Here is a 225,306-nt window from a genome sequence, read left to right on the forward strand (position 1 = left end):
CGGCTCGGTGCTGTACACGGCCGCGCCCCCGGCCCGGTACGCGCGGCGGCTGGCGACGTGCAGTCCGGTGAGCATCCGCCGCGCGGTCACCCAGTACGAGGTGCAGCGGGTGGTCATGGACGCGTTGCGCCGCGGCGGCGGCCGGGTGCGGTTCGGCGTCGAGCTGACCGGCCTGGACGTCACCGAGACCGGCGTGCGGGCCACGGTGTGCGATACCGACACCGGCGCGCGGGAGCAACTGAGCTGCGCCTATCTGATCGGGGCCGACGGCGCCCGCAGCCTCGTGCGGCGGTTGCTCGGCGTCGGGATGCCGGACCGGCGGGTCGCGGCCCGGCCGAACACCGCCTTCTTCCGCGCCGACCTCGGGCGGCTGCTGCCGGAGTCGGCCTCGCATTCCTGCTTCATCCGCAACGAACGGGTGTACTGCACGCTGTTCGCCAAGGGCGCCGACGGCACCCGCTGGTCCTCGCACATCCTGGACTACCCGGGCAAACCCGCCGAGCTCACCACCTTGACGCCGGAGCGGACGATCGGATTGCTGCACGCGGCGATCGGCGACGACTCGGTCCCCATCGAGTTGATCGAGTGCAACGCGTGGAAGGCCGCGTTCGGCCTCGCGTCCACCTTCCGCGCGGGCCGGGTGTTCCTCGCCGGGGACGCCGCGCACACCCAGAGCTCTGCGGGCGGACTCGGCATGAACACCGGAATCCAGGACGGCCACAATCTCGCCTGGAAACTCGGCGCGGTCCTGCGTGGACAGGCCCGCGACACGCTGCTGGACAGTTACGAGCCCGAACGCCGGGCCGCCGCCGAGGCGTCCCTCGCCGTGTCCGAACGGCTGCACCACGGCTATCAGGCGCGGCGGGACACCGCCGCGCTCTACGCCCGCCTCGCCGCCGACTACCTGCGCGGCATGCTCTGCTACCGGTACACCGGCGGCGCGGTCGTCGCGGACGACGAACCCGATGCCGACGTCCTCGACGATCGTGTCGTGGTGGGTCGCCGTCTCCCGCACCGGTGGCTCACGGTCGAGGGCCGACGACTGTCCACCCTCGATCTCGTGGGCTTCGGGTGGACGCTGCTGACCGGCCCCCGCGGCGACGCCTGGCACGCGGTGGAGAAGACCGCCGACTCGATGGTGTGGGTGCGGCAGCTGACCGCCGACCAATTCGACGGCGACAGCGCGGCGTTCACCGAGATGGCGGGCATCGAACCGGACGGGGCGCTGCTCGTGCGTCCCGACCACATCGTGGCCTGGCGCTCACCCACCCTGCCCGCCGCGCCGGAGGACGCGCTCCGGCGCGTGCTCGCGGCACTGCTCGGCAGGGCGTGACCCGCAACGTCGAGCGCGCGCGGGTAACGATCCGGCGCACGAACAGGTTGCGGGCTGGTAGCGATCTCGTATCGCGACCGGCCGATCCGCCCGCAGAAGGCTGGGTAGCGGGGGATTTTGCGACGAAATCGCAGCGCTGGACGGGTCGCACAACCCTTCCTATCATCGCCGAATGATTGCCAACAGTTCGCCAGTGCGGGTAGAGAGCGAGTTCGCGCCCCTGCGCACGGTCGTGGTCTCCCAGAGCGAATTCCACGCCCCGGCGCGCGCGGAGATCCTCGGGCACTCGATGCCCGTGGAGGACAGCGCCGTGGAGATCCTGAACGCGGTGTGGGGCAAGGACTTCGGGGACGTCTTCCCCGACCGGCAGCAACGCTGGGAGGCCGAACGCGAGGAGTTGGCCGACCTGTTGCGCCGCCACGGCGTGGAGGTGTTGCGCCCGCGGCTGTTCACCGAGGTGGAGAAGGACGCGGCCGGGGAGACCGGATGCGCGAACTTCTTCGTGCGCGACCCCTGGTTCACCGTCGGCGAGCACGTCATCGAGGGGGTGATCCAATTCCCGCACCGCCGCATGGAGGTGCTGCCGAGCCGGGATCTGCTGCTCGACCGCGTGCTCCCGGCCGAGGCGCACTACGTCTCCCTGCCGCAACCGGAGGTCTCCCCGCTGGGCCACCCGGGGTCCGGTCCGTTCCTGGAGGGCGGTGACGTGCTGGTGCTCGGGAAGCACGTGTTCGTCGGCTCGTCGGGCATGGCCACCAACGCGCTCGGCGTGCGCTGGCTCGCGAAATACCTGCGGCCCTTCGGCTTCACCGTGACCCCGGTCCCGCTGCCCGAGCATGTGCTGCACCTGGACTGCGCGATCGGTCTGGTCCGCGACGGGCTGCTCATCGCGTGCCCGCAACGCCTGCCCGGCGGCCTGCCCGAACCCCTGCGCGACTGGGATCGCATCGAGGTCGGCGAGGACGAGGCGGCGGCCATGGCGACCAACGGCCTGCCCATCGATCCCGACACCTACGTCATCGACGTGGAATTCGAGCGCGTCGGCAAGGAACTCGAGGCGCGCGGCGTCACCGTCGAATATCTCGACTTCGCGGTGTCGCGGCTGTTCGGCGGCGCGTTCCGCTGCTCCACCCAGCCGCTGCTGCGCGCCGGCTGACGACCGCCCGACCGATCCGAGGAGGACATCCGATGCCCGGACCGAGGGCCCGCTGGGCGATGCTCGCCGTGCTGTGCGTGAGCGTGTTCGTGGTGATGATGGACGTGACTGTCCTCAATGTCGCCCTGCCCGCGCTCATCGCCGACGTGCGGCCCAGTCCGCTGACCCAGCTGTGGATCGTCGACATCTACAGTCTGCTGCTGGGCGGGCTGCTGATCCTCAGCGGCGCGCTCGGCGACCGGGTCGGGCGCAAGCTGATGTTCGTCGCCGGGTTCGTGGTGTTCGCGGTCGCCTCGGTGGTCGCGGCCACCGCCGCGCACTCGTGGCAGGTGGTCATCGGCCGCGCGTTGTGCGCGATCGGCGCGGCCATGCTGATGCCGCCGACGCTGTCGATGATCCGATCGATCTTCACCGACGACCGCGAACGGATGCGGGCCATCGCGATCTGGTCTGCGGTCGCGGGACTCGGCGCGGCCGCCGGGCCGCTGGTCGGCGGGGTGCTGGTGCAGAGCTTCGGGTGGCGGGCGGCGTTCTGGCTCAACGTGCCCGTCGCGGTCGTGGTCATCGTCGCCGCGGTGCCCCTGCTGCCCGAATACCGCGCACCCCACCGCGGCGGCGGGCTGGACTGGTTCGGCGCGGCGCTGTCGGTGTTCGGCATCATGGCGTTGGCGTGGGGGATCAAGCACACCGCGACCGGCGGGCTGACCGCTGCGGATGTGGCGATCCTGCTGGTCGGGGCTGTGTTGCTGGCGCTGTTCGCCCGTCGCCAATTGCGCAGCGACGACCCGTTGCTGGATGTGCGGCTGTTCCGGCGCGGGCCGTTCACCGCCGCGGCACTCGCGACGTTCGTGCCGCAGATCGTGCTCGGGGCGATGCTGCTGTTGCTCACGCTGTGGTTGCAGAGCATGCACGGTTACGACCCCGCGCAGGCCGGTCTGCGCAGCCTGCCGATCGCCGTGGCCTCGCTGGTCGGTTCGCTGATCGCGCCGCAGCTGCTCGATCGGGTCGAGGTGCGCACCACCCTGGGCGTGAGCCTGCTGGTGGTGGCGGGTGGTCTGCTGTATCTGGGGTGGGCGCCGCAGCCCATCTCCTACGGCTCGATCGCGGCGGTGCAGGTGACGATGGGGCTGGGCGCGGGGGTGGTGACGACCATCGCGTCGTCGATGCTCGTGGCCGCCGTCCCCTCCGAACGCGCCGGACAGGCCGGTGCCGTCTCCGAAACCAGCTACGACCTCGGCCAGGGTCTGGGGGTGGCGCTGCTCGGCTCGATCCACGGCGCGGTCTTCGCCGCCCGCATGACCGATCTGCCGGTGTCGGGACCCGACGCCGACGCCGCCCGCTCGGTCGGCGGCGTGGTGGCCGTGGCGACCCGGCTGGGCGGGGACGCCGGTGCCGCGCTCATGGCGCACGCCCGCACCGCGTTCGATTCCGCCCTCACCACCACCGCGTTCATCGGCGCGGGCCTGGCCGTGGTCGCGACCGTGCTCGTCGTGCTGTTGACCCCGCGCGGGTTCACGGTGAGTTCGGCTGAGCCCCAACGGGTTTCCGAGTCCGATCCGCGCCCGGCCGAGACCTGAGCGCCCGGGAGCGCCGGTTCCGGCCGCCGAGGGATCGAGTTGTGCGGGATACCAGGCGAGCCCGCGAATCTGGGCGCGATCACAAAGGTGCTCAGTAGGATTGCCGAGACCTGGCAATTCCGTGGGCCGATCTGCCGGCGCCCGCGGGTGTGCGGACGGAGCGGACGACCGGATGATGCCCACGGGGCTGGTGGCGGAGCTGACCAGTTATGTCGGCCGGCGCAGCGAATCCGCGGATGTCCGCCGGTTGCTCGGTTCGGCGCGGCTGGTGTCGCTGACCGGTCCGGGCGGGGTGGGCAAGACGCGACTGGCGTCGCGGGTCGCCTCGGACCTCGCGCGCGCGTACGGCGACGGCGTGTACTTCGTCGAACTGGCCGAATTGCGTGCGGAGGTCCTGCTGGCCGATCTCGTCGCCGAACGGCTCGACCTTCAGCTCCGGTCGGAACAGTCCGCGCTCGACCGGGTGCTGGCGTATCTGCGCGAACGCGAGGTCCTGCTGGTCCTGGACAACTGTGAGCACGTCCTCGGCGCCTGCGCGGAATTCGTCGCCGCGCTGCTCACCCACTGCGCGAGAGTCACGGTCCTGACGACGAGCAGGCAGTCGCTGGCCGTCCCCGGGGAACGCACGTTCCGGGTGCCGCCGATGCCCGTGCCGCCGGACATCACCGAACCGGCGGAGCTGCTGCGCTACGACAGCATTCGCCTGTTCGCCGACCGGGCCGCGGCGGCGCGCACCGGCTTCGACATCACCTCGGGCAACGCCGCGGACGTGGCGCGACTGTGCCGCCGCCTGGACGGGGTGCCGTTGGCGATCGAATTGGCCGCGGCGCGAATGCGTTCGCTGCCCCTGCCGGAGATCTGCCGACGGCTGGACCGGGCGCTGGCATTGCTGACGACCGGTTCGCCGATCTCCCCCGAACGGCAGCAGACCCTGCGCGCCACCATCGTCTGGAGTTACGAATTATGTTCGCCCGCAGAACAACTCGTGTGGTCGCGGGCGTCGGTGTTCACCGGATCGTTCGATCTCGAGGCCGCCGAATTCGTCTGCGGCGGGCACGGTGTGGACCCCGCCGACGTGATCGACGTGATCGACGCGCTGGTCGACAAGTCCGTGCTGGAACGCGACGGCACCGAGGACGCGCGGTATCGGATGCTGGAGACCCTCCGGGAGTTCGGACAGGAACGACTCCACGCGGCCGCCGACGATACCCGCGTCGCCCGCCGACACCGCGACTGGTTCGACCGGTTGACCGCGCGAGCGGACGCCGAGTGGATCGGTCCCGCGCAGTCGTCGTGGGTGTGGCGATTGCGGGCCGACCACGCGAATCTGCGTGCGGCACTGGAGTGGTCGCTCACCGAACCCGGCGAGGCCGATATCGCGCTGTCGATGGCGCAGCGGATCGTCGAGTACTGGACGTTGCGGGGCGCGAACCGCGAGGCGCGCACCCGCCTGGACCGCGCCCTGGCGGCCACCTCGCCCGACCACCCCGCCCGCGCCTACGGGCTGGCGACCAGCGCCCAGTACTCGATCTGGCTGTCGGACATCCCGGGCACGCTCACCCGCCTGGACGAGGCCGACAAGCTCGCCGCCGCCCACGGTGACCGGCTGGCGGCCGCCTTCGCCGATGTGGTGCGCGCGCAGGTGGCGAAGATCCGCCTCGAGGACGGTCTCTCGGCCGAGCTGGCCGGTGCGGCGGTGCGGATTTTCCAGGCCCACGGCGATCGGCGCAACGAGCTGCGCGCCCGGTTGCATCAGGGGATCGCCAACACCGCCGAGTCGCCCGCGACGGGCCTGCGGCTGCTGCGGGAGATGACCGCCCGCAGCGACGAATTGGGTGACACCTACTACCGGGACATGGCCCTGTTCGGGATCGCCATGATCGAGGTGATGGCCGGCAGTCTGGACGCCGCCGAAGCCGCGGCCCGGACCGCCCTGGCCTCGACTCGCTTGCGGGACAGCCGGTTCGGCGACGCCTACCATCTCGAGACGCTGGCGTGGTGCGCGGCCCGGCGCGGCGAGTCCGAGCGGGCGGCGACCCTGTTCGGTGCGGCGGCGACGGCGTGGGATCTGTTGGGCGCCGACCCGGCGGCGATCATGCCGCGCCCGCACGGGAGATTCCGGGAGCTGGCCACCACCGCGCTGGGCGCCGACGCCTTCGGCGAGGCCCATGCCGCCGGGCGCGCCCTGTCCCGGGAGCGGGCGCGTCGCTACGCGCTACGCGAGGACGCCGACGAGGTGCGCGATCGCCGGTCCCCGCTCTCGGCCCGGGAATTGGAGGTCGCCGAACTGGTCGCGCAGGGTCTGACCAATCGCGAGATCGCCGTGCGTCTGGTGATCGCGCCGCGCACCGCCGACACCCATGTCCGGCACATCCTGACCAAGCTCGGTTTCGGCAAACGCGCGCAGATCGCGGCGTGGATGGCCGCCCGCACGCACCGATAGGCGGATATACGTCGTTTCACCGATGCGGCGGCCCGCGCCCGCCGTGCACGCTGGCAACCCCCGGCAGATGGGAGCCAGCCCATGTTCGACTCCACCACCGATCATCTCGACCGATCGCCGCGCGGCGCCGTCGCCGTCGCGGAGCGCCCGGTTCCGGCCGTGTCCGGGGACGCCCAGGATGTGGCCCGGACGCTGATCGCCGAACTCCTCGCCCGCGTCGCGGCGGAAACGTCGCGGCCCGGCGACCCCGACCGGGACTGCCTGCGGCTCGCCATCGAACTCGTGCACACGTCCTCGGCCCGCGACCGCGCCGCGCGCCTCGCCGCCGCCGCGCGGCAATGGGCCCACGAGGGCGTCTCGCTCGACGTCGTGAACGCCCTGTACGCCGCGCTGCGCGAGGTGCTGAACCGGATCGGCCACGGGAATTCGGCGCCGGTCCGCCAGGACCACGATGTCGTCGTCGCCGCCGTCGAACTGGTCCGCCATCTCATCGAGACCATGAGCCCCGCGATCATCGGCGCCTGTCTGCGGCAGCTTGACCGCGCCGACGACCACCGCCACGAGACCCACGAGGGCGCGCTGTTCGCATTGCGGCGCGGCGTGCCCGCGGCGGAGGTGCGAGCCCGCTACGGCGTCGTGATCGCCGACCACTACCGGGTGCTCGCGCTGACGGCCCACCCGGACGAACCCGCCGACGAGGAGTTCCTCTCCCGACGGCTGCGACACGCCGTGGGCGAGCGGACCGGCGACGCGACGCTGGCGAAGGTGTCGGCCTCCGGCGGCACGGTTCTGCTCCCGGCGACCGAGGCGGCCGACCTCGAGCGCCTGGTCACCGACGTCGGGCAGGCGGCGCGGGTTTCCTTGACCGCCACGGTGATCGACGCGGCCACCCCCGATCTCGCCGCCGCCATCGAGCGGGCCCACGAACTGCTCGACCTCGCGCAGCGGCTGGGTTTGCCCGCCGGAGTGTACGGGTTCGCCGAACTCGCCCTCGAATACCAGCTCACCCGCCCCGGCCCGGCGCTGGCACACCTGAGGGGCCTGCTCGTGCCGCTCGACGGGCATCCCGAACTGCGCGAGACATTGCGCTGCCATATCGCCGCCGACCTCAACCGGCTGCGCACCGGCAAGGCCCTGCACGTGCATCCCAACACCGTCGACTACCGGCTGCGGCGCATCGCCGAACTCACCGGCCTGCACCCGCACCGCTATCCGGACCAGTGGTACCTGCGGTCCGCGCTCGTCATCGACAGCTTTCAACCGAATCCACACTGAGACAAGCGTTTTCGACAGAGGAGAAGTCTTTCATGGCACTGTTCGACAGGAAAGCGCCGCACCACCTCCGCCAGACGGCCGCGGTCGCGTCGATCACAGCCGCCCTCGCCGCCGCTGGACTCACGGCGGCCACCTCCGCGGCGGCGCAGCCCGCGACGTGTACCGATGTCGATGTCGTCGTCGCGCGCGGCACGGGCGAATTGCTCGGTGCCGATCCCGGACTCGGCGCGGTCGTCGGCAACCCGGTCTATCACGCGCTCGCCCAACGCTTGTCGATCTCGCACAGCGCCTATCGCGTCGAGTACCCGGCCAGCCTCGCCGAGCCGTTCTCGGTGCAGCAGGGCAATCGCGACCTCGTCGATCATGTGACCGGCGCGGCGAAAGCGTGCCCGAACCAGCGCTTCATCCTGGTCGGCTACTCGCAGGGCGCGAACGTCGTCGACAATTCGATCGGCGTCAGCAGCGTCGGCGCGAAGGTCGGCGGCCCGATCGCCGCCACCCTGCCACCCTCGGTGGAACCGCGCATCGCCGCGATCCTGTTGTTCGGCAACCCGATTCGCGGCATCGGCCGCAGCGTCACCGGCCCCTACGCGGACCGCACCTACGACACCTGCTCCGCCGACGACCCGGTCTGCGACCCCGAGGGCAAGAACTGGAACGTCCACGTCACCAGCTACACCGCCAAGGCCGGTGAGGCGGCGGACTTCGCCGTCGCCCGACTGTGAATCACGCCGTACCGCCGGCGATCTGGATCTCCCGGGCGACGCGGTGTCCCGATTCGGCGGCCCCGACGATGTAACCCGCCCAGCGCGTGGCGGTTTCGGTTCCGGCCCAGTGCAGGGGCCCGATGGCCGGGCGCAAGGCGTGTCCGAAACGGGTGAGGGTGCCCGGTGTGGTGAAGGCCCCGTAACAGCCGCGGCTGAATTCCTCTTCGGCCCAATCCTTTTCGATGTAGTCGATCGGGGTGCGGGCGCGCGGGCCGAAATAGCCCGCGAGATCGTCGAGGACCCGCGCGCGACGGTCGGCGAGACTCAGCCGCGAGCCGGTGTCGGCGTGGCGACCTTCCAGGAATCCGACGAGAACACCGGGTGACCCACCGGGCGGGGTGTTATCGAAGACGACCCCCAGCGGCCGCCGGTCGCTGACCGCCTGCCCGCTCCACCCCTCGGCACGCCAGAACGGTTCGTCGTACCCGACATTGATTTTGATCACCCGGCCCATCGGCATCCGCTGGACCAGCTGGTCGCGGTCGCCGGGCAGGCCGGGGGTGAAGCGGATGCGCGCGGCCAGCGGCGGCGGCACCGCCACGACCGCCCGCCGCGCCCGGACGACGGTCGCACCGGTGCGGACGCGGACACCGGAGTCGTCCCAGTCGATCTCGGTCACCGGGCTGCCGAGGACGACGCGGTCGCCGAGTCGTTCGGCCAGGGCCAGCGCGATCGCTTGGGTACCGCCGACCACCCGATCCTGCTGCGCCCCGCCGCGCACCCCGATCATGGCGTCGACGCCGCCGCCCGCGCCGAGATAGAAGCCGGCCCACAGCGCCGACATGTCCTCCGGCCCGGCGGAGAACACGGCCTCGGTGACCAGGTGGAAGAACGCGCGCCCCGTCGCGGTGTGGGTGACCCGGCGCAGCCAGGAGTGGAAGGTCTGCGCGTCCAACTCCTCGGCGCGATCGGCGCGCCACGGATCGGTCCGGGTCCCCCGTCGCCCGAGGCGGTCGAGCCGCAGTTGGGCCTGGGCGATGTCGAGCAGGGCCAGCGGGCTCAGCCGGGGAATCCGCCCGGTGTATTGCGCACGCGCGCCGCGGATTTCGGCGATGTGCCGACCGGCGGTGTGGGTGGGATGAGTCTGTCCGCCGAGGAGCTGGTGCGCGCGGCCGGTCTGACGCGCGGCGCGCTGTACCACCACTTCGACGGCAAGAAGGGTCTGTTCGAGGCGGTCCTCGACGAGCTGGAACAGCGTGCGGCGCACCGCATCCGGTCCGCGGTCGACGCCCTGTCGGATCCGTTCGACCGGGTCGACGCCGGGCTCGAGGCGTTTCTGGACGTGTGCGCCGAACCCGAGTACCGCCACGTCGTGCTGCTCCAGGGTCCGATCGCTCTGGGTTGGCGTCGCTGGCGCGAGGTCGACCAGCGGCACCTGAGCGGACTCGTCGTCGAGGAGGCGCGCAATCTGCTGGAATCCGGTGCGCTGCAACCACATCCGCCCGAACTGCTGGCCAGCGCCTTCTACGGCGCGCTCACCGAGATGTCGCTGACCATCGCCGAGGCCGACGACGCCGAGGCCGGTCGCGCCCAGGCCGCCGCGCTGGCGCGCGCCCTGCTCAGGGGTTTGGCGGCCGACCGGGCCGCCCCCTGACTCCGCGCTAAGGTGTCCTGTATATCAGGGCGTTCGTTCTCGATAGCAGGACTTCGACCGGCTCCAGGAGAGTGACGCGATGGCACACGAAAGCGCGGCGAGCGCGTACCGGGAACGCAATTCCACGGCCGACCGGGCGTTGGACATCCTGCTGCTGTTCTCGGTGGGCAAGCCGGTGTGGACTGCCGGAGAGATCGCGGCGGAGCTGGGGGTCGCGCGCTCGACCGGCTATCGCTATCTGCAGAGCCTCGTGGGCAACGGGTTCATCGAGGAGACCTCGGGCGGTTTCCGCCTCGGCCCCCGGATATTCGAGCTCGCCCGGCTGGCCCGGGCCGGTATCGGCTTGTCGGAGGTGGCCCTGCCGGTGATGCGCTCGCTGGTCGCCACGGTGGGCGAGACGGTCCTGCTCACCCGCCGGTCGGGCCGCTCGGTGGTGTGCCTGGACCTGGTGGAGGCGCCCCATGTGGTGCGGTTGACCTACGAACGGGGGCATGTGCTGCCCATCAATGCCGGTGCGGCGGCGGAGGTCCTGTTGGCCTGGGCGGATCCGGCCGAGGTGATGCGGGTGCTCGGACAGGCGCCGCTGGAACGGTTCACCGCCAAGACGCTCGTCGATCCCGAGGCGTTGCGGGCGCGGCTGGCGCACATCCGCAAGCGCGGTGTGGCCGTGTCCCAAGGGGAGCTCGACGACCACATCCTCGGTGTCGCCGCGCCGATTCGGGACGCCACGGGTGCGGTCTGCGCCGCGATCAGCATCGCCGCGCTGGCCGTGCGGATTCCCTACGCGGAGTTGCCCGCGGTCGAGACCGCGGTCCGCGACGCCGCTGCCGCGATCTCCCGGCAGCTGGAGCTGCGCAGCGCCTGACGGGACCGGTACGAACATCACCAAAAATACTCTACCGATATAGCTATTGTGGTAGATGTATTTCGTGCGGCACGTTCTCCTGTGTGCGACCGGAAGCTACCCCTCGGGACCGAGTAGCCGCGCCAGTTCGTGCAGGTCGGGCAGGGCCGCGGCGATGCGGGCCCGGGCCGGGGAGTCGAGTTGTCCGAGCGCGGCCGCGAGTCCGGAGTTCACCCGCGTCGACAGTTCCAGGCTGGCGGCCCGCATCTGGTCGGTCGGGAACAACTGCACCTGCCGGGCGTCGTGGGGGTGTCGGCGACGCTCGAGGAATCCGTCCCGGACGAGCCCGGTGACCAGCGTGCTGACGTTGTTCGCGTGCATGTGCAGCTTGTCGGCGAGGTCGCGGACGCTGATCCCCGGTTCGGCGTCCACCAGCCGCAGCACCTCGACCTGGGCGGGGGGACGGGCGACCTGGCCGGTGGGCGAGCCCTGCCGGGCTCGCAGGGCGCGATGCAGCGTCCAGGTCGCGCGAGCCACCGCCGCGGGCAGGTCGTCGTCGGAGGTGGAGGGCATACCGCATGTTAGCTCTAGGTCTAGACCTATCCGGCAATCGCCCGGCTTCCGAGGTCTCCGCTCCTCGTATTCCTGCTCTGCAGGACATCGCTTTCGTCATTCAGGACACGCGCATAGTGTGACGGGCATCGAGCGAGGAGATCGGAGAGATGGGTCAATGACGACGACGCGGTCGCGGAACATCTTCGATGTCGCTGTGTGTGGTGCGGGGCCGGTGGGTCTCACGGCGGCCGCGCTGCTGGCCGCGCGGGGCGTCGATGTCGTGGTGTTGGAGCGGAACGAGTCCACCAGCGACGAGCCGAAGGCGATCAGCATCGACGACGAGTCGCTGCGGGTGTATCAGCAGGCGGGCATCGTCGACGCGATTCTGCCGATCGTGGTGCCCGGCACCGGAACTCGGTACTACGACCGCCACGGCGAGCCGCTGTTCCACGCGCGGGGGCCACATCCGTTCCGGCTCGGATTCCCGTTCAAGAATCCGTTCGCCCAGCCCGATCTGGAACGCGCCCTGGCGGGCACGCTGGCCGAAATGCCCACGGTGGAACTGTGTTTCGGCACCGAGGTCCTCGGCTTCGAACAGCATCCGGATCGGGTGCGGGTGCGCGTGACGCGCGGGGGAGTCGAGGGGAGCGTCGAGGCCGCCTACGTCCTGGGCTGCGACGGCGGGCGCTCGGCGACCCGCCTGTCGCAAGGGGTGGAGATGAGCGGTCGCAGCCACGCCGACGTGTGGCTGGTGGTGGACACCCTCGACGATCACCACACCGAACGCTTCGCCATGCATCACGCCGACCCGGACCGCCCGCATGTCGTGGTGCCCGGCCTGAACGGCCGCTGCCGCTACGAGTTCCGGCTCTTCCCGGGGGAGGGCGCGGCCGGTGAACCCCCGGCGTTCGATCTGATCCGGCGGCTGGTGTCGCGGTATCGCGAGATCACCCCCGAGCAGATCGAGCGGGCGGTCAACTACCGGTTCAACGCGGTGGTGGCCGACGACTGGATGATCGGGCGCTCGTTCCTGCTCGGCGACGCCGCGCACATGATGCCCCCGTTCGCCGGTCAGGGCCTCAACTCCGGCATTCGCGACGCGGCCAACCTCACCTGGAAGATCGCCGACGTCCTGGCCGGGCGCCTGGATCCGGCCGTGCTCACCAGCTACCAGCTCGAGCGCGCGCCGCACGCCGTCGCGACCGTGCGGATGTCGGAGCGCCTGGGCCGGGTCGTGATGACCACCTCGCCGCATGTGGCCGCCCGGCGCGACGAATTCGCCCGGGCCGCACTGGCCACCGCGCACGGACGCGCCTATCTGGAGGAGATGCGGTACCGGCCGACCCAGCACTACGACGGCGGGCTGGTCGTCCCCGGCGACGACGCGGTGGGCGTGCCGATCGGACAGCCGCTGGCCTTCGACACCGCCGACCACGCCGTCCGCCGCCTGGACGCGATCCTCGGCAACGGCTGGGCGCTGCTCGGCGTCGACGTCGACGAATCCGACTGGGCCGCCGTGGATTCGCTCACCGAGCCGCTGGCGGCCACCGAGGCGCTGGTGGTCACCGGCGAGCGGCTTCCCCGCACGGCCCGCCGCGTCCTGATCGACGTCGACGGTGGCCTGGTCCGCGAATTCGCCCCCTACACAGGCCGATTCGTGCTGCTGCGGCCCGATCGTTTCGTGGCCGCGGGGTGGCGGCCGGAGCATACGGCCCGCGTGGTCGACCACATCCGGTCCTGGCTCCCGCGTCCGGCGACCCCGAGCGCCGAGCGGGCCCTCCCCCTCCCGTCATCAGAAGAAAGGGCGCACGTTCATGGATAAGCCACAGCGCGTCGTGCTACAGGAGCGCGACGCCGCCGGAACGCTCACTCGAACCGCGGTGTCGCACATCGGTTTCTCGATGCCGGACCCGGCCGCCGCCGCGCGGTTCTACGGTCGGGTGCTCGGCCTGGTGGTGCACGACGAGCTGCCCGGCGGCGGCCTGCGCCTGGGCTGGGGCGCGGGACACCACGTGCTGGACCTGCTTCCGGGCGAGAAGGGATTGCGGCACTACGGTTTCGAGGTCCGCGACGCCGACGGTGTCGAGGGCATCGCCGAACGGCTGGCCGCGGCCGGGCACACCGTCTCCGAGCTCGACCCCGCTCATATCGACGCGGCGGTCGGTGCGCCGCAAGGCATTTCGGTCGCCGATCCGCACGGCACCGAGGTACGATTCCACACCGCCGTGTGGCGTCAGGGTGAGTCCGCCGCCGACCCCGGCCGCCGCCCGATCAAGTACCAGCACATCACCCTGGGCACCGACGATGTCGAGAAGATGACCGACTTCTTCGTCGATGTCGTGGGATTCCGGATCTCCGACCAGCTCGCCGACGGCCGGTTCGCGTGGCTGCGCAGCGACCGCGATCACCACACCTTGGCGGTGGTGAACGTCGGCCGCGGCGGCGATATCGACCACTACTCCTACGACCTGTCGGAGTGGGCGGACTTCAAGGCGTGGTGCGACCGGCTCACCGACGAGGGCGTCGACGTCACCTGGGGTCCCGGACGGCACGGTCCCGGCAACAACCTGTTCGTGTTCTTCGACGATCCGGCCGGTAACCACATCGAGTTGTCGGCGGAGATGGAGAAGTTCCACGACGACCGGGTCACCTACGTCCCGCGGCGGTGGCAGCCGATCCCCAACAGCGTCAACCTCTGGGGCGGCCAGCTCCCCACCTGGCGGCACACCAGCGAAGGAAAGTGAACGACCTCATGGCTTACGCGACCTACGAGTACGCGGGCGAACGACACGCCGGTGTACTGGACGGCTCGACTGTGGTTCCGCTGCAAGGCATCACCGAGCTGGGATCCCGGACCACCCCGGAGGTGCTGGCCGCCGCGGCGCGGGACGAGTCCGCGGCCGTGCCGGTGGAGCGGGTCCGGTTGCTGCCGGTGGTGCCGCGCCCGGCGAAGATCTTCTGTGTCGGGCTCAACTACCGCGACCACGTCACCGAGACCAAGCGCGACCTGCCGACCTATCCGGTGCTGTTCCCGAAATACGCCGACAGCCTGCTCGGCGCGCACGACGACATCGTCCTGCCGCCCGAATCGGCGGCGGTCGACTACGAGGGCGAACTGGCCGTGATCATCGGCCGTCCCGGGCGGCGGATCGCCGAAACCGATGCGGCACACCACATTCTGGGCTACGCCGTCGCCAACGACGTCACGATGCGCGACTTCCAGTACAAGACCCATCAATGGATGCAGGGCAAGGCATGGGACGCCAGTACGCCACTGGGCCCGTACCTGATTCCGCCCGGCGACGCCGAGCCGGGCGGCATCCGCACCCTGCTGAACGGGGAGAAGGTGCAGGAATCGGACCTGTCGATGCTCATCTTCTCGATTCCCACCCTGATCGCGACGATCTCGACGTTCACCACCCTGTCGCCGGGCGATGTGATCCTGACCGGCACCCCCGGTGGGGTCGGTTATCGACGTGACCCGCAGCGCTTGCTCCGCGACGGGGACGAGGTCGTCGTCGAGGTGGACGGAATCGGCGCGATCCGCAATCGAATTCGCGGGACCGAGGAGGCAACGGCATGAGCGAGCGTCCCACCGAACCGCATATCGACCGCTCCCTGACGCTGCACCTCAAGGGCGACTGGGGCATGGTCAACCTGCACCGCGTCTGCGGATGGATCTGCCAGGAGCTCACCGACCGCGCCGGACCGCACACCCGGGTCGCGATCTGGAACGGGCGCGGCTTCTCCGACAATGTCCGCGCCGTCGGCCGCGGCGAGGTCGACATCGCGCTGACCACGCCCGCGGCGTTCAGCGCCGCCGCCCTCGACGGGCGCGGCATTTTCGCCGACGAGCCCTACCCGCAGTTGCGGGCGCTGGCCGTGGTTCCCCAGCGCGATCGGCTGGTCTGCGCGATCCACCGCGACGTGGGGGTGAGCAGTTTCGCCGAATTACGGGATCTGAAGCCACGATTGACCCTCGCGACGTCGGTGAACGACGGGGTGAACGGGGTCGGGCTGGCGGCGCACGAGTTGCTCACCCGGTCCGGGGTGGACGTGATCGGTTGGGGCGGAACCCTTCTCGAGGACGAGCGGCCGTTCGAAACCTTCGACCACGTACTGGCCGGGCGGGCGAACGCGGTGGTCCACGAGGCCGTGATGCTCCCGCACTGGCAGCGGTTCGGCGGCGACTACCGGTTCCTGCCGGTGGAACCGGAGGTCTTGGCCGGGCTGGAAACCGATTTCGGCTGGCCCGCCGCCACCGTCGCCGAGGGCTTCTTCCCGGGCGCCGATGGCTTCCGGACCCTGGACTTCTCCGATTTCCTGGTGCTCACCCGCAGTGACCTGTCCGATGACGTCGCCTACGCGGTCGCCTGGGTCCTGGGGGAGACCCGGCATCTGATCGAGGCCCAGTACGCCCACATCCCGCCCGAGCGCAGCCCGATCACCTATCCGCTGGACCCGAAGACCATGGGGCGCGCACCGATTCCGCTGCATCCGGGCGCCGCCGCCTACTACGCCGCGCTGCCGGCCGACTGACGAAACGACAAGGAGTCCGCCGTGACCGTCATCGAAGACATCATGGTCCTCGCATCGGACACCCCGCTGCGCAGCGTCGAGCGCGACGAGCACCTGCTGCTCGCGCCGCCGCACCCCAGCGACCTGCCGATCAAACTGTGGCACGACCATCCGCCGCTCGAGGTGGTGCACTATTCGCAGCAGTACCGGGCCCAGCCGTTCGCGCCGCCGCGCGGGGTGTACGAGAACGACCGGATCCGCGTCGAGTGGCAGACCATGGACAATCGGCAGCCGTTCTACCACCGCAACTGCGATGTGGACGAGATCTCCTATCAGATCGCCGGGGAACGCACGCTCATGACCGAACTGGGCGTCATCGAGCACCGGGCCGGGGAGTTCTCCCGCATCCCCCGCGGCGTGGCGCACGACAACTACGGCCGCGGGGAGAGCCATCTGCTGTTCTACATGCCCGCCCCCGTGGCCGAGCTGTCCGCTCCGATCCGCACCTCGCAGCCGACGATGCCGCCGTTCCCCGGCTGGCAACCCGGTGCGGTCAACGAGGCGGTGACCCAGTGCATGGGCACCCCGGGCCACGACATCGCGGTGTTCCCCGCCGACGAGACGTTGCTGTTGAACAGGATTCACGCCGAGGCCGAACGGATGACCGTGCTCGCCGCCGGAACCGCCGGGGACACACCGCTGTACGGCACCGACGAGCTGCGGCTCGGCACCACCACCGTGGTCCCCGGGCCGCGCCGCTATCGGCGCACGCTCGACGCCGACGAGATCCAATACCAGATCAACGGCACCCGCACCCTGCTCACCCAGCGCGGCCTCGTCACCCTGCGGCCCGGCGATTTCGTGCGCATCCCCCTGGGCGTCGCCCACGCCGGTGTCGTCGACGAACCGGCCACCCACATCAGCCTGCTCTCGCACCGGGAGCTGCCGCGGATCGCGGAGACCACCCGCACCGCCGACCCGTACTCTCCCGGCCTGCTGGCCGACCTCACCGTAGGAGACGCCCGATGACCATGCTCGCCGCCCGCGCCCACAGCGCCGCGAAATCGCTTGTGATGGAACAGATCCCGGTTCCCGAGTCCGGGCCGGACGAGGTGCTGGTGCGGGTGGCCTCGGCGGGGCTGGCCCCGGGCATGATGACGCTGCTGGCGCAGGGCGCGTTCAAACACCTCCCCACCACCCTGGGCCACGAGGCCGCCGGAACCGTCGTCGAGGTCGGTCCCAATGTCACCGGCGTCGCCGTCGGCGACCGGGTGCGCGTGCACCCGAACCTGAACTGCCGCAACTGTGTTCACTGCCGCAGCGATCGCGACATGATGTGCGCCCAGCAGGCCATGATCGGCCACGCCGCGTTCAGCAAGGCGCCGCTGCCGTTGTACGAGCGGTATCACGACGGCGGCCTCGCCGAATACGTGCGGGTGCCGCACTGGCTCGTCGACACCCTGCCCGACACCGTCGGCTTCGACATCGCGGCCAAGGTCCACGACCTCGCCAACGCGGTGCGGATCCTCAAACTGGTCGAGCTGGGGATCGGCGCGACCCTGATCGTGACCGCCGCGACCGGCACCATGGGCACCGCGACCATCAAGCTGGCCGAGCACTTCGGCGCGTCCCGGCTCATCCTGGTCGGGCGCAGCGCCGAGCGCCTCGCGGGCGTCGTCCCGCTCGCGGGCGATCTCCCCGTCGAGACCGTCGCGCTCGAGGAACTCCCCGCCGACTGGGAATCCGGCGACGGTCTCACCCGTCGGCTGCGCGAGTTGGTCCCGGAGGGCGCCGACGCGGTCATCGACTACCTGCCGACCGGACCGACGACCGCCCAGGCGATGGGCGCGCTGGCGACCGGTGGCACCCTCGCGCACATGGGCGGAAACTATGCGCCCCTGGGGATTTCGGCCGCCACCATGATGGTGAACTGCTGGCGTCTGATCGGCACCCGGGCCTGCACCCGCAACGACGCGAAGGATGTGCTCACCCTGCTGGGCACCGGCGCGCTCCAGGCCGATGAGCTTGTCACCCAACGGTTTCCGCTCGCCGACACCGTGGCGGCCGTGCACGCGATGCAACAGCGCGACCGGCCCATGTGGATGACCGTCGTCAACCCCTGATCCGGCACCCTGGAAGGAATCGGCAATGCGACTCACCCATTTCGGCCACGCCTGCGTGCTGGCCGAACTGCCCGGCGCCGACAAGGACGTCCGGCTCCTGCTCGACCCCGGCACGTACTCCGGCGATTTCGAGGAGCTGCGCGACCTGGACGCGGTGCTGATCACCCACGCGCATCCCGACCATCTCGACGTCGACCGGCTCCGGCAGCTGCTCGCCGCCAATCCGGACGCGCCCGTCGTCCACGGTCCCGGCGCGGCGGAGCCGTTGCGGGAGTTCGGCGACCGGGCCCGGCTGGTCCGCCCCGGCGCCGACACGACGATCGGCGGGGTCGGGATCCGGGTCACCGGCGGCGCCCACGCCTGCATCCACCCCGACCTCCCCGCCTCCGACAACAACGGATACCTGCTGGGCGAGCAGGTCTTCCACCCCGGCGACGCCTTCGACGTGCCGCCGGTGCGGCCCGATGTCCTGCTGGTTCCGGCGGGCGGTCCGTGGATGAAGGTCGGGGAGGGCATCGACTACCTGCGCACGGTCGCGCCCCGCGTCGCCGTGCCGATCCACCAGGCCGGTCTGGCCGCCGTGCACCAGGGGATGCACCACCACCTGCTGCGCACCCTGGCCCCGGCGGGCACCACGGTCGAGGTGCTCGAACACGCTGTGCCGCACGAACTCTGAGAGGACGCGCATGGATTCCCTCCGGCGATCGGTGGTGCGGGCCAGTCGTGCGCTGGCCGCGGCCGGTCTCGGCGACATGGTCTGGGGCCACGCCTCGGTGCGCGACCCCGACGGCCGCGGCGTGTGGATGAAGGCGTCCGGCTGGGGATTCGAGGAGGTCGAGGCGGATACCGTCGTGCTCGTCTCCCCGGCCGGTGCGGTCCTGGACGGCACCGGCAGACGACACCTCGAATACCCGATCCACACCGAGATCATGGCCCGCCGCGACGATGTCGGCGCCGTCGTCCACACCCACGCCCCCGCCCTGGCGGCCTTCGCGAGCCTGGACCGCGACCTGCTCCCGATCTCCCACGACGCGGTCCCGTTCACCCACCCCCAACTCCCGCGATTCACCGAGACCGGCGCCCTCGTCGCCACCCCCGAACTGGGCCGGTCCCTGGCCCACCGGCTCGGCGACGCCCACGCCGTCCTCATCCCCAACCACGGCGCCGTGACCGCCGGCCCCGATATCGGCACCGCCGTCATGTACGCGGTACTCCTCGAAAGAGCCTGCCGCACACAACTTCTCGCCGCCGCCGCGGGCGGCCCGAGCATCTGGTCCGACGAACCCGAGACCCGATTCAAACAGGATCAGGTCTGGAACCCGACCCAACTCGACGCGGGCTGGCAGTATCTGGTCCGCCGGAGCGCCGATCAGGGGAGGTGAGGGGACGCGCGGCCAGTGCGACGAACAGGTCCAGCGCGGCGGGATCGTCGACGGCGTCCAGGCTGACGGCCTCGGCCGGGTCCATCCCGAGCAGGATGTTCTTGACGGGCACCTCGAGCTTCTTGCCGGTGCGGGTATGCGGGACGGCGTCGACGACGATGATGTCGTCGGGCACATGGCGCGGCGACGCGTGCACGCGGATCGCCCGGCGGATCCGGTCGTCCAGCTCGGGCGACATCGCGGCCGCATCCCGCAGCCGCACGAACAGCGGCATCCAGTAGCCGCCGTCCGCCTGCTCGACGCCGACCACCAGCGCTTCGGCGATCTCGGGCAGCGCCTCCACGGCATCGTAGATCTCGGCGCTGCCGAGGCGCACCCCGCGCCGATTGAGGGTGGCATCGGATCGGCCGTGCACGACGACCGACCCCCGGTCCGTGACGGTCACGCGATCACCGTGCCGCCACACGCCGGGATAGGTCTCGTAATACGTTGCGCGCAAACGGGTTCCGTCCGGGTCGTGCCAGAATGCCACCGGCATCGAGGGATACGGCCTCGTCACCACGAGCTCTCCGGGCGCGCCGATCACCGGCTTCCCGGCTCGATCCCACGCCTGGAGGTCGACACCGAGGCAGACGCCGCTGAGCTCCCCCGGCCAGACGGGGGTGGTGGGCGCGGCGGCGGCGAAACCGCTCACCACATCGGTGCCGCCGGAACTGGAGATGAGCTGGACCTCGGACCCGACGTTCTCGCTCACCCAGAAGTAGCTGACCGGTGCGACCGGGGAGCCGGTGACGCCGAGACCGCGCAGCCGGGACAGATCGCGGCCGCGCCGGGGAATGATGCCGTCCTGCTCGCATTTCCGCAGATACGCGGGGCTGGTGCCGAAGACGTGCACGCCCTCGGCCGCCACGATGTCCCACAGGCGCGCGGTGTCCGGACAGGTGGCGGCACCGTCGTAGACGACCGTCGTCGCGCCGGTCAGCAGGGCCGACACCACGATGTTCCACATCATCCAATTGGTCGTGGTGTACCAGAGGAACCGGTCGCCGGGGCCGAGGTCGAGATGCAGCCCCAGATAGGACAGGTGGGCCAGGACGACGCCGCCGTGCGCGTGCACGATTCCCTTCGGACGCCCGGTGGTGCCGGAGGTGAACAGCACCCACAGCGGGTGGTCGAAGGGGACCTGTTCGAATTGCGGCTGCGCGGCGCGGTCGGCGACGGCGGTGGTCCAGGTCAGTCGCGAACGCTCGGTCTCCCAGTCGATCTCGCCCACGCCGACATGGGCGATCGCGATGGTCGCGCGGAGCGTGGGCAGCGCGCGATCCAGGGCCGCGACCTCTCCCCGGCGGTCGAACAGTCGACCGTTGTACTGATATCCGTCGGCGGCAAGCAGCACAACGGGTTCCAGTTGTCCCAGGCGGTCGGCGGCCGCGCGGGCACCGTAGTCCTGTCCGCACTGCGACCAGACCGCGCCGATCGCGGTGGCGGCGAGCATCCCGATCACGGCCGGGGCGCCGGGCTGCACATAGCCCACGACCCGGTCCCCGGGGCGCACGCCCAGGCGGCGCAGTGTGGCGGCGAGCGCGGCGACACGCTGCCGTAGTTCGGGCCAGCCCATCACCGTGCGGTGGCCGTCCTCCCGCAGACAGATCAGCGCGGGCCGGTTCTCCTCGGTCTCCTCGGTGCGCGGTCGCAGCACATGTTCGGCGTAGTTCACCGATGCCCCGTCGAACCAGACGGCCTCCGGCATGGTCGGGGCCCGCAGGACCGTGCGATACGGCGTCGGCGAGGACACCTCGAAGAAGGTCCACACCGCCTCCCAGAAGTCCTCGAGATGATCCACCGACCACCGCCACAGCGCTCGGTAATCCAACGGATCACGCAGGGGCGCACGATGTTTCGTCGCGGCGTGGCGGACGAGTCGGGCGATGGCGGAATGCCGGGCCCGCTCCGGATCGGGGACCCACACGGGCGTCGGAGCGTCGGAGGGCGTGGTCATCGGGTCGCCGCCCCGTCCGCGCGCAGTTCGGTCACCGTCTCGTCGATCCAGTCGCAGATGAAGTCGCGAACCACGGGGAGGTTGTCGATACTGCAATGCTCCACCCCCCCGGTGCGATCGGTGAAGACCTCGAGCCGACGTTTGGGGCTCGCGCGCAGATCGTCGTAGAGCAGGTGGGCATAGCGCAGCGAGATCTGCCGATCGTGTTCGCCGTGGACCACCAGGAACGGCACCCGAATGTGCTCCGCCACACCGCGCAGCGTGATTCGCGGTGCGAGCGCGAGGAATTCGTCCATATCGGCGGCGCCCCAGACCCAACGCACGTGGTCCCAATAGTGCGGTACCGGCCGCTCGCCGACGCGGCGCAGCCTGTCCAACTGCACCTGACCCCAGTCGTAGTTCGCGCCCCACGCCACACCGAAGCGGATGCGCGGCTCGAACGCGGTGGCTCGCGGCCCGTAGTACCCGCCGAGCGACCACGCCAGCAGACCGATCATCCCGGCGTCGACATCGTCGCGGGTTTCCAGGTAGTCCACGCACGCCGCGGCCCACCGCTCGGTGTCGACGGTCGCGGTCAGGCCCCGCAGCCGCAGCGCCTCGCCGGAACCGGGATTGTCCACGATGAGCGTGGAGATGCCCCGCCGCCGCAATTCCTGCGCGGTTCCGGTGCCGTAGAACTGTTCCTTCATACTGTCCAGGCCGTTGAAGAAGACCACCACCGGCGCCCGCGAGCCGGTGTCGGCGCGATGGAAGATGGCCGGAAACGCGGTGTCCCCGAACGGGATATCGATGCGCTCGGCCGGTTGCCGGGTGAAGTCGAGGTATTTGGCGAAGCTGTCCAGCCCCTGGCGATAGGCCCGTTGCCGAGGCGCGTAGGTCCGGGCTTGCATGCGTTCGGCCGTCAGGTAGTAGACCGCCGCGCGCAGATGCTTCTCGCCCGCGCTGTGGCACCGGCCGTTCCGCTCGTCGTCGGCCGCGAGTTCGACCAAAGAGTTCGCCAGGGCGCACCATTCGGCGAAGAAGGCGCGCGTGGCGTCGTCCTCGCTGTCGAAGTCGCGGTGATACAGCGGACGCGAGGCGCGGTCGACCTCGCCGATCAATCCTCCGGTGGCCAGGGCCAGACCGACGGAGAGGTTCCAGGTATAGCGGCCGACAAACGGTTCGAACATGATTCGTTACCACCCTGTTTCGAGTCGAGGACGTGCTTACTTGAGCGCCAGCGCGCTGACCGGCGCCCCGGTCGCGCCGGTCAGCGGCAGCGGGGAGGCGACGAACAGGAACCGGTAGCGGCCGTCGGCGGCGCAGTGATCGGCCAGCGCGTCCAGGTCGAACATCTCCCCGAACGCGAGTCCGCCGTGGACCAAGGAGACCACGTGCAGCGGTTGGAACACCCGTATCTCGTTGGGCCGCACCTCCACTCCCCAGGTATCGGTCGCGACGGCGCAGACGCCGTGACGATGCAGCCAGGGCGCGGTGTGCAGGGACAGGCCGGGTGCGGGCCCACCGGCGTAGTCGCCCCACTCACCGCGGCGCGCGGCCATGAATCCGGTGCGAACCAACAACGCGTCGCCCGGCGCGATCTCGATATCGTGCGCGGCCAGGGCGGCGTCGAGATCGTCGGGTTCGATGGCGTGCCCGGGTTCCAGTGCCGCCACCCCGAGATGCGCGGGCATATCGACGAGGATGCCGCGGGTGACGATGCGGCCGGTCATGTTCTCGATCCCGTTCGTCGCCGATCCGGCCGAGCTGACATCGCTGGCGGGGCGGCCGTTCCACATCCTGCCCTCCCAGAAGATGTGCGACAGCGCGTCCCATTGGGTGCCGCATTGTGTGGGCATCACCAGCACGTCGTCGGCGAAGCCGAAGCCCCGTGCCGGTCCGAATCCGCCGGGCAGCGGATCCTGCTTTCCCGCGACGTGGTCCACGCCCGTCGCGGTCGTGAACAGTCGCGGATTGGCGCGAAACGAACCCGTCTGCGGTCCGAACTCGTCGTAGGGCAGCGTCAGCGAGATCGATTCGCCCCGAACGACTTCGGCGGCCGCGCGGCGGATCTCCGCGGGCCCGATCAGGTTCAGGGCCCCGATCTGGTCGTCCGGTCCCCATCGGCCCCAGTTGGAACATTCGTCGATGTAGGCGCGGAGCAGGGTCATGTCGTCGTCGGGCTCGGCCGCGGGAGATATCGTCATGGTCTCGTCTTCCGGATCGTTCAGTACGGGCCCGCGAGGATTTCGAACGCCTCGCCGGTGAGCCGCCGTTGTTCGTCGTCGGGGGTGTGCGGCAGGATCTGCCAGGCGGCGAGCCGCACCGACGTTTCCACCACGTACCGGCAGCGATCGAAGCGGCGCTTCGAAAACGCTTGTAGCGCATCGGGTATCGTCGGCGCCGCGGCCAGTTCCGCGCCGAGCGCCAGCCCGTCCTCGAGGCACATCGCGGCTCCGGCCGCCAGCTGCGGGGTCGTCGCGTGCGCGGCGTCCCCGATGAGCACCGTGCGACCGGAGAACCAGGGGGCGGGCGCCACTATCGTCTCCAGCGGTGCGTAGTGCACCTGCGCCGGATCGGTGATCAGCTCCCGCGCCCGGGCGACCGTTCCGCCGAAGTCCGCCAGCAGCGCGCGCAGCAGCGACGGCAGTTCCTCCGGCGCCGGACGGGTCGTATCGCCCACGGGCGCACAGCAATACAGGTACATGCTGTCGAGACCCGTCGGGGTGAATCCGACGTGCCGCTGCGGCACTCCGTGGTACTGGACCTCCTGGTCGATGTCGTCGAGCCGGGGCAGGACCGCGCGCACGCACACCTGATTCCGGAACGTCGGTGTCAGCTCGCCGAAGATCGATCCGCGAACCGTCGACCGCAGTCCGTCCGCGGCCACCACCAGGTCGTACTCGCGTTCGGTGCCGTCGTCGAAGCGGACCACCGCGCGGTCGGGTCGATCGGCAATCGCGAAGGGGGACAGGCCGGTACGGATGTCGGCGCCCGCGGCGACGGCGTGATCGAGGAGGATGCGATGCAGGTCCGGGCGCGTCATACCGAGCAGGCCGGGAAGTCCGGGCCCGCACACCGGCAGCGGTGAATCGGCGATCGGGGAGCCGTCGGGAGCGCGGACGCGGAATTCGGTGCTTCCGTATCCGCGGGCCAGGCATTCGTTGAGCACGCCCAGTTCGGCCAAGGCCCGCAATGCCGGTCCGATCAGGGTGATACCGCTGCCCAGCGCCGCCACGCGGGGCTGCCGTTCGACCAGGTCGACGGTCGCGCCCTGCCGCGCGAGCACCAGGGACGCCGCCAATCCGCTGATGCCGCCGCCGATGATGAGAACTTCAGTCATGTCATGTCTTTCAGCGAAGGGAACTCACACCGGTGCCGGGGTCCACAGCCCCCGGTCGGGCTCGTTGAGCATCGCGGGCACCATCCGCTCCCGCATGGATCCGGCCGTACCCCACTGATCGGCCTGCTCGGGGTCGGTGGTGTACACATGCGGTTCCCACGCGTCGTCGTCGGGGATCTGCTGCAACTCGGTGGTGTACTCCACGACATTGCCGGTGGGATCGGTGAAATAGGTGAAGGTGTTGTCGCCCGCGCTGTGCCGCCCCGGCCCCCACAGCGGTGTGTGGCCGGATCGGATGAGTCGTCCTGTCCCGCGCATGAATTCGTCGATGCCGCGCATCTCGAACGACACGTGATTGAGCGAGACGTGCGGCCCCCGCCCGATGGCGATGATGTGGTGGTCGGTACGCACCCGCAGGAAGCACATCGCGTCCTCGAGCCAGTCCGACAACCGGAAACCGAGATGCCGCTCGTAGAAGTCCTTGGTGGCCAACACATTCGGTGAATTGATCACCACGTGACTGAGTTTGCGCGGTATCGACTCGCGCGGTTCCAGCGCGCGGGCCGCGCGCGGGGCGACCTCGCTCGACACCTCGACCAGCCGGCCGTCGGGGTCGAAGAACCGGAACCCGTAGCCGCCGCCCGGGGTGTCCAGCGCTCGCGGCTCCCGGTCCAGCCGGACCCCCGCGCTCGCCAGGCGCTGCGCGAGGGCGTCGACGTCGGCGGCGGTGTCGACCGCGAACGCGATCAGATCCAGCCGTTTGTCGGAGCTCTCGCGCACCCGCAGGATGTACTGCTCCGGATGGGCCGGGGTGGCGAAGAAGGCGATGTCACCGTCCTCGGCCACCACCTCCAGACCCCACAGGGTGCGATAGAAGTCGACGGTGCGACGGAAGTCGGGGACCGCGAGACCGACATGGCGGACCCGGGTGATGGGAGATCGTGGCGTGGTCATGGAAGGGACGGTAGTGAGCCAGACCACTATCCTGTTAGCGATGGAATTCGATGCCAGCCATCACCGAGAGTGATAGTCGGTCTCCGGCCGTCAGGCCAGTGTCGCGGCGGCCGCGGCGATGCGGTCCCGCAGCCAGCGATGTGCGGGATCGGAATCCGCGCGCGGCGCCCAGAACATGGCCTCGGTGATCGGGTCGAGCGCGAAAGGCGGCTCCACCCAACGGATTCCGGCACTGTCGGCGAAATGCCGTACCAGCCGCAGGAACACCAAGGCGAAGAAGCGGGTGCCCCGCAGGATCAGCGGCAGCACGACGAAACTCTGCGTGGCCACCTCGACATCGCGGCGCACACCCCGGGCCGTCAACTGGCGTTCGGGCGCCGACGGGATCGGACCGACGTGGTAGGCGACGTAGGGCAGCGACCGGAACTGCTCGCCGGTCATGTGATCGGTGACGTCGGGGTGGTCGCGGTCGATCGCGCAGACGAACCGATCGGTGAGCAACGGCTCCGAGCGCAGACGCGCGGAGGAGAGGATCAGTTCGCGCGGCAGGATCAGCAGATCGATCTCCGAACGCAACACCATCTCCTCGTAACCCGGCACATGCGGCACGATGTTGATCTGCACGTTCGGCGCTTCCACCGCCAACTCGTCGAGCACCCGGCTCAACACCAACACCAACATGTAATCGCTGGCCATGATGGTGAAGGTGCGGCGGTCGTGCCGCGGATCGAAGCGCCGCCGCGATTCGATGACCGACTCGACGCGCTCCAACGCCTCCCGGATCGGCACGATCAGATCCTCCGCGACCGTGGTCGGCACCAGCGCGCGCCCCTGACGGACGAGCAGCGGATCGTCGAAGAACTTGCGCAGCTTGGCCAGCGACGCGCTCATCGCCGGTTGCCCCACCGACAACCGCTCCGCGGCGCGGGTGACGCTCCGCTCGGTGATCAGCGCGTCGAAGGCCACCAGCAGGTTCAGATCCAGGCGCAGCAGGTCCCGGTGGCCGTCGCGAGGTCGCATGGCCTCGGGAGTCTAAACCCGGTCACCGTTCACCAGGGCACGGTTCCCGCGTCGTCGAAGAAGCCGCCGGTCGGACCGTCGTCCGGGAGCGTCGCGAGGCGGATCGCGATGGCCGCGCCCTGTTCGGGGGTGCGGTGGCCGCGGAAGCCGTTGAGATCGGTGGCCGTGAAGCCGGGGCAGCCGCAGTTGATCAGGATGTCGGTGTCGCGCAGTTCCTTCGCGTACTGGATGGTGACGGCGTTGAGGAAGGTTTTCGACGCCGAGTAGGCGGCCGAGATGGGGCCGGTCTCGGCGCCGGGGGTGGTCTGCCGGGTGAGGGAGCCGACGGTGCTGGACATGTTCACGATGCGCGGTGCGGCCGAGGCGCGCAGCAGGGGCAGCATGGCGTTGGTGACGCGCAGGACGCCGATCACATTGGTCTCCACGACATCTCGCACGGTCGCGGGATCGACCGCGGTGGGCTCCTGCGGCATACCGCCGGTGATGGCGGCATTGTTGACCAGAACGTCGAGGCCACCGACGTGGTCGGCGAGCAGATCGGCCGCGGCGGCCACGCTCGCGTCGTCGGTGACGTCGAGCGGGACGCCGAACGCGTCGACTCCGGCCGCGCGCAGCTTCTCCACCGCGGTGTCGCGGCGGCGCGAATCCCGCGCGCCCACACCGACTTTCCAGCCGAGGGCGCCGAGGCCCGCGGCGATCTCGTATCCGATTCCCTTGTTGGCGCCGGTCACCAGCGCGATCGTCTGTGTACTCATACCGTCGATCCTGTTCGGCCGCGGGCGGCGCGTCCAAGACCGAGTGGGTGCGCGGCGATACCGGGCGGGTATCGGTCGCGGTCAGGGCCGGATACGATGGCAGGGTGGAGACGCGGGAGTTGCGCTACTTCGTCGCCGTCGCCGAGGAGTTGCACTTCGGCCGGGCGGCGCGGCGACTCGCGATGGCGCAACCACCGCTGTCGCGGGCCATCCAGCAACTCGAGCGGCGGCTCGGAGTGGTGTTGCTGCACCGTGATTCGCGCGGGATCGCCCTGACCGAGGCGGGGGCGGTGTTGCTGCGCGAGGCGCGGGCCGCCCTCGACGCGGTCGACGCCGCGGAGCGCCGCACCCGGCGCGCCGCGGCCGATCGGCCCGGCGTGGTGCTGGCCACGAAGGCCGGAGCGTCCAGCGAACTGCTGTCGAAGCTGCTCGACGCCTACGCCGCCGAACCGGGCGCCGTCCCGGTCGAGGTGACGCTGTGCGGCCCCGGCGAACAGGAACGACTCCTGCGCGACGGTCGCGCCGACGTCGCCCTGCTGCACCGGCCCTTCGACTCGACGGTCGGATTCGACAGCGAGGACCTGCACACCGAACAGCAGGTCCTGGTCCTGCCCGCGGGCCACCCCCTCGCGACCCGGACCCACATCTCCTCGGCCGAGATCGCCGAGCTGACCGACCTGCCGCTGCCGCGCTGGCCGCTACCCGACGGCGGCTATCCGGACGGTCCCGGCCCGCAGGTTCGCGATCACACCCAGCTGACCCAGCTGATCGCGCTCGGGCGGACCTGCGCGGTCATGCCCGAGTCCGTCCGCACCCACCTGGGCGACCAGCACGCCGTCGTGCCGGTGCCGGACGCGCCCGCGGTCACCACCGTCATCGCCTGGCCGCCGCACAGCAGATCCCACGCCGTCGCCGACCTCGTCCGCACCGCGACCCGGCTCTGATCGAGTTCGCTCCGCGCGCCCGTCGCGCCGGTCATTCCCGTCGGGATCTGGGCAGTCCCAACCGCGCGCAGGCCAGCAACGCCACCTCGAGGTCGAGCCGCCGTTCGATGAGCGAATGTCCCAGCAGCTCTTCGACTTTGCGCACGCGGTAGTGCACGGTGTTCTTGTGCACGTGCAGGCGCGCGGCGGCATCGGTGTAGCTGCCCCGGGTGTCGAGGAAGGCCCGGACGGTCTCGCGCAGCCGGGCGACGGATTCGTCGCCGCCCATCAGCGCGCCCAGGACGCGCCCGGCCCACGCCTCCACCTCGGGAAGATGGTCGGCGAACAACGCGGCGAGCGCCACGTCCGAATAGACCGTCACCCCGCCCCCGCGCGCGGCCAGCGCAACGGATCGGGCGGCCTGGGCGTCGCGGAAGGTCCGCCGGAAGCCCTCCAGCCCGGGGGCCGGATCACCCACGGCCACAGCAAGATTGGGGTGCGCGGCCAGCTCCCGGTCCAAGCGCGGGATGTCCCAGGGCGGGCGTCCCGCCGAGGCGATCCACACCCATCGGGTGTGGTCGTCGACCTCGACGGTCATCGGCGTCCTGCCGGTCGCCGCGGCGACCAGCGCGGTCCCCGTGCGGAGTAGCGCGGCGGGATCGCGCGTGCCGGGCGCGGCCCACAACACGGCGAACTGATGCCATCCCCGCAGCGAGGCCGACAGCATCTGCTCGGCCGAGGCCAGATCCAGATCCTCGGTCTCGAGCACCGCCCGCACTTGCGCCGCGCGGGTCGCCTCGGTGCGCGCGTCCCACCGCTGGCGTTCGCTCGCGTAGATGTCGATCAGACCCTCGATCACCCGATCGATGTATCCGTTGACCGTTTCCGCGACGCGGGCGGCGGTGGCGAGGGCGATGTCGGTCGGCGGGTTCACCTCGCCCAGCGCGGTCAGGACCCACTGCCCGAACATGTGCTCGCCGAGCCGGTAGGCGCGCAACAACGCCTCCAGCGACAGGTCGTGTTGGGCGAAGCGGCGGGCGTACTCGGCGGCGGCCGGCGGCACCGCGAGGTCGTCGAGGCCGATGGCCAGGGTGAGCATGTCCAGCATGGCCGCGAGGTTGGACTCGGTGCTGGCCACCATCAGCCTGCGAATCTCGTCGTCGTGCCGGAACTCGGGGATGACCTCGACGAACATCGACGTCATGGTGGGCGTGAGCCGCTCCAGGTCGGCCTTGATCCGACCCGCCACCTCGCGCACGAGAAGATCGCTGTCATGGGCCATGGCCGCTGACAGTACCCCCGCCCCTGCCGTGGCAGTGGCCCCATTGTCCGTCAGACACAAGGAGCCACCCGTGGTCGTGGCGCCTTGTGCCGAGGGCACAAGGCGGCCGGACAACGCTGGGCCACGAGCCCGTAGTCCACGCCTGGCCACCGGCCTACCTTCTGATATGTAACCCATGTCACAGTCGAAACCGGTGAGGAATCATGCGCCACATCGCCGAATTGCCCGACGCCAGAGCGGATTTCGCGCCGGGGGCACCGATCCTCGCCGACGACGCGACCGCCCTGACCGCCGCGGAGTTCCGGGTGCGGGTGCGGCTCGCCGCCGCGGCCCTGCATCGGGCCGGGGTGCGGCCCGGGGATGTCGTCGCCGTCGTGCTGCCCAATCGGGTGGAGCTGGTGGTCGCGCTGTTCGCCGCCTGGCGGCTCGGCGCGGCCGTCACCCCGGTGAACCCCGGCCTCGTCGGCGACGAAATCGGTTACCAGATCGCCGATTCCGGGGCGACCGTGGTGGTGGGCGAGCCGGGCGAGACCGGGGTGACCCTCGACGTCGCGGACCTCGCGCGGCCGACCGAACCGGTCGCCGCTGCCCCCGCCGACGGTCCGGCGCTGATCATCTACACCAGCGGCACCACGGGCCGCCCGAAGGGCGTGGTGCTCGAGCACGCCAACCTCACCGCCATGTGCGCCATGATCATCGAGGCGCTCGGCCTGGACGAGACCGACCACAGCCTGCTGGTGCTGCCGCTGTTCCACGTGAACGGCATTGTGGTGAGCGTCCTTTCGCCGCTGCTGGCGGGCGGGCGCACCACGATCGCGGCGAAGTTCTCCGCGACCACGTTCCTCGCCGCCGTCGAGCGGATCCGCCCGACCTACTTCTCCGCGGTGCCCGCCATCTACGCCATGCTGGTGGCCCAGCCCGAGACGCGCCGACCGGACCTGTCCTCGCTGCGCCGGGTGATCTGCGGCGCGGCCCCGATGCCCGCCGAACTCATCCGGCGGTTCGAGGACCGCTTCGGCGTGCCGATCGTGGAGGGTTACGGCCTCTCGGAGGGCACCTGCGCGTCCACGCTCAACCCCGTGGCGGGACCGCGCAAGCCGGGCACCGTCGGTCCGCCGCTGCCCGGCCAGACCGTCGCGATCATGGATCCGGACGGAAACCTGTTGGGCGCGGGCGAATCCGGTGAGGTCGTGGTCCGCGGCCCGAATGTCATGCGCGGCTACCTCGGCAACCCGGAGGCGACCGCGCGAACCATCGTGGACGGCTGGCTGCACACCGGCGACGTCGGCCGGTTCGACGAGGACGGCTATCTGATCCTCGTGGACCGGATCAAGGACATGATCATCCGCGGCGGCGAGAACCTCTACCCCAAGGAGATCGAGAACGCCCTCTACCGGCACCCGGCGGTCCACGAGGCCGCGGTGGTCGGGGTGCCCGATCCGGTGCTGGGCGAGGTGCCCGTGGCCCATGTGGTGATCGCGCCGGAGGCCGTGGTGACCGAGGACGAGCTGATCCGGCACTGCCGCGCGGTGCTCGCGCCGTTCAAGGTGCCCGCCGCGATCGTGCGCACCGCGGAGCTGCCGCGCAATCCGGTCGGCAAGATCGACAAGAAACGACTGCGGGCGCTGGCCGTCCAGGGCTGAAAAGCGCTGTCCCGCACACCATTCGAACGAAAGACGACTTTCGGTCGCGATCGCGCGCGCCCGGAGACACCAAGAAAGGGATCGAGTCATGGGATTCAAGACGGGAGACTTCCCGCCGGTGGACACGGAGACGTTTCTGGATCTACCGCTGCGCGAACGCGTCCGGACGCTGGCACTGCACTGGGCCGAATACGGTTTCGGCACACCGAAGATGATCCACACCATCTATCTGCTGAAGGTGCTGGTGCTCTACATGATCGGCGGCGTGGTGGTCGCCACCGCCACCTCGGGCGCGGGAGCGTTCTGGCACATCGACCAGTGGTGGAATCAGCCGATCGTCTACCAGAAGCTGGTGCTGTGGACGGTGCTGCTCGAGGCGGTCGGCGTCGCCGGTTCGTGGGGTCCGTTGGCGGGCAAGTTCAAGCCCATGACCGGCGGCGCACGGTATTTCGCGCGCCCGGGCACCATCCGGCTGCGGCCCTGGCGCCGGGTGCCGATGACCGACGGCGACACCCGCACACCCGTCGACGTGCTCCTCTACGTCGGCTTCCTGGCCGCGCTGGCGGTGGCGCTGCTCGCGCCCGGTCGCACCACCGCGTCGCTGCTGGAAGCCTTGCCGCACAACACCTCCGGGCTGGTGCGACCCGCCCTGCTGGTCGCCCCGATCGCGCTGTACGTGCTGTGCGGGCTGCGCGACAAGACGATCTTCCTGGCCGCGCGCGGCGAACAGTATCTACCGGCGCTGGTCTTCTTCGCGGTGCTGCCGTTCACCGATATGATCATCGCGGCCAAGCTGCTGATCGTGCTGGTGTGGCTCGGGGCGGGCATCTCCAAATTCGGTAAGCATTTCACCAATGTGGTGCCGCCGATGATCTCCAACAGCCCGACCATGCCGTTCCGATCGATCAAACGCGCGCACTACCGCGACTTCCCCCGCGATATCCGGCCCTCGGGCCTGGCCGCGTTCATGGCCCACGTCGGCGGCACCACCGTCGAGGTGATCACCCCCGTCGTCCTGCTGTTCTCGACCGACCGCTGGCTGACCCTGGCCGGGGTGACGATCATGGTGATCTTCCACCTGTTCATCACCTCCACGTTCCCGCTGGCGGTGCCGCTGGAATGGAACATCCTGTTCGCCTATCTGACGGTGTTCCTGTTCCTCGGTTTTCCCAATTCGGGCGGGTACGGGGTGTTCGACATGTCCTCGCCGTGGCTGACCGTGGCGATCGTGGCCGCCCTCGCCTTCTTCCCGGTGCTGGGGAATCTGCGTCCCGATCTGGTGTCGTTCCTGCCCTCGATGCGTCAGTACGCGGGGAACTGGGCCTCGGCGCTGTGGGCCTTCGCCCCCGGCGCGGAGGCGAAGCTGAACACGATCGCGCACCGGCCCTCGCTCAACCAGATCGATCAACTGCTGGCCATGGGCTACCCCCCGGAGATCGCCGAGATCACGATGCAGCAGACCATCGCCTGGCGGTCCATGCACAGTCAGGGCCGCGGGCTGTTCTCGTTGCTGTACAAGCACATTCCTGATCTCGACGCGTGGACCGTGCGGGAGGCGGAGTTCGCCTGCAACTCGTTGATCGGCTTCAACTTCGGTGACGGCCACCTGCACAATCTCGATCTCATCGCCGCCGTGCAGGCCCGGGTGGGATTCGCGCCGGGGGAGTGGATCGTGGTGTGGGTGGAATCCCAGCCGATCCACCGAAACGTCCAGCGCTACCAGGTGATCGACGCGGCGCTCGGGGTGATCGAACGCGGCACGTGGGCGGTCGCCGACGCGGTCGACGCCCTGCCCTGGCTGCCCGACGGACCCATCCCGCACACGGTCACCTGGCGCCGCGACGACGTGCCCGCGACGAGCCGATGACGACGGCGACCGTGGTCGGCAGCGGCCCCAACGGACTCGCCGCCGCCCTCACCCTGGCCCGCGCCGGGCTCGACGTGACGGTGCTCGAGGGCGCCGCCACGATCGGCGGCGGCACCCGCTCCTACGAGGCGATCGTCCCCGGACTGCTGCACGACCACTGCTCGGCCATCCACCCGATGGCCGTCGGGTCGCCGCTGTTCCGCCAGGTCGACCTGGAACGCTACGGATTGCACTGGGCCCGGCCCGAATTCGACTGCGTCCACCCGCTCGACGACGGCGGCGCCGGGGTGCTGCGTCGCTCGGTCATCGACACCGCCGTCGGCCTGGGCGAGGACGAACGGTGGTGGCGTCGGCTGTTCGAGGGGCCGGTGCTCGGCTACGACGCACTGAGCGCCGACATCATGCGGCCCCTGGCGCGGCTTCCGCGGCATCCGATCCGCTTGGCGCGCTTCGGGCTTCCCGCGGCCGCGCCCGCCACCGCGCTGGCGCGCGCCTTCCGCACCGAGCGGGGGCGAGCCTTGTTCGGCGGTGTCGCCGCGCACGCGTTCCATCCGCTGGACCGGCCGTTCAGCGCGAGTATCGGGCTGGGCATCCTGACCGCCGGACACCGGTACGGCTGGGCGGTCGCGGTCGGCGGTTCGCAGCGGATCGCCGATGCCCTGGCGGCGGCGCTCGTCGATCACGGCGGCACGATCGAGACCGGGGTGCGGGTGCGCTCGGCGGCGGAGCTGCCGCCCGCGGACCTCACCCTGTGGGATGTGGCGCCGACCGCGCTCGCGGAGATCCTCGGCGACCGGCTACCGCCCCGAATCGCCGCCGCCTACCGGCGTTTTCGCTACGGACCGGGCGCGTTCAAGGTCGACTTCGCGGTGGCGGACGGCGTCCCGTGGACGAATCCGGCGGCCCGCCGCGCGGGCACCGTGCACCTGGGCGGCTCGTTCGCCGAGATCGCGGCCGGGGAACGAGAGATCCACGCGGGCCGACTGCCCCGACGGCCGTTCGTGCTGGTGGGTCAGCAGTATCTGGCCGACCCGGGGCGTTCGGTGGGCTCGGTGCACCCGGTGTGGGCCTATGCCCATGTGCCCCACGGCTATTCCGGCGATGCGACCGAGGCGGTGATCGCGCAGATCGAGCGGTTCGCGCCGGGCTTCCGGGAGCGGGTGATCGGCCTGTCGTGTCGCTCGCCCGCCGAATTCGCCGCCGACAACCCCAATTTCGTCGGCGGCAACATCATGACCGGCGCGAAGGACCTTCCCCAACTGTTGTTCGGCCCTCGAAAAACCTTGTGGCCCTACGACATCGGCGTCCCCGGCCACTATCTGTGCTCGGCCGCCACCCCGCCCGGCCCGGGCGCGCACGGCATGTGCGGGGTCAATGCCGCGCAACGGGCGCTGCGCCGCCTGGGCGGACCGCTCGCGCGCCGCGACACCACCACGACGACCAGGAGAATTCCGTGACCGAGACCAAGCCGCTCGCCGGTCGAACCATGATCATGTCCGGCGGCAGCCGGGGCATCGGCCTGGCCATCGCCCGGCGCGCCGCCGCCGACGGCGCGAACATCACGCTGATCGCGAAAACCGCCGTGCCGCACCCGAAGTTGCCCGGCACCATCCACACCGCCGCGGCCGAGCTGGAGCGCGCCGGGGGCCGGGTGCTGAGCTTCGTCGGCGATATCCGTTTCGACGACCAGGTCGAGGCGGCGGTACGGCAGACGGTGGACCGCTTCGGCGGTATCGACATCGTGGTCAACAACGCGTCGGCGATCGACCTGTCCCCGACCGCCGAACTCACCATGAAGAAGTACGACCTGATGCAGGACATCAACTGCCGCGGCGCCTACCTGCTCGCCCGAACCTGCCTGCCCGCCCTGCGGAAATCCGCCGCCGCGCACCGCAATCCGCACATCCTCACCCTCTCACCCCCGATCAACCTGAACCCGCGCTGGGCCGGAGCGCATCTCGGCTACACCATCGCCAAATACGGCATGTCCCTGACCACCCTGGGCCTCGCCCACGAACTACGCCCCGACGGCATCGCCGTCAACTCCCTCTGGCCCCGCACCACCATCGCCAGCGCCGCCGTCGAGAACGTCCTCGGCGGCCACGAAACCCTCACCCGCTCCCGCACTCCCGAGATCTGCGCCGACGCCGCCTACGCCATCCTCACCTCCCCGGCCGCCGAGACCACCGGCAACTTCTTCCTCGACGAGCAGGTCCTGACAACCGTCGGCACCACCGACTTCGACCCCTACCGAGTCGCGCCCGACGGAGACCTCCAACTCGACCTGTTCCTGGACGCCTGAGTAATACCCGGGTAACAAGCTACCGCGCTGGGTTTCGTTAAAGTGTTGGACCGCAACACTTTCCGGTAAGGTCCCCGCCCGTGCGCACACTACGAACGCCAGCCCGTCCCGTAGCAGCCAGCAGGGGAGACCACGCGATACCGAACGGGGGAGATCCGCGGTGAGCGGGGAGTGGAACGGACCGGCCATTCCGTTCGGGATTCCGGTGGCCGCGGATTCCCGTGTCCGGCTGGACGATCCGTCGTTCGCCGCCGATCCGCACCGGGTGTACGCGGAGATGCGGCGGCACGGACCGCTGGTGCCGGTCGAACTCGCCGCGGAGGTGCCCGCGACGCTCGTGATCGGGTATCAGGTGGCCGTGCAGATCCTCAACGACGAGACCCATTTTCCGGCCGATTCCCGCCGCTGGGAGAAGAATGTCGGGCCGGGCTGTCCGCTGGCGCCGATGCTGGGGTATCGCCAGAACGCGATGCGGACCGCGGGGGCCGAACACGAGCGGTATCGGCGGACCATCATGGCCGCGCTGGAGACCGTCGATCTGCACCGGGTGCACGTCACGGTCGCGCGGGCCGCCGAGTCGCTGATCAACGCCTTCTGCGAACGCGGCACGGCCGATCTGCGGATGGACTACGCCTACCCGCTGACCTTCCGGGTCCTCAGCGAGATGATGGGCTTCCCCGAGCAGGCCGCGGCCGAGGCGTACGAGGGCATGGCCGCGATGCTGGAGGGGGTGGGCGCCGAGGAGGGGCAGCAACGGTTCGTCAACGCCCTCGTCGGGGTGGTCCAGCAGAAGCAGGCCCAGCCCGGTGACGATCTGACCTCGGCGCTGCTGCGGCACCCCGACGGGCTCGATCTCATGGAGATGGTGAACCAGGCGGCGCTGCTGTTCTCGATGGGCACCGAGCCGACCTGCAACCTCATCCTCAACGCGCTGCTGAAGATGATGACCGACGAGCAGTACGGCGGCGAGGTCCTCAGCGGCGCCATGGCCACCCGGGACGCCATCGACGCCGTGCTGTTCGAGGATCCGCCGCTGGCGAACTGGTCGGTGAGTTACCCCCGGCAGCCGCAACTCGTCGGCGAGATGTGGCTGCCCGCGGATCAACCCGTGGTCATCAGCCTCGCCGCGTGCAACAACGATCCCGCGGTGGGCGGCGACCGCCGGGGCAACCGGTCGCATCTGGCGTGGGGCGCCGGACCGCACGCCTGTCCGGCGCAGTCCCTCGGCCTGACCATCGCCTCCCAGGCGATCGATCTGCTGCTCGACGCCCTGCCCGACATCCATCCGGAAGGCCCCGCGCCGCAACTGGAATGGCGGCCCGGACAGTTCCACCGCGCCCTCGCGACGCTGCCGGTGCTGTTCCCACCGTGCCCGCCGATGCGGCTGGCCTGAACGAGGCGGCCGCGTGCGCGGAACTCGTTGCGCGACAACGGCATGCGGCCGCACACTCGTTGGGCACCCTTTGCGACTCCTCGAAAGACAGGTCCCACGATGACAATGACCTCGGAGCACTCCGCAATCTCGACCACGCCGGAAGTTCGCGAGATCGACGCGGTCGTCGTCGGAGCCGGATTCGCCGGTCTCCACATGCTCCACAGACTGCGCGGCCTCGGACTCTCGGTGCGGGTGTACGAGGCGAGCGACGGAATCGGCGGAACGTGGTACCGCAACCGCTATCCGGGCGCGCGCGTCGACGTGAAGAGCGTGTACTACAACTACTCCTTCGACCCGGACCTCGAACAGGAGTGGGAGTGGACCGAGAAACTGCCCCCGCAACCGGAATTGCTCCGCTACATCAACCACGTCGCGGACCGGTTCGATCTGCGTAAGGACGTGCGGCTCGAAACCCGCGTCACCGCCGCGACTTACGACGAGGCCGCCGCGCGATGGCGGATCACGACCGATCGGGGCGAGGTCGTCGCGGCGCGGTACGCGATCATGGCGACCGGCTGCCTGTCGGCGCCGAAGCTGGTGGAGGTCCCGGGCATCGAGACGTTCCGGGGCCGGAGCTTCCACACCATCGAATGGCCCGCGGCGGAGGTCGACTTCACCGGCCGCCGGGTCGCGGTCATCGGCACCGGTTCCACCGGGGTGCAGGTCATTCCGCTCGTCGCCGAGGCGGCCGAGACGCTCACCGTCTTCCAGCGGACCGCGAATTACGTACTGCCCGCGGGCAATCACCCGATCGATCCCGACTACCAGCGCGGCATCAAGGCGCGCTATCGCGAGGTGCGCAAGGCGAATCGGGAATCGGCCTTCGGCATCTGGCAACCCGAGGCCACCCGGGGCGCGCTCGAGGTGAGCGAGGAGGAGCGAAACGCCTTCTACCGCAAGGTGTGGGAGGACGAGGAGAGCGAATTGGTCAGCATGCTGGTCGGCTTCACCGACCTGCTCGCCGACGAGGCCGCCAACGAGACCGCCGCGCAATTCATTCGCGAGCGCATCGCCGAGATCGTGACGGATCCGGCCGTCGCCCGGTTACTCCAGCCCGAGGGACTGTTCGGGGTCAAGCGCCCGGTCCTGGGCACCGGCTACTACGAGACGTTCAACCGCCCCAACGTCCGGCTCGTGGACGTGCGCGCCACCCCGATCACCGCGATCACCGAGACCGGACTCACCACGACGGCGGAGACCTTCGAGTTCGACGACATCATCTACGCCACCGGATTCGACGCGATGACCGGCGCGCTGACCGCGATCGACATCCGCGGCCGCGACGGCGTGTCCCTGCGGGAGAAGTGGGCCGCCGGACCCGTCACCTACCTCGGCCTCGCCGTCGCGGGCTTCCCGAACCTGTTCACCATCACCGGCCCCGGCAGCCCCGCGGTCCTGTCGAACATGATGGTGTCGATCGAACAGCACGTCGACTGGATCGCCGACGCCATCGCCACGCTGCGGGCCGAGGGCGTCACCACCATCGAGGCCGAACCCGACGCGGAACAGGAATGGACCCGGCACGTCGGCGAGGTCGGCGATATGACCCTCTACCCGAAGGTCGACTCCTGGTACGTCGGATCGAACGTCCCCGGCAAGCCCCGGGTGATGTACGCCTACATCGGCGGCGTCGGCGCCTACCGCGCGAAGTGCGACCAGGTCGCCGCCGACCACTACGCGGGCTTCACCCTGACCCGCTGACCCGGACCGGCGCGGCGAGCGTCCCCTCCGCGCCCGCCGCGCCGCCCCTCCGTCGAGACCCTGCCGAATTGCTTTCAGGTGGAAGTCTCCGGATTCGGGCGGGGGATGGCATGCGTAGTGCACTACTCGAAGTGGTCAGCCTCGCACATCAGGTCCGTGGGCGGAAGCTCCCCGGTGACGTAGTAACGGTTCACCGCATCGTTCACGCACGTGCTCAGATCGGGGCGAAATGTCATGTGTATGCGGACATTTCGCAAGGTGACCAGTCGGGAGGCCGGGAGGTCCTCGTGCAGCCGGACCCCGTGGCGGTAGGGGGTGCGCGGGTCACCCGTGGCTTGCAGGATCAGCGCCGGGACACTGTTGCGGACCGAGGTGGGGGGTTCGGCCGGGCGGGGCCAGAACGCGCAGGGTTGGATCGCGGCGGCCATTGGGCCGAAGACGGGCTGGGTGGGGCGGGCGGTTTCGATGGCGTCCCAGTACCAGGCCGGGTCGGTCGGGGCGGCGGTGTCGCCGCACGCGACGAACGCCAGCTCCGAATTCTCCTCCTCGCGCAGCGCGGACAGCACCGCCGTCAGGCGCGGGGTGCGGGTCGTGGTGGGCGGGCCGCCCGCGGCGTCGGCGATCTCGCGCACGGTGGCGGCCAGCGCCTCGTCGTTGCGAAAGTTGTTGAGCGAGTTGTGCAATACGAACGGCAGCCAGTGGTCGTCGAGGCGGAAACCGTCGAGCACGATCGGCGTCCGGGCCGCGGTCGCCATCAGGTTCTCGACGGTCGCGCGCACCCGCGGTGCGGTGTCGCCGAGCCGGTACTCGGCGTCGTGCGCGGCGGCCCATCCCGCCCAGTCGTCGAGCGCCGCTTCGTCGGCCGGGCCCCAATCCTGAACCAGCCCCGTCCAATACCGGTCCGGGTCGACGGCGCTGTCGAACACCATGCGATCGCCGCGCTCCGGGAACAGCTGCGTGTACACCGCGCCGAGGTAGGTGCCGTAGGAGACGCCGAAGTAGCTGATCGACGGCTCGCCCAGCGCCGCGCGGACCACATCCATATCGCGCGCGGCGTTGCGCGTCGTGAGCTGCCGCGCGGCATCGGGATCCCCGCTGACACAGCCCATGGCCATCGCGGCCGCCTGCCCGGTCTCGCGCAGGAACCCCGCCAGATCCGTTCCGGTGGAATGGATCATCTCGCCCACGGGCCACCCGCAGCGCCGCCCGCCCTCGGAGCGGCCCACCCCGCGCGGATCCATGCCGATCAAGTCGTACCGCGCCCGCACCTCCGCGCTGAGCACGTCCCCGAGCAGGCCCACCGAATCCAGCCCGGCCGCACCGGGACCGCCGGGATTGGACATCAGCACGCCGCGGCGACGGCCCGGATCGGTCGCCGGAACCCGCGAGACGGCCACCGTGAGGGTGCGCCCGAACGGGCGCGCGTAATCCAGCGGCACCCGCACGCTCGCGCACCGCGTCCCCGTCGCGTCGAGTTCCGCACTGCGACAGGCCACCCACGACAACCGCTGGTGGTAGTACCAATCCGGTGCGTGGATCCGCGCCCCGATCCCCGCCCCCGGCACATCCAGCAGGGTCACCGCGGCGAGCACGCCGACCACACCCCGAATCACCCTCGCCACCAACCCACTTCGCCTCTCGCCCGACACCGCTGTTACGGTAGCCGCCTGGGCGGAACGGCCGCGGGTCGCGTCAGGTGTCGAGCAGTTCCGGCACGAACACCTCCGCGCAGGTCAGGCGGCGCGCCGACAATCCCTGCTCGTGGTGGTACCGCAGGAACGTCTCGACCGCCCGGCGGTTGGCCGCGAGGCCGTAGGGCCACCAGTCCTCGCCGAGCAGCGCGCGGTTCTCCGCGAACAACGCGCTGAACCACGGGGTGACGACCGACATGTGCTGTTTGCGGGCGTCGTCCCGATAGTGTTGCTGCACAAGGGTTTTCGCCTCGTCGAACGCGCGGTAGATCGAGCGCGCCAGACCCGGCCGCGCGGCCAGCTCCCGCCGGATGGCGACGACGTGCATCATCGGGTGAATCCCGGTGCGGCGGAAGTAGTCCCGCTCGACCGACTCGTAATCGACGAACAACCGGCGGATCTTCCGCGTCGACCCGTCGAGCAGGGAAGCGGGCACGTCGACCGACAACAGCGCGTCGATCTCACCCGCCTCCAGCATCGCGGCCAGGGTCTGCGCTCCCTCGGTGTGGCGGACCTCGACCCCCTCCGGCACCGGGCGCGGGATCCAGTCGAACTCCGGGATGGGATGGTCGGTCCCGCCGATCACCCAGCGCATCTCCTCCGGCGTGACCCCGTACTCCTCGGCCAGCACGCCCTTCATCCACACGCCCGGATCGCTGCCCCACAAGGCGAATTCGCCGACGGTCCTGCCCGCGAGATCCTCCGGCCGCTCGATTCCGCTGTCCACGTTCACGAACAGCGCCGAATGCCGGAAGTTGCGGTTCGGGAAGATCGGCAGCGCCAGGAACGGCGACTCGGGCAGATCGAACGTGCGCAGGAAGTACGTCAGCCCGAACTCGGCGACATCCAGTTCCCCCTTCGCCATGCGCTCGAACACGTCGGAGATCAGCGGCGAGGTGTGCAGAGCGACATCGGCTCCCGCGACGGCGATCCGCCCGTCGAACAACGGCTCGGTGTGCTCGTAGCGGTAGACGCCCAGGCTCAGCTCGGTATCGGACATGACGGTGGTCCTCTCTCCGCGGCGGCCGTAACCGTGAACGACCTTTCACTTTTCAGCATGCCGAGACGGGCTATCCTGGTCAAGGCGAACGAGTATTCATTTTTCGAGAGGACGGTGCCGGTGCCCCGCATCACCCCCGAACATCGGGAGGCGAACCGCGCGCAGATCGTCGCCGCGGCCCGCCGCTGCTTCGCCCGCGACGGCTTCCACCGGACCTCCATGCCCGATATCGCCGCCGAGGCGGGCCTCTCGGTGGGTGCCCCCTACCGGTACTTCGCCGGGAAGGAGGAGATCATCGTCGAGATCGCGGGCGAGGCCTTCCGCACGATGTTCGACCCCGTCGAGCGCCTCGCCGACACCGCCGACGTCACCATGGCCGAATTGGTCTCGGCCGCCATCGAACCCGTCCGCGGCGACCGCGAACTGCTCCGCTGCGCGGTCCAGGCGTGGGGCGAACTGCTGCGCCACGACGGGCTGCGACAGCACGCCCTCGCGGGCTTCGACCACGTCCGCGACCGCGTCGCCGCCGCCCTCCGCGCCGGACAACGCGCGAAAACCGTTCCGGCCGAACTGGATCCGGACCGCGGCGCCCGCGTGGTGATGGCGCTGCTGCACGGCTTCGTCCTGCAACACGCCGCCTTCGGCCTCGACGACATCGAGGGCTTCGAGCAGGACATCCGGGTGCTGCTCGGCGTGCGGGACCGGCACTGATCAGCGGTCGTCCTCGTCCCGGTCCTCGGGGCCGTGCACGAGGGCGAGCATGGTGAGGGCGGCGTCGTAGATCACCCGGTCCAGCCCGTCCAGCACCGCGCTGAGCCGCGCGCTCGCCGCCGGCGGGACGGGGTTGCCGTCGCCGTCGTGGGTCAGCTCGACCTTCAGCCGGTGCAGATCGAGCCCGGCCTCGAACAGGTGTCGCACCAAACGATCGGCGTGATAGGCGAATTCGACCGGGACCGGCAGCACATCCTTGCCCACCCCGTGGAAAAGCCGCTCCGGCTGCGATGGTTCCACGACGCGACCTCGCCCTTTTCGATCGATCACCGTTCCCGGAAAACCCGGCCGCACCCGCGGCGTCACCTGTGAAACTCCCTGATTGTGACACGTCCGGCGGCCGCGGGGCAGCGCCGATTCACCGCGCTTGACGCATCCCGCCGCGTCAATGATCGGCGATCGAACAGCCCGGCGGCACGAGGGTTCCGGCGAACATGGCGTCGATCCATTCGGCGGACGCGGGAATGGCCAGCGCGCCGACGGCGATGTGCTCGCCCGGCAGGGGTCGCAGCGCGACGTTCGCCCCGTGCCCGCACCAGTCGGTGTACAGGGCGCGGGCCTGGGCGTAGGGGACGTACACCTCGTCGACGCCGTGATAGACGAATATCGGTGCGGCGGGCGCGGTTTCGCCGAGCCGGTTGTCCGCCAGGATTTTTCGCACCAGCGGCAGGGCCGTGGGGTCGGGGACGGTGGTGAGGTCCTCGACCCGGAGCGAGGCCAGGATGCCCAGCGCCGCCACGCCGAGCACGCACAGGTCCCGGAACGCGTGCGCCACCCGCCAGCCGTTGTCGTCGAGCAGGGTCAGCAGTTCGGGGTACTGGCGGGCCAGGCCGAGCGCGGCGGCGAGGAAGATGCCCGCCGCCCCGAACTTCCCGTCCATGCTGGGCCGCAACGCGGCGTAGTCGGCGGGCACCCCGCCGAGCAGGGCGCCGGTCAGCGTCAGCTCCGGCGCGTAGGCCGGGGCGAGTTGCGCCGCCCAGCCGGTGGCGATGGCGCCGCCGGAATAGCCGCTCAGGACGATCGGCGAATCCGGCCGCAGCGCGGCGATGCCCGAATGCACGGCGGCGCGTACGGAGTCGAGCACGGCGTGCCCGCCCATGCGCCCGGCCGCGTACGCCTGGCGCGGACCCTGATGGTCGGGCACGATCACCGCGTAGCCGCGCGTCAGCAGCACCCCGATCGACAGCTGATCGGCGTTGACCCCGTTGCGCAACTGTTGCGACGGGCTGCACGTGTTGCCGAGCGAGTCGACCGGAATGTTGTAGGACACCAGCGGCCGGGGCCCGTCGTCGCGCCACGGGTGCTCCGGCACCATCAGCGTGGCGACCACCGGAACCGCCTCGTCCCGGGCGTCGGTGGAGCGGATCAGCAGTTCGATCGAACGCACCGGCACGGGCGAGGGCAGCTCCACGGCGCGGGATGCGAGAACCGTTCCGGGCGAACGCATCTCGAATCCCGGAGGCGGCACGTAGAACGGGTCGGGCAGCGGCGTCGGCAGCACCGAGGCGAGTTCGTGCGGGGGATCGAGCGTCTCGTCGAGCGGGTTCGCGGCGGCCGGGGCCAGCGCCAGCGTCGCCACGACGGCCGCCGTTCCCATCCGCACGAGCGTCTTCACGTCGATCACTCCTCGAGATGCCCGGCCGCCCATCGTGCGACGGCTTCCGATTTCCGCGCGTCGAGCGCCTCGCACAGCCTGACACGTCCGTGCCCCGGGTCCGGTGCACGTCGATCGGCGCGTCCCGAAGCGATGAATTCCGGGCCGCCGCGGAGTCTGTATCGGTGAGGCCGTGTCGGTCTCGGGGAAATGCGAGGAGGGCCCCGATCATGGAATCCGAACCCACCACATCGCGGCGGCTGGCCGACCATCCGACCGTGCGGCGGATGGCCGAGCGGGAGCGGTCGCGCCCGGCGCCGGTGACCGCCGCCCGGCTGCGGGAGATCTGTCTGGACGCGGGCGCCGACGATGTCGGATTCGTGCCCGTGGACGATCCGCGGGTCGCCGCGGAACTCGAGCACGCGCGCGGAATCCTGCCCGCCGCACGGACTTTCGTCTCGTTCTGCGTGCGGATGAATCGCGACAATCTGCGCAGCCCGATGCGCAGCCTCGCCAACACCGAGTTCAATCACGCCGACGACGAGACCAACGAGGTATCCCGCCGCATCACCCGGGCATTGCAGGACGCCGGATACCGCGCGGTGTACCCCGCGCCGGGCTACCCGATGGAGGTCGACCGCTTCCCCGATCGCATCTGGGTGATCGCGCACAAGGTGGTGGCCGAGGCCGCCGGGCTGGGCGTGATGGGCATCCACCGCAATGTGATCCACCCGAAATTCGGCAACTTCATCCTGCTCGGCACCGTGGTCACCGACGCGGAGGTCGACGAGCCCAGTGCCGCACTGGATTTCAATCCGTGTCTGGAATGCAAGCTGTGCGTGTCGGCGTGCCCGGTCGGCGCGATCGCCGACGACGGCGGATTCGACTTCCAGGCGTGCTACACCCACAACTACCGGGAGTTCATGGGCGGCTTCACCGACTGGGCCGAAACCGTCGCCGACAGCGCCGATCGCGCCGACTACCGCGAGCGGGTGAGCACGGGCGAATCGTTCTCGATGTGGCAGAGCCTGTCGTTCAAACCGAACTACAAGGCCGGGTACTGCATGGCGGTGTGCCCGGCGGGCGAGGACGTGATCGGCGCCTACCTCGACAACCGCCGCGAGCATCTCGACGAGGTGGTGCGCCCGTTGCAGAACAAGTCCGAACCGGTCTACGTCCTGTCGGGCTCGGCCGCCGAGGAGCACGTCACCCGCCGCTTCCCGCACAAGACCGCCCAACCGGTCACCAACGGATTCCCCGACGAGGTCAACGACCTGCTCGACCAGATCGGGCCCCGCCCGCGCCGCACACCGCGATAGGACGGTCAGGACTCCACGAAGTCCGCGGCGAGATCGCACAGCCGCCACACGCCGTCGCGGCGCTGCATCGTGCCGGTGTAGTCGATGTCCTTGAAGTACTGGCGGTACTTGTCGGGCACGTTGGTGAACGACTCGTGGGCGAGGAAAGTGGCTGTGTCCGGGCCGGTTTGGGTGATGCCGGTGATGGTGTTGGTGAATCCGGCGTCGCGCACCTCGGGGGCCAGGCGCTCGTCGTACTGCGGGGTGTACTGGGTGACCAGCGCGTTGATGGCCGGGCGGCGTCCGGGCACGTCAGCGCGTTGAACTCGTCCCACTGCTGATTGTTCGACGTCTCGGCCAGGCGGTTGACGGTGGCGACCAGCTCCGGGTCCAGCGTGGCGGGGTCACTCGCGACGGCCTCGGTGTCGGGGGCGTTGAACACCACCGGCGCGGGCTGCGGCCGGAAGCCCGACGGGGCGATGTTCTTCTCGACCGCGCGGTCCCAGGAGCCGTCGGCGATCATGGTCCGGATGGCGGCGGTGATCCGGCCCTGCAACCGGGTGTCGCCCTTCTTCACCCCGACGCCGTAGCGTTCGCGGGTGAAGGGGTGGCCGAGCACGCGCAGCCGGTCCGGATGCTGGGCCGCGTATCCGGCGAGGATGACGTCATCGGTGGTGACCGCGTCGGCGGCGCCGCTCAGCAGATCGTCCACGCAGGCCGAATACGTCTCGCGGGTAACGAGATTCGCCTGACCGGCGAAGTCCTTTTTGATCTTGGCCGCGGAGGTCGACCCCTCGGCCGTGCAGACCGTGCGGCCGTCGAGCGCCTCGGGCCGGTCGATGCGGGTCTCGTCGGCGCGCACCAACAGGTCCTGCCCGGCCACCAGGTACGGCCCCGCGAAGGACACCTGCTCGAGCCGCGGCGCGGTGATCGAGTAGGACGCGACGACGAAATCGACCGTCCCGTCGCGCAACAGGGTCTCGCGCTGCGCCGACGGCGCCTCCTTCCAGGTGATCCGGTCGGGGGACACGCCGAGCTTGCCCGCGATGTAGGTGGCGGTGTCCACGTCGAATCCGACCGGCGTCCCGTCCGGCCCGCGCGTCGACAGGCCGGGCTGATCGTATTTGACGCCGATGGTGAGTCGCGGTTGGGAGGACGAATCTGGTTGTGCATCTTCATGTTTCGAACAGGCGACAGCGAGGAGGAGGCTGGCCGCCAGGGTGCTCGCGACGATCGTGCGTTTCATCGGATCGTATCTCCCGTCGTTTGCGAATCGGTTGCGGTGCTTACGGTTTCCAGCCACGCCGAGGGTGTCGCCCCGAAGTAGGAACACACCTCGGCGCACGCGTCGATGATCCGGTCGACCTCGGCGTCGGTGAGCGCGGCGTGCAGCGAGAAGCGGACGAGGGTGCGGTTCGCGGAGGTGGCGGGCGGGCAGAACATCGACCCGAACACGCCCCGCTGCTCGAGGAAGTCCCGGATCGCCAGCGCCCGCCGGTCCGGGCCGGTCTGGAGCGCGACGATCTGACTGGCGGAATCCTCGAGATCGAAACCGAGACCGGCCATGGCCGCCCGCACCCGCGCCGACACCTCGCGCAACCGGCGCCGCCGCCCCTCCTCCACGCGCACGACCGCCGAAGCCGTTGCCAGACCGGCGATGTCGTGCGGCAGCAGCGCCGAGGAGAACACCGCGGGCTCGGACTCCATCTTGAAGTAGTCGACGAACTCGGGATCGCGCACGGCGACGAATCCGGCGCGCCCGGCGAACGCCTTGGACAGGCTCGCGACCCGGAACGGCACCCGCTCGACGAGCCCGAGCGCCGCCACCGTGCCCGCGCCGGCCGGCCCGTCGACGCCGAGCGCGTGCGACTCGTCGACCAGCAGCAGGCTGCCGGTCTCCTCGGCCAGCGCGCACATCTCGCGCAGCGGGCAGCGACTGCCGTTGGTGCTGTAGATCGAATCGACCGCGATGACGCCCGGACCGTGCGCGGCGATCCGCTCCCGCAGATGCGCGACGGCGTTGTGCCGGAACGGATGGATCGGCGCCCCGGCGACCCTCGCGCCGTGCCACAACGACATGTGCGCGATGTGATCGATGTAGACGGGCGTCCGCGCGTCCGTGATCGACTGCAACACACCGACATTGGCGCTCCACCCCGACTGGCACAGCACCCCGGCCGCCGCGCCCATATGGTCGGCGAGCGCCCGCTCGAGCGCGAGCTGCGGATGATCCCCGTGCTGGAACACCCCCGAGGCCAGCCATCCCGCGCCCGACCCGGACAGCGCCGCGCACATCGCCTCCACGATGCGCGGATCCCGGGCCAGCGCCAGATAGTCGTTGCTGTTGACCAGGACGTCACCCGGCGCCGGGGTACGGCCGTGCAGCAGGTGGCGGCCACCCCACGCACCGGCGATCCGCTCGGTGTGGAACTCGCGCACACGCCGGCGAACACGATCGGCGACTCCGGGCACCGCCAGCGACATCTGATCCCCTCTCCGATCTTCAGCTAACAGATGGCATACGCGGCTGCGAGTAGATCATCAGCGGTAGTCGAAGCCGGTGAGAACCCGCTGAAGAGACAGGGATTATTCTGGATTGTGATCTTGGGCAATATCATGGCAACACGTATCGGGAGTGTATGCGAATTCCGATATACCCCGGCAACCGCCGGTCGTATTGACTTGCGGCATGGACCATTACGCAGCCCTGCCCGCGCCGCCCTCCCGGCTCCGCCGCGCCGTCCTCGTCGGTCTGGCGCTGCTCGGCGCGGCAACCGCCCTCTACATCGTGCGACGACCACTGCTCATGCCGTTGCGGCCCCGGCGCGGCGGCGTCGCCGACTGGCACGTCTGGCTCTGCACCGGCAACGGCGTCGCGCTCCTCACGATCGCCGCGGCGCCGCTGGCCGGGCTGGCGGTGTGGGTTCTGGCCCGCCGCCGGACGTGGCGGATCGCGCTGGCCGAGGTCGGCATGGTCTACGGGACGGTGCCCTGGGTCTGGCTGATCATGCAGCCCGGCGAGCATCCGGGCACCGGGCCCGGCCGGGTGAGCCTGGTGCCGCTGCGGGATCTGGCCGCGATCCTGGGCAGCGGTGAGGTGACGGCGACGATTCAGATCGTCGGCAACCTGCTGGTGTTCGCGGCGCTCGGCTTCTTCGCCCCGGTGCGGTTCCCCGCGCTGGCCTCGGTGCCGCGGATCCTGGCGCTCGCGGCGGGCTGCTCGGTGCTGGTCGAGACCGCCCAGTACGTCCTGCAACTCGATCGGGTGTCCTCGGTGGACGACGTGCTGCTCAACACCGCCGGAGCCGGGTTCGCCGCCCTGGCCTCGCGCGGCTGGTGGGCGCCGATTCGCCGCGCTGCCTAGGCTTTCGACATGCGCGTTCTGATCGTGGAGGACGAGCCGTACCTGGCCGAGGCCGTGCGCGACGGGTTGCGGCTCGCGGCGATCGCCGCCGATATCGCGGGCGACGGCGACACCGCCCTGGAACTGCTCGCCGTCAACGCCTACGACCTCGCCGTGCTCGACCGCGACATCCCCGGCCCCTCCGGCGACGAGATCGCGCGCCGAATCGTGGCCTCCGGCAGCGGAATTCCGATCCTCATGCTCACCGCCGCCGACCGCATCGACGACAAGGCGTCCGGCTTCGAACTCGGCGCCGACGACTACCTCACCAAACCGTTCGATCTCCGCGAACTCGTGCTGCGGCTGCGCGCCCTCGACCGCCGCCGCGCACACGCCCGGCCACCGGTCCGCGAGCTGGCGGGGCTACGGCTGGATCCGTTCCGCCGCGAGGTCTTCCGCGACGGGCGCTATGTCGCGCTGACCCGCAAACAGTTCGCCGTGCTGGAGGTCCTGGTGGCCGCCGAGGGCGGGGTGGTCAGCGCCGAGGACCTGCTGGCCCGCGCGTGGGACGAGAACGCCGACCCGTTCACCAACGCGGTCCGCATCACCGTCTCCGCCCTGCGCAAACGCCTCGGCGAACCGTGGCTGATCGCCACCGTGCCCGGGGTCGGCTACCGGATCGACACCGAGGGCGCCCCCCGCGTGTCCGCGCGGCCGGATGAGTGAGGGGGCCGGGTCCCGGCGCCCGGGGCTGAGCGCCCGCCTGAAGCTGACCCTCAGCTACGCCGCGGTCATTCTGCTGGCGGGCGCTCTCCTGCTGGCCGTGGTGTGGCTGTATCTGCTGCGCTACGTCCCCGACAACGAGCAGGGCCTGCTCGGCATCTCGCCCAACCGCTACCTGCTGGTGCACACCTTCGCCCCGGCCGCGGCCGCCGCCATGGCCTTCCTGCTGGTGCTCGGGCTCGTGGGCGGCTGGCTGCTCGCGGGCCGAATGCTGGCCCCGCTCAACCGAATCGGCGACGCCGCGCGGCTGGCCGCGAACGGTTCGCTGTCGCATCGCATCCGGTTGCCCGGCCCGCGCGACGAATTCCGGGAACTGGCCGACGTGTTCGACACCATGCTCGAACAACTCGAATCCCATGTCGCCGAACAGCGCCGCTTCGCCGCCAACGCCTCCCACGAACTGCGCACCCCGCTCGCGATCACCCAGGCGCTGCTCGACGTCGCCCGCGACGACCCCGCCCACGACCGCGGCGAACTCGTCGAACGCCTGCGCGTCGTCAACCGCCGCGCCATCGACCTCACCGAGGCCCTGCTCCTGCTCGGTCGCGGCGACCGCGCGGACTTCCCGCGCGAACCCGTCGACCTGTCCCTGATCGCGGAGGAGGCCGCCGAAACCCTGCTGCCCCTCGCCGAACAGCGCGGCGTCACCCTCGACGTCACCGGCGCGCCGACCCGGACCGTCGGTTCGGCGGCCCTGCTGCTGCGCATGACGACCAACCTCGTGCAGAACGCCGTCGTGCACAATCTCCCCGCCGGAGGCGCTGTCACGGTGCACACCGAAACCTGTTGCGGCGCAAGCATTCTCCGCGTCGAGAACACCGGCGAACCGCTCCCGCCGGAGCTGCTGCCCACCCTCGTGGAACCGTTCCGCCGCGGCACGGACCGCGTCCGCGCCGACGAACACGCCGGGGCCGGACTCGGTCTGGCCATCGTGCACAGCATCGTGCGGGCACACCGCGGAACACTCGACCTCGCGGCCCGTCCCGGGGGTGGACTCGAGGTCACGGTTCGACTGCCCGAGGGCTGATGTGGCATGGTGGAGGGGGCACGGGTTGTTGTAAGTGATCGCCCGGCTCACTACAGGAAGTTACAGAAAGTACATGTCACAAGGCAGTGTGAAGTGGTTTAACGGCGAAAAGGGCTTCGGATTCATCGCCCAGGACGCGGGTGGTCCCGACGTCTTCGTCCATTACTCCGAGATTTCCGGCTCCGGCTACAAGTCCCTCGACGAGGGCCAGCGGGTCGAGTTCGAGATCGGCCAGGGCCAGAAGGGTCCGCAGGCCCAGAACGTCCGCGCCATCTAGGTAGCCGACACCCCCGGAAACCCGCACGAAGAGTGCGGGTTTTCCGCTGTCCGGGCGCCGAACTACAGTGACGCCCATGCGACGTCCCGAGGTGCTGCTCGAGAACAGCGACGCTGTCTACGACTTCTACCGTGATCACCAGCAGAATCGCGCGCAGGCGTGGGCGGCGTACTGGCTGCTCGGCCGCCGCTACCGTCCCCGGGTGACCTTCGCCCCCGGCGCGCGAAAGCGCCTGCGCGAACTCATCGCCCAGGGCCGTCCCCTGCTCATCGCCATCAACCACCTCTCCCAGCTCGACCCCTACACCGTCGCCGCCACCGCGTGGCGCAGCAGCCTGCGCCCGGTCATCGGCCGCACCCGCGTCCTCGCCAAGGACGAACTGTTCACCGACCCCGACCTGCGCTCCCGCATCGAGATGATGGGCGGCATCCCCGTCTTCCGCGGCAAGGACCACGGCGTGCGCGCCGTCAACGCCGCGGGCCAGCGCATGATCGACATCTGCGCCGAGCGCATGTCCCGCGGCGACGGCGTCGCCGTCTTCCCCGAAGGCACCTGCAACACCGTCGACCCCACCCGGCTCCAACCCCTCGGAACCGGCATCGGCCACATCGCCTTCCGCGCCAAGAAACTCGGCGCCACCCCCGCCCTGGTCAGCCTCGGCCTGAGCTACGGCCCCCGCCCCGACCCCACCGCCGAACCCACCAAGGCCGAAGTCCGTTCCGCCAGTTTCTATTTCGGCGTCCCGGTCCCCGACCTCCCGACCAAGCCCGCCGAGATCACCCGGGTCGTCCGCGAGGAACTCCAGGCGGCGGTCGACGGGGCCGTGGCGGCGTACTGAGTCATCGGAACACCACTCGAGCCGACAGCGGTGTCCGTGCCGCGAGGTCGGGGGCGTGGTGGATCACGCCGTCCCGCATGACGAACGTCACCCGCCCCATCGCCTCGATGTCGTGGAACGGATCACCGTCCACGGCAATGAGATCCGCGGTGGCGCCGGGGGTGATGCGGCCCAGGTCGGGGCGGGCGAGCAGGTCGGCGGCGACCGTTGTGGCGGCTCGGAGCGCGCGCAGGGGGGAGATGCCGAGGTCGTTCATGATGAGGAATTCGCGCCAGGTGTCGGCGTAGGGGAACATGCCCGCGTCGGTGCCGAACACGAGGCGCACCTCGCTGTCGGCGAGGCGGTGGGCGGCGGCGTGCGCGCGGGGGGCGTGGGCGCGCAGGTGATCGCGCAGACCGGGCGGGCGATCGACCCAGAAATCGTCGTCGTCCAGTCGGTCGAAGAAGTAGTGCTCGGCGTACAGCGTCGGGACGAGATACGCGCCGCGCTCGACGATCTCGGCGAGCACCTCGGCGGACACCAGCCCGGCGTGTTCGATGCTGCGTACCCCGGCCCGCAGCGCGCGCCGCACCGATTCGTCGTTGAAAGCGTGTGCCGCGCAGGGCAATCCGAGGTCGGTGGCGGTGCGGACGAGGGTGGTCATCTCCTCGAGGGTGTACCAGGTCTGGTCGGCGCGGTCGGTGGTCGAGCTGAACCCGCCGCTCGCGGCGAACTTGATCCAGTCCGCGCCCAGCCGGGCCTGTTCGCGGACCTGGCGGCGCAGCTCGTCCGCATCGGCGGCGAGGACCCCGACATCCACCCCGTAGCGCTGGGCCAGGGCGGGCTTCTTGTCGCCGTGGCCGCCGGGCGGCGACAAGATGTTGGGGGCCACCAGCATTCGCGGCCCCGCCAGCGCGCCGGAGGCGACGGCGTCGCGCAGGGCGACGTTCACCGCGTCGCGGGAACAGCCCAGATCGCGTACGGTGGTGAAGCCGTGGGCCAGCAGGGTGCGCAGGTGGGGCGCGGCGCTGAGGGCTTGGTAGGCAACGGGTTCCAGGTCCAGATTCTCGTCGACGAGATGGACGTGGCAGTCGATGAGACCGGGCAGCAGCATCCGGTCGCCCAGGTGGATCGTCCGGGCGCGGTCGGCACGGGCCCGCGGCGGGCCGACGGCGGTGATGGTGCCGTCGGTCACCGTCACCGCGGTGGGACCGCTCGGCGCGGAAGCCTTCGGGTCCCAGCACCTGTCGGCGATCACCGTGACGGTGTGCGACATCCTCGTCCCCCTCGCATCGTCAGGTGCGCAGATCCGCGCACAGTCGGTCGATGTGCTCGCCGCCGCCGATCATCTTGTGTCCGCTGATCGCCACGCTGTCGGCGCCGGATTCGAACGCCTCCGGGAACCCGGCCAGCCGCGCGAAGAATGTCACCACCGCGCGCTCGAAGGGTTTCGTATGCAGGTGATACAGCCCTTCGTCATAGGGGCTGCCCGCATTGTTCGCGTGAATTCCGAGAAATAGCGCGAAGTCGCGATAATCGAAATCCAAATTCACCGGGAAACCGAGCATGTGATCGCGCTCGAGCAGCATCCTTGCCGCTATATCCTGTAACAACGCCACATCGCGGGGTGATCCGCTCGCAGTGGTCGCGGGATCGTCCCCGATGACCAATTCTTCCTCGTCCGGCAACTCCATGCCAACCTCGTCAAGCTCGTATTCGCTCGAACAGTCGCACGCGCGTACAGCAATCGAGAAGTCGTCCTCGTACGGGAGGATGAGATATCCATCATCGCACGGATCGGCGTCCGGGAGAAGAGGGTTCGGATATTCTGTAACCGCCGTCGCGCCCGTCGCTCGGCGCGGCACGATGTTCTTTCGATCGAAAGAGGATCCGATGTCACGATGGTCCGGAGCGGTATCGCGCGCACGTCGGTGGAATAGGGGTTCGCGAATTCACAAGGGCCGTTTCGCCGCCGCATTCCTCTCGGGTCTGCTCGCCCTGGTGATGATGATCGCGGGCATGTTGCTCGGAATCGTTCCGGTCTCGGCGGAACTCGTCGGAGACGTCACCGTGGAGGTTTCGATCCGGCAATTGACGACCTCCGCGGGCGGCGTCTTCCCGCAACTCACCCAGACCCGGGCGGGCGACCGGCAGATCGTGCTGGCGGTGGACCTGCACGACACCCGCGCCGAGGAGGTCTGCGTGTCCGGGGCGGTCGACAGCGTATTCGGCACGCAGGTGCTGCGCATCACGAGCAGGCCGGGCCATGTGCTCGCGATCGCCGAGGTCTCGCTGGCGATGGACGCCTTCGCCGATGTGCGGATGCTGAGCGGAAGCTTCGCGATAGACGGACTGTCGACCACCCCCGACGGCATCGTGGTGCTCGACCAACGGCCGGGCCGGTTGCCGATCGAGGTCCACGATCTGAAGGTGCGGATCCACGCCACCATTCGATGGGTGTCGCTGCGGGGCGTGGACCAGTCGGGGGTCGATATGGACATGGGACACGATGTGACGGAATGCTTCTGATGCGGCGCGGCGACTTCGCGCGCTGGCGGCGGGAACGGCCGTTCCTCGGCGGCGTGCTGACCTCGTGCGGCGGTCTGGTCGTGCTCGCCCTGCCCACCACCCTCGTCGCGGCCGAACCCCGGCTGCCCGGCACCGGCGGGGTCGCCAATCTCCTGCTCGGCGGGCTGCTTTCGCTGCTCGGCCCCGCGATCTGGTTCCGGCCCGACCGGCACGGCCTGCTCGGGATCGCGACCGTGCTGCTGGCGTTGGCCGCGTTCGCCTACTCCAATCTCGGCGGCCTGCTGATCGGCACGCTCGCGGCCCTGCTCGGCGGCAGCCTCACCTTCGCCTGGCTGCCGCCGCGGGATCCCGAGGCGCAACCAGATGAAAAGACTTGATTGTTGTTCTCTCTTCCTCACTTCCAATCGCTCGCTGGTAACTGTCACAAGATCGAACTGGGGCTCTTCGTGTTCGGCTCCGGCCGGTTCGCCCGGAAACCCGTTCCCGTGGTGAGATATTCGAATCCAGGAACGAATTGGGGATGAGGTTTGTGAAAGCGCTTCTCGCGGTTGCTGTTACCGGACTGCTCGGCTGTTCGTTGGTGACCGGGCCGCCCGCCGGGGCCGAACCGGCGGATTCGAACGGTGCGCCCGCGCCCTTCCAGCAGTGGATCGACGACACGGTTCCGGCGCCGACGCTGACCGCGCCGCTGTGGCAGCAGGTGCTGTCCACGCCGACCGGGGATCCGATCTTCGACGCCCGGCCCACCGACCTGGACGCCTTACGACCCGGGCAGATCATCGAGGTCCGCGACGTGACCGCGACGACCGCCGCGATCATGCCGACCCCGCTCCGCAGCGCGACGCTGGTGAAGTTCCGTTCCACCTCGGCGGAGGGCACACCGACCTTCGGCACCGCGACGCTGATCGTCCCGGCGGGGGAGTGGAGCGGGCCGGGCGCGCGGCCGGTGGAGGTCAACGCGCTGCCGATCAACTCCCTCGGGCTGCACTGCACGCCGGGATACCAGTTCTCGCACGGCATCCTGGATCAGCCCAACACCCAGCTGGCCGTGTTCATGCCGTCGATCTGGTCGGCGCTCGGCAAGGGGCACGCGGTCCTCGTACCCGACCACGAGGGTCCGCTCATGGCCTACGCGGAACCGAACATCGCCGGGCATGTGATGCTGGATTCCGTTCGCGCCGTGCGGAATCAACCGTCCGGCGAGTTCACCGACAGCCGCTTCGTGGCCATCGGCTACTCCGGCGGCGCGATCGCCTCCTACGCCGCGGCGATGCTGCTCGACGAGTACGCCCCGGAGCTGGCGGGCGTGCTGAGCGGGGCGGCGGCGGGCGGACTGGTCACCGACTATCGCGATGTGGCGCACCGGTTCAACGGCAATATCGCCTCGGGCATCATGCTGTCGGTGACGCTCGCGATCGCGCGCGAACATCCGGAAATGCTGCCCTACACCAATCATGTCGCGCAGTGGCTGGCGACCTCCGGGCTCCGCGACATCTGCGGCGACGCGGACGGCCCGCTCGGCGCGGTGGGGCTGCCGATGGAGGCCGCGGCGAGAATCGACCATCCGCTGGACAGCCCGATCGCGGAGACGATGTACCGGCTGCTCGACCTCACCACCCGGAAATCGGCTGTGCCGCTGTACATCTACCACGGTCTGCACGATCCCTGGATCCCGCTCGAGGACGCCCAGCGCATGTACGCCCAGCAGTGCGGGAAGGGTGTGCCGGGGATCTTCCGGATCGTGCCCGGCGAACATCTGATCGGCTACGTCACCGGTTATCCGGGCCTGGACGCGTGGCTGGACGGACGGCTGCGCGACGAGGCGCCGCCGAACGAATGTCCGCCCGCCCCACGCTGATTCGGCCCCTTCCACTCGGGAGAAGAGTCTTGAAATCGTTGCTTGCCCTCGCGGCCGCGGTGGTCGCGGGGTGTGTTCTCGCGACCGTGCCCGCCGCCCGCGCCGACGACCCCGCGCCGTCGCCGTTGCAGACCTGGATCGATGACACGCTGCCCGCGCCGCCGGTGCCCGAGGCCCCGGGCGAGCCGGAGGACGGCGCGGGTTCGGCGCTGTGGCGGGCCGTATTGCCCTCGCCGACAGGCGATTCGGCGTTCGACGCGTGGCCCGACGGCCTCGCCGCGCGGCGTCCGGGCGAGCTGATCGAGTCCCGGGACGTGACGGCCACCGCGGCCGCGTTGATCGGCGCGCCCCTCGCGCGGGCGGTGTTGCTGAAGTTCCGGTCCACCTCCGCTGCGGGCGCGCCGTCGTTCGGGACGGCGACGCTGCTCGTTCCCGCCGTCGCGTGGACCGGTCCCGGCGCGCGTCCGGTGGAGGTGGACACGCTGCCGATCAACGCGCTCGGGCGGCACTGCACCCCCGGGTACACGATCGCGCACGAGGTCCGCACCAATCACGACATCAATGTGTTCCTGCCCGGCGTCGCGGCGACGCTGAACAAGGGGCACGCGGCGCTGCTGCCCGATCACGAGGGCCCGTGGATGGCCTACGCCGAACCCCTCGTCGCCGGGCGGACGACCCTCGACTCGATCCGCGCGGTCCGCGCGGTGTTCCCGGACGAGTTCGGGGACAGTCGATTCGCGGCCACCGGCTACTCGGGCGGCTCGATCGCGGCCTACGCGACAACCATGCTGCTGCCCGAATACGCGCCCGAGTTGGACGGCGTCCTGGTGGGCGCGGCCATCGGCGGTCTGGTCACCGATTACGCCGCGGTCGCGCACGTGTTCAACGGCCGCAGCGCCTCGGGCATCCTGCTGTCGGTCTCGCTGGCGCTGTCGCGGGAACATCCGGAGATGTTGCGCTACATGAACAATCTGGCCCAGTGGGCCGCCACCTCACCGCTGCGCGACATCTGCGGCGACGCCGACGGGCCGCTCGGCGCGGTCGGCATCCCCATCGATGTCGCCGCCACCGTGGATCACCCCTTGGAAAGCGATATCGCCGACCGGATCGTGCGATTGATGGATCTCACCGATCGTCGCGCGGCCACCCCGTTGTACATCTATCACGGCGCCGACGACTTCTGGATTCCGATCCAGGGCCCGCGCGACCTCTACGGCCGCCAGTGCGCCCTCGGCGTGCCCGCGCAATTCCGTACCGTCCCCGGCGAACATGTCACCGCCATGCTCAACGGCAATGCGGGAGCGGTCGATTGGATCGACGCCCGCCTGCGCGGGGAACCGGCTCCGGACGAATGCCCGGTGCTCCGATAGCGTTATCCGGTCAAGGATCGCCGTCCGGCTCCCGTGGTTCGCCGGGCGGCTCCTGCCGTCCGAACAATCGAGCGAGGGCCCGAATGATTTCCGGCCGATCCCGCGCGGGCGTGCCCTTCAATGCGTAAATGCATACCACCGCTTTACCCACAGCCGTACAGGCCACCGCGACGGCCGTGGTGACGGCGATGCTGACAAGCTCCATCGGTGCATCGAGTCCTCGTCGAGTACGGAATGCCCACGCTACGCCCGAGACCGTCTTCGTGCAATCGCATCTGCGTATGCAAATGAAAGTACAGTACCTTCTGGTTTGTACTGAAAGTTAGTGAGCGGCAATGAAATCGGAGTGCCGTAGGTAAAGCGAGTCTTTCATTTCGAAGCCTTCCCCGCCGTGTGCGCATCGCCCGTCACGTCGGTCCACGCAGAGGACGCGCACGCCCGCAGGCGGATTCCGGTGTCGCGACCGTACCGCGCGAGGGTTGTGCGGCGCTCGGCGGGGAATGTCTCGGAGAGATGTTCCGGTAGGGGCGGATCGGCGGATCCGCGCCGCCGCCGAAGGAGAGAAATGTGAAAGGCTTCCGTACATTCCTGTTGCGCGGCAATGTCGTCGACCTGGCCGTCGGAATCGTGGTGGGCGCGGCGTTCACCGCCGTCGTCGAGGGTTTCGTCCGCGCGTTCCTGACCCCGCTCGTCGGCCTCGCCGTCGGCGCGTCCGGCGACTTCAGCGGCCAGGGCTTCCGAATCGGCAAGGTGGAGTTCCCCGTCGGCGTCTTCTTCACCGCCGTGGTCACCTTCGTCCTCGTCGCCCTGGCCGTCTACTACTTCGTCGTAGTCCCCGTCAACGCCCTGACTGCCCGCTTCAAACCCCAAACCGACCCCACCACCCCCAAACGCGACTGCCCCGAATGCCTAAGCTCCATCCCCGCCGACGCCCGCCGCTGCGCCTTCTGCACCTCCGAACTCGTCCGCTCCTGACCCGAGGCGAGGCAACCCAGCCGCACCCCTTATTCGAATCCGCACCCGTTGCATGGCCCCACAAAGGGTGCGGATCCCAACAAAGGGTGCGGCTAGAGCTGCCCGGCAACCCAGGTCGCACCCTTTATTCGGATCCGCACCCTTTGCAGGGCCCTAAAGGGGGTGCGGATTCCAACAAGGGGTGCGGCTGGGTTGGTGGGCCTGGGGGTGTGTCAGGGGAGGCGGGGTGGGGGTGTGGTGGGGAGGGTGGGGCCGATGGCGAGTTGGCTGCCGGGGCGGCGGCCGTGGCCCCAGCCGAGGGCGCGGCGGTAGTGGCCGATGTGGTCGGGGGGTGGGGTGGTGTCGCGGGGGGTGGATTGGGGGTCGACGTAGAGGGCGTCGGTGGGGCAGTAGGCCTCGCACATGAAGCAGGTTTGGCAGTCGGAGCGGCGGGCCAGGACGGGGATTCCGTCGGGGCCGCGGTCGAAGACGTCGGTGGGGCAGACCTCGACGCATTTGTCGCAGGCGATGCACGCGTCGGCGAGGACGAGTTCGATCACGACGCCACCGCCGCCGGGGTGCGGACGGGAGCCGTGCCGAGCCAGATCTCGTCGCGGCCGCCGCCGACGATGTGATGGTGCTGCGCGGGATCGAGCTCGGGGTGGTCGGCGCGCTTGCTCATCCCCCGGGACTCGGTGCGCGACAGGGCCGATCGATACATGAGCCGCCCCACCGCGGTGATGGCGGCGGCCTGCCGGGCGCGCACCCGCTCGGGTCCGGAGGCGCGCAGCCCACGGGCGGCCTCGGACCACACGCCGTCAAGTTCCCCGAGCGCCGCGCCCAAACCGTCGCCGTCACGCAGATAATTGACCTCGATCGGAAGCAGTTGCGCGCGAGCGGATCTCAGCACCTCCTCGGCCGTCACCCGCGCGGACCCGGTGGGACGCAACCCGGTCCGCCCCGCCCCGCGCAACCCGTCCACGCCCGGCCGCGGCGACCGCCGCGCGAACGCGGCCGCGCCCCGACCCGCCCAGGAGCCCGACGACATGGCCCACGCCGCATTGTGGCTGCCGCCTCCGGTGAACCCCCCGCAGATCCGCTCCCGGGTAGCGGCGTCCCCCGCCGCGTACAGCCCGGGAACCGTTGTGGCGCAATCATCCCCGACCACATCGATCCCGCCCGTCCCGCGCACCGTCCCCTCCGCGAGCAGATCCACCTCGAACCGCTGGGTGAACGGATCGATCCCCCGCCGATCGAACTGGAGGAAGAAGTTCGGCTGCCCGAGCCGCATCTGCTCCCGCACCCCGGCGTCGGCGCGATCGAGCTGCGCGAAAACCTTCTCCCGCAACAACGTTCGCGCGATCACCGACCGCCCCGTCGCCGACCCCGCACCCTCGAGCACCCGCCCGTCCTCGTGGAAGAACGTCGCATACGCGTAGTAGGCCGTCTTGGTGATGGTCGACCCCTTCGCCGCGATGCCGTAGGCATTGGAGAACTCCATCCCGGAGAACCGCGCCCCGACCTCGGCCGCCATCAGCGCGCCGTCCCCGGTGTCGACATTCGTGCCGAGCGCGCCGGCCAGGAACGCGCACCCACCCGTCGCCAGCACCACCGCGCCCGCCGCGATCCGAAGGTCCGCCCCGGACCGCACCTCGTGCCCGACCGCGCCGCGCACCACCCCGTCGGCGTCGACCAGCAGTTCCAGCACCGGCGCGTGATCGATGATCCGCACCCCGAGCCGCTTGATCCACGCCCGCATTCGCCGCATGTACTCCGGCCCCTGCACCCCGGTCCGCAACGGACGTCCCGTGGCGGGATCGATCGGGAAGGGATAGCGCCCCTCCACCGCGAGCCGATCCATATTCGTGTAGGTCTGCTCGAGCACCCGATCCATCCAGTGATGGTCGGCCAGGTATCCGCCCAGCGCCTCGCGACTCGCCTTGGCCGCGGCCCGCGCCGCCGGATCGGGCGCGACGTACCAGACCCCGGTGCCCGCCGGGGCGGTCGCGCCGCTGGTCCCGCAGTACCCCTTGTCCACGAGCACCACATCGGCTCCGGCCTCGCGCGCGTGCAGCGCCGCCCAGCAGGCGGCCGGTCCGCCGCCGACGACGAGCACATCCGTGCCCAGCTGTCGTGTTTCGGTCATATCCACTCCTGGGTCAGTGCCGGATACTCGGCTCGATGACGAGTTCGAACGCGCCGGTGTCCACCCGCAACGGCGGCAGGGCTTGCGTGGCGGGCGCGCCGAAGACGCAGTGGCCGTTGGGGTTCACGACCAATGCCCGACCGGCCCCGAGCGGCACCGAGACCCGCGCCGCGCCGAGGACTTCCACGCCCGTGCCAGCGGGCAGCGGAACGAGATCGTGCACCCATGGCGACAGATACGGATGAGCGACGATCGTCGTCGTCCCGTCCAGCGTCTCGTCCGCGGTGGGCGGGAGCTGGATCGGCGACCACGCGGGCGTCACCGCCGCGGCAGCGCCGGACCCGTTCGGCGCCTGCGCGTAATCGGGCGTCAACGGTTCGGCATGGGCCATCGGCATCCCGAAAAGCATTGCGCCGCAGACGATACCGGCAACGACGAGCCTCATACCGCCACCCCGAACAAGGGCAGCAGTCGCTCGCCCTGCCGCCGCAGCTCCTCCAGATACGGCGTATCGGACAGCACGAAATGCGTGATCCCGAGATCCTCGTACTTGCGCAGCGACGCCGCGACCTCCTCGGCGGACCCGACCAGCCACGTCGTCCCCGCCCCGCCCCCGCCGAATCGGCCCGGCGCGGTGTACAGATTGTCGTCGAGCACCTCGCCGCGCTCGCTCAACGCCTCGAGCCGCTGTTGCCCGACCGCGCCGCGATGATGCGGATCGCTCGGCCGCACAGCGGTTTTCGCCATCTCGGCGACCTTGGCGCGGGCGACCGCCCACGCCTCGTCGGCGGTGTCGCGCACGACCGTGGTGACCCGCAACCCGAACTCCAGCGGGGGCAGCTCACGCCCGACCCGGTCGCTCAGTCCGCGCAGCCGAGCGATGCGCTCCGCGACATCGGCGAGCGGTTCACCCCAGAACAACTGCACATCCGCCACCGCGGCCGCGACCCGTTCGGCGGCGGCGGAGGCCCCACCGAAGTAGAGCGTGGGATGCGGACGGCCCGGACGGGCGGCGACGCGGGGAACCACGGTGGAATCCTCGATCCGGTAATGGTTTCCGTGGTGGGTGACGTGCCGCTCGGTCCACAGCCTGCGCACCAGCCGTAGGAATTCCTCGGTGCGCCCGTAGCGGTCGGCCTGGTCCTCCTCGGCCGCGCCGTAGGCGGCGAGATCGTCCTTGCCGGAGACGATATTGATCCGCACCCGTCCGCCGGAGAGATGGTCGAGAGTGGCCGCCGCCGAGGCGAATTGGGCGGGCTGCCAGTAGCCGGGGCGGATGGCGATCAACGGTTCGAACGTGGTGGTGCGCGCGGCCAGCGCCGTCGCCACGGTGAAGGTGTCCGGGCGGCCCCACCCGGTGCCGAGCAGCGCCCCCTTCCAGCCGTACTCCTCGAGCGCCCGCGCCTGCGCGGTGAGCGTGTCGAGGCTGTTGTGATCGGCGGTGACGGTGTCGCCGCGATGACCGGGGGTGGCCTGATTCGGGATGTACCAGAGGAATTCGGCGCTCATCGCTCGTCTCCCGTCGCCACCGGCCGGGCGGGATCCGAACTCCACTGCGACCACGACCCCGGATACAGGACCGCCTCGACGCCGAGCACGGTGAGCGCGGCGATATCGATGGCGGCGGTGACACCGGACCCGCAGTAGACGCCGACGGTCGGCGCGTCGCGGATACCGGCGTGCGCGAAGACCGCCTCCAATTCCGTTGCGGGACGGAAGAATCCGTGGTCGTCGAGCACCGCGCCGCTGGGGACGTTGCGCGCGCCGGGAATGTGCCCGGCGACGGGGTCGACCGGTTCGACCTCGCCGCGGAACCGTTCCGGCGCGCGGGCGTCGACGAGGACGCCGCGCTCGGGGACCGCGGCCGCCTCGGCGGCGGTCAGGGTGGGCAGTTCGCCGTGGCGCAGGTCCTCGGCGGTGACCTCGATATCGCCGGGTTCGGGTGTCTCCGTGCCGGTGGCCAGGTCGTATCCGGCGGCGGTCCAGGCGGTCAGGCCGCCGTCGAGGATGCGCACATTCCGGATTCCGGCGGCGCGCAGCACCCACCAGGCGCGGGCCGAACCCGCGCGATTCCAGTTGTCGTACACCACGATCGGCACGCCCGTCCGCGCGCCCCAGCGGCGCGCGGCGGCCCGCACCGCCGATCCGGTCGGCAGCGGATGACGGCCCTCGCCGTCGCGCGTGTGGTCGGACAGCTCGCCGTCCAGATCGGCGTAGACCGCGCCCGGGATGTGCCCGTCCGCGTAGTCGGCGTGGCCGTCGGGCCGGTCGAGCCGCCAGCGGACGTCCACGATCGTCACCGGTTCGGCGGCGGCGATCCGCGCGGCCAGCTCCTCGGCGGTGATCAGGGTGTCCGCGCGGAACGCGTCTGCTCGGAACGCCATTCGCGACTCCTCTCCTCCGCAAGAACGCAACTACATCCGCCGCCCGGAATGGATCGTTGCAATCGCCGAGATCGCAATGCAGGTCTGGCGGCCCGGTTCGGGCGACCATGGGCCGATGACCCTGTCGGTGGCCGAGATCGGCGCGTTCACCGGGACCGTGCTGCTCGGCCGCGACATTCCGGCGGCGGCGCGGATCGACCGGTCCGGGTACGTGCCCGTCGGCGCGCCGGAGGCGCTGGTGCGCGCGGCCGATGTCGAGGATGTGCGGCGCGCGGTGCGGGTGGCGGCGCGGGCGGGCTGGTCGGTGGTGGTGCGGGGCGCGGGCAGCGGTCTCGCCGGGGGCGCCGCGGCGGGGGCGGGCACGCTGGTGCTGGATGTGTCCGGGCTGCAACGGATTCTGGAGATCTCGCCCGCCGACGAACTGGCCGTGGTGGAGGCCGGGGTCAGCGGCGCGGTCCTCGACGCCGAGGCCGCCCGGCACGGCCTGCGTTACACCCCCGATCCGGCCAGCGTCGCCATCTCCACCATCGGCGGCAATATCGCGACCAACGCGGGCGGGCTGCGGTGCGTGAAATACGGGGTGACCGGGGACGCGGTGCTCGGTTTGAGTGTGGTGCTCGCGGACGGGCGGCTGGTGCACACCGGTCGCCGGACCGTGAAAGGCGTTGCGGGACTGGATATCACGCGGCTGTTCACCGGGTCCGAGGGCACGCTCGGGGTGATCGTGGCGGCGACCGTCCGTTTGCAGCCGATCCCGATCGATACCGTCACCGTGGCCGCCTGGTTCGACGATGTCGAACAGGCCGCCGCCGCGGCCGCGGGGGTGCTGGCCGCGCGGGTGCGTCCGGCCATGCTGGAACTCCTGGACGAGTCGTCGCTGCGGGAGGCGCGGGATCTGCTCGGCCTGCCCGCGAGCGCGGCGGGCGCGTTCGTCGTCGCGCAGACCGACGGTTACGGCGCCCGCGCGGAGGCCGAGGTGGTCGCGGACACGTTCCGGCACTGGACCTCCCGGCTCGAGGTCGGCACCGATCCGGCCGCCGCCGACGCCCTGCTGGCCGTGCGCCGCGCCGCCCTGCCCGCACTGGAACGACACGGCCGCGCCCTCATCGAGGACATCGCGGTCCCGCGCTCCCGCATCGCCGAGGCCGTCCGCCGCATCACCGAGATCGCCACCCGCCACACCACCCGCATCCACACGTTCGGCCACGCGGGCGACGGCAACCTCCACCCCATCATCGTCGTCCCCCCCGACGACCCCGCCGCCTACACCCGAGCCACCACCGCCGCCGACGAGATCTTCGCCACCGCCCTCGCCCTCGGCGGCACCATAACCGGCGAACACGGCATCGGAATCCTCAAGCGCGCCTGGCTCTCCCGCGAACTCGGCGAGGACACCCTCGACATCCAACTGTCCCTCCGCCGCGCCCTGGACCCCACCGGATTGTTCAACCCTGGAAAAGCCTTGGGGCCGTAGGCGGTTACGACGCGCAGGGTCCTGGGCCGCTATGTCGCGCAGAGCGGTGGGCCACTGTGCCGCGCAGAGCGGTGGGCCACTGTGCCGCGCAGAGCGGTGGGCCACTGTGCCGCGCAGAGCGGTGGCCCCGATGCCGCGCGGGGCGGTGGGCGCTACGCCGCGCATGTTGCGCCACGCCGGGCCACGGAGGCTACCGCCGCGCCGTGAGTGTTGCGTGATGCTGGGCCTCGAGGGCGAGCGCCAGGCCCCGTCGTGGGTTTCCGGGACGCTGGGCCGTGGGTGATGCCGTAGGGGCCGTGGGGCTAAGCCACGCCGCGCAACCGGCGGCCCGTGACGGTGCGGTAGTAGGCCGTGATGGTGGTGACGGCGGTGGATTCGATGGCGGGGGTGAGGCCGCGGCGGGCTATGAGGCGGACGTCGATCGCGCCCATGGTGGGGAGGGGGCGGACTTCGGTTATGCCCGTGGGGATGTCGGTGTGGAAGGGGAGCAGGGCGATGCCCAGGCCCGCCTTGGCGGCGGCGAGGACGCCGTCGAGGTTGCCCGATTCGGCGGTCACGGCGACCTCGTAGCCGAGGTCGGTGAGGCGGTGGACGGCGCGGCGGCGCAGGCCGCAGGGCTCCTCGAAGGCCACCAGGGAGATGGGGCCGGGGACCGGCGGGAGGTGCCAGCCGGGCCCGGCCACCCAGCGCAGGTCGAGTTCGCCGACCTCCGCGCCCGTGGGATCGCCGTTGCCGCCCAGCACGACCGCGAGATCGAGGGCGCCCTTTCCGACGGCCTCGGACAATGTGGTGGAACGGTCGATCCGGAAATGCAGATACGCGTCCGGATACGCCGCGCGCAGCACGCCGAGCAGTTCCGGCAGCAGCCCGTCGGCCGCGTGCTCGGTGGAACCCACGGTGATCCGCCGCGGCCCCGACGGCGCGAATCGCGCGAGCATTTCATCGTGCGCGGCGAGCAATTTCCGGGCCTCGACCACCAGCCGTTCCCCATCGGCGGTGAAACGCGAACTCCGCCCGTCCTTTTCCACCAGCGGCAGTTTCAGCCGCCGTTCGAGCAATCGGATGTGCTGACTGATGGTCGGCTGGCTCACGTGCAACGCGTCGGCGGCGCGCCGGAATCCGCCGGTGTCGGCGATCGCCACCAGCGTGCGGAGATGCGTCAGGTCCAGCGGATCCGCCATGACGCGAGTCAACAATGTTTCCCGCGCGCGAAATACCCTTTGAATCTGCCAGATCGCAATGCGTGCAGATCAATTCGGCGATCGGTTGCTATCGGCGATACGAATCGAAAACGCTGAATCGAACTCTGGTTTCGGTGCGGTGGTCTTCCTACCATTCGACCCAACCGCGACCCACCGCCCGAGAGGAAACCCATGACCGTCGATTCCGAACCGGATACGGTGCCCACGACCGCCGCCGCGGACGTCGAGTTCATCAGCCTCACCCACACCAACGCGTCCACCGAACTCGAGCCGATCCCCAGCCGCGGCATCGATCTGCCGTTCCTGCGCCGCTACGTGCGGGCCCTCGAGGACGGCGGCTACGATCTGACGCTGCTCCCGTACGGCTCCAACACCCCCGACTCGTTCGTGCTCGCCACGGCCGTCGGCCAGCTCAGCGACCGGCTCAAGCCGATCGTCGCCGTCCGGCCGAACACGGTGTTCCCGACCGTCGCCGCCCAGCAACTGGCCACCCTGGACCAGCTGACCGAGGGCCGCGCGGTGGTGCATCTGATCTCCGGCGGCAGCGACGCCGAACAGGCCCGCCAGGGCGACTACCTCACCAAGGCCGAAAGATATTCGCGCACCAGCGAATTCATCGACATCCTGCGCCGCTCGTGGACCGAGACCGCGCCGTTCTCGCACGCCGGAACCCATTACCGCTTCGACGATTTCGGACCCGGCTTCCCGCCGCACGCCGGACCCATCCCCATCTCCATCGGCGGCCAGTCCGACGCGGCCTTCGAGATCGGCGGCGCGCGGGCCGACATCTTCTCGTTCTGGGGAGAACCGTTGGCGGACATCAGATCTCAGATCGACCGCGTGCACGGTATCGCGGCGGCGGCCGGGCGCGCGGACCGGCCGCGCATCTGGGTCACCTTCCGCCCCATCATCGATCGCACCGACGAGCTGGCGTGGGCGAAGGCCCGCGACTACGTCGAGCGGATCGCGCGCACCTTCGAATCCGGCGCGCACCGCCGCCGCGACAAGAACGCCCCCCAGAACGTCGGCTCCCAGCGCGCACTGGAATTCGCCCGCCGCCGCGAGGTTTACGACCGCGCCCTGTGGACCCGCACCGCCGCCGCCACCAACGCCCAGGGCGCGTCGACCGCACTGGTCGGCAGCCCCGAGACGGTGGCCGCCGCCATCGTCGACTACATCGACCTCGGCGCGAGCCTGGTCTCGATCCGCGGCTACGACACCCTCAACGACGTCGTCGACTACGGCCGGTACGTGCTGCCGCTGGTGCGCCAGGAGCTGGCCCACCGCAAGGCCACCGGCCGCCGCGGCACGCTCCAGGCCGACCATCCCGGCGCCCTGGTCGCGGCGGGCCGCGCGTGACCGCCACGACCGGGCGGCCGCCGACCGTCCCCGACCTGTCCGACGACGCCCTCACCCGGCTCACCGCCGAGGTGGCCGCCACCGCCGCGGAATACGATCGCAGCGGGGCGATTCCGGAGGCCGGGCTGTGGGCCGCGCACCGCGGCGGCTACCTCACCGCGACCGTGGCCGCCCGCCACGGCGGACCCGAACTGCCGCACCGCGCGGTGGCGCGGATCCTGTCCGCGCTCGGCGAGGGCGATCCGTCGGTGGCGCTGCTCGCCGCCAACACCCTGGCCTCGCATCAGGCCCAGACCGCCGCCGGGCACTGGCCCGCGGACCTGTACGCCGAGGTGCTGCGCCGCTCGGCGGAACGGCCGACGCTGCTCAATGTCGTTCGCGCCGAACCGGAACTGGGCGCGCCCGCCCGCGGCGGCCTGCCCGCCACCGTGGCCCGCCGCACCGCCACCGGATTCGTGCTCGACGGCCGCAAGAGCTTCGCCACCGGCGGCGCGGCGCTGGCCTTCCATCTGGTGTGGACGATCACCGACGAGACCCCCGCGCGGGTCGGGCATCTCATCGTGCCCGCCGACGCCGACGGCATCACCTGGCACGACACCTGGGACCATCTCGGCCTGCGCGCCTCCAACACCCACGATGTCACGTACTCGAATGTCGTTGTGCCGCACGAGAATTTCCTGGAGATCCCGTTCCAGGACGGTGTCTACCGCGATCCGGCCGCCGCCAGCGGACCGACGTCGTTCGGGCACGTCGCCCTCTATGTCGGCGTGGCGCGGGCGGCCCGGCGCGCGTTCACCGAATTCGCCCGCACCCGCGTGCCGAGCGCCCTGGGCCGCCCGATCGCCGAGACCGACCGCATCCGGTCGGTGGCCGGGGAGATCGACGCGCAGATCGTGCAGGCCGAAACCCTCCTGCACGGCACGCTGCTCCGGCTGGAATCGGGCGAAGACATCGGGGCGCAACGACTCTCGCTGGTGAAGACGCTCATCGCGCGCTCGGTGATCGCCGCCGTCGAGACCGCCGTGGCCGCCCTCGGCAACGCCGCCCTGACCCGGCACCACCCGCTGGAGCGACACCTGCGCGACGTGCTGTGCGTGCGGGTGCATCCCCCGCAGGAGGACTCCGCCCTGCTGGCCGCGGGCCGCGCGGTCCTCGGATAACCCGGCTCTCCCATCGCATCACCACAGAGGAATCACCCCGAACATGCCGAGCACCACCCGTTTCCGGCGGCGCGCCGCCACCGCCCTCGCCGCCGCGCTCACCCTGCTGGCCGCGGCCTGCGGCGGATCCGATCAGGCCAGCGGCCCCACCGGGGAGGGTAAGGATCCGGTCCCCGGCGGCACGCTGCGGCTGGCGTTCTTCCCCGACAACGCGGCCTTCGCCTGCATCGACCCGTTCCAGACCTACTGGATCGAACACCGCACGCTGATCCGCAACTTCGCCGCCTCGCTCACCGATCAGAACCCGGACACCGGCGAGATCGTGCCGTGGCTGGCGTCGGGCTGGCAGGTCGGGCCCGACGGCCGCGACTACACCTTCACCCTGCGCGACGGTGTCACCTTCGCCGACGGCGCGCCGCTGGACGCCGCCGCGGTCAAGGCGAACTTCGACGCGTTCCTGGATCTGGCGAGCGCCTCGGGCGGCACCGCGTACGGCGCCAGCTACATCCAGGGCCTGCAAGGCGCCGACGTCGTCGACGCGAGGACGGTGAGATTCCGCTTCGCGCAACCGAATTCGTCGTTCCTGCAAGCCACCTCGACCACCAATCTGGCGCTGCTCTCACCCGCCTCGCTGCAACGCACCCCGCAGCAGCGCTGCCTCGGCGGCCTCGCCGGGGCGGGCCCGTTCACCCTCGACAACTACACCCCGGGCCAGGGCGTGACGCTCAGCCGCCGCCCCGGCTACCGCTGGCCGTCGCCGCTGGACAAGAACACCGGCGACGCCTACCTGGACAAGATCCAGGTCAGCTATATCGCCGAGGACAGTGTGCGGACCGGCAACCTGGTCAGCGGGCAGATCGATATCGCCTGGCCGCGTAACCCGTTCACCGTCGAGGACCGCGCGCTGATCGCCCGCTCCGGCGCGTACCTGCGGTCGCGGTCGCTGCCCGGCGTCTCCTACACCCTCTACCCGAACGTCGCCGACGGCAGACCGCTCGCCGACGGGCAGGTGCGGCAAGCGCTGTATCACGCGCTGGACGTGAATTCGCTCGGCGCAACGGTTTTCGGCTCGGACTATCCCACCGTCGGCGGCGCGTTCGACAGCACCACCCCGTACTACGCGTCGCAGCGGGCGAAGCTGAACCACGATCCGGCCGAGGCCGGGCGCATCCTGGACGCGGCGGGCTGGCGGCTCGCGCCGGGCGAGCAGTATCGGTCCAAGGACGGCAAACGGCTGACGCTGACCCTGATCGTCGAGCCCAGCAGCGTCGGCGCGGAACTGTTCCAGGATCAGTGGCGCAAGGCCGGGGTCGAGGTGCGGTTGAAGGTCGTCACCCAGGCCGAGCGCGCGGGCGTCATCGCCAACGGCCAGTACGATCTCGTCGGCACCTACTTCACCCGCGCCGATCCCGGTGCGCTGCAATACATTCTGGTGGAGTCGCTCGCCAACTCCAAGGCGCTGGCCCGCAACGCGCAACAGCCGGAGACCGCGGCGCGGGTGGCGGAGCTGTTCACCCGCGCGGTGCGGGCCACCGATCCGGCGCAACGCCAGGACGCCTACGCCCGCCTGCAGAACACGCTGATCGACGAGGGCGTCACCTTCCCGCTGTTCGAGCGGGTGCAGTACGCGGGAATCCGCAACCAGGTCAACGGTTTCCGGTTCACCTCCGAGAGCTTCCTCGATCTGCACGGCGTCTGGATCCAGCCGTGATCGGCTATGTCGCGGGCCGGATCGCGCAGGCGGTGGTGGTGCTGTGGGCGGCGTTCACCGTCACCTTCGTGGTGCTGTACCTGCTGCCCAGCGATCCGGTCGCCATCCAGCTCGGCGCGGCGGGCATCGAAACCGATTCCCTCACACCGCAACAGCTCGCGGCGGCCAAGGCGCAGTACGGGCTGGACCGGCCCGTACTCGACCAGTACTGGACGTCGTTGACCGGGGCGCTGCACGGCGACTTCGGCACCTCCATCGCCAAGCACGTTCCGGTCGCGCGGCTGATCGGGGACCGGATCGGCGGCACGCTCACCCTGTCCGCGCTCGCCGGACTGCTGGCCGTGGTGCTGGGCACGGGGCTGGCGTATCTCGCGGCCTACGTCCGGGTGCGGCCGCTGCGGTTGCTGCTGGACCGGCTGCCCGCGCTCGGGGTCGCGGTGCCGAGCTTCCTGGTGGGACTGGCGTTGATCCAGTACTTCTCGTTCGAGCTGGGTTGGCTGCCGTCGGCGGGCGCGGGCGGCTGGCGGTTCCTGGTGCTGCCGGTGATCACGATGGCGTTGCCCGCCGCCGCGCAGCTCGCCCAGGTGCTCGGGCGCAGTTTCGCGCAGACGCTGGGGGAGCAGTACATCGTGACCGCCCGCGCCAAGGGGCTCTCCCGCGGGCAGGTGCAGCTGCGGCACGCGTTCCGCAATGCCGCGCTGCCCGCGCTCACCATCGTCGGGCTGCTCGTCGGGGTCACCGTCACCAGCGCGATCGTGGTGGAGACGGTGTTCAACCGCAACGGGATCGGCCGGTTGGCGCAGGAATCGGTGCTGGCCAAGGACGTTCCGGTGGTGCAGGGGATCGTGGTCCTCGCCGCCGCCGGATTCGTGCTGGTCAATCTCGTCATCGATCTGCTGTATCCGCTGCTGGATCCGCGCATCACCCACACCGCGTCGGCGAAGGGGGACTGAGATGGTGCAGACCGTGACCGCGGCCGAGACCGTGGTGGCCGTGCCGGAGGACACGCCGGTGCGGCGCCGGCGGTTCGGGACGCGGGCGGCGCGGCTCGCGCGGCGGCCGGGCTTCGTGCTGGCGAGCGCGTTCGTGGCGTTCGTCATCGTGGCGGCGTTCGCTCCGGCGGTGTTCACCGGGCGCGATCCGTATGCCACCGCGCCCGCCGAACGCCTCCGCAAGCCCAGTGCCGCACACCTTTTCGGCACCGACGAGGTGGGCCGCGATCTGTGGGCGCGGACCCTCTACGGTTCGGATCTGACGGTGAAGGCCGCGCTCGTGGCCATCGGCATCGCGTTGTGCGCGGGGCTGGTGTTCGGGGTGGTGTCCGGATTCTTCGGTGGCCGCGTCGACGCCGTCGTCATGCGTGGCATCGATGTGCAGCTGGCGATTCCGGGGCTGCTGCTGGCGCTGGCGATCGTTACCGCGCTCGGATTCGGCACGGTCCCGGTCGCCATCGCCGTCGGTATCGCGACGATCCCGGGGTTCGCGCGCACCACCCGCGCGGAGGTGCTGCGGATCAAGACGCTGCCGTACGTGGAGGCCGCGCGGGCCGGGGGCGCGTCGTGGCCGCGGGTGCTCGTGCGGCACATCCTGCCGAATTCGTGGGGGCCGGTGCTGAGTCTGGCGGTGCTCGACTTCGGGACCGCGATCATCTCGGTGGCCGCGCTGAGCTTCCTCGGCTTCGGGGCCGCGCCGCCGCGCGCGGAATGGGGGTCGCTGGTGGCGGGCGGGCGCAACTACCTGGTGACCGCGCCGTGGGTGTCGCTGCTGCCCGGCGCGGTGGTGGTGCTGACGGTGTTGGCGCTCAACCACATCGCCAAGACATTGCAGGAGGTGCGGCGATGACGCTCGTGGAGATCGACGGGCTGAGCGCCGGATATCTGCGCGACGGCACGACCGTGCCCGCGATCACAGAGGTCGATCTGCGGGTGCGGGCGGGGGAGATCGTCGCGTTGGTCGGCGAATCCGGGTCGGGCAAATCCACCACCGCGCACGCGATCATCGGGCTGCTGCCCGACAACGGACGCGTCACGGGTGGTTCGATCCGGATCGACGGAACCGAAATCGTCGGCGCCCCGGAGAAACTCGTGCGGTCGCTGCGCGGCGCGCGGGTCGGGCTGATCCCGCAGGACCCGATGGTCGGGTTGAATCCGACGCAGCGGATCGGCGCGCAGGTGGCCGAGGCGGTGCGGCTGCGCGGGGTGCGCGGGCCCGATGTGGCGCGGGAGACGCTCGACATCCTGCGCGCGGCCGGGCTCGACGATCCGGAACATCGAGTGCACCGGTACCCGCACGAACTGTCGGGCGGGCAACGCCAGCGGGTGCTGATCGCGATCGCGCTGGCCGGGAAGCCGGATCTGCTCATCGCCGACGAACCCACCAGCGCGCTGGACGTGACCGTGCAGGCCCGCATCCTCGACCACCTCGAATCGCTGGTGCGCGAGACCGGGACCGCGCTGCTCATCATCACCCACGATCTCGCCGTCGCCGCCGACCGCGCCGACCGGGTCGTGGTGATGCGGCAGGGGCGCGTCGTCGAATCCGGCACGCCCACCGAGATTCTCGCGGATTCGGACAACGCCTACACCCGGCGGCTGATCGCCGCCGCCCCCGCACTCGCGCACGGCGGTGTGCTCCGGCCGCGTTCCGAGCCGCCGCCCGATGCCGGGGAGGAGGTCCGGCCGATCCTCGAACTCGATTCCGTGACAAAGCAATTCCGCTCCCGGGGGCGGCGCGGTGAACGGGTGACGGCGGTGGATCGGGTGTCGCTGCGGGTCGCGCCGGGCCGCACCCACGCCGTGGTCGGGGAGTCCGGCTCGGGGAAGACGACCGCGTTGCGGATCGCCATGGGTCTCACCCCGCCGACCAGTGGGACCGTGCGGTTCGACGGCACCGACATCACCGGGTTGTCCTGGCGGCGGGTGCGGCCGTTGCGGCGGCGGTTCCAGCTGGTGCACCAGAATCCGTTCGCGGCGCTGGATCCGCGATTCACGGTGCGGGAGAGCGTCATCGAGCCGCTGGTGTCGTTCGGGATCGGCGACCGCGCCGAGCGCCGGGCGCGCGCGGCGGAACTGCTCGACCAGGTGGCGCTGCCGCGCACGTTCCTGGACCGGTTGCCCGCCGAACTGTCCGGCGGGCAGCGGCAGCGGGTGGCCATCGCCCGCGCGCTGGCCCCGCGACCGGAGGTGGTGCTGCTCGACGAACCGGTCTCGGCGCTGGACGTGTCGGTGCAGGACCAGATCCTGGACCTGCTCACCGACCTCCAGCAGCGGCTCGGGTTGGCGTATCTGTTCGTCTCGCACGATCTGGCGGTGGTGGCCCGGATCGCGCACACCGTCTCGGTCTTCGAACACGGCAGGATCGTCGAATCCGGCGCCACCGCAACCATTTTCCGCGCGCCCGCGACCGACCACACGCGGCGGCTGCTGGCGGCCGTCCCCGGCCGTCGCGCCCGCGCGCACCGAACCGAAAGGGCCCTGACATGACCGCCTCCGTCGAAACCTGGCTGACCGACTGGCAGCGCTGGCACGCCGAACGCGTCGCACTGGCGACCGGCAGGCACGGGACGGCCGCGCTCACCGGCACGCATTGGCTCGACGACACCCCGGTGGCCGTCGACGGCATTCCCGGGACGTGGGTCGCCCGCGCGGGCCGGGCCGTCGGCGACGGACCGGGATTCCACGTCGAACTCGCGCCTGGGGAGGCGCATCCGCACCGAGAGTTGTTGCTGCGGGCGCTGATTCGCGACGGGCGGGTGGCGGTGCGGGTGTTCGATCCGCAGGCGTCGACCCGGACCGGTCTGCTCGGCATCGACGCCTTCGACCCCGACCCGGCATGGGTGCTGACGGGGACGTTCGAGACCGATCCGGAGACGCTGCGGCTGACGCACATCGACGGGTTCGTGAGCGAGAATTCGGCTGCGCGCGTGCGGGTTTCGCTCGGCGGGGACACGGTCGTGCTGGCGGGAGCGCGGACCCCGGACGGCGGGGCGCAGATCACCTTCGCCGACGCCACCAACGGCGTCGAGACCGACCGCTTCCGGTTCCTGACCGTCGCCCCGCCCGACGCGGACGGCAATGTCGAGCTCGACTTCAATCGCGCCCACCTGCCGCCGTGCGCGTTCAGCGACCACTATCTGTGCCCGCTGCCCCCGCCGGGCAACCGCCTGACCGTGCCGATCCGGGCGGGCGAGACCCGGCCGCGCCGCGGGACGGAGTCGCATCGATGACCCGGTACGTGATCGTGGGCGCCGGAGCGATCGGAGCGACCCTGGCCGCGGAGCTCACCGAACGCGGCGAGGACGCGCTGCTGCTGGCCCGCGGCGCGGCGCTGGAACACCTTGCGCGCCAACCATTGTGGTATCACACGCACACCGCCTCGCGCGTGATCCGGGTGCCCGTGGCGGCGCTGTCCGGCGACCTCGGTCTGCGGCTCGGGGACGTCCTCGTGGTCACGGTCAAGACCCAGGACCTGCACGGCGTTCTCCCGGCACTGGCCTGGCAGCCCGTCCGGGACGAGCGGGGCGCCGAGGCCGGCGTGGCGGCCGACCTGATCCCGCTCGTCACCGTCCAGAACGGCCTGGACGCCGAACGCTCCGCCGCCCGCTGGTTCACCACGGTCATCGGCGCGGTCTTCCTGATCTCGGCCCGCTACACCGATCTCGGCGAGGTCCGGGTAGGCGGCCACCCCCACCTCGGCAGCGTCATCATCGGCCCCGCCTCCGGCGACCGCGCTCCATCCCTGGCCGAACCCGTCGCCGCCGACCTGCGCGCCCTCGACCTCCTCGTCCGAGAGGTCCCCGACATCGCCCCCTACAAGGCGACCAAACTCCTCATCAGCGTCACCAACGGCGTAGCCGTCCTCGCCGGACCAGCGACCGACAAGGAAACCTTGAGCGCCGCCTTGATCTCCGAGGCACGCACGGTTCTCGACGCCGCCGGTCTCGCATATTTGGACCGCAAAGCCCTCATCCTCGACCCCACCCAACAGCATCTGAGCGACCGAGCGGGAGTGACCGCGGGCCAATCCTCGACCTGGCAAAGTTTCGCCCGCGGCGCCGGACACGAGGTCGACTACCTCAACGGCGAGATCGTGTTACTGGCCCGGCTGAATGGCGTTGCGGCCCCACTGAATTCGGCCTTGCAGCGGATTCTGGGGCGCGGATCCGGGGTGGAGCTGGACGGGCTGGGGGAGCTGCTGGAGTCGATCGTTCCCGCCGCCTGACCGCGCACTCGCCGCACGCGGTAACGCCTGACCGGCCCGATCAGGGCAGCGCCAGCTCGCCCACGCCGTCGTCGGCGCGGCTCGCCGGAATGCTCGGCGGGAAGCAGTCCGCCCCCCACGGCGGCGCGCCCGACAGTGTCGCCAACTGCGCGACGATGCACCCCACATTGATCTGCCCGCTCAGTGAAGAGGGGCCGCTGAGCGAGGAACTGCCCGAGTCGGCGTGGGCCATCGGTGCGGCGACGAGAAGCGATGCGGCACAGAGCATTCCGGCCGCGGTGATATTCCTGATGATCATGCCCCGATCATCGCAGCCGAATCGCCGATTGTGACCAGTCGAGACCGCCCCCAATTCCTGCGGCCAGGGTTTCCCGGGCAGGGGGTCGTCCCTCCGGCGAGGTCCCCGGGGCAGGGGGCCCGTATTCCTGCGTCGGGGGTCTCTCGGGCAGAGGGCTCTTGAGGCGCGGGCGGTTCCCGGGCAGGGGGCTCTTATTCCTGCGGCGAGGTTTCCCAGGGGGCTCTCGAGACGCGGGTGGTTTCCCGGACGGGAGCGGGGCGTGGGACGCAGGATGGTGGGCATGGGCATGCGCCTCGGGTTGTGGAGCCGGTGGATTCGGCTGTCGGTCGCGCTGCTGCTGATCGGGGCGGCGGCGTGCGGTGGGGAGCGGGGTGGCGGACCGGCCGCGGGCGGGACGACGGCAGGGAGCGATTCCGATCTCGGGCCGGTCGAGGAACGGGCGCGCGATATTCGGGTGCCGTGGGGGTTGGCGTTCGTGCCGGACGGGTCGGTGCTCGTGGCCGAGCGGAATTCCGGTGCGGTGCTTCGTCTTTCGCCGGGGTCGCCGAGCGAGCGGTTCTACCGGGTGCCGGGAGTGGTGGCGCGGGGTGAGGGCGGGTTGCTGGGGTTGGCGGTGTCGCCGACGTATGCCGAGGATCGGTGGGTGTACGCGTATCTCACCGCCGAGGCGGACAATCGGATCGTGCGGTTCCGCGACGGTGGGTCGCCGGAGGTCGTGTTCGCGGGAATCGCCAAGGGCGACAACCACAATGGCGGCCGGATCGCCTTCGGTCCCGATGGGATGCTGTACGTCGGGACGGGGGGACGCGGGGGAGTCGGCGCGGGCTCAGGATCCGGCGAGTCCGAACGGAAAGATTCTGCGATTGACGCCCGAGGGCCGACCCACGCCCGGAAATCCGACCCCGGGGTCGCCGGTGTACTCGCTCGGGCACCGGAATGTGCAGGGACTGGCGTGGGACGCGGCGGGTCGGCTGTACGCCGCCGAGTTCGGACAGAACCGGTTCGACGAGATCAACCTGATCGAGCCGGGCGGCAACTACGGGTGGCCTACCGTCGAGGGTACGGGCGGGCAGGGAATGGGTTACCGCGATCCGCTGCTGACCTGGACCACGCGGGAGGCGTCGCCGTCCGGAATCGCCATCGCCGGAAACACCTTGTACGTGGCCGCATTACGCGGCGAACGACTGTGGGTCGTCCCGCTGCGGGACGGCACGCTCGGCACCCCCGAGGCGCGGCTGCGCGACCGTGGTCGGCTCCGCACGGTCGCCGTGGCGCCCGACGGAGCGCTCTGGGTGACGACATCCAACACCGACGGGCGCGGCGACCCGCGGCCGGGCGACGACCGCGTCCTCCGCTTCCCCGCGCGCTGACGGTCACCCCTCGCCGATCAGCGTCCGCACCTCCGCGTCGAACAGCAGGGCCGGATCGAAGTCCATCCCGGCGAAGTGCCCCGCCAACTCCAGGGACAGGACGCCGTGGACCCGCGTCCAGAACGACAGGGCCCGGTGCCGGACGACGGCCGATTCCGGTGCGCCCCCGAGGTATTCGGCGAACGGGGTGACCGCCCGAACGGGCAACCGCTCGTAGGCCGCGAGCAGAACCGTCATGATCTCGTCGGAGATGGCGGTAGTGTCCGGCGGAGCGTGATAGCCGGGGACGGGCGTGCCGTAGATCAGGAAGTAGCGGTGCGGGTCGCGCAGCGCCCAATCGCGGACGGTGTGGGCGAGACCGGCCACGTCCGCGCCGGAATCGAAGGCCGCGCGCACCGCGTCGGCGAGGCCGCGATACGCGTCACGCACGAGCTCGGTGATCAGTTCGTCCCGGCTGGCGAAGTAGCGGTAGAGGGCGGGCCCGCTCATGCCCACCCGCTTGGCGATCGCGTTGAGCGACAACGACGTCGCGCCCGAGGACGCGATCTGATCGCGGGCGTGCTGTTTGATCTCCGCGCGCATCTGCTCGCGGTAGCGCTCGCGGGGTGTCCTCGCGGTCGTCATCGGCCTGTCCTCTCCCTGTCGGTTAGAGGCTATCACTGTTCCTATTGACTCTAACGAGAGTGGGTTATAGCTTCTAACTAAAGCAACAATAGCTAACAAGGAGTCCCGATGAAACGCCTCGCCCTCGCCGGAATCGCCCTCGCCGGAATCGCCCTCGCCGCAACGGTTCTCACCGCCACCCCCGCCACCGCGGGCGGCCCGGCTGCGCAACCGGTGACCTGCGCGGGCCGAGGCATCGACCCCGCCGCCCCCATCCACTACCGCACCGAGGCCGTGATCGACGCCCCGCTCGACGTCATCTGGAATCTGCAAACCGACGTCGACCGCTGGCCGACCTGGCAGCGTCCCGTCACGAGCGCCCAGCGGCTGGAATCCGGTGCGCTGCAACCGGGTTCGCGATTCCGCTGGACCACCCCGGCCCCGGCGACCGCCACAACCCCGGCGACCACGCTGTCCATCACCTCCACCGTCCAGCAGCTCGAGCCGCAGCGCTGCCTGCGCTGGTCCGGCCCCGCCACCGGCGACGGCCTGAACATCGACGGCGGCATCCACGTCTGGACCTTCACCCCGACCGCCGAGGGCGTCCTGGTCCGGACCGAGGAGAACTGGACCGGCGCACAGGTCGAGGCCGATGTGCCGACCTCCACGGCGTTCCTCGGGGCCGGACTCGAGGCGTGGCTCGCGGACCTGCGCGCCGCCGCCGAACACGCCTGAGACGCCGGGCGCCAGGGTCTGTTCCGGTCAGTGGTGCGGATCCACCGAATTCCCGCCGCCCCGGGCGGTTTCTTCCTACTGTGCGAAGTGCGGTAGGACGGAAGGGCGGCGAGATGGCCACGGGGTTCGATGTCGTCATCAACAACGGGACGCTGTACGACGGAACGGGTGCGCCGCCCGTGGCGCGGAGCGTCGGGATCCGGGACGGGCGTGTCGCGGCGCTGAGCGCGGTGCCGCTGACCGACGCGCGGGAGGTCGTGGACGCCGCCGGGCAGTGGGTGCTGCCGGGGATGGTGGACATCCACACCCACTACGACATCGAGGCGCTGGTGCGGCCGTCGCTGTCGGAGTCGTTGCGGCACGGGGTGACCACGGTGCTCATCGGGTCGTGCTCGCTGTCGACGGTGTACGTCGACGGGTCCGACGCGGGCGACCTGTTCGGGCGGGTGGAGGCGATTCCCCGCGAACACGTGGTGGCGGCGGTGGATTCGGCCCGGTCCTGGACGGGCCCGGCCGAATACGCGCGGGCGCTGGAGGATCGGCCGCTGGGCCCCAATATCGCGGCCCTCATCGGGCATTCCGATCTGCGCGCCGCGGTGCTCGGGTTGGAGCGCGCCACCCGGCCGGATGTAAAACCGACTCGGGCGCAACAGCTTCGGATGGAGCGCATGCTCGAGGACGCGCTCGACGCGGGCTTTCTGGGGATGTCGTCGCAGCAGTTGCTCTTCGACAAGATCGACGGCGAGGTCTGCCGATCGCGGACGCTGCCCTCCACCTACGCCCCGGCGCGAGAGAAGCGGCGGCTCAACGCGATTCTGCGGCGCCGGCGCCGGGTGTTGCAGACCGGGCCGGACATCTCCAACCCGCTGTCGGTGGGCTCGCAGGTGTTCGGGTCGCTCGGCATCGGGCGGCGGCGGCTCAAGACGAGTCTGCTCTCGGCCGCCGACATCAAGTCCAATCCGGCCGTGATCTCGCTGATGGCGCCGCTGGCGGGTGTGGTCAACGCGCTGGGCGGCGACTTCCGCTGGCAGCATCTGCCCGTGCCGTTCGAGGTCTACGCCGACGGCATCTCGCTGGTGGTGTTCGAGGAGTTCGGCGCGGGCGCGGCGGCGCTGCATCTCGCCGACGAGATCGAGCGCAACGCGCTGATGACCGATCCCGACTATCGTCGCCGCTTCCGCGCCGACTACGAGGACACGCGCGGGCCGCGGGTCTGGCATCGCGACTTCTACGACGCCGAGATCGTGGAATGCCCCGACACGTCGGTGATCGGCAAATCGTTCGGGCGGGTCGCCGACGAGCGGGGCGGGCTGCATCCGGTGGACGCGTTCCTCGATCTGGTGGTCGAGTACGGCGAGAAATTGCGCTGGCGCACAACGATTTCCAACCATCGTCCGGAGGTGTTGCGGAAGCTCGCGCGCTGCCCGGGGGTGCAGATCGGGTTCTCCGACGCGGGGGCGCATCTGCGGAACATGTCCTTCTACAACTTCGGGCTGCGATTGCTCAAACACGTTCGGGACGCCGAGCGGGCGGGGACGCCGTTCCTGAGCGTGGCGGCGGTGGTCCGGCGGCTCACGGGGGAACTCGCCGACTGGTACGGGATCGATGCGGGGCACCTACGGATCGGGGACCGGGCCGATCTGCTCGTGGTCGACCCGGCACGCCTGGACGATTCGCTGACCGAGTACCACGAGCGGCCGATCGAGGAATACGGCGGGCTGTCGCGCATGGTGAACCGCAACGACGCGACGGTTCCGCTGGTGATGGTGGGCGGGCGGCCGGTGTTCCGGTACGGGGTGGCCGAACCGGTGGTCGGGCGCGAGCGGACCGGGCGATTCCTGCGGGCGGGGGAGGCGTAGTGGTCGGTGTGGCCCCGGGTGAGCTCGTCGTTCCGCTCACCGATGTCACCGTGTCCGCTCTGACTTGGGGGGAACGCGGCGCGCCGCTGGCGCTGTGCCTGCACGGCTACCCCGATACCGCGTGGAGTTGGCGGTATCTCGGGCCCGCGCTGGCCGAGCGGGGGTATTACGCCGTCGCGCCGTTCTCCCGGGGTTACGCGCCCTCGACGATCCCCGCCGACGGCGACCTGTCGGTCGGTTCGCGGGTCGCCGACGCGCTCGACCTCACCGAAAAGCTCTGCGCCCCTTCGGCCGTCGTGATCGGGCACGACTGGGGCGCGTTCACCGCGACCGCGATCGCGGCCATGCCGGAGTCGCCGTTCCGGGCCGTCGTCAGCCTCGCGGTCCCGCCCCTGGCGACCCTGACGCCCACGCGCGACCGGCTCGTCCCGCACCTGCTGCACACCCTGGCCCAGTCGATCAACAGCTGGTACATCCTCGCCAACCAGGTGCCCGCCGTGCCCGAGCGGCTGTTCACGCCGATGACCGAATTCCTGTGGCGCACATGGTCTCCCGGGTACGACGCGCGCGAGGATCTGGCCCACCTCGCCGAATCCGCCCCCACGCCCGCCCATCGCACCGCGATCGTCGACTACTACCGGCAGTTGGTCCGCCGTGGTCCCCGGTCGGCGCGCAGCCGCGAACTCGACCGCTTCCTGATGGCGCCGCCGCGGTCGCCGATCCTCCAGTTGTACGGGACCACCGACGGTTGTCTACGGCCCGGCCTGTTCGACACCGTCGCCGACCGGCTCCCCGACGGCAGCGTGGTCGTCGCGGTGGAAGGGGCCGGACACTTCCTGCACCTGGAGTGCCCGGACACCGTCAACGGCCTGATCCTCGACTACCTGGGCTGAGTTCGCCGCCGCGCGTGGGGAACCCGGGCCGGGGTGCGGGCCGGGGCGAGGGCGCGCAGGAGCAGCAGGGCGGTCAGCAGGCCCAGCAGGGCGGTGAGGGTGAGGGCGGGCACGTCGTCTCCTTCGGAGGGGTGAGGGGACCATTCTGTACCCGGGGGAGCGATCCGCGCTCGGGTTCAGTGGGCGGATTCGGCTTCGTGCGGAATCCGCTGGTCCGCGTGGACCTTTCGGGTGACGCGACGCAGCACGGGAGCCGTGATGCCGGTGGTGACGACCGCCATGATCACGAACATGGCGAAGAGTTTGTCGCTGAGCAGGCCGAGTTGCTTGCCGAGGTTGAGGACCACGAGTTCGGTGAGGCCGCGGCAGTTCATCATGACGGCGAGGGCCAGTGCGTCGCGGCGTGTCTCGCCGACCAGCAGGGCGGCCGCGCCGGTGCCGAGGAATTTGGTGGTCGTCGCGATCACGATGATCGCGGCACAGGTGGCCACGCCCGCGACGGTGGCGATGCTGCCGATGTCGGTGCGCAGGCCGACCGAGACGAAGAACAGCGGCAGCAGCACCCACAGGGTGAGGCCCTCGAGCTTGGTGCCGAGTTCGGTCACCAGGACCGGACCGCGCGGCATCACCACCCCGGCCAGGAACGCGCCGAAGATGGCGTGCACACCGATGGCCTCGGTGACCAACGCCGAACCGAGGACCACGCAGACCAGCCCGGCGTACAACGCGATCGGCGGCGTCGCGGCGCGTTCGGCCCGCGCCACCACCCGTTCGAGCAGGGGCCGCACCACGATCAGCATGACGGCCGTGAACCCGGCCGCGATCCCGATCGCGCCGAGGGTGGGCAGCAGCGCCGAATGATGCACGATCGTCACCACGACCGCGAGCAGACACCACGCCGTGATATCGCAGAAGCCCGCCGCGCTGATCCCGACATTGCCCAGCCGGGTCGGCAGCAGATTCTGCTCGTCGAGTATGCGCGCCAGCACCGGAAACGCCGTGATGGCGAACGACAGTCCCGCGAACAGCGCGAACGGCAGAATCCCCGGATGCGCGGGCGGATAGCTGTGATACAGCCACCACGCCGCCGCCACACCCCCCAGGAACGGCACCGCGATCGCCGCGTGCCCGATCACCGCGCTGCGCGCCCCCACCTCCCGCAGATGCGCGTGCGACACCTCCATGCCCACCAGGAACATGAAGAACACCACACCCAGCTGAGCCATCGAATCCAGATGCGGCAGAATGTTTTTCGGAAACAACCACTGCTGCACCCCCGGCGCCACCGCCCCCAACGCCGTCGGTCCCAACAACAACCCCGCCACCAACTCCCCGAAAACCCGTGCCTGCCCGAGCTTTTCGGCAACCATCCCCCCGACCGCACTCACCCCCACCACCACGGTCAACGCCACCAGCAACTGCCGCAACACGGAATTCTCCGCAACCCCCACCGCCCCACCACCTTCCGGCCCCGCCGCCGAAATCACCCCCAGCAACCCCACCGCCCCCACCGCCGGAACCCCCACGAGCAACAGATACACAGCAGGTATGCGTTTCACGGGTACCCCCTGATCAGCGCGTCCGTCCGGAATGCCGGTTCTGCCACCATAGCGCGCCCCGCTCTGCGACGAAACCGGAAGGCGGACAGGGCGGTTGGTACTCGCGGGCAGTTCGGGCCGACCCACCCTCGAGACAGTCATGCGGACGCGGTTGTGACCAACAGGGTATTTAGCCCCTGGTCACCCCCCACCCGGCGCGCCACGATGGGGGCGAGCGGGCAAAACCGGAGGTTGGGATGGATGCCGTCGAGCGGGTGGTGCAGCGGGTGGTGTTCGGGGTGCGGTGGGTGCCGGGGGAGGGGGCGTTCATCGCGTACAACCACAGCTTTCCCGAGTTGACGTGCCGGGGGGAGTCGCCGCGGGAGGCGATTCAGGGGTTGAAGGGGCGGGTGCGGGCGCGGGTGGCGCGGGAGTTGGGGGTGGCCTGAGTCAGGGGTGTTCGGGTTCGTGTCCGGCCAGGATGAGGGTGGCCGCCAGCCGCAGGTCGTGTTCGGCGCGTTCGGGGGAGATGCGGCGGCTCAGGCTGGAGGCGAGGATGCCCCACCAGCTGTAGACCAGCAGGGCGATGACGCTCTCGTCGGCGATCTCGAGGGTGTCGAGGATGGCCCGGGTGAGCGCGGTTTCTGAACCAGGCCAAAGGGTTTCGGCAGGAAGGTCTTTCATGTATCCGGCGGCGGTGGCGCGCAGCATGGCCGAGCACAGGCGGGGTTCGCGCAGCAGCGAGCGGTTGAGCGCGGCGAGGTTCGAGCCGATGTCGCTGATCGGTCCGCGGTCGGTCACCGCCCACTCCTGGTCGACGAAGCGGGCGATGCGATTGTCGAACAGCGCCGCGAACAGGTGGGTCTTGGAGGGGAAGTAGCGGTACAGCGTGGCGATGGCCACGTCGGCGGCCTTGGCGATATCGGTCATCTGCAAGCGGTCGAATTCGGTGGACGCGCCGAATTCGGCCGCGGCGTCGAGGATTCGTTCCCGGCGCGCCACCTGGCGCTCGGAGATGGGAGCTGCGGGTGGGCGCTTGGCGGTCACGCGTGCCAACGGGGTGCCTGTCCGATCACCGGGCCGCGGCCGCGCGCCGCCGGTCGAGCAGGCCCTCGCCGATCACGCCCGCCGCCCGAATCACCAACGGCACCAAGCGTTTCAGCATCGACGGCGACTCGCCGACCACCGAGATCGCGCCCGCCACCCCGCCCGGCCCGCGCAGCGCGACCCCGACGCAGGCGATCCGGTCCACGCATTCGCCGCGATCGAAGGCGACGCCGCCGTCGACGCGGATGCGGCCGAGTTCGCCGTGCAGCCGATCGAGATCGCCGATGCTGTGCGGGGTGCGCGCGGTCACGCCCTGGGCGTAGCGGCCGTCGATCTGCTCGGGGTCCAGCCGCGCGAGCATCGCCTTGCCGAGCGCGGTGCAGTGCGCCGGGGCCCGGCCGCCGACCCGCGAGGGGACGGTGTTCGCCACGCGCCCGCCCACCTTGTCCAGGTACAGCACCTCGGTGCCGTCCAGAACCGCAAGGTGCACAACGCGATCCGTGCGCAGCGACAGATCGTGCAGCACGGGGGCGGCCACGGCCCGCAGCGCCCCGTGGTCGAGTTCGTGCCCGCCCAGTCCCAGCGCGCGCGACCCGAGCCGGAATCCCGCGCCCACCCGCTCGACCCAGTGCAGGGCCGACAGCTGTTCCAGGATCCGGTAGGTGGTCGACCGCGGCAGCCCGCTCGACCGCGCCACCTGCTCGAGCGTCCGCACGGTTCGTGGCTGGCCGAACGCCTCCATGATCAACGTGATCCGCTCGACCATGGACTGCGATCCCGTGGGCTTCGGGACCGCGACGTCGGCTTCCGCACCCAGCACCGAGGTCATCGCCACACCTCTCAAACTGAAATTGATTCTAGTTCGAGGGTAGCAGGATGCGCCCGGCGGTCAACCGTCACGCCGCGGTTCGAGCATCGGCACCAGATAGCGCCGGGCGAGCTCCGCGACCTGGCGATCGTCGTCGAGGTCGAGGATGTGGCTGGGAATGGCCAGGAAGGAGGCGGAGACGCGAACCATCAACTCCGCCACCATCTCCGCGTCGACCTCCGGCGCGATGTGCCCGGCGGCCTGTTCGCGGCGCAACTGGCCCGCGACGAATCGGCGCACCATTGCCACGCCGCGGCCCTGGTCGCCGATCAGCGAACCGACGAGCATCTCCGGTTCGGCGGCGAGCAACCCGCCGATGATGGGATTGCCGCGCGTGGCGCGCAGGGCGCTGACGAAACCCGTGACCACCCGATCGGCGGCGGTGCGGGCGTCTCGGATATCGGTCAGGAACTGGTCGAAATAGCGGCGGAATTCGCGGAGCACGACCTGTTCGATCAGCACGTCCTTGGTCGCGAAGCGCCGATAGACCGTGATGCGGGAGACGTTGGCGCGCTTGGCCACATCGTCCATCGTCGAACGCCGCACGCCCACCTCGCCGAACTGCTCGCACGCGGCGTCCAGGACGCGGGCGCGAATCTCGTCCCCCTCGTCGGCTCGATCCAGGGCGGCCGAGTAGGCGCGGTCCAGCAGTGAGGCGGTGTCGGTCGCCTGCTCGGGCACCGAGGGACCGAGCTTCACATTTTCCTCCCGAGCGGTCGTTTCTCCGGAAATATTCTCAACAGGTTGTGATCACGGTCACGCTGTGATGTTATCAAGATACGGAGATACTAAATCTGTATCTCTGTATCTCTACTCGATGAAGAGGGACGATAGCATGAGTGGGCTCAGCAGACGGGACGCGTTGCGGGCAGGCGGAGGCTTCTTGGGAGCCGCCGGTGTGCTGGCTCTGGGTGCGCGCACGGCGAGGGCGGAACCCTGGACGTGGTCACCGGCCGATTCGATCGTCGGCAGCGGCGCGGGCGCCGATCCGTTGACCGTGTGGGACGACCAGGCCGACACGGTCGTCGCGGACGTGATCGACAACGCGGACGTGCCACAGGTCAACAGACTCCTGAAGGAGTGGACCACCAACGGCCAGCCGCTCCCGGACGGGCTGCCCGCGAATCTGCGCGACTTCATCGAATCGGCGCGACAGCTGCCGTCGTGGGCCGATCAGGGCAAACTCGCCGCCTCGTTCGACTTCACCAAGAAGCGCGGCACCTATCTCGGCGTGCTCTACGCGTTCGCCAGCGGCATGATGTCCACGGTCATTCCGCACGAGGCGCGGGTGGTGTACTACTCGCGCGGCGGCTCGCATCTCAAGGATCGCATCGCCAAGACCGCCAAGCTCGGCTACGACATCGGCACCGTCAACGCCTACGCGCCCGACGGGCAGATGATCGTGACGTGCGTCAAGACGCGCATCATCCACGCCGCCGTGCGGCATCTGCTGCCGAGGTCCCCGCACTGGCCCGAGGGCGAGCGGCCCATCAGCCAGGACGATCAGATGGTCACCTGGCACAGCCTGGCCACCACCATCATGCGCACGTTCCGCGCGTGGAACCTCCAGATCCCCACGCCCGAGTCGGAGGGCTATCTGCACAGCTGGCAGCTCGCCGCGCATCTGCTCGGCATCCACGACGAGTACATCCCCAACTCGTGGGAGCAGGCCGACGCGCAGGCGAAGCAGGTGCTCGATCCGATCCTGGCGCCGACGCCCGAGGGCATCGATCTCGCCCACAAGCTGCTCGATCTCGGCGTGAATCTGGATCTGACGCTGCTCAGCAAGCCGATCCTGGGCGCGTTCACCCGGTTCATCCTGGGCGATCGGATCGCCGACTGGCTCTACATCGCGCGGGAACCGGTGTGGGATCCGTTGCTGCGCTTCGGTTGGCCGCCCTTCGTCGCGGTCAAGGAGGGCGTGCAGGGCGTCGTCCCGCCGACCGCGGACGCCGCCTGGATGTTCGACGAGTTCCTGCGTCAGTTCGTGCTGTGGTACGTCTCGGAACTCCAGATGCCCATCAGTATCGAGATCCCGCTGACGAATCGGTGATCCGATACCGCGTTGCGGCACAATCGTTCTCGTGGGAACTCTCGCGATGGACGAACGAGGCGGCGGTCCCGCCGTCGTGCTGGTGCACGGCGGCGCCGGACCGCGGTCGACCTGGGCGGGGCTGGAGTCGCTCGCGGCGCGATGGACCCTGCTGCACGTGTACCGGCGGGGGTTCGGGGCCAGTCCGCCCCCGCCGGACGGACGCCAGGACTTCGATGTCGACGCCGACGATCTGATCGAGGTCTTCGCCGAGCGGCGGCCACATGTGGTCGCGCATTCCTACGGCGGTTTCGGAGTGCTGCTGGCGGCGGCCCGATGCCCCGACGCCGTCCGGTCGGTGACCATCATCGAAACGCCGCTGTACTTCCTCGCCCCCGACGATCCCGGGGTGATCCGCCTGAAGCGGCTGGGCGACGAGGTGCTCACCCGCGGGCCCGACGCCGATCCGGCGATGCTGCGCGAATTCCTCGCTCTCGCAGGCGCTCCCGACGGCGCGAGCGACGCCACCACCGCGGCCGTGCACCGCGCGTGGCGGGCCCGGCTGCCCGGCGGTGCCCGACCGGACCTCGGCGCGATCCGCGCGGCCGGGATCCCCGCCATGGTCGCCTCGGGCGACCACCTGGCCGGGCTGGAGCTGATCTGCGATCGGCTCGCCGACGCGCTCGGGGCGCGCCGGATCGTCGCCCCGGGCGCGGGCCATTTCGTCGCGGCCGCACCGGGTTTCGCGGACACGCTCGCGGAATTCCTCGCCGCGAATCACCGATAACTCAGCGCATCCGAGCCCGGCGCTCGCCGTCCCAGAGAAGGACGCATCGGACCGCGGCCTGAAATATGCATCGTTTTTGCATCGATTATTGGGTAGTCTGCGAGTACGAGACACCGAACCGATGGAGGTAATCGTCATGCGCGAGGCATTCGAGATGCTGTTCCGAGTGGTGCACGATCCGCTGGTCCAGCTGTACTACCTGCTGGACAACGCCCTACCGCGGTGAGTTGCCCCAGCGCCGAGGCGGCCGGAGCCTCCGGTCGCCTCGGCCGTCCTCCGATCAGGGCGGTGTGAGAAAACGATGACCATACGATGCGATGTGCGCGTGGGTGCGGCGGTGCTCGCCGAGGATCCGGCCCAGTGGTGTGAGCGGGTGCGGGGCGAGGTCGAGCGGGCCGTGCGCGAGTTCGTGGCCGCGCGCTGCCGGGAACATCTCGGGGCGGACGGGACGGCGGTGCTGGGCGAGGTGATCACCGAGTTCGTCCGGGGCGGGAAGTACCTGCGGTCGGCGTTCCTCGCGGCGGGCTGGTCGACGGCCGCGCCGGAGACCGGTGCGACGCATCGGGCCGCGGGCAGCCTGGAGTTGCTGCACTGCTTCGCGCTCATGCAGGACGACGTGATGGACGAGTCGCCGCTGCGGCGCGGCGCCCCCGCGGCGCACACGGCCTTCGCGCGATGGCATGCGCGGCAGGGACTTTCGGGCTCGGCGCGGCGGTTCGGGGAGTCGGCGGCGATCCTGGCGGCGGATCTGTGCCTGGTCTGGGCCGAACAGATGCTGCGCGAGTGCGGGGCCGATCCGGGCGCGCTGGCCCGCGCGTCGCGCCGCTACGACGCGCTCCGTAGCGAGCTGGCGGTGGGCCAGTTCCGCGATCTGCTCAACGAGTCCCGGCGGCGTCCCGCGCTGGCGGAGGTGCTGGCCGTCGCGCGGGCCAAGTCGGGCAACTACACCGTGCGCGGGCCGCTGGAGCTGGGCGCCGAACTGGCCGGGGCCTCGCCGGGGGTGATCGCGGCGCTGGGCCGCTACGGCACCGCGATCGGCGAGGCGTTCCAGCTGCGCGACGATCTGCTGGGCGTCTTCGGCGATCCGGCCGCGACCGGGAAGCCCGTCGGCGACGACATCCGCGCCCGCAAGGCCACCTCGGTGCTGCTGCTGGCCCGCGAACACGCCCCGGCGCGACGGGAACTGCGGCGGCTGGACGCGCGAACCACCTTGAGCGACAACGATATCGAGCGCTACGTGGACATCGTGGCGGAGTCCGGCGCGCGCGCCCGCGCCGAACGATTGATCGACCAGCGGCTGGGTGAGGGCGTCGAGGCCCTGACCGCCGCCGAGATGGCGCCGGAGGCCCGCGCCGTTCTCGTGCACCTCGCCCGTTCCTGCGCCGACCGGGCGCGCTGAGATTGGAGGCATGATCATGCGCACCGTGCGTGGCGGAACCGATCGCGTGGTGGTGATCGGAGCGGGTCTGGCGGGACTGGCGGCGGCGTTGCATCTCGCGGGCCGCGACCGGGAGGTGGTTGTCCTGGAACGGGATTCGTCTCCGGGCGGCCGGGCCGGGCGGCTCGACGTCGGCGGGTACCGGCTCGACACCGGGCCGACCGTGCTGACCATGCGTGACATCCTGGACGAGACCTTCGCGGCCGTCGGGGACGGCGTCGAGGACCGGCTGGAGCTGCTGCCGCTGGACCCGGTGTACGACGCGCGGTTCGCCGACGGCTCCCGGCTGGCGGTGCACAGCGATCCCGACGCCATGTACGAGGAGGTGCGGCGCTTCGCGGGCGCGGCCGAGGCGGAACGCTATGTGCGCCTGCGGGATTGGCTCGGCGCGCTGTATCACGCCCAGTACGACCGGTTCATCGCGGCCAACTTCGATTCGCCGCTGTCGGTGCTCACCCCCGCGCTGGCCCGGCTGGCGGGCATGGGCGGCTTCCGCTCGGTGGACGCCCGCATCGGGCACTTCCTGCGCGACGAGCGGTTGCGGCGGGTGTTCAGCTTCCAATCCCTCTACGCCGGGGTCGCGCCGCGGCGCGCGCTCGCGGTCTACGCGGTCATCGCCTACATGGACACCGTGGCCGGGGTGTACTTCCCGCGCGGGGGAGTGCGGGCGGTGCCCGACGCGCTCGCGGCGTCCGCCGCCGACGCCGGGGTGACGCTGCGCTACGACACGCGGGTCGCCGGGCTGGAACGGCGCGGCGCGCGCGTCACCGCCGTCATCACCGAGGACGGCGACCGAATCGCCTGCGACGCAATCGTTTCCACGGCCGAACCGCACACCACCTACGACTGGCTGGGCGCGGCGCCCCGGCGGCCGGTGCCCCTGCGCGCCGCGCCCTCGGCGGCCATCGTGCACGTCGGCGTGCCCGCCGGAGCCGACATCGCCCATCACACCATCGGTTTCGGCGCGGCCTGGCGGCGCACCTTCGACGAACTCATCACCGAGGGCCGCACGATGAGCGACCCCTCGCTGCTGATCACCCGGCCCACCGCCAGCGACCCGACCCTCGCCCCGCCGGGCCGCGATCTGCTCTCGGTGCTGGCGCCGGTACCGAATCTCGCGGCGGCCCCCGGCCTGGATTGGGACGCCGACGGCGAACGCTACCTGCGCCAGGTGCTTTCGATCGCCGCCGCGCGGGTGTCGCCGGGCCTGGCCGATTCGGCGGAGATCCTCGCCACGTTCACGCCCGCCGACTGGGCGCGAGCGGGGATGACGGCGGGCACCCCGTTCAGCTACGCCCACACCTTCGCCCAGACCGGACCGTTCCGGCCGGGCAACCTGCCGCGCTTCGTCGACAATGTCGTGCTCGCCGGATCGGGGACGGTTCCCGGGGTCGGCGTCCCCACCGCGCTCATCTCCGGCCGGTTGGCCGCCGACCGCGTCACCGGCGCGGTGCGCGCGAGCGCCCGCGTCCGCACGAGGGGAGCCGACCGTGACGCGGCGTGAACTCGATGCCGCCGGAATCACCGAACCCGCGCTGCGACAAGCCTATTCGCGGTGCCGGGAGCTGAACGCCGCGCACGGCCGCACCTACTTCCTCGCCACCCGGCTGCTGCCGCCGGACCGGCGGCCCGCCGTGCACGCCCTCTACGGGTTCGCCCGGTACGTCGACGATCTGGTCGACGTGCCGGACGCGGAAGCGACACCCGAGCGCGTCCTCGCCGGGATCGATGCGGCGGAGGCGGACCTCGCCGCCGGGCTCGCCACCGGCACGAGCTCGATCCCGGTGGTCGCGGCCGTCGCGGACACCGCGCGGCGCCACGCCATCGACCCCGCCCTCTTCTCGGCGTTCCTGGCGTCCATGCGCATGGATCTCACCGTCCGCGACTACCCGACCCGCGCCGACCTGCTGCGCTACACCCACGGATCGGCCCGGGTGATCGGGCTGCAACTGCTGCCGGTGCTCGGCACGGTGACCGATCCGGCCGAGGCCGCACCCCGCGCGGCCGCCCTCGGCGACGCCTTCCAGCTCACCAACTTCCTGCGCGATATCGCCGAGGATCTCGACCGCGGGCGCGTCTACCTGCCCGCCGACGAACTCGCCGCCTTCGGCGTCGACCGCGACCGGCTGGCCTGGTGCCGCGCCCGGCGCACGGTGGATCCCCCGGTGCGGGCCGCGCTCGCCGACCAGATCGCCCGCACCCGCGCGGTCTACCGGACCGCCGCGCCCGGCGTCGCCATGCTCCGGCCCGAATCGCGGCCGTGCGTGGCGACGGCGTTCACGCTGTACGCGGAGATCCTCGACCGCATCGAGGCCATGGATCACAACGTCTTCGCGGGCCGGGCCGCGGTCGCCACCACGCGCAAGGTGGCGGTGGCCGTGCCCGCGCTGCTCCGCGCCCGGCGCGCCCGGGCCGGAATATCCGCGTAGGCCCTCCGGTTCTCTTGGTTGCCATGTCCACCAAATTGGGAGCCAGGAGGAGCCGTGCAGTTCGGAATCTTCAGCGTCGGTGACGTCACCGCCGACCCCACCACCGGCCGCGCGCCCAGCGAGGCCGAGCGCATCCGGGCGATGCTCGCGATCGGCGCGAAGGCCGAGGAGGCCGGGCTCGACGTGTTCGCGACCGGTGAGCATCACAATCCGCCGTTCGTCCCGTCCTCGCCCACGACCCTGCTCGGCTATCTCGCCGCCCGCACCGAGCGGCTGCTGCTGTCGACGGCCACCACGCTGATCACCACCAACGATCCGGTGAAGATCGCCGAGGACTTCGCCATGTTGCAGCACGTGTCCGGCGGCCGGGTTGATCTGATGATGGGCCGCGGCAACACCGGACCGGTGTACCCGTGGTTCGGCAAGGACATCCGCGACGGCATCCCGCTCGCGGTGGAGAACTACCACCTGCTGCGCAAGCTGTGGCGCGAGCCGGTGGTCGACTGGGAGGGCCGGTTCCGCACGCCGTTGCAGGGCTACACCTCCACGCCCGCGCCGCTGGACGGCACCCCGCCGTTCGTGTGGCACGGCTCGATCCGCTCCCCGGAGATCGCCGAACAGGCCGCGTACTACGGCGACGGCTTCTTCCACAACAACATCTTCTGGAACGCCGAGCACACCGCGCAGATGGTCCGGCTGTATCGGCGGCGCTTCGAACACTACGGGCACGGTTCGGCCGATCAGGCCATCGTCGGGCTGGGCGGTCAGGTCTTCATGGCCGAGACCGAGGCCGCGGCCAAGCGGTTCTTCCGGCCCTACTTCGACAACGCGCCGGTGTACGGGCACGGGCCCTCGCTCGAGGAGTTCACCGAACTCACCCCGCTGACCGTGGGCACGCCCGAGCAGGTGATCGAACGCACCCTCGGCTTCGCCGACAATGTGGGCGACTACCAGCGGCAGCTGTTCCTGATGGATCACGCCGGACTGCCGCTCGAGGTGGTGCTGGAGCAGATCGAGATCCTCGGCCGGGACGTGGTTCCCGTGCTGCGCAAGGAGTTCGAGCTGCGCCGCCCCGCGCACGTGCCCAGCGATCCGCCCACCCACGCCAGCCTGGTCGCGGCCGGACCGGACTCGCCGCACCACCTGGTGGAGCCCGCCCGCGACCGGCTGGTCGCCGAGAAGAATTGAGGCACAGCATGTCTCGCGACATCGTCGTGATCACCGCCGGGCTGTCGCAGCCCTCGTCCACCCGGCTGCTCGCCGACCAGCTGGCCGGGGCCGTCACCGCGGCCGTCGGCGGGCGCGGCGAGAGCGTGACCGTCGAGGTCATCGAATTGCGGGAGCTGGCAGGCGATCTCGCCACCACCATGACCACGGGCGGGCTGCCCACGCCCGCCGTGGCGGCGGCGCGCGAGCGCGTCTCCGCCGCCGACGGGATCATCGCGGTCACGCCCGTGTTCGCCACCAGCTACAGCGGGCTGTTCAAGATGTTCGTCGACGTCCTCGACCCCGACGCCCTCAACGGTATGCCGGTGCTCGTCGCCGCCACGGCGGGCACCGCGCGGCATTCGCTCATGCTCGACTACGCCATGCGGCCGCTGTTCACCTATCTGCGCGCGGTGGTCGTGCCCACCGGAGTGTTCGCGGCCACCGAGGATTTCGGGTCGGCCGGGCTGAGCGACCGGATCCGCAGGGCGGCAGGCGAATTCGCGGCCCTGGTCGTCGCCGCGCCGGATGCCGTCGCGGGATTCGCCCAGGACGTGTCGCCCCGGCGGCGCAGTTCCGGCAACGAGCTGGGCGCGGTGACGCCGTTCAGCGAACTGCTGGCCGGGCACGCGGGGGATCAATCCCCTGCCGCCTGACCGCGCCCGCGCGTATCGTTCCCGGGAGAGCATTTCGAGGGCGAACGCCCCGCGGCACGGGAAAAGGGCGATGCGCACACTCCTTCGAGCCGGTCTGCTGACCGGTGTCCTGTTGTTGTCGGCCTGCGGGGCCGACGAGCACCCGGCCCCCTCGGCGAGCACGGAATCGGTGCGCGACAACGGTTCCCGATACACCGCGACCTCGATCCCGGTGCGCGAGCGGACCGGCCCGACCGAGATCGAGGCGACCCTCCCGCAACTCGCGGGCGGCGACCCCGCGGTCCGGGACCGGTTCAACGCCGGGATGCGCGCCTCGCTCGCCGACGCGGCGCGGGATCTGGACGGCCGCCTCGGCGACGGCGAATTACCCTCCGGCGGAGGCGAATCCAGCCGAGTCACCCGTATCGGCGAGCACGTCGTGGCGGGCGTGCTGATCACCTCGCGAACCTTCGGCGGCCCGCATCCGGTCGTCCAGGTCGGCACGATCGTCATCGACGACGCCGCGCGCCCGATCCTGCTGCCCGCCACCCTGCGCGACCCCGACGCCGCCTGGCCCACCCTCGCGTCCCTCGCACCCGGCCTGGTCCCGGCCAACGACCCACCCCTGGATCCGCCACTCGCCACGGCCGACACCTTCGCGGCCTGGGTCCCCTCGCCCGACGGGCTGCGGGTGTACTTCCCGGTCTCCCACGCCGCCGGGGACTACCAGTCGGTGCTGCTGCCGTGGGACCGGATCCGGGACCTGTTCCTTCCGGCCGCCCTCGACACCCTGACCAGCTGACCGACCTAACCCACCGGCGTCTCCGCGACCTCCCCGGCGCGCATGGCCGAGATGAGCGCCCCGGGCGAATGCTCGGCGAGCGCGGGTTGTTCGGACCCGTCGCCCGCCGGACCGGTGGTGATCAGGCTGTTCGGGATCAGCACGATCGCCCGTACCCCGCCGTAGACCGAATCGGACAGCTTCACCGAGATACCGTGCCGCACAGCCAGTCTCGCGACCACGAACAGCCCCAGGCGGGAATCCGACGACAGTGTGGCCACGGCGAAGTCCGGCGGGCGTGACAGCATGGCGTTGGCGCGGGCGAGGTCCTCCGGGGTCATGCCGGTGCCCTGGTCGCCGATCTCGACGATGACGCCCTTGCCCGCGATGCCGCCGCTCACCTCCACCCGCGAGCCCGGCGGGGAGAACGCGGTGGCGTTGTCGACGAGTTCGGCGAGCAGGTGGATCAGGTCGGCCACCACGTCGCCGGCGACGAACACCCGCGGCAGCCGCCCGGTGCGCACCCGCGCGTAGTCCAGGGTCTCGGCCACCGCGCTGCGCACGAGTTCCAGCAGGTCCACCGGCCGTCGCCATTTCCGGCCGGGCCGGCCGCCGCCGAGGATGATCAGGTTCTCGGCGTTGCGCCGCTCGCGGGTCGCCAGGTGGTCGAGGCGGAACAGGATCTCGAGCACCTCCGGATCCTCTTGCCGCCGTTCGGCGTCGTCGAGGATCTCCAGCAGGCGGTGCACCACGAGCTGGGAGCGCTGGGCGATATTGAGGAACACCGCGCGCACGCCCTCGCGGGTGCGGGCCTCGGTCACGGCCGCGGTGACCGCGGCGGTGTGCGCGCGATTGAACGCGCTGGCCACCGACCCGATCTCGTCGGAGCCGAAATCCAGACGCGCGCTGTCGGTTTCGGGATCGACTTGCTCGCCGGCACCGAGTTTGCGCATGGTCTCGGGCAATTGCTCTTCGGCCAGGGCCAGCGTCTCGGTGCGCAGTCGCTTCAGCCGCCCGATCAGCCGATTCGCCAGCAGCAGCGACAGCACGAAGGCCGCGATCGCCACCGCGGCGGTGAGCGCGCCCGCGAGCAGGGAGTTGTTCGCCTTGTCGGTGGCCGCGGCGCGGGCGTGGTCCTGCGCGGCCTGGTAGAGATCCGACCACAGGGTGAGCAGTTGCTCGTTGACGTGGGTCGCCACGCCGCGCCAGTCGGTGACGCTCATCGGCAGTTGCGCCGCACCGGGTTTCGCGGGCGTCAGCAGTGCCGTCTCCATCGCGCCCAGTTGCTGCCAGGCGGAGGAGGCCACGATGTCGGTGGCCCGCTTGCTCAGCTCCGGCGGCAGCGCGACCGCCACCTGGGTGAGCGCGACGCGATACGCCCCGACCTGATCGCGATACTCCTCGACCAGATCCGCCGGCAGCCCGGCCGGACCGGCCGCGGTCACGGTGAGCGCGGCGGCCCGCGCGTTCGCCTCCACGACATGCAGCAGGCTCACGGTCTGCATGAGCCGCAGCGTCGAGGTCGGATCGGGCACGTTCTCGCTCTGGCCGAGCGCGGCCACGCTCTCGTCGCCGTAGTCGAGCAGCGCGCTGAAGAAGTGGTAGGCGTCCGCGGGCGGCAGCGTGCCGTGGTCCACGCCGCCGCGCAGCTGCGGCAGCTTGGCCTGCAACTGATTGAACGCGCTGATCGAATCGTTCATCGATCCGCCCGCGGCGGCCAGAAGCCCTTGAGTGGCAACCTGTTTGCGCAGCGACTCGTCGAAAGCCGCTCGCGCCGCGGCCAATTCGCGCGGATTGGGCTCGTTGCCCGCCAGCTGCCACAGCGACTGGAACCGCTCCTGCTCCACGGCGAGGATCAGATCGTGCGCCGACTCGCGATATGCGCTGAAGGTGTCGGAGAACTGCTTCGCGTGCCGCCCCTGAGCGGTCAGGTAGGCGGCGAGGACGACCCCGATGACGAGCAGCACCAGGCTCGGCACGAGAGCGATGGCGAGAATCCGTGTTCGGATCTCGCAGAATCTAGCTGGCAACACCGCGCAAATATAGCCCAGCTAAGGGGAAACATGATTCTCATCACAGGATTCAGGCGTGCAGAGTGGTCAGCGGGCTCTGCCCGTAGGCGCGGCGATAGTCGATGGCGAAGCGGCCCGGATGGGCGAAACCCCAGGTGTAGGCGACCGACGCGACCGTCGTCCCGTCGCCCGGATCGGCGGCGAGCAGATGTTCGTGGGCGGCGGCCAGGCGCAGGCGACGGAGGTGGGCCGTGGGGGTGGTGTCCAGGTGGCGGCGGAACGCCAGCTGCACGGCCCGGGGGGTCACGAAGATCGCGGTGGCGATGTCGGCGATCGAAATGTCTTCGCGCAGACGGCTTTCCATGTACGCGATCGCGCGGCGCAGGGTGTCGGAGTGCGCGTCGCGGCGGTCGGTCGCGGTGGGGTCGGCGATCGCGGTGGTGGGCATGGTGTCCACCACCGTGGCGGCCAGATAGTCGATCGCGGTGGCGGTGACCAGGTCGCTGGCCGCCGCCTCGGGGTCCGCGGCCGTGCGTTGCAGGTGGGCGATCACCTCGGCGAGGCGGCGTCCGGCCGCGGGGGTGACGGGCCGGTGCCCGCGAAAGCGCAGCGGGGTCTTCTCCCCGGCGGTGGCGGCCACCCGGTCGAGCAGCGCGGGGTCGAACATGGTGATGCCGTAGCGCGCCGAGCGGACGACCCCGCTGTAGGGCAGCTGCGGCGGGGTGAGCAGCCCGACGTCACCGGGGCCGAACACGTCGACGCCGGTGTCGTGGTAGTTCTCCTCGATCGAGCCGGCCTCCACCGTGCACAGGCACACCTTGTGCAGCGGTTCGGCATCGTAGCTCATGTCGAAGCCGAGGTCGAGGCGGTCGAGGCTGACCGAGCCGAGCATGTCGCGGCGGATCCGGGTGCGCACGCGCCGCACGCCGGTGTTGCCGATGCTCATCGAGGTGTAGGCGTCGTTGAGGAACTCCTCGGTCGCGGTGAGGTCGTCACTGTCGAACGAGAGATTCCGCATACGCCTCCGCTTCCGTCACCGCCCCCGAGTCCTCCTTCCGACGGTACCCGCGATCGACGGGCGGAAACGCGCTCAGTCCCGCAACACGTCCTCCCGCAGGGTGGCCAGCGTCTTGGTGATGATGCGGGAGACCTGCATCTGGGAGATGCTCAGGCGCTGGGCGATCTGGGTCTGGGTGAGGTTCTCGAAGAAGCGCCATTGCAGCACGTGCCGCTCCCGCTCGGGCAGGGCGGCCAGCAGCGGGGCGACCGCGAGGGCGTTCTCGGTGAGTTCGTAGCCGCCGTCCACGCCGCCGAGTTCCTCGAGCACCCGCGACGTGCCCGGCTCGCGATCGGCGTCGTCGGAGGGCCCGTCGATGGTGTCGGTGTTGTAGGCGTTGGCCGCGAGCAGGGCCTGGGTGATCTCGAGCAGATCGACATCGAGTTCGGCGGCCAGCTCGGACGCGGTCGGCATGCGATGCAACCGCTGGGACAGGCGTTCGATCACCGGCCCCAGGGCCGACTGTAATTCCTTGGTGGGCCGCGGCACCCGCACCGCCCAGGTGCGGTCGCGGAAGTGCCGGCGAACCTCGCCCATGATCGTGGGCACCGCGAAGGCCAGGAACGAGCAGCCCTTCCCGGCGTCGAATCGGTCGACCGCCAGCAGCAGTCCGACCGAGGCCACCTGGTACAGATCCTCGTAGGTCTCGCCGCGTCCGGTGTAGCGGCGGGCGATGTGCTCGGCCAGCGGCAGGCAGCGGCCCACGATGTCGGTGCGCAGCCGGGAGCGCTCCGGATCGTGCTCGGGCAGTGCCGCCATCTTCTCCAGCCAGGGCTCGATGCCGTCGTAAGGGTCGCTGCCCCGGCGTGCTCGAGTGGTGGAAACCGTGTTCGAATCCAGTAGCGAAGTCATGACTCGCCTCCGACGACCGGGTCGATCGTGCGGGGTTCGCTCACGTCCTGAACGCGCCCGCATCGAAGAAGTCGCCTGCCCAGTCTGCCGAGGACGGGGCGAATCGGTCAGTGCGGAAAGCGAACAAGACCGTCCGGGCAATCCGAAATGCGAATGTCCGGGGAGATAAACCCGTCGCTCACCGCCGGAATCGACCGGTCACGGTCGCCGCTCGCCCTCCACGTCGCGCAGGAACCCCTCGATGAGCCGGACCACATCGTCGTGACCGGCGTCCACGCCGAACGCCTCCTCCATCCGCAGGAACCGGGAGATGCTCGACATCAACAGCACCACCGCGGCGGGGGTGTACACGACGGACTCGTGCCCGTAACCCGCGAGGATCTTCGTGACAGCCTCGAGTTGGAGTTCGCGAAAACGCTTGGAAGAGGCCGCGATTTCGGCCCGGATGGCCTTGCGGTGGTTGGCCAGGGCGACGAATTCCATGGTCAGCGCGGTCTGGGACTGATCGTGGATCGACTCCCACAGCGCCCACAACGGCTGCGGGTCGTCGAGCGCCTCGACCTGGAGCCGGTAGCTGCGCTCGGCGCCGCGGCGGAACAACTCGATGAACAGATTGTCCATCGTGCCGAAGTAGTAGTACACGAGCGCGGGATTGGCGCCCGCCCGCGCGGCGAGGCGGCGGGTGCTCACCGCGGCGTACCCCTCCTCGAGCATGAGCTCCTGGGCCGCGTCCAGCAGGGCAGCGCGGGTGGGGGAGTTGTCGGGGTCGGCGCTGCGGGCCGGTTTCATCTGCTGGCCTCCTGTGCCGCGCGACGCGCACGGTCGCAGCTCAGTGTACGGCGGGTCCCCGCAAGTCTGTTCGAAGCCTGTTGACAGTCGCCGACGACCTGCCGTATACCTTAATCACTCGCCTAATTTAGTCAGTCGACTAACTCGCTGAGCGGCCTTGCATGATAGGACCAGGCCGCTGGAAACCCTTGTGGCGCAGCGTCTTCGACCGGTGGAGGGAGCCGGATCATGAGCAGACCGACAGCCGACGGCGGCCGGGTCGCGGTGGTGACCGGCGGCGCGTCCGGGATGGGAGCGGCCGTCTGCCGGACCTTCGCCGCGCACGGCCACCGCACCGCCGTGCTGGACATCGACGCCACCGCCGCCGAACAGCTCGCGGAAGAGCTGCGGTCCGCGGGCGGCGCGGCCACGGCGTGCGGCGTGGACGTGACCGACCGGGCCGCGGTCGACGCGGCCCTGGACAAGGTGCGCGCCGAATTCGGCCCCATCGACATCCTCGTGACCAGCGCGGGTGTGGTGGGTTTCGCGCCGTTCACCGAGATCACGCTCGCCGACTGGCACCGGATCGTGGAGGTCAACCTGACCGGGACGTTCCATTGCGTGCAGTCGGCGATCCCGGACATGGTGCGCGGCGGGTGGGGCCGGATCGTGACGATCTCCTCGTCCAGCGCGCAGCGCGGCTCGCCGGGCATGGTGCACTACACCGCCGCCAAGGGCGCGGTCGTCGCCATGACGAAGGCCCTCGCGCGCGAGTTCGCGAGCCGGGGCATCACGGTCAACACCATCCCGCCCTCGGGCATCGACACGCCCATGTCGCGCCGCTCGCAGGAGGCCGGGCACCTGCCCGACAACGACCGCATGGCCGCCGCGATTCCGGTGGGGCACTTGGGTTCCGGTGACGATATCGCCGCGGCCTGCCTGTTCCTGTGCTCGGAGCAGGCGGGCTACATCACCGGCCAGGTGCTCGGCGTGAACGGCGGGTCCGTCATATGACGCCGCGGCTGGCCCCGCTGGCCGCCGAGCACTGGGACGAGCGGGCGCGAGAGTCGTTGCGCGGCAAGGTGAGTCTCGCCGACCGCTACCTGTCCGGCGCGCCCGACGCCCCCCGGATGCCGAATGTGCTGGGCGTCCTCGGTCACCACCCCGAACTGGCCGGGGCCTGGCTGAGTTACAACGGCGCGCTGCTGGAACGCTCCGCGCTCGACCCCCGCCATCGCGAACTGGTGATCCTGCGCGTCGCCTGGCGCACGCGCTCGGCCTACGAATGGGCGCAGCACGCGCGCATCGGTTCCCGGGCCGGACTCACCGACGAGCGGATCGAGGCCGTCACCCACGGCCCGGACGCCCCGGTGTGGTCGCCGCTGGAACGGGTGCTGCTGACCGCCGTCGACCAGCTGCTCGACCGGCACGGCCTCGACGACGGCACCTGGGCGGAGCTGGTGCGCCACTTCGACCCCCGCCGCACGCTCGAACTGCTGTTCGTCGCCGGTTCCTATCTGTGCCTGGCGCTGGTGTTCAACAGCGTCGGCCTGCAACTCGACCCCGATATGGCACTGCCGCCGACACTTCCGCGACCGGATAAGGAGGAACGACCGTGACCCAGTGGCCCAAGCCCGCCGAGGGCAGTTGGACCGAGCACTATCCCGAGCTCGGCACGTCGATGATCTCGTTCGATGATTCGGTGTCCCCGGAGTTCTTCGAACTCGAACGCGAGGCGATCTTCAAACGCGCGTGGCTCAATGTCGGTCGCGTGGAACAGCTTCCGCGCACCGGAAGCTACTTCACGAAGGAGATCGAGGCCGCCCGCACCTCGATCGTCGTGGTGCGCGACCGGGACGGCTCGATCAACGCCTTCCACAATGTGTGCCGCCATCGCGGAAACAAGCTGGTGTGGAACGAGTTTCCGACCGCGGAGGTGGCGGGCACCTGCCGCCAGTTCACCTGCAAGTACCACGGCTGGCGCTACAACCTGGACGGTTCGCTGGCGTTCGTGCAGCAGGAGGGCGAGTTCTTCGACCTCGACCCGAGCGCGTCGGGACTGGTCCGGGTGCACTGCGATGTGTGGGCCGGATTCGTGTTCGTCAACCTCGACCGCGAACCCCGCCAGACCCTGCGGGATTTCCTGGGGCCCATGGTGACCGCGCTCGACGGCTACCCGTTCGACCGGATGACCGAGTGGTACGAGTTCACCGCCGACAACCGCAGCAACTGGAAGCTGTTCGCGGACGCGTTCCAGGAGTACTACCACGTGCCCGGCCTGCACCCGCAGCAGATCCCGAATCCGGTGCGCACCGGAAAGGGCTTCGAATGCGCGCACTTCCAGGTCGACGGCCCGCACCGGATGGTCTCCACCGGCGGGCCGCGGCGCTGGACCCAGCCCGCGGAGTACATGTACCCGATCGAGCGGATCACCCGCAGCGGCCTGGTCGGACCGTGGGAGTCGCCCGACCTGGGTGAGCCGCCGCGGGGCCTGAATCCCGGCCGGATCGAGCCGTGGGGGATCGACAACTTCCAGATCTTCCCCAATATCGAGATCCTCATCTACCGCGGCTGGTACCTGCTCTACCGCTACTGGCCGACCTCCCACAACACCCACCGCTTCGAATGCGTGCTGGCCTATCAGCCCGCGCGCACGGTCCGCGAACGCGTGGAGCACGAGGTCGCCTCGGTCGTGTTCAAGGAGTTCGCGCTCCAGGACGCGGGCATGCTGACCGGCACCCAGACCGCGCTCGAATCCGCCTACCGCACAGCGGGTCTCACCCACTTCCCGGTCAACGATCAGGAGATCCTGGTGCGGCACTTCCACCGGGCGGTCGGCGAGTGGGTCGCCCGCTACCGGAGCGAATTCGCGGGAGTGTGAGCGCGATGCCGGAGAAAAAACTCCCCCCGGGGTTCGCCGAATTCGAGGAGTACGCCCGAACCTGGTGTCTGGCAACCGAATCCGAGCGCTGGGCCCGGCGCATGGCGAGTACCATGCCCGAGTTGATCGCCTTCCACGACGCGTTCCTGCCGCGCCTGGACGAGGCCATCGCCTACTGCGACAAGTTCCCCCTCGACGAGCTGCCCGAGGACGCCCTGAACCTGCTGCACCTGGTGTATTCGCTGGTGATGGTCGCCATGGCGGTCGAGATCTTCCAGCAGATCAAACCCACCGACAGCGCCGACGCCGAGATCACGCGGATCGCCGAGCCGCTGCCATGAGGAGAGTGCGATGACGACAACCATCGAGCCGCTCGGCTCGCAGGTCGGCGCCGAGGTCCGCGGGGTCGACCGGGAGCGGCTGCTCACCGACGACACGCTGGGCGACGCCGTCCTGGACGCGCTCGAGACCTACGGCGTGCTGGTGTTCCGTGACCTGCACCTGGATCCGGAGACCCAGGTCGCGTTCTGCCGCAGGCTCGGCGAGATCGACACCGAACCCGGCCACCACCCGGTCCCGGGCATCTACCGGGTCAGCCTCGACACGACCAAGAACTCCTCGGCGAGCTACCTGCGCGCGACCTTCGACTGGCACATCGACGGCTGCACCCCGCAGGACGACGCCTACCCGCAGAAGGCCACCATGCTCACCGCGAAGGCCGTGGCCGAGCGCGGCGGCGAAACCGAATTCGCCTCCACCTACAAGGCTTTCGACACGCTGAGCGACGAGGAGAAACAACGCTTCGCGACGCTGCGGGTGGTGCATTCGCTGGAAGCGTCGCAGCGGCTGGTCACCCCCGACCCGTCGCCCGAGCAGCTGGCCGCGTGGCGGCGTCGCCCCAGCAAGGAGCATCCGCTGATCTGGACGCACAAGTCGGGCCGCCGCTCGCTGGTGCTGGGCGCGTCCACCGATCACGTCGTCGGGATGGATCCGGACGAGAGCCGGGCGCTGCTGGACGATCTGCTGCGCCGCTGCACCACCCCCGAGCGGGTCTACCGCCACGAATGGTCCGTCGGCGACACCGTCCTCTGGGACAACCGCGGCGTCATCCACCGCGCCGCGCCCTACGACCCCGATTCGCCGCGAGAAATGCTGCGCACCACCGTGCTCGGCGACGAGCCGATCCGATAACCCCGTCCCTCCAGGAGAACACCATGCCTCGTTGGCCCAAGCCCGCCGAAGGCAGCTGGACCCAGCACTACCCGGAACTCGGCACCGCCCCGATGTCCTACGAGGACTCCATCTCGCCGGAGTACTTCGAACTCGAGCGGGAGGCGATCTTCAAACGCGCCTGGCTCAATGTCGGTCGCGTGGAACAACTTCCGCGCACCGGCAGCTACTTCACCAAGGAGATCCACGCGGCGCACACCTCGGTCATCGTGGTGCGCGACAAGGAAGGCACGGTGAACGCCTTCCACAACATCTGCCGCCACCGCGGCAACAAGTTGGTCTGGGACGAGATTCCACGAGACGAGGTCTCCGGCACCTGCCGCCAGTTCACCTGCAAGTACCACGGGTGGCGCTACGGGCTCGACGGCGCGCTGACCTTCGTGCAGCAGGAGGAGGAGTTCTTCGACCTGGACAAGGCGCGGTTCGGGCTGGTGCCGGTGCACTGCGAGGTGTGGTCGGGCTTCATCTTCGTCAACCTGGCCCGCGAACCGCGCCAATCGCTGCGAGAGTTCCTGGGGCCCATGATCATCGGGCTCGAGGGCTATCCGTTCGACACGCTCACCGAGCGCTTCTGCTACCGCTCCGAGGTGGGCGCGAACTGGAAGCTGTACATGGACGCGTTCCAGGAGTTCTATCACGCGCCCGTGCTGCACGGGAAGCAGACGCCGGACAACTACTCCATCGCCGCCCAGCAGGCCGGGTTCGAGGCGCCGCACTACCGGCTCGACGGTCCGCACCGGCTGGTCAGCACGTCGGGCGTGGTCACCTGGGAGCTCGATCCCACCATGCGCAAACCCATGGAGGACATCACCCGCAGCGGACTGTTCGGGCCGTGGGACACACCGGATCTCGGGCCGATGCCCGCGGGCCTCAATCCCGCGAAATGCGATCCGTGGGGGCTGGATTCGTTCCAGCTCTGGCCCAATTTCGTGATCCTGATCTGGTCCGGCGGCTGGTATCTGACCTACCACTACTGGCCGACCTCGCACAACACCCACATCTTCGAGGGCAACCTGTACTTCCCGCCGTCGCGCGGCGCGCGCGACCGCGTCGCGCACGAAATGGCCGCGGTGACGTTCAAGGAGTACGGCCTGCAGGACAGCTCCACCCTGGAGGCGACGCAGCTCATGCTCGAATCCCGTGCGGTGACGACGTTTCCGCTCAACGATCAGGAGATCCTGCTGCGGCATCTGCACAAGGTGGCCGCGGACTGGGTCGAGGACTACCGCACCGAACGCGCTCAGGCGGTGCGCTGATGTCGGACACGCTGCTGCCCCCCGAGTTCGCCGACCTCGAGCCGTTCGCCCGAACCTGGTGTCTGCCAACCGAATCCGAGCGCTACGCCCGCCGCCTGGCGAGCTCGATGGACGAGATGCAACGGTTTTACGACGCCGTCACCCCGCGCGCCGAGGACGCCCTCGCCTACTGCGACAAGTTCCCGCTCGACGAGTTGCCCGACGAGGTGCGCAACCTGATGCACCTGCTGTATTCGATGATCACCGTGTCGTTCCCGGTGGAGGTCTGGAGCCAGCCGCGCATCCCCGACACCGGGGCCGCGACGCTGGACTGCGTGATCGAGCCGATCCCGTGAGCGCGCCGAGCATCGTGCTGCGCGCGGATCGGCGGGTCGACGTCGACACCGGCGAGGTGCTCGAGTCGGCGGTGATCGTGGTGCGGGACAACGTGATCGAGGCGATCGATCCGCCCGAACTGCCGCGCGCGGCCACGATCGTCGACCTGGGCGATGTCACCCTGCTGCCCGGGTTGATGGATATGGAGATCAACCTGCTCATCGGCGGCCCGGACAACCCGACCGGGCTGCCGAACCCGATGCACGGCGTGCAGGACGATCCGGTGTACCGGACGCTGCGCGCCACCGTGAACGCGCGGACCACCCTGCACGCCGGATTCACCACCGTGCGCAACCTCGGGCTGATGGTGAAGACGGGCGGCTACCTGCTCGACGTCGACCTCCACCGGGCCATCGAACAGGGCTGGGTCGAGGGGCCGCGCATCGTGTCGGCCGGGCACGCGGTCACCCCGACCGGCGGGCATCTGGATCCGACCATGTTCCAGCGCCTGGCCCCGCACATCATGCCGGTGAGTGTGGAGGAGGGGCGGGCCAACGGCGTGCCCCAGGTCCGCGAATGCGTCCGGTACCAGATCAAATACGGCGCGGAGGTCATCAAGATCTCCGCGTCGGGCGGGGTGATGTCGCACGGCACCGTGGCCGGGGCGCAGCAGTACTCCGACGAGGAACTCGCCGCGATCGTCGACGAGGCCCATCGCGCCGGGGTCCGGGTCGCCGCGCACGCCCACGGCGACGCCGGAATCCGCGCGTGCGTCCGGGCCGGGGTCGACTGCATCGAACACGGATCGCTGGCCACCGACGACACCATCGCCATGATGGTCGAGCACGGCACGTTCCTGGTGCCGACCAGTTATCTGTCCGAGGGGCTCGACGTCTCCAAAGCCGCACCCGCCCTGCGGAAGAAGGCCGCCGAGGTCTTCCCGAGGGCGCGCGAGACGCTGCGCAAGGCGATCGCGGCGGGCGTCAAGATCGCCTGCGGCACCGACGCTCCCGCGGTTCCGCACGGCGACAACGCCAAGGAGCTGTGGGCCCTGGTCGATCGCGGCATGACGCCCGCCCAGGCGTTGCGCGCCGCGACCGTCACCAGCGCCGAACTCATCGGTGTCGACGATCGCGGACGGCTCGCGCCCGGCCTGCTCGCCGACATCATCGCCGTCCCCGGCGATCCCACCGCCGATATCACCACGGTGCAGGACGTGCGGTTCGTCATGAAGGACGGCCGCATCGTCAAACGGCCCTGACCGCCGCCGACAAGGAGACAGCAATGGCCAAGGGAATCCTCTACGTCGAATCCCAGCCCGGTTCCGCCGAGGAGGCGGCCGCCTACCACACCTGGTACGAGCACACCCATATGAAGGAGATGCTCGGCATCGAGGGCATCATCGCCGCCCGCCGCTTCGAATCCCTCTCGGACGACGGGGTTTTCGTCGCCATCTACGAGATCGAGGCCGACGACATCGGCGCGGTGCAGGCCAGGCTGGCCGAATCCACCAGGGCCGGGGCGTTCTCGCCGCCTCAGGGGCTGCGCACCGATCCGCCGCCGGACGGTGCGTTTCTATCGCCAGATCGCCTCGCGGACAGCGTGATTCATGGACACCCGGGAGCAGTTGTTCATCGGCGGTGACTGGGTCGCGCCGAGCACCGGCGACACCCTCGAGGTGATCTCCCCGCACACCGAGGAACTCGTGGCGCGCGTCGCCGCGCCCGGACCCGCCGATGTCGATCGCGCGGTCGCGGCCGCGCGCGCGGCCTTCGACGAGGGTCCGTGGCCGCGTGTGGATCCGAGCGAACGGATCGCGGTCGTCCGGGCGCTGCTCGCGCGCTACCAGCCGCGGCAGGAGGAACTCGCCCGGCTCGTCACCGCCGAGATGGGCGCGCCCATCACGTTCTCCCGGTCGGCGCACGCGCGGCTGCCCGGCGCGATGATGGGCGCGTTCGCCGACCTCGCCGCGCGGCATCCCTGGCAGGAGACGCGGCCGGGCGCGTTCGGCGGCGCGATCACGGTGCGGCGCACGCCGATCGGGGTGGTCGGCGCGATCGTGCCGTGGAACATGCCGATGTTCCTGATCGTGGCCAAGCTGATTCCCGCGCTGCTGGCCGGTTGCGCGATCGTGCTCAAACCGTCGCCGGAGACGCCGCTGGACGCCTACCTCATGGCAGATCTGCTCACCCACCTCGACCTACCGCCCGGGGTGGTGAGCATCCTGCCCGGCGATCGGGAGATCGGCCGTCACCTCGTCGCGCATCCGGGCGTGGACAAGGTCTCCTTCACCGGGTCGACGGCGGCGGGTAAGGAGGTCGCGGCGGCGTGCGCGCCGCGGCTGCGCCGGGTCGGGCTCGAACTGGGCGGCAAGTCGGCCGCGGTGGTGCTCGACGACGCCGATCCCGTCGCGGTGGCCACGGGGATGGCCGTGGCCGGATTGATGAACGGCGGGCAGGCGTGCGTGGCGCAGACCCGGATCTTGTTGCCGCGCAAGCGGGTTCGAGAGTACACCGACGCGCTGGTGGAGATGATCGAGACGCTCACCGTCGGTGACCCGTTCGATCCCGACACCCGGGTCGGGCCGATGGTCACCCGGCGGCAGCGCGACCGCGTGCGCGGCTACATCGATCAGGGCGTGCGCGAGGGCGCGCGGCTGCTGGTCGGTGGCGTCGAACCGCCCGACGGCCTCGAACGCGGCTGGTACGTCCGGCCCACGTTGTTCACCGACGTCACCCCGGGCATGCGCATCGCCCGCGAGGAGATCTTCGGCCCGGTGCTCGGCGTGTTCGCCTACGACGACGAGGACGAGGCCGTGCGCATCGCCAACGACACCGACTACGGCCTGTCCGGCTCGGTCTGGACTACCGACATCGAGCGGGGCCTAGCCGTCGCCCGCCGAATACGCAGCGGCACACTGGGAATCAACCAGCCCTACAGCATGGACCCGGCCGCGCCGTTCGGCGGCGTCAAGGCCAGCGGTATCGGCCGCGAGTTCGGTCCCGAGGGGCTGGACGAATTCCTGGAACTCACCTCGATATCCGTCGCCGCCTGACAGTCGGGGCGGCCGGCTCGCGCCCGCCGACGGGTGCGGGACGGCCCCCTCATTACTCCAGCAGCAACCGCGCGAGTTCGTCGAGCAGTTGTCCGGCCCGTGCCGCGGACGCCTTGTCGCCCAAGCGTTTCGCGAGCGCCGCGTGCACGGTCCGCGACGCTCGTTCCTCGATCAGGCTCAGCAGCGCGTCGCTGGGGTGGGCCAGGGTGCGGCGGCGGTCGGCGGGGTCGGCGGCCGTGGTGACGAAGCCGCGCTCGGACAGGCGGGCGATCGTGGTCGAGACGTGGCTCTGCACGAATCCGGTGCGTTCGGTGATGTCCCGCACCGAGCTGCCGGGATTGGTCACGATGTCGTCGACGACGGCGATCTCGCCCAGCGAGGCCGGGGGTTCGTCGGGGTTCACGCTGACCTGCCGGGCGAGGTCGGTCAGGTAGGCGATGAGGTGGTGCAGCTCACGGACATCCACCGGCCGAATTTATCAGCTACCGATTCATCTGGGTCAGATACATCTGTCGCTGATACGATTGGCGGGTTCACGACGAGAGGAATGCGATGACTGCCGACGCTCGGCCGCTCACGGGGAAAGACACCATCGGGCGCTGGCTCGACGATCCGGCGGGGAGCGCGGTCATCGGGGAACTGCTCGCGTCGATGGGACACGATCGGAGCGTCTTGCGGCAGATCGCCAACCTCCCGCTGAACTCCCTCGTCGGCCTGAGCCAGGGCCAGCTGAGCCAGGAGGCGGTCGACGGGCTCGTCGCCCGCGCCAATGGCGGCGTCATGCCCGTCGAGGCGGACGAACCCACCCCCGCCGCCCGCTTCGCCGGGCGCACGATCATCGTCACCGGCGCGGGCTCGGGCATCGGAAAGGCCACCGCCGCACGGATTCTCGCCGAGGGCGGCCGCGTGGTGGCCGTCGACGTGGCGGCCGAGCGGCTCGATGCGCTGGCCGGGGACGCGGTCGTCGCCGTCGGCGGCGACATCACCGCCGACGCCGATATCGCCCGCATCGTCGCCGCGGCCGGGGACACCGTGGACGGCCTGGCCAATGTCGCCGGAATCATGGACGGCATGCTGCCGCTGCACGAGGTGGGCGACGACGTGTGGGAGCGGGTGCTCGCGGTGAACCTCACCGGCACGTTCAAGCTCAGCCGCGCCGTCGTCACGAAAATGCTTGCCGCCGGGCGCGGTTCGATCGTGAACGTCGCCTCGGAGGCGGCCCTGCGCGGCAACGCCGCCGGAACCGCCTACACCGTCTCCAAGCACGCCGTGGTCGGCCTCACCAAGAGCGCCGCATTCCTCTACGGCCCCAACGGAATTCGCGTCAACGCCGTCGCCCCCGGCCCGACCGCCACCGGCATCGAGGGCCGCTTCGACTCCGACTTCGCCCGCCAGCGCCTCGCCCCCTTCCAGGCCCTCATCCCCCCGGTCACCACCGCCGAATCCCTCGCCGCCTCGATCACCTGGCTGCTGTCCGACGACAGCGCCAATATCAACGGCCAGATCCTCGCCTCGGACGGCGGCTGGTCGGTCCAGTAGCCCGGCTGACTACGCTGACGTCCCGAGACGGTCGACCCCTGGGGGCGGAACATGCTGGTACACATCGGACTACTGGAATTGGCCTTCGGCGCGCTGTTCGGCTGGGTCGTCGCGGGTACGCACGCCGCGCCGCGCCTGTTCGAACGACTGGGTGTCATCAGCCCGCGCCGCATCCTCCAGGCCCACCTCGACTACGTGATCATGGGCGTGATCTTGATCGCGGTCGGCACCGCCGTGCCGCGCCCCGCCGCCTGGATCGTCCCCGTGCTCGTATTCGGCACCCTGCTCAACCCGACGCTGTTCCTGCCCTTGGCCTTTCGCGAGCAACTCACCGGGAATCTCGGGTATCGGGTGGTGAGCGCGGTGTCCTTCGCGGCCACCAGCGTCGGCCTGGTGGCCGTGGCGGTGACGTACTGAATTCGGGATAACCGGACGTTTTGCGGGTACCGCTCGCCAAATGTTCCGGTCGACGAAAGAGGTGGTCATGGGTGCTGCGGTCGTGGGGGAGGGGCGTCATCTCGCGGAGACGGGGGCCGGGGTCGCGGCGGCGGCCGCGGTCGGATCGCTCGCGGCGGGGACCGGGTCGCGGTGGTATCAGCGGGTGCGCAAGCCGTGGTTCCAGCCGCCGCGGGCGGCGTTTCCGATCGTGTGGACCCTGCTGTACGGGGATATCGCGGTGACCAGCGCGCGGGCGCTGGACCGGGCGACCGAGGCGGAGGCGCGTTCGCTGCGGCGGGCCCTGGCGGCGAATCTGGTGTTGAACGCGAGTTGGACGTGGGTGTTCTTCCGGGCGCATCGGCTGGGCGCGGCGACCGCGGTGGCCGGGGCGCTCACGGCGAGCAGCGCGGATCTGGCCCGGCGGGTCGCGGCGGTGGACCGCAGCGGCCGGGCGCTGGTGGTGTATCCGGGGTGGTGCGCGTTCGCGACCGTGCTGTCGGCGGCCCTGTGGCGACGTAACCGCTGAGCTCAGACGCCCAGGCGAGTGTGGATGCGGGTGAGCAACTCCCGCGTGCGGAACGGTTTGGCGAGGTAATCGCACGCGCCCGCGCCCAGCGCCAGCTCGATGACGTCCGGATCGGTCTCGGTGGACACGATCATGATCGGCGCGGGCGACGCGACCCGCAGCCGGGCACACACCTCGGCCACCGGCAGATCCGGCAGCAGCAGTTCCAGCAACACCAGATCCGGATGCCACACATCGACCGCACTGAGCGCCTGCCCCCCGGTTCTCGTGCTCACCGCCTCGAACCCGGCCGCCGCCAGCACCAGCAACGTCATCTCCGCGGTGGCCGGATCCTGTTCGACGACCAACACCCGAGCCGGATCGCCCGACAACTGCTGTGTGCTCATGGCTCGCCCCTTGCGACCGAAGTCCCCGCCCAGCTCCCACACCGACGGCCCTCGAGCCGTTTGCGCGGGTTGACGGAATTAGAGGCTATGCCCGTCAGCAACCACGTAGCAATAGAACCGTGAAATCCCCCCACCTCCCCCCGAATATCGTCACCATACCGTGACCCAACCCCCCGCACGCCACGCCCCCCGTAACCCTCCCGCACCCACCCCGACACCGTTCGGTTACCCCCGCCCACGAACCCAGCCGCACCCTTTATTCGAATCCGCACCCCTTACAAAGCCTTACAACGGGTGCGGATCCGAATAAAGGGTGCGGCTGGGCTGCCTTACGACGAGTGCCGATCCGTACAGGGTGTGCGGCTGGGTGCCCTGCAATGGGTGCGGATCCGAACAAGGGGTGCGGCTGGGGTGCCATACATCGGGTGCGAATCCGAACAAGGGGTGCGGCTGGGGTGCCTTACGACGGGTGCTGATCCGAACGGGGGGTGCGGCTGTGATGGGTGGCGTGGGAGCGGTACCGGGTGAGCAGGTCCGGGGTCGGAGTCGCCGAGTAGGTGCGTACCCCCGCGCGCGGCCACTCCGGGGGCTGATCGCCGCCCAGTAATGCCCAGGCCGCCTGTCGCGCGGCGCCCTCGGCGACGTACTCGCCCGGCGGCGGTACGTCGACGGGCGCGGCGAGGACGGCGGGCGCGATCTCCCGTACGGCCGCCGACCGCGCGCCCCCGCCGACGAGGACGAACCGTTCGAAGGGAATGCCCAGCCGATGCAGAGCGGCGGCGGCGTCGGCCATCAGGCACACCAACCCCTCCACGGCGGCGCGCGCGAGGTTCTCGCGGGTCATCGAGGCGAGGGTCATGCCGTGCAGGGACCCGGTGGCGTGCGGAAGATTGGGCGTGCGTTCGCCTTCCAGATATGGAACTTGCACGAGACCCCCGGCGCCCGCGGGTGCGGCGAGCGCGAGCGCGTCCAACTCGCCCAGTTCCACCCCGAGCACGGCCGCGGTGGCCTCGAGCACCCGCGCGGCGTTGAGGGTGCAGGCCAGCGGCAGGAATCGCCCTGTCGCATCGGCGAATCCGGCCACCGCGCCCGTCGGGTCCGCGCTCGGCGATTCCGAGACCGCCGCCACGACGCCAGAGGTTCCCAGCGACAGGATCGCGGTCCCGGCCCCGATCCCGAGACCCAGTGCGGCCCCGGCATTGTCGCCGCAACCCGGCCCGAGCACCAGCCGGGAGCCGACGGTCGCGGCGCGTTCGCCCGGACCCAGAACACGCGGCAACACGATGTCCCGTACGTCGCGTCGCAGGGCCAGCCCGAGCAGGTCGCGGCGATAGGAGCGGGTGCGCGGATCGAAGTAGCCGGTCCCCGAGGCGTCGGAGGCGTCGGTGGTCAGCTCGTCCAGCCTCGAACCGCCGCGCAGCCGCCAGGTGAGCCAGTCGTGCGGCAGCGCGACGGCGGCGATCCGGGCGGCCTGCTCGGGTTCGTGGTCCGCGAGCCAGCGCAGCTTCGAAACCGTCACCGACGCAACGGGAACCGTGCCGACCGCGCCCGCCCACTCCGCCGCCCCGAGCTCGCGCACGAGATCGTCGGCCGCTTCCGCCGAGCGGGTGTCGTTCCAAAGCAGCGCCGGGCGCACGACCCGCCCGTCGGCGTCCAGACAGATCATGCCGTGCTGCTGACCGGCGATCGAGATCGCGTCGACGTCGTCGAGTCCGCCAGCCGCCCCGATGGCCGAACACAATGCGTCCCACCATCTTTCGGGCCACACCTCGGTCCCGGGCGGATGCGGCGCGCTGCCCGAGCGCACCACCCGCCCCGATTCCAGCTCCCGCACCACCACCTTGCACGATTGTGTCGAGGAGTCGACGCCGGCGACCAGCGTCATGACCCGACCAGATGCTCGACGGCCAACTGCTGCAACCGCACGAACCCGAAATCGCGCTCAGCCGCCTTCTCCGCGTCGAAACCGTCGTCGGCGGAAAGGAATTCGGCGATCGACTCCCCGTCCCCGAGCGTCGGCCGCGCGAGATCGAACACGCCCGAATACGCCATCGCCTCCTGAACGCGCGGATCCGCCCGGAACGCCCGCGCCTTCTCCGCCAACATGAGATAGGTCGATATACACGCCCGCGCCGACTCCCACACCCCCGCGAAATGCTCTGTGCGCGAAGGCTTGTAGTCGAAATGCCGCGGCCCGGTGTAACGCGGCCCGTCCGGCTGCGCGGGAAAGCCGTTCTCCAGCAGATCCACGGTGAAGAACGCCGACAGCAGATCGCCGTGCCCGAACACCAGATCCTGGTCGTACTTCAACCCGCGCTGCCCGTTGAGATCGATGTGGAACAGCTTGCCGCTCCACAACGCCTGCGCCAGCGCGTGCGAATAGTTGAGGTTGGCCATCTGCTCGTGCCCGGTCTCGGGATTGAGCCCGACGATATCGCCGTGCTCGAGTCGCGCGATGAAGCCCAGGGCGTGGCCGACGGTCGGCAGCAGGATGTCCCCGCGCGGCTCGTTCGGCTTGGGCTCCAACGCGATTCGCAGATCGTACCCCTGCGACTTGATGTACGCGGCGACGGTGTCCACGCCCTCGCGATACCGCTCGAACGCGGCGAACAGATCCTTGGACCCGTCGTACTCCGCGCCCTCCCGCCCGCCCCACATGACGAAGGTCGACGCGCCCACCCGCGCGGCGATATCGGTGGCGCGCAGGATCTTTCGCAATCCGAAGCGGCGCACCTCGCGATCGTTGGCGGTCAACGCGCCGTCCTTGAAGACCGGATGGGTGAAGGTGTTGGTCGTGACGGTCTCGATGACCAACCCGGCCCGCTCGGTGGCCTCCCGCAATCGCGTCAGCCGCCGGTCCTTCGTCGCCTCGTCCGCGTCGAAGGGGAACACGTCGTTGTCGTGGAAGGTGATGCCCCACACGCCGAGTTCGGCGAGCCGCTCCGCGTACTCCCACGGATCGAGCGCCGGGCGGGACGCGGTACCGAAGGGATCGACCCCCGTCCACCCGACCGTCCACAGACCGAACGAGAATTTGTCCTCCGCGGTGGGCAGACGAGTCACGGTGTCCTCCTCGCGATTTTGTTCAGAAAGTGAACTTAACTCCGCCGTGGGCTAGGGTCAACCACGTGCCCCACCGAAGTTGGCCGGTCCAGAGCACCGGCGCGCGTCAGTCGACGGTTCGCGCGGCGAATCTGGCGCTCGTCCTACAGACGGTCCTGCGCGCGCCGGAACCGTTGTCACGGGCGGATATCGCGGGAGTCACGTCGATGACCCGGGCGACGGCGGCGCGATGGGTGGACGAACTCGTCGCGGGCGGAGTGCTGGCGGAAGGGATTCCGGCGCAGGGTGGAGGCCGGGGGCGTCCGGCGACTCCGATTGTCGCCGGGCGGACATTCGCCGGGCTGGGGCTTCAGGTGAATACCACCAGTCTGTCCGGGCGGGTGATCGCCCTGACCGGCGAGGTACTGGCCGAGCGCGTGACGACCGGGGATTTCCGGGGCGGCGATCCGGCGACCGTCCTCGCGACCCTCGATGAACTATGCGCCGACCTGCTTTCCGCGACCGCGAACACCCGTGTCGTCGGCGGCGTCCTGGCCGTGCCCGGTCTGGTCGACACCCGCACCGGTCTGCTGCTCACCGCGCCCAATCTGGGCTGGCGCGACATCGCACCCGTCGACTACCTGGAAACCCTTGCGGCCCTGCCTTTTTCGATCGGCAACGAGGCGGATCTGGCGGCCCGTGCGGTAGCCGATCTGGCTCCCGGCCGCCCCGCACCCCTGCGCGACTTCTTCTACGTCTCCGGCGAGACCGGCATCGGCGGCGCGGCGGTGTTGAGCGGCGAGGTGATCACCGGTCGTCACGGCTGGGCCGGGGAGATCGGTCACATCACCGTCGACCCCACCGGGCCCGAATGCCCGTGCGGTTCCAGCGGCTGTCTCGAGCTGTACGCGGGCCAAAGCCAATTGCTCGGCGCCGCAAACCTTCCCGTCGAAACGCGGCCCGTCGTGCTCGCCGACCGTGCCCGTGGTGGCGACGCGGCGGCCCGCGCCGCGCTCGACCGCGCCGCGTGGGCGCTGTCCCTCGCGCTGTCGGCGGTCGTCAACCTTCTCGACATTCCCGCCGTCGTCCTGGGTGGTCATCTGGGTGAGCTGTCCGAATTCCTCATCCCGCCCGTGCGCGCCCACCTGTCCACCCGAGTCCTGTCCGCCCGGTGGACGACGCCGGAAATCATTGCGGGACAATCCGATTCGTCATTGTCCGCCACCGGTGCGGCCTATGCGGCGCTGTCGGATCTGATCGCCGCACCCACCGACTGGCTCCCGGAGCGGGCGACCGACAACGCCTCCTGACGCGCTAAGCCCCGGATTCGGCGTCGAGCGGCTGCCCGCGCAGGTGACGGCTGAGATCGCCCCGGAGATGAATGTCCACCCGACGCTCCACGAATCGCCAACGGCCCTCGCGTCTTTCGAAGCGATCGCGATACCGTCCCGCCGCCACGGCCTGCAACGGCAGCTCCGGCAGGCCCTGGAACACGGTCACATACGACCGCGCCGTCGCGACATCCTCCTCCTCGAACTCGACGGCGATATTCGTCGTCACATGATGAGTACGAGGCGTCCCATCCGCATACCGAATCACCGTGCGCCGCAACATCTCCGCGATCCCGTCCCCGCCCCGCACCACCCCTCCGCCCCCGACGAACACCGCCTCGGCGAACAGCTCACCCACCCCGTCGAAATCCCCGGTATCGACGAGTTCGGCATATCTCGCGATCAGATTCGTAATGGCGGTGACATCAACGGCTGTACCCATGCGGGCAGAATATGCGCCGACACTCAGTGCCCTTACCACCCCGGCGGAGGCTAATACCCGCCTGGGGACGGGGCTTGGCCCGAGGCAGGCTGATACCCGCCCGGCGGCGGGGTTTGGCCCGAGAGAGGCTGGTACCCGCTCGGGGACGGCACTTGGCCCGAGCCAGGCTGATACCCGTCCGCAGGCGCGGCTTGGCCCGGGGGCGGCTGATACCCGCCCGCAAGCGGGGCCTGACCCGGCTGTGGCCACGCGATATTCGGGGGAGGGGCGACCGGTTGCTGCGGCCACGACGCGGGGGCCGGTGGTGGGGTGGGAGTCGCGGTGGTCAGCAGCAGGATCAGCGCGAGGAGGGCTAGGAGGGTGATAGGGACGGCGAGCCAGCCGCCGAGGGCCCACGGGCTCGTCGCGTAGTGGAGGCGGGAGTCGAGGGTGGTGAGGAGGAAGCTGACATCAGGGGCGAGGATCAGGCCGGTCGCGGCGGCGGCGAGGAGTTTCGTTCGGGCGGAACGGTTTCCGACGAGGAGGACGAGGGCGGCGGTGAAGGCGAACAGGACCGTGAGGACGGTGCTGGCGTCGCTCCAGTAGAACTTCTCGTACTTGGTGAAGCGCCAGATCCAGTGCGCCGTCATCAGCAGGGCCGCCAGCCCCAGCGCCAGAGCGGCGAGGGGGTTACTCGAACCGCGAGCGTTTCCCGCCGGATAACCGGATCCCCAACCGGGCGGCGGCGTCGGATACGGCGGTATCGCGGACGGAAACGGCTGAGCCATGGGTGGTCCCCCCTATACGCGGCACGATTATTCGCTTGCAGCCTAGGGGATTCCCGCGGCCCCGTCCGGCCGTGACCCTCGGCTACGTGCCCGACCTCGACAGCGCGGGCACGCGCTCCCACGCGACGAGCGTGCCTCCACGTAACCCGTACTCCGCCCGTGCCGCAGCCGTACCACCGACCATACGGCCGCACCGACCAGTACCGCGTTGCGCAGCGTCAACACCACCACCCCCGGCAGGCTGCCCGTCGCCACCCGGTCGTAGACGAACGGGAACTCCACCTGACTCAGAAACGCCGCCACCAGCACGAGATACACGATCGGCCGCTGCGTGGTGCGCGACCGTAGCGCGCACACCGCGGCCACCGCCACCGCCCACACCACATACTGCGGGCTGAGCACCCGGCTGGTCACCATGGCCAGCAGCGTGGCCGCCAATGCCAGATCGGCCGCGGGCGGACGAACGCGCCACCACTGCGCCAGCACCACCACCCCGCCGACGACCATGACCACCACGCACACCCGCGCCAGCCCCGCCACCCCCGGCCCCGACAGCTCCTCGGCCCCGAACCGATGCTCGATAACCCACCCCCCGGACACCAGCCGGGCGATGAGAAGCGGTGTGGCGGCGGCGGATTCGATCTGCAACCCCCGCTCGGCCTGAAACCGCAGGAACGACCAGGCTCCCGGCCCCAGCAGCGTCACCCCACCCGCCAGCACCACCCCGGCCGCCCCCGCCGCGACCCCCACCCGCCGCAACTCCCGCCGGCGCAACCCCAGCACCGCCACCACCGGCCACACCTTCAACAACACCCCGGCCGCCACCGCCACCCCCGCCGCGACCGGCCGCCGCCCCGCCCACACCAGCGCCGCCACCGCACACGCCGCCACCACCAGATCGAACCGCCCGTAACAGACCCGCCCCAACAAGGCGACCCCCACGGTCCACACCCATGGCCCCGCGAAAGACGGTGCGCCACAGCGTGCTTCGTACCTGGAACCACCGCCCCGTTCGGCCGCCCGGATCAACAACCCCAACACCGCCGCGTCCGCGACCGCGACCACTCCGAAGAAGAACCAGTTGTACCCGGCCCCGCCCCCGAACAACCACGGCACGACCAGTAGCGCTCCCGCACCCGGCGGGTACTGCCATTGCTCGTCGGCCAGCGGAAAGGTGTGGTGCCGCACGATGAGCTCGGCCCACTCCTGGTACAACCGCAGATCCGCCGCCGACGCGTCCCACACGCTGTGCGGGAGCGCCGTCACACCGGTGAAGGCCACCAACAGGATTCGCGTGATAGTCCACACCAGCCACACTCTCGACCGCGGGGACAGCGCACGCACAACGGGGCAGTGTAGGAGGATTGTCCGTTCAGTCCAAGTGCGCCGACAGCAGCCAGGCGGGCAGGGACACCCGGCCCGCGCCCTCGTCGCGGAGTTCGGGCCCCGTGAACTCGCCCCGTCGTTCCGCGCCGCCGGGGATATTGGCGTGGATGCGCGCGGGGCGCGCCTCGTCGATCGACCAGTACTCGCCGACGACCGCCCGCAGCTCCTCCTCGTCGACCGCGTTGATCGGTCCCGGCAGGGTCGCCGCGCGATCGAAGACGAGCACGAAGTAGGACGCGCCCGGCGCCGCGGCCCGCACGATGGACTCCTGATAACCCCGGCGCGATTCGACGGGCATGGAGTGGAACAGCGTGCTGTCGACGATGGTGCCGAAGCGTCCGTCGTACCCGGTGAACGAACTGATATCGGCCACTTCGAAACTCGCGGTGCGCGCCCCGCGCCGCGCGGCCTCGGCGCGGGCGAGGTCGATGGCGGTGGGCGACAGATCCAGCCCGACCGTGGTGAAGCCCCGCTCGGCGAGGTAGAACGACGTCGCGGCCTCACCGCACCCGGCGTCGAGCACCTCGCCGTGGAACTTCCCGGCGTCGATGAGCGCGGCGATCTCCGGTTGCGGCGCCCCGATGCTCCACGGCGGCCGGAAACCCTCGCCGATCTCGGGAGCCTTGCCCTGGTAAGCGGATTCGAACATCTCTTCCTGGGATGAACTCGTCATAGACCCTTTATGTCAACCAGGTTGATATGTGTCAAGATGCTCCGATGGAAGGTTTCGAGGACAAGCCCCTCGGCTACCTTCTGCACCGAGTCGCCTCGGCGTTGCGGGCCGAGGTGGGCGCGACGGTGCTGGAACCGTTCGAGCTGACCTTCCCCGAATACCTGTGCATGCGGCTGCTGGCGCAGACGCCGGGTAGGTCGAACGCCCAGCTCGCCCGCGCTGTGAACGTGTCCCCCCAGGCCATGAACAAGGTCATCAACGGCTTGCAGCGCCGCGGTCTGGTGACCCGCCCCGCGACCGTCGCGACGGGAAGATCGTTGCCCGCCAGCCTGACTCGCGCCGGTTCGGCAATGCTCGAGCGAATCGATCCGGCGGTCACGGAGGCCGAGCGGCGTGTTCTGAGCAAACTGACCGAAAAGGACCGTCGAGAGTTGCGCCGCCTCCTGGCCGCCGTCGGGTAGGCCACGCCCACTCGACACCGACGAGCTCGCCCGAGAATCACGGGAGTGGGCGGTCAGGTGAACCGCGACGACCTCCACCCCATCGCCGAAGCCCAGGCCCGAAAGCCCTGGAGGACATCAGGTCTCGGTATCAGCACCCCGCCGAAGCAGCCGCATCACGAGCCCGTAGGCGAGCAGGCCCGGCACGACGACCAGCACCGTCACCCGAAGACCCACCACGAGAACGGTGACGATCGAGAACGCCGCGCCGACCTCGTCGACCGACCCGAACCCGTGCCGCTCCGACAACACCCCCAACAGCCAGTGCAGCACCAGATACAGCACGACCAGCACCAGCGAGACTCTCACCGGGCCAGCTCCGGCCCCGAGGTCAGGAACGCCAGCAACAGCGCGTTCCCGATCACACCACCGGTCGCGAACCGCAGCCGGGAACCGCTCCGCACCGGCACCCCGACCAGGTCGGCGGTCCGGAACAGCCGGGTGAACACCTCGCGCTGCCCGAAGGCGCGGGCCGGGGCGAGCGCGAAACCCGTTGCGGAGACCGATATTCCGAGCACGACCGGCCCGCTGTCCATATCCCCGGGTCCGCCGCGCCCGCCGCCGTATTCGTGGATCGCGCCGAAGCCGAGCACGCCGCGCTCCTGCCGGAACACTCCCGCCGCCAACTCCTGGGCCAGCCCCCGGTCCGCGAACCCGGCGAAATACGCCGCCAATCCGGTCCCGGAGGACCGCGGCGCGTCGTGCGCCCGCCCGTCGATTCCCATGCGCTGCACCACGAGTCCGGTCTCCCGATCGATCTGCACCGCGCGTACCTGCCGGGCCCAGTGCGCGAGCGCCGCCGCGTGATCGACTCCGGTCGCCCGCCCGTGCACCGCGATGGCGGCGGCCACGGCCGCCACATCGGTCGGATACGCCTCGCCGGGAAAGGTTTCCAGCAGCGCGGTCGGCGACGCGAGCAGCCGGCGCTGAGCGGACTCGATCAGGGCGTCGTGCCGCGCCGCGAGTTCGGGCGGGAAGGCCGGATCGACCAGCCGGGCCATGCCCAGCGCGAGGGCCGGATAGGACAGGTACGCGTGCCCGTGCGGGCTGTCCGGAACCGCCGCCCCGTCCTCGCCGTGCCAGCTGTCGGTGAACGCCGACCGCATCTCGGGCAGCAGGCTCGTGGCCGCCGCGCGAGTCACGGTGGGCGCGTAGCGTTCTCGCCACTCCGGATGCGCGAGGCACACCTGCGCCAGCCCCAGCGCCGTCATCTGATGCGCGAGCAACCCCCACATCCCGTCCAGCACCTGTCTCCGGTCGGCCCGCGCCCGATCGTCCCCGTCCTCGAAGGCCACCAATTCCTCGGCCAGCCCCCGCACCCGCCCCGGTTCCCCCTCGAACCACCGATCCGCGTCCCGCCCACACCACCATCGCGGCAGCAGCGCCGCGGCCACCACCGCCACCACGACCCCGAGCACGATCGCGACCGGACGGCGGATTCTCGAACTCCCCATCCTTCGAACCTACCGGCACGCCCGCGTTCGAAAGCCCATGCGACAGCGTTGATTCCACGCTGTCCTGGCGGGCCGGCTCACCACTCCGTGGGTGGGCCTCGGGTCGGCGCTGATCGCGGGCGCTTTCGACGCCCACTCACGGAGTGGCGAGCGGGAAGGCCGGGTACGCCGGTTCGGTCATCACGCCCGGACGGAAGTAGTTCTCGGGGACGATGCCCGGTCATTCCGTGGAGCGATGCGCCGCGCACTCTCACCCGGCAAGACTGACGGGACACGGAAGCAGCGGAATCGAAGGTGAGGACGGCGATGTTCGAGGGAATCCGGCGGCGACGGGCCGCGAAGATCGAGAAGGCCAGGGCCGCGGCGTACGAGGAGACGATCGGTCGCGGTGGGTCGCCCGAGGAGGCCACCGCCGCGGCGGACGAGGCGGAGCGGCGCGTGGTGCGTCGCCGCCGGTTGCTCCTCTCGGGTGGGCACGGGTGAGAGGGCCCGAGCCCCACTCGGACCCGGCGCTCTCGTCTGGATGACCGCGTCGGCCCGCGTCCGGCGGCTACTGTCGTGATATGACGCTCGAACCGCTTGCCCTGCCGACGTCCGACTGGTCCGACTGGCTCGACGAGTACGCGCACGGCAACCTGCGGACCGCGACCGACACTCTGCTACGGATCAAGGACGGGACCGCCCGCGACACCCGCGCCGTGCTGGAGCTGTGGAACGACGCCGATATCGCGCTGCGCGCCGCCGACTCCGCCGCCGGGCTGCTCGCGGAGGTCCATCCCGAACCCGCGGTGCGCGAACTCGCCGAAAAGCTGACCCAGCAGGTGGATCGGGTGCGGACCGATCGGGACCTCGATCGGGAGCTCTACGACGTGGTCGCGGGCACCGATCCTTCGGGGCTGGACGCGGCGGCGCACCGGATGCGCGAGCATGTGCTGCGCGATTTCCGTCGCAGCGGCGTCGATCGCGACGAGCCGACCCGCACCCGCCTGCGGGAGATCTCCGAACGGCTCGTCGTGCTCGATCAGGAGTTCGGCCGCGCCATCCGCGACGACGTGCGCGAGATCCGGGTGCTGCCCGAACAACTCGACGGGCTCCCCGCCGATTTCATTGCCGCACATCCGGTTTCCGACGACGGACGCGTCGCCGTCACCACCGACTACCCGGACCTCCACCCGTTCCGCAGCTACGCCCGCGACACCGACGCGCGCCGCGAACTCACCGCCGAATTCGACCGCCGCGGCTGGCCGGTCAACGACGCGGTGCTGCACGAGATGCTCGACCTGCGCGACGAGAAGGCCCGGCTGCTCGGCTTCGACGGCTGGCCCGACTACGACGCCGCGGTCAAGATGATCGGCAGCGGCCGCGCCATCGACGAGTTCATCGAGCGGCTGTCCGCCGCCGCCGAGGCCGCCGCCCGCCGCGACCTCGCCGCCCTGCTCGCGCGCCGCCGCGAAGACGACCCCGCCGCCACCGGGATCGACCGGTCCGAGGTCGCCTACTACATCGAGCTGATCAAACGCGAACAGTACGATGTCGACGCCCGCGAGGTCCGCCGCTACTTCGAATTCGCCCGCGTGCGAACGGGTCTGCTCGAGGTCACCGGCAGGCTGTTCGGCCTGGAGTACCGCCCGGTCGACGTGCCGCGCTGGCACGAGGAGGTCGCGGTCTACGACGTGTACGCCGACGGCGAACGACGCGGGCGGATCCATCTGGACCTGCATCCGCGCGCGGGCAAGTACAAGCACGCCGCGCAGTTCGATCTCCTCGCCGGGGTCACCGATCGGTATCTGCCCGAGGGGGTGCTGGTGTGCAATTTCTCGCGTGGGTTGATGGAGCATCAGCACGTCGTCACGCTGTTCCACGAGTTCGGGCACCTCATCCACCACGTGCTCGGCGGCCGCCAGGACTGGGTGCGGTTCTCCGGCGTGGCGACCGAATGGGACTTCGTCGAGGCGCCGTCGCAGATGCTCGAGGAGTGGGCGTGGGATCCCACGATCCTGCGCACCTTCGCTGTCGACGACACGGGTGCGAGCATCCCCGCCGAACTCGTCGAAAGGATGCGTGCCGCAAAGGATTTCGGCAAGGGCCTCAATATCCGCACCCAACTCGGCTACGCCGCGATCTCCTATCTGCTGCACCGCGACCGCCCCGCCGACCACACGGCCGCAGCCCTGGACGCACTGCACCGCCACAGCCTCGTCACCGCGTTGCCCGACACCCACTTCCAGAGTTCGTTCGGGCATCTGTCCGGCTACACCTCGGGCTACTACACCTATCTGTGGAGCCTGGTCATCGCCAAGGACATGTTCTCGGCCTTCGACACCGGGAATCTGTTCGAACCGACCGTGGCACACCGCTATCGCGATCGCGTCCTCGCCCCCGGCGGCTCCCGCGACGCGGCCGACCTGGTCGCCGACTTCCTCGGCCGCCCGTTCACCTTCGCCGCCTTCGAATCCTGGCTCAACCCGTAGCCGAGCCGTATCAGTCGCTCGCGGCCGTCTCGAGGGTGTCCGGGCGCACCGCCAGGGCGCACAGATCATCGAAGGCGCGGGTCAGCCGCGCGTCCAAGCTCTCGCCGGGGTTGTCGAGCCACGCCTGCACGGCGTGCTGATACGCCGCCCACCCGGTCCGCGCGGCCAGGCTCGCCACGCCGTCGCCGACGCCCCGTCGCCGAAGCGCCTCCGCGACCACCTCGACGAGCGCGGCGTGCTTGGCCAACTCCCGCTCGCGCAGCGCCGGGGTCGCCGCGATGACCCGCCAGCGCGGCTCGGCGAACGGCCGATTGTCCGCCAGCGTCCGGGCCGACTTCCGGAAGGCGGCCAGCAGGACCGCGAAAACGCCCATCTCCCGCGGCAATTCGACGATCGTCCGCAGCAGCGCGTCCCGGAGTTCGGCCTCGCCGTCGAACAGCACCTCCCGTTTGTCGGGGAAGTGCCGGAAGAAGGTGCGCTCGTTGACCCCGGCGCGCGCGGCGATCTCCGCGGCCGTGGTGCGATCGAATCCGCGTTCCCGGTACAGCTCCAGCGCCGCCTCCCGCAGGCGGCGGCGCGCGTCGGCTCCGCTACGTGGCACCTGCTCAGTCTACTCGATGTGTCAGTGACTGGCGCTACGAGGTAGAGTCAGTCACTGACATTTCGAAGGAGAGTGTTCTCATGCATGTGTTCGTCACCGGCGGCACCGGCCAGACCGGTCCCGCCGTCGTCACCGAACTCGTCGCGGCGGGCCATCGCGTCACCGGCCTCGCGCGCTCGGCCGCCGCGGCCGCCCGGCTCGAATCCCTCGGCGCCGCAGCGTATTCCGGCTCCCTGGATGATCTCGAGAGTCTCCGTCGCGGCGCGGAGGCCGCCGACGGGGTACTCCATCTGGCCTTCGGCGGGAACTTCGCCGACCCCGACGACCTCGTCCGCCGCGACCGCGCCGCGATCGACGCGCTCGGGCAGGCGCTCGCCGGAACCGGCAAACCGTTCGTCAGCACGTCCGGCACCCTGGTGCTGCCGACCGGCCGGGTCAGCACCGAGCGCGACGAGCCCGATTCGAATTCCATTGCGGCCTTCCGTATTCCGGGCGAGCGAGCGTGCCTGGCCTACGCCGACCGAGGAGTCCGAGCCAGCGTCGTACGCCTGGCCCCGACCGTGCACGGCCCGCACGACCACGGATTCATCCCGGCCCTCATCGCGGCCGCGCACCGATCCGGCGTCTCGGCGTACGTCGGCGACGGCCACAACCGCTGGCCCGCCGTCCATCGCGCCGACGCGGCCCGCCTGTTCCGGCTGGCCCTGGGGCAGGCGCCCGCCGGAAGCGTGTTGCACGGCGTCGGCGAGAGCGCGGTCATGATCGGCAGCGTGGCCGCGAAGGTGGCGGACAAGCTCGGAATCCCCACGGCCGCACTGTCTTTAGAAGAGGCCGCGGACCATCTCGGCAACCCGTTCCTGGCGAGATTCTTCTCCCTCGACGTGCCGGTCTCGAGCGAGCGCACCCGAGCGCTCCTGGGCTGGACGCCCGAACATCCGACCCTGCTCGAGGATCTGGAATCCGGCGACTACTTCACCCCCGAATCCAGGAGGCGCGCGGAGGCGATCTGGTTGCCGCACAAGCACATCGAATCCCGCGATTAACTCGCGAGGTACGCCACGATCGCGCCGACCAACCCCTCCCGCGCGTCGTCCAGATTCCCGTACGTCCCCAGCGTCCGCTCCGAGGTGATCCCCCGCATGGCCGCCGGGATCAGCGCGGCCACCTGCCGCACCTTCACCGGGTCCACCCCGAGATCCGCGAAGGCGCGCTGACACGCCTTGTCCCAGTTGGGTTTCCACGAGGCCAGTTCGGCGGCTGTGCGGGGGTAGTCGCGTTCGAGTTCGGCCTGGTCGCGGGGGAGGGCGGCGCGCAGGGTCTCGATGGCGAGGGAGGGGGGTAGGCGCAGGCCGACCCACATGGCGTCGATGAGGGCGCGCACCCGCTCGGGCAGGGTGCCGTCGGGTTTGATCCCGGCCGGCAGGTCGCCGCGCTGATCGGCGGTGTAGCGCAGGACCGCCGCCCAGAAACCGTCGATGTCGCCGAACTGGTACTTGATCGCACCCCACGTCGCGCCGATCTCGCGCGCGATCCGATTGCCCGACACCGCGTTCGGGTCGCCGGTGGCCAGGGCGGTGATCGCGGCGCGGATCATGCTCTCGCGCGTCGCGAGGCCGCGCTTGTTCGCGCGCCGCCCGGTCACCTCCACATCCGTCACGGGAGGCCAGTGTAGCCGGGCCGACCTCGGCCGACCAGTTTCGTAGAACCCTCTTGTATTGTTTCGTAGAGGCTTCTACGATCGGTGTCGCCGCGAGAACGCCTGCCCCGGGCGGCAACTGGAGGATGGATATGGCGAAGCCGACGCTGTCGATGGAGCCGACGGGCTGGTTCCAGGTGGCCTGGTCCCATGAGGTCGCGATCGGGGACGTGCGGACCATGAAGTACTTCGGCCGGGAGCTGGTGGCCTGGCGCTCGGCCTCGGGCGCGGTGTCGGTGTTCGACGCCTATTGCGAGCATCTCGGGGCGCATCTCGGCTACGGCGGCCGGGTGGACGGGGAGAACATCGTCTGCCCGTTCCACGGCTGGGAGTGGAATCGCGAGGGCCGCAATGTGTGCGTGCCCTACGAGCGACATCCCAACCGGGGCAGGCGAATTCGCAGTTATCCGACCGTCGAGCGCAACGAGGCGATCTGGATGTGGCACGACATCGAGGGTCGCGCACCGTATTTCGACGTTCCCGACATCTTCGCCGACTTCGACGACGACAAGACCACGGCCGACTACTACCCGCCCTTCCCGGACGGCACGCTGTATCGCCAAGGGCTGGAACTGCATCCGCAGTACATCATGGAGAACGGCGTCGACTTCGCGCATTTCACCTACGTGCACAAGACGCCGTTCGTCCCCGAGTTCACCCGGCAGGACTTCGGCGGCCCGGTGTCCTACGTCGATTTCACCGTCGCCTTCGACGACACCCCGCGAGACGAGATCAACAGCGGGGTCGAGGCCATCAACGGCGGTCTCGGCGCCGCGGTCACCAAGAGCTGGGGCATGGTCGACAATCGCACCCTGTCGGCGGTGACCCCGGTCGACGACTCCACCTCCGACGTCCGGTTCACCGTCTGGATCGGCCGCAAACCCGGCGACGACCGCCCGCACATGACCGACTACGCGAAGACCATGGCGAATTTCGTCATCGAGCAATTCGAGGCCGACATCCACATCTGGGCCCACCAACGCTACAGCGACCCACCGGCATTGTCCGGCAAGGAATTCGAGGGCTTCCGCGCCCTGCGAGCCTGGGCGGCCCAGTTCTATCCCGCGTCGAAAGGCGGCACACCGTGAGCACACCCGACAAGATCCGCGTATTCCAGGTCGCCACAGGCAATCTCGGTACCGAGATGATCGGGCGCATTCGCGAGCATCCCGATCTCGAACTGGTCGGATTGCACTGCTACACACCGGAGAAGATCGGGCGGGACGCGGGGGAGATCGTCGGCATCGGGCCGATCGGGGTGATCGCCACCGGAACCGTCGAGGAGATCATCGCGGCGCGGCCCGATGTGCTCACCTTCCACGGCGTGTTCCCCGACGAGGCGCTCTACGAGCGGGTGCTCGAGGCGGGCATCGACGTGGTCACGACCGCGGACTGGATCACCGGGCACCACCGCGACCGCAATCATCCGCATCCGTCGGGCCGCCCGGTCAGCGAGGTCATCCGGGCCGCGTGCGAGCGCGGCAACGCGACGTTCTACGGCACCGGCATGAATCCCGGCCTGTGCCAGGTCCTGGGCATCGCGCACTCGGCGGACGTGGCCGAGATCGAGAACGTGACCGTCACCGAATCGGTGGACGTCTCCTGTCATCACTCGGTCGAGACGTGGAAGGCGGTGGGGTACGGCCGCCCGATCGACGATCCGACGATCCCGGACTCGCTCTACAAATACACCGCGGTCTTCGCCGATTCGGTGCAGCTGATGGCCGACGCGTTCGGGCTCGTGCTCGACGAGGTGACGTTCGGCTACGAACTCGGCGCGTGCACGAAGGACGTCGACCTGGGCTGGTACTTCCTGCCGAAGGGCTCGCTGGGCGCGAATTACATCAGATATCAGGGCCTGGTCGACGGCGTCCCGCGCGTGGAGACGCACCTCGAATGGCAGATGACCCCGCACACCGATCCCGCGTGGAACATCAAGGGCTGCTACATCACTCAGATCACCGGCGATCCCAGCATCTACAGCAAGCACATGATCTTCCCCAAGAAGGGGTTCGATCTGTCCGACCCGGCGAACTTCGCCTCGATCGGCATGACCGTGACGGGCCTGCCCGCGCTGAACGCGATCCGCTCGGTCGTCGCCGCCCCGCCGGGCATCGTGACCAGTGCCGATCTACCGCTGCGGGCGTTCGCGGGGCGCTTCAAACTCTGAGTGCTCAGACCTCGTCGCGGAACTGCTCGGCCCGGTGGGACAGCCGCTCGGCGAAAGTGTCCAGCCACGCGGCCGATTCGGGCTCGTCGCGGTCCTCGACGCGATACCGCACGCCCTTGGTCAGATAGGGCGTGCTCGCCCGCGTGACCTCCGGCTTGGCCTGCAACGCCACCAGCCGCACCGCCCAGGCGACATAGTCCCGCACGCCCATGCCCGCGCAGTCGGCCGCATCGCTCAGGGCCAGCCAGTCGTCCTCGGTCACCGCCACCGATATTTCCTTGATCCCCATACATGTTCACGGTAGCCCCACCGGGCATGGGATGAGGGGACGAACAGGCCGGAAATAATGGCCTATTGACAGCGATAGTGCCCGCGCTCACACTTGTCGAGAAAGTTGACATGACTGTCACGTCATGAGCTGAGGAGGCGACGGTGCCTGAAGTTCCCGACATGCGCGAGCTGGGCCGCAAGGTCAGCAACTGGGGGCGGTGGGGGAGTGACGACGAGCGCGGAACCACGAATCTCATTACCGCCGAACGGGTTCGGGCCGCGGCGTCGTTGATCCGGACGGGTGAGACCTTCAAACTGGGCATCCCGCTCGACGGGGACGGGCCGCAGCCGGGTGGCCTGCGCATCAACCCGATTCGGCTCATGTCGGAGAACGGGCAGGAGCAGGTGCTGCCGGGCGGCTTCAAATGGGCCGACGATTTCGTGTTCATGCCGTTGCAGGCCGGGTCGCAGTACGACTCGCTGGCGCACGTGCACTACGACGACCGGCTCTACAACGGCCATCCCGGTGCGGGCGTGACGGTCAAGGGCGCCGAAAAGTGCGGCATCCAGACCCAGGCCGACGGCATCGCCGGGCGCGGCGTGCTGCTCGACATCGCGCGGGCACGCGGCGTGGACTGGCTCGAGGCGGGGGAGGCGATCTCGCCCGAGGAACTCGAGGCGGTGGCCGCCGGACAGGGCGTGACGGTCGGCCCGGGCGACATCCTGTTGATCCGTACGGGCTGGCGCAAGAAGTTCGTGATCGATCGGGACGCGGCCGGGTTCATGGCCGGGGAGCCCGGGTTGAGCCTGGCGTGTGCGGGTTGGCTACGGGAACGCGATGTGGCCGTGGTCGGTTCGGACAACTGGGCGGTCGAGGTGATGCCCGGCGAGCATCCCGGCGGCGCGTTCGAACTGCATATGGTGCTCATCCGCGACATGGGCATGACACTGGCGGAGATGCTCGATTTCGAGGAGTTGTCGGCGGCGTGCGCGGTCGACGGGCGGTGGGATTTCTTCTACGCCGGTCCCCCTTTGCAATTCACGCGCGGGGTGGGCTCGCCGATCAATCCGCTCGCGATCCGATAGGAGTGGGCGGATGCTGATCGGGGATATCGTCGAGTACGGGGCGCGCAAACATCCGGATCGGATCACGGTGCGATTCGAGGACGAGGTGATCGACTATCGGGGGTTGTGCGAGCGCGCTCGCCGGCTCGCCAACGCGTTGCTCGGGGTGGCCGCGCCGGGGGATCGGGTGGCGATCCTGTCGGGGAATTGCGCGCGGTATCTGGACTGCTATTACGGCGTGCCGATGGCGGGAATGGCGTTGACTATCCTCAACTTTCGGCTGCATGCGGAGCAGATCGTCGCGCTCATCACGCATTCGGGGGCGCGCGTGCTGATTGTCGCGCCGGAGTTCGCGGGCATGGTCGCGGCGATTCGCGAGCGGATTCCGTCGGTGACCACCGTCGTGTCGATGGGCGCGGCGGAGGGGACGCTCGGCTGGGCCGAGTTCGTGGGCGCGGCCTCGGTGCGGGCGCCCGCGGTGCGGCCCGACGCCGACGATACGGCCTGGCTGGTGTACACGAGCGGGACGACCGGCGCGCCGAAGGGGGTGATGCTGTCGCACCGCAATCTGCTCGCCGGGGTCACCTCGTCGGCGTTGCAGTGGGGGATTCCGGAGGAGACGGTGTTCCTGTTCTGCTTTCCGCTGTGTCATGTCGGCGGGTATGTCGTGCTGGTGAATCATCTGCTCGGGGCGACGGTGGGAATCCTTCGGGCATACGACAATTCGACATTCCTGCGGCTGGTCGACGAATGGCAAGTCACCCAGACCGGGCTCGCGCCGACGATGATCAATTTCCTGCTGCGGGATCCGGAGCTGGACAAGCATTCGATGGAGACATTGCGGGCGGTCGGATACGGCTCCTCGGCGATTCCGGCGGCGGTGCTGCGCGAGGCGCTGGAGCGGTTCGGCTGCGATTTCTATCAGGGCATGGGCATGACCGAACTGGCCGGGAACGTTCTGCATCTGGACGAGGCGGCGCATCGCCGGGCCGCCGGGGGTGAGACGCATCTGCTGGCCTCCGCCGGAAAACCCATGCGGCTGGCCGATATTCGCATCGTCGACGAGGAATTCCGCGACGTGCCGGCGGGTGCGGTCGGGGAGATGATCGTGCGTGCGGATCAGGTGATGACCGGGTACTGGAACGACCCCGAGGCGACGGCCGCGGCCTTCACCGACGGCTGGTTCCACACCGGCGACCTGGTGCGCCGGGACGAGGAGGGCTTCGTCTACATCGTCGACCGCAAGAAGGATCTGATCATCAGCGGCGGCGAGAACGTCTCCTCACTCTCGGTCGAACAGGCCCTCTACCGCCTCCCCGCCGTCGCCGAGGCCGCCGCCATCGGCGTCCCCGACGACACCTGGGGCGAAATCGTCTGCGCCGTCGTCGTCCTCCGCGACGGCGCCACCGCCTCCGCCGCCGACATCATCGAATCCTGCCGAGACCACCTCGGCGGCTTCCAACTCCCCCGCCGAGTCGAATTCGTCCAAACCCTCCCCCGAAACGTCACCGGCAAAATCCTCAAACGCGAACTCCGCCAACAGTTCACCTAACCCAGCCGCACCCTTTATCTGAATCCGCACCCTTTATATGGCCCTGTAAGGGGTGCGGATCCCAACAAAGGGTGCGGCTGGGTTGGTCTGACGGGGAGGTTGTGGGGCTTGTCAGAGGAGAGCTTGGGCTAGGGTGCGCCAGTGGGGCATGGCGGATTCGCCTGGGGGAGTGCCGATTACCTGGATGGTGACGTGGGTGGCGCCTGCTTTCAGGTGGGCTTGAAGTTTTTCGGTGATGGTGTCGGGGGTGCCCCAGAAGACGAGGTCGTCGACGAGGCGGTCGCTGCCGCCGTGGGTGACGTCGTCCTCGGTGTAGCCGAGGCGGCGGTACTTGGCGACGTTGAAGGGGGTGGTGAGGTAGAGGTGGAGGTGTTCGCGGGCCTTGGCGCGGGCGGTGGTCGGGTCGGATTCGAACAGGACCGCGTGCTCGACGCCGAGGAATGCGTTGGGGCCCAATATCTCTCGGGCCTGGGCGGTGTGATCGACGGTGACCTTGTAGGTGTGCGCGCCCGCGGCGCGATCGCGGGCCTGCGCGAGCATCTTGGGGCCGTAGGCGGCGAGGACGCGGGGGATCGGCCGCCCGTCCGCGAGCTTGTCGAGTTCATCGAGGTAGCCGGAGACGGCGGCGAGGGGCTTCACGCCCGGCAGCCCGTCGCCGAGACCGAGCCCGAGGACGTGGCGGCCCGGATAGGCGTCGGCGAGCAGCCGGGCGGCGCCGTGGGTGGCCACGGCCGTGCGCTCGCCGATCTTGGCTATGGCGTTGACGATTCGGATGCGGCGGCTGGCGGCCAGCAGCAGGCTCGCGTGGGTGAACGCCTCGCGGCCGCCGACCTCGGGAAACCAGAAGCTCGGCCAGCCCAGATCCTCCAGTTCCTGGATGTCGTCGCGCACCCGCGCGGGCGAGCGGTGCTCGAAATCCCAGGTGTAGATGCCGAATCGGCCCAGATCGAGCCCGTCGGTCGTGGTCATCGGGTGACTCCTCGGCGTGATGAATCGTTGTATCGGAAAGCTTCGATGTATCGTAGCATCGAAAATTGTCGATATGAAGCCGAGCCGAGCATCAGCGGCGAATCCGCTTGCGACTCAGAGGTTCCGGCCGAGCTCGGCGACCAGCTCGGCAATCCGCCGCTCGTCGCGCTGGTAGTGAGTCCACTTCCCGACGCGAGTCGACCGCACCAACCCCGCGCGCTCGAGCTCCGCCATGTACGCCGAAACCGTCGACTGGGCGAGCCCAACCTTGGCCTGGATATGCGTCACACACACCCCGACCTCATGAGGATCGGCGATCGCCCCATCGAGAACGAAGTTCCGCTCCGGATCCCGCAGCCATTGCAGCAGTTGCAGGCGCAGCGGATTGGCGAGCGCACGCAGGGCCTGAGTGAGGCGCGGGTCGGGTGGAGACTTCTCCATACGGGGCAGTATAGGGGCGGGGCACTGACAATTCGAAGAATGTCGATGTGACCTTGGCTGGTTTCGGGCCCGCGCCGAGGCCCGGGGTCGCACGATCGGCCAGAATCGTGGGGAGACAGGCCGTGGGAAATCCCTAGGCGCGCGGAGTTTTGGAGTGCGCGGGCGACGGGCGCACCCTCACTCATGCCCCTGCGTCTGCGGCGGGGTGACGGGCGCACCCCCACTCGTGCCCCGGCCTCGGAGGCGCGGGTCAACAGGCGCACCGTAACCCACGCCCCCGACGTCTTCCCGCGTCAGTGCACGCTACGCGGCTGGGGTGCGACCGGGCCGGACTGCTGGTCGCTTTCGTTCGTGGAGTCGCTCTTCTGGGTCCCGAGCCCGGAGCTGTCGGTCTGTGGCTCGGGCTCGGTCGGAGCCCCGTGGTCCCGCGCGTTGTCATTCCGGGAGCGGCCGTCGTTCCGCGACGGGGAGTTCCCGGCTCCGATCGCGTCTTCCGCGCCGTCATCGTCGCCCTGTCGAACGGAGACGAGGGCATCTCGAACGAGGTCGCCGCCTTGTGCGGGAATGATTCCGCGCGCTAGGAAATCGTCGTCATCGTCGTCTTGCGCGAGAACGATTCCGCTCGCCACGAGGTCGTCGTCATCGTCGTCCTGTGCGGGAACGATCGCACCGGAGACGAGTTCGTCGCCGTCATCGTCCTGAACCGGAACAACTACGCCCGGAACGGAATTCGCGAAGGCGCCCCCAGCCGGAGCGGCGAGCACGACGAGACCTGCCGCCGCGATGGCGAAAACAGTGCGGATCCTCATGCGTAACCCCTTCTCTCGATCGAACATCGGATTGGGAAGTGAAGACCATGCACCAGCGACACTAAACAACATGATCTTGATCCCCCACCCCCTATCAAGATCGTTACCGTTTCGAGTTTCGCGAACCCAGCCGCACCTTTTATTCGAATCCGCACCCCTTGCAGGGCTCTACAAAGGGTGCGGATTCGGATAAGGGGTGCGGCTGGGGTGGGTGAGGTGGTGGGGGTTGGTGATTTGGAGGCGGGTTTTGATGGCTGTGGAGGTGGTTCGGCGGACTTGGGGGTCGGTGTAGGGGAGGGTGCCGTTGTGGAGGTGGGTGGCGAGGGTTTGTTCGGAGTCGCAGCCGAGGGTGGTGAGGAGGGTTTGCACCGTGGTGGTGGGGGTGGGGCCGGAGTGGAGTTCTCGGGTCGCGGTCGACAGGAGGGTGGTGCAGACGCGGAGGAGGTAGCGTTCGCGCGGGGCGAGGGTGGGGGCTATGTCGGTGGTGAGGGTTTCGGTTACGAGGGTGAGGATTTCGTCGAGGGTGGGGCGGTCGTGGACGGTGGTGGCGGGGGTTTCGACCGTGATCTCTCGGGCCTCCGCGTCCGTCGGTGCCGGGTGGGGAGCGAGGTCGACCGAATGGTCGAAGAGATCGAGCGCGATCAACAAGTCGTACTCGGACTCGCACACACGCCGCCCGATCGCGGCCAGCTCCAGGGAATGTTCCCGACCACTGAAGTGCCGATCGGCCTGAAACATACTGAGAATCAACCATTTCAGCGTGCCGAACGCCTCCCACCAATGGAGTTCTTCGGCCGTCGGGCGGATGCCGGTAATCCGCTCATATCCGTCCAGGAGTTGCGTTCTGGTCCCGATCCCCGCGACGGGGGCGGGGCCGCCGAAGCGCCAGGCGCGGACGCACAGCCAGCCGAGGTCCTCCATGGGATTGCCGAGGTGGGCCAGCTCCCAGTCCAGGACCGCGCGGACGCCGGTCGGCGCGATGAGGAAGTTCCCCAAGCGAAAGTCGCCGTGTACCAACGTCTTCGGGCGCACGACAGGAAGATGGTCCCGCAGCCAGAGCAGACCCATCTCGACGGCGGGGCGGGGCTGGTCGAGGTCACGGTAGACGCGTTCGATCTCGTCGAGGGGATCGGCGTCGGTCAGCATGGTCAGCGTATCGGTCGGCGTGCGGTGGATCCGGCCGAGGATCTCACCCAGGTCACCGGCCAGCCGCTCGCGGACGGGCGCGTACGCCGGATCCCGTTGCAGCTTACGGGGAATCGACTCGCCGTCGACGTATTCCATCAACAGATACGGCGCATCGATCCCCGGAGCGGTGTCACCGGCCGCCAGCACGGCGGGAACGGGGACACCCGCCGCCGCGGCGGCCCGCAGACAGGCCGCCTCCGCGCGCATGCGATCCGCGTCGCCGTGGCCGGGCGGATCGCGGCGCAGCACGGCCCGTACCGAACCGGCTTCCACCCCGTACACCTGTCGACTGGCCCCGCCGGTGAACTGCCGGACACTCACCTCGCCGACCGAACGCCCCAGCGCCGCAGCGAGAATCGCGCCGACACCCTCGGCCATCAGATCCACGGCGCGGCCTCCGGCGCACGCAGCAGCCGACGCGCGGTCGACATCCGATGCACCTCGTCGGGCCCGTCGTAGATCCGCGCGTATCGCGCCTGCCGATACATCCGCTCCAACGGCGTGTCGGCGGTCAGCCCCAACGCGCCGTGCACCTGAATCGCCCGGTCGATCACATTGTGCAGCATCCGCGCGCCCCAGAACTTGATCAACCCGACCCGCACCCGATAGTCCTCCCCGGCGTCCATGGCGCGCGCCGCGTCGAGGGTCATCAGCCGCGCGGCGTGGATCTCGGCGGCGGATTCGGCGATGTACCGGTGGATTTCGCCCTTCTCGGCCAGCGGCGAACCGTGCGCGTACCGGGTGTTCGCCCGTTCGCACATCAACTCGAAGGCGCGCTGGGCCTGCCCGAGCCAGCGCATGCAGTGGAAGATGCGGCCGGGCCCGAGTCGGTCCTGTGCGATCACGAAGCCCTTGCCGCGCTCACCGAGCAGATTGGCAACGGGCACACGCACATTCGTCAGACGAACCTCGTAGTGATCGCTGGGATCGTGGCCCATGGTCGGGATCGCGCGCACGATCTCGAAGCCGGGCGTATCGGTCGGCACGATGATCGCGCTGATCCGCGCGTGCCGCGGCACGGACTCGTCCTCGGTGCGCGCGAAGATCGTGCAGTAGGCCGCCTGCGCCACCCCGGTCGTGAACCACTTGTGCCCGTCGATGATCCAGTGCTCGCCGTCGAGTTCGGCGCGGATCTCGATGAGCGTCGGATCCGAACCCGCGACCTCCGGTTCGGTCAGCCCGACCGAGGGCAGGATGTCCCCGGCCACCATGGGCGGAATCCAGCGCCGCCGCTGCTCCTCGGTCCCGTGCCGGTACAGCATCAGCGTGTCCTGCATCGACACCGACCCCACCGCCAGCTGCCCGAATTCCGAGCGCCCGATCACCTCGTTGAGATACACGAAATCGAGGAACGGCACGCCCCCGCCGCCGAGTTCGGCCGGATGCCCGAGCGCCCACAGCCCCAGCTCCTTCGCCCGTCCCCGCAGCCTCTCCAACGAAGTCCCGCCGTCCTCGCCCGCCAGCGCCGCCTCCCGCGGTATCACCTCGTTATCGATGAAATCCCGCATCCGCGAGATCATTTCGGCCAGCTGCCCCTCAGGCCGCGTCCCACCGCTCATTACTGCTCCTGCCCTCCAGCGGTGACCAACACCAAATCCCGCTTCGAATGAAATATCCCGTACCCGAACGCATCTCGGTGCGAGTGGTGCCGCTCCTTGGTCCGCGGGGTGTCGCACCTCGGTGCGTGCTGTGCCGCGTCTCGGTGTGCGCGGTGGCGTGCCTCGGTCCGTGGGGTGTCGTGCCTCGGTCCCTGCTGTGCCGCATCTCGGCCGTGCAGTACCGTGCCTCGGCCGGATTCGCGCCGCATCTCGGCTGGACCCGTACCGCATCTTGGCCGGACTCGCGCCGCATCTTGGCCGGGCTCGTACCGCATCTTGGCCGGGCTCGTACCGCATCTTGGCCGGACTCGCGCCGCATCTCGGCCCGACCCGCCCCGCGTGGCCTCGGCCCGACCAGCACGCGACCCGGCCCGAAACGCACCGCGCCCGAGAATCCGAGCCACGGCACCGCGATTCAGCGCCCCCTCCCACCCGCCACAGCCCGCAACGCACTCGTGGCCGCCGAATCCACATACTCCTCGATCCGCACGATCCGCCCGTCCCGCACCCGCACGAACAAACACGCCGGAACCTCCAGCGCCCCATGCCCGGCCAGCCACCCCCGCAACACATGCTGCTGCGCGAAGCCGTCCGGCAAAGCGTGCCGCCGAATGTCCTCGTAGCGAAGGTCTTCCACCGTCCGCGAGAGCCAGCGCAGTACGCGGAGGTTCTCGGCGACGGTCTGTTCGGCGTTGTCGTCGTTGTGCCAGATGCGCGCGTCGGGGGCGTACAGCTCGGTCAGTGTGGCGACGTCACCGGCGCTGACGGCGGTGAAGAAGCGGTCGGCCAGTTCGTCCATGAGGGGACCTCCTCCGAGGCGATGCGGGGGTTCAGCGCTCGGGGCGGGGGACCAGGCGGCCGCCGGCGGCGAGCAGGTTGCTGTCGGCGGGGCGGCCGAGCAGGCGTGCGATGAGTTGTGCCGCGGCGAGAGTGCGGTCCAGATCGATGCCGGTGCGGATGCCGCCGTCCTCGAACAGGTAGACCAGTTCCTCGGTCGCGATATTGCCGCTCGCGCCGGGCGCGAAGGGGCAGCCGCCGATGCCGCCGGTGGAGGCGTCGAAGCGGCGCACCCCGTGGCCGTAGGCGGCCCAGGCGTTGGCCAGGCCCTGGCCGCGCGTGTTGTGCAGGTGGATGCCGAGATCGACCTCGGGCGCGACCGCGCGCACCCGATCGAGCACGTCGCCGGTGCGGACCGGCGTCGCGGTGCCCACGGTGTCGGCGACCGAGAGCGTGTCCGCGCCGGAAGCCATTGCGCGCCCGGCGATCTCGGCCACCCGCTCGGGCGGGGTGCGGCCGTCGAACGGGCAGTCGAACGCGATGGCGACGATCACCTCCAGCTCGCCGCCCGCCTCGTGGACGAGGTCGGCGATCGGCGCGATGAGCGCCACCGACTCCGCGCTGGTGCGGCCGACGTTCGCGCGGCTGTGCCCGTCGGAGGCCGACACCACGTATTCGAGGCGGGTCACCCCGGACGCGAGGGCGCGCCGCACCCCGCCGAGCCCGGCGACCAGCGCCGAGAACTCCACCCCGGGCCATTGAACCAGTTGCGCCGCAACGGCTTCCGCGTCGGCCAGCGCGGGGATCGCGCGCGGTGAGACGAACGAGGTGACCTCGATGCGCGGCACCCCGGTCGCGACGAGCGCGTCGATGAACTCGAGCTTGGCCTCGGTCGGCAGCGGCCGCTCGATCTGCAATCCGTCGCGCGGTCCGACCTCGCGAATGACGACATCGGTGCTCATGCGATCGTCCCCTCCGCCCGCAGGGCCGCGATGCGCTCGCCGTCGTAGCCCAGCAATTCGGTCAAGACCTCATCGGTATGCGTGCCCGGGCGGCTCGCCCCGCCCCACCGCACCCCGCCCGCGGTCTCGCTGAGCCGCGGCACCACGCCCACACCCTTCGCGGGCACCGGATCGTGCTCGGGATCGCCCGGCGGATGCGAGGGGTCGGTGTGGTCGACGAAGATATCGCGCGCGTTGAACTGCGGATCGGCCATCACCTCCGCGACCGTGTTCACCGGACCCGCGACCACCCCGTGCGCGGCGAGCAGCTCGATGAGTTCAGCGGCGGTGTACCCGGCCGCCCACTCGGCGATGATGTCGTCGAGTTCGTCCTGATGCTCCCCGCGCGCGGAATGGTCGGCGTAGTGCGGGTCCGACGCCAGTTCGCTACGGCCCATGGCCGTCGCCAGCCGGGCGAACACCGTGTCCTGATTGGCCGCGATGATCACCCACAATTCGTCCTTGGCGCGATACAGATTCGACGGCGCGACCCGATCGAGTCGCGTGCCCGACGGCTGCCGGACGTGGCCGGTCTTGTGGTAGTCGGGAATCGTCGACTCCTGGATGGCGAGCGCGGCCTCGGTCAGCGCCGCGTCCACGATCTGCCCGCGCCCGGTGCGCTCGCGCGCCAGCAGGGCCGCGAGCACACCCTGGAAGGCGAACAGCCCGGCGAGGCTGTCCCCGAGCGACAACGCGATGCGCGGCGGCGCCTGCCCCGGAAACCCGTTGAGGTGCCGCAGACCGCTGATGCCCTCGGCCACCGAGGCGTATCCGGGCCGCGACGCGTACGGCCCGGTCTGCCCGTAGCCGGAGACGCGAGCCAGCACCAGGCCCGGATTGCGTTGCGCCAGAACGTCATAGCCGATGCCCCAGCGTTCGAGGGTGCCCGGCCGGAAGCTCTCCACCACCACATCGGCGTCCGCGGCGAGTTCCAGGAAGACCGCGCGGCCCGCGTCGGTGCGCAGATCCAGGCTCACGCAGCGCTTGTTGCGCGCGTGCACGGTCCAGAAGTACTGGTGGCCGCCCTGGGCCTGACCCCAATCCCGCAGCGGGTCGGGCCGATCCGGCGCCTCGATCTTGATCACGTCCGCGCCGAGATCCCCGAGCAGGCGACCGCAATTAGGTCCCGCGATGAGCGTGCCGAGTTCGAGGACGCGATATCCGTCGAGGGGTCCGGCGAGTACGGAATGCGATGTCACGGTGCCTCCAGTCCGAGCGCGGCGACCGACATCCGGTCGAGCGTGTCCAGCAGTGCCGCCTCGTCGGCGTCCTCGCCCTGGATCAGCCACAGGTACAACGAGTGGTCGACCATGGCCGACATCGCCCGCGCCGCCAGCTCCGGGTCGAGTTCGGGCCGGACCAGACCCTCGCGCTGCCAGCGGGCGATGGCCCGCGCGGTGCGGTCGATGAGCTGACGGCGATGCTCGTGGCGCAGCCGGCGGAACTCCTCGTTGAAGGTCGCGACCTGTTCGACGATCGCCATCATCCGCGCGTTGCGCCGATACGCCTGGTAATAGGACCGATTCGCGGCGATCAGGCGCGCGGCGGGGGACAGGTCGGCCGCGGTGGGCTCGCGCCGGTGCATGTCCTCGAACAGGCGGGTGCTCAACTCGCCGAAGACGTGTTCCTTGGATTCGAAGTAGCGGTAGAAGGTGCCGTAGGAGACGCCCGCCTCCTGCGCGATCAACTCCACCCGGGTGTCGAGGAAGCCGACGTCCTCGAAGACCTTGCGCGCGGCGTCGAGCAGCGCGTCGCGCGTCTTGCGACCCCGGGCGGTCAGGGTGTCGACCGCGGCGGGGGCGCTATTGACAGATGACTTCGGCACGGCTCAGACTATCCAACAAACATGACATGACTGTCAAGTCAGTTGAGGGGACGGCATGTCGCCCCGAACGGAAGGAACGCCATGAACGCGAACCCCGAATACGAGCTCCGCGGGATCAACCATCTCGCGCTGGTGTGTTCGGATATGCGCAGGACCATCGAATTCTATTCGGGGACACTCGGTATGCCGTTGATCAAGACTATCGAACTGCCCGGTGATCTGGGGCAGCACTTCTTCTTCGACTGCGGCGGCGGGAACACGCTGGCGTTCTTCTGGCTGGCCGACGCGCCCGACGCCACGCCGGGCCTGGCCGCGCCGAAGGGGCTGCCCGACGAGGGGGAGCTGGTGAGCGGGGTCGGGTCGATGAATCATGTGGCGTTCGCGGTGCCGCCGGAGCGGTTCGACGAGTACCGGGAGCGGCTGGCGGCGAAGGGGGTCAAGGTGAGTCGGGTGCTCAATCACGACGACAGTCCGCGGGGCGTGTCGCGGGAGGTGCATCCGGGGACGTTCGTGCGGTCGTTCTACTTCCAGGATCCCGACGGGGTGCTGCTCGAATTCGCGTGCTGGACACGGGAATTCACCGAGGACGACGTCGCTCACGAACCGAGGACCGCCGCCGACCGTCGGGTTCCGGCGCAGCGCTGAGAGGAGTTCCCCCATGCCGCGTCTTCGCGAGGTCCCCCGCGCCGAGGTGACCGACGAGCGGATCCTGTTCTACTACGACCGGCTGTTCGGGCCCGACAGGGATCCGGCCGTCGACCACGGCACCGTGCACGGCACGCCCGGCGACTGGTGGACGGTGTTCGCGCAGTCGCCCGACGTCTTCCGGCACGCGGTGCGCGGATTCGCCTTGTACCGCAACGCGACTCTCGATCCGGCGCTGCGCGAACTCGGGCAGAGCCGGGCGGGGTACGCGCGCGGCAGCCAGTTCGTGTTCTCCCAGCACTGCAAGCAGATGCGGTCGCTGGGCGTGGCCGAGGAGAAGATCGCCGCGATCCCGCACTGGCAGGTCGCGGACTGCTTCTCCGAACTCGAACGCGCGGTGCTGGCCTACACCGACGGTCTCGTGCTCGCCGGGGGCCGGGTGCCCGACGCGGTGTTCGCGGTGCTGAAGGCGCATCTCGGCGATGCGGAGATCCTGCAACTGACCTACATCACCGCGATGTACGACATGCACGCCACCCTGTGCCGGGCGCTGCGCCTGGAATTCGACGATCGGCCCGAACTCGTCGAGGAGGTGCGGATCCCCGAGGGGATGGAGATTCGCGATCTGTCCGCGGATCTGTCCGGGGGACAATAGGTTTCACCAGCGGGTCTCGTCGCCGGAGAAGTCGATTTGCGCCGCCGCGTTCGCGATCGCGGTGACCATGCCGGTGCCGATCGGGCCGGTGGAGTCGAGCAGGGTGGCGGTGCCGACGGAGACGCCGTTGTCGGTGAGGTGGGTTTCGGCGCGCAGGCCGATGCGGTCGCCGACGGGGAGGCGGTCGAGGGCGACGGTGAGGTCGGCGTTGATGTAGCCGATGCCCGCCGAACCCCAATTGGTCACCAGGCTGGTCGATTCGGCGGCGATCACGGCCTGCACGAACGGGCTGCGCTCCTCGCCCTCCACCGCGCCGAGCGGCACCGCCCACAGCTCCTTGCGGCCCGCGTTCTGGTGCTCGCTCATGGTGGTGGACCAGTCGTGGTCGCTGTGGTACCACCAGTCCAGGCCGGAGTCCGCGGGCGGGGTGAACGGATGCTCGGAGTGCCACTCCGCCCCGGGCGGGGCCTCTGCGGCGCGCAACTGGACCAAGCGGGCCTGAGCCACCTCGACCTCGCCCTGGCACACCCGGGCAGCGGCGATGTGGATGCGCCGCCCGGACCGGATCACCTCCGTGTGCACCTCGAGCGGCTGCCCCTTGGCCGCCTTGAACAGGTCGATGGTGAACCGCGCCGGAATGAATCCGGCCAGCCCGTGCGCGTGTTCGAGCGACCGCGCGGCAGCGGCGCAAATGGCGGGTCCGTTGAGCATGTCCGCCCCCCACCGGCCGTACGCCCACTTCCGCGGGAGATACCGGCCGTCGTCATCGAGCGTGAACATGGAGGGCATGTCTGTCATACGCCCATAGTGGCGTATGTCCAGAGGGTGCCCGTCGTGGGCCGGGCGGAAGGCGGCGTATGTCCGGAGGGGCGCTAGTCGTGGCCTGGCGGAAGGCGGCGTATACCCGAAAGGGCGCCTGCCGTGGGCCGGGTGGAAGGCGGCGTATGTCCGAAGGGGTGCCTGTCGGGGGCGGACCTCCTCCTGTCGTCATGGGCAGGCGGATCGGGCGGGGAGGTCGGGGGCCGGGGTGTCGCCCGGGAGGGGGACGGTGAGGAAGCGGGGGCGGTAGACGGTGATGTCGCGGTAGACGTCGCCGCCGGGGGCGGTGTCGAGGCTGTTGACGTTGTAGGAGACGACGAGGGTTGTGGGGGTGGAGAATTCGGGGTGGGCGTGGGCGTTGTAGGTGTATACGTCGGGGTCGTGGTAGGTGCCGGAGGGGCCGGTCTCCGGGGTGATGTAGAGCGTGGTGTCGGGGCCGAAGGGGCCCGTCGGCGTGGTGGCGAGGCGGGCGTAGAGGTGGTCGCCGAGGCGGTCCTGCAGGGTGATCAGGGCGTAGCGGCCGGGGCCGAGGCGGTGGACCGAGAATTCGGCCGAGACGTCACTGGTGATCCGGGCCGAATCCGCCTCGGACGCCGACCAATTGCGCCCCGTCCAGAAGGCGAACCGGCCGCGCAGATCCGCTCCCTCGACGCGGGCGACGTGCACGTACTTGTGGCCCTCGGCGATCTCCACGCCGTAGACGTAGGTCCAGCCGTCCTCGGGCCAGACCCATTGCCCCCATTGGATGCCCCGTCCGCGCGGCAGTGGGGTGACCGAGAGCGGCCGGGACAGATCGTCGGCGTCGAAGCGCGCCACCGACGCTCCGACGAAGGCGATATCGAGCGCGCCCGGCCCCGACGGCCGCCATTCGGTGAGCGGAATCTGAAGCGCCCCACCGAGATACGTGGCCGCGCCCAACCAGAACCAGTGCGCGTCGTCGGCGGGACGCAGGAGTGAGTCCGGCCGGTCCGCCGTGCTGCCGACGATCGTGCTGAACTCCCCGCCGGGCCCGCGCACGATCAGGGAGTTGTGCACGAACGCGGCCCCCGCGGGCCGGGTCGGCGGCGTGACGGGGGACAGGAAGGTGTCGGAGAACGCGAAAACCGTACGGCCCCCGGGCAATTCGGCCGACCAGGTGGAATCCCCGCCCGTCCAGCCGCGTCCCGAATCCCCGTACCGACCCAGCGCCGTGGTCAGGCAGGTGAGCGGCCGCGCCCCGGCGCTGACATCGGCGTGCGGCCTCGGCCACGGCACGAACAGTCCGAGGCCGAGAACCGCCACGACACCGATCACGAGCACCCGGAACACACCGAATGCTCGTGATCGGCCCGGCACGCGCGGGCTCAGCCCGCCAGGCGCGAGTCGATGGCCCGGATGATCGCCGGACGCAGCTCGTCGGCGCGGATGATCGCGTCCACCGAACCGACCTCGACCGCGCGCTGGATGCTGTGCACCCGGTCGAACTCCGCGGCGACCTCACCGAGCTTCTCGGCGCGCACCGACGAGCGGACCTCGTCGAGTTCGGCCGACAGCGCGGCGCGATCCGCGCCCGACGCGCCCGCGACCCGGGTCTCCAGCTCCCGCACCCGGGAGTCGGCGGCGGTGCGGGTGTCGACCTCGCCGGAGAACACCACGGCCGCGGCCGGGGCGCCGCCGAGCACCGAGGCGAACGAGCCCTCGATGGCGAGCACCGTCATATTCGGGTTCAGCGTCTTGGAGAACACCACGAACGCGCCGCCGTGGTAGCGCGAGATCACGCAGAACACGATCGGACCCTCGAAATTGACGATGGCCCGGCCGATTTCGGCGCCGTACTCCAATTGCAGCTTGCGCAGCGACTCCGGCGAGCCGTCGAAGCCCGACAGGTTCGCCAGCACCACCAGCGGCCGGTTGCCGCTGGCGCTGTTGATCGCCCGCGCGGCCTTCTTCGACGACTGCGGGAACAGCGTGCCCGCGGTGTAGGTGTCGGGGCCGTCGGTCGGGGTGAACCCGCGCCGCGGCACGCTGCGCGACTCGATGCCCAACAGGCACACCGGGATTCCGCCCAGATGCGCGTCCTGCACCACCGCCGTCTCCGCGTCGGCCATGCCCGCCCAGCGCTCCAGCGTCGGATGATCCTGGTCGGCCAGCGCCCGCATCACCGTGCGAATGTCGAAGGGCTTCTTGCGATCCGGGTTGGCGGTCGCGGAGAAGATCTCGCCGACGGTGGTGAAATCGCTGCCGTCGATGACGTGCGGGAAGGTCGACACGTCGCGGTCGATCGGGTCGCTGGTCGCCGCCCGCCGCGGGCCCTGCTCGCCGGGGGCGATGTAGGTGTGGTCGTAGTGCGACATCAGGATGCCGCGCGCCGCGGTGAGATTCGGCGCCCAGTACTGACCCTGACCGTTGGGGCCCATGACGCGGTCGTAGCCGCCGATGCCGAAGTTGTCCTCGGCCGACACGCCGCCGGAGAAGTCCAGCGCCTGCTTGCCGGTGAGCACCATCGCCGACTCGGGGGTCATGATCAGGATGCCCTTGGTGTGCATCAGCATGGTGGCCTCGGCGTTCCAGTACGGCTGCGCGCCGACGTTGATGCCGGAGACCACGATGTTGATCTCGCCGCCGTCCTGGGTGAACTCGACGATCCGCTTGAGCGCGGCCGCGACCCAGTCCATGTTCTCGGTGCCGGACTTCATCGAGATCCGCGCGCCCGAGGACAGCGCGTACCACTCCAGCGGCACGCCCATCCGCTCGGCCAGATCGAGCGCGGCGATCACCCGGCGGCACTCCGGCTCCGACAGCGCGCCCAGCGACTTCGTCGGATCCCCCAGCAGCACAACGCGTTTCACGCCCTCGGGGTGGCGTTCGGTCGGGGTGCTGACCACGCCCGCGACCATGGCCGCGGTGTTGCGGCCCTTGGGGCGGTCCACCGGGACCAGCGCGTGCTCGGCGTCGAGGTCGTATTCGGTGAATTCGCCCAGGGCCGAGGTCAATTCGTACGGGTACACGGTGTTGCGGCTGCTGGCGCGCAGCACCTTCTGCCGGTACTCGTCGAGCGGTTCGACGGCCTCGTCGGTGCGGTCGGTGACGGTCACCTGGGTGCCGCCGGTGGTGTCGAAGGAGATGCGCACGGCGACCTTGACCAGTTCGCCGGTCCGCTCGTCGCGCTGGCGCGCGATGATGAGGATCTCCTCGAGGCCCGCGCCCACGGTCGCCGGTTCGATGCGCCCGACGATGGTCTCGAACTCCTCGGCGGTGAGGTCGATCGGCGGCCAGATGTACATGACGATGCGGTTGGTGTGCAGCCGCCGGTTCGACGGCCGCCGCGACTGCGCCCGGCGGATGGAGTCGATGCAGGTGGCGATGGTGCCCTCGGCGGTCGGCAGGGAGAGCAGGCGGCCGTCGTGTTCGCGCAGCGCGGCCAGGTCGCGCACCTGGGCGAAGGCGATCAACCGCTCGTCGGCCGGATTCTCCTTGGCGACACAGCGATACAGGTACACCTCGTCGTTGTCCGAGGACGGCAGGCGGTGCAGATCGAACTTGCGCAGCCGCTTCATCTGCATCCGCTCCGCGATGTACGGGTGCAGGCCCCGGATGAGGCGCTCCTCGGCCATGCCCGTCGCCGACGGCCGGAAGGTGAAGTGGTGGTGCATGACCGCGCCGCCGCTGCCCGCGACGGTGGCGGTGATGCGGTGCACCTGGTTGGGCAGCGTGCGCGCGCCGAGCACGTCCTGCAGGGCGGCGGCCATCGCGTCGAAGTCCTCGGGCTGGCCCTCCCAGCTGAGGTAGATGTCGGCCTCGATGGACACCGCGCCGGTGGCCAGTTCGGTCAGCCCGCGCACCGCGGAGTCGAGCGCGTCGAAGGCGACCGCGGCCGAGACCAGGGTGACCCCGCGGCGTTCGGCGATGACGAACGTGCAGCCGCCGACCTCCTGGGTGCGGACGTCGGCCAAGCCCTTGTTGCCGTAGTAGCGGCGGGTCAGCACCTCGAGCATGACAGTGTTGTCCGGATTGCCGCGCACCAGGCGCTGGCCGAGCAGCCGGACCAGGGGCTCGGTGCTGCGGACCATATCGGAGATCCGCTCGGCGCGATCCGGGCTGTCCGGGTGGGCGTCGAGGTGGCTCAGATGCTTGCGGACGTTGGTGTAGACGCGGGCGCGGTTGCGGCGCAGCAGCGGCTGGCCGAACCAGGAGTAGACCAGCCCGCGGGTGAGGTCGGCGATCACCGGGAAGCGGACCTGCGTGGCCGCGACCAGACGCTCGAGGCCCAGGCCGACCGGCTCGCGCAGCGCGCGGTCCGGCACCGGCTCGGACAGCCATTCGCGCAGCAGGGTGGTGACGACGGTGACGGTGTCGGAGGGCCGCTGCTGGGCGAGGAAGACGCGGAACACCGCGCCCTCGAGATCGGGGGTGCGGTCGAGCTCCGTAATGCCGTAGTGCCCAAGGGCTTTCGCGAGCTTGGCCCGGTAGGACTCCGGCAGCCCGGCCCGTTCGACGTCGAGGCTCTGCAGGTAGGTGTGGAAGTACTCGCGCGCGCTGTGCACGTGGCCGTGCGTGCCGTCCTCGTCCCAGGAACGGTTGTGGCTGACCTCGGCGAGGTCGGTGAACAGCTCGAGCAGGTCGAGTTCCTCGGCGAGCGGGCGGTGGTTCTCGGCGACGGCGGCCCGGCGCGCGGCCAGGTACTCGTCGATCGCGCGGCGCTCGTCGTGCGGGTCGACGTCGAAGCCGAGCAGCAGGCTGCGCAGCGTCTCCAGGCCGCGGGTCAGGCGCTCGTAGGGGCGGGCGGGGGCGGCCTCGGCGGGCAGGTCGAGTTCGACCGTGCCGGTGTCGGCGGCCTCCTCGGCCTCGGTGTCGTCGCTGAGCGGTTCCAGCCGCAGCAGCGGCGCGCCGGTCTCGACCTGGGTGCCGACCGAGACCGAGCACTCCTTGAGCCGGGCCCGGAACGGCGCGCGCAGCACGGTTTCCATCTTCATGCTCTCGAGCACCAGCACGGGCGCCCCGGCCTCGACCTCCGCGCCGACCTCGAGCGGGGTGGCGACGACCAGCGCGGGCGCGGGGGAGCGGACCACGCCGCCCTCGTCGCGGCTGACCCGGTGGGTCACGCCCTCGACGTCGACCAGGGTGGTCGGGCCGTGGGTGCCGGTGACCAGGCGGAAGCGGTTGCCGTTGACCACGATGTGGGCGGTGTGGCTGTCGAAGCGCTCGAGGTCGACATCGGCGGTGTGGATCTCGCCCGCGGCCTCGATGCCCAGCCGGAACCGGTGCGCCCCGACGCGGGCGACGCGCACGCGGTAGGTGACACCGCGCAGTTTGAGATCGAGGGGGCGCCCGCTCTTGTGCTGCACCTGCGGGCGTCCGCCCGCGGCCGTGGAGATGAGGCGGTGCAGTTCGGCGCGCTCCTCCTCCTCGTAGACGTCGATCGCGGCGGCGGCCAGCGCGACGGCCGAATGCCGTTGCGAGACAAGGCGTCCCTCGCCGCGGACGCGGTCGATCCAGCCGGTGTCGGCGCTGGCGTCGATGACCTCGGGCTGGTTGAGCAGGTCGAGGACGAAGCTCTTGTTGGTCGCGCCGCCCTCGATGACCACGCGGGTCTCCGACACGGCCCGGCGCAGGCGGCCCAGCGCCTGTTCGCGGTCGCTGCCGTAGGCGATGATCTTGGCGATCATCGAGTCGAAGTCGGCGGGGATGGTGTCGCCCTCGCTGACGCCGGTGTCGACGCGGATGCCCGGTCCGGCGGGCAGGTCCAGCAGCGCGATGCGGCCGGGGGCGGGGGCGAAGTCGCGGTCGGGGTCCTCGGCGTTGAGCCGGGCCTCGATGGCGTGGCCGCGCTCGGCGGGGGGCGTGCCCTCGAGCTTGCCGCCGGAGGCGACGTGCAGCTGCGCGCGGACCAGGTCGAAACCGGTGGTGTACTCGGTGATCGGGTGCTCGACCTGGAGACGAGTGTTGACCTCGAGGAAGGCGAACAGCTTCTCGCCCGGGTGGTAGAGGAATTCGACGGTCGCCGCGCCGCGGTAGCCGACCGCGACGGCGAGCCGCTCGGCCGAGGCCTTGAGCTCGGCGGTCTGCTCGGGGCTCAGCTTCGGCGAGGCCGACTCCTCGATGACCTTCTGATTGCGCCGCTGCACCGAGCAGTCGCGCACGCCCAGCGCCCACGCGGTGCCCTGACCGTCGGCGATGACCTGCACCTCGACGTGCCGGGCGCCGGTGACCAGGCGCTCGAGGAAGACGACGCCGCTGCCGAAGGCGCGGGCGGCCTCCTGGCGGGTGCGCTCGTAGGCGTCGACGAGTTCGGCCTCGTTGGTGATGACGCGGATGCCGCGCCCGCCGCCGCCCGCGGTCGCCTTGAGCATCAGCGGGTAGCCGATCTCCTGGGCCGCGGCGAGGGCGGCGTCGACGGATTCGACCGCGCCCCGGCTCCACGGCGCGACCGGCACGCCGACCTCCTCGGCGATCAGCTTCGCGCCGATCTTGTCGCCGAGCTTGCGCATGGCGTCGGGGCTCGGCCCGATGAAGGTGATTCCGATCTGTTCGCACAACTCCGCGAAGGCGGGGTCCTCGGCGACGAAACCCCAACCGACCCAAGCGGAATCGGCTTTGGTCGTCAGCAGGGCGCGTTCGAGCGCCTTCAGGTCCAAGTACGGGCGCGCGGATGCCGGACCGAGATCGTAGGCGATATCGGCCTCGCGCACGAAGGTCGCGTTCCGGTCGACATCGGTATGCAGAGCGACGGTTTCGATCGGCAGCCCGGTCTCCGCGGCCAGATCTCGGACGGCGTGGATGAGCCGCATGGCGGCCTCACCCCGGTTCACGATGGCAATACGGCTGAACACTCGCCGGCTCCTTCTTGTTCCACAGACTGGGCGTTCGGGCAAGGGGGTCCCACGACCCCTGTTTCCAGGTAGTGTGCACCCTTGCCCATACATAGTGCACAGCGCTTCGGGGTTACCCGCACGTATTCTTCGGCGCGGTCGATCGTAGGCGACCCGCCACCCGGCCGACACCTCCCGACCGGTTCCCGCCAGATGCGTTGACCTGCAAGGTCTCTCTCCTGTATCGGACGCTTCCCCGACGCCGTTTCCCATTGTGTTCGTTCATCGGTGTCGGAACGGCGTCGGTGCGCCGATTTCGATCGCGCGATCGGCCAGTAGACAGTTTTTCGAATCTGTGTACATGTCACTGCAACTGGTTCTAGATTGACGGCATGGGCGAGACGATGGGCGGGAGTGCCGAGTCGGGGTCTGATTCGATGCCGCTGCCCGAACTCGGGTACTACGCGTTGTCGCGGCATCCGGTGCGCCCGGCCCAACTCGCCGCCGAGGCCCGCTTCGGCATCGCGACCGCGGCGACCAACCATCACACCCGTCACCCCGTGGTCACCGCCACCATGGGTGCCACCCTCGCCGAACTCAGCGGCGGCCGGTTCGCGCTCGGGTTGTCCGGGCGCGGGCTGCCCGTCAATCCCGGTGCGACAGAACGGGTTCGAGGATGACGTTCGAAATCCCCACGCGCCCCGAGGATCTCACGTCCGCGTGGCTCACCGACCTGCTGCGCGCGCAGGGCCACCCGGTGACGGTCGCGGATCTCGAGGCGACCCCGATCGGTTCGGGGCAGATGGCGGGCAGTTTCCGGCTCACGCTGCGCTATCGCGGCGACGCGCCGCTGCCGACCCGGCTGATCGCCAAACTCGCCACCGGCTCGCCGGAGCAACGGGCCTTCGGCAGCGGCGCGTTCCGCAACGAGGTGACCTTCTACCGCCGTCTCGCCGCCACCGTCCGCGTCCCGGTCCCGCGCTGCCACGGCGCGGTCATCTCGGAGTCGGGCGACGCGTTCGTGCTGTTGCTCGACGATCTTTCTCCCGCCGTCCAGGGCGATCAGATCGCCGGATGCACGGCGGCGCAGGCGGATTCGGTCGCCGTCGCCGCCGCCGGACTGCACGCCCCCCGCTGGTGCGACGCCACCCTGCTCACCGAACCGGGTATGTCCCTGCCCACCCGGGCCGACCGCGAACTCATGGATTCGGTGCTGGCCCCCATGACCGACGCCTTCCGGGACCGCTTCGCCGACCGCCTGTCCGCCCTCGAATCCGCCACTCTCGACTGGCTGGTGGCCACCGCCGGAGACTGGCTCGTCGCCCCGCCGGATCACTACGCGCTGCTGCACGGCGATTTGCGCGTGGACAACGTCATGTTCGCCCCCGACGGCACGGTCACCGTCGTCGACTGGCAGACCATCACTCCCGGAAACGCGTTGCGCGACATCGCCTTCCTGCTCGCCACCAGCCTCGACCCCGACACCCGCCGCGCCCACGAACGCGCGATCGTCGCCACCTACCACCGCGCCCTTCTCGCCCACGGCGTCACCGGCTACCCCCTCGACCAGTGCTGGCACGACTACACCGCCAACCTCGTCCAGGCCCCCCTCATCATCGTCTTCGGTTGCGGCGCGGCCCAACCCACCGCCCGCGGCGACCACATGTTCCTGACCATGCTCACCCGCACCGCCGCCGCCGTCGCCGATCTGGTGCCCGGCGCGGTGTGACGCCCGGATCACTTCGTCGGCAGGGCCGTCTGCAAGCCGCCGACGTCGGTGATCTTCCAGTCGGAATTGCGGTCGATGGTCAGCGAATAGGTGACCGTCGTCTGCGCGCCCTCGGGCGTCTGGGCGCTGGTGGAGCTGATATTGAGGTAGGCGTTGACCTTGTACACGCCCCCGGATTCGGAGGTGACCGTGGCCGAGAGCGGGGTGGCCTTCGAGGTCCACTGCAAGGGCAGGAGGATCTGCTCCAATTGCGGTGCGGTGGCGTCGAATTTGGCGGCCAGCTGGGGGGTGGTGTCGGACTTCAGTCGGGTCAGCCAGCCCTTGGTGTCGTGGAAGTCGATGGTGGAGGCGCCGACCGCGTAGTCGGAGGCGATTCGCTCGGCGTGTGCGTCGTCGGCCGCGCGTGCGTCACGGTCGGCGAGGGCGCCGCGCGCCGAGAGGTACAGCGACGCGAAAACGATTGTGGCGGCCAGCAATACGGCGATCGTGAGGGCGGTGAGCACCGTCGACAGCCGGATCGACACGGTCCGAGGGTCGCGGGTGGCGGTCTCGGTCGGCTTCTCGTCGGTGGCAGTGGGCATGGCGGGTCCTATCGGGTGGTGATGCGGAGGTGCACGGTTCCGTCGGGGTCGACACCGTGCAGCGCCTGATCGAGCAGGGCGCTCACGTCGAGCCGGGGCGCCCGGCTCACCGCATCGGTCACGACGGGTCGCAGGGCGGGGGCCAGCGGCGCCGCCCCGGGGCCGATCTTGTTCAGCAGCGCACCGAGCTCGGCCATGAACGGGGTCACCCCGGTGCCGGTAAAATAGTCCGGGATTGGGCGGGCCTCGACGAACTCCGACGCCGACTCCACGATCGCGCTCAACGCCGCCCCGAACTCGCCGAACTCCGGCCCGGCCGCCGCCAGCGACGGCCCGAGCCAGTCGATGTTCGTGCCGAGCGCCTGCACGTCGCCGAACATGCGCCGCACGATCTCGGTGCGGCTGAGCAGGGTCGCCGCCAGCAGCGTCGTCGAGCGCTGCAAGGTCTGCACGGCCGCATCGGTCCCCGCCAAGGCCCGGTCGAAGGTGTCGACCAGGTTCGCCACCGACCCCGGATGCACCTGGTCGAGCAGCCGCACCAGCCGCGCCGACAACGCGGTGATCGTCATCGGGGTGCGCACGCGGTCGGCCGGAATGGTCTGTCCGTCACGCAGATACGGCCCGCCGCCGCCCTCGGGCGCGAACTCGATATAGGGCTCGCCCAGCGCCGACAGCTGTTCGATGCGCACGTCGCTGGCGAGCGGAACCCGATACCGGTCATCGATGCGCAACCGGACCAGCACGCCGGTGGCCTGTTTGCGGACCTCCTCGGCGCGGCCCACCTGCACTCCGGTGAGCAGCACCGGGGCGTTGGGTCCGAGGCCGCCGGAATCGGCGAGCCGCATGGTCACGGTGATGTATTCGCGGCGCGGATCCAGATGCAGCACCCCGACCGTCATATAGGTGGCCCCGAGGATCAGCACCGCCGCGATCGCCGAAAGCGACACCGCCCCACGCACATTCATCGCACCGCTCCGATCATTCGCAGGGTGTCCACGATGCGGGCGGTCTGCTCCTCGGGCGGCATCGCGACCGGTGGCGGGTCGACGGTGACCCCGACCATGTTCACCTTCGGCCCCCGCTGCACAAAGGGAATGATCTTGTTCTGGATCAGATCGACCAGCAGCTTCAGATTCGACGGCGAACTCGTGTCGAGCGGATGGCTGCCGAACAGCACCGGCACCACCGACCGCACCACCCCGTCGGCCGAGATCAGCGCCGGACCCAGCCAGGCCGCGGCCGGGGCGACCGGTCCGAGCGCGGTCAGCACGAAGATGACGCCGATGGTGGCGTTGATCGAATCGGTGGTGTGCTGCACGCCGTACGGGGTGAGCAGCTGGTCGAAAGTCGTTGTGTTGGCAAGCAATCCCTCGTCCACGGTGCTCTGCAACCCGGCGACGAGATTGTGAATGGACTCGGTGTGGTCGGCCAGATCGGTGAGGTCCGCGCCCAGGGTGCCCGCGATGCGCGCCGTGTCGGCCGGATTCGGGGGCAGCACCCCGTTCATGGTGCGGACGATGTTCTGGATGTCGGTGACCGCGCCGCTGCCGATGAAGGTGGACAGCCGCGCGAGGATGTCCTCGATCTGCGGGGCCTGGGTCGTATTCGCCAGCGGGATGGTGTCGTTCGCGCGCAGCTCGCCCACGGCGGGGGCGGCGGGTTCGGTGAGCGCGATGTGCACATCACCGAGCGGGGTCTCCTGCCGCAGTTCGGCGGTGGTGCCGACCGGCAGCCGGACCGCCGCGCGGATGTCGACCTCGGCGATCACGAGGCCGTGCCGGTCCGCGGTCGGATCGACGACGGTGACACCGGTCAACCGGCCCACGGGCACGCCGTCGGCGATCACCTTCGCGCCCTGGGGGAGATTGAGCACGTTCGCGAATTCGATCCGCAGGTGATAGGTGGGACCGTCGACTCCGGTGCCGGGCACGGCGATCTCGGTGGGTTGGAAATCGCAGCCCGCCGCGAGCGGTAGCAGGGCGACGGTGAGCAGGGCCGACAAGGCAAGGCGCAGGCGGGTCATCGGGCGCTCACCGCCCCCAGCAACAGCGACAGCGCGGGCACGGTCGTCGCGCCCGCCGGGCACGGCTGCCCGGTCACCACTTGCACGGCCGCGCAGACCTGAGCCGTATCCTGTTGCGGCAGAGCGATCTTCGGTGACGCGTACCGGATGGTGAGCTGTCCGGTGGCGGGATCGATCGTGTTCGCGAAGCCCGACGCGACGGCCGGGGCCATCCGGATGATCTCGCCGACCGAACCCACCCCGGCGTCGATCATGCGCGGCAGATCGGTGATCGAGTCCAGCGCCCGGATCGCGGGTGTGCCGAACATCATGAGCACGTCGTTGAGCTGCGGCAGCACATCGCGCAGCCCGGCCACGATCTCGACGATCTGCGGGATGGCGAGCACATTGATATCGCCGAAGGTCTGGGCGAGCCCGCTCACCGACTCCTGCACCGTCGACCAATTGCCTTGCGCGCGATGGGCGAGCTGGCTGAGCGCGTCGATGAGGCCGCCGATGTGCCCGATGGCCGCGTCCGGTGCGGCGAGCACCCGGCTGAGCTGTTCGACAAGGCCGTTGAGCTGATCGCCGGTGCCCGCGGTGGCGCGGTCGAGCGCGTCGAGTCCCGCGCCGAGATTGTCGCGCTGGCTCGGATCCCGTGCGCTGGTGAGCTGGTCGGCGAGCTGGGCCAGGGCGTCGAAGGTTTCCGAAAGGCTCTTGGGTGTCAAAGATTTGGTGATGCAGTGGTGCGCGTCCCAGCCCGGCCCCTGCGGTTCGGCCCCGATGAGCGCCAGCTTGCGATCGGCCACGAGGGTGTCGCTCACCGTCACCGCGCCCACGTCCGGTGGCAGTTTGCGATTCGCGGGGACGGTGAATCGCACCCGCGCGATCGCCCCCTGGGGTGTGATGTCGGTGATCCGACCCACCGGCACGCCCATGATGGTGACCGCGCTGCCCTTGTACAACCCGATGCTGTCGGGCAGATCGGCGCAATAGGCCCGTGCTTCGGGCGCGGCCTTCACCACCTTCACGCCGATCGCGGCGGCCGCTACGAGCACGAGAATCACCGCCGCCGACATGAGTCCGCGCGACCCCAGAATCCGGGTGAGCATCAGCGTCCCCCTCCGCGAATCGGTTGCCGGGGCACGGCGCTGCGGGCCATCAGCGTCCCCCTCCGCGAATCGGTGGGCGGAGCCCGGCGCTGCGGGCCATCAGCAGCCACCTCCCGGGACGGGGACGCAGAACGCGGCCGGTTGGATCGTGGTGCCGGACTGATCGATGGTCACGCCGCCGCCCGGTGGCAGCAGGGGCAGCACGCGTTGTTCCAGCCCGCGCAGCGAATCCAACAGGCTGCCAAGACCATTGGCGAGTTCCTGGAGTTTGGGCATGGCGTCGGCGAGCGGCTGGGCCTTGGCTTTCAGCTGCTCGTCCCACAGCCTGCCCAGGGGGCTGAAGTCGTGCAGCACCACCGCGAGGTCGTCGACGGCCTGATGCACCGCCGTCTTGTTGCCCTCGACGATGTTTTCCAGGGTCCGCAGCGTGGTCACGAATTGGGCCAACACCGTGGAATTGGCGTCGAGCGCGGCGAGGTATTCGTCGGCGATGGACAGGGTGTGGGAGATGTCGGCATTCTGCTTGTCCATCAACCCGACCACATCGCTCACCGCCTGGACCGCCGCCCGCAGCGCGTCGGGACTGCGGTCGACCGAGGAGGCCAGCGCGGCGAGATTGCGCCGCAACGTATCCCCGTCCACCTTCCGCACCGGCTCGATGGCGTCCTGGAACGCCTGAGTCAGGTTGTAGGGCAATACGACTCGCTGCGACGGGATGATCGTCGAGCCCAGCGGTTTCGCCCCCGACGGTTCCACCGCCACGTAGTAGCCGCCGACAATGGTCAGCATTCGCAGATCGAGGGTGGTCTGGTCGCCGACGAACACCGTGCTGTCGACGGTGAAGGTCATCCGCACCCGGTCGGCGAGCAGCGTCAGCGACTTCACCTTGCCCACCGGGATGCCCGCGACCCGGACGTCGTCGCCGGGCCGGATCGCGCCCGCCTGCGCCATATCCGCGCGATAGGTCCGCTCCGGCGTGGTGCCGGTCGTGTACACGACCCCGATCGCCGCGATCAGCAGCAGCACCCCGCAGATCCCGGCCAGACCCCAGCGAATCTCGTTGCCGCGCTCGGTTTTCGGTGTCAGTCGCGCCCGCCACCCCCTCAGCCCCGGCACAGCGTGATCCTCTGTCCGGCGATCAGGATCTGAATGGGTTGCGGGGCGACGGCGATGCCGTGCGAGCAGGTCATGGCGGCCTCCGGCCCGGTCGGGGGAACGGTGGCGGTGATGGCCTGGATCAGGCCCGGCAGTTGGCCGAACACCGCGACCGCCTGGCGCGGGTCCGGAAACGCCTGGCGCAGTAGGGCGTCCAGGTCCCGATCGCGGTCCCCGGTGATGCCGAGAACGGTCAGCATGTCCCGAAGTGGTTGCAGCACAGGCGGAATCGCGAGCGCGAAATCGACCAGGCCGGGCAGCTTGTCGGTGATCGCGGTGAACAGGTTGGTCAGATTCGTCAGCAGTTTCATGGCGTTCCCGGATTTGCCGCCGAGGTGATCGGAGATCCGCGCCAGGTTGCCGACCAGGGTCGACAGCACTGCTTGGCGGTCGGAGGCGTAGCGGCTGAGTTTGTCGATCGCGCCGAGCGCGGGCCCGATGCCGGTGCCGTCGCCCTGCACGACCGCGAGCATGCTGTCGGCGAACTGGTTGAGATCGTCGGGCGACAGTTCGGCCAGCACCGGCTGCAATCCCTTGAACAGGGTGGTGATGTCGAAGGCCGGGATCGTCTCCGCGGTTTGGAACACCGCCGTGGGCGAGCGGCGTGCGCCGGGCCGGTCGGGTTGCTGGATGTCGAGATAGCGGAACCCTGTGAGGTTCTGATAACGGATGGCCACGCGGCTGTCGGTGAACAGCGGATGGTCGCGGGTGACGGTGAACCGCACCCGAGCCTGGGCGTGGTCGAGGCCGACCTCGCGCACCTTGCCCACCTGAACGCCGTACAGTCGCACGTCGTCACCCGCGCGCAGACCGTTGGCGTCGGTGAATATGGCTGTGTACGTGTCGGTTTCGCCGCGCACGGGCCGTTGCACGATCCGGAAGACGCCGACCAGGGCCACCGCCATCACCACCACGGCGATCGAGACCCGGACGAACAGGGCGCGGGTCGTCATCAGCGTCCTCCCGTGCCGACCTCGACACCGGCGTCGAGGACCGGGCCGTCGGGGGTGTCGTGGAAGGCGACGCCGAGCCGCTCGAGCAGTTCGCGTAGCCGCGGTTCGGAGGCCGCCGGGTCGCCGATCGAGCCGGAGAGCTGATCGAGGATCGCGGTGGCGATCGGGATGAAACCACCGAAGTACTGGTGGCCCGTGGTGGCGGTCTGCGTGACGGTCGGCAGCAGCTCGTACTGGATCTTGTCGAACATCTCGGCGTATTTCGCGATGTGCTCGGGGGTTTGGAAGTACTGGTTGGTGTAGGCGGAGTAGACGATGCGCAGCGCGCCCGCCAGCATCGGCGGCAAACCGGCGAGCACCGAGCCGAACCGGTCGAACAGCAGCGACGGCGGCATCAGCTGGGTCTCGGCGAACGAGCGGGCGGTGGTGCCGACCGCCCGCAACAGCGGGGTGAACGCGCTGATGTCGTGCGACGCCGTGCTCAGCAGCTCGGCCAGTTTCGGGGTCAGCACGTCGTCGGTCAGGGTGCCGGTGGAACCCAGCAGCGCGGCCAGCGTCGCGTCGCGGACCCGGTCGGCGCGCGGGCCGGTGAGATCCACGGTCGTCCCGTCGGTGAGGGTCTCGCCGCCGGAGCCCGAATGCAGTTGCAGCGCACTGATTCCGAAGAGATTGCCCGGCGCGTAGTCCACGCTCAGGGCGTCGGTCAGGCCGAACAGTTGCGACCGTTGCAGGGTCAGGTCGATGTGCTGGCGGCCCGGCCCGGCGCTGGCGATCTCGGCCACCGAGCCGACCCGCACGCCGTCGAGGCGGACATCGGTGCCGGAGCCCACGCCCTCGCCGACCGTCGTGGTGACCAGCGTGACGTGAATGTCGTTGGCGGACTTCGTTTCCGGAGCGGCACGCCAGGCGACGACGCCGAGCACGGTGATCAGCACCGCGCACGCGCCGAGGACGCGGGCGCGGCGCGGGCCGACCTCGGTTCCGGGCAGGGTATAGGCGGGCACGCGATCACCCGGTGAACGTGATGGGGGACTGGAAGCCCCACAGCACAATCGTCGCGAACATGTCCAGGGCGATGATCGAGACCAGGCTCGCCCGCACCGCGCGGCCCGAGGCGGTGCCCACGCCCTCCGGGCCGCCGGTGGCGAAATAGCCCTGATAGCAATGGATCAGCACCACCGCGACGGCGAACACCGTCACCTTGATGATCGCCGCCAGCACATCCCAGCCGAGCACGAACTGGTCGAAGTAGTGGCCGTAGGTGCCCTCCGGGGTGCCGTGCACGGTCGTCACGATCACCCGGCACGACAGGTAGCTGAGGATCAGCGCGACCACGAAAGCCGGTGCGACGGCGACGATTCCGGCGACGATGCGGGTGGTCACCACGAACGGCACCGACCGCACCCCCAGCGATTCCAGCGCGTCGATCTCCTCGGAGATCCGCATCGACCCGATCTCGGCGGTCATGCGGCACCCCGCCTGCGCCGCGAACCCGACCCCCGCCGCGATCGGCGCGAGCTCCCGGGTGACGCCGAACGCGGAGATCAGCCCGGTGAGCTGGCCCAGGGAGAGCAGGTCGAGGGCGCTGAAGGACTCGATGCCGATCGAGGCGCCCATCGCCGCGCCCAGCAGCAGCATGAGCGGGACCACGCCGCCGCCGATGATCACCGACCCGCGACCCCACGTCATATCGGTGATCACCGCGATCGTCTGCCGCCGGTAGTGCACCAGCGTATAGGGCAGCGCCGACAGCGCCTGCCACGCGAAACCGATTGCGAAACCGACGAATTCGATCGGCGCGAGCGGATGCAGGCGGCCGCGTATCCGGTTGGCCCAGCGCAGTCCGGCGGGCAGATAGGGGGTCGCGGTCATCACGCCATCCTCACCGGGAAGAACATGGTCACCACCTGGGTTATGGCGGTATTGAGCACCGCCACCGCGGCCACCGACATGACTACCGCCGCGTTCACGCCGTCGGCGACTCCGCGCGGCCCGCCCTTGGCCTCGAGCCCGCGCTGGCAGGCGATGACCACCACCAGGAACCCGAAGATCAACGCCTTCACCAGCGACACCCAGATGTCGACCGTCGTGGTGAACGCCCCGAACGACGCCCAATAGCTGCCCGGGGTGACATCGAGCGCCGTCACCGCGACCAGGAACCCCGCGGCGATGCCGACCACCACGATGAGGATATTGAGCAGCGGCGCGATCAGCATCATGGCGGCGATGCGCGGAACCACCAGGCGCGCAACGGGATCCACGCCCATCACCCGCATGGCGTCGACCTCCTCGCGCACGGTCCGCGCGCCGAGGTCCGCGGCGATGGCCGCCGCACCCGCCCCGCCGAGCATCATGGCGCTCGCCATCGGCGCGCCCTGCTTGATCACCCCCAGCCCGCCCGCCGCGCCGATCATCGAGTCCGCGCCGAGCTGGGAGACGATATTGCCGACCTGCGCGGAGATGATGACGCCGAACGGAATCGCCATCAGGATGCTGGGAATCGCGGTCACCTTGATGAGAAACCAAGCCTGCGTGAGGGTTTCGTGTGTCTGGAACCGCAGCCGGAGGAGATCGCCGGTGCCGACGCGGACCGCGTGCGCGCCCATCCGCAGCGCCCGGCCGAACGTGGCCAGGCTCGACAACACCGTCTCCGAGAAATTCCGACGAAGCGCCGCACCCGGCCGCGATCCCTGCTCAGCCGGGGGAAGAGCCAGATTCGTCGTCGACAAAGCGCATCTCCTTCACCGTGCGACGGCGACGCTACCATATGACGTGGACCACATTCCAGACACTATTCCGGATGGGTGCATGGATACTGAACCGGACTGATGGCCCGGCCTGTTCGGGCCGGTGGACACGGAGGTGACATGGCCGAGATCGTGCGTGGCGTGGTCGCGCGAACGGTGGGCGAACCCGTCGAATCGACCGATATCGTGATCCCCGATCCGGGGCCGCACGATGTGGTCGTGCGGGTGCTGGCGTGCGGGGTGTGCCATACGGATCTGACCTATCGCGAGGGTGGGATCAATGACGAGTTCCCCTTCCTGCTCGGGCACGAGGCGGCTGGAATCGTCGATCACATCGGGTCGGCGGTCGACCATGTGGCGGTCGGGGATTTCGTCGTGCTGAACTGGCGTGCGGTGTGCGGGCGGTGCCGGGCTTGTCGGCGGGGGCGGCCGTGGTACTGCTTCGACACGTTCAACGCGTCGAAGAAGATGACGCTCGCCGACGGGACGGAGTTGACTCCGGCGTTGGGCATCGGGGCGTTCGCGGAGAAGACGCTCGTGCACGAAGGGCAGTGCACGGTCGTGGATTCGCGGATCGATCCGGCGGTGGCCGGGTTGCTGGGGTGCGGGGTGATGGCCGGGCTGGGCGCGGCGCTGCACACCGGGCAGGTCGGGCTGGGGGACAGTGTGGCCGTCATCGGGTGCGGGGGTGTCGGGGCGGCGGCCGTGGCCGGGGCCGTGCTGGCCGGGGCGACGACGGTGATCGCGGTCGATCGGGACAAGGCCAAACTCGAGACGGCCGTGGAATTGGGCGCCACGCACACCGTCGATGCCTCCGTATCGGACCCGGTCGCGCTGATTCGTAAGTTCACCGGGGATTTCGGCGCGGATGTGGTGATCGACGCGGTCGGGCGACCCGAGACCTACGAGCAGGCGTTCTACGCCCGCGACCTCGCCGGTACGGTAGTGTTGGTCGGCGTGCCTACTCCGGATATGCGGTTGGAAATGCCGTTGCTGGACTTCTTCTCGCGCGGTGGGGCGTTGAAATCGTCGTGGTACGGCGATTGCCTACCCGAGCGGGACTTTCCCACGCTGCTCGCGTTGCATCGGGCGGGGCGGTTGCCGTTGGAGCGGTTCGTGTCCGAGCGGGTCGGGCTGGGGGATGTCGAAAAGGCTTTCGCCACAATGAAATCCGGGCGGGTGCTGCGGTCGGTGGTGATGTTGTGAGTGCGGTGGAGCGGGTGGTCACGTCCGGGACGTTCGAGCTGGACGGCGGGTCGTGGGAGGTCGACAACAATGTGTGGGTGGTGGGGGACGATCGCGAGGTCGTGATCGTGGACGCCGCGCACGACGCGTCGGCGATTCTGGACGCTGTTGGTGATCGGGTGGTGCGGGGGATCGTGTGCACGCACGGGCACAACGATCACATCGGGGTGGCGGGGGAGCTGTCGTCGCGGACCGATGCGCCGGTGCTGCTGCATCCCGGGGACGAGATGTTGTGGCGGGTGGTGTATCCGTCGTCCGGGTTCTCGTCCTTGGAGGACGGTGCGCGAATCTCGGTGGCGGGGACGGATATTCAGGTCATCCACACGCCTGGGCACTCGCCGGGGTCGGTGTGTTTGTACGCGCCGGAGCTGGGTGTTCTGTTCAGCGGGGACACGCTGTTCTCCGGTGGGCCCGGGGCTACGGGGCGGTCGTATTCGGACTTTCCGACGATCATCGGGTCGTTGCGGGAGAGGGTGTTCACCTTGCCCGGTGAGACGGAGGTTCGGACCGGGCACGGCGACGGGACCTCGGTGGGGGCGGAGAGTCCGCATTTGGAGGAGTGGATCGCTCGGGGGTATTGAGTTAGGACCCCAGAAGCATTGTGCGGGAGTCGGATTCGCTGAGAGCGACGCGGCGTAGTTCGGTGATCGTGGACTTGTAGGCGTCGATCTCTTCCGAACGCTCGAGGAAGAGGTCTCCCACATGTTCCTCGATGTAGACGACGGGCGGTTCGGTGAGCCTGGGGTGGGGGACGAGCGGGAACTCCATGAGGGAGAACGATCCGACGAGCGCGCCGATGTGACTGCGAGAGTTGAATGGCACCACGCGAATCGAGACATTCGGGCGCCGCCCGAGTTCGGCGAGGTAGCGGCGCTGCTCGGCCATCACCCCCGCCCCGCCCCACTCCTCGCGAATCGCGGCCTCCGACAGCATGACCTCGGCGGTGAACGCCGGATCATCCAGTCGGCGTTGCTGTTTCACCTGATGGTCGATGCGCCGCTCGATCTCCCCGGTCGGCAGGTGCGGGCTCTTGTCCACGCCACCGCGCGCCGGTAGTCGAGCGTCTGCACGATCGGCGGAAGCAGGATCACCCGCCACGCCGTCACGCGCCGAGCGGCGTTCTCCAACATGGCGAAAGGGTCGAAATCAGCCGGGGCACAATCGATATGCGGCCGCCACCAGCCGCCACCATTTCTGGCATTGCCCCGAACCTCGGCCGCCAGCGCGAGCACCATCCGGCGCTTCTCGTCGGAGACGCCGTAGTGATCACACAGGGCGTTCATGTAGAGGTCCTTCGCCGACGGCAGGGAAACGCCGTCCTCCAGGCGGGTCATGGTCTGGGGGGAGATACCCAGGATGCGGGCGGCTTGGAAGCGGGTGATGTTCGCCTTCTCTCGCAAGGCGTTCAGTTGGCGGCCGAGGGCGCGGCGGGCGAGGGTGGAACCTTGGGCGGGCATCACTCACCGTCCTCGTGCTCGACGCGTTCCCGGATGGCGTCGACAGTGATATCTCTTGGAATTCGTTGTGGCCACAGGGAAATCAGGAAATAGGTGGCCAATGAGCCCAGAAGGGCAGCGATCAAGGCCAAGGCAATGCTCATGGGGTAACACCTCCGGTATCGAGGGATAGGGCACCGTGGTGGATCGGAAAGCATGTGCTGTCCGCTCGACATCGACGAGCGCGACGCACGAAGGAACAGTAAGGCGAGACGAAGCGCCGAACGGTGCCTTCGGTGTCTACACGGCATCTACGGCTCCTCCCCGAACCGACCGGCCGCGATAGCCTGGAACTGTGGAAAACCAGGACGCCACAATCACCGGATCTCGGCTGCGAGCGGCCAGAGAAGCGGCGGGATTGAGTCTGTCCGGCATGGCCGAGCGCGTGCCCTACAGCCGAGCCGCGCTCGGCCACTACGAAACCGGGCACCGAACCCCCACGGCGGAAATAGTCGCGTGGTACGAACGAGTGTGCGGCCCGTTCACCGACGCGGTGAGTTCGGCTGTCGCACTGGCGAAGAACGAAGTGGACCGCCGATCGTTTCTGCGCAACGCCGTCTACAGCGCGGCATTGTCGGCAAGCGCTCTTGCCCCTCTACCCGAGTCCACCGCACGCCTGACTCACCTCGACCAATCCCGGCGCGTCGGACTCGCCGAGGTCCGCGCGGTCCGCGACATCACCGCGGCGTTCCACCGGCTGGACGAGGTACGCGGTGGAGGCGCTGGACGTACCGCCGTCGCCGAGTTTCTGGCGACCGATGTGGCCGCTCTACTTCGAGCGCGATTCGCCGACGCCACTGTTCGTTTCGAGGCATTCAGCGCCGCAGCGGAATTGGCGTATCTCACTGGATTCAAGGCGCACGACGCGGGAGCGGATGGTCTCGCGCAACGGTATTACCTGGCAGCCCTGCGGCTCGCTACCGAGGGCGGGAGCGATGGCCAAGCCGCATGGGCTCTGCGTGCTTTGAGCGTGCAGTCGACCGATATCGGAGAGCGTCGGTTCAGTGTGGATCTCGCCGAGGCGGCCGTCCAGCGAGCACGCGAGGACATCGATGAGGTGGCCATGGCTCAGTTCAAGGTGACCCTCGCCCGTTGTCATGCGGAGACTGGAAGCGCGACCGCCGCACGGGACCTGCTGAGGGAGGTCACGGCCCTCACCGATAACGAGCACACGGCGGAGCTGCCCCCGTGGATGGCGTCGTGGACGCCCAACGGAGGCACGGTCGCGCATCAGACGGGCAAGGCGCTGGAGGCCCTGGGGGAGCTGAGGGAAGCGGAACGGTACCACGAGCGGGCGACGACGCTCTGGAATCCGGAGACGCATGCGCGGGTCCACGCGATGATCGCGGGGGAGACCGCGATGTTGAGGCTGCGGTTGGGCGATGAAGCGGGGGCGGCGAGGATCGTGAATCCTGTGCTCGACACTCTCGAGGAATTGGAGTCGGGTCGGACCCGGGGAGTGCTGGCGAGGATCAGTGCCACGGCTCCGGAACTGGTGGTCGGGCGCCGCACCTGATGTGCCTTGTTTCGATACAGTCGTCGGGCGTTCCTATGGCCGAAGGGCGATGGCCGTGCGGTCCTGCCACTTGTAGTGGTGCTCTGTCCGCCATAATCGGACAAGCTTCACTTCTTCGATGCCTACCTTGACGGTAGGTAGATGTCTCAGCCTGGCAACGTCTTTCACGATCGGAGCGGCAGGGCGACGCTGATTGTTGTACGCGATTCCGAGATGCGGCCGGAATTGGGCAGTCGGCCTGGGCATTTGGGTTGGTCGCGTCCTGGTGATACTTCCGCGCAACGCGGCATGGAGTTCCACAAGCGGTTGCCACGGTGCAACCGAAAAGCGAATAGCGCTGGGCGAACCGGTCAATGGTCCGATCTCGAGCGAAAAGGGCCTAAGCGCTGCGAGGTTCGCTCGGGCCGCACTCGCGCACGCCGACAGGACCTCGGCATCGAGCATGTCCGCGTCTCCAACCTTGACGAGCGTCAAGTGGAGCCCGCCTGGCGGAACCATGTCGAGGTGCTCTGTCTCGAGCTGTGCCTGGCACCGCTCGACGTGAGACACGAGCGCATCGTCGGCGAAGGTGAGGTACCAGTAGTAAGCGGCATGTCCGGGCGGCCACGCCTTCATACTCCAATGATTCTCGAGCAGCGTCAGATTCGCGAATGCCTGCCAGTCATTCGCGCGGATGGTGTGGGGGTCGATCAAGGAGTCGGGTGCCTCCGGTGGGAACGGACCGCCGTTCACGCTCGCGCCTGCGGGTGAGCGGGATTCCGCGAACATCTCGAGATCGGTTCGGTGGGGCGACACAGGCCGAGCTTATCGCTCAACCCGACGCTCTCAGGGCCGCCGACAGCCTGCGCCGGAAGGAACCTTGCGCGCCGTGCAGGTGGTGCCCGATGGCGATCCTATGCACCGTCGGCTGTTACTGACCCTGACTGGTGCCGTGCTGATTGCGCCCGTCCACCGAGCGCTCCTAACCCGCACGATGGATACGCGCATCGAGATCGAGACCGTCGACGAAATCGACACTACGACCGCCAGTCTACGCAGGATGAACGATTAGGTCGGACATTCGTGCCCCCTCGAAGTCGATTTGGTGAGGTTATGATTCTGCCGCAACGGCTCTGGACGTGGCCGTCGTCAGAAGCACCTCTGCGAGACGATCGGCGGCGTCCGGCCGTTCATGCTGCCGAGCGTTGGGGCGATACCGCCCAGCTCCGGGCAGTGCGGGAGGTGCTCGCGAACGTGAGGAGCGTCGATGAGCGCGATGGCCAGCCCGGCAGATAGAGGCGATGATCCTCCCGCTGAAGCGCTCGGGTACTACTGGTTTCTGACATTCGAACACGCGCTGGAACTGCATGCCGCCGTGAAAGAGTGCCAGCGGCATATTGATCCAGACCTCTTCGACCTGACGCCGACCAGCGGCTTGCATCTCACCGTGGACAGGATCGCGCGGGTTGGAAAGACAACGCGCGAATGTCTCGACTCGATAGCCGCGGCTGCGGTCCGCACCTGTCAGGGGCAACCTCCGCTCACGTTGCGGCTGGCGCATGTGACCAGTCTGCGTGGGGCTATCGGCTTCATCGTTACGCCCGCCGATGCCGTGCGGGCGCTTCGAGACCGGTTGCGAGCGGCGACCTTGACGATCTCCCCGGACGCACCGGTCAAGATGTCAGCATCGACTCCGCACATCACGATTGCTTATCCGGCCTCTGAAAATGCTTCGGCGGTAGCCGCTTCGACCGCGGGAGAGATAGATGCCGTAATCGCCCCGGTCGACGTGGTGGTCACCGAGGCGGTGCTGGTGCGGCTGGAGCGGGGCAGAAGCGGGTATACGTGGGAGGTCCAAGCGCGAATTCCGCTGCGAGCACGGTGAATCGACTGTCCTGCTGGCAGAGTGGTCGTACCTGGACACGTGTACGGCGGGACCGAGAAGCGAAGGGCATCGGCTCGATCAAGGAGCGGGCGCCTCTGGCGGAGAACGGACCGCTGTACATGCTCGCGTCTGTGAGCGAGTGAATGCCGCGAACATCTTTATCGCTACCGCTGTTGGTCGCGGCTCGGCATGGCTGTCGTCAGGAGCTCCTCCGCGAGCCGTTCGGCGGCGTTCGGTCGTCCGTGTTGCCGAGCTCGTTCGGCCATGGCCGCGCGTCGCTCGGGCTCGTCGAGCAGTGAAGCCAGTGCGGTGCGCAACGTCTGCGGCGAGACATCGGTGGCGAGGCTCACCGCCGCACCTGTGATCTCCAATTGCGCTGCGTTGTGGGCTTGTTCGTTGCCCGCGGCGGAGGCGAGGGGTATCAGGATGGCGGGTTTGCCGATGGCGGTGAGTTCCGCGATGGTGCCCGCCCCGCTGCGGCAGATGACGAGGTCGGCCAGTGCCAGTACGTCGGGCATTTCTTCGGCGATGAATTCGGTCACCGAATAGCGTTGCGCGAGGGGCGATTCCAGTGTGGTGGAGAACTCGCGCAACTCGGCGGCCGAGGCTGTGCCGCATTGGTGGATCACGTTGGCGTGCAGTAGAAGCCAGGGCAGGATCTGGCGGACGGTTGTGTTGATCTGTTGTGCGCCTTGTGCGCCACCGGTCACGAGGATGGTGGGCAGGGATCGGTCGAAGGTGTGTAGGCCAAGTGCGTCGATGGCCTTGTCGGGTTGGCCGGTGAAGATCTCCGGCCGGACCGGGTTGCCGGTGACGACTGCCCTGGTCCGCAACTTCGCGGGTAGTAGCGTCAGGCTCGATTCGGACGACAGGGCGATGCGGTCGGCCAGTCGGCCGAGGACGCGATTGGCCAGGCCGAGGCGGACGGTCTGCTCGTGAATCACTAAGGGGCGGCGGCAGATTCGGGCAGCGATGCCAGAGGGGATGGAGACGTAACCGCCCGTGGTCAGAACAGTATCCGGTTGAAAACGCGCGACCTCGCGGCGGGCTTGGGCGATGCCGAGCGGAACGCGTGCCATGTCGGTCGCGTTGGCTCGCGACAGCATTTTGAGCGGGTTGCGGTCGCGTCGGATCTTACCGACGGCCACCGGGGCGAAGGGGATCTGTTCGCGGTCGGCGGTCCTGGCCTCCAGCCCGTCGGCCTGTCCCAGCCAGAGGACCTCGATGCCGCAGCCGGATTCGGCGAAGCGCTTTCGGAGGACGCGGATCGTGGTCAGCGCTGGGAAGACGTGGCCGCCGGTGCCGCCGCCGGCGACGAGCAATCGAAACGGGGAGGTGTCGGGCACCTCGGGAGCATAGTCGTTGGAACGCCGCGCGTTGGCGCGCAACGAACTCCGGGACGGGCGAAACTCGAGGCCGGAACGGCCCGGCTACCGATCGGCGGCTGGCCCGAACTGGTCGTCCCGCTCCGCCTCACCCACCAGATCCCGAACAAGCAGAGTCGCCCCCGCCACCGCCCCCGGCATCAGGAAAACCGCGATGAGCGGAATCAAGAAGACAGCCGCCAAGGGAGCGCCGAAGCCCCACACCAGCGTTCGGCGGGAGCGCAACAGTTTCAGCCGTTCTCGTAGTTCGATCGAGCGCCGCTGCAAGGCCATTGCCGTGAGTTGCTCGGTGAGGAAGAAGCCGGTGACGAAGATCGCGAGGACTGGGATCACGGTTTGGCCGAGGAGGGGGAGGAAGCCCAGGGCGAACAGGAGGAGGGTCCAGAGGGTGGCGCGGAGCAGGATTCGGAGGCTGTCGCGGGCGGAGATCCATAGCTCTTGCCACAGGGGGCGATTCGATTGCGGGGCGCGGCCGTTCGGGGCGGCCGCGCGGTCGACTCGTTCGGAGAGGGCCTCGTAGAAGGGCTGGCCGATCAGCAGGGTGACCGCGGTGAAGCTGAGCACCGCGAGCAGGAGGGCCAGGGCGATCAGGAGGGCGGTGACGAAGACCCGTAGTAGTTCCGCACTGGACCAGTGGTCGGCGAATCCGGTGACGGCGGTGGCGATGTCGTAGCCGTAGCGGATCAGGGCGATCAGTGCCGCGAGGTACAGCGCGAGGGTGATCAGGCCCGGTAGGAGGCCGAAACCGTATTGGCGGCCGTGCCCGAGGATCCAGCGTTGGCCGGTCAGGAGATACCGGAAGCCTCTACCGAAGTCGCGCACGGCCTTACCCTACCGAGCCGGGGCCGCTGTTCCAGGACGATCGCGGCTCGGCGTGCTCGTTCCCTCCATCGGGGGAGGGCGATTTACCCCTCGCGGCCGACGTGCGCCGACCGCCAGCACCCGTACCGTCGGAGATCCCGAGGCAGGGCCGATCGCCTGTGCCGCAACGATATTCGTCAGGAGGAGCCGTGTTTTCCGCCATCGCGTCGGCCGTGCGGACCCCGGACCTCCGGCGGAAGATCCTCTTCACCCTCGGGCTGATCGCGGTGTATCGCCTCGGGGCCGCGCTCCCGTCTCCCGGAGTGGACTATCGGTCCGTCCGTACCTGTCTCGGGATCGTCTCCGGCAGTGGGTCGGCCGGGATCTACCAGCTGATCGACCTCTTCTCCGGCGGCGCGATGCTGCATCTGTCGGTCTTCGCGATCGGCATCATGCCCTTCATCACCGCGAGTATCATCACCCAGCTGCTGACCGCCGTGATTCCGCGCTTCGAGCGGCTGCGCGGCGAGGGGCAATCCGGGCAGGCCAAGATCACGCAGTACACCCGTTATCTCGCGATGGCGCTGGCGGTGTTGCAGGCGACGACTCTGGTCGCGCTCGCCGCGCGCAGGCAGCTGCTTCCGGGCTGTCCGCGCGATATCCTCTCCGACACTTCGCTTTTCGGCATGATCGTCATCGTGCTGGTGATGACCGCGGGCGCGGGCCTGGTCATGTGGTTCGGCGAGCTGATCACCGAGCGGGGCGTCGGCAACGGGATGTCGTTGCTGATCTTCGCCGGGATAGCGGCGCGAATTCCGGTGCAGGGCAGGCAGATATACGACAGTCGTGGGTTGCCGATCACGATTCTGGTGGGTGTCGGCGCGCTGGTCGTGATCGTGGGGGTCGTCTTCGTCGAGCAGGGGCAACGGCGGATTCCGGTGCAGTACGCCAAGCGGGTGGTCGGGCGCAGGATGTACGGCGGGGCCCCGACGTATCTGCCGCTGAAGGTGAATCAGGCCGGGGTCGTTCCCGTCATCTTCGCGTCGTCGCTGCTGTATCTGCCGAATCTGGTGGCGCAGTTGACGTCTTCCGGGCACACCGCGGCGTGGCAGGAGTACGTGCGGCGGTACCTGACGAACCCGACGAGTCCGGTCTACGTCGCGGTGTACCTCGCGCTGATCGTGTTCTTCACCTACTTCTACGTCGGGGTCACCGTCGACCCGGAGGAGCGTGCGGATGAGATGCGGAAGTTCGGCGGGTTTCTCCCCGGATACCGTCCGGGCAAGCCGACCGCGGATCACCTGAGCTTCGTGCTGAGCCGCATCACCCTGCCGGGCGCGATCTATCTCGGCGCGGTGGCTGTCCTGCCGAACCTGCTGTCGGGCGCGGGATCCGGCGGTCCCGCACAGAACTTGGCATTCGGCGGTACCTCGGTGCTGATCGTGGTGAGCGTGGGCCTCGACACCGTCAAACAGCTCGAAAGTCAGGTGATGAACAAGAACTACACGGGGTTCCTCCGCTGAAGCAGACTGTGTCCATGCCGACGACCACACTGCCGCGCCCGCTGCTGCTGCGGCTCGTGTCCACGCTCGTGCTCGCGCTCACCGCGACGATGTTGTCGGCGGGCAGCGCGCACGCCGTCACTCCGGGCGCGGGGCGCAGCTTCACCGCGGACGCCGATCCGGGGCGCGGCACGACGACTTCGGTGCTGCTCGCGCACAATCAGATCGTTTTCCGGTCGGGTTTGCGGGCGGTGCTCGAGAGCCAGCCGGACCTGCGCTGCGTCGGCGAGGTCGGCGACGGGCCCGCCGTAGTGCGGGAGATGCGGCGACTGCGACCCGACATCGCCATCCTCGCTCTCGACCTGCCCGGGCTCGACGACACCGCCGTCGCCGAGCCGGTCGCCGAATTCGGCAGTACCAGTCGGATTCTCGCCCTCGCGTCCGAGCGCACGGACGAAAACCTTTATCGCGCACTGCGTTTGGGTGCAAGCGGCTTTCTCACCGAAGCGCTGCCGGGTCGAGACCTCGTCGCCGCAGTCCGGGCCGCCGCACACAATCCCGCGCTGATCGATCCCCTGCTCACCCGCCGCCTGATCGAGCGCCTGTCGCACGGCATCGAACCCTTCCCCACCGCGCCCGAACTCACCGCACTCACCCCGCGCGAGCATGAGGTCTTGATTCTGATGGCGAAGGCCGCCACCAACCCCGAAATCGCCGTCGCGCTCGGCATCGGGGAGCAGACCGTCAAGACTCACGTGTCCAATGTTCTTGCGAAGCTCGGGGTTCGCGATCGGGTACATGCCGTTGTGTGGGCGCATACCCGCCGGATCGTTCCGGTTCACCACTACCCGTCGTCCCGATGAGCATTGCTATCGTGGCGCAGCCGAATCGGCCGGTACGTCGGTCATGCGGGCGTCGTAGCCGGTCTGCGGGTTGACGATTCGGCCTGCGGCCCACCAGTTTTCGCGGGCTGTTTCGAGGATCGTCATCAGGACGTCCTCTTCGGGGACGTCAGCGAATCGCCGTAGGTTGGTGACGATCTCCTGGAACAGCGCGTTCTTCTGTTCGGCGGGGCGGTGATTGAAGGACAGCTGGATGAGCATGGTGCGGTCGCTGCGCGGGAGGCCGAACACCATCTGCTGCATGTGGAAGTTGTCGGGGGTGACCTCCAGGAAGACGTGGAACTGGTCGTCGTGAGGGATCTTCAAGACGTCGACCATGGCCTTATGGAGGCCAGCGGAGACCTTGCGGCGGTATTCGGGCGTGGTTCCCTGGCGCAGGTAGATGGTGATGAGTGGCATCGGCGTTCCTCTGGTCGTCGGTCTCCTCCACGCTAGGAGCGGCACCGGCATTCGGAAAGCGAATGCTTCGCATACTGGATATGCTGAAAACTCATGGACGTCACGGTGGTCGGGCTGCGGGTGTTGCGGGAGGTGGCCGAATGCGGGACCTTCACGGCCGCGGCCCGGGTTCTGGGATACACGCAGTCGGCGGTGTCCCGGCAGGTGGCGGCGCTGGAGCAGGCGGCCGGGGTGCGGCTGTTCGACCGTTATCCCGGTGGCGTGCGGTTGACCTCGGCGGGTCGTGCTCTGTTGCGGCACGCCGTGACGGCATTGGACGCATTGGATGCGGCCGACCGGGAGTTGCGCGGGAATGCGGACGAGGCCGGTTCGGTGCGGCTCGGCTTCTTCCCGGCGGCGGGAGCGGTACTCGTGGCCCGCGCGCTGGCGACCATGCGCCGGGAGCATCCGCACGTCGGAGTCGCTACGCGGGAGGGTGCGACGCCGTCTCTGGTGCGGGCCCTGCGCGCCGGATCCCTCGACCTCGCCGTACTGTCCTCGCGGCCACCGCATCGGGCGCCCGACACCGACGAGCCGTCGCTACGCGCGGAACCGTTGCTGGACGATCGTTTGGTGCTGGCGGTACCGGAGAACAGCCGCTTCGCGGGCCGAACCCACGTCGCCGCAAAGGATCTCGTCGCCGAGACGTGGATCGCCGGCCCCACCTCCACCGACGAGTCGTTGTTGGGCGTTTGGCCGGGCCTGCCCGGACGGCCCCGCGTTCAGCACGCCGCGCGAGATTGGCTGACCAAACTCCACCTGGTCGCCGCCGGAGCGGGCATCACCACCGTTCCCGCGACATTGCGCTCGGTGATCCCGCCCGGCGTTCGCCTCGTCGTCGTCGATGACCTGCCGGAGGAACGCCGCCGAGTCAGCGTGGTCCGCCCGCCCGGCCCCACAACGGCCCCCGTCCGGGCCCTCATCCACGCGCTCCGACACCAGGCGGCGGAAGTCGCGGGGTGACCTGCGGCGAGATGCGACGACTCCGGCCCGACATGGCCATCCTCGATCTCGACGTGCCGGGACTCGACTACCCCGACGTCGCCGAACTCGGCGGCGCCAGCCGAATTCTCACCCTGGCAGCCGAGCGCAGCGACGAAAACTCCTACCGCGCACTGCGTTTGGGCGCCAGCGGCTTACTCACCCGGGCGGGTGCCGGGACGAGACCTCGTCGCCGCCGTCCGAACCGAAGCGCAATCTCGCCCTGATCGATCCCCTACTGACCCGCCGCCTGATCGAGCGGCTGTCGCACGGCATCGAACCATTCCCTGCCGCACCCGAACTCACCACGCTCACCCCGCGCGAACATCAGGTCCTGATTCTGCTGGCGAAGGCCGCCACGAATCCGGAAATCGCTGTCGCACTGGGCATCGGTGAGCAGACGGTCAAAACGCATGTGTCCAATATCCTTGCCAAGCTCGGCGTGCCGCATCCGTTCCGCCTCAGCGTTAGGTTCCAGTTCATGACCATGGACCCAGCCCCCGACCTCGCCGACCTCATCTGGTTGTTCGAGGGCGAGCCGCACTGGCCGCACGCCACCGAACAGTCGCCGGTGCACACGAACGCGGACGACGAGGCGGAGTTGTGGCCGTATACCGCTGCCGTCTTCTCGCTCCGGCGGGGGCAGAGGTGGGTGGAAATGGAGATACGCCCCGATCACCACAAGATTCGGTTGATCATCGGGGTGGCAGACGATCAGCTCGCCGATCTCGAGCTCAGGGGCGTGCGATCGGTGTCGGTCGACAAACATCAAGGGCGGGAACGGCTTCGGATCGACTTCTCCGATGATGCTGTGGCCGAGTCGCTTTGGGTGGAGACAAGGCCCGAGATAAGGCTTCGCACGGCAGTCGATCGCCACTGAGCCGGAACGCAGCCGGTCGAAACGGGTCAGGTAGCGCGGAACTCCTCGGTGAAAACGACCGAGCACACGAAGGGGTCGATACTCTCCGCGAGTCGCTCGACGCGCGTCGAGAAGGACTCGAACTCCGGCCGCGCCCGCGCCTGTCGATACAACTCGGCGCTCACCCATTGCCCGTAGTTGACGAGCCTGGTGCCCTCCGCGTTCAGAGTGAGTACCTCGGCGTCCGTGCGAATGGTCGTCACCGGGTTCCTCCTCGGGCTCGAGATGGACACGAAAGCAAGGTAATAAGCGCGCATATCAACCGTACCCCGTTGGCGGCAAGATGTGTGAGCGCTGGGGTGAGCTGTTCGACCACTGGCTCGCGTGCCGCCGGGCAACCGAATGTCGAGAGCGGACACAGGGGTACAGCCACGGATATCCCAGCTCGGCGAGGTCGCGCAGTCCGACGGCGGTGATCTCCGTGGTAAATCGGATGGCGTTCCGTACCCTTGGGGCGGATTGTCTGTAGACACGGGGATGTGAGGGGAGACGGTGTGGTCGGCTTCTTCAGGGTGGACATCGACGTTCTGGGAAAGATGGTGCAGTTGCTTCGTGGTTCGGAACAGGTGCTCACCGATGCGCTGAACGCCATGAAGCAGGAGGGCCACGGCGATGTCGGGCCGAAGGTGCTCGTCGACGCCGCCGACAACTTCCACAATCGATGGCACTACGGCCTGCAGCAGATCGGTGAGCATGCCAAGGACGTGGCGGACGGCCTTTCCCGATGCCACGATGCCTATCGGCAGGTGGACAAGGAGTTCGCGGACGCATTGGATCGCGCCCGGGTGGCGGTCGAGCAGTCCATCGGTCGGTCCGAGGCACGGTGAACGAGTTCCGTTGAGTGACAACCCCTATCCCAATCTGGGCTTCAATCCGGTAGCCGGAGTTCCCGACGACGTCGAAGGTCTGCGAGGGAGGATCAACTCCGCGGGCGAGGCCATCAAGGAGACCAAAGAGGTCTTGAACCGCCTGCGCAACGGCACCGACGGCGTGTGGGTCGGACAGGGCGGCGACGCGTTCCGCAACCAGTTCGACACCACCCTGGCTCGGGATCTCGGCTATGCGCAGAGCTCCCTGGAACGGGCGGTCGGCGTGCTGGCTGGATGGCACAGCTCCTTGATCGCGCATCGTGAGGTCGCCGGCACGCTGGAAACGGAGGCGGCCGCCGCGCGTCGGGAGTACACGGACGCGCAGGCCGCTCTGCAGCGGGCCCGGGCCAATCCCGACCTCGAGCTGGCGAACCAGACCTTCTCGGATGCTGTTCAGCGGCAGGCGGCCCAGGCGCGCTTGAACAACGCCGTCGCGCAAGTCACGGCAGCGACCACCGCGGTGAACGACGCGCAGACAAAGATCGACGCGATCCTTCGTCACGCCCGGGATCTCGAACACGAGCACGAGACCGCAGCGCGCAAGGCCGCCGCCGAATTGGAAGCAGCCGCAAAGGATTTCGCACCGGAACCGCCGACGAAACATTGGTGGGACAAGATCACCGACGCGGTCACCGCGATCGGGGATTGGATCTCCCGACACCGGGAGCTGGTGCACAACATCCTGAGCACCGTGGCCGCCATCGGTGGACTCGTCGCGATGTTCACCCCGCCGCCCTTCGACGTGATCGGAATGGTCGTCGGTATCGCCGCCAGTGCGGCCGATGTGGGGTTGGATCTGAGCGACCCCAAGGTGCGCAATGACATCGGCGACTTCGCGACGGGAGTCGGGAACGGCGATTTCTTGCATGGGGATTTCCACACGCAGGACCTGGAGTCATTGTCGAAGGTCGGATTGGACAGTCTCGGCGTCGCGCCTGCCTATGGTGCCGCGAAAGGCATTGCGTCCCTGGGAGATCTGGCGTCCCAAGCGGCCAAAGCAGGTGAGGCGGCTCCTACCCTCACGAATGTGCTGTCCGATGCGGCCCATTCCGCAGGGCTCTCGACGAAGGGAATCAATACGGTCTTCACGAGGCTCGGGGTTCCCGATTCCGTGTTCGGCGTCGGTGCTCATGCCAACCCCGAGTTGGCATTGTTGAACCGCCTCGACACCATCGAGATGGTCTGGCGGGGCAAAACCGCTATCACCGCGGGCTATCACGACATCAGGGATTGGTTGAGCTCGTGACGGCCACCACTCGCAGCGTGGAACTCGGCATCGGGATTCCCGTCGGTTACGTGGGGCTCCCGTTGAGCGGCATCGACAGCAGCATCGAAAGTGCCACAGCGTTGTTGCGAGAGGTCGGTGCCGCCGATCTGGTGGCCGCCGCCGATCGGATGCTCCCGGCGATGCGGGTCTTTCTCGGAGAACTGGGCCGCAATGGCGTTCGATTCTGCGGACTCGGCAGGCATATGTTCGACGAGGTGCTTGTCACGTCGGTGCTCACGGTCCTGGTCTACGACACCGGGGGCGACCGGGAGAATCCGCGCCTGGTGGTGAAGAACTTGGCCGAAGCCGCGATCGAAGGCGGCGATCACGGCGACCTCCAGGTAGTCGAACTCGACAACAGGCCGATGCTGTTCTTCGAAAGAGTGCGCGACTTCCCGGTGCCGGAGTTCGCCGGGAACCCGACTACCGGCACGACCGCACCGGTCTATCAACTCGACGCGGTGGTGCCGTCCGAGGACGGGTCGGCCGTCGCGTCGATCGAATTGTCCACTGTCTTCGCCGAATACGGTCCGCGGTTCCGGAGCACGGTCATCGATATGGCGCGCTCGGTGAGCCTGCGGATCCAGAGCACTGGTGAAGGGGCGCTGTCACTGTGAATAATAGCCGCCGCGCTGAGCCCCGGAAGATCCGTACGATCGAGACATCCGGGCAACACGGGGACGGACTCGACCCGCGCTATCCGTCGGCTCGGCGGGTGCGGTGGGTTTCGGCTTTTCTGGTCGACTGGGTCCTGCACGCCGGGCCGATGATCGCCGTGTTCGCGGTGTTGGCTCAGCACCCCGCCTGGGAAGGGGACGTGCCGCAGGCGCGATTGTGGGCCTTGATCTCCTGGCCGATTCTGTCCTTCACCGATCGCGTACTCCTACAAGGGTTCTGCCACGCAACCATAGGGAAGCTGTTGTTCGGGCTTGTCGTCATCCGACCCGAGGACGGCGGGTGGCCCTCCTTCGGACGGCTCGTGAAGGTGTGGTTTTCCGGCTTGTTCTTCTGGATCGTCCTGATCGTCGGCTTCTTCGGCAACTACACCGGGGGCAGTGGCGGGAGCGGTCCGGACTTCGCCCTGCCTGCGGTTCGCCGGAAGGACGTGACTTTGCCACCCAGGTACGACACTCCACGGTGACCGGTAAGGGCCGCCGGGTAGGGCCGAATACCCCAGAATAGCCTGGTCACAAGCTTTTCGGCCCTCCGACATCGAGGCGACGATGCCCCAGATCTCCGCAAATTCCCCGCTCGCCGAACTCGACCGGCTGCCGTCGTACCCGGCGGGGACGTCGTTCGGGGGCGATATCGATGAGGCGCATCGGGTGCTGCTGTCGGGCGCGTCCGAGGAGCGTAAGCGTGCCGTGTTTCTCGAGTGGGTGGCGCGGCATCAGCCGTGTGTTTTCGGGCGGTTGGCGACCAAAGGTGGGCGGGCGGCGCGGGGGCTGGATTTGACGGTGTGCTGGATCGGGGACGACGTTCTGGATGCGGGCGCGCAGGCAGTCGCCGAGCGGATCGCCGCCGATCGGCGGGCGTGGAAGTTGGTGGCCGCCGAAGGGCTCAGCAGTGCTTTTCTCGTCGTCTTCAACAGTCGGCGGCTGGCTTGGGCCGTGCCCGGTCCGGAGTTGCGGGGGGTGTGCGCGGAGCTGGCGGCGCTGTATCTGACCGAGTGCGCGCCGATCGAAGCCGATGTGATCTACACCGAGGCGATTCCCCTGCGCGACCGCCGCGGTGCGCTGCGGATGTTCAAGGGAAGTGTGCAGCTCTTTCATACCGGGGCGCACCTGCGCCGCCACCACGACCGCCGCATCCCCGGTGGGGTGATGATCTCGGTCAACGGTCCCGGGCACTACGCCAATTCCCCTGTGACGCAGGGGTTGTGCGCTGATCTGGCGGAGGCCGCGCCGATGGTGCGGCGTCTGGCCGCGCGGTCCATCGGCGCGGGTGGTCTCGGTGACGACCGTGCCCTGTCCACGACCTGGCATCGCGAATGCCCGGGCGGGCGGGACGCTGCCCGCTGGTTCTCCGCCGCCTATCACCTCGATGTCCTCATCCAGTCCGGCGTCGTGGACGATCCGAGCCTCCGAACCGGGCCGTGCCCCGCGGAGCAGGTGTGGTCGTGGCTGCACCTGGACTATATCGATGCCCGGCCGACCACTGCGGCCGATCGCACGCACGGGTGGTTCCACGGAATTCCGGTGTCGGACAGGGAGATCCACATCAACCCGTGGCCTCCGGTAGTTCCGGTCGACGCGCCCGATTTCAACTATTGACCGGGGTGGTCGGTCGAGCGCCGATTCACTTGCGCCGCAACATCTTACGCGGGTGAATCCATGGGTTGGGACCAATCGCACAGGCAGAACGGGTGGCCCGCCGGGTCCAGGAGGACTCGCCATCGCCGGTTGCCGGGTTGGTGGTCGGCGCGGCGGGCGCCCAGGCGGACGGCCTCGGCCTCGGCGGCGTCGAGGTCGTCGACGGCCAGGTCGAGATGGAGCTGTTTGGGAATGCCGTCGGGGTCGGGCCAGGTCGGGGGGCGGTGGGCGGGGACGCGGGTCATCGCCAGGGAACCGTGCGCGGTGGCGACGACCACCACGTCGTCCGCCGGGTGCATCACGGTGCCGTCCAGGAGGGCGGCCCAGAATGTCGCCAGGGCGGCGGGGTCGTCGCAGTCCAGGACGGTGAGGGCGAGTCGGGCCAGGGCCACGAGTCAGGATCGCACGGCCGGATTCGCCGGGCAACCCGCCACCTCACTCGCACAGCGCCTCGGTCGCGGCGCGGGCGAGCGCGCCCAGGCGGCGGCGATCGGCGGCGGGCCACGAGGAGAGATGGTCGGCGACGGTCTCGCGGACCGCTCGCTTGAAGGTGGCGACCAGGTCCGTGCCCCGATCCGTGAGCGACACCTGGGACACGCGCCGATCGTCGGGATTCGTGCGGCGCTGGACCAGACCGCGGCGTTCCAGGCGGTCGACCAAACCGGTGATATTGGCCTTGTCGCAATGCATTCGGGCGGCCAGTTCGCTGTGGGTCACGTGCCGCGCGTCCACCAGGGTGAGCAGTTGCGCCTGCTGGGGGGTGAGGCCGATGTCGCGGCTGGCGGCCGCTCTGAGTCCGTCCAGGACGCAGCCCAATTCGAGCAGTGCCTGCGCGAAGGTCGAATCATCCGATGCCGCGGCCATGGAGCGATGGTAGTTGATTGTTTAGGAGGTCAACCATATAGTAAAGAGACTCAACTGTTGACGACATTTACCATTGGAGTGACGCGGTGCAGAATACGACCGATCGCGTGGCCGTCATCACCGGTAGTTCGCGGGGAATCGGGCGAGCCGTCGCGCTGCGGCTCGCCGCCCGCGGCGTGGCCGTGGTCGGCAACTACCGCACCGATGCCGCCGCGGCCGCGCGAGTGGTGGCCGATATCGAATCGCGGGGCGGCCGCGCGATGATGCTGCGGGCCGACGTCGCGAACCCGGGGGAACTGCGCACCCTCTTCGACGCGGCCCAGCGGCACTACGGTGGCCTGGATGTATTGGTGCACAACGCCGCCGGATTCGTGGGCGGCCCGCTCGACGCGGCCACCGAGGACGACTACCGGCACGCGTTCTCGCTGAACGCCCACGCCACCTTCCTGGCGCTCCGCCAGGCGGGGCTCGACATGCGCCCCGGCGGCCGGATCGTCTTCGTCTCCTCCGCGGTGACCCGCGTGAACCCGGCCGGGCAGGCGCTCTACGCCGCCAGCAAGGCCGCGGGCGAACATCTCGTCCGCACGGCGGCCCGCGAACTGGGCGCGCGCGGCATCACCGTCAACAGTGTGCTGCCCGGCCCTACCGACACCGACCTGTTCGCCTCGTCCGGCGCCCCGGTCGACGTTCTCCTCGCCCAGACCCCGTTGGGCCGGTTGGCGGAACCGGGCGACATCGCCGATGTCGTCGACTTCCTGGCCTCCGACGCGGCGAGATGGATCACCGGTCAGAGCATCGCGGTCGACGGCGGCCTGAGCTGACGTGGGCGTCAGGCGTAGCGCACCCGCCAGTGCTTGATCCCGTTGATCCACCCCGAGCGCAACCGCTCCGGTTCCGCGACCTGGGTCAGGTCCGGCATGGCGTCGGCGATGGCGTTGAACATCAGGTCGATCTCCAGCCGGGCCAGATTCGCGCCCACGCAGTAGTGCACGCCCGTCCCACCGAAACCCAAGTGCGGGTTGGGGTCTCGCGTGATGTCGAACCGGAACGGGTCCTCGAAGGCGTCCTCGTCGAAATTGGCCGAGCTGTAGAACAATCCGACCCGCTGACCCGCCTTGATCTCCTGGCCGCCCAGCACCGTGTCCTCGACCGCCGTGCGCTGGAAGGCCGTCACCGGGGTCGCCCAGCGGACGATCTCGTCCGGCGCGGTGCGCGGACGCTCGGCCTTGTACAGCTCCCACTGCTCGGGATTGTCGACGAACGCCTTCATCCCGTGGGTGATGGCGTTGCGCGTCGTCTCGTTCCCCGCGACCGCCAGCAGGATGACGAAGAACCCGAATTCGTCCGACGCCAAGGACTCCCCGTCCACGTCGGCGTGCACGAGCTGGCTCACGATGTCGTCCAGCTTGTCGGCGCGGCGCTGCTCGGCCATGTTCCAGGCGTAGCCGAGGATCTCCATCGACGCGTTGGCGGCGGAGGTCGTGGTGACCGCGTCGCCGTACTCCGGGTCGTCGTAGTTGAGCATCTGGTTGGACCAGTCGAAGACCTTGCGGCGATCCTCCTGCGGGACGCCGAGCAACTCCGCGATGGCCTGCAACGGCAGCTCGCAGGCGACCTGTTCCACGAAGTCGCCGCCCCCGGACTCGCGCGCGCCGCGCACGATCGCCGCCGCCCGATCCGCCAGTGCCGCGCGCAACCCCTCGACCGCGCGCGGGCTGAACCCCTTGGAGATGATCCGCCGAATCTTGGTGTGCTTGGGCGGATCCATGTTCACCAGCAACGCGCTCGTGAGCTCGATCTGATCGGCCGTGATCTCGCCCGGCAGCCGGATGATCGACCCCTTGCGCTGTGAGGAGAAGATCTCCGGCTTGCGGGAGATCTCCTTGATGTCCTCGTGCCGACTCACCACCCAGTACCCGCCGTCGCGGAAGCCGCCGGACTGTTCGTCGGTCTGGGCGTTCCACCAGACCGGCGCGGTGCGGCGCAGTTCGGCGAATTCGGTTGTGGGATTGCGGGTTTCCCACAGGGACGGGTCGGTGAAGTCGAATCCGGCGGGAATGGCTGGGGCTGGCACTGCGTACTCCTGGGATTCGGGGGTCACCGCCGGCGGCGGCGATAGCGGACGCGGCAGGGCTGTTGGAGCTGGACGACCATCTTGGAGTGGTCGTTGCGGTAGGTGTCCGACGGCTGGGACAGTTCGAATTCCCAGTCGCGCAACAGGATCGAGAAGATCGCCTTCAACTGCATGAGGGCGAAGGGGGCGCCGACGCAGCGGTGGCGGCCCGCGCCGAACGGGATCCAGGTCCAGCGGTTGGCGAGATCCTCCTGGCGCGGATCGAGGTAGCGGCCCGGATCGAAGGTGTCCGGATCGGGGAAGTCCTCGGGGATGCGGTTGGAGATCGCGGGCGTCGCGGCGACCATGTCGCCCGGGGCGATGCGGTGGCCGCACACCTCGAACTCGTCGCGCGCGATGCGCATCAGGATGATGAGCGGGGGATGCAGGCGCAGCGCCTCTTTCAGCGCGGCCTCCAAGTTCGGGATCTGACGCAGCGCGTTGTGGCTGACCTCCGACCCGTCGGCGAACAGCTCGTCCAGTTCGGTGACCACGCCCGCCAGCGTCTCGGGATGCCGCAGCAGTTCGATGATGGTCCACGCGGCGGTGCCCGAGGTGGTGTGGTGCCCGGCGAACATCATCGAGATGAAGATGCCGGTGATCTCGCTGGCCGAAAAGCGCGGCGCCCCTTGCTCATCGGTGATGGAGATGAGCACGTCGAGCATGTCGCGCTCGTCCTTACCGCTCGGCGGGTTGGCCGCGCGGTCGGTCATGATCTCCTGCACCAGCTCGACCAGCTTGGCACGCGCCTCGTCGCGGCGGCGGAAGCTCTCGATCGGCGCGTACGGGTCGACATAGGCCAGCGCGTCGGTGCCCTGCTCGAGTTCGTGGTAGAGGTGCGCGAAGCGGCCGTCGAGCTGATTGCGGAACTTCACCCCGATCAGGCAGGCCGAGGAGGTGTAGATGGTCAACTCGGCGAAGAACTCGAGCAGATCGATCTCGCCCTCGTCGCCCCAGCGTTCGAGCATCCGGTCGACCTCGCGGGCGATGGTCACCGCGTGCCCGCGCATATGGTCCGCGCGCAGCGCCTGATTGTGCAGCATCTCCTTGCGGCGCTCGGGCGGCGCGTCGAAGACCACGCCCTCGCCGAAGATCGGCTTCATGAACGGATAGGCCGCCGCCTGGTCGAGATCGTCGTCCCCCGCGCGGAAGAAGAACTCGTTGGCCTCCGCGCCGGACAGCATGATCACATCGCGGCCCGCGAGCCCGAAACTGCCGACGTCCCCGCACTCGGCCCGCACCCGGCGCATGAGCGCGATCGGGTCGGTGCGGAACTCCTCGAGGTGACCGTGTTCGTGTTCGCCTCCGGACACGCGCCGCGGCTTGACCAGGGTCATTGGAAATCCTTCCCTGAAGACCTGTCCAGACAAGAGATGGACACCTGTCTGGACGGTACTACGGTTTGTGGTGCGCGACAAGGGCCGCGCCCGTTCACACCGGGTCGGTGCGGTGGGCGGGTTCGCGCGCGGCGGTGAACTCCTTGGCCCACCGGTAGTCGGGTTTGCCGCTGGGGGAGCGGGTGATGGTCTCGGCGATCCAGATCCGCCGGGGCACTTTGTATCCCGCCAGATGCCGCCGTACGTGAGCGGTGAGCGCGTCGAAATCCGTTGTGCCGTCGCCGGTCACCGACACCACGGCCGCGACCTGATGCCCCCACCGCTCGTGCGGGACGCCGACCACGACCGCGTCGAACACCGAATCATGGGCCTTGAGAACGCTTTCCACCTCCTCGACGAAGACCTTCTCGCCGCCGGTGTTGATGACCATGTTCCCGCGCCCGAGCAGGGTGATCGAGCCGTCGTCCTCGACGCGCGCCCGGTCGTCGGTGATGACCATGCGGGTGCCGTCGACCGTCTTGAACAGCCGTGCGGTCTTCGCCTCGTCCTTGTAGTAGCCGATCGGCACCGCCCCGGTCTTGGCCAGCCAGCCCTCGGCGCCGGCCGGGACCGGATGCCCGGATTCGTCGACGACCACCGCGCCGCGCCCGATCCGCACCCGCGGCCCGCGTCCGGGGTCGTCGTCCTTGGTCGCGAAACCCATGCCGCCGAAACCGGTTTCGGACGAGCCGATGGAGTCGGAGATGAGCGCCGACGGGAACCGTTCGAGCAGTTCGTTCTTCGTCTGCTGCGACAGCAGCGCCGCCCCGGAGGCGATGACCACCAGCGAGGAGGCGTCGACGGGTTCGGCGGCGAGGGTGTCGAGCAGCGGGCGGGCCATGGCGTCGCCGGTGATGACCAGCACCTGCGGCCGTTCGCGTTCGACCGTGTGCCACACCCGAATCGGATCGAATTTGGACTCGAAGATCACCGCGTTGCCGGTCCACAGCGCGGTGAAGGTGGGCATCATGGCCGCGGCGTGGATGAGCGGCGGCAGGATGAGCCAGGTCATGGGAGCGTTCTGCGCGCCGGTGCGGGACTGCTGGTACTCGTCGGCGACCGGTTCGTTGGTGTAGAAGTCGATGCCGCCGCCGAGGACCCGCCACATGTCCTCCTGACGCCACATCACGCCCTTGGGCATGCCGGTGGTGCCGCCGGTGTACATCATGAACAGGTCGTCGGCGCTGCGCTCGACCGCGCGTCGTTCCGGCGAGCCCGCCGCGAGGGCCGCCTCGTAGGCGGTGGCCGAGCTCGTGAGGTGGTCGCTGCCCAGATCGTCGTCCACCACGAGGGCGTGACGCACTCGCGGTGTCAGCGAAAGCGCTTGTGCGACAGCGGGTTCGTAGCCGCGGTGGTACACCAGCGCGTCGAGGTCGGCGTTGTCGTAGAGGTAGCGCAGCTCCTCGACGCCGTAGCGGTAGTTGACGTTGATCGGCGCCGCCCGCACCTTGAAGCAGGCGATGAGGGTCTCCATGGTCTCGATGCTGTTGTGCATCTGGAAACCGACGTGCGCGCCCGCCCCGATGCCGATGGAGGTCAGGTGATCGGCGAGCCGGTTGGCTCGGGCCTCGAGTTCGGCGTAGGTGACGCGGCGGCCCGCGTGGACGAGCGCGGTGCGGTCGGGCATCGCGTCGACGGCGTGCTCGAACAGGTCAGCGAAGTTGCGCGCCATGGGTATTCGTCTCTCATGAGGTTCGGACCACGGTCAGGGGCAGCGGGATGCCGCGGTCGGTGAAGCGGAAATCGGCGCCGGTGCTGAATCGGGTGATCGCCACCTCACCGGACTCTCGGAATGCTGTGTCGCCCAACCGGAATCGGACCACCAGCTCGTCGCCGGTGTCGGCGGCGACCTCGGCGACGTAGTGCGGATCGACCCCGCGGGCCATGGCCTCGAGCGGGGCGAGGTGATCGGCGTCGACCACCGTGGGCCACACGCCGTCCGCGATCGCGCCGCTGGCCTTGGGGAGGCGCAACACGACCTCGGAATCGCCCGGCTCGACCCGAATATCGGTGTAGCGCAGCGGGTTCCACGCCGGATGCAGGGCTAGCACCCGGGCCAGCGCCGCCTCGTCGCGGCCGAGACCGAGCGCGTCGCGCAGCCGTTCGGAGGTGAGCCCCGCGATGCCGGTGAACTGCTTGCGCACGATCTCCGTCGCGCTCGCCGTGTCGGTGCGCGACCGGATGGCGATGACGAACCCGAGGGCCAGCAGATGGTGTTGCAGGCACACCTCGTCGGCCATCCGGATGAGCGCCGAGCGGGAGAAGTCGGTGAACCGCAGATCGCTCAGCAACGGACCGGAGTAGTCGGGACGCCCCGGGTCGTCGGGATCGATCGGATCCAATTCGACTCGGGCCGCGGCGGATTCGGCCACGACGTCCGCGTTGGGCGGAATCGGCGGCGGCTCGTGCGCGGGATCGATGACCACCGTCCACGCGCACACCGGGTGCCGGTCGGCGGGCACCCGGGGCGGGCGGTGGATGGGGCGCACCCGGGCGTGCGGGTTGGTGGCCAGCGCGGTGGCGTCGAAGGTCGGGTCCTCGATGTCGTGGCACATCGAGCGCACGTAGTCCTCGCCCATCGGTTCCACATCGGCCAGCGCGCCGCAGTGGTCGAGCCAGAACTCGCCGTGCCGGGGATCGTCGACGCGGAAGCGGAAGTCCATGAACTGCGGGGGCGCGCCGATATCCAGTTGCAGCCCTTTGAAGATCGTCACCACGTCGTCGCCGGTGAAGTTCAGCGCGCGCTGCATCCGGCGGGTGTAGACGGGGCTGGACACCTGCCATTCCTCGATCGCCACGGCCGCCATCCCCGCGCGGCCGAACGCCTTGATGCTGTGCGCCATCCCGGAGCGGTCGATCAGCTGACCGCTCAACAGCAGTTCGGGGACGAGCACCGCCAGGTCGGCGTGGCTCAGCTCCGCGAAAGCGCTGCGGCGCGAGGGAGATTCGCTCACCACAGCGGCACCGGGGCCTCGCCGATCTTGTACCAGCCGGGCTGCGGCTGGGCCGACCGCTCGATGCGCTTGCGCATACCGTCCGAGAGCACGTTGTCGGTGATCATCTCGAGGAACAGCGCGCTGACATTGCCGAAGTCGAAGAAGTCGCGCTGCCACGACCATTGGAAGTTCCCGCCGTAGCGGAACCAGCTGCCGCCGATGCCCTCGGGCGAGTAGTGCCGCCCGTCGGGGCGGGTGTTCTCGTTGACCTGCTTCCACAGGCCGATGAGGTTGCCGGTGCGGTCGTCGACGACCCACGCCTGGTACGGGTAGGTCCAGCCGTCGAGGCCGTCCATCTCCAGACCCACCGCCCAGTCCCGGATCTGGTCGCGGCCGACGGCCATGAACTCCTGCTTCGGGCCGTAGTTCCACCCGTAGGTGGCGTCCTCGGTGTAGAACTCGGCGAGGGGACGCCAGTCGCCCTTCGCCTCGCACTCCTCGTTCGCCTGTAGCCAGCGGCGCACCATCTCGTCGAGTTCGGCGCGGTCGAATTCGGCCATGGCCGTGGTCCTTTCGGTCGATCCTGGGGGAGGAGTCAGTCGCCGTCGGTGACCGACAGCGCCTGGGTGGGGCAGTAGCGCACGGCCGTCTCGACCTCGGCGCGGGACTCGGGACCCGGTGTGGGAACGCGGATTTCGACCTTGCCGTGTTTGGGCACGGTGAAGACGTCGGGCGCCTCGGCCGCGCACACGGCGTGGCCCTGGCACAGGTCGAGATCGACGGTGATCCTCATGTGTTGCTCCCTACTCGGTGGTGGTCACCCGGGCCTCGGGCTGCACCTCGGTCAGCTGGATGTGGGTGCCGCGCGGGGCGGAGACGACCGCGGCGATGGCGTCGGCCAGCGCGACGGGTTTGAGCATCTCCGGGTGCCGGGCGAAACCCCATTTGGTCCAGTCCTCGAGCACCGGTCCGATGATGTCGGCGGTGGTGTCCATGCCCATGCCGGTCATGGTCGGGCCGGGCCGCACCAGCGAGGCGCGCACGCCGGTGCCCTCGAGCTCCATCACCATCTGCCGGGCCAGGATCTCGACCGCGGTCTTGGCGGCGGGGTAGGCGCCCATGCGCGGGCGCGGATTGCCCGCGGTCTCGGAGCTGATCAGGACGAAATCGCCGCGGCGGCGGGCGACCATGTGCGGAATCACCCTGTGCGCCAAGCGTTGTACGCCGAGCAGATGCACGTTCACCTGCTCGGCGAACTCGGCCGGATCCATCTCGTGCACTCGGGAGAACCTCAGATGCCCGGCCCCCGACACGAGGACCTCGACCGGACCGAGATCGGCCTCGGCCGCGGTGACGAAGGCGTCGACCGAGGCGGTGTCGCTCACGTCGAGCCGGTGCGCGACCGCCTCGCCGCCGTCGGCGACGATCTTGGCGGCCAGTTCCGCGCACTGGTCCACGCGGCGCGCGCCCAGGGCGACGGGATGGCCGAGCCGGGCCAGCGCGACGGCGGTGGCCGCGCCGATACCGGAGGAGGCCCCGGCGATCAGGGCCGGGCGGCGGTCGGGATGGGGTTCGAAACGGGGCATTTACCGGACCTCGACGGTGAGGGGGAGATGGGCGAAACCGCGGACGTTCGTGGAGTGGACGCGTTCGATGCCGGACTCGACGAGCTCGTATCGCCGCACCCGGGAGACGAACTCGCGCAATGCGATCGTGGTCTCCAGCCGGGCCAGATGCGCGCCCAGGCAGAAGTGCACGCCCGCACCGAAACTGGCGAGATTGCCCTTCTCGGCGCGATCGATACGGTAACTGTCGCCGTCGTCGAAGACGTCGGAATCGCGATTGGCCGAGCCGATGAGCAGCAGCACCTTGTCCCCGGCCGGGATCGTGCGCCCGTACAACCCGATATCGGTGGCGGCGCTGCGGGCCACGATCTGGCTCGAGGTGTCGTAGCGCAGGGTCTCCTCGACCCAGTCGGGCACCAATGACGGATCGGCGCTCACCTTCTCGTACTCGGCCGGATTGCGCGCGGCCCAGTACAGCGCATTGCCGAGCAGTTTGGTGGTGGTCTCGTTGCCCGCGACCACCATGAGGAACATGAAACCGATGATCTCCTCGTCGGTGAGCCGGTCGCCGTCGATCTCGGCGTCGAGCAGCGCGGAGGTGAGATCCTCGGTCGGCGACGTGCGGCGGTCGGCGACCATCTCGGTGTAGTAGGTGATCAGCCGCAGGGCCGCGTCGATCGCGGGCGGCGGCACGTCGAGCACGCCCTCCTCGCGGTGCATGACCAGATCGGCGAGGCGGCGGACCTCGGCGCGATCGGGGACCGGCACGCCCAACAGTTCGGAGATGACGTCCATGGGCAGCTTGCCCGCGAAATCCTCGATCCAGTCGAAAGTGCCCGCCGCCAAGGCGGATTCGAGATGTTCGAGGGTGAGTTCGTGGATGCGGGCGTCCATCTCGGAGACCCGGCGCGGGGTGAAGCCCTTGTAGACCAGTTTGCGCATGCGCATGTGCCGGGGGTCGTCCATCGCCAGGAACGACATCGTGCGATGCGCGTGCGGTCCCCAGGCGGCCGGATCGAGCGAGACCCCGTTCGCGCTGGACAGTCGCGCGTTGTCGCGGAATCCGGCGATGACGTCGGCGTGCCGCGACAGCGCCCAGAAGCCCAGCTCCGGATTGTGGTAGAGCGGCGCGTCGGTGCGCAGTCGCTGGTAGACGGGATAGGGGTCGTCGTGGAACCGATAGTCGTACGGATCGAACGTGACCGGTTCCAGTGAGGCCGAAGTCATCACGCGTACCTCGAAGACACATAGCTGGACATGTGTCTGGACGGTATCACCGACGCTGTTCCACCACAACGGTTCGGGCCGATCCTTGCGCCGCGTCGGCGATCGGAACTATATTCCGAACACCTGTCTAGACATGTATCGGAGCATGCTGATGAACAGCCTCGTCCCTCCCGAGGGCACATCCCTGCTGATCGGCGGCAAGTCGGTGCCCGGCGGCGCGGGCGTGTTCGAGACCGTCAACCCCGCGACCGAGGAGGTCCTCGGCCATGCCGCCGACGCGTCGCCGGAGGATATGGACGCGGCCGTCGCGGCGGCGCGCACGGCCTTCGACGAGACCGACTGGTCCCGGGATCACGCCTTCCGCGCGCACTGTGTGCGGCAGTTGCGCGACGTGATGCGCGCGCACATCGAACAGTTGCGGGAGATCACGATCGCGGAGGTGGGCGCGCCGGTCATGCTGACCAGCGGACCGCAGCTCGAGGGTCCGGTCGCGGATCTGTCGTTCGCCGCAGACCTGGCCGAAAGTTATTCGTGGACAACGGATCTGGGTGTGGCCGAGACGATGGGCATCGCGAGTCGCCGCGAGGTCCGGCGCGAGGCCGTGGGCGTGGTCGGGGCGATCACGCCGTGGAACTTCCCGCACCAGATCAATCTCGCCAAGCTCGGTCCGGCGCTGGCGGCGGGAAACACCGTGGTGCTCAAGCCCGCTCCCGACACCCCGTGGGTGGCGGCGGTGCTGGGGCCGCTGATCGCCGAGCACACCGACATCCCGGCGGGCGTGGTCAATATCGTCACCTCCGCCGATCACACGCTGGGCGCGCGCCTGGTGGCCGATCCGCGCGTGGACATGGTCACCTTCACCGGGTCGACCCGAACGGGTCGCGCGGTGATGGCGGGCGCGGCGGCCACGCTCAAGCGAACCTTCCTGGAGTTGGGCGGCAAGTCGGCGGCGATCGTGCTCGACGACGCCGATATCGCCGCGGCCGCGAGCTACACCGCGTTCTCGGTGGCGGTGCACGCCGGGCAGGGCTGCGCGCTGACCACCCGCATGCTGGTGCCGCGCGCGGCCTACGAGGACGCGGTTGCTGCGGCGGCCAAGGCCATGGCGGGCATCCGGGCCGGGGACCCCACCAAACCCGGAACCGTCTGCGGCCCGGTGATTTCCGCGCGGCAGCGCGAGCGGGTGGAGCGCTATATCGGGATCGCGCGCGCCGAGGGCGGGCGCATCGCGGCCGGGGGCGGACGGCCCGCGAACCGGGAGCGCGGCTTCTTCGTCGAGCCGACGCTCATCGCGGATCTGCCCAATACCTCGACCGTCGCGCAGGAGGAGATCTTCGGGCCGGTGCTCGTGGTGATCCCGCACGACGGGGACGCCGACGCGGTGCGGCTGGCCAACGAATCCCCGTACGGGCTGTCGGGTTCGGTGTGGGGTACCGATCCCGAGCGGATCGAACGCGTCGTGGCCGGGGTGCGCACCGGCACGCTCGGCGTGAACGGCGGGCTCTGGTACCACGCGGACGCGCCGTTCGGGGGGTACAAGCAGTCCGGCATCGGCCGCGAGATGGGCGTCGCGGGTTTCGAGGAGTACCTCGAGACCAAGCTGGTCGCCTTCCCCGCCTGAATCTTCGACAGTAGGAGCTGAACTCACATGGCACGTTTCACCGATCGCGCCGCGATCGTCACCGGCGCCGCGCAGGGCATCGGCGCGGCCTACGCCAAGGCGCTGGCCGCCGAGGGCGCCAAGGTCGTGGTCGCCGATCTCAATGCCGAGCGCGGCGAGCAAGTCGCCAAGGAGATCGTCGCCGACGGCGGCACCGCGGTCTTCCACACCGTCGACGTCGCCGATCCCGAATCCGCCACGGCCCTGGCCGAATTCACCGTCGCCGAGTTCGGGGCGATCAACCATCTGGTGAACAACGCCGCCATCTACGGCGATATGAAACTCGACCTGCTGCTGACCGTGCCGTGGGACTACTACAAGAAGTTCATGAGCGTGAACCTCGACGGCGCGCTGAACGTGACCCGCGCGGTGTGGCAGTCGATGGCGGCGGCCGGGGGCGGCTCGATCGTCAACCAGTCCTCCACCGCGGCGTGGCTGTACTCGGGGTTCTACGGTCTGGCCAAGGTCGGCATCAACGGGCTCACCCAGCAGTTGGCGACCGAACTGGGCGGGTCGAAGATCCGCATCAATGCCATCGCGCCCGGCCCGATCAATACCGAGGCGACTCAGACCGTGACGCCCGGAAATATCGTGAAGGACATGGTCTCCCGCATTCCGATCAAGCGGATGGGCACCCCCGAGGATCTGGTGGGCGCGTGCCTGTACCTGCTCTCCGACGACGCGGGCTGGGTCACCGGGCACATCCTCAATGTCGACGGCGGGCAGATCATCCGATGACCGACGAGAACGCCGACGCCCCGGTCGGATTCATCGGCCTGGGCAATATGGGCGCGCCGATGGCCAAGCGGCTGTTGGAGTGGGCGGGCGGGTTGGTCGTGTGCGATGTGCGGGCGGAGGCGATCGCGCCGTTCACCGAGGCGGGGGCGCGGGCGGCCGACGATCCGGCCGCGCTGGCGACCGAGGCTCGGGTGATCAGCGTGACCGTCATCGATGACGGGCAGGTGCGCGATGTCGTCAACGGCCCCAAGGGAATTCTGCGCACGGCCGCGCCGGGCACGGTCGTCGCGGTGCACTCCACCATCAGCGACACCACGGCCGAGGAGTTGGCCGCGCTGTGCGCCGAACACGGGGTGGAATTCGTGGACGCGCCCGTCAGCGGGGGCGCGGGGGCGGCGGAGAAGGGCGCGCTGGCGGTCATGGTGGGCGGGACGAAGACGGCGGTGGAGCGGATCCGGCCGCCGTTCGGGCTGTTCTCGAATCTCATCGTGCACGCCGGTGACGTGGGCGCGGGGACGCGAATGAAGTTGGCGCGCAACCTGCTTCATTTCGTGTCGTTCACCGCGGCGACCGAGGCGCAGCGGCTGGCGGAGGCGGCCGGGTTGAACATCACCAAGCTCGGCAAGGTGGTCAGGCACTCCGACGCCATCACCGGCGGCGCGGGCGCGATCATGTTGCGCGACACCACCGCCCCGATCGATCCGGAGGACTTCTGGTTCCCGATCCTCAGCCACGTCCGCGATCTCGGCGAGAAGGATCTGTCGCTGGCGCTGGAACTCGGCGCGCGCCTGGATGTTTCGCTGCCGCTGGCCGAACTGGCCGCCGCCCGCCTCGCGGCGGGGCTCGGCGTTCCCGCGTCGGAGAAGGAGCGTTCATGACCGAGGACGATCGGCGCAAGCGGGGCTTGGCCAAGATGAGCGAGGTGTACGGCTGGGAGGTCAGCGACGGGCCGGGGGAGCATTTCGCGGTCACCGTCGATCACCTGTTCGCCGACATCTGGTCGCGCCCCGGGCTTTCCATCCGCGACCGCCGCCTGCTGTTGCTCGGGGCGCTCACCGCGCAGGGGCTGTTCGACGTGGCGGAGATCCAGATCGGGGCGGCGCTGCACAACGAGGAACTCGACGAGGAGCAGCTGAAGGAGATCGCGCTGTTCCTGTGCCACTACATCGGCTGGCCCGCGGGCACCAAACTGGACTCGGTCGTCGGGTCCGTGCTGGCCAAGCGAAAGAAGAAGTAGCGGTATGCGTTTCGGAATAGTCCTGTTCACCAGCGACCGCGGCATCGCGCCCGCGACCGCCGCGGCCGCCGCCGAGGAACGGGGCTTCGACTCGTTCTTCGTACCCGAACACACCCACATCCCGGTGAAGCGGGAGGCCGCGCATCCCACCACGGGCGACGCCTCGCTGCCCGACGACCGCTACACCCGCACCCTCGATCCGTGGGTGGCGCTGGCCACGGCGGCCGCGGTGACCGAGCGGATCGAGCTGTCCACGGCGGTCGCGCTGCCGGTGGAGCACGATCCGATCACCCTCGCCAAGACGATCGCCAGCCTCGACCATCTCTCCGGCGGCCGGGTGACCCTCGGCGCCGGATTCGGTTGGAACACCGACGAACTCGCCGACCACGGGGTGCCGCCGGGCAAGCGGCGCACGGTACTGCGCGAATACGTGGAGGCCATGCGGGAGCTGTGGACCCGCGACGAGGCGAGCTACGACGGCGACCACGTACGGTTCGGGCCCAGCTGGGCGTGGCCCAAGCCCGCGCAGGCGCACATCCCGGTGCTGATCGGGGCGGCGGGCACGGAGAAGACGTTCGCGTGGATCGCGCGCACCGGCGACGGCTGGATCACCACCCCCACCGAGTCCGACATCTCCGCGAGACTGCGGCTGCTGCACAAGATCTGGGACGACGCCGGGCGATCCGGGCGGCCACGCGTGGTCGCCCTGGACTTCAAGCCGGACGCGGATCGGCTGGCGCAGTGGGCGGCCGACGGGGTGACCGATGTGCTCTACGGGCTGCCCGACAAGTCCACCGACGACATCCTGCGCTATCTGGATCGGCTCAGCGGGAAACTGGCCGATCTGCGGTCGCCGTGACCGCGCCGCTGTCGGGCCGGGGTGCTGTCGTCGTGGGCGGGGGCAGCGGGGTCGGGCGGGCCGTGGCCGAGCTGCTGGCCGCCAACGGTGCTGGGGTGGTGGTGAATTCGCGCAGCGAGGCGGCGGTGGCGGAGGTGACCGCGACGATCACCGCGGCGGGCGGGACGGCGATCGGCGTCGCGGGATCGGCGGCCGAGGAGGCCGTCGCCGCGCGGCTCGTGGCGACGTGCGTGGCCGAGTTCGGGGCGGTCGACGTGCTGGTGAACTGCGCGGGCATCGCCGAACCGCGCGGGTCGTCGATCCTCACCGTCACCGCCGCCGAGTGGCGGGAGCTGCTGGACTCGCATCTGACGACCGTGTTCACCACCTGCCGGGCCGTCGCCCCGCTCATGGCCGAGCGCGGGTCCGGGTCCATCGTGAACACCGGATCATTCGCCTATCTGGGCGATTTCGGCGGAACGGGCTATCCGGCGGGCAAGGGCGCGGTCGCCAGCCTGACGCTGGCGCTGGCCGCGGAGTTGCGGGAGCACGGGGTGCGGATCAATGCCGTGTGCCCCGGCGCGCGGACCCGCCTGTCGACCGGACCGGACTACGAGGCGCACATCCGGGAGCTGAATCGGCGCGGACTGCTCGACGAGATGACCATGCACGGGGCGTTGGACGCGCCGCCGCCGGAATATGCTGCCGTGCTGTATCTTTACCTGGCCTCCGACGCTTCGAGGTCGGTGAGTGGCGAGATATTCATCGCCGCAGGGGGTTTCGTGGGGAAGTTCGGGCGGCCGGTCGCGGAGCCGTTGGGCTACCGCGACCATACGCACGAAAAGCCCTGGACCATCGAGGAATTGGATCGGATGATCGGCCGCTAGCCGGTCCTCAGGGACGCAGCCGGTCGTCGTAGACGCGCCGGGCGTCACGGTCCACATCGTCGACGAAGGTGCGGTGCACCCCCATGCGGCGGGCGACGAATTCGCCGAGCGGGCGCGGGGTGAGCCGGTTGAACGAGGCCAGGACGGCCGCGGTGCGCGTCACGGTCACCCTCCGGCGCGGTTTGGCGACAAGCCTTCGCACCGCGACGGCCACATCGCCGGGCTGGGCCAGCAGACCCATCGGGGCCCGGGTCCCCGCGATGAGCTCGGTCGCGGTGAAGGTCGGCAGCACCGCCGAGAAACGCACTCCGGTGCCACGATATTCGAGCCGCATGGCCTCGGTGAAGCCGAGCACGGCCTGTTTGCTCGCGCAGTAGGTCGCCATCCCCGGCGTCGGATTCTCCCCGGCCAGCGACGCGATATTGACGACATGGCCGCGCCCGCGCGCGAGCATTCCGGGCAGCACCGTCTTGGTGCCGACCATGACGCCGTAGACGTTGATGTCGAGGATGCGATGCGTGATCGCGTCGGTCTCCTCGGTGAACCGCCCCACCGGCATGATCCCGGCATTGTTCACCAGCACGTCCACCGGCCCGAGCTCGTTCTCCACGGCATCGACGAACGCGCGAAACGAATCCGGCTCGGCGACATCGAGTTTCGCCGCGAAGGGAAGCCCCAGCTCGGCGGCCGTCAGCTCGGCCGTGGGCGCGTCGATATCGCCGATCGCCACGCGGGCGCCGGACCCGGCGAGTTCGGCGGCGATCGCGCGGCCGATGCCGCGCGCGCCGCCGGTGACGGCGATGACCTTGGGGTGCGATCTTTCGGACATGTGTCTGGATACTATTTCGGACAGGCTTATGAATCAATCCGTTCGGCGAAGTCCGGGGTCGGGGTGGGGTGCGGGGGCTTTCGCGCGACGCGGCCCGGGGCCCAGACGCCCAGCAGGACCGCGACCGCCAGGGTCAGGCCGCCCAGTACCAGGGTCGCGGTGCGCAGGCCGTGGGCGAAGGCTTGTTCGGCGAAGGTGGCCAAGGGGGCGGCGGAGGGGCCTATGTGGTCGGTGACCTGGAGGGCTCCGGCGAGGGAGTTGGAGACCGGGGCGCGGATCTCCGGGGGGAGGCGGGTGAGGGCGGGGGTGATGTGGTGGGTGTAGCCGGCGGCGAGAATGCTTCCGGCCAAGGCGATTCCGAGGGCCGCGCCGACCTCGCGGGCGGCGTCGTTGACGGCGGCGGCGACGCCGTGTTTGTCCGGGGGGACGCCGTCGACGATGGCGGCGGTGGCGGGGGCGGCGGTGAGGCCGAGGCCGGTGCTCATGATGAGCAGGGGCCAGAGGATGTCGACGAAGGTGCTGTCGGCGGTGAGCAGGGCCAGGCAGAGCAGGCCCGCGCCCACGAGGACGAGGCCGACGGCGGTGGGGAGGCGGAGGCCGAAGCGCTGGGCGATCCACGGGGAGATCAGCGACAGCAGGACCATCGGGGTGATCATGGGGGCCATGGCCAGGGCCGAGATCAGCGGGCGGTAGCCGAGGATCAGCTGGAAGAACTGGACGATCAGCATGAAAAGGCCGAAGGAGACGAGGAATTGGACGGCGACCGAGACCGTTCCCGCGCCGAAACCGCGGTCGGCGAACAGGCGCACGTCCAGCAGCGGATGCGCCACCCGGAGCTCGATCAGCGCGAAGGCTGCCCCGGCCGCGAGACCGGCCGCGGCACAGGCGATCACGAGCGGATCGAGCCAACCCCGTTGCGGCGCTTCCAGAGCCGCCACCACGACCAGACCGACGGCCGTCGCGCCGGTCAGCGCGCCCCACGGATCGAACGCGGGGCGGGCGGAATCCAGTGATTCGGGGACCGTGCAGGCCGCGACCGCCAGCACCGCCCCGCACACCGCCATGGCCGCCGGAATCGACTCCCACGTCCACCACTCCATCAGCAGCCCCGAACCGAGGATGCCCAGCACGGCCCCGCCGCCGACCGTGCCCGCCCAGATGCCGACCGCGAGAGTTCGCTGCTCCCTGGGCAATCCGGAGGTCAGGATGGACAGCGTCGAGGGCATGACGAACGCCGCGCCCGCGCCGCCGACGGTCCGCGCCACGATCAACCAGACCGGGCCGTGCAGCACCAGCGGCAGCGCCGAGGCGAGCGCGAACACCACCAGGCCCGCGATGAGCACGCCCCGGCGCCCGTAGCGGTCGCCGAGCGCGCCCGCGGGCAGCACGAGACAGGCCAGCGCCAGCGTGTAACCGTCGATGATCCAGGTCAATTGGGACTGCGTCGCCCCGGTGCGGGCGGCGATCTCGGGCAGCGCCGTGTACAGGGCCGCCATCGACGCGACCACCAGCGCGACCGCCGAACACGACAGCAGGACCACCCAGCGCAGGCGGGCCGACCAGGGGCTGGGGTGCGGGTCCATGGGGCCTCCGAGAAACGAAACCGAGAGTATCGCTACGCTACCAGGAGTAGCATAAGTCGAACCAGCGCAACGTTCTTCGCGAGGAGGAATTCTTCGGTCATGGCCACGATCGATCCGGGGCGGCACGACGACGATCCACGCAAGGCGCGTTCGCGCGCGAAGCTGCTCGAGGCGGCGGCCGAGCTGGTGGCCGCCGGCGGGCTGGAGGCGATCACGATCGACGCGGTCACGCGCAAGTCGAATGTCGCTCGCACGACGCTGTATCGGCACTTCGACACCGTGGTGCACCTGCGGCTCGCGACGCTCGAGCACATGCTGCCGCCGGTGGTCGAGGCCCCGACCGAGGGCACGTTGCGGGAGCGGCTGATCGAGTTGCTCGGCAGGCAGGCCGACGTGATCAACGACGCCCCACTGCATTTGACGACGCTGGCGTGGCTGGCCACCGCCGACCGCACCGACGACGAGTCCGCGGGGGTGCGGGTGGGATCGTTGCGGCATCGTCTCATCGAGAACTACCGGCGGCCCTTCGACGAACTGTTCGACACCCCCGAGGGTCGCGCGCTGCTCGGCGACCGCGATCTGCAATGGGTGCTGGTGCAGCTCATCGGGCCGATCGCGTTCCTGCGGCTGAGCGGGATCGGGCGGGCGACGCGGGCGGACTGCGCGCGGTTCGTGGACGATCTGCTGGCCGCATGGGCGGCACCGAACCGGTCGTCCGTGTGACGATGGGGCGGTGCTCGATGAGAAAACTCTTGAAGCCCTTGTCATCCAGCTGACCGACGCCGATCCGGCACGGGCCGCGGCCGCGCGGGACCGCCTGAGCGCGGCCGGGGCCGACGCCGCCGGACCGTTGATCACCGCCCTGCGCGAGACGGCGTTGCGGGACCGGCTGAACCCGCGATCCGATCCGGCCACGGCCGCGTTGATCGACGCCCTCCAGCGCCTCGGCGAGGCGGCGGTGGCGCCTTTGGCCGCGGCGATGCCCGACGCCGTCGCCGCCGATCGCGCCCGCGGCGCCGATCTGCGACGGGAGCTGCCGTGGCGGATCGGCAACGAGACCTATGTGCTGGAGGTGGCGCTGCGCGGGCTGCGCGTGGACGACGACGCGACCTGGCTTCCGCTGCTGCGGGATTCGGAGCGGGTGCTGCGCTACCGGGCGGTGTGCGCGCTGGCGAACCCGCGCGCGGACGCGGCCCCGCTCGTGGACGCGATCCTGCCCTTGGTCACCGATCCCGATGCGGCCGTGGCGAATCAGGCGATCGCGACCCTCGGCGAGCTGGGAACCGTTGCGCGCGAACGACTTCGCGCGCTGAGCCGCACCGACGACGCCGGGCGCGCGCTCGCGGTGCTGGCCGCCCTCGGCGAGTGGCCCGCGCTGACCGCCGCCGAGCGCGAGCTGGTGCGCGGGTGGGTGGCGGACCGGGTCGCCGTCGAGGAGCCCGAACCGCTGGCCGAGCCGAACGGCGAATTCCTCGGCGAGTGGTTCGCGGTGTCGACCGGGGACCGCGACGCGGTGGTGGCGGCGCTCGGGCTGCACGAGCCGATGCCGGTGACGCTGCGCGTCGGCTGGGATCGGACCTCGGCCGGCTCGGGCCGGGTGTTCGTCACCCCCGAGCTGAACGGCTGGACGCTGATCTTCGGCTATGTACTGCCCGACCGCGAATTCGGCACGCTCACCACGTTTCTGGCGGAGCTGAGCGGCCGGTTCGGCGCGGCGCAGTACTTCTACAACGACTACGGCGCCGAGGGTTGGGCGCTCGCGGAGAAGGGTGAGCTGTCGCGCCTCTATATCGCCGGGGACACCCCCGACGCCGACACGGTGATCGGGCCGCCGCATCCCGCCGAGGTGCTGGCCTCCGCCGATCTGCCCGAGGACGACGAACCCGACGGCCGCCCGCTGTGCTGCGCGCAGGGCGTGGCCGAATGCGCCTCTCTCGATCCCGCCGAGATCGGGCCCGAGACCGAGGTGCGCGGGTACGGCCTGCTCGCGGGTGTCGAGGCGGGATGGCATGCCTCCCTGCGGAATTGACCCGCTCACCGCGCGGTGATGAGCCCCGGCGCGGCGTCCGGGACCGGCCGGATGAGGCAGATGAGGAAGCGGGGCAGCCCGTGCGGCAGCCGGATGCAGTACAGCTCCACCGTGCGCCAGTCGCCGCGCAGGGTGAGCAGCCGCACGATGCCCCGCGCCTCGGTCGCCGCGCCGCGGGCCAGGTCGGTGAGCCCGCGCACGTAGAAGCCCATGTCCTCGGGATGGATGAGATGCGTTGTACCCAGGTTGAATTCGTCGCGGTCGACCGGGTCCAGGCCGCGGGAGGCGGGATGGTGCCGCCACGCGATCTCGGGCAGCGGGGGCGTGAGCCATTCGATGATCTGGAGCCGTTCGGTGTCGATCAGCGCGGTCGTCCCGCCGAGCAGGGCCGCGGCCGCGTCGTTGTGGTAGGTGGGCTGCACGATGCCGGGCACCCGATCGGATTCGACCTGGAGCAGCAGCCCGCGCAGCGCCTCGTCGCCGTGGTAGCGGAAGTAGCCGAAGACGCGGGTGGTGTGGGTGTCGTCGGCGGTCAGCACCCGCATCGGGCCCTCCCAGACCGTGCCGGGGCGCGGGGTGAGGGCGGCGGTCATCAGCTTGTCGCGCTCCTCGCATTCGACGATGCGGCTGAGGAACCACGCGCCGTGCAGCCGTTCGTATCCGGCGGGCAGCACGGCCCCGCCCGCGCCGCCCGACATCAGCGTCCACTGCGGGCCGTCCCAGGTGAACGCGTCCACCGCGGGCGGCGGCTCCGGGGGATCCGCGCGGCGGGCGACCCGGAGTTGGACGGCGAGGACCTGGTCGTCCGGGCCCGGCACGGGCAGGGCCAGCACCTGGAAGTCCTCGCCGCGCACCCGCAGGTCCCGGGCCACCCGCTCGCCCGAGACGATGGTTCGCTCGAGCACCGACTCCGCCAGCAGCGCCAGCGAATTCGGCCGAATCGCGCGGTGTAACAGGCGTTCTCGCGCCATGCCCTCCTCGGGCACGTGCCGGATCACCTTCGCCGCGTCGGTCGCGTCGACCAGATACCACATCGGACCCTCCCCCCGGGACACACGCTAGCGGGTGGCGCGGGCATCCGCCATCGGTCACACTCGAGCGGTGCTGAGTCGAGGGGTGCGGGGGCCCGCGGGGTCGCCGGTCGCGGAACGGCGGACGCTGCGGCACGACGGCCGCCGCCGCGCCTACACGCTGGTCCGGCCGCCGCGGCCCGCGCCCGGTCGCGCGCTGATCCTGGTATTGCACGGGACCGCGCAGACCGGTTCGGGGATACGGGATTTCGCGGCGGGGGCCTTCGACCGTTTCGCCGCGGCCGGGTACCCGGTCGCGTATCCCGATGCGGTGCACCGGGAATGGAACGGGGCGCGGACCGCGCGGATGCTGCTGCGGGATGTGAAGGGGATCGACGATGTCGGGTTCCTCGCGGCGCTCGTCGCCGACGTCCGGGATCGGTACGGGGTCGGTCCGGTTCATCCCATCGGCTACTCCCTCGGCGGGCAGATGGTCTTCCGGCTGATCCACGACGCGCCGGACCTGATCGCGGGCGCGGTCGTCCTCGCCGCCAATCTGCCGACGCCGGGGCACATCACCCCGCCCCGGCACGCTCCGGTTCCATTGCCGTACTTGGAGATTCACGGCACCGACGATCCGCTGTCGCCGTACGGGGGCGGGCCAGTGGGGTTCGGCTGGTTCCGTAGGGGTGAGCATCTCGGCGCGGAGGAGACGGCCGCCTATTTCGCCCGCCGCAATGGGATCGACGCCGAACCCACGTCCTTGTGGACCGGGGCCGTGCGGCGGATCGACTATCGGCAGCAGGACAGGCCGCCGGTCACCCTCTACGCCGTCTCCCGGTGCGGGCATCAGATCCCGGGCGCGTCGGCCGGTCCGCGCCGGGTGTTCGGCAGGCCCAGCCGGGCGCTGGACACCGTCGCGGTGGCCGCCGAATTCCTCGGACTCGACCTCGGCGCGGCAGACTGAACCCCATGACGGACGTTCGGGAGGGTACGCCGACCATAGCCTGCGGGGAACGCGTGCGCGCGCAAGCGGATTCGCACGATCGGGCCGGGCGCCTGGCCGCCGCGTTCGCGGCGCGCGGTCACGGGCGGGGCGAGCGGGTGGCGGTGCTGGCGCGCAACGACATCGAATTCCTCGAGGCGTCGCTGGCCATCGCGTCGTGCGGGGCGAATCCGGTGCCGATCAACACCCGGTGGCGGGCCGCGGAGGTGGCGCACGTGCTCGCCGACAGCGGGGCGCGGCTGGTGCTCGCGCACACCGAATTCGTGCCGGTGGTGACGGCGGCGGCCGCGCTCGCGGGGACGGCGCCCGAGGTGCTCGAGATCGCCATGCCCGTGCCGCTGCTCGCCGAGGCCGGGCTCGATCCCGCGCTCGCGCAACCCACCGGACGGCATCCGCTGCTCGAGGAGTGGATCGCCGAACAGCCCGACCCGCTCGGCCACATCGACGGCGCGGTGGCGGACTCGATGGGCCTGATCTACACCTCCGGCACCACCGGCACGCCGAAAGGGGTTCGGCGGCAACGGATGTCGGCCCAGCAGCTACTCGCCATCGCGGGCGGCACGGCGCGCCGGATGGGTCTCGCGCCGGGCGGGCGGATGCTGGTCGCCGGGCCGCTGTATCACGCCTCGCCCAACGCGGTCGCGGTGCTCGCGCTGCGGATGGGCACGAATATCACCATCATGCCGCGGTTCGACACGGAGCGGTTCCTGCGGCACGTGCACGAGGGCCGGATCCAGCAGGCGAAGGTGGTGCCCACCATGTTGTCGCGGTTGCTGTCGCTGCCCGCGGACGTGCGCGCCCGCTACGACGTGTCGAGCCTCACCCATCTCATCCACTCGGCCGCGCCCTGCCCGCCCGCGGTGAAGCGCGCCGCGATCGACTGGTTCGGCGACGCGCTGTGGGAGTTCTACGGCTGCACCGAGGCCGGGACCGTCACCTGGATCGGGGCGGCGGAGTGGCTCGCGCGGCCGGGCAGCGTGGGACGGCCCGTGGACGGTTCCGCGGTGCTCGTCGCCGACGAGACGGGGAAGCCGGTGCCGGCGGGCGAGGTCGGCCGCGTGTACGTCAAGGGCGCGGACTACTGGCCCGACTTCGAATACCTCAATCGGGGGCGGCCCGAGAGCCCGGTGGACGGCATGATCTGGGTCGGCGACCTCGGCCGCGTGGACGACGCCGGATACCTCTACCTGACCGGCCGCTCCAGCGAGATCATCATCTCCGGCGGCGTCAACATCTACCCGACCGAGATCGAGAACGCCCTGCTGGCCCTCGACGGCGTGGAGGACGCGGCGGTGTTCGGGCTGCCCGACCGCACCGGCGACCTCGGGGAAATCGTTGTGGCGCATCTCGTTCCGCGCCCCGGCCACCGGCTCACCGAGGCCGGTATCCGCGCGGCCCTGACCGACCGCCTCGCCGCCTACAAGCTGCCGCGCCGGGTGCGCATCGTCGGCGAACTGCCGCGCGACGATTCCGGCAAGATCTACAAGCGCGCGCTCATCGCGGCGGAGTGAGCGTCCCGGGCGGTGTCGGTGCGCATGGCCTTGAATCCGCATTGGGCGTCGGAGAATCGGGCCCGCACCGACGCTTTGAGGATGAGGTTGTAGCAGCGGGAGATGATCTCGCGCTTGGGTCCGCGCACCACGCGGGCGGACTTGGCCAGCCGGGTGCCGATGGCCAGATCCGAGTGCCCGGACACCAGCGGGGCGACCAAGGGCAGCAGCGCGTTGAGGTCGGTGGACAGGTCGACGTCCATGTAGGCGACCACTTGGGCAGCGGAGGTCTCCCACAAGCTCATGACAACCAGATTCGGCCCCGCGCCTGCGGCGGCCCTGGCGCCGGACTGTCAGTCCGCTGGGAACCGCGGCAGGTGCACCGAGAACGTCGCCCCGGCGCCGGGCTCGCTGTGCACCGACACCCGGCCGCCGTGCGCGGTCACCAGCGCGTGCACGATCGACAGGCCCAGTCCGGCGCCGCCGCTGGCGCGGGTGCGGGAGGTGTCGGTGCGGTAGAAGCGTTCGAACACCCGCGCCGCGGCCTCCGCCGACAGACCGGGCCCCCGATCGATCACATCGATGCGGACCTCGTCGTCGGCGGGGGTGAGCCGCACCGAGATCGGCGTGCCCGGCGGGGTGTGGGTGAGCGCGTTGCCCAGCAGGTTGGTCAGCACCTGCCGCAGCCGGGCCGCGTCGCCCACGACCTCCACTCCGCCTGTGCCCCGGCCGATCTCGAGTCCGATGTGCCGCGGCGGACCCGCCTCGCGGGCCGCGCGGGCCTGCGCGGCGTGCACGGCCTCACCGGTGAGGGCGAGAAGATCGACCGGTTCGCGTTCGAGGGGACGTTGCGCGTCGAGGCGGGCGAGCAGCAGCAGGTCCTCGACCAGCAACCCCATCCGCTGGGCCTCGGACTCGATCAGCGCCAGCAGTTCCTCCGTCTGCGGGTCGGCGTTGTGGCGGCACAGTTCGGCGAAGCCGCGGATCGTCGTGAGCGGGGTGCGCAGCTCGTGGCTGGCGTCGGCGATGAACTGCCGCATCCGCGCCTCCGAGCGCCGGGCCGCCTCCTCCGACGCCTCGGTCCGGATCACGCCGTGCTGGATGCGGGTCAACATCTCGTTCAACGACTGCGCGAGGTGATCGACCTCGGTGTCGACGTGACGCACCGGCACCCGGCGGCTCAGATCGCCCGCGGCGATGGCGGCCGCGGTCACCTCGACCTGCCGCAACCGGCGCAGACTGCGTCGCACCACGACGTAGCCGCCCACCCCCAGCAGCGCGAGAGCCACTGTGCCCGTGGCCAATTCGAACATGATCAGCCGCGAGACCGTGGCCTGGTTGTCGGTCAGCGGCAGGCCGATGGTGGTGGAACCGTTCTCGTTGGCGATGGTGAGCACCCGCCACGTGATCGACCCGCCGCCGGTCGAGCCGACCGTGGCCGGATGTCCGGGCGTCACCCCCGACAGGTCCGGCGTCGCCGGATGCGTCGCCGGATCGGGGGAGTTCGGCATGTCGTAGACGGTGCCGTCGGGGCCGCGCCGGAGCTCGAAGAACTGATTCGGTTGGTCCCCGGGCGAATTCGGCGGCGGCGGGGGAGCGGGCCGGTCGGTGGGCACCCACACCAGGCGGCCGTCGGACATCGCCACCTGCTTCATCGGCCGCGGATCGGCCCAGGTGTGCGCGGCCTCGGACAGCTGCTCGTCCGTGCGTGCGGTCAGGGTACGGTTCAACGCCGAGGTGACCGCAAACCCGCACGCCACCAGTACCGCGGCCGCGAGCGCGACCATGGCGACCACCAGGCCGATGCGCAGCGGGACCGCCGCGAGCCGCCGGGTGAGCGCCGAACGCACGGTCACCGGCGGGTGCCCTCGGGCGGGCGCAGCACGTAGCCGACGCCGCGCAGGGTGTGCAACATCTTCGGTTCGGTGGTGTCGACCTTGCGGCGCAGATACGACACATAGGACTCGACCACGCCGCCGTCGCCGCCGAAGTCGTACTGCCAGACGTGATCGAGGATCTTGGCCTTGCTCAGCACGCGGCCCGCGTTGAGCATGAAGTAGCGCAGCAGCGTGAACTCCGTCGGCGAAAGGCTCACGGGCACACCGGCTTTGAACACCTGATGGCTGTCGTCGTCGAGTTCGACGTCCCCGACCGACAGCCGGGTCGGGCGCTGCGGGGCCCCGGCGGCCGCGGTCCCGGTGCGGCGCAGGATGACCCGCACCCGGGCCACGACCTCCTCGAGGGCGAACGGTTTGGTCACGTAGTCGTCCGCGCCGAGGGTCAGCCCGGTCACCCGGTCCTCCACGTCGTCGCGGGCGGTCAGGAACAACACCGGGGTGTCGATGCCGTCGGCGCGCAGCCGCCGCAACAGCCCGAAGCCGTCCATGCCCGGCATCATCACGTCCACGATCAGCGCGTCGGGACGGAACCCGCGGGCCTTGTCGAGGCCCTCGGCCCCGGTCGCGGCGGTCTCCACCTCGAAGCCCTGGAACTTCAGGGTGGTGGCGAGCAGCTTGAGGATCAACTGCTCGTCGTCGACGACCAGCACGCGCGCTCCCGGGGCTGTGGCGTTCATGCCGCTCATCATCACCCGGCAACCCGGACGAAGGCTGGCGGAAAGCTGGACGTTCGCTGTGAAGGGGTCACCGCGGTCGCGAGGACGGTAATGCTATGCTCACCGAACTTAGCCTTACCAAACAAGGGGGTTCCGCCGATGGAGACGCTGGCATCGGCGCCGTCGGTCGCGACCCAGCTGTTCGGGAGCGGGTTGCTCGGCGTGCGTGAGGGTCTCGAGACCGGCATCGTGGTGATGATCCTGGCCGCGTTCCTGGTCAAATCGGACCGGCGCGACGCGCTGAAGTGGCTGTGGGCGGGCGTGAGCCTCGCCGTGGTCATGGTGCTGGCCATCTTCGCGGCCATCCACTTCGGCACATCCACGGTCGACGGCCTGGCCGCGGAGGCGATCGCCGGGGTGGCGTCGCTGGTCGCGGTGGTCGTGGTGACGGGCATGGTGCTGTGGATGCGCAGCGCCGCCGCGCACATCTCCCGCGATCTCAAACAGGGCATGGCCCGCGCGCTGGAGGGCGGCGGATTCGCCATCCTGGTGCTGGGATTCTTCGCGGTCGGCCGCGAGGGCGTCGAAACCGCCCTGCTGATGGTCGGTTACGCCGAGAACGCCTCCGGCAGCGCGTGGCCGCTGGTCGGCCTGATCGGCGGGGTCGTGGTGGCGGCCGTGCTGGCGGTGCTGCTGTACGCGGGCACCATCCGGATCGACTTCGCCAAGTTCTTCAAATACACCGGGGCGTTCCTGATCCTGGTCGCCGCCGGGATCCTCGCCTACGGGGTGCGCGCGCTGCAACTGGTCGGCTGGCTGCCCGGCGCGAACGAGATGGCCTTCGACTTCTCCGCCCGGTTCGATCAATCGTCGTGGTACGGAACGGTTCTCGCGGGGATCTTCAACTTCCGCCCGGACCCGACCGTGCTGCAACTGATCGCGTGGGCCGCGTATCTGGTCGTCGTCCTCGCGTTGTTCCTGCGGCCCACGCGGCCCGCGGGCGGCGATCCGGCCCGCGCCTCCGGGCAGATGGAAACGTCGGCCGCGTGACACCGGCCGGAGACAGAAGGAATGGGACACAGGTGAATTCGACGGGACGTATCGCAGCGGTGGCCGCGGTGGCCGTGACCGCGCTGCTGGCGACCACCGGCTGCACGGAGAAGTCCAAGGCGGGCGCGGGCGATGTCGCCGTGACCTCCACCGACTCCGCCTGCGAACTGGGCGTGGCGTCCGCGGGCACCGGCACGGTGAATTTCGTGGTGGCCAACCAGGGTTCGAAGGTCACCGAGTTCTACGTCTACGGCAACAACAACCGGGTGCTCGGCGAGGTCGAGAACATCGGGCCCGGCGTGACCGGCAAGCTCGCGGTGGAGTTCACCGATCCGGGCACCTACGAGACCGCGTGCAAGCCGGGCATGGTGGGCAACGGCATTCGCAAGCAACTGACCGTCACCGGCGAGAAGAAGGTCAAGACCGAGGCCCCGCCGGACGTCGAGGCGGCCGAAGCGCACTACCTGGGTTATGTGCGCGGCCAGCTCAACGGCCTGGTCGAGCAGACCAAGACGTTCGTCGCCGCGGTGAAGTCCGGCGATCTGGACAACGCGCGCAAGCAGTTCGGCCTGACCCGCACCTTCTACGAGCGCATCGAGCCGGTGGCCGAGTCGTTCCCGGAGCTGGACCCGAAGATCGATATGCGCTGGGACGACACCGAGAACGGCGCCCAGCCCTTCACCGGCTTCCACCGCATCGAACGGTTCCTGTGGCCGCCGCAGCAGAGCGAGGTCGGCGAGAAGGGCGACGCCATCACCCAGGCCGACGTCGACAACGCCAAGAAGGCCGACACCAAACCGGCCATCGACGCCGAGGCCGACGCGTTGCTCACCAATGTGTCCGCGCTGAACGACGAGGTGAACAAGCCCGACTTCGTGTTCGAGACGCAGTCGTTCGTGAAGGGTCCGCAGGCGCTGGTCGACGAGATCGCCCGCACCAAGGTCGGCGGCGAGGAGGACCGCTACTCGCGGACCGACCTGTGGGACTTCGCCGCCAATATCGACGGCTCGGAGACGCTGATCGCGGAATTGCAGCCGATGATCTCGGCCAAGGATTCCAAGCTGATGGACAAGCTCACCGCCCAGTTCGCGGCGGTGCGCGACGGGATCAACCAGTTCCGCAACGGCGACGGGTACATGTCCTACAAGACCGTGACCGAGGACCAGCGGAAGGCGTTGTCGGACAAGATCGACGCGCTCTCGGCGAGTCTGAGTCAGGTACCCGGCCTGATCCTGAGCCAATAGCCGACGAGAAGGCCGATCATGAAGCAGACGAGCCGATTCTCCCGCCGGGCACTGCTCGGCGCGACCGGAGCCAGTGTCGCCGTCGGCGCGGCCGCGGGGGCCGCGGCGGGCGCCGGAGTCTTCGCGATGGACACCGATCCGCCGAGCGGCGACCGGATCGTCCCGTTCCGCGGGCCGCATCAGGCGGGCATCACGACCGCGGCGCAGGACCGACTGCATTTCGCGGCGTTCGACGTGTTGACGCGGTCGCGGGACGAGCTCATCGATATGCTGCGGCGCTGGACCGTCGCGGCCGAGCGGATGACGCGCGGTGAGGAGGCGGTCGACGGCGGCGCCTACAACCACGGCGCGCACCGGCCGCCCGCGGATACCGGTGAGGCGCTGGGACTTTCGCCCGCGTCGCTGACGCTCACCATCGGATTCGGGCCGGGGCTGTTCGGGCCGTCGGCCGACGATCCGAACCGGCCCGACCGATTCGGGCTGGGTGCGCGCAAACCGGCGGCGCTGGCGGATCTGCCGGTGTTCGCCAAGGACGCCATCGAGCCGTCGCGCAGTTACGGCGACATCTGCGTGCAGGCGTGCGCCGACGATCCGCAGGTGGCGGTGCACGCCATCCGCAATCTGTCGCGGCTGGGAGTTGGCGTGGTGAGCGTGCGCTGGTCGCAGCTCGGCTTCGGCCGCACCTCCAGCACCACGCGTAGCCAGGCGACGCCGCGAAACATGTTCGGGTTCAAGGACGGAACCAACAACCTCAAGGCCGATCAGAGCGAACTGCTCGACCGCTGGGTGTGGGTGCGCGAGGGCGACGACCGCCCCGAGGCGGGGTGGATGACCGGCGGCAGCTACCTCGTGGCCCGGCGCATCCGCATGGACATCGAGGCGTGGGACCGCGCGTCGCTGTCGGAGCAGGAGGCGGTCATCGGCCGCGGCAAGCACGAGGGCGAACCGCTGGGCCAGAACAGCGAATTCGACGCCCCCGACTTCCGCATCACCTCCGGCTACACCCCCGTCATCCCGGCGACGGCCCATGTCCGCCTCGCCCACCCCGACAACCTGGGCGGTGTCCAACTGCTCCGCCGCGGCTACAACTTCACCGACGGCTCCGACGGTTTCGGCCACCTCGACGCGGGCCTGTTCTTCATCGCCTACTGCCGCAACCCCCACAACCAGTTCGTTCCCATGCAACGCGCCCTCGCCGCCAAGGACGCCATGATGGAGTACATCACCCACACCGGCTCGGCCCTCTTCGCCTGCCCCCCGGGCCCCGCCCCCGACGAGTTCTGGGGCCAACACCTGTTCACCTGACCCCAGGTCCACGAACCCAGCCGCACCCCTTATTCGGATCCGCACCCCTTGTATAGCCCTGTAAGGGGTGCGGATTCGAATAAAGGGTGCGGCTGGGTTCGTGTGCCTGGGGTCAGTGGGGGCGGAGGGTGGTGGCTGTGGTGAGGGCGGTGTGGAGGGCTTGGGTGGGGGGTGGGGATTCGAGGTGGAGGCCGCCGAAGGGGGTGGCGGTGGTGCGGCAGGCTTCGAGGAAGGTGGGGAGGGAGGTGGTGGGGGTGGGGCCGGGGGCGTAGAGCCAGGTGACGGGGGTGGGGGTGGGGGCGGTGAGGAGGGGGGTGAGGTGGTCGGGGGTTTGGGTCGGGGTGGGGTGGGCTATGAGGAGGAGGCGGCCGGGGCGGTGGTGGGGGTTGAGGGTCCGGCAGAGGTGGGTGATCTCGGCGGGGGTGGTGGTGGGGGAGAGGGATATCGCGATGGGATTGGTTGTGCGAGCGGCGTATTCGAGGTGGGCGGGGGTGTGGGCGTGCGGGCCCAGCCAGAGCAGGGCGGTGGCGCAGTTCCACCAGTTGCGGTCGGGGCCGCGGCGGGTGAGGGCGGCCTCGTAGGGGAGGTGGGCGGCGTCGTGGCCGATGTGCAGAGGGGGTGTGGCGCTGAACAATTCGCGCGCGTCGTGCGGTGCGGTGGTGGCGAGCGGCAGGAGCCCGGCCACGTCGCGGAGCAGGGTGCGCGAAAGGGGGTCGGCGCGGCGATCGGCGGTGCGGCGCAACAGGTCCGCGATGCGCGCGGTGGGCGGCGGGCTGCCGCGCCAGTAGTTGAGGGTGGCGGCGGCGTGGAAGTAGCTGTCCTCCAACGCGTTCGGCCGCACCGGGCCGGTCGGGTGGGCGACGGTGACGATATCGGCGCCCAGGCCGTGGGCGAGGACCGCGGTGACGGCGTGCGCCAGCGCGCGACGGGTGTGGAAGGGCGCGGTGGGCTCGCCGCGGTCGACCAGATGCAGTACGAACGCCTCGCCGCGCCCGGCGCGGGCGAGTTCGGTGATCAGGGCCGCGCTCTCGTCGGGGTGGACCAGCGGCGGCAGGTCCCGCAGCCGATCGGCGGAACCGGTTGCGCCGCCGCCGGATTCGACGGCGGGGGGTACCGCCGAGGCCAGATCCGTCGGCCCGGGGGCCGGGCCGTCGGGTTCGTCGTCCCACTCCGATTCGATGGCCGCGGGGCTCGCGTGTTCGGCGGGGACGATATCGGGATTGAAGGATTCGCGGATGTAGCACAGCGGCCGGTCGTCGAGCAGGATCACATACGCCTTGGTCGCGCAGGCGCGCCCGTCCAGCCAGCGGCCCAGCCCGGCCCGCACGATCCGCCGCCGCTGCGACACCCCGCGCGAGATCAGGCTGTAGCCGATCGGGGTGCGCACGTCGTCGACCCCGTAGGTGGTCGCCGGACCGGCGACGGTGACGACGTGATTGACCGACACCGTCACCAGTTCCGCGTCCACCAGGCACGATCGGCGCAGGACGACGCGATCGGCCCCGGCGGGCCGCAACACCTCGCGCACCCCGTGGGGCAACCGGTCCAGCGCCAGGTCGTCCTGCCGCAGCACCCGCACGCGCAGTTCGGTGCCGAGGATCGCCTCCAGCACCGGCATGGTGAAACCGTCGCCCGCCAACAGCATTCGAGTCATCGCATGACCGAAGCGGGCGATCTCGTCCTTGAGGGTCCCGCCCCCCGAGCCGCCGGCGGCGCGGCCGCGCGACGGCTCGGAGTCGGATCGCATCGTTGTCACGACCGTGTCCTGCCCGTCAGTGGGGTACGGTGTCGCCCTTCTTCGGCGGCAGGAAAGGCCGTGCGACGGCGGCCATTTCGGCCTCGGTGCGGGGGCGGCGGGTGAGACTGAGGACCGGTTCGGTGGTGATGCGCACCTCGCCCATCTCGGTGTCCGCGCCCAGCGGGTCGCGCCAGATGTTCCACACCGGGGACATGTCCAGCTTGCCCATGTACTTGATGTTGACGCCCTCGTCCTCGGCGTGCTCGACCTCGGCGACGATGGTGGCGGTATTGGTCCGCCGCTGCTCGCCGGAGGATTCGTCGACGTCGGTCAGCCCGGCCATGATGCGGGTGAACGACTCCTCCGGGGTGTCGCCCTCGTGCTCCTCGGTGAGGTTGCTGGCGTGCTTGAAGTACTCGTCGGAGCCGATGTACTGCTCGTACATGCGCGAAACCAGCACCAGGAAGCGCGAATACGCGCGCCGGTAGGTGTAGTCGAAGAAGCCCAGCGCCTCGGCCTCGCTCATCTCACCGCGCAAGGCGGTGGCGATGGCCGCCGCCGCGACCATGCCGCCGTAGGTGGCCAGGTGCACGCCGGTGGACAGCAGCGGGTCCAGGAAGCAGGCCGAATCGCCGACGATGGCGTAGCCCGGACCCCAGAACCGGTCGGCGACATAGGAATAGTCCTGTTCGGCCTGCACGCCGGCGACCTGTTCGGCGCCCTCGAGCATGGTGTTCATCTTGGGGGTGCGGCGGATGATGTCGGCGTAGAACTCCTCGATCGAGCCCAGTTCGCGCCGCCGGTCGCTCGCCAGCTTGGCCGAGACCACATAGCCCACGCTGAAGCGGCCACCCGCCAGCGGGATGTGCCAGAACCAGCCGCCCTCGTCGGTGGACACGACGTTGATCGCGCCCTCGGGGCTCTCCGGATGCAGATGCGCGCCGGTCCAATACGACCAGACCGCGAGATTGCGGAAGGCCGGATGCGGTTTGCGCATGTTGAAGTGCTGCCGGGACAGCAGGCCCGCGCGGCCGGACGCGTCGACCAGGAAGTCGAATTCGGTGGTGCGGACCTCGTCGTCGCCGAGCAGCGTCCACTCCACGGCGGTGGGGCGCTCGTTCGCGTCGAACAGCACGTTGCGGACCGTGGCCTGTTCGATGACCTCGACGCCCTGGTCGCTGGCGTTGCGCAGCAGCAGATCGTCGAATTCGGCGCGGTCGACCTGCCACGACCAGGCCTCGGCGTCGACGAGCTCATCCCATTTCAGCCGCCAGATGTCGTTCTGCCACTGGAAGTATCCGCCGCGTTTGATCTGGAAGCCGTGCGCGGCGACCTTGTCGTAGGCGCCGGAGATGCGCAGCGTCGACAGGCACGAGGCCAGCAGTGATTCGCCGATGTGGTAGCGGGGGAACTTGTCCCGCTCCAGGAGGGTCACCCTGATCCCGGCCCGAGCGAGCAGGGCTGCGGTGGTGGAACCGGCCGGGCCTCCGCCTACTACCAACACGTGTGGATCGTTTCCCATGGCAATCTCCCTGGAAATGCTGATGAAAGGGATGCGCTGACCGCGGCCCGCGGGCCGCCTCCGAATCGCGCACGACGATGGGCTCGATCCGGAACTCGCCCTATTGCGAACAGCTTTTTGCGGCGTGGCGCTCGAACTATTCTACCGACGGAAATTGAAATCTCAAGTGCAAGAACCACTTTCGTGATCATGAGTGCTGCGGGCATGCGAAAGCCACTGGCGCGGAACGGATTTGCGGTGCCAGTGCGGGTAGGAGGGGACGCTCCGACGATCACGAGGGGTCGGGCGGCGACGCGGTGGAACGGGTGCGGTGCTCAGGGTTCGTCGAATGGGTGCGTGTGGTCGGCGTCGTCGTCACCCTGTGCTGCGTCCGTAAAAAACAGTACGGTACAAATGGAATTCGCGCGCCCGGTTCGGGCAGAATCGCCGGAAACCCCTATCGACCGATCGGTGTGTCCGCGCGCGCCGACCACCGCCGAGGCGCGGTCGGCCGCGGCGGTCGGCTCTGCTCCCGCGTCAGTCCAGGCGGTAGAAGTCGCGGGCGAGTTGGAAGGAGTGGGCGCCGCCGTCGACGTCGCAGTACAGATAGTCGGTGGTCGAGTAGCACTCGACCCGGCCGAATCCCGTGGTGTCCCCGTACTCGAGCACGGGCAGGTCCGGCGCGGCCACCGTGTCGCCCGCGCAGACGAATCGCGGTGCGACGGTGACCGACATCGCGACGGCGTGCCCGTATCCGCTCGGGCCGCAGCCGCCCGCCGGGCGCGGCGGCGGGGTGAAGGTGTAATCCAGTACGTCGCACCGGACTCCGGCGCCGTCGTCATCGATCATGCAGGCCACGTTCCCCGACGGCGTCTGGAACGCCGAATAGGAATAGCCCGGCCCGCCCGGGTGCCCCTGCGCCACCGCCGCCGTCAGCCCCGCCACCGCGACTCCCGCCGCGGCCGCCGCCAACGCCGCCCGCCCACTCGTCCATCCCCGCATCCCGGCCACCCCGTATTCTTTTCGTCGCCAACGGAACACAAGTCAGTGTGCTGGCGCACGCGCCGAACCGCAACGGCCCCTCGGCACTTCGAGCAGCGTGCGGGTGCCGTGAGCCACGCCGGGGCCGCAATCCTTCGCGGGGGCAAGGGTGCTGAGGGTGCGTCGGTCCTCGGCGGGGAAAGAGGGTTTGGGTCGCGAGGGTGCGTCGGTCCCTGGCGGAAAGGTGGGTCGCGAGGTGCGTCAGTCCTTATGAGGCAGAGGGGGCCGGGGAGTCGCGAAGCAAAGGGGTTGTGGGGCGTCAGTTCCCGGCGATGCCGTCGAGGGTGGCCAAGGTGGACGGGTCCAGGTGGATCGATCCGGCCGCGAGGTTCTCGGTCAGGTGGGTGGGGTTGCGGGTGCCGGGGATGAGGAGGGTGTGGTCGTAGTGGGCCAACTCCCAGGCGAGGGCCAGTTGGGCGGGGGTGATGGTGAGGCGGGTGGCGAGGTCGACGACGGTGGGGTGTTCGGTCGGCTTGGGGAAGGTGGGGAAGGCGGAGCCGAGGGGGCAGAAGGGGACCCAGGCGATGTCGTGGGCGCGGCACAGGTCGAGGACCGGTTCGGTGGAGCGGTCGACGACATTGTGGATGTTCTGCACGCAGGCGATACCGGCGGGCAGGGCGCGGCGCAGTTGTCCGGCGTCGACGGCGCTGAGGCCGATGCCGCCGATCTTGCCCGCGTCGCGCAGGGCGAGCAGTTCGGCGAGTTGATCGTCGAGATCGACGACCTGATCGCCGGTGGCGACGATGCCCGGGGGCGCGTCGGCGCGGCGCAGGTTGACCACGTCGATCCGCTCGGCGCCCAGCGTCGCCAGATTCTCCTCGACGCTCGCGCGCAGTTGCTCGGGTCGCTGCCGGGCGACCAGGCCCGCGGCCGTGCGGTCGGCGCCGACCTTGGTGACCAGGGTGAGTTCGGCATAGGACGGCCGCAGCGCGTCCCGGATCAGCTCGTTGCAGCCGGGATAGAAGTGGGCGGTATCGATGTGATCGACGCCGTGCCGGACCGCGGTGCGCAGCAGGGCGATGGCCGCGTCCCGATCGGACCCGGCGCGACCCTCCAATTGCATGGCGCCGTAACCGATTCGGGCCACCCGGCGGTCGCCCAGGGTGGCGGTGCCGCCCGGGGCGGCGTGCTCGATGCTGGTCATGGTCGTACTCCCGTGGCATAGTCGAGTCGATCCCGTGATGCGGAGGAGCCTCCGCATTGCCCACGCTAACAGAAACGGAGGAGCCTCCGCTAGTGGCTGCCACATCCGGCCGCGCCGACGCGCAGCGCAACCGCCGCCGACTGCTCGACGCCGCCCGCGCGGAATTCGGCGGCTCGGGGGAGAACGTGACCCTGGAGGCGATCGCGCGCGCGGCGGGCGTGGGCATCGGCACGCTCTACCGGCACTTCCCCACGCGGGAGGCGCTCGTCGAGGCCGTCTACCGGGACGAGCGAACTCGCCTGTGCGACAAGGCGATCGAATTGCTCGCCGACCATCCGCCCGAGATCGCGTTGCGCCGGTGGATGGATCGCTTCGGCGACTACATCGCCATCAAGCACGAGATGGCCGAGACCCTGCGGGCCATGATCGCCTCCGGCGCGGTCACCGCCACCGCGGCGCGAGCGGAGCTGTCCGGCGCGGTCGGCGCCATCCTCGAGGCCGGGGTCGCCGCGGGCACGCTGCGCGACGACGTGCTCGCCGAGGATGTGGTGGTCGCGCTGCTCGGAATATTCCTGGTGTGCCGCGAACCCGAGCAACGCGAGCAGGCCCAGCGAATGGCCGATCTATTGATGCGCGGCCTGCGCGCGGAGTGAGACGGACCGCCGAGATAGGGGTTGACGCGCGGGCGCTCGTAATACTCGGGCAATTCGGTCCCTACACCGTAAAGGGCGAGCTGGGAATTCTCACAACGAGCGGGAAACCTTGTCGTCACGACGGTATGGCAAGGTCTTGCCATAAGCTATTGCGTCGCAAACAAACCGTTCCGTATGGGGAATGGGGATCCCCAGTTGCGGTTCCCGGCTTTCGCTCCGGTTCTGAATAGTTCGATTCGGCAGCTCGCCGGGGAGCTGCGGCGATATCGCCCAACTGGTCGGTTGTCTGATTAGCTGGAAAGTTGACTTATCGCTGTATCGCCAACGGGCGGACGTTTTGACCCCGTGTTCGGCGGTGGCCGGGCGATTGCCGGTAACCGTGGATACACACCTGTTACCCAGAACGGGCGTTGTGCAATCCCGCGAACCGTGTCGTAGACTCGTCCGGGTCGAAGTTGATCATCAGATATCCGGGGGAACAGGTAACCCCGACCAATTCTCGAATTCGTCGTCCTCGCGATTGTTTCGGATATTCGCGGGGGATGAATTTCGGCGCGACGCTCACCGCTGGAGTTGATTGTCGTCGCATGTCCCGACAGTGTTGTCGTTCTGTCGAAAAGGGGGAAGCTTGTGGCCGAGCGTGCCGTGAACTTCGAAACTCTGGTGGACGCCATTCGGCGGCGCGGCGCGTCGACGCCCGACCGGCTGGCCATGCGGTTCGTGCGGCCCACCGCCGCGAATCGGTTCGAGCGGGAGGATTTCACCTACCGTGAGCTGGACGCGGTCGCGCGGTCGGTGGCGGTGCGGTTGCGCTCGTATTGCGAACCGGGACAACGGATTCTGCTGCTGTGCCCGCCCGGGGTGGAGTACATCATGCACTTCTACGGGTGCCTGTACGCCGGGCTCGTCCCCGTGCCCGCGTATCCGCCGGCCTCGAATCGGCATCTGTCGCGGGTGGAGACCATCGCGCGCTCGGCGCGCGCCGGGGCGGTGCTGACGGCGGAAGGCGCTGACCGCCTGGGCCTTTCGACCATTCGCGGCAGCGAGATCCCCACCCTGGCGGCGGCCACCTGGATCGAGGCCGGGCGCGGGAACTTCACCGCGCCCGCGCACGAGTGGGAGCCGCCGGACATCGAGCCGGACACCACCGCGCTGCTCCAGTACACCTCCGGCTCGACGTCCGCGCCCAAGGGCGTCGTCGTCAGTCACGCGAATCTGCTGAACAACGCGCGCATCGCCGAGGACGCCTTCGGCATCACCCCCGACTCCATCGGCGCGGGCTGGCTGCCGCCCTATCACGACATGGGCCTGCTGGGCGGGCTGGTCTCGCCGATCTACAGCGGTTTCCCGGTCGTGGTGATCTCGCCCATGACCTTCGTCCGCGATCCGCTGTACTGGCTCGAGGTCATGGCGCACGAGGGCGCCACCAGCAGCGCGGGACCGAACTTCGCCTATCAGCTGTGTGTGGATCACGCGGATCCGGAGCGGCTGGCGACGCTGGACCTGTCGCGCTGGGAGAGCGCGCTCAACGGGTCGGAGCCGGTGCGGGCCGAGGTGCTCGACGCGTTCGCGGAAACGTTCGCGCCCTGCGGATTTCGCCGGTCGGCGTTCTATCCCTGCTACGGGCTGGCCGAGGCGACGCTGCTGGTCTCGGGCGGTCGCCCGGCCGGGGATCCGGCGGTGGTGACGGCCTCGGCGGACGAGCTCGAACAGGGCCGGGTGACGGCGGCCGACGACGGGACGAAGCGGGTCGCCCGGCTGGTCGGGTCCGGGCGCGTCGCCGCCGAGACCGAGGTCGCCATCGTCGATCCCGCCACGCGGACGGTGCTGCCCGAGGGGCGGGTCGGCGCGGTGTGGATTCGCGGAATCAGCGTCGCCGCAGGGTATTTCGAGAACGAGACCGCGACCGAGGACACCTTCCGGCGGTACACCGACACCGGGGACGGTCCGTATCTCGACCCGGGCGATCTGGGCTGTCTGGTGGACGGTCAGCTGTTCATCGTCGGGCGCACCAAGGAGGCGATGAACTTCCGCGGCCGCAATGTGTATCCCCAGGACGTGGAGGCGGTATCGGTCGGCAGTCATCCGGGTCTGGCCGGAACGCGCTGCGTCGCCTTCGCGATCGAGGTCGGCGGCGAGGACCGGCTCGTGGTGGTGCAGCAGAAGCCGCGCCGGGCGCGCCGCGAGTTCACCGACGCCGAACTGGTCGCCGCCGTGCGCCGCGCGGTCTCCGAGCACTTCCAGCTCGCCGCCTACGACATCCTGCTGGTGCCCGCCCGCGCGATCCCGGTGACCTCCAGTGGCAAACTGCAACGGGCGCAATGCCGTCGGCAGTATCTGGACGGCGAGTTCGGCGGCGTGATCACCGCTTCGGAGCCGCCCGCGACCTCCGCTGTTCCCGATGCCGCCGTGAGCGAGGAGCCCCGGCCCCGGCGCGGGCGGCGCGAGATCGAGGCGTTCATGGTGGCGGCCATCGCACGGCACTCCGGGCTGGCGGCCGAGGAGATCGATGTGCGGGAGCAGTTCGCGACCTATGGGCTGGGGTCGATCCAGGCGGTGCGGATCGCGGCCGATCTGTCCGAGGAATTGGGCATCGACATCCCGCCGACGCTGGCGTGGGAGCATCCGAGCATCGTGCAGGCAGCCGCGGCGCTGGCCGAGCTGGCCGGTGAAACCTTCGGCGGCGCAGCGATTTTCGAGTCGCGGACGGCGACCGACGAGCCGATCGCGGTGGTCGGGGTGGGATGCCGGTTCCCGGGCGGGGTGGAGGGGGCCGAGGAGTTCTGGGAGCTGCTCGTGACCGGGCGGTCCGGGGTGGGCGAGGTGCCGGGCGACCGCTGGGACGTGGCGGAGTTCTACGACGCCGATCCCGACGCGCCGGGGCGGACGTATTCGCGGCACGGCGGATTCCTGTCCGATGTGCGCGGGTTCGACGCCGGACTGTTCGGGATCTCGGCGCGCGAGGCGGCGAGTATGGATCCGCAACAGCGGCTGGTGCTGGAGACGGCGTGGCAGGCGCTGGAACACGCGGGGATCGCGCCGGACGCGCTGCGCGGTTCCGGCACAGGGGTTTTCGTCGGCATGTCCGGCGGGGACTACGAGCGGGTGGCCGCGCGGGCGCGGGGGATCGACGCGATCGACGCCTATGTGGCGACCGGCAATGCCGGGAACTTCGGCGCGAATCGGCTGTCGTACGCGCTCGGTCTGGCCGGGCCGAGTCTCGTGGTCGACACCGCGTGCTCGTCGTCGCTGGTGGCGGTGCATCTCGCGGCGCAGAGCCTGCGCGGCGGCGAATGCGAGCTGGCGTTGGCGGGCGGGGTGAACGTCATGTTGTCGCCGGAGGTGACGATGGCGTTGTCGAAGGGCCGGATGCTCTCCCCGAGCGGCGGGTGCCGCACCTTCGACGCCGCCGCCGACGGCTATGTGCGGGGCGAGGGCTGCGGTTTCGTGGTGCTGCGCCGCCTGTCCGACGCGATCGCGAACGGGGACCGCGTGCTGTGCGTGGTGCGCGGTTCGGCGGTCAATCAGGACGGCCGCAGTTCGGGTCTGACCGCGCCGAGCATGGTCGCCCAGCAGGCCGTCGTGCAGCGCGCCCTCGCCGCCGCCGGACTCGAGCCCGAGCGGGTCGGTTATGTCGAGGCCCACGGCACCGGGACGCCCCTCGGCGATCCGATCGAATTGCGCGCGCTCGCGGCGGTATTGGGCTCCGGACGCGACGAGAACCCGCTGCGCGTGGGCTCGGTGAAGACCAATATCGGCCACCTCGAGGCCGCGGCGGGCATCGCCGGGTTCATCAAGGCCGCCCTCGCCGTGTCACGGGGAGTCATTCCGCCGCATCTCAATCTGCGCGAGCCCACGCCGCACGTCGACTGGGACCGGTTGGGTATCGAGGTGCCCCGCAGGGTCACGCCGTGGGCCGAGCCCGAACGCGTCGCGGGGGTCTCGTCGTTCGGCTTCGGCGGCACCAACGCCCATGTCGTCCTCGCCACCCCCGAGACCGTGGAAGTTGTTGCGCCGCAGCAACGGTCGGTGCCGAAGGCCGAGGTGCCGGTGGTGGTGAAGCTGGCCGGGGCCGATCCGGGCGCGTTGGCCGCGACGGCCGAGCGGCTGGCGGAGCTGGTGGCGGGGGAGCCGACCCTGTCCCCGGCGCAGGTCGCCTGGGCGGCGAATACGCGGCGGGCCGACCTTCCCGTGCGGGCGGCGGTGATCGCCGGGTCGCGGCGAGAACTGCTGGACGGACTGCGGGATACCGCCTCCGGCAACGGGATTCGAGGCCGTCGACGGCGCGGTGGGGCGCCCCGGGTGGCGTTCGTGGCGCCGGGGCACGGGACGCGGATCGCGGGGGCCCTGGCGGGGATCTACGGTGTGGTTCCGGTGGTGACCGAGGTGCTGGACTCCCTCGGGTCGGTGGCGGAACTGCCGTTGTCGGTGCTGGTGCGGACCGGCGACGAGGTCGAGGCGGCCTTGTCGCGGACCGAGGTGGCGCAGCCCGCCCTGTACGCGATGGCGGTGGCGCTGGGGCAGTGGTGGCGATCGGTCGGGGTGGAGCCGGACGTGGTGACCGGGCACAGCGTCGGCGCGTACGCGGCGGCGGCGCTGGCCGGGGTGTTCTCGATCGCCGACGGGGCCGCGCTGATCGCGGCGCGGGGGACGGCGATGGGCGCGCTCGCCGACGGTGACGCCATGGCCGCGATCGGTTGCGCGCCAGCGGAGTTGGCCGAACTCGCGCCGTCGGACGCGGTGACCGTGGCGGTGGTCAACGCCGCGACGGAGATCGTGGTCGCGGGCCCGGGTGATGCGGTGGACGCGGTGGTCGCCGCCGCCGGGGAGCGCGGGATCAAGGCACGACGGCTGCCGGTGGGCCGGGCCTTCCACTCCCGGGCCGTCGAACCCGCGCTGCCGATGTTGCGGGCCGCGTTCGAGAACATCGAATTGTGCCAGCCGACAATCGATTTCGTCTCCGACACCACCGGCGAGGTGGTGACCGGCGAACCCACCGAGGTGGAGTACTGGCTCACCCACACCCGCCAGCCGGTCCGCTTCGACGCGGCCGTGGCGACCGTGCACGCGCGCCGCGCCGACACCGTCGTCGAACTCGGGCCGGGCGGGCTGCTGTCCCTGCTCGCCACCCATCCCGACGCGCGCGAACCGCTGTGCGTGCCCTCGGCCGGAACCGCCGACCCGCACCGGCGGCTGCTCGAATCGCTGGCCCGGGTGTGGGCCGACGGCAGCCGGATCGATTGGGCGGCAACCCAATTCGTGCCCGACCGGATACCGGAGCTGCCCACCTACCCGTTCCAGCGCGTCCCGTACTGGATCACGGACGAGCATCCGATCCACGCCGAGGCCGCGACCCCGGAACCGGGCGGCGAGGTCGCCTACACGGTGGACGCGGAGATCGACCGGCTGCAAACGGAATTGGCGCGGCTGCTCGGACTGCCCGCGGGCGAGCGCGTCGATCCCGACGCGGGCTTGTTCGACGTGGGCCTCACCTCCGCCATGGCCGTGGAACTGCTCACCACCCTGCGCGCGACCCATACGGTGCCGCTGCCGCCGACGGTCGTGTTCGAACATCCGACGATCGCCCGGCTGGCCGCCTACCTGAGCAGCCAGGCCGCCGCGACCGCCCCGGCGCGGCGGCGGGCGACGCCGAGCGCCGAACCGATCGCCATCGTCGGCATGGCCTGTCGCTTCCCGGGCGGCGCCGACGATCTCGATGGCTATTGGGATCTGTTGATCTCCGGACGCGACGGCACCGGACCGGTTCCGGCGGACCGGCCCTGGCTGCGCACCGACGGCCCCGAATTCCGCGCGGGCTTCCTCGATGTGCCGGTGGCCGACTTCGACGCCGAGGCGTTCGGCATCTCCCCGCGCGAGGCGCGCGGCATGGACCCGCAACAGCGGCTGCTGCTCGAGGTGGTGTGGGAGGCGCTCGACGACGCCGGCATCGCCCGCGACCGGTTGCGGGGCGCGGCCGGTTCGGTGTACGTGGGCATGAACACCACCGACTATCTGCAACTGCTCGCGGCCGAACGCAGCACGGTCGACCCGTATTTCGCCACCGGCAACACCTTCAGCGTCGCCGCCGGGCGGGTGTCGTATCTGCTGGGGTTGCGCGGGCCGAGCATGGCGATCGACACCGCGTGCTCGTCGTCGCTGGTGGCGACCGATCACGCCGTGACCGATCTGCGCACGGGCCGGGCGGATATCGCGGTGGTCGGCGGCGTGAACCTCATCCTGTCGCCCGCGACGACGTCGAGCCTGTCGAGTATGGGCGCGCTGGCCGCCGACGGCCGCTGCAAGACCTTCGACGCCACCGCCGACGGCTACGGGCGCGGCGAGGGGTGCGGTGTGCTGATCCTCAAACGACTCTCCGACGCCCGCCGCGACGGCGACCGGATCTGGGCGCTGGTGCGGGGCAGCGAGGTCAACCAGGACGGCCGCAGCGCCGGGCTGACCGTGCCCAGCGGCACCGCCCAGGCCGAGGTCATCTCCGGCGCGGTGCGGGCCGCGGGCGTGACCCCGCAGTCGGTCGGCTACGTGGAGGCGCACGGGACGGGCACCCCGCTCGGCGACCCGATCGAACTGGCGGCCATGACCGCGGCCCTGCGGCCCGATCCGGACGCGGCGCCGCCGCTCGTCGTCGGATCGGCCAAGACGAATGTCGGTCATCTGGAGGCGGCGGCCGGGGTGTGCGGGCTGATCAAACTTGCGCTGTCGTTGTGGCACAAGCGAATTCCGCCGCATCTGCACTATCGTGACCCGAATCCGGCCGTGCCGTGGGGTGCGACGCCGGTGGTCATCCCGACCGAACCAGTGCCGTGGCCCGAACACGCCGACGGCCGTATCGGGGGCGTGAGTTCGTTCGGCTTCAGCGGCACCAACGCCCACGTCATTCTCCAGGAGGCGCCCGCGCCGACAGTCGCGGAGCCCGCGGCGGCGACCGGCGATCCGGAACTGGTCGTGGTCAGCGCCGCGACCCCGGAATCGTTGCGCGACAACGCGATCGCGCTCGCCGACCGGCTCGGCGACGAACTCGCCGTCCGCGATGTCGCCGCCACCCTGGCCCGGCACCGCACGATCGACCCCTACCGGGCGGCGGTGGTGGCCGACTCCCTCGCCGCGCTGCGCACCGCACTGGGCGGCGTCTCCGGCGCGGAAACGGTCCGGGCCACGGCCCGCTCCCGCACCGGGCTGGTGTTCGTCTACTCCGGGCAGGGCGGCCAATGGCCCGGCCTGGGCGCGCGGGTGCTGGCCGAACCGCTGCTGCGCGCGACCCTCGAGGACTGCGACGCGATCGTCCGCCGCGCCGGAAACTGGTCGCTGCTGGCGGAATTCGGCAGACCCGAGGGACAGTCCCGGCTCGACGACACCCGCTACGCGCAGGCCGCGATCTGCGCGGTGCAGATCGCGCTGACCGATCTGTGGGCGCGCTGGGGCATCCGGCCCGGCGCGGTCGTCGGCCACAGCGTCGGCGAGATCGCCGCCGGATACGCCGCCGGGGCCCTGACCCGGGAGGCGGCGCTGCGGCTGGCCGTCGCGCGCGGCGCGGCGATGGCCGACACCCGGGGCCGCGGGGCCATGGTCGCGATCGGCCTGCCCGTCGCGCGGGTGCGGGAACTGCTCGACGGCGACGAGGTGTGCGTCGCGGCCGTCAACGGACCCGCCGCGACGGTGCTCGCCGGTCCGGTCGAGGCCGTCGACGAGATCGCCCGCCGCGCCGCCGCGCACGGCGCCCCGACCCGAACCATCCAGTCCGACTACGCCTTCCACAGCCCGCAGATGGCGGCGGCGGCGAACGCCCTGCCGGAGCTGATCGCCGAGGTGCCGTTGCGCGCCCCGGCGATCCGGTTCTACTCCACCTCGCTCGGCCGCCGCGCCGAACAGGAGCTGACCGATCCGGCGTACTGGGCGGCCGCGGTCACCCGGCCGGTGCTGTTCGCGGCAGCGCTCGCCGCGGCCGTGGACGAGGGGGTGCGGGACGTGCTCGAGATCGGCCCGGATCGCACCCTCGCGGGCGCGGTGCGGCAGACACCGGATCTCACCTACGTGCCGACCATGGTGCGGGACAACGCCGTTCGCCGCAGTACGCTCGACGCGGCGGGCCGGTTGCTCGAACACGGCCATCCCGTCGCGCTCGAGGCCCTGTACCCGGCGGGCGGCTACCGCCGCCTCGACCTGCCCGCCTACCGCTGGCACCGGCAGCGGCACTGGCTGCCGACCATCACCGCGAGCGCCACCGCCGTGGACTGCGATCTCTACGACATCGACTGGCGCGCAACCGAATCCGTGACCGCCGCGGTGCCGCCCGGCAGCCGGTGGCTGCTCGTCGCCGACGGCGGGGAGCTCGCCGGACGGCTGGCCCGCGAATTGACGGTCGCGGGCGCGACGGCCGAGACGATCACTCCCGGAACCGAGGTGCCCGCAGGCGAATTCGCCGGTGCGATCGTTCTCCCCAGTCCGGGAACCGGCCGCGCCCCGGAGGCGGTCTCCGCCGAGATCCACCGCGCCACGAGCGCGGTGCTCGGCACCGTCCAGGCGTGGCTCGCGGGCGGACGGACGGGCCGGGTCTTCGTCGTCACCCGCGGCGCGGTGCCCGCCGCCGACCACCCCCTCACGGTCGAGCACGCCCCGCTCTGGGGTCTGGCCCGCACCATCGGGCTCGAACATCCCGCGCTGTGGGGCGCGGCGATCGACCTCGACCCCGCCAGCGCCGACCCGGACGGCGACGCCCTCGCCGTCCTCGCGCAGATCACCGGCGACACCGTGGAGGATCAGGTCGCCTTCCGCGGCGACCGGCGGCTGGTGCCCCGCCTGCGTCGCGCCACGACCACGGCCACACCGCCGCCCGAATTGGATTCGGACGCCGCGTATCTGGTGACCGGCGGCCTCGGCTCGCTCGGACTGCGGATCGCGGACTGGTTGGTCCGGCGCGGCGCACGGCATCTGGTCCTGCTCGGCCGCCGCGACCCCGCCGACCATCCCGCCGAGGTCCGGGACGCGCTCGCGGCGCTGCGGGAACGCGGCGTGCGGGTGCACACCCCGGCCGCCGATGTCGCCGATCCCCGGCGCATGGCCGAGGTGTTCGACGGCGACACCGACTGGCCGCCGGTACGCGGCGTCGTGCACGCTGCGGGCGCGCTGGACGCCGCCCCGATCGCCTCGATGGGGATGGATCAGTTCGACGCGGTGCTGCGCGCCAAGGTCCAAGGTGCGCTGGTCCTGGATTCACTTGCCGCGCTCGCGGATACGGACTTCTTCGTCCTGTTCTCCTCCGCGGCCGCGGTATGGGGTTCGGCGCTGGCCGGGCACTACTGCGCGGCGAACCACTTCCTCGACATGCTCGCCTGGGACCGGCGCGCCCGCGGGCGCACCGCGACCGCGATCGACTGGGGCTGGTGGCGCGACAGCGCCATGGCCGCCGGACACGGCGAGTACTTCGCGGCCATGGGCATGAGCGAACTCGCGCCGGACACCGCGCTCGCGGTGCTCGACACCCTCGTCGGCGGCGCGGCCCCGCAGACCGTGGCCGCTCCGGTGGACTGGTCGAGGTTCCTGCCGGTGATGCAGGCCAAACGGCAGCGGCCCCTGCTGGCCGACATGGCCGGGTCCGGCGGCGGGACCGACGGGAACGAGGCCGCCCGCGAATTCGTCACGCGGCTGGGCACCTTCGCGCCCGCCGCGCGGCGACGCGCCCTCGAGGACGCCCTGCAACGGGAGGTCGCGACCGTGCTGGGCCGCTCGGAGCGCACCCGGCTCGACCCACGGCAGGGCTTCTTCGAATCGGGGATGGACTCGATCACCAGCGTCGAACTCAAGACCCGCGTCGAGCGGCTCATCGGCCGCCCGATCCCGGTCACCACCGTGTTCGAACACCCCACCATCGCCGACCTCACCACCTACCTGCTCACCTTGGTCGAGCTCGCCGACCCCGAAACCCCGGGCGGCGCAGCGCCGTCCGAGAACGCGGCGGACGACCTGCTCGATCTGAGCGAGGCGGAGCTGCTCGAACTGCTCGACCAGGAACTCGATACCGGGAGGATCGATGACAAGCACTGATCGTGAGGCGACGCTACGGCGGGCGCTGCTGGAGGTGCGCGCCGCCCGGGAGGCCGCGGCCAAGGCGGAGCGGGCGCTGACCGAACCGATCGCCGTCGTCGGCGTCGGCTGCCGCCTGCCGGGCGGGGTCACCGGACTCGACGACTACTGGGATCTGTTGGCGCACGGGCGTTCCGGCGTCACCGAGACGCCCGGCGACCGCTGGAAGATCGACGACTTCTTCGACGCCGATCCCGACCGGCCGGGCCGCACCTATTCCCGGCACGGCGGATTCCTCAGCGACGTGCGGGGTTTCGACGCCGCGCTGTTCGGGGTGCCGCCGCGCGAGGCGGTCGCCATCGACCCGCAGCACCGGATGGTGCTCGAAGTCGCCTGGGAGGCACTCGAACACGCCGGGATCGCACCGGATTCACTGCGCGGGTCGGCCACGGGGGTGTTCATCGGTATGGGCGGCGGCGACTACGAGCGGCTCGGCGCGGCCGCGCACGGCGTGGAGGCCATCGACGCCTACGTCGCGACCGGCAACGCCGCCAACTTCGGGGCCAACCGGCTGTCGTACGCGCTCGGGCTCGAGGGTCCGAGCCTGGTGGTCGACACCGCGTGCTCGTCGTCGCTGGTGTCGCTGCACCTCGCGGTGCACAGCCTGCGGGCGGGGGAGTGCGATCTCGCGCTGGCCGGTGGCGTGAACCTGGTGCTGTCGCCGGAGGTGACCGTCGCGCTGTCGAAGGGCCGGATGCTCTCCCCGACGGGGCAGTGCCGCACCTTCGACGCCGCCGCCGACGGCTACGTGCGCGGCGAGGGCTGCGGCATCGTGGCGCTGCGCACCCTGTCGGCGGCGCAGGCCGCGGGCGACACCGTGCTGTGCGTCATCAAGGGCAGCGCCGTGAACCAGGACGGCCGCACCTCCGGCCTGACCGTGCCGCGAGCGTCCGCGCAGCGCAGCGTGATTCGGCGCGCGCTGGCCGCGGCGCGGGTGGCCCCGTCGGAGGTCGGCTACGTCGAGGCGCACGGCACCGGCACCCCGCTGGGGGATCCGATCGAGGTGCGGGCGCTCGCCGACGCGCTCGGCGCGGACCGCCCGGCGGATCGGCCGCTGCGGCTGGGCTCGGTGAAGACCAATATCGGGCACCTGGAGGCGGCCGCGGGCATCGCCGGATTCCTCAAGGCCGCGCTCGTCGTGGCCAAGGGACAGATCCCACCGCATCTCAATCTGGCGCAACCAAATCCGCATCTGGACTGGGATCGGCTGCCGGTGCGGGTGCCGCGCGTGCTCACCGACTGGGGTGACGGGCCGCGCGTCGCGGGCGTGTCCTCGTTCGGATTCGGCGGCACCAACGCGCATCTCGTGGTGGCCGCGCCGCCGAGCGTCGAACCCGCGGGCGAGGCGGTGAATGAACCGGTGGCGGTGAAGGTTTCGGGCGCGACGGCGCAGGCGCTCACCGATGCGGCGCGGCGACTGGCGGACGCCGTGGACCGCGAAACCGGCTGGCGCACAACACAGGTGGCGTGGACGGCCGGAACCGGGCGGGCGGATCTGGCCCATCGCGGCGCGGTCGTGGCCGCGACCCCCGAGGACCTGGTGACCGGGCTGCGGGAGCTCGCGGCGGGCGGCGGCCTGCGCGGGCGGCGCGACCCCAACGCGCTGCCGCGCGTCGCCATGATCGCGCCGGGCCACGGCACCCGGCTCGCCGGGGCGCTCGCGGGGCTGTACGGGGTCGATCCGGTCATCACCGAGGTCGTCGACGGCCTCGGCGGTGCGGGCGATCTACCCCTGTCGGTGCTGATCGAGTCCGGTCCCGCGGCCGAGGCCGCCCTGACCCGTACCGAGGTGGCGCAGCCCGCCCTGTACGCGCTGGCCGTCGCGCTCGGCCAGTGGTGGCGGTCGGTCGGCGTGGAACCCGATCTGGTCGTCGGGCACAGCGTGGGCGCCTACGCCGCCGCCGCGCTCGCGGGGGTGTTCACCGTCGCCGAGGGCGCGGAGCTCATCGCCGCCCGCGCCGCCGCCATGGCCGAACTCACCGACGACGGGGCCATGGCCGCGATCGCCTGTCCCGCGGCCGATTTGGCGGAGCTGCCCGAGGTGGCGTCCGGCGCGGTCGTGGTGGCGGTGATCAACAGCCCGAACGACACGGTGGTGTCCGGGCGCGCCGCGGACGTCGACGCCGTCGTGGCCGCCGTGACCGGGCGCGGCGTGCGGGCCAAGCGGCTCCCGGTCACGCAGGGTTTCCACTCCCCGCTCGTCGAGCCCGCGCTCGATCCGCTGCGCAAGGCGTTCGCGGAGGTCCGATTGTCGCCCCCGGCAATCGATTTCGTGTCCGACACCACCGGGGCGCTGGCGACCGACGCGGTCACCGATCCGGCGTACTGGACCGACCACACCCGGCGGTCCGTGCGGTTCGCCGACGCGCTGGACACCGTGCTCGCCCGCGAGGTGACCACCGTGATCGAACTCGGCCCGGGCGCGCTGCTGTCGCTGATCCGCAATCACCCCGCCGGCCGCGATATCGGTTGCGTCGCCACCCTCGCCTCCGGCGGGGGCCGAGAGGCGTTGCTGGCGGCGGTGAGTCGGCTGTGGGTCGCGGGCGCGACGATCGACTGGCGGGCCGTGCATCCGCGACCGGCCCGGCCCGCCACGCTGCCGACCTACCCGTTCGAGCACACCCCGTACTGGATTCCGCGGCCGCGCGCCGACCGGTCCGACCGGCCCGCGCCGCCGCCGCTCGCCGACGACGCGACGGGCGCGCTCGACCCGGCCGTGGTGCGGGCGGCCACCGGGGGCGCGCTGTCGCAGACGCGGATCTCGGCGGCGACGATCCCGTTCCTCGACGAACACGTCGTGCACGATGTGCGCGTGGTGCCCGGCGTCGTGCTGCTCGAGCTCGCCCTGCGCACCGCCGAATCGCTGACCACCGAACCCGTTGTGGCCGAACAGGTCTCGATCCAGCATCCGGTGGTGGCCGCCGACGAGGTGGAACTCGACGTGCAGGTGCTGGTGTCCGCCTTCGAGGACGGCCGGGCGACCGCCGAGATCTACAGCGCCACGGCCGGTTCCACGGTGTGGACGCGGCACGCGACGGTGACCCTCGCGCAGCGCGGGAACGGCGCGCCGCCGGAGATCGGTCCGGCCGAGCTGTTCCTCGAACATCCCCGCGTGGTCAACGACGCCGAGTTCTACGACAAGGTGTGGCATCCGCGCTTCGTGCTCGGCCCCAGCTTCCGGCTCATCGACCACGCCCAGCTCGGCACGGGCGCGGCCATCGGCGCCCTGCGCGCGCCCGAGCCGGGCTGCGGTGGCGAGATCGCCGGGGTGCGCGCCGAACTGCTCGCCTTCGACGCCTGCATCCAGTTGGTGTCGGCGGCCTGGGAGCCGGACCAGGATCCCGAGGCCGAGCGGCCGGTGTTGCTGGGCACCGGATTCGAACGGATGGAGGTCTTCGGCGACCCGGACGGCGATCGCATGAGCTGTACCGTCGAACTCACCGAGAGCACCGCCACGAGCGTGCGCGGCGACATCCGCGTCTATCTCGACGACCGGCTCTCGGCCCGGCTGTCGGGGGTGTCGTTCGCCCCGGTGACCGCGGCCATGCTGGATCGGCTGGTGCACGCCAGCAGGCAGGCCCAGCACGGGCACGGCCGGTTGGCGGCGGTGACCGCGCCCGACGTGGCCGAGCTGCGCCGGGCCGACCGGGTCGCCGCCCACGACACCCTGCTGGCCTACGTCGTGGACATCCTCGCCGCCGTCATGGGGTGCGAGAGCGAGCAGATCGACACCCTCGCCCAGTTCAACGAGATGGTCGACTCGCTGATGATGGCCGAACTGAAGAACAAGGTCGAACGCGACCTCGATCTGGCCGTCCCGCTCGAGGCCCTGTTCGATCACCCCACCCCGCGGCGGCTGACCGACTGGCTCGTCACCGAGATCACCGCCGAGGCAACCGAATCCGGCGGCGAGGACGCGCCGAAACGCTCCCGCACCGGCATCCGCATCCGGCGCAAGACCGTCGAGGAGATGACCGCCCTCGCCGATCCGGGCGACGACATCACCGTGAACGGGACGCCCGACGACTCGCGCGGCGAGGTGTTGCTCACCGGCGCAACGGGTTTCGTCGGCGCGTTCCTGTTGCGCGAACTGCTCGACCGGCACGAGCGGGTGCACTGCCCGGTCCGCGCCGAGGATCCCGGGCACGCCCGCCGCCGCCTCGCCGCCAACCTCGCCGCCTACGGATTGCCCTGCAACGACGCCGATCTCGCGCGCATCGAACCGCTCGCCGCCGATCTCGGCGAACCGTTCGCGGGGCTGGGACCGGCCGACTACGACCGGCTCAGCGCCCGCGTCGGGCATATCGTGCACGCCGGGGCGCTGGTCAAGTGGACCTATCCGTTCCGGGGGCTGGAGGCGGTGAACATCGGCGGCACCCGCGAACTGCTGCGGCTGGCCACCTGGGGCGCGCCCATTCCGTTCCACTTCCTGTCCACCGTCGGGGTGTTCTCCTCCCGCGAGTACCTGCGCGACCATGTCGACGAGGACGAACCGCTCGACAACAGCGGCGCCCTGGTCGTCGGCTACGCCCAGACCAAATGGATCGCCGAGAAGATGGTGCGCCGCACCGCCGAACGCGGCCTGCCGGTCACCATCCACCGGATCAACACCGCCGGGCACAGCGTCACCGGCGCGTTCAACAAGCTCGATCACCTGTCCATGCTCGTCAAGGGCTGCATCGAGGCCGGGATCGCGCCGCTGCGCGGGGAGATGCCGATCCAGCCCGCCCCGGTCGACCACGTGGCCCGCGCCATCGCCGCCTGCACCACCGAACCCGAATTGCTCGGCCGCACACTGCATCTGGTGAGCGGACGGGCGATGCCGTGGCCGGAGTTCTTCGACACCCTCGACGACTTCGGCTACCGGCTGCGGCGGCTGCCGTTCGACCAGTGGCGCGAACAGATCCTGCGGCGCGGGTCGAGCAGCATGGCCCTGCTCGGGCTGATGCCGTTCCTCAGCGATTCGGTCGACCACGTGCGGCTGCCGCTGTCGCACAGCGCGGCGACGGAGGCGGCGCTCGAACGGGTCGGGCTGGTCTGCCCGCCGCTCGACGCCGACCAGGTTCGAATCTACTTGCGGCGCTTCGTCGAATCCGGCTTCGTCCGGTCCCCCGACACCACCACCCTGCGACGAAAGGCTGGCTGATGACCACCCTCACCATCGACCTCGCCGACCCGGAGTACCGCCTCAACCCGTGGCCGAAGTACGAGAAGCTGCGCGAGCGGCGCGTGCACTATCTGCCCGAGGCCACCTGGGACGGTCACGACCTGTACGTGTACGCCTGCTACGACGAGGTCAACGAGGCG

At 69.9% G+C, this 225,306-nt stretch carries 211 protein-coding genes and 4 pseudogenes (2 of these 215 running past the window's edge); 116 read left to right on the plus strand and 99 right to left on the minus strand.

Going from position 1 to position 225,306, the window contains the following annotated elements:
• From ACWDSJ_RS09650 to ACWDSJ_RS09675, 6 genes are all read left to right on the plus strand, one after another.
• Positions 1-1,333, plus strand: partial view of an FAD-dependent oxidoreductase gene (locus tag ACWDSJ_RS09650; RefSeq protein WP_450031023.1) — the 3' portion only. 290 nt of this gene lie to the left of the window's left edge; 1,333 of the gene's 1,623 nt are visible here — the last part of the coding sequence; its start codon lies off the left edge, out of view; the stop codon is at positions 1,331-1,333.
• 193 nt (positions 1,334-1,526) lie between these two features.
• On the plus strand, positions 1,527-2,489 hold the full coding sequence (locus ACWDSJ_RS09655; protein ID WP_450030627.1) for a dimethylarginine dimethylaminohydrolase family protein: 963 nt from the start codon (positions 1,527-1,529) through the stop codon (positions 2,487-2,489).
• Between the two features lie 32 nt (positions 2,490-2,521).
• Positions 2,522-4,066 (plus strand): MFS transporter, encoded by a 1,545-nt coding sequence (locus tag ACWDSJ_RS09660; RefSeq protein ID WP_450030629.1) that lies wholly within the window; start codon positions 2,522-2,524, stop codon positions 4,064-4,066.
• A 172-nt stretch (positions 4,067-4,238) separates the two neighbouring features.
• Positions 4,239-6,509, plus strand: a complete 2,271-nt coding sequence (locus tag ACWDSJ_RS09665; protein WP_450030631.1) for an ATP-binding protein — start codon at positions 4,239-4,241, stop codon at positions 6,507-6,509.
• A gap of 81 nt (positions 6,510-6,590) precedes the next feature.
• Complete coding sequence (locus ACWDSJ_RS09670) at positions 6,591-7,784, plus strand: PucR family transcriptional regulator (protein WP_450030633.1); 1,194 nt, start codon at positions 6,591-6,593, stop codon at positions 7,782-7,784.
• A gap of 32 nt (positions 7,785-7,816) precedes the next feature.
• Entirely contained in the window at positions 7,817-8,509 is a 693-nt protein-coding gene (locus ACWDSJ_RS09675; protein WP_450030635.1) for a cutinase family protein, read from the plus strand.
• 1 nt (position 8,510) lies between these two features.
• Here the strand turns inward: ACWDSJ_RS09675 and ACWDSJ_RS09680 are convergent, their stop codons facing one another.
• The gene (locus ACWDSJ_RS09680; protein WP_450030637.1) at positions 8,511-9,692 is read right to left on the minus strand and encodes a flavin monoamine oxidase family protein; all 1,182 of its coding nucleotides are present in this window, start codon (positions 9,690-9,692) and stop codon (positions 8,511-8,513) included.
• On the opposite strand from ACWDSJ_RS09680, the gene ACWDSJ_RS09685 reads away from it, so the two are divergent.
• Positions 9,630-10,145 carry a TetR/AcrR family transcriptional regulator gene (locus ACWDSJ_RS09685; RefSeq protein ID WP_450030639.1) on the plus strand — a complete coding sequence of 172 codons (516 nt, stop codon included), beginning with the start codon at positions 9,630-9,632 and terminating at the stop codon, positions 10,143-10,145. The genes ACWDSJ_RS09680 and ACWDSJ_RS09685 overlap by 63 nt on opposite strands.
• A gap of 79 nt (positions 10,146-10,224) precedes the next feature.
• Positions 10,225-11,010, plus strand: coding sequence for an IclR family transcriptional regulator (locus ACWDSJ_RS09690; protein WP_450030640.1), 786 nt, complete (start codon positions 10,225-10,227; stop codon positions 11,008-11,010).
• A 96-nt stretch (positions 11,011-11,106) separates the two neighbouring features.
• On the opposite strand, the gene ACWDSJ_RS09695 is transcribed toward ACWDSJ_RS09690, so the two are convergent.
• Positions 11,107-11,562 carry a MarR family winged helix-turn-helix transcriptional regulator gene (locus tag ACWDSJ_RS09695; protein WP_450030642.1) on the minus strand — a complete coding sequence of 152 codons (456 nt, stop codon included), beginning with the start codon at positions 11,560-11,562 and terminating at the stop codon, positions 11,107-11,109.
• A gap of 157 nt (positions 11,563-11,719) precedes the next feature.
• On the opposite strand from ACWDSJ_RS09695, the gene ACWDSJ_RS09700 reads away from it, so the two are divergent.
• From ACWDSJ_RS09700 to ACWDSJ_RS09735, 8 genes are read left to right on the plus strand one after another with little or no spacing between them, the layout of a single operon-like run.
• Entirely contained in the window at positions 11,720-13,366 is a 1,647-nt protein-coding gene (locus ACWDSJ_RS09700; protein ID WP_450030644.1) for a bifunctional 3-(3-hydroxy-phenyl)propionate/3-hydroxycinnamic acid hydroxylase, read from the plus strand.
• Entirely contained in the window at positions 13,359-14,288 is a 930-nt protein-coding gene (locus tag ACWDSJ_RS09705) for a VOC family protein (RefSeq protein WP_450030646.1), read from the plus strand. Before ACWDSJ_RS09700 ends, ACWDSJ_RS09705 begins: the two co-directional genes overlap by 8 nt.
• Before the next feature lie 8 nt (positions 14,289-14,296).
• The gene (locus tag ACWDSJ_RS09710; RefSeq protein WP_450030648.1) at positions 14,297-15,127 is read left to right on the plus strand and encodes a fumarylacetoacetate hydrolase family protein; all 831 of its coding nucleotides are present in this window, start codon (positions 14,297-14,299) and stop codon (positions 15,125-15,127) included.
• Entirely contained in the window at positions 15,124-16,083 is a 960-nt protein-coding gene (locus ACWDSJ_RS09715) for a TAXI family TRAP transporter solute-binding subunit (RefSeq protein ID WP_450030650.1), read from the plus strand. The genes ACWDSJ_RS09710 and ACWDSJ_RS09715 overlap by 4 nt, the downstream gene beginning before the upstream one ends.
• 21 nt (positions 16,084-16,104) lie before the next feature.
• The gene (locus ACWDSJ_RS09720; protein WP_450030652.1) at positions 16,105-17,091 is read left to right on the plus strand and encodes a hypothetical protein; all 987 of its coding nucleotides are present in this window, start codon (positions 16,105-16,107) and stop codon (positions 17,089-17,091) included.
• Positions 17,088-18,185, plus strand: a complete 1,098-nt coding sequence (locus ACWDSJ_RS09725) for an alcohol dehydrogenase catalytic domain-containing protein (RefSeq protein ID WP_450030654.1) — start codon at positions 17,088-17,090, stop codon at positions 18,183-18,185. Before ACWDSJ_RS09720 ends, ACWDSJ_RS09725 begins: the two co-directional genes overlap by 4 nt.
• A gap of 25 nt (positions 18,186-18,210) precedes the next feature.
• Entirely contained in the window at positions 18,211-18,861 is a 651-nt protein-coding gene (locus tag ACWDSJ_RS09730; protein WP_450030656.1) for an MBL fold metallo-hydrolase, read from the plus strand.
• A 10-nt stretch (positions 18,862-18,871) separates the two neighbouring features.
• Positions 18,872-19,567, plus strand: coding sequence for a class II aldolase/adducin family protein (locus ACWDSJ_RS09735; protein WP_450030658.1), 696 nt, complete (start codon positions 18,872-18,874; stop codon positions 19,565-19,567).
• Here the strand turns inward: ACWDSJ_RS09735 and ACWDSJ_RS09740 are convergent.
• The 7 genes from ACWDSJ_RS09740 to ACWDSJ_RS09770 form a co-directional block, all read right to left on the minus strand.
• The gene (locus ACWDSJ_RS09740; RefSeq protein WP_450030660.1) at positions 19,482-21,566 is read right to left on the minus strand and encodes an acetoacetate--CoA ligase; all 2,085 of its coding nucleotides are present in this window, start codon (positions 21,564-21,566) and stop codon (positions 19,482-19,484) included. The two genes, ACWDSJ_RS09735 and ACWDSJ_RS09740, sit on opposite strands and share 86 nt — an antisense overlap.
• Complete coding sequence (locus ACWDSJ_RS09745) at positions 21,563-22,735, minus strand: alpha/beta hydrolase family protein (RefSeq protein WP_450030661.1); 1,173 nt, start codon at positions 22,733-22,735, stop codon at positions 21,563-21,565. The genes ACWDSJ_RS09740 and ACWDSJ_RS09745 overlap by 4 nt, the downstream gene beginning before the upstream one ends.
• A gap of 36 nt (positions 22,736-22,771) precedes the next feature.
• Positions 22,772-23,752: a cyclase family protein gene (locus ACWDSJ_RS09750; protein WP_450030663.1), complete on the minus strand. Its 981-nt coding sequence runs from the start codon at positions 23,750-23,752 to the stop codon at positions 22,772-22,774.
• A 20-nt stretch (positions 23,753-23,772) separates the two neighbouring features.
• Entirely contained in the window at positions 23,773-24,888 is a 1,116-nt protein-coding gene (locus ACWDSJ_RS09755) for an FAD-dependent oxidoreductase (RefSeq protein ID WP_450030665.1), read from the minus strand.
• A gap of 24 nt (positions 24,889-24,912) precedes the next feature.
• Positions 24,913-25,842, minus strand: coding sequence for a VOC family protein (locus ACWDSJ_RS09760; protein WP_450030667.1), 930 nt, complete (start codon positions 25,840-25,842; stop codon positions 24,913-24,915).
• A 90-nt stretch (positions 25,843-25,932) separates the two neighbouring features.
• Complete coding sequence (locus ACWDSJ_RS09765) at positions 25,933-26,862, minus strand: LysR family transcriptional regulator (RefSeq protein ID WP_450030669.1); 930 nt, start codon at positions 26,860-26,862, stop codon at positions 25,933-25,935.
• A gap of 29 nt (positions 26,863-26,891) precedes the next feature.
• Positions 26,892-27,617: an SDR family NAD(P)-dependent oxidoreductase gene (locus tag ACWDSJ_RS09770; protein ID WP_450030671.1), complete on the minus strand. Its 726-nt coding sequence runs from the start codon at positions 27,615-27,617 to the stop codon at positions 26,892-26,894.
• Positions 27,618-27,721: 104 nt separating this feature from the next.
• On the opposite strand from ACWDSJ_RS09770, the gene ACWDSJ_RS09775 reads away from it, so the two are divergent.
• A complete protein-coding gene (locus tag ACWDSJ_RS09775; RefSeq protein WP_450030673.1) occupies positions 27,722-28,561 on the plus strand; it encodes a LysR family transcriptional regulator in 840 nt (279 codons plus the stop codon).
• 31 nt (positions 28,562-28,592) lie between these two features.
• Here the strand turns inward: ACWDSJ_RS09775 and ACWDSJ_RS09780 are convergent, their stop codons facing one another.
• Positions 28,593-29,822, minus strand: a complete 1,230-nt coding sequence (locus ACWDSJ_RS09780) for a PucR family transcriptional regulator (protein WP_450030675.1) — start codon at positions 29,820-29,822, stop codon at positions 28,593-28,595.
• A gap of 203 nt (positions 29,823-30,025) precedes the next feature.
• On the opposite strand from ACWDSJ_RS09780, the gene ACWDSJ_RS09785 reads away from it, so the two are divergent.
• From ACWDSJ_RS09785 to ACWDSJ_RS09810, 6 genes are all read left to right on the plus strand, one after another.
• Positions 30,026-31,465, plus strand: a complete 1,440-nt coding sequence (locus tag ACWDSJ_RS09785; protein ID WP_450030677.1) for a class I adenylate-forming enzyme family protein — start codon at positions 30,026-30,028, stop codon at positions 31,463-31,465.
• 88 nt (positions 31,466-31,553) lie between these two features.
• Positions 31,554-33,332 (plus strand): DUF3556 domain-containing protein, encoded by a 1,779-nt coding sequence (locus tag ACWDSJ_RS09790; RefSeq protein WP_450030678.1) that lies wholly within the window; start codon positions 31,554-31,556, stop codon positions 33,330-33,332.
• Positions 33,329-34,789 (plus strand): phytoene desaturase family protein, encoded by a 1,461-nt coding sequence (locus ACWDSJ_RS09795; protein WP_450030679.1) that lies wholly within the window; start codon positions 33,329-33,331, stop codon positions 34,787-34,789. Before ACWDSJ_RS09790 ends, ACWDSJ_RS09795 begins: the two co-directional genes overlap by 4 nt.
• Positions 34,786-35,634 carry an SDR family oxidoreductase gene (locus ACWDSJ_RS09800; protein WP_450030681.1) on the plus strand — a complete coding sequence of 283 codons (849 nt, stop codon included), beginning with the start codon at positions 34,786-34,788 and terminating at the stop codon, positions 35,632-35,634. The genes ACWDSJ_RS09795 and ACWDSJ_RS09800 overlap by 4 nt, the downstream gene beginning before the upstream one ends.
• Before the next feature lie 160 nt (positions 35,635-35,794).
• Complete coding sequence (locus ACWDSJ_RS09805) at positions 35,795-37,027, plus strand: cytochrome P450 (protein WP_450030683.1); 1,233 nt, start codon at positions 35,795-35,797, stop codon at positions 37,025-37,027.
• A 99-nt stretch (positions 37,028-37,126) separates the two neighbouring features.
• On the plus strand, positions 37,127-38,770 hold the full coding sequence (locus ACWDSJ_RS09810) for a flavin-containing monooxygenase (RefSeq protein ID WP_450030685.1): 1,644 nt from the start codon (positions 37,127-37,129) through the stop codon (positions 38,768-38,770).
• A gap of 122 nt (positions 38,771-38,892) precedes the next feature.
• On the opposite strand, the gene ACWDSJ_RS09815 is transcribed toward ACWDSJ_RS09810, so the two are convergent.
• Both ACWDSJ_RS09815 and ACWDSJ_RS09820 read right to left on the minus strand, forming a co-directional pair.
• The gene (locus tag ACWDSJ_RS09815) at positions 38,893-40,392 is read right to left on the minus strand and encodes an alpha/beta hydrolase (RefSeq protein ID WP_450030687.1); all 1,500 of its coding nucleotides are present in this window, start codon (positions 40,390-40,392) and stop codon (positions 38,893-38,895) included.
• 70 nt (positions 40,393-40,462) lie between these two features.
• A complete protein-coding gene (locus ACWDSJ_RS09820; protein WP_450030689.1) occupies positions 40,463-41,461 on the minus strand; it encodes a 4,5-dihydroxyphthalate decarboxylase in 999 nt (332 codons plus the stop codon).
• A 57-nt stretch (positions 41,462-41,518) separates the two neighbouring features.
• Between ACWDSJ_RS09820 and ACWDSJ_RS09825 the strand changes: the two genes are divergently transcribed.
• Positions 41,519-42,172, plus strand: coding sequence for a TetR/AcrR family transcriptional regulator (locus ACWDSJ_RS09825; protein ID WP_450030690.1), 654 nt, complete (start codon positions 41,519-41,521; stop codon positions 42,170-42,172).
• On the opposite strand, the gene ACWDSJ_RS09830 is transcribed toward ACWDSJ_RS09825, so the two are convergent.
• Entirely contained in the window at positions 42,173-42,472 is a 300-nt protein-coding gene (locus ACWDSJ_RS09830; protein WP_450030692.1) for a hypothetical protein, read from the minus strand. It abuts the gene before it with no gap.
• Between the two features lie 145 nt (positions 42,473-42,617).
• Positions 42,618-43,847, minus strand: a complete 1,230-nt coding sequence (locus ACWDSJ_RS09835; protein WP_450030694.1) for a lipase family protein — start codon at positions 43,845-43,847, stop codon at positions 42,618-42,620.
• Between the two features lie 209 nt (positions 43,848-44,056).
• On the opposite strand from ACWDSJ_RS09835, the gene ACWDSJ_RS09840 reads away from it, so the two are divergent.
• A complete protein-coding gene (locus tag ACWDSJ_RS09840) occupies positions 44,057-45,145 on the plus strand; it encodes a 4Fe-4S binding protein (RefSeq protein ID WP_450030696.1) in 1,089 nt (362 codons plus the stop codon).
• A gap of 424 nt (positions 45,146-45,569) precedes the next feature.
• Here ACWDSJ_RS09840 and ACWDSJ_RS09845 read toward each other — a convergent pair.
• Together ACWDSJ_RS09845 and cqsA are read right to left on the minus strand one after the other, a co-directional pair.
• Positions 45,570-46,370: pseudogene (locus tag ACWDSJ_RS09845) on the minus strand (glutamate ABC transporter substrate-binding protein); the annotation flags it as partial.
• On the minus strand, positions 46,367-47,608 hold the full coding sequence (gene cqsA / locus ACWDSJ_RS09850) for an alpha-hydroxyketone-type quorum-sensing autoinducer synthase (RefSeq protein WP_450030698.1): 1,242 nt from the start codon (positions 47,606-47,608) through the stop codon (positions 46,367-46,369). The pseudogene ACWDSJ_RS09845 and the gene cqsA, both read right to left, overlap by 4 nt.
• Positions 47,609-47,813: 205 nt before the next feature.
• Between cqsA and ACWDSJ_RS09855 the strand changes: the two genes are divergently transcribed.
• The 5 genes from ACWDSJ_RS09855 to ACWDSJ_RS09875 all read left to right on the plus strand — a co-directional run bounded on the left by ACWDSJ_RS09855 (position 47,814) and on the right by ACWDSJ_RS09875 (position 51,392).
• Entirely contained in the window at positions 47,814-48,488 is a 675-nt protein-coding gene (locus ACWDSJ_RS09855) for a VanZ family protein (protein ID WP_450030699.1), read from the plus strand.
• A 9-nt stretch (positions 48,489-48,497) separates the two neighbouring features.
• Positions 48,498-49,193 (plus strand): response regulator transcription factor, encoded by a 696-nt coding sequence (locus ACWDSJ_RS09860; protein WP_450030701.1) that lies wholly within the window; start codon positions 48,498-48,500, stop codon positions 49,191-49,193.
• Positions 49,186-50,277: a sensor histidine kinase gene (locus tag ACWDSJ_RS09865; protein WP_450030703.1), complete on the plus strand. Its 1,092-nt coding sequence runs from the start codon at positions 49,186-49,188 to the stop codon at positions 50,275-50,277. The genes ACWDSJ_RS09860 and ACWDSJ_RS09865 overlap by 8 nt, the downstream gene beginning before the upstream one ends.
• A gap of 73 nt (positions 50,278-50,350) precedes the next feature.
• On the plus strand, positions 50,351-50,554 hold the full coding sequence (locus ACWDSJ_RS09870) for a cold-shock protein (protein WP_450030704.1): 204 nt from the start codon (positions 50,351-50,353) through the stop codon (positions 50,552-50,554).
• Positions 50,555-50,630: 76 nt separating this feature from the next.
• The gene (locus ACWDSJ_RS09875) at positions 50,631-51,392 is read left to right on the plus strand and encodes a lysophospholipid acyltransferase family protein (protein WP_450030706.1); all 762 of its coding nucleotides are present in this window, start codon (positions 50,631-50,633) and stop codon (positions 51,390-51,392) included.
• A gap of 1 nt (position 51,393) precedes the next feature.
• Here ACWDSJ_RS09875 and ACWDSJ_RS09880 read toward each other — a convergent pair whose 3' ends face one another.
• Both ACWDSJ_RS09880 and ACWDSJ_RS09885 read right to left on the minus strand, forming a co-directional pair.
• A complete protein-coding gene (locus ACWDSJ_RS09880; RefSeq protein ID WP_450030708.1) occupies positions 51,394-52,647 on the minus strand; it encodes an amidohydrolase family protein in 1,254 nt (417 codons plus the stop codon).
• A gap of 19 nt (positions 52,648-52,666) precedes the next feature.
• A complete protein-coding gene (locus ACWDSJ_RS09885) occupies positions 52,667-53,065 on the minus strand; it encodes a hypothetical protein (RefSeq protein WP_450030710.1) in 399 nt (132 codons plus the stop codon).
• A gap of 307 nt (positions 53,066-53,372) precedes the next feature.
• Between ACWDSJ_RS09885 and ACWDSJ_RS09890 the strand changes: the two genes are divergently transcribed.
• From ACWDSJ_RS09890 to ACWDSJ_RS09905, 4 genes are all read left to right on the plus strand, one after another.
• A complete protein-coding gene (locus ACWDSJ_RS09890; RefSeq protein ID WP_450030712.1) occupies positions 53,373-53,900 on the plus strand; it encodes a hypothetical protein in 528 nt (175 codons plus the stop codon).
• Positions 53,891-54,277 carry a DUF6114 domain-containing protein gene (locus ACWDSJ_RS09895; RefSeq protein WP_450030714.1) on the plus strand — a complete coding sequence of 129 codons (387 nt, stop codon included), beginning with the start codon at positions 53,891-53,893 and terminating at the stop codon, positions 54,275-54,277. The genes ACWDSJ_RS09890 and ACWDSJ_RS09895 overlap by 10 nt, the downstream gene beginning before the upstream one ends.
• Positions 54,278-54,420: 143 nt before the next feature.
• Entirely contained in the window at positions 54,421-55,758 is a 1,338-nt protein-coding gene (locus ACWDSJ_RS09900; protein ID WP_450030716.1) for a lipase family protein, read from the plus strand.
• A gap of 29 nt (positions 55,759-55,787) precedes the next feature.
• Entirely contained in the window at positions 55,788-57,128 is a 1,341-nt protein-coding gene (locus tag ACWDSJ_RS09905) for a lipase family protein (RefSeq protein ID WP_450030717.1), read from the plus strand.
• Between the two features lie 10 nt (positions 57,129-57,138).
• Here ACWDSJ_RS09905 and ACWDSJ_RS09910 read toward each other — a convergent pair whose 3' ends face one another.
• The gene (locus ACWDSJ_RS09910; RefSeq protein ID WP_387364953.1) at positions 57,139-57,333 is read right to left on the minus strand and encodes a hypothetical protein; all 195 of its coding nucleotides are present in this window, start codon (positions 57,331-57,333) and stop codon (positions 57,139-57,141) included.
• Between the two features lie 362 nt (positions 57,334-57,695).
• Between ACWDSJ_RS09910 and mscL the strand changes: the two genes are divergently transcribed.
• The gene (gene mscL / locus ACWDSJ_RS09915) at positions 57,696-58,103 is read left to right on the plus strand and encodes a large conductance mechanosensitive channel protein MscL (RefSeq protein ID WP_450030720.1); all 408 of its coding nucleotides are present in this window, start codon (positions 57,696-57,698) and stop codon (positions 58,101-58,103) included.
• Positions 58,104-58,315: 212 nt separating this feature from the next.
• On the opposite strand, the gene ACWDSJ_RS09920 is transcribed toward mscL, so the two are convergent.
• From ACWDSJ_RS09920 to ACWDSJ_RS09940, 5 genes are read right to left on the minus strand one after another with little or no spacing between them, the layout of a single operon-like run.
• Positions 58,316-58,642, minus strand: a complete 327-nt coding sequence (locus ACWDSJ_RS09920) for a 4Fe-4S dicluster domain-containing protein (RefSeq protein ID WP_387364947.1) — start codon at positions 58,640-58,642, stop codon at positions 58,316-58,318.
• Positions 58,639-60,228: an FAD-dependent oxidoreductase gene (locus ACWDSJ_RS09925; protein WP_450030722.1), complete on the minus strand. Its 1,590-nt coding sequence runs from the start codon at positions 60,226-60,228 to the stop codon at positions 58,639-58,641. The genes ACWDSJ_RS09920 and ACWDSJ_RS09925 overlap by 4 nt, the downstream gene beginning before the upstream one ends.
• Before the next feature lie 13 nt (positions 60,229-60,241).
• Positions 60,242-60,673 carry a hypothetical protein gene (locus ACWDSJ_RS09930; RefSeq protein ID WP_450030724.1) on the minus strand — a complete coding sequence of 144 codons (432 nt, stop codon included), beginning with the start codon at positions 60,671-60,673 and terminating at the stop codon, positions 60,242-60,244.
• A complete protein-coding gene (locus ACWDSJ_RS09935) occupies positions 60,670-61,737 on the minus strand; it encodes an LLM class flavin-dependent oxidoreductase (RefSeq protein WP_450030726.1) in 1,068 nt (355 codons plus the stop codon). Before ACWDSJ_RS09935 ends, ACWDSJ_RS09930 begins: the two co-directional genes overlap by 4 nt.
• Positions 61,734-62,612, minus strand: a complete 879-nt coding sequence (locus ACWDSJ_RS09940) for a sulfurtransferase (protein ID WP_450030728.1) — start codon at positions 62,610-62,612, stop codon at positions 61,734-61,736. Before ACWDSJ_RS09940 ends, ACWDSJ_RS09935 begins: the two co-directional genes overlap by 4 nt.
• Positions 62,613-62,727: 115 nt before the next feature.
• Here ACWDSJ_RS09940 and ACWDSJ_RS09945 point away from each other — a divergent pair, with 115 nt between their 5' ends.
• Positions 62,728-64,086, plus strand: a complete 1,359-nt coding sequence (locus ACWDSJ_RS09945; RefSeq protein ID WP_450030730.1) for an FAD-binding oxidoreductase — start codon at positions 62,728-62,730, stop codon at positions 64,084-64,086.
• Between the two features lie 302 nt (positions 64,087-64,388).
• Here the strand turns inward: ACWDSJ_RS09945 and ACWDSJ_RS09950 are convergent, their stop codons facing one another.
• Positions 64,389-65,267, minus strand: coding sequence for a LysR family transcriptional regulator (locus ACWDSJ_RS09950; protein WP_450030731.1), 879 nt, complete (start codon positions 65,265-65,267; stop codon positions 64,389-64,391).
• Between the two features lie 192 nt (positions 65,268-65,459).
• Here ACWDSJ_RS09950 and ACWDSJ_RS09955 point away from each other — a divergent pair, with 192 nt between their 5' ends.
• Genes ACWDSJ_RS09955 through ACWDSJ_RS09990 form a run of 8 tightly spaced genes read left to right on the plus strand, consistent with a single transcriptional unit; the run spans position 65,460 to position 74,738 of the window.
• Positions 65,460-66,647 (plus strand): LLM class flavin-dependent oxidoreductase, encoded by a 1,188-nt coding sequence (locus ACWDSJ_RS09955; protein ID WP_450030733.1) that lies wholly within the window; start codon positions 65,460-65,462, stop codon positions 66,645-66,647.
• Entirely contained in the window at positions 66,644-67,807 is a 1,164-nt protein-coding gene (locus tag ACWDSJ_RS09960; RefSeq protein ID WP_450030735.1) for an acyl-CoA dehydrogenase family protein, read from the plus strand. The genes ACWDSJ_RS09955 and ACWDSJ_RS09960 overlap by 4 nt, the downstream gene beginning before the upstream one ends.
• Before the next feature lie 43 nt (positions 67,808-67,850).
• Positions 67,851-69,518 carry an ABC transporter substrate-binding protein gene (locus ACWDSJ_RS09965; RefSeq protein WP_450030737.1) on the plus strand — a complete coding sequence of 556 codons (1,668 nt, stop codon included), beginning with the start codon at positions 67,851-67,853 and terminating at the stop codon, positions 69,516-69,518.
• Positions 69,515-70,471, plus strand: coding sequence for an ABC transporter permease (locus ACWDSJ_RS09970; protein WP_450030739.1), 957 nt, complete (start codon positions 69,515-69,517; stop codon positions 70,469-70,471). Before ACWDSJ_RS09965 ends, ACWDSJ_RS09970 begins: the two co-directional genes overlap by 4 nt.
• 1 nt (position 70,472) lies before the next feature.
• The gene (locus ACWDSJ_RS09975; protein ID WP_450030741.1) at positions 70,473-71,360 is read left to right on the plus strand and encodes an ABC transporter permease; all 888 of its coding nucleotides are present in this window, start codon (positions 70,473-70,475) and stop codon (positions 71,358-71,360) included.
• Positions 71,357-73,000, plus strand: coding sequence for a dipeptide ABC transporter ATP-binding protein (locus ACWDSJ_RS09980; protein ID WP_450030743.1), 1,644 nt, complete (start codon positions 71,357-71,359; stop codon positions 72,998-73,000). The genes ACWDSJ_RS09975 and ACWDSJ_RS09980 overlap by 4 nt, the downstream gene beginning before the upstream one ends.
• Positions 72,997-73,743, plus strand: coding sequence for a DUF1684 domain-containing protein (locus tag ACWDSJ_RS09985; RefSeq protein WP_450030745.1), 747 nt, complete (start codon positions 72,997-72,999; stop codon positions 73,741-73,743). Before ACWDSJ_RS09980 ends, ACWDSJ_RS09985 begins: the two co-directional genes overlap by 4 nt.
• Positions 73,740-74,738, plus strand: coding sequence for a ketopantoate reductase family protein (locus tag ACWDSJ_RS09990; protein ID WP_450030747.1), 999 nt, complete (start codon positions 73,740-73,742; stop codon positions 74,736-74,738). Before ACWDSJ_RS09985 ends, ACWDSJ_RS09990 begins: the two co-directional genes overlap by 4 nt.
• Positions 74,739-74,778: 40 nt before the next feature.
• On the opposite strand, the gene ACWDSJ_RS09995 is transcribed toward ACWDSJ_RS09990, so the two are convergent.
• Positions 74,779-75,036, minus strand: coding sequence for a hypothetical protein (locus ACWDSJ_RS09995; protein WP_450030749.1), 258 nt, complete (start codon positions 75,034-75,036; stop codon positions 74,779-74,781).
• Between the two features lie 280 nt (positions 75,037-75,316).
• Between ACWDSJ_RS09995 and ACWDSJ_RS10000 the strand changes: the two are divergent.
• Positions 75,317-76,406, plus strand: a pseudogene (locus tag ACWDSJ_RS10000) (PQQ-dependent sugar dehydrogenase).
• A 3-nt stretch (positions 76,407-76,409) separates the two neighbouring features.
• Here the strand turns inward: ACWDSJ_RS10000 and ACWDSJ_RS10005 are convergent.
• Positions 76,410-77,030 carry a TetR/AcrR family transcriptional regulator gene (locus tag ACWDSJ_RS10005; protein ID WP_450030750.1) on the minus strand — a complete coding sequence of 207 codons (621 nt, stop codon included), beginning with the start codon at positions 77,028-77,030 and terminating at the stop codon, positions 76,410-76,412.
• Between the two features lie 108 nt (positions 77,031-77,138).
• Between ACWDSJ_RS10005 and ACWDSJ_RS10010 the strand changes: the two genes are divergently transcribed.
• From ACWDSJ_RS10010 to ACWDSJ_RS10020, 3 genes are all read left to right on the plus strand, one after another.
• Positions 77,139-77,744, plus strand: a complete 606-nt coding sequence (locus ACWDSJ_RS10010) for an SRPBCC family protein (protein ID WP_450030752.1) — start codon at positions 77,139-77,141, stop codon at positions 77,742-77,744.
• 113 nt (positions 77,745-77,857) lie between these two features.
• Positions 77,858-79,603 carry an N-acyl-D-amino-acid deacylase family protein gene (locus tag ACWDSJ_RS10015; protein ID WP_450030754.1) on the plus strand — a complete coding sequence of 582 codons (1,746 nt, stop codon included), beginning with the start codon at positions 77,858-77,860 and terminating at the stop codon, positions 79,601-79,603.
• Positions 79,603-80,496, plus strand: a complete 894-nt coding sequence (locus tag ACWDSJ_RS10020; RefSeq protein ID WP_450030756.1) for an alpha/beta fold hydrolase — start codon at positions 79,603-79,605, stop codon at positions 80,494-80,496. The genes ACWDSJ_RS10015 and ACWDSJ_RS10020 overlap by 1 nt, the downstream gene beginning before the upstream one ends.
• Here the strand turns inward: ACWDSJ_RS10020 and ACWDSJ_RS10025 are convergent.
• On the minus strand, positions 80,484-80,609 hold the full coding sequence (locus ACWDSJ_RS10025) for a hypothetical protein (RefSeq protein ID WP_387364885.1): 126 nt from the start codon (positions 80,607-80,609) through the stop codon (positions 80,484-80,486). The genes ACWDSJ_RS10020 and ACWDSJ_RS10025 overlap by 13 nt on opposite strands.
• 63 nt (positions 80,610-80,672) lie before the next feature.
• Positions 80,673-82,055, minus strand: coding sequence for a cation:proton antiporter domain-containing protein (locus ACWDSJ_RS10030; protein ID WP_450030759.1), 1,383 nt, complete (start codon positions 82,053-82,055; stop codon positions 80,673-80,675).
• Positions 82,056-82,291: 236 nt separating this feature from the next.
• Between ACWDSJ_RS10030 and ACWDSJ_RS10035 the strand changes: the two genes are divergently transcribed.
• Positions 82,292-82,483, plus strand: a complete 192-nt coding sequence (locus ACWDSJ_RS10035) for a hypothetical protein (RefSeq protein ID WP_450030761.1) — start codon at positions 82,292-82,294, stop codon at positions 82,481-82,483.
• A gap of 1 nt (position 82,484) precedes the next feature.
• Here the strand turns inward: ACWDSJ_RS10035 and ACWDSJ_RS10040 are convergent, their stop codons facing one another.
• Genes ACWDSJ_RS10040 through ACWDSJ_RS10050 form a run of 3 tightly spaced genes read right to left on the minus strand, consistent with a single transcriptional unit; the run spans position 82,485 to position 84,648 of the window.
• Positions 82,485-83,081, minus strand: coding sequence for a TetR family transcriptional regulator (locus tag ACWDSJ_RS10040; RefSeq protein ID WP_450030763.1), 597 nt, complete (start codon positions 83,079-83,081; stop codon positions 82,485-82,487).
• A 25-nt stretch (positions 83,082-83,106) separates the two neighbouring features.
• On the minus strand, positions 83,107-83,910 hold the full coding sequence (locus ACWDSJ_RS10045) for an IclR family transcriptional regulator (RefSeq protein ID WP_387364864.1): 804 nt from the start codon (positions 83,908-83,910) through the stop codon (positions 83,107-83,109).
• Between the two features lie 60 nt (positions 83,911-83,970).
• Entirely contained in the window at positions 83,971-84,648 is a 678-nt protein-coding gene (locus ACWDSJ_RS10050; RefSeq protein WP_387364861.1) for a TetR/AcrR family transcriptional regulator, read from the minus strand.
• A 136-nt stretch (positions 84,649-84,784) separates the two neighbouring features.
• On the opposite strand from ACWDSJ_RS10050, the gene ACWDSJ_RS10055 reads away from it, so the two are divergent.
• The 8 genes from ACWDSJ_RS10055 (at position 84,785) to ACWDSJ_RS10090 (ending at position 93,278) form a co-directional block, all read left to right on the plus strand.
• Positions 84,785-86,002: an oxygenase MpaB family protein gene (locus tag ACWDSJ_RS10055; protein WP_450030765.1), complete on the plus strand. Its 1,218-nt coding sequence runs from the start codon at positions 84,785-84,787 to the stop codon at positions 86,000-86,002.
• Positions 86,003-86,033: 31 nt separating this feature from the next.
• A complete protein-coding gene (locus tag ACWDSJ_RS10060) occupies positions 86,034-86,768 on the plus strand; it encodes an alpha/beta fold hydrolase (protein ID WP_450030767.1) in 735 nt (244 codons plus the stop codon).
• A 301-nt stretch (positions 86,769-87,069) separates the two neighbouring features.
• Positions 87,070-88,167, plus strand: a complete 1,098-nt coding sequence (locus tag ACWDSJ_RS10065; RefSeq protein WP_450030769.1) for a polyprenyl synthetase family protein — start codon at positions 87,070-87,072, stop codon at positions 88,165-88,167.
• Between the two features lie 10 nt (positions 88,168-88,177).
• Positions 88,178-89,710 (plus strand): phytoene desaturase family protein, encoded by a 1,533-nt coding sequence (gene crtI / locus ACWDSJ_RS10070; protein ID WP_450030771.1) that lies wholly within the window; start codon positions 88,178-88,180, stop codon positions 89,708-89,710.
• Complete coding sequence (locus ACWDSJ_RS10075) at positions 89,697-90,635, plus strand: phytoene/squalene synthase family protein (protein WP_450030773.1); 939 nt, start codon at positions 89,697-89,699, stop codon at positions 90,633-90,635. The genes crtI and ACWDSJ_RS10075 overlap by 14 nt, the downstream gene beginning before the upstream one ends.
• A 54-nt stretch (positions 90,636-90,689) precedes the next feature.
• Complete coding sequence (locus ACWDSJ_RS10080) at positions 90,690-91,823, plus strand: LLM class flavin-dependent oxidoreductase (RefSeq protein ID WP_450030775.1); 1,134 nt, start codon at positions 90,690-90,692, stop codon at positions 91,821-91,823.
• Between the two features lie 8 nt (positions 91,824-91,831).
• Positions 91,832-92,497, plus strand: a complete 666-nt coding sequence (locus tag ACWDSJ_RS10085; RefSeq protein WP_450030777.1) for an FMN reductase — start codon at positions 91,832-91,834, stop codon at positions 92,495-92,497.
• Positions 92,498-92,567: 70 nt separating this feature from the next.
• On the plus strand, positions 92,568-93,278 hold the full coding sequence (locus ACWDSJ_RS10090) for a hypothetical protein (protein ID WP_450030779.1): 711 nt from the start codon (positions 92,568-92,570) through the stop codon (positions 93,276-93,278).
• A 5-nt stretch (positions 93,279-93,283) separates the two neighbouring features.
• On the opposite strand, the gene ACWDSJ_RS10095 is transcribed toward ACWDSJ_RS10090, so the two are convergent.
• The 4 genes from ACWDSJ_RS10095 to ACWDSJ_RS10110 form a co-directional block, all read right to left on the minus strand.
• Entirely contained in the window at positions 93,284-95,290 is a 2,007-nt protein-coding gene (locus ACWDSJ_RS10095) for a sensor histidine kinase (RefSeq protein WP_450030781.1), read from the minus strand.
• A gap of 49 nt (positions 95,291-95,339) precedes the next feature.
• Entirely contained in the window at positions 95,340-96,287 is a 948-nt protein-coding gene (locus ACWDSJ_RS10100; RefSeq protein ID WP_450030782.1) for a helix-turn-helix transcriptional regulator, read from the minus strand.
• Positions 96,288-96,359: 72 nt separating this feature from the next.
• Positions 96,360-97,178: a SigB/SigF/SigG family RNA polymerase sigma factor gene (locus tag ACWDSJ_RS10105; protein WP_450030784.1), complete on the minus strand. Its 819-nt coding sequence runs from the start codon at positions 97,176-97,178 to the stop codon at positions 96,360-96,362.
• Positions 97,179-97,376: 198 nt separating this feature from the next.
• The gene (locus ACWDSJ_RS10110) at positions 97,377-97,967 is read right to left on the minus strand and encodes a TetR/AcrR family transcriptional regulator (protein WP_450030786.1); all 591 of its coding nucleotides are present in this window, start codon (positions 97,965-97,967) and stop codon (positions 97,377-97,379) included.
• A gap of 228 nt (positions 97,968-98,195) precedes the next feature.
• Between ACWDSJ_RS10110 and ACWDSJ_RS10115 the strand changes: the two genes are divergently transcribed.
• The 10 genes from ACWDSJ_RS10115 to ACWDSJ_RS10160 are packed head-to-tail and all read left to right on the plus strand — an operon-like array spanning position 98,196 to position 106,683.
• Positions 98,196-98,960, plus strand: a complete 765-nt coding sequence (locus tag ACWDSJ_RS10115) for an SDR family NAD(P)-dependent oxidoreductase (protein WP_450030788.1) — start codon at positions 98,196-98,198, stop codon at positions 98,958-98,960.
• Positions 98,957-99,565 (plus strand): carboxymuconolactone decarboxylase family protein, encoded by a 609-nt coding sequence (locus ACWDSJ_RS10120; protein ID WP_450030790.1) that lies wholly within the window; start codon positions 98,957-98,959, stop codon positions 99,563-99,565. The genes ACWDSJ_RS10115 and ACWDSJ_RS10120 overlap by 4 nt, the downstream gene beginning before the upstream one ends.
• The gene (locus ACWDSJ_RS10125) at positions 99,562-100,827 is read left to right on the plus strand and encodes an aromatic ring-hydroxylating oxygenase subunit alpha (RefSeq protein WP_450030792.1); all 1,266 of its coding nucleotides are present in this window, start codon (positions 99,562-99,564) and stop codon (positions 100,825-100,827) included. Before ACWDSJ_RS10120 ends, ACWDSJ_RS10125 begins: the two co-directional genes overlap by 4 nt.
• A gap of 5 nt (positions 100,828-100,832) precedes the next feature.
• A complete protein-coding gene (locus tag ACWDSJ_RS10130) occupies positions 100,833-101,168 on the plus strand; it encodes a hypothetical protein (RefSeq protein ID WP_387364806.1) in 336 nt (111 codons plus the stop codon).
• Between the two features lie 10 nt (positions 101,169-101,178).
• Positions 101,179-102,018, plus strand: coding sequence for a TauD/TfdA dioxygenase family protein (locus ACWDSJ_RS10135; RefSeq protein WP_450030794.1), 840 nt, complete (start codon positions 101,179-101,181; stop codon positions 102,016-102,018).
• Positions 102,019-102,041: 23 nt separating this feature from the next.
• Positions 102,042-103,313 (plus strand): aromatic ring-hydroxylating oxygenase subunit alpha, encoded by a 1,272-nt coding sequence (locus ACWDSJ_RS10140; RefSeq protein ID WP_450030796.1) that lies wholly within the window; start codon positions 102,042-102,044, stop codon positions 103,311-103,313.
• On the plus strand, positions 103,313-103,648 hold the full coding sequence (locus ACWDSJ_RS10145; protein ID WP_450030798.1) for a hypothetical protein: 336 nt from the start codon (positions 103,313-103,315) through the stop codon (positions 103,646-103,648). The genes ACWDSJ_RS10140 and ACWDSJ_RS10145 overlap by 1 nt, the downstream gene beginning before the upstream one ends.
• Positions 103,645-104,889, plus strand: a complete 1,245-nt coding sequence (locus ACWDSJ_RS10150; protein WP_450030800.1) for an amidohydrolase family protein — start codon at positions 103,645-103,647, stop codon at positions 104,887-104,889. The genes ACWDSJ_RS10145 and ACWDSJ_RS10150 overlap by 4 nt, the downstream gene beginning before the upstream one ends.
• Before the next feature lie 23 nt (positions 104,890-104,912).
• Positions 104,913-105,272, plus strand: a complete 360-nt coding sequence (locus ACWDSJ_RS10155; RefSeq protein WP_450030802.1) for a hypothetical protein — start codon at positions 104,913-104,915, stop codon at positions 105,270-105,272.
• Entirely contained in the window at positions 105,238-106,683 is a 1,446-nt protein-coding gene (locus ACWDSJ_RS10160) for an aldehyde dehydrogenase (protein ID WP_450030804.1), read from the plus strand. Before ACWDSJ_RS10155 ends, ACWDSJ_RS10160 begins: the two co-directional genes overlap by 35 nt.
• A 52-nt stretch (positions 106,684-106,735) precedes the next feature.
• Here ACWDSJ_RS10160 and ACWDSJ_RS10165 read toward each other — a convergent pair whose 3' ends face one another.
• A complete protein-coding gene (locus tag ACWDSJ_RS10165) occupies positions 106,736-107,149 on the minus strand; it encodes a MarR family transcriptional regulator (protein WP_450030806.1) in 414 nt (137 codons plus the stop codon).
• Positions 107,150-107,235: 86 nt separating this feature from the next.
• On the opposite strand from ACWDSJ_RS10165, the gene ACWDSJ_RS10170 reads away from it, so the two are divergent.
• The 3 genes from ACWDSJ_RS10170 to ACWDSJ_RS10180 all read left to right on the plus strand — a co-directional run bounded on the left by ACWDSJ_RS10170 (position 107,236) and on the right by ACWDSJ_RS10180 (position 109,186).
• Positions 107,236-108,222, plus strand: a complete 987-nt coding sequence (locus tag ACWDSJ_RS10170) for an SDR family NAD(P)-dependent oxidoreductase (RefSeq protein ID WP_450030808.1) — start codon at positions 107,236-107,238, stop codon at positions 108,220-108,222.
• A 51-nt stretch (positions 108,223-108,273) separates the two neighbouring features.
• Complete coding sequence (locus tag ACWDSJ_RS10175; protein ID WP_387364780.1) at positions 108,274-108,639, plus strand: hypothetical protein; 366 nt, start codon at positions 108,274-108,276, stop codon at positions 108,637-108,639.
• Between the two features lie 67 nt (positions 108,640-108,706).
• On the plus strand, positions 108,707-109,186 hold the full coding sequence (locus ACWDSJ_RS10180; protein WP_450030810.1) for a TspO/MBR family protein: 480 nt from the start codon (positions 108,707-108,709) through the stop codon (positions 109,184-109,186).
• A gap of 2 nt (positions 109,187-109,188) precedes the next feature.
• Here the strand turns inward: ACWDSJ_RS10180 and ACWDSJ_RS10185 are convergent, their stop codons facing one another.
• From ACWDSJ_RS10185 to xylA, 3 genes are all read right to left on the minus strand, one after another.
• Positions 109,189-109,572: a response regulator gene (locus ACWDSJ_RS10185; protein ID WP_387364774.1), complete on the minus strand. Its 384-nt coding sequence runs from the start codon at positions 109,570-109,572 to the stop codon at positions 109,189-109,191.
• Between the two features lie 460 nt (positions 109,573-110,032).
• Positions 110,033-111,457 (minus strand): xylulokinase, encoded by a 1,425-nt coding sequence (xylB, locus tag ACWDSJ_RS10190; RefSeq protein ID WP_450030813.1) that lies wholly within the window; start codon positions 111,455-111,457, stop codon positions 110,033-110,035.
• Positions 111,454-112,635 (minus strand): xylose isomerase, encoded by a 1,182-nt coding sequence (gene xylA / locus ACWDSJ_RS10195; protein WP_450030815.1) that lies wholly within the window; start codon positions 112,633-112,635, stop codon positions 111,454-111,456. The genes xylB and xylA overlap by 4 nt, the downstream gene beginning before the upstream one ends.
• 65 nt (positions 112,636-112,700) lie before the next feature.
• On the opposite strand from xylA, the gene ACWDSJ_RS10200 reads away from it, so the two are divergent.
• The gene (locus ACWDSJ_RS10200) at positions 112,701-113,924 is read left to right on the plus strand and encodes an ROK family protein (protein ID WP_450030817.1); all 1,224 of its coding nucleotides are present in this window, start codon (positions 112,701-112,703) and stop codon (positions 113,922-113,924) included.
• 4 nt (positions 113,925-113,928) lie between these two features.
• Here ACWDSJ_RS10200 and ACWDSJ_RS10205 read toward each other — a convergent pair whose 3' ends face one another.
• Genes ACWDSJ_RS10205 through ACWDSJ_RS10220 form a run of 4 tightly spaced genes read right to left on the minus strand, consistent with a single transcriptional unit; the run spans position 113,929 to position 117,213 of the window.
• Positions 113,929-114,387 (minus strand): nuclear transport factor 2 family protein, encoded by a 459-nt coding sequence (locus tag ACWDSJ_RS10205; RefSeq protein WP_450030819.1) that lies wholly within the window; start codon positions 114,385-114,387, stop codon positions 113,929-113,931.
• A gap of 50 nt (positions 114,388-114,437) precedes the next feature.
• A complete protein-coding gene (locus tag ACWDSJ_RS10210; protein ID WP_450030821.1) occupies positions 114,438-115,154 on the minus strand; it encodes a hypothetical protein in 717 nt (238 codons plus the stop codon).
• 42 nt (positions 115,155-115,196) lie between these two features.
• The gene (locus tag ACWDSJ_RS10215) at positions 115,197-116,498 is read right to left on the minus strand and encodes a glycosyltransferase 87 family protein (RefSeq protein WP_450030823.1); all 1,302 of its coding nucleotides are present in this window, start codon (positions 116,496-116,498) and stop codon (positions 115,197-115,199) included.
• 28 nt (positions 116,499-116,526) lie between these two features.
• Positions 116,527-117,213, minus strand: coding sequence for a class I SAM-dependent methyltransferase (locus ACWDSJ_RS10220; RefSeq protein WP_450030825.1), 687 nt, complete (start codon positions 117,211-117,213; stop codon positions 116,527-116,529).
• A gap of 44 nt (positions 117,214-117,257) precedes the next feature.
• On the opposite strand from ACWDSJ_RS10220, the gene ACWDSJ_RS10225 reads away from it, so the two are divergent.
• Positions 117,258-117,674, plus strand: coding sequence for a MarR family winged helix-turn-helix transcriptional regulator (locus tag ACWDSJ_RS10225; RefSeq protein WP_450030826.1), 417 nt, complete (start codon positions 117,258-117,260; stop codon positions 117,672-117,674).
• 117 nt (positions 117,675-117,791) lie between these two features.
• On the opposite strand, the gene ACWDSJ_RS10230 is transcribed toward ACWDSJ_RS10225, so the two are convergent.
• Both ACWDSJ_RS10230 and ACWDSJ_RS10235 read right to left on the minus strand, forming a co-directional pair.
• On the minus strand, positions 117,792-118,022 hold the full coding sequence (locus ACWDSJ_RS10230; protein ID WP_450030828.1) for a hypothetical protein: 231 nt from the start codon (positions 118,020-118,022) through the stop codon (positions 117,792-117,794).
• Entirely contained in the window at positions 118,019-119,167 is a 1,149-nt protein-coding gene (locus tag ACWDSJ_RS10235; protein WP_450030830.1) for a hypothetical protein, read from the minus strand. Before ACWDSJ_RS10235 ends, ACWDSJ_RS10230 begins: the two co-directional genes overlap by 4 nt.
• 306 nt (positions 119,168-119,473) lie before the next feature.
• Between ACWDSJ_RS10235 and ACWDSJ_RS10240 the strand changes: the two genes are divergently transcribed.
• Together ACWDSJ_RS10240 and ACWDSJ_RS10245 are read left to right on the plus strand one after the other, a co-directional pair.
• Complete coding sequence (locus ACWDSJ_RS10240; protein ID WP_450030832.1) at positions 119,474-119,650, plus strand: hypothetical protein; 177 nt, start codon at positions 119,474-119,476, stop codon at positions 119,648-119,650.
• 80 nt (positions 119,651-119,730) lie between these two features.
• Positions 119,731-121,638, plus strand: coding sequence for a M3 family metallopeptidase (locus ACWDSJ_RS10245; protein WP_450030834.1), 1,908 nt, complete (start codon positions 119,731-119,733; stop codon positions 121,636-121,638).
• Between the two features lie 10 nt (positions 121,639-121,648).
• On the opposite strand, the gene ACWDSJ_RS10250 is transcribed toward ACWDSJ_RS10245, so the two are convergent.
• The gene (locus ACWDSJ_RS10250; RefSeq protein ID WP_450030836.1) at positions 121,649-122,239 is read right to left on the minus strand and encodes a TetR family transcriptional regulator; all 591 of its coding nucleotides are present in this window, start codon (positions 122,237-122,239) and stop codon (positions 121,649-121,651) included.
• An 80-nt stretch (positions 122,240-122,319) separates the two neighbouring features.
• Between ACWDSJ_RS10250 and ACWDSJ_RS10255 the strand changes: the two genes are divergently transcribed.
• Positions 122,320-123,282, plus strand: a complete 963-nt coding sequence (locus tag ACWDSJ_RS10255) for an SDR family oxidoreductase (RefSeq protein WP_450030838.1) — start codon at positions 122,320-122,322, stop codon at positions 123,280-123,282.
• Here ACWDSJ_RS10255 and ACWDSJ_RS10260 read toward each other — a convergent pair.
• Complete coding sequence (locus ACWDSJ_RS10260; RefSeq protein ID WP_450031025.1) at positions 123,279-123,833, minus strand: TetR/AcrR family transcriptional regulator; 555 nt, start codon at positions 123,831-123,833, stop codon at positions 123,279-123,281. The genes ACWDSJ_RS10255 and ACWDSJ_RS10260 overlap by 4 nt on opposite strands.
• Before the next feature lie 194 nt (positions 123,834-124,027).
• Here ACWDSJ_RS10260 and ACWDSJ_RS10265 point away from each other — a divergent pair, with 194 nt between their 5' ends.
• Positions 124,028-125,023 (plus strand): Rieske 2Fe-2S domain-containing protein, encoded by a 996-nt coding sequence (locus tag ACWDSJ_RS10265; protein WP_450030839.1) that lies wholly within the window; start codon positions 124,028-124,030, stop codon positions 125,021-125,023.
• Entirely contained in the window at positions 125,020-126,105 is a 1,086-nt protein-coding gene (locus tag ACWDSJ_RS10270; protein ID WP_450030841.1) for an NAD(P)H-dependent amine dehydrogenase family protein, read from the plus strand. Before ACWDSJ_RS10265 ends, ACWDSJ_RS10270 begins: the two co-directional genes overlap by 4 nt.
• A gap of 4 nt (positions 126,106-126,109) precedes the next feature.
• On the opposite strand, the gene ACWDSJ_RS10275 is transcribed toward ACWDSJ_RS10270, so the two are convergent.
• Positions 126,110-126,394 carry a hypothetical protein gene (locus ACWDSJ_RS10275; protein WP_387364727.1) on the minus strand — a complete coding sequence of 95 codons (285 nt, stop codon included), beginning with the start codon at positions 126,392-126,394 and terminating at the stop codon, positions 126,110-126,112.
• 161 nt (positions 126,395-126,555) lie between these two features.
• Here ACWDSJ_RS10275 and ACWDSJ_RS10280 point away from each other — a divergent pair, with 161 nt between their 5' ends.
• Complete coding sequence (locus ACWDSJ_RS10280) at positions 126,556-127,461, plus strand: cyclase family protein (protein ID WP_450031027.1); 906 nt, start codon at positions 126,556-126,558, stop codon at positions 127,459-127,461.
• Positions 127,462-127,471: 10 nt separating this feature from the next.
• Positions 127,472-128,992, plus strand: coding sequence for a long-chain-fatty-acid--CoA ligase (locus ACWDSJ_RS10285; protein WP_450030843.1), 1,521 nt, complete (start codon positions 127,472-127,474; stop codon positions 128,990-128,992).
• 111 nt (positions 128,993-129,103) lie between these two features.
• Here the strand turns inward: ACWDSJ_RS10285 and ACWDSJ_RS10290 are convergent, their stop codons facing one another.
• The 9 genes from ACWDSJ_RS10290 to ACWDSJ_RS10330 form a co-directional block, all read right to left on the minus strand.
• Entirely contained in the window at positions 129,104-129,961 is an 858-nt protein-coding gene (locus tag ACWDSJ_RS10290; RefSeq protein ID WP_450030845.1) for a TIGR03620 family F420-dependent LLM class oxidoreductase, read from the minus strand.
• 114 nt (positions 129,962-130,075) lie between these two features.
• On the minus strand, positions 130,076-130,402 hold the full coding sequence (locus tag ACWDSJ_RS10295; RefSeq protein WP_387364719.1) for an ArsR/SmtB family transcription factor: 327 nt from the start codon (positions 130,400-130,402) through the stop codon (positions 130,076-130,078).
• Positions 130,403-130,695: 293 nt separating this feature from the next.
• Positions 130,696-131,211, minus strand: a complete 516-nt coding sequence (locus ACWDSJ_RS10300; protein WP_450030847.1) for a hypothetical protein — start codon at positions 131,209-131,211, stop codon at positions 130,696-130,698.
• A 168-nt stretch (positions 131,212-131,379) separates the two neighbouring features.
• Complete coding sequence (locus ACWDSJ_RS10305; RefSeq protein ID WP_450030849.1) at positions 131,380-132,777, minus strand: phosphotransferase family protein; 1,398 nt, start codon at positions 132,775-132,777, stop codon at positions 131,380-131,382.
• Positions 132,777-133,958 carry an acyl-CoA dehydrogenase family protein gene (locus tag ACWDSJ_RS10310; protein ID WP_450030851.1) on the minus strand — a complete coding sequence of 394 codons (1,182 nt, stop codon included), beginning with the start codon at positions 133,956-133,958 and terminating at the stop codon, positions 132,777-132,779. Before ACWDSJ_RS10310 ends, ACWDSJ_RS10305 begins: the two co-directional genes overlap by 1 nt.
• Before the next feature lie 454 nt (positions 133,959-134,412).
• The gene (locus ACWDSJ_RS10315; protein ID WP_450030853.1) at positions 134,413-134,796 is read right to left on the minus strand and encodes a nuclear transport factor 2 family protein; all 384 of its coding nucleotides are present in this window, start codon (positions 134,794-134,796) and stop codon (positions 134,413-134,415) included.
• 31 nt (positions 134,797-134,827) lie between these two features.
• Positions 134,828-135,736, minus strand: coding sequence for a hydroxymethylglutaryl-CoA lyase (locus ACWDSJ_RS10320; RefSeq protein ID WP_450030854.1), 909 nt, complete (start codon positions 135,734-135,736; stop codon positions 134,828-134,830).
• Positions 135,733-136,974, minus strand: a complete 1,242-nt coding sequence (locus ACWDSJ_RS10325) for a CaiB/BaiF CoA transferase family protein (RefSeq protein ID WP_450030855.1) — start codon at positions 136,972-136,974, stop codon at positions 135,733-135,735. The genes ACWDSJ_RS10320 and ACWDSJ_RS10325 overlap by 4 nt, the downstream gene beginning before the upstream one ends.
• Positions 136,971-137,600 (minus strand): TetR/AcrR family transcriptional regulator, encoded by a 630-nt coding sequence (locus tag ACWDSJ_RS10330; protein ID WP_387364701.1) that lies wholly within the window; start codon positions 137,598-137,600, stop codon positions 136,971-136,973. The genes ACWDSJ_RS10325 and ACWDSJ_RS10330 overlap by 4 nt, the downstream gene beginning before the upstream one ends.
• 81 nt (positions 137,601-137,681) lie before the next feature.
• On the opposite strand from ACWDSJ_RS10330, the gene ACWDSJ_RS10335 reads away from it, so the two are divergent.
• Both ACWDSJ_RS10335 and ACWDSJ_RS10340 read left to right on the plus strand, forming a co-directional pair.
• A complete protein-coding gene (locus tag ACWDSJ_RS10335) occupies positions 137,682-138,245 on the plus strand; it encodes a VOC family protein (protein WP_450030857.1) in 564 nt (187 codons plus the stop codon).
• 13 nt (positions 138,246-138,258) lie between these two features.
• Positions 138,259-138,900 (plus strand): carboxymuconolactone decarboxylase family protein, encoded by a 642-nt coding sequence (locus ACWDSJ_RS10340; RefSeq protein WP_450030859.1) that lies wholly within the window; start codon positions 138,259-138,261, stop codon positions 138,898-138,900.
• A gap of 3 nt (positions 138,901-138,903) precedes the next feature.
• Here ACWDSJ_RS10340 and ACWDSJ_RS10345 read toward each other — a convergent pair whose 3' ends face one another.
• The 3 genes from ACWDSJ_RS10345 to ACWDSJ_RS10355 all read right to left on the minus strand — a co-directional run bounded on the left by ACWDSJ_RS10345 (position 138,904) and on the right by ACWDSJ_RS10355 (position 146,528).
• Entirely contained in the window at positions 138,904-139,698 is a 795-nt protein-coding gene (locus ACWDSJ_RS10345; RefSeq protein WP_387364692.1) for an acyl-CoA thioesterase domain-containing protein, read from the minus strand.
• A gap of 189 nt (positions 139,699-139,887) precedes the next feature.
• Positions 139,888-141,027 carry a hypothetical protein gene (locus ACWDSJ_RS10350; RefSeq protein WP_450030862.1) on the minus strand — a complete coding sequence of 380 codons (1,140 nt, stop codon included), beginning with the start codon at positions 141,025-141,027 and terminating at the stop codon, positions 139,888-139,890.
• Positions 141,028-141,062: 35 nt separating this feature from the next.
• Positions 141,063-146,528, minus strand: coding sequence for an ATP-binding protein (locus ACWDSJ_RS10355; protein WP_450030864.1), 5,466 nt, complete (start codon positions 146,526-146,528; stop codon positions 141,063-141,065).
• Between the two features lie 371 nt (positions 146,529-146,899).
• Here ACWDSJ_RS10355 and ACWDSJ_RS10360 point away from each other — a divergent pair.
• Both ACWDSJ_RS10360 and ACWDSJ_RS10365 read left to right on the plus strand, forming a co-directional pair.
• A pseudogene (locus ACWDSJ_RS10360) lies at positions 146,900-147,148 on the plus strand (LLM class flavin-dependent oxidoreductase); the annotation flags it as partial.
• Positions 147,149-147,183: 35 nt separating this feature from the next.
• Complete coding sequence (locus ACWDSJ_RS10365) at positions 147,184-148,236, plus strand: phosphotransferase (RefSeq protein WP_450030866.1); 1,053 nt, start codon at positions 147,184-147,186, stop codon at positions 148,234-148,236.
• An 8-nt stretch (positions 148,237-148,244) separates the two neighbouring features.
• Here the strand turns inward: ACWDSJ_RS10365 and ACWDSJ_RS10370 are convergent, their stop codons facing one another.
• The 9 genes from ACWDSJ_RS10370 to ACWDSJ_RS10410 form a co-directional block, all read right to left on the minus strand.
• Complete coding sequence (locus ACWDSJ_RS10370) at positions 148,245-148,817, minus strand: hypothetical protein (RefSeq protein WP_450030868.1); 573 nt, start codon at positions 148,815-148,817, stop codon at positions 148,245-148,247.
• An 8-nt stretch (positions 148,818-148,825) separates the two neighbouring features.
• The gene (locus ACWDSJ_RS10375) at positions 148,826-149,782 is read right to left on the minus strand and encodes an MlaD family protein (protein WP_450030870.1); all 957 of its coding nucleotides are present in this window, start codon (positions 149,780-149,782) and stop codon (positions 148,826-148,828) included.
• Positions 149,779-150,840, minus strand: coding sequence for an MlaD family protein (locus ACWDSJ_RS10380; protein WP_450030872.1), 1,062 nt, complete (start codon positions 150,838-150,840; stop codon positions 149,779-149,781). The genes ACWDSJ_RS10375 and ACWDSJ_RS10380 overlap by 4 nt, the downstream gene beginning before the upstream one ends.
• The gene (locus ACWDSJ_RS10385) at positions 150,837-151,931 is read right to left on the minus strand and encodes an MlaD family protein (RefSeq protein ID WP_450030874.1); all 1,095 of its coding nucleotides are present in this window, start codon (positions 151,929-151,931) and stop codon (positions 150,837-150,839) included. Before ACWDSJ_RS10385 ends, ACWDSJ_RS10380 begins: the two co-directional genes overlap by 4 nt.
• A gap of 99 nt (positions 151,932-152,030) precedes the next feature.
• Complete coding sequence (locus ACWDSJ_RS10390; protein WP_450030876.1) at positions 152,031-153,047, minus strand: MlaD family protein; 1,017 nt, start codon at positions 153,045-153,047, stop codon at positions 152,031-152,033.
• Complete coding sequence (locus ACWDSJ_RS10395; RefSeq protein ID WP_450030878.1) at positions 153,035-154,039, minus strand: MlaD family protein; 1,005 nt, start codon at positions 154,037-154,039, stop codon at positions 153,035-153,037. The genes ACWDSJ_RS10390 and ACWDSJ_RS10395 overlap by 13 nt, the downstream gene beginning before the upstream one ends.
• On the minus strand, positions 154,039-155,043 hold the full coding sequence (locus tag ACWDSJ_RS10400; protein ID WP_450030880.1) for an MlaD family protein: 1,005 nt from the start codon (positions 155,041-155,043) through the stop codon (positions 154,039-154,041). The genes ACWDSJ_RS10395 and ACWDSJ_RS10400 overlap by 1 nt, the downstream gene beginning before the upstream one ends.
• Before the next feature lie 4 nt (positions 155,044-155,047).
• Positions 155,048-155,911 (minus strand): ABC transporter permease, encoded by an 864-nt coding sequence (locus tag ACWDSJ_RS10405; protein WP_450030882.1) that lies wholly within the window; start codon positions 155,909-155,911, stop codon positions 155,048-155,050.
• Complete coding sequence (locus tag ACWDSJ_RS10410; RefSeq protein ID WP_450030884.1) at positions 155,911-156,684, minus strand: MlaE family ABC transporter permease; 774 nt, start codon at positions 156,682-156,684, stop codon at positions 155,911-155,913. Before ACWDSJ_RS10410 ends, ACWDSJ_RS10405 begins: the two co-directional genes overlap by 1 nt.
• A 222-nt stretch (positions 156,685-156,906) precedes the next feature.
• Here ACWDSJ_RS10410 and ACWDSJ_RS10415 point away from each other — a divergent pair, with 222 nt between their 5' ends.
• Both ACWDSJ_RS10415 and ACWDSJ_RS10420 read left to right on the plus strand, forming a co-directional pair.
• Positions 156,907-157,992 (plus strand): S-(hydroxymethyl)mycothiol dehydrogenase, encoded by a 1,086-nt coding sequence (locus ACWDSJ_RS10415; protein WP_450030885.1) that lies wholly within the window; start codon positions 156,907-156,909, stop codon positions 157,990-157,992.
• Positions 157,989-158,612, plus strand: a complete 624-nt coding sequence (locus ACWDSJ_RS10420; RefSeq protein WP_450030887.1) for an MBL fold metallo-hydrolase — start codon at positions 157,989-157,991, stop codon at positions 158,610-158,612. Before ACWDSJ_RS10415 ends, ACWDSJ_RS10420 begins: the two co-directional genes overlap by 4 nt.
• A gap of 1 nt (position 158,613) precedes the next feature.
• On the opposite strand, the gene ACWDSJ_RS10425 is transcribed toward ACWDSJ_RS10420, so the two are convergent.
• Genes ACWDSJ_RS10425 through ACWDSJ_RS10435 form a run of 3 tightly spaced genes read right to left on the minus strand, consistent with a single transcriptional unit; the run spans position 158,614 to position 159,631 of the window.
• Positions 158,614-159,069 carry a DUF5753 domain-containing protein gene (locus ACWDSJ_RS10425; RefSeq protein ID WP_450030889.1) on the minus strand — a complete coding sequence of 152 codons (456 nt, stop codon included), beginning with the start codon at positions 159,067-159,069 and terminating at the stop codon, positions 158,614-158,616.
• Positions 159,009-159,488: a helix-turn-helix domain-containing protein gene (locus ACWDSJ_RS10430; protein WP_450031029.1), complete on the minus strand. Its 480-nt coding sequence runs from the start codon at positions 159,486-159,488 to the stop codon at positions 159,009-159,011. Before ACWDSJ_RS10430 ends, ACWDSJ_RS10425 begins: the two co-directional genes overlap by 61 nt.
• Positions 159,488-159,631 (minus strand): hypothetical protein, encoded by a 144-nt coding sequence (locus ACWDSJ_RS10435; protein WP_450030891.1) that lies wholly within the window; start codon positions 159,629-159,631, stop codon positions 159,488-159,490. The genes ACWDSJ_RS10430 and ACWDSJ_RS10435 overlap by 1 nt, the downstream gene beginning before the upstream one ends.
• A 191-nt stretch (positions 159,632-159,822) precedes the next feature.
• Between ACWDSJ_RS10435 and ACWDSJ_RS10440 the strand changes: the two genes are divergently transcribed.
• Complete coding sequence (locus ACWDSJ_RS10440) at positions 159,823-161,043, plus strand: helix-turn-helix domain-containing protein (protein ID WP_450030893.1); 1,221 nt, start codon at positions 159,823-159,825, stop codon at positions 161,041-161,043.
• Between the two features lie 33 nt (positions 161,044-161,076).
• On the opposite strand, the gene ACWDSJ_RS10445 is transcribed toward ACWDSJ_RS10440, so the two are convergent.
• Positions 161,077-161,811 (minus strand): 2'-5' RNA ligase family protein, encoded by a 735-nt coding sequence (locus tag ACWDSJ_RS10445; protein ID WP_450030895.1) that lies wholly within the window; start codon positions 161,809-161,811, stop codon positions 161,077-161,079.
• Between the two features lie 91 nt (positions 161,812-161,902).
• Here ACWDSJ_RS10445 and ACWDSJ_RS10450 point away from each other — a divergent pair, with 91 nt between their 5' ends.
• The gene (locus ACWDSJ_RS10450) at positions 161,903-162,094 is read left to right on the plus strand and encodes a hypothetical protein (protein WP_450030897.1); all 192 of its coding nucleotides are present in this window, start codon (positions 161,903-161,905) and stop codon (positions 162,092-162,094) included.
• Positions 162,095-162,289: 195 nt separating this feature from the next.
• On the plus strand, positions 162,290-162,907 hold the full coding sequence (locus ACWDSJ_RS10455; protein WP_450030899.1) for a 2'-5' RNA ligase family protein: 618 nt from the start codon (positions 162,290-162,292) through the stop codon (positions 162,905-162,907).
• 164 nt (positions 162,908-163,071) lie between these two features.
• On the opposite strand, the gene murG is transcribed toward ACWDSJ_RS10455, so the two are convergent.
• Both murG and ACWDSJ_RS10465 read right to left on the minus strand, forming a co-directional pair.
• The gene (gene murG / locus ACWDSJ_RS10460; protein ID WP_450030901.1) at positions 163,072-164,253 is read right to left on the minus strand and encodes an undecaprenyldiphospho-muramoylpentapeptide beta-N-acetylglucosaminyltransferase; all 1,182 of its coding nucleotides are present in this window, start codon (positions 164,251-164,253) and stop codon (positions 163,072-163,074) included.
• A gap of 84 nt (positions 164,254-164,337) precedes the next feature.
• A complete protein-coding gene (locus tag ACWDSJ_RS10465; RefSeq protein ID WP_450030903.1) occupies positions 164,338-165,114 on the minus strand; it encodes an EI24 domain-containing protein in 777 nt (258 codons plus the stop codon).
• A gap of 188 nt (positions 165,115-165,302) precedes the next feature.
• Here ACWDSJ_RS10465 and secY point away from each other — a divergent pair, with 188 nt between their 5' ends.
• Both secY and ACWDSJ_RS10475 read left to right on the plus strand, forming a co-directional pair.
• Positions 165,303-166,616 carry a preprotein translocase subunit SecY gene (gene secY, locus ACWDSJ_RS10470; protein WP_450030904.1) on the plus strand — a complete coding sequence of 438 codons (1,314 nt, stop codon included), beginning with the start codon at positions 165,303-165,305 and terminating at the stop codon, positions 166,614-166,616.
• Between the two features lie 14 nt (positions 166,617-166,630).
• A complete protein-coding gene (locus ACWDSJ_RS10475; protein ID WP_450030906.1) occupies positions 166,631-167,458 on the plus strand; it encodes a LuxR C-terminal-related transcriptional regulator in 828 nt (275 codons plus the stop codon).
• Positions 167,459-167,464: 6 nt separating this feature from the next.
• Here ACWDSJ_RS10475 and ACWDSJ_RS10480 read toward each other — a convergent pair whose 3' ends face one another.
• On the minus strand, positions 167,465-167,896 hold the full coding sequence (locus ACWDSJ_RS10480; protein WP_450030908.1) for a tautomerase family protein: 432 nt from the start codon (positions 167,894-167,896) through the stop codon (positions 167,465-167,467).
• Between the two features lie 93 nt (positions 167,897-167,989).
• On the opposite strand from ACWDSJ_RS10480, the gene ACWDSJ_RS10485 reads away from it, so the two are divergent.
• A complete protein-coding gene (locus tag ACWDSJ_RS10485; protein ID WP_450030910.1) occupies positions 167,990-168,898 on the plus strand; it encodes a LysR family transcriptional regulator in 909 nt (302 codons plus the stop codon).
• An 11-nt stretch (positions 168,899-168,909) separates the two neighbouring features.
• Positions 168,910-169,143 (plus strand): hypothetical protein, encoded by a 234-nt coding sequence (locus ACWDSJ_RS10490; RefSeq protein WP_450031039.1) that lies wholly within the window; start codon positions 168,910-168,912, stop codon positions 169,141-169,143.
• An 8-nt stretch (positions 169,144-169,151) separates the two neighbouring features.
• Here the strand turns inward: ACWDSJ_RS10490 and ACWDSJ_RS10495 are convergent, their stop codons facing one another.
• Positions 169,152-169,331 (minus strand): hypothetical protein, encoded by a 180-nt coding sequence (locus ACWDSJ_RS10495; RefSeq protein WP_450031041.1) that lies wholly within the window; start codon positions 169,329-169,331, stop codon positions 169,152-169,154.
• Here ACWDSJ_RS10495 and ACWDSJ_RS10500 point away from each other — a divergent pair.
• On the plus strand, positions 169,260-169,796 hold the full coding sequence (locus ACWDSJ_RS10500; RefSeq protein ID WP_450031031.1) for a LuxR C-terminal-related transcriptional regulator: 537 nt from the start codon (positions 169,260-169,262) through the stop codon (positions 169,794-169,796). The genes ACWDSJ_RS10495 and ACWDSJ_RS10500 overlap by 72 nt on opposite strands.
• A gap of 26 nt (positions 169,797-169,822) precedes the next feature.
• Here the strand turns inward: ACWDSJ_RS10500 and ACWDSJ_RS10505 are convergent, their stop codons facing one another.
• Positions 169,823-170,038, minus strand: a complete 216-nt coding sequence (locus tag ACWDSJ_RS10505) for a hypothetical protein (RefSeq protein ID WP_450030912.1) — start codon at positions 170,036-170,038, stop codon at positions 169,823-169,825.
• Positions 170,039-170,329: 291 nt separating this feature from the next.
• On the opposite strand from ACWDSJ_RS10505, the gene ACWDSJ_RS10510 reads away from it, so the two are divergent.
• The 5 genes from ACWDSJ_RS10510 (at position 170,330) to ACWDSJ_RS10530 (ending at position 174,244) form a co-directional block, all read left to right on the plus strand.
• Entirely contained in the window at positions 170,330-170,662 is a 333-nt protein-coding gene (locus ACWDSJ_RS10510) for a hypothetical protein (protein WP_387364621.1), read from the plus strand.
• A 10-nt stretch (positions 170,663-170,672) separates the two neighbouring features.
• A complete protein-coding gene (locus ACWDSJ_RS10515; RefSeq protein WP_450030915.1) occupies positions 170,673-171,950 on the plus strand; it encodes a hypothetical protein in 1,278 nt (425 codons plus the stop codon).
• Entirely contained in the window at positions 171,947-172,588 is a 642-nt protein-coding gene (locus tag ACWDSJ_RS10520; protein ID WP_450030917.1) for a hypothetical protein, read from the plus strand. The genes ACWDSJ_RS10515 and ACWDSJ_RS10520 overlap by 4 nt, the downstream gene beginning before the upstream one ends.
• A 98-nt stretch (positions 172,589-172,686) precedes the next feature.
• Positions 172,687-173,112 carry an RDD family protein gene (locus tag ACWDSJ_RS10525; RefSeq protein WP_450030919.1) on the plus strand — a complete coding sequence of 142 codons (426 nt, stop codon included), beginning with the start codon at positions 172,687-172,689 and terminating at the stop codon, positions 173,110-173,112.
• Positions 173,113-173,194: 82 nt separating this feature from the next.
• Entirely contained in the window at positions 173,195-174,244 is a 1,050-nt protein-coding gene (locus tag ACWDSJ_RS10530) for a hypothetical protein (protein WP_450030921.1), read from the plus strand.
• Between the two features lie 44 nt (positions 174,245-174,288).
• On the opposite strand, the gene ACWDSJ_RS10535 is transcribed toward ACWDSJ_RS10530, so the two are convergent.
• Complete coding sequence (locus ACWDSJ_RS10535) at positions 174,289-174,675, minus strand: VOC family protein (RefSeq protein WP_450030923.1); 387 nt, start codon at positions 174,673-174,675, stop codon at positions 174,289-174,291.
• 43 nt (positions 174,676-174,718) lie between these two features.
• Positions 174,719-175,147: a MarR family winged helix-turn-helix transcriptional regulator gene (locus tag ACWDSJ_RS10540; RefSeq protein ID WP_450030925.1), complete on the minus strand. Its 429-nt coding sequence runs from the start codon at positions 175,145-175,147 to the stop codon at positions 174,719-174,721.
• Positions 175,148-175,233: 86 nt separating this feature from the next.
• On the opposite strand from ACWDSJ_RS10540, the gene ACWDSJ_RS10545 reads away from it, so the two are divergent.
• Positions 175,234-175,968 carry an SDR family NAD(P)-dependent oxidoreductase gene (locus tag ACWDSJ_RS10545; protein ID WP_450030927.1) on the plus strand — a complete coding sequence of 245 codons (735 nt, stop codon included), beginning with the start codon at positions 175,234-175,236 and terminating at the stop codon, positions 175,966-175,968.
• 8 nt (positions 175,969-175,976) lie between these two features.
• Here the strand turns inward: ACWDSJ_RS10545 and ACWDSJ_RS10550 are convergent, their stop codons facing one another.
• The 8 genes from ACWDSJ_RS10550 to ACWDSJ_RS10585 form a co-directional block, all read right to left on the minus strand.
• Positions 175,977-177,221: a cytochrome P450 gene (locus ACWDSJ_RS10550; RefSeq protein WP_450030929.1), complete on the minus strand. Its 1,245-nt coding sequence runs from the start codon at positions 177,219-177,221 to the stop codon at positions 175,977-175,979.
• Positions 177,222-177,244: 23 nt separating this feature from the next.
• Positions 177,245-178,597: a cytochrome P450 gene (locus ACWDSJ_RS10555; RefSeq protein ID WP_450030931.1), complete on the minus strand. Its 1,353-nt coding sequence runs from the start codon at positions 178,595-178,597 to the stop codon at positions 177,245-177,247.
• Between the two features lie 94 nt (positions 178,598-178,691).
• Entirely contained in the window at positions 178,692-180,308 is a 1,617-nt protein-coding gene (locus tag ACWDSJ_RS10560) for an acyl-CoA synthetase (RefSeq protein WP_450030933.1), read from the minus strand.
• 13 nt (positions 180,309-180,321) lie between these two features.
• Positions 180,322-181,593 (minus strand): hypothetical protein, encoded by a 1,272-nt coding sequence (locus ACWDSJ_RS10565; protein ID WP_450030935.1) that lies wholly within the window; start codon positions 181,591-181,593, stop codon positions 180,322-180,324.
• Entirely contained in the window at positions 181,587-182,132 is a 546-nt protein-coding gene (locus ACWDSJ_RS10570; RefSeq protein WP_450030937.1) for a nuclear transport factor 2 family protein, read from the minus strand. The genes ACWDSJ_RS10565 and ACWDSJ_RS10570 overlap by 7 nt, the downstream gene beginning before the upstream one ends.
• 35 nt (positions 182,133-182,167) lie before the next feature.
• Positions 182,168-182,365, minus strand: coding sequence for a ferredoxin (locus tag ACWDSJ_RS10575; RefSeq protein WP_387364583.1), 198 nt, complete (start codon positions 182,363-182,365; stop codon positions 182,168-182,170).
• A gap of 10 nt (positions 182,366-182,375) precedes the next feature.
• The gene (locus ACWDSJ_RS10580) at positions 182,376-183,158 is read right to left on the minus strand and encodes an SDR family oxidoreductase (protein ID WP_450030940.1); all 783 of its coding nucleotides are present in this window, start codon (positions 183,156-183,158) and stop codon (positions 182,376-182,378) included.
• A complete protein-coding gene (locus ACWDSJ_RS10585; protein WP_450030941.1) occupies positions 183,159-184,364 on the minus strand; it encodes a cytochrome P450 in 1,206 nt (401 codons plus the stop codon). It lies immediately after the preceding gene.
• 151 nt (positions 184,365-184,515) lie between these two features.
• On the opposite strand from ACWDSJ_RS10585, the gene ACWDSJ_RS10590 reads away from it, so the two are divergent.
• Genes ACWDSJ_RS10590 through ACWDSJ_RS10615 form a run of 6 tightly spaced genes read left to right on the plus strand, consistent with a single transcriptional unit; the run spans position 184,516 to position 189,724 of the window.
• A complete protein-coding gene (locus ACWDSJ_RS10590) occupies positions 184,516-185,985 on the plus strand; it encodes an aldehyde dehydrogenase (RefSeq protein ID WP_450030943.1) in 1,470 nt (489 codons plus the stop codon).
• 27 nt (positions 185,986-186,012) lie between these two features.
• On the plus strand, positions 186,013-186,762 hold the full coding sequence (locus tag ACWDSJ_RS10595; RefSeq protein WP_450030945.1) for an SDR family oxidoreductase: 750 nt from the start codon (positions 186,013-186,015) through the stop codon (positions 186,760-186,762).
• A complete protein-coding gene (locus tag ACWDSJ_RS10600) occupies positions 186,759-187,640 on the plus strand; it encodes an NAD(P)-dependent oxidoreductase (RefSeq protein ID WP_450030947.1) in 882 nt (293 codons plus the stop codon). Before ACWDSJ_RS10595 ends, ACWDSJ_RS10600 begins: the two co-directional genes overlap by 4 nt.
• A complete protein-coding gene (locus ACWDSJ_RS10605) occupies positions 187,637-187,999 on the plus strand; it encodes a carboxymuconolactone decarboxylase family protein (RefSeq protein WP_450030949.1) in 363 nt (120 codons plus the stop codon). The genes ACWDSJ_RS10600 and ACWDSJ_RS10605 overlap by 4 nt, the downstream gene beginning before the upstream one ends.
• 4 nt (positions 188,000-188,003) lie before the next feature.
• Entirely contained in the window at positions 188,004-188,858 is an 855-nt protein-coding gene (locus ACWDSJ_RS10610) for an LLM class F420-dependent oxidoreductase (protein WP_450030951.1), read from the plus strand.
• Positions 188,855-189,724, plus strand: a complete 870-nt coding sequence (locus ACWDSJ_RS10615; RefSeq protein WP_450030953.1) for an SDR family NAD(P)-dependent oxidoreductase — start codon at positions 188,855-188,857, stop codon at positions 189,722-189,724. The genes ACWDSJ_RS10610 and ACWDSJ_RS10615 overlap by 4 nt, the downstream gene beginning before the upstream one ends.
• Positions 189,725-189,731: 7 nt before the next feature.
• Here the strand turns inward: ACWDSJ_RS10615 and ACWDSJ_RS10620 are convergent, their stop codons facing one another.
• Together ACWDSJ_RS10620 and ACWDSJ_RS10625 are read right to left on the minus strand one after the other, a co-directional pair.
• The gene (locus ACWDSJ_RS10620) at positions 189,732-190,553 is read right to left on the minus strand and encodes an SDR family oxidoreductase (RefSeq protein WP_450030955.1); all 822 of its coding nucleotides are present in this window, start codon (positions 190,551-190,553) and stop codon (positions 189,732-189,734) included.
• Between the two features lie 26 nt (positions 190,554-190,579).
• Positions 190,580-192,136, minus strand: a complete 1,557-nt coding sequence (locus ACWDSJ_RS10625) for an MFS transporter (protein WP_450030957.1) — start codon at positions 192,134-192,136, stop codon at positions 190,580-190,582.
• 99 nt (positions 192,137-192,235) lie between these two features.
• Here ACWDSJ_RS10625 and ACWDSJ_RS10630 point away from each other — a divergent pair, with 99 nt between their 5' ends.
• Positions 192,236-192,859: a TetR/AcrR family transcriptional regulator gene (locus ACWDSJ_RS10630; RefSeq protein ID WP_387364550.1), complete on the plus strand. Its 624-nt coding sequence runs from the start codon at positions 192,236-192,238 to the stop codon at positions 192,857-192,859.
• Positions 192,860-192,869: 10 nt separating this feature from the next.
• The gene (locus ACWDSJ_RS10635) at positions 192,870-194,165 is read left to right on the plus strand and encodes a hypothetical protein (RefSeq protein WP_450030961.1); all 1,296 of its coding nucleotides are present in this window, start codon (positions 192,870-192,872) and stop codon (positions 194,163-194,165) included.
• A 5-nt stretch (positions 194,166-194,170) separates the two neighbouring features.
• Here ACWDSJ_RS10635 and ACWDSJ_RS10640 read toward each other — a convergent pair whose 3' ends face one another.
• Positions 194,171-195,199 carry a GAF domain-containing protein gene (locus ACWDSJ_RS10640; RefSeq protein WP_450030963.1) on the minus strand — a complete coding sequence of 343 codons (1,029 nt, stop codon included), beginning with the start codon at positions 195,197-195,199 and terminating at the stop codon, positions 194,171-194,173.
• Between the two features lie 67 nt (positions 195,200-195,266).
• On the opposite strand from ACWDSJ_RS10640, the gene ACWDSJ_RS10645 reads away from it, so the two are divergent.
• Entirely contained in the window at positions 195,267-196,142 is an 876-nt protein-coding gene (locus tag ACWDSJ_RS10645; protein WP_450030965.1) for an alpha/beta hydrolase family esterase, read from the plus strand.
• Between the two features lie 5 nt (positions 196,143-196,147).
• The gene (locus ACWDSJ_RS10650) at positions 196,148-197,692 is read left to right on the plus strand and encodes an AMP-binding protein (protein WP_450030967.1); all 1,545 of its coding nucleotides are present in this window, start codon (positions 196,148-196,150) and stop codon (positions 197,690-197,692) included.
• Between the two features lie 5 nt (positions 197,693-197,697).
• On the opposite strand, the pseudogene ACWDSJ_RS10655 reads toward ACWDSJ_RS10650, so the two are convergent.
• The 3 genes and pseudogenes from ACWDSJ_RS10655 to ACWDSJ_RS10665 form a co-directional block, all read right to left on the minus strand.
• A pseudogene (locus ACWDSJ_RS10655) lies at positions 197,698-197,967 on the minus strand (glycosyltransferase family 2 protein); the annotation flags it as partial.
• 57 nt (positions 197,968-198,024) lie between these two features.
• Positions 198,025-199,527: a sensor histidine kinase gene (locus ACWDSJ_RS10660; RefSeq protein ID WP_450030969.1), complete on the minus strand. Its 1,503-nt coding sequence runs from the start codon at positions 199,525-199,527 to the stop codon at positions 198,025-198,027.
• Positions 199,524-200,255: a response regulator transcription factor gene (locus ACWDSJ_RS10665; RefSeq protein WP_450031033.1), complete on the minus strand. Its 732-nt coding sequence runs from the start codon at positions 200,253-200,255 to the stop codon at positions 199,524-199,526. The genes ACWDSJ_RS10660 and ACWDSJ_RS10665 overlap by 4 nt, the downstream gene beginning before the upstream one ends.
• A gap of 129 nt (positions 200,256-200,384) precedes the next feature.
• Between ACWDSJ_RS10665 and efeU the strand changes: the two genes are divergently transcribed.
• From efeU to efeB, 3 genes are read left to right on the plus strand one after another with little or no spacing between them, the layout of a single operon-like run.
• Positions 200,385-201,275, plus strand: a complete 891-nt coding sequence (gene efeU / locus ACWDSJ_RS10670; protein ID WP_387364529.1) for an iron uptake transporter permease EfeU — start codon at positions 200,385-200,387, stop codon at positions 201,273-201,275.
• Between the two features lie 32 nt (positions 201,276-201,307).
• Positions 201,308-202,519 (plus strand): iron uptake system protein EfeO, encoded by a 1,212-nt coding sequence (gene efeO, locus ACWDSJ_RS10675; RefSeq protein ID WP_450030972.1) that lies wholly within the window; start codon positions 201,308-201,310, stop codon positions 202,517-202,519.
• A gap of 18 nt (positions 202,520-202,537) precedes the next feature.
• A complete protein-coding gene (gene efeB / locus ACWDSJ_RS10680; RefSeq protein ID WP_387364523.1) occupies positions 202,538-203,824 on the plus strand; it encodes an iron uptake transporter deferrochelatase/peroxidase subunit in 1,287 nt (428 codons plus the stop codon).
• Positions 203,825-203,936: 112 nt separating this feature from the next.
• On the opposite strand, the gene ACWDSJ_RS10685 is transcribed toward efeB, so the two are convergent.
• From ACWDSJ_RS10685 to ACWDSJ_RS10700, 4 genes are all read right to left on the minus strand, one after another.
• On the minus strand, positions 203,937-205,571 hold the full coding sequence (locus ACWDSJ_RS10685) for a 3-deoxy-7-phosphoheptulonate synthase (protein WP_450031035.1): 1,635 nt from the start codon (positions 205,569-205,571) through the stop codon (positions 203,937-203,939).
• A 25-nt stretch (positions 205,572-205,596) separates the two neighbouring features.
• Positions 205,597-207,084, minus strand: a complete 1,488-nt coding sequence (locus ACWDSJ_RS10690) for an NAD(P)/FAD-dependent oxidoreductase (protein WP_450030974.1) — start codon at positions 207,082-207,084, stop codon at positions 205,597-205,599.
• A gap of 516 nt (positions 207,085-207,600) precedes the next feature.
• Positions 207,601-208,065, minus strand: coding sequence for a hypothetical protein (locus tag ACWDSJ_RS10695; protein WP_450030976.1), 465 nt, complete (start codon positions 208,063-208,065; stop codon positions 207,601-207,603).
• A gap of 298 nt (positions 208,066-208,363) precedes the next feature.
• Positions 208,364-209,248 carry an aldo/keto reductase gene (locus ACWDSJ_RS10700; RefSeq protein WP_450030978.1) on the minus strand — a complete coding sequence of 295 codons (885 nt, stop codon included), beginning with the start codon at positions 209,246-209,248 and terminating at the stop codon, positions 208,364-208,366.
• Positions 209,249-209,340: 92 nt separating this feature from the next.
• Here ACWDSJ_RS10700 and ACWDSJ_RS10705 point away from each other — a divergent pair, with 92 nt between their 5' ends.
• The 4 genes from ACWDSJ_RS10705 to ACWDSJ_RS10720 form a co-directional block, all read left to right on the plus strand.
• Positions 209,341-209,901, plus strand: coding sequence for a TetR/AcrR family transcriptional regulator (locus ACWDSJ_RS10705; RefSeq protein WP_450030979.1), 561 nt, complete (start codon positions 209,341-209,343; stop codon positions 209,899-209,901).
• Between the two features lie 645 nt (positions 209,902-210,546).
• A complete protein-coding gene (locus ACWDSJ_RS10710; RefSeq protein WP_450030981.1) occupies positions 210,547-219,960 on the plus strand; it encodes an SDR family NAD(P)-dependent oxidoreductase in 9,414 nt (3,137 codons plus the stop codon).
• On the plus strand, positions 219,947-225,145 hold the full coding sequence (locus tag ACWDSJ_RS10715; RefSeq protein ID WP_450030983.1) for a thioester reductase domain-containing protein: 5,199 nt from the start codon (positions 219,947-219,949) through the stop codon (positions 225,143-225,145). Before ACWDSJ_RS10710 ends, ACWDSJ_RS10715 begins: the two co-directional genes overlap by 14 nt.
• Positions 225,145-225,306: the start of a cytochrome P450 gene (locus tag ACWDSJ_RS10720; RefSeq protein WP_450030985.1), read on the plus strand. It continues 1,050 nt past the right edge of the window; only the first 162 of its 1,212 coding nucleotides appear in the window; it begins with the start codon at positions 225,145-225,147; its stop codon lies beyond the right edge, outside the window. Before ACWDSJ_RS10715 ends, ACWDSJ_RS10720 begins: the two co-directional genes overlap by 1 nt.

The organism is Nocardia sp. NPDC003482 (assembly GCF_053588115.1).

Excerpts from the sequence above, each read along its gene's own strand:
- ACWDSJ_RS10105 (WP_450030784.1), bottom strand. The coding sequence starts at position 97,178 with ATGACTTCGCTACTGGATTCGAACACGGTTTCCACCACTCGAGCACGC.
- ACWDSJ_RS09965 (WP_450030737.1), top strand. The coding sequence starts at position 67,851 with ATGCCGAGCACCACCCGTTTCCGGCGGCGCGCCGCCACCGCCCTCGCC.
- ACWDSJ_RS09730 (WP_450030656.1), top strand. The coding sequence starts at position 18,211 with ATGCGACTCACCCATTTCGGCCACGCCTGCGTGCTGGCCGAACTGCCC.
- ACWDSJ_RS10380 (WP_450030872.1), bottom strand. The coding sequence starts at position 150,840 with ATGACCCGCCTGCGCCTTGCCTTGTCGGCCCTGCTCACCGTCGCCCTG.
- ACWDSJ_RS10485 (WP_450030910.1), top strand. The coding sequence starts at position 167,990 with ATGGACGTCACGGTGGTCGGGCTGCGGGTGTTGCGGGAGGTGGCCGAA.
- ACWDSJ_RS09705 (WP_450030646.1), top strand. The coding sequence starts at position 13,359 with ATGGATAAGCCACAGCGCGTCGTGCTACAGGAGCGCGACGCCGCCGGA.
- ACWDSJ_RS10605 (WP_450030949.1), top strand. The coding sequence starts at position 187,637 with ATGACCGAGGACGATCGGCGCAAGCGGGGCTTGGCCAAGATGAGCGAG.
- ACWDSJ_RS09780 (WP_450030675.1), bottom strand. The coding sequence starts at position 29,822 with ATGGCCCATGACAGCGATCTTCTCGTGCGCGAGGTGGCGGGTCGGATC.
- ACWDSJ_RS09690 (WP_450030640.1), top strand. The coding sequence starts at position 10,225 with ATGGCACACGAAAGCGCGGCGAGCGCGTACCGGGAACGCAATTCCACG.
- ACWDSJ_RS10310 (WP_450030851.1), bottom strand. The coding sequence starts at position 133,958 with ATGAGCGGTGGGACGCGGCCTGAGGGGCAGCTGGCCGAAATGATCTCG.
- ACWDSJ_RS10495 (WP_450031041.1), bottom strand. The coding sequence starts at position 169,331 with ATGCGTTTTGACCGTCTGCTCACCGATGCCCAGTGCGACAGCGATTTC.
- ACWDSJ_RS09855 (WP_450030699.1), top strand. The coding sequence starts at position 47,814 with ATGGACCATTACGCAGCCCTGCCCGCGCCGCCCTCCCGGCTCCGCCGC.
- ACWDSJ_RS10630 (WP_387364550.1), top strand. The coding sequence starts at position 192,236 with ATGGCCACGATCGATCCGGGGCGGCACGACGACGATCCACGCAAGGCG.
- ACWDSJ_RS09725 (WP_450030654.1), top strand. The coding sequence starts at position 17,088 with ATGACCATGCTCGCCGCCCGCGCCCACAGCGCCGCGAAATCGCTTGTG.
- ACWDSJ_RS10035 (WP_450030761.1), top strand. The coding sequence starts at position 82,292 with ATGGATGCCGTCGAGCGGGTGGTGCAGCGGGTGGTGTTCGGGGTGCGG.
- ACWDSJ_RS09865 (WP_450030703.1), top strand. The coding sequence starts at position 49,186 with ATGAGTGAGGGGGCCGGGTCCCGGCGCCCGGGGCTGAGCGCCCGCCTG.
- ACWDSJ_RS10685 (WP_450031035.1), bottom strand. The coding sequence starts at position 205,571 with ATGCGATCCGACTCCGAGCCGTCGCGCGGCCGCGCCGCCGGCGGCTCG.
- ACWDSJ_RS10365 (WP_450030866.1), top strand. The coding sequence starts at position 147,184 with ATGACGTTCGAAATCCCCACGCGCCCCGAGGATCTCACGTCCGCGTGG.
- ACWDSJ_RS10695 (WP_450030976.1), bottom strand. The coding sequence starts at position 208,065 with ATGCGGGGATGGACGAGTGGGCGGGCGGCGTTGGCGGCGGCCGCGGCG.
- ACWDSJ_RS09740 (WP_450030660.1), bottom strand. The coding sequence starts at position 21,566 with ATGACCACGCCCTCCGACGCTCCGACGCCCGTGTGGGTCCCCGATCCG.
- ACWDSJ_RS09975 (WP_450030741.1), top strand. The coding sequence starts at position 70,473 with ATGGTGCAGACCGTGACCGCGGCCGAGACCGTGGTGGCCGTGCCGGAG.
- ACWDSJ_RS10240 (WP_450030832.1), top strand. The coding sequence starts at position 119,474 with ATGTTCGAGGGAATCCGGCGGCGACGGGCCGCGAAGATCGAGAAGGCC.
- ACWDSJ_RS09930 (WP_450030724.1), bottom strand. The coding sequence starts at position 60,673 with ATGAGGCTCGTCGTTGCCGGTATCGTCTGCGGCGCAATGCTTTTCGGG.
- ACWDSJ_RS10065 (WP_450030769.1), top strand. The coding sequence starts at position 87,070 with ATGACCATACGATGCGATGTGCGCGTGGGTGCGGCGGTGCTCGCCGAG.
- ACWDSJ_RS10085 (WP_450030777.1), top strand. The coding sequence starts at position 91,832 with ATGTCTCGCGACATCGTCGTGATCACCGCCGGGCTGTCGCAGCCCTCG.
- ACWDSJ_RS10475 (WP_450030906.1), top strand. The coding sequence starts at position 166,631 with ATGCCGACGACCACACTGCCGCGCCCGCTGCTGCTGCGGCTCGTGTCC.
- ACWDSJ_RS10640 (WP_450030963.1), bottom strand. The coding sequence starts at position 195,199 with ATGTGGTATCTGGTCGACGCGACCGACGCGGCGAAGGTGATCCGGCAC.
- ACWDSJ_RS09685 (WP_450030639.1), top strand. The coding sequence starts at position 9,630 with ATGAGTCTGTCCGCCGAGGAGCTGGTGCGCGCGGCCGGTCTGACGCGC.
- ACWDSJ_RS10175 (WP_387364780.1), top strand. The coding sequence starts at position 108,274 with ATGCTGGTACACATCGGACTACTGGAATTGGCCTTCGGCGCGCTGTTC.
- ACWDSJ_RS09660 (WP_450030629.1), top strand. The coding sequence starts at position 2,522 with ATGCCCGGACCGAGGGCCCGCTGGGCGATGCTCGCCGTGCTGTGCGTG.
- ACWDSJ_RS10045 (WP_387364864.1), bottom strand. The coding sequence starts at position 83,910 with ATGACCTCGGTGCTGGGTGCGGAAGCCGACGTCGCGGTCCCGAAGCCC.
- ACWDSJ_RS09745 (WP_450030661.1), bottom strand. The coding sequence starts at position 22,735 with ATGTTCGAACCGTTTGTCGGCCGCTATACCTGGAACCTCTCCGTCGGT.
- ACWDSJ_RS10650 (WP_450030967.1), top strand. The coding sequence starts at position 196,148 with ATGACGGACGTTCGGGAGGGTACGCCGACCATAGCCTGCGGGGAACGC.
- ACWDSJ_RS10375 (WP_450030870.1), bottom strand. The coding sequence starts at position 149,782 with ATGAATGTGCGTGGGGCGGTGTCGCTTTCGGCGATCGCGGCGGTGCTG.
- ACWDSJ_RS10005 (WP_450030750.1), bottom strand. The coding sequence starts at position 77,030 with ATGACGACCGCGAGGACACCCCGCGAGCGCTACCGCGAGCAGATGCGC.
- ACWDSJ_RS09875 (WP_450030706.1), top strand. The coding sequence starts at position 50,631 with ATGCGACGTCCCGAGGTGCTGCTCGAGAACAGCGACGCTGTCTACGAC.
- ACWDSJ_RS10135 (WP_450030794.1), top strand. The coding sequence starts at position 101,179 with ATGACGACAACCATCGAGCCGCTCGGCTCGCAGGTCGGCGCCGAGGTC.
- ACWDSJ_RS10335 (WP_450030857.1), top strand. The coding sequence starts at position 137,682 with ATGAACGCGAACCCCGAATACGAGCTCCGCGGGATCAACCATCTCGCG.
- ACWDSJ_RS10690 (WP_450030974.1), bottom strand. The coding sequence starts at position 207,084 with ATGGGAAACGATCCACACGTGTTGGTAGTAGGCGGAGGCCCGGCCGGT.
- ACWDSJ_RS09955 (WP_450030733.1), top strand. The coding sequence starts at position 65,460 with ATGACCGTCGATTCCGAACCGGATACGGTGCCCACGACCGCCGCCGCG.
- ACWDSJ_RS10100 (WP_450030782.1), bottom strand. The coding sequence starts at position 96,287 with ATGCGGAATCTCTCGTTCGACAGTGACGACCTCACCGCGACCGAGGAG.
- ACWDSJ_RS10715 (WP_450030983.1), top strand. The coding sequence starts at position 219,947 with ATGACAAGCACTGATCGTGAGGCGACGCTACGGCGGGCGCTGCTGGAG.
- efeB (WP_387364523.1), top strand. The coding sequence starts at position 202,538 with ATGAAGCAGACGAGCCGATTCTCCCGCCGGGCACTGCTCGGCGCGACC.
- ACWDSJ_RS10625 (WP_450030957.1), bottom strand. The coding sequence starts at position 192,136 with ATGGACCCGCACCCCAGCCCCTGGTCGGCCCGCCTGCGCTGGGTGGTC.
- ACWDSJ_RS10480 (WP_450030908.1), bottom strand. The coding sequence starts at position 167,896 with ATGCCACTCATCACCATCTACCTGCGCCAGGGAACCACGCCCGAATAC.
- ACWDSJ_RS10665 (WP_450031033.1), bottom strand. The coding sequence starts at position 200,255 with ATGAGCGGCATGAACGCCACAGCCCCGGGAGCGCGCGTGCTGGTCGTC.
- ACWDSJ_RS10620 (WP_450030955.1), bottom strand. The coding sequence starts at position 190,553 with ATGTCCGAAAGATCGCACCCCAAGGTCATCGCCGTCACCGGCGGCGCG.
- ACWDSJ_RS09860 (WP_450030701.1), top strand. The coding sequence starts at position 48,498 with ATGCGCGTTCTGATCGTGGAGGACGAGCCGTACCTGGCCGAGGCCGTG.
- ACWDSJ_RS09990 (WP_450030747.1), top strand. The coding sequence starts at position 73,740 with ATGACCCGGTACGTGATCGTGGGCGCCGGAGCGATCGGAGCGACCCTG.
- ACWDSJ_RS10130 (WP_387364806.1), top strand. The coding sequence starts at position 100,833 with ATGCCGGAGAAAAAACTCCCCCCGGGGTTCGCCGAATTCGAGGAGTAC.
- ACWDSJ_RS09670 (WP_450030633.1), top strand. The coding sequence starts at position 6,591 with ATGTTCGACTCCACCACCGATCATCTCGACCGATCGCCGCGCGGCGCC.
- ACWDSJ_RS10010 (WP_450030752.1), top strand. The coding sequence starts at position 77,139 with ATGAAACGCCTCGCCCTCGCCGGAATCGCCCTCGCCGGAATCGCCCTC.
- ACWDSJ_RS10305 (WP_450030849.1), bottom strand. The coding sequence starts at position 132,777 with ATGGCCGAGGGTGTCGGCGCGATTCTCGCTGCGGCGCTGGGGCGTTCG.
- ACWDSJ_RS10455 (WP_450030899.1), top strand. The coding sequence starts at position 162,290 with ATGAGCGCGATGGCCAGCCCGGCAGATAGAGGCGATGATCCTCCCGCT.
- ACWDSJ_RS10315 (WP_450030853.1), bottom strand. The coding sequence starts at position 134,796 with ATGGACGAACTGGCCGACCGCTTCTTCACCGCCGTCAGCGCCGGTGAC.
- ACWDSJ_RS09810 (WP_450030685.1), top strand. The coding sequence starts at position 37,127 with ATGACAATGACCTCGGAGCACTCCGCAATCTCGACCACGCCGGAAGTT.
- ACWDSJ_RS10205 (WP_450030819.1), bottom strand. The coding sequence starts at position 114,387 with ATGGGTACAGCCGTTGATGTCACCGCCATTACGAATCTGATCGCGAGA.
- ACWDSJ_RS10345 (WP_387364692.1), bottom strand. The coding sequence starts at position 139,698 with ATGACAGACATGCCCTCCATGTTCACGCTCGATGACGACGGCCGGTAT.
- crtI (WP_450030771.1), top strand. The coding sequence starts at position 88,178 with ATGATCATGCGCACCGTGCGTGGCGGAACCGATCGCGTGGTGGTGATC.
- ACWDSJ_RS09790 (WP_450030678.1), top strand. The coding sequence starts at position 31,554 with ATGGGATTCAAGACGGGAGACTTCCCGCCGGTGGACACGGAGACGTTT.
- ACWDSJ_RS10295 (WP_387364719.1), bottom strand. The coding sequence starts at position 130,402 with ATGGAGAAGTCTCCACCCGACCCGCGCCTCACTCAGGCCCTGCGTGCG.
- ACWDSJ_RS09895 (WP_450030714.1), top strand. The coding sequence starts at position 53,891 with ATGCTTCTGATGCGGCGCGGCGACTTCGCGCGCTGGCGGCGGGAACGG.
- ACWDSJ_RS10090 (WP_450030779.1), top strand. The coding sequence starts at position 92,568 with ATGCGCACACTCCTTCGAGCCGGTCTGCTGACCGGTGTCCTGTTGTTG.
- ACWDSJ_RS09795 (WP_450030679.1), top strand. The coding sequence starts at position 33,329 with ATGACGACGGCGACCGTGGTCGGCAGCGGCCCCAACGGACTCGCCGCC.
- ACWDSJ_RS10300 (WP_450030847.1), bottom strand. The coding sequence starts at position 131,211 with ATGAGGATCCGCACTGTTTTCGCCATCGCGGCGGCAGGTCTCGTCGTG.
- ACWDSJ_RS10140 (WP_450030796.1), top strand. The coding sequence starts at position 102,042 with ATGCCTCGTTGGCCCAAGCCCGCCGAAGGCAGCTGGACCCAGCACTAC.
- ACWDSJ_RS10180 (WP_450030810.1), top strand. The coding sequence starts at position 108,707 with ATGGGTGCTGCGGTCGTGGGGGAGGGGCGTCATCTCGCGGAGACGGGG.
- ACWDSJ_RS09825 (WP_450030690.1), top strand. The coding sequence starts at position 41,519 with ATGCCGAGACGGGCTATCCTGGTCAAGGCGAACGAGTATTCATTTTTC.
- ACWDSJ_RS09910 (WP_387364953.1), bottom strand. The coding sequence starts at position 57,333 with ATGGAGCTTGTCAGCATCGCCGTCACCACGGCCGTCGCGGTGGCCTGT.
- ACWDSJ_RS09940 (WP_450030728.1), bottom strand. The coding sequence starts at position 62,612 with ATGGCGTTCCGAGCAGACGCGTTCCGCGCGGACACCCTGATCACCGCC.
- ACWDSJ_RS10185 (WP_387364774.1), bottom strand. The coding sequence starts at position 109,572 with ATGAGCACACAGCAGTTGTCGGGCGATCCGGCTCGGGTGTTGGTCGTC.
- ACWDSJ_RS09715 (WP_450030650.1), top strand. The coding sequence starts at position 15,124 with ATGAGCGAGCGTCCCACCGAACCGCATATCGACCGCTCCCTGACGCTG.
- ACWDSJ_RS10255 (WP_450030838.1), top strand. The coding sequence starts at position 122,320 with ATGCATGTGTTCGTCACCGGCGGCACCGGCCAGACCGGTCCCGCCGTC.
- ACWDSJ_RS09695 (WP_450030642.1), bottom strand. The coding sequence starts at position 11,562 with ATGCCCTCCACCTCCGACGACGACCTGCCCGCGGCGGTGGCTCGCGCG.
- ACWDSJ_RS10145 (WP_450030798.1), top strand. The coding sequence starts at position 103,313 with ATGTCGGACACGCTGCTGCCCCCCGAGTTCGCCGACCTCGAGCCGTTC.
- ACWDSJ_RS10055 (WP_450030765.1), top strand. The coding sequence starts at position 84,785 with ATGAGTGGGCTCAGCAGACGGGACGCGTTGCGGGCAGGCGGAGGCTTC.
- ACWDSJ_RS09675 (WP_450030635.1), top strand. The coding sequence starts at position 7,817 with ATGGCACTGTTCGACAGGAAAGCGCCGCACCACCTCCGCCAGACGGCC.
- ACWDSJ_RS09885 (WP_450030710.1), bottom strand. The coding sequence starts at position 53,065 with ATGGAGTTGCCGGACGAGGAAGAATTGGTCATCGGGGACGATCCCGCG.
- xylB (WP_450030813.1), bottom strand. The coding sequence starts at position 111,457 with ATGACGCTGGTCGCCGGCGTCGACTCCTCGACACAATCGTGCAAGGTG.
- ACWDSJ_RS09870 (WP_450030704.1), top strand. The coding sequence starts at position 50,351 with ATGTCACAAGGCAGTGTGAAGTGGTTTAACGGCGAAAAGGGCTTCGGA.
- ACWDSJ_RS10370 (WP_450030868.1), bottom strand. The coding sequence starts at position 148,817 with ATGCCCACTGCCACCGACGAGAAGCCGACCGAGACCGCCACCCGCGAC.
- ACWDSJ_RS10210 (WP_450030821.1), bottom strand. The coding sequence starts at position 115,154 with ATGGCTCAGCCGTTTCCGTCCGCGATACCGCCGTATCCGACGCCGCCG.
- ACWDSJ_RS09945 (WP_450030730.1), top strand. The coding sequence starts at position 62,728 with ATGACCCTGTCGGTGGCCGAGATCGGCGCGTTCACCGGGACCGTGCTG.
- ACWDSJ_RS09950 (WP_450030731.1), bottom strand. The coding sequence starts at position 65,267 with ATGGCGGATCCGCTGGACCTGACGCATCTCCGCACGCTGGTGGCGATC.
- ACWDSJ_RS10555 (WP_450030931.1), bottom strand. The coding sequence starts at position 178,597 with ATGACCCTGGTCAAGCCGCGGCGCGTGTCCGGAGGCGAACACGAACAC.
- ACWDSJ_RS10595 (WP_450030945.1), top strand. The coding sequence starts at position 186,013 with ATGGCACGTTTCACCGATCGCGCCGCGATCGTCACCGGCGCCGCGCAG.
- ACWDSJ_RS10120 (WP_450030790.1), top strand. The coding sequence starts at position 98,957 with ATGACGCCGCGGCTGGCCCCGCTGGCCGCCGAGCACTGGGACGAGCGG.
- ACWDSJ_RS10415 (WP_450030885.1), top strand. The coding sequence starts at position 156,907 with ATGGCCGAGATCGTGCGTGGCGTGGTCGCGCGAACGGTGGGCGAACCC.
- ACWDSJ_RS09880 (WP_450030708.1), bottom strand. The coding sequence starts at position 52,647 with ATGTCGCACACCGTCACGGTGATCGCCGACAGGTGCTGGGACCCGAAG.
- ACWDSJ_RS10560 (WP_450030933.1), bottom strand. The coding sequence starts at position 180,308 with ATGGCGCGCAACTTCGCTGACCTGTTCGAGCACGCCGTCGACGCGATG.
- ACWDSJ_RS10610 (WP_450030951.1), top strand. The coding sequence starts at position 188,004 with ATGCGTTTCGGAATAGTCCTGTTCACCAGCGACCGCGGCATCGCGCCC.
- cqsA (WP_450030698.1), bottom strand. The coding sequence starts at position 47,608 with ATGTCGCTGGCGGTGCCCGGAGTCGCCGATCGTGTTCGCCGGCGTGTG.
- ACWDSJ_RS09760 (WP_450030667.1), bottom strand. The coding sequence starts at position 25,842 with ATGACCACGCCACGATCTCCCATCACCCGGGTCCGCCATGTCGGTCTC.
- ACWDSJ_RS10260 (WP_450031025.1), bottom strand. The coding sequence starts at position 123,833 with ATGATCCGCGCCGCGATCACCGCCCTGGCCACCGGCGACCCGAACGCG.
- ACWDSJ_RS10245 (WP_450030834.1), top strand. The coding sequence starts at position 119,731 with ATGACGCTCGAACCGCTTGCCCTGCCGACGTCCGACTGGTCCGACTGG.
- ACWDSJ_RS10435 (WP_450030891.1), bottom strand. The coding sequence starts at position 159,631 with ATGAGCATTGCCTTGGCCTTGATCGCTGCCCTTCTGGGCTCATTGGCC.
- ACWDSJ_RS10320 (WP_450030854.1), bottom strand. The coding sequence starts at position 135,736 with ATGAGCACCGATGTCGTCATTCGCGAGGTCGGACCGCGCGACGGATTG.
- ACWDSJ_RS09665 (WP_450030631.1), top strand. The coding sequence starts at position 4,239 with ATGATGCCCACGGGGCTGGTGGCGGAGCTGACCAGTTATGTCGGCCGG.
- ACWDSJ_RS10580 (WP_450030940.1), bottom strand. The coding sequence starts at position 183,158 with ATGCCCCGTTTCGAACCCCATCCCGACCGCCGCCCGGCCCTGATCGCC.
- ACWDSJ_RS10115 (WP_450030788.1), top strand. The coding sequence starts at position 98,196 with ATGAGCAGACCGACAGCCGACGGCGGCCGGGTCGCGGTGGTGACCGGC.
- ACWDSJ_RS10160 (WP_450030804.1), top strand. The coding sequence starts at position 105,238 with ATGGACACCCGGGAGCAGTTGTTCATCGGCGGTGACTGGGTCGCGCCG.
- ACWDSJ_RS10590 (WP_450030943.1), top strand. The coding sequence starts at position 184,516 with ATGAACAGCCTCGTCCCTCCCGAGGGCACATCCCTGCTGATCGGCGGC.
- ACWDSJ_RS10575 (WP_387364583.1), bottom strand. The coding sequence starts at position 182,365 with ATGAGGATCACCGTCGATCTCGACCTGTGCCAGGGCCACGCCGTGTGC.
- ACWDSJ_RS10405 (WP_450030882.1), bottom strand. The coding sequence starts at position 155,911 with ATGACCGCGACCCCCTATCTGCCCGCCGGACTGCGCTGGGCCAACCGG.
- ACWDSJ_RS10265 (WP_450030839.1), top strand. The coding sequence starts at position 124,028 with ATGGCGAAGCCGACGCTGTCGATGGAGCCGACGGGCTGGTTCCAGGTG.
- ACWDSJ_RS10110 (WP_450030786.1), bottom strand. The coding sequence starts at position 97,967 with ATGAAACCGGCCCGCAGCGCCGACCCCGACAACTCCCCCACCCGCGCT.
- ACWDSJ_RS10585 (WP_450030941.1), bottom strand. The coding sequence starts at position 184,364 with ATGACTTCGGCCTCACTGGAACCGGTCACGTTCGATCCGTACGACTAT.
- ACWDSJ_RS10430 (WP_450031029.1), bottom strand. The coding sequence starts at position 159,488 with ATGCCCGCCCAAGGTTCCACCCTCGCCCGCCGCGCCCTCGGCCGCCAA.
- ACWDSJ_RS10220 (WP_450030825.1), bottom strand. The coding sequence starts at position 117,213 with ATGACGAGTTCATCCCAGGAAGAGATGTTCGAATCCGCTTACCAGGGC.
- ACWDSJ_RS10290 (WP_450030845.1), bottom strand. The coding sequence starts at position 129,961 with ATGACCACGACCGACGGGCTCGATCTGGGCCGATTCGGCATCTACACC.
- ACWDSJ_RS10600 (WP_450030947.1), top strand. The coding sequence starts at position 186,759 with ATGACCGACGAGAACGCCGACGCCCCGGTCGGATTCATCGGCCTGGGC.
- ACWDSJ_RS10225 (WP_450030826.1), top strand. The coding sequence starts at position 117,258 with ATGGAAGGTTTCGAGGACAAGCCCCTCGGCTACCTTCTGCACCGAGTC.
- ACWDSJ_RS09985 (WP_450030745.1), top strand. The coding sequence starts at position 72,997 with ATGACCGCCTCCGTCGAAACCTGGCTGACCGACTGGCAGCGCTGGCAC.
- ACWDSJ_RS09735 (WP_450030658.1), top strand. The coding sequence starts at position 18,872 with ATGGATTCCCTCCGGCGATCGGTGGTGCGGGCCAGTCGTGCGCTGGCC.
- ACWDSJ_RS09900 (WP_450030716.1), top strand. The coding sequence starts at position 54,421 with ATGAGGTTTGTGAAAGCGCTTCTCGCGGTTGCTGTTACCGGACTGCTC.
- ACWDSJ_RS10490 (WP_450031039.1), top strand. The coding sequence starts at position 168,910 with ATGCGACGACTCCGGCCCGACATGGCCATCCTCGATCTCGACGTGCCG.
- ACWDSJ_RS09700 (WP_450030644.1), top strand. The coding sequence starts at position 11,720 with ATGACGACGACGCGGTCGCGGAACATCTTCGATGTCGCTGTGTGTGGT.
- ACWDSJ_RS10285 (WP_450030843.1), top strand. The coding sequence starts at position 127,472 with ATGCTGATCGGGGATATCGTCGAGTACGGGGCGCGCAAACATCCGGAT.
- ACWDSJ_RS09785 (WP_450030677.1), top strand. The coding sequence starts at position 30,026 with ATGCGCCACATCGCCGAATTGCCCGACGCCAGAGCGGATTTCGCGCCG.
- ACWDSJ_RS09765 (WP_450030669.1), bottom strand. The coding sequence starts at position 26,862 with ATGCGACCTCGCGACGGCCACCGGGACCTGCTGCGCCTGGATCTGAAC.
- ACWDSJ_RS10235 (WP_450030830.1), bottom strand. The coding sequence starts at position 119,167 with ATGGGGAGTTCGAGAATCCGCCGTCCGGTCGCGATCGTGCTCGGGGTC.
- ACWDSJ_RS10170 (WP_450030808.1), top strand. The coding sequence starts at position 107,236 with ATGACTGCCGACGCTCGGCCGCTCACGGGGAAAGACACCATCGGGCGC.
- ACWDSJ_RS10445 (WP_450030895.1), bottom strand. The coding sequence starts at position 161,811 with ATGTTCGCGGAATCCCGCTCACCCGCAGGCGCGAGCGTGAACGGCGGT.
- ACWDSJ_RS10155 (WP_450030802.1), top strand. The coding sequence starts at position 104,913 with ATGGCCAAGGGAATCCTCTACGTCGAATCCCAGCCCGGTTCCGCCGAG.
- ACWDSJ_RS09710 (WP_450030648.1), top strand. The coding sequence starts at position 14,297 with ATGGCTTACGCGACCTACGAGTACGCGGGCGAACGACACGCCGGTGTA.
- ACWDSJ_RS10530 (WP_450030921.1), top strand. The coding sequence starts at position 173,195 with ATGCCCCAGATCTCCGCAAATTCCCCGCTCGCCGAACTCGACCGGCTG.
- ACWDSJ_RS09750 (WP_450030663.1), bottom strand. The coding sequence starts at position 23,752 with ATGACGATATCTCCCGCGGCCGAGCCCGACGACGACATGACCCTGCTC.
- efeU (WP_387364529.1), top strand. The coding sequence starts at position 200,385 with ATGGAGACGCTGGCATCGGCGCCGTCGGTCGCGACCCAGCTGTTCGGG.
- ACWDSJ_RS10340 (WP_450030859.1), top strand. The coding sequence starts at position 138,259 with ATGCCGCGTCTTCGCGAGGTCCCCCGCGCCGAGGTGACCGACGAGCGG.
- ACWDSJ_RS09820 (WP_450030689.1), bottom strand. The coding sequence starts at position 41,461 with ATGTCCGATACCGAGCTGAGCCTGGGCGTCTACCGCTACGAGCACACC.
- ACWDSJ_RS10385 (WP_450030874.1), bottom strand. The coding sequence starts at position 151,931 with ATGCTCACCCGGATTCTGGGGTCGCGCGGACTCATGTCGGCGGCGGTG.
- ACWDSJ_RS09980 (WP_450030743.1), top strand. The coding sequence starts at position 71,357 with ATGACGCTCGTGGAGATCGACGGGCTGAGCGCCGGATATCTGCGCGAC.
- ACWDSJ_RS10275 (WP_387364727.1), bottom strand. The coding sequence starts at position 126,394 with ATGGGGATCAAGGAAATATCGGTGGCGGTGACCGAGGACGACTGGCTG.
- ACWDSJ_RS10280 (WP_450031027.1), top strand. The coding sequence starts at position 126,556 with ATGCGCGAGCTGGGCCGCAAGGTCAGCAACTGGGGGCGGTGGGGGAGT.
- ACWDSJ_RS09770 (WP_450030671.1), bottom strand. The coding sequence starts at position 27,617 with ATGAGTACACAGACGATCGCGCTGGTGACCGGCGCCAACAAGGGAATC.
- ACWDSJ_RS10570 (WP_450030937.1), bottom strand. The coding sequence starts at position 182,132 with ATGGCCGAATTCGACCGCGCCGAACTCGACGAGATGGTGCGCCGCTGG.
- ACWDSJ_RS09995 (WP_450030749.1), bottom strand. The coding sequence starts at position 75,036 with ATGATCATCAGGAATATCACCGCGGCCGGAATGCTCTGTGCCGCATCG.
- ACWDSJ_RS10540 (WP_450030925.1), bottom strand. The coding sequence starts at position 175,147 with ATGGCCGCGGCATCGGATGATTCGACCTTCGCGCAGGCACTGCTCGAA.
- ACWDSJ_RS09925 (WP_450030722.1), bottom strand. The coding sequence starts at position 60,228 with ATGACCGAAACACGACAGCTGGGCACGGATGTGCTCGTCGTCGGCGGC.
- ACWDSJ_RS09840 (WP_450030696.1), top strand. The coding sequence starts at position 44,057 with ATGGAATCCGAACCCACCACATCGCGGCGGCTGGCCGACCATCCGACC.
- ACWDSJ_RS10015 (WP_450030754.1), top strand. The coding sequence starts at position 77,858 with ATGGCCACGGGGTTCGATGTCGTCATCAACAACGGGACGCTGTACGAC.
- ACWDSJ_RS10395 (WP_450030878.1), bottom strand. The coding sequence starts at position 154,039 with ATGACGACCCGCGCCCTGTTCGTCCGGGTCTCGATCGCCGTGGTGGTG.
- ACWDSJ_RS09755 (WP_450030665.1), bottom strand. The coding sequence starts at position 24,888 with ATGACTGAAGTTCTCATCATCGGCGGCGGCATCAGCGGATTGGCGGCG.
- ACWDSJ_RS10700 (WP_450030978.1), bottom strand. The coding sequence starts at position 209,248 with ATGACCAGCATCGAGCACGCCGCCCCGGGCGGCACCGCCACCCTGGGC.
- ACWDSJ_RS09935 (WP_450030726.1), bottom strand. The coding sequence starts at position 61,737 with ATGAGCGCCGAATTCCTCTGGTACATCCCGAATCAGGCCACCCCCGGT.